This window comes from Sulfurovum indicum, from assembly GCF_014931715.1.
Taxonomy (GTDB): Bacteria; Campylobacterota; Campylobacteria; order Campylobacterales; family Sulfurovaceae; genus Sulfurovum; species Sulfurovum indicum.
Genome location: NZ_CP063164.1, coordinates 285,060 through 515,745 on the forward strand (window position 1 = coordinate 285,060; position 230,686 = coordinate 515,745).

At 41.7% G+C, this 230,686-nt stretch carries 216 protein-coding genes, 1 tRNA gene, 1 other RNA gene and 3 riboswitches (2 of these 221 only partly in view); of the genes, 137 read left to right on the plus strand and 81 right to left on the minus strand.

From position 1 onward, the window contains the following. The 3 genes in view from IMZ28_RS01525 to IMZ28_RS01535 are tightly spaced (at most 14 nt apart) and all read left to right on the plus strand, a layout consistent with a single transcriptional unit that may run on beyond the window. Positions 1-994: the 3' portion of a beta-ketoacyl-ACP synthase II gene (locus IMZ28_RS01525; RefSeq protein ID WP_197548886.1), read on the plus strand. Its footprint begins 224 nt before the window's first position; only the last 994 of its 1,218 coding nucleotides appear in the window; its start codon lies off the left edge, out of view; it ends in the stop codon at positions 992-994. A 14-nt stretch (positions 995-1,008) separates the two neighbouring features. Further along, positions 1,009-1,944, plus strand: a complete 936-nt coding sequence (gene accA / locus IMZ28_RS01530; RefSeq protein ID WP_197548887.1) for an acetyl-CoA carboxylase carboxyl transferase subunit alpha — start codon at positions 1,009-1,011, stop codon at positions 1,942-1,944. A gap of 9 nt (positions 1,945-1,953) precedes the next feature. Beyond that, on the plus strand, positions 1,954-2,568 hold the full coding sequence (locus tag IMZ28_RS01535) for a DedA family protein (RefSeq protein ID WP_197548888.1): 615 nt from the start codon (positions 1,954-1,956) through the stop codon (positions 2,566-2,568). Between the two features lie 61 nt (positions 2,569-2,629). On the opposite strand, the gene dbpA is transcribed toward IMZ28_RS01535, so the two are convergent. From dbpA to rpmB, 5 genes are all read right to left on the minus strand, one after another. Further along, positions 2,630-3,994 carry an ATP-dependent RNA helicase DbpA gene (gene dbpA / locus IMZ28_RS01540; RefSeq protein WP_197548889.1) on the minus strand — a complete coding sequence of 455 codons (1,365 nt, stop codon included), beginning with the start codon at positions 3,992-3,994 and terminating at the stop codon, positions 2,630-2,632. 88 nt (positions 3,995-4,082) lie between these two features. Continuing rightward, positions 4,083-4,307 (minus strand): YdcH family protein, encoded by a 225-nt coding sequence (locus IMZ28_RS01545; RefSeq protein WP_197548890.1) that lies wholly within the window; start codon positions 4,305-4,307, stop codon positions 4,083-4,085. Positions 4,308-4,367: 60 nt separating this feature from the next. Next, entirely contained in the window at positions 4,368-5,564 is a 1,197-nt protein-coding gene (gene argJ / locus IMZ28_RS01550) for a bifunctional glutamate N-acetyltransferase/amino-acid acetyltransferase ArgJ (RefSeq protein WP_197548891.1), read from the minus strand. Between the two features lie 80 nt (positions 5,565-5,644). Next, a complete protein-coding gene (locus tag IMZ28_RS01555; protein WP_197548892.1) occupies positions 5,645-6,775 on the minus strand; it encodes a potassium channel family protein in 1,131 nt (376 codons plus the stop codon). Between the two features lie 33 nt (positions 6,776-6,808). Continuing rightward, positions 6,809-7,018, minus strand: a complete 210-nt coding sequence (gene rpmB / locus IMZ28_RS01560) for a 50S ribosomal protein L28 (protein WP_197548893.1) — start codon at positions 7,016-7,018, stop codon at positions 6,809-6,811. A 171-nt stretch (positions 7,019-7,189) separates the two neighbouring features. On the opposite strand from rpmB, the gene rpe reads away from it, so the two are divergent. The 3 genes from rpe (at position 7,190) to IMZ28_RS01575 (ending at position 9,354) form a co-directional block, all read left to right on the plus strand. Then, positions 7,190-7,831: a ribulose-phosphate 3-epimerase gene (rpe, locus tag IMZ28_RS01565; RefSeq protein WP_197548894.1), complete on the plus strand. Its 642-nt coding sequence runs from the start codon at positions 7,190-7,192 to the stop codon at positions 7,829-7,831. Between the two features lie 151 nt (positions 7,832-7,982). Then, on the plus strand, positions 7,983-8,573 hold the full coding sequence (locus IMZ28_RS01570) for a phosphoribosylanthranilate isomerase (RefSeq protein WP_197548895.1): 591 nt from the start codon (positions 7,983-7,985) through the stop codon (positions 8,571-8,573). After that, positions 8,557-9,354 (plus strand): 3'-5' exonuclease, encoded by a 798-nt coding sequence (locus IMZ28_RS01575; RefSeq protein ID WP_197548896.1) that lies wholly within the window; start codon positions 8,557-8,559, stop codon positions 9,352-9,354. Before IMZ28_RS01570 ends, IMZ28_RS01575 begins: the two co-directional genes overlap by 17 nt. A gap of 92 nt (positions 9,355-9,446) precedes the next feature. Here IMZ28_RS01575 and IMZ28_RS01580 read toward each other — a convergent pair whose 3' ends face one another. The 4 genes from IMZ28_RS01580 to uvrB form a co-directional block, all read right to left on the minus strand. Continuing rightward, positions 9,447-10,097 (minus strand): EI24 domain-containing protein, encoded by a 651-nt coding sequence (locus IMZ28_RS01580; RefSeq protein WP_197548897.1) that lies wholly within the window; start codon positions 10,095-10,097, stop codon positions 9,447-9,449. 56 nt (positions 10,098-10,153) lie between these two features. Further along, the gene (locus IMZ28_RS01585; RefSeq protein ID WP_197548898.1) at positions 10,154-10,678 is read right to left on the minus strand and encodes a gamma carbonic anhydrase family protein; all 525 of its coding nucleotides are present in this window, start codon (positions 10,676-10,678) and stop codon (positions 10,154-10,156) included. Then, the gene (locus tag IMZ28_RS01590) at positions 10,679-12,766 is read right to left on the minus strand and encodes an RNA degradosome polyphosphate kinase (RefSeq protein WP_197548899.1); all 2,088 of its coding nucleotides are present in this window, start codon (positions 12,764-12,766) and stop codon (positions 10,679-10,681) included. It lies immediately after the preceding gene. Between the two features lie 466 nt (positions 12,767-13,232). Continuing rightward, positions 13,233-15,206 carry an excinuclease ABC subunit UvrB gene (uvrB, locus tag IMZ28_RS01595; RefSeq protein WP_269472898.1) on the minus strand — a complete coding sequence of 658 codons (1,974 nt, stop codon included), beginning with the start codon at positions 15,204-15,206 and terminating at the stop codon, positions 13,233-13,235. Positions 15,207-15,292: 86 nt separating this feature from the next. Here uvrB and IMZ28_RS01600 point away from each other — a divergent pair, with 86 nt between their 5' ends. The 3 genes from IMZ28_RS01600 (at position 15,293) to IMZ28_RS11045 (ending at position 16,356) form a co-directional block, all read left to right on the plus strand. Beyond that, positions 15,293-15,562, plus strand: a complete 270-nt coding sequence (locus IMZ28_RS01600; RefSeq protein WP_197548900.1) for a hypothetical protein — start codon at positions 15,293-15,295, stop codon at positions 15,560-15,562. A 98-nt stretch (positions 15,563-15,660) separates the two neighbouring features. Further along, a complete protein-coding gene (locus IMZ28_RS01605) occupies positions 15,661-15,882 on the plus strand; it encodes a hypothetical protein (protein ID WP_197548901.1) in 222 nt (73 codons plus the stop codon). Positions 15,883-16,008: 126 nt separating this feature from the next. Then, on the plus strand, positions 16,009-16,356 hold the full coding sequence (locus tag IMZ28_RS11045) for a type II secretion system protein (protein WP_197549766.1): 348 nt from the start codon (positions 16,009-16,011) through the stop codon (positions 16,354-16,356). A gap of 344 nt (positions 16,357-16,700) precedes the next feature. On the opposite strand, the gene IMZ28_RS01615 is transcribed toward IMZ28_RS11045, so the two are convergent. From IMZ28_RS01615 to IMZ28_RS01650, 8 genes are read right to left on the minus strand one after another with little or no spacing between them, the layout of a single operon-like run. Then, complete coding sequence (locus IMZ28_RS01615; protein ID WP_197548902.1) at positions 16,701-18,635, minus strand: DUF6044 family protein; 1,935 nt, start codon at positions 18,633-18,635, stop codon at positions 16,701-16,703. Then, positions 18,632-20,530, minus strand: coding sequence for a DUF6044 family protein (locus IMZ28_RS10955; RefSeq protein ID WP_332061156.1), 1,899 nt, complete (start codon positions 20,528-20,530; stop codon positions 18,632-18,634). The genes IMZ28_RS01615 and IMZ28_RS10955 overlap by 4 nt, the downstream gene beginning before the upstream one ends. Further along, positions 20,493-21,626, minus strand: a complete 1,134-nt coding sequence (rffA, locus tag IMZ28_RS01625; RefSeq protein ID WP_197548904.1) for a dTDP-4-amino-4,6-dideoxygalactose transaminase — start codon at positions 21,624-21,626, stop codon at positions 20,493-20,495. Before rffA ends, IMZ28_RS10955 begins: the two co-directional genes overlap by 38 nt. Continuing rightward, entirely contained in the window at positions 21,627-22,007 is a 381-nt protein-coding gene (locus IMZ28_RS11120) for an SMR family transporter (RefSeq protein ID WP_197548905.1), read from the minus strand. Continuing rightward, positions 22,004-23,179 carry an ATP-grasp domain-containing protein gene (locus IMZ28_RS01635; protein ID WP_197548906.1) on the minus strand — a complete coding sequence of 392 codons (1,176 nt, stop codon included), beginning with the start codon at positions 23,177-23,179 and terminating at the stop codon, positions 22,004-22,006. The genes IMZ28_RS11120 and IMZ28_RS01635 overlap by 4 nt, the downstream gene beginning before the upstream one ends. Then, complete coding sequence (locus tag IMZ28_RS01640) at positions 23,176-24,258, minus strand: FkbM family methyltransferase (RefSeq protein ID WP_197548907.1); 1,083 nt, start codon at positions 24,256-24,258, stop codon at positions 23,176-23,178. Before IMZ28_RS01640 ends, IMZ28_RS01635 begins: the two co-directional genes overlap by 4 nt. Continuing rightward, complete coding sequence (locus IMZ28_RS01645; protein ID WP_197548908.1) at positions 24,227-25,381, minus strand: Gfo/Idh/MocA family protein; 1,155 nt, start codon at positions 25,379-25,381, stop codon at positions 24,227-24,229. Before IMZ28_RS01645 ends, IMZ28_RS01640 begins: the two co-directional genes overlap by 32 nt. After that, complete coding sequence (locus IMZ28_RS01650; protein WP_197548909.1) at positions 25,371-26,324, minus strand: glycosyltransferase family 2 protein; 954 nt, start codon at positions 26,322-26,324, stop codon at positions 25,371-25,373. The genes IMZ28_RS01645 and IMZ28_RS01650 overlap by 11 nt, the downstream gene beginning before the upstream one ends. 378 nt (positions 26,325-26,702) lie before the next feature. Between IMZ28_RS01650 and IMZ28_RS10960 the strand changes: the two genes are divergently transcribed. From IMZ28_RS10960 to IMZ28_RS01685, 7 genes are all read left to right on the plus strand, one after another. Next, complete coding sequence (locus IMZ28_RS10960) at positions 26,703-27,068, plus strand: type II secretion system protein (protein WP_232087495.1); 366 nt, start codon at positions 26,703-26,705, stop codon at positions 27,066-27,068. A gap of 54 nt (positions 27,069-27,122) precedes the next feature. Next, a complete protein-coding gene (locus tag IMZ28_RS01660) occupies positions 27,123-27,560 on the plus strand; it encodes a type II secretion system protein (protein WP_197548910.1) in 438 nt (145 codons plus the stop codon). 4 nt (positions 27,561-27,564) lie between these two features. Then, positions 27,565-29,430: a primosomal protein N' gene (locus IMZ28_RS01665; protein WP_197548911.1), complete on the plus strand. Its 1,866-nt coding sequence runs from the start codon at positions 27,565-27,567 to the stop codon at positions 29,428-29,430. 174 nt (positions 29,431-29,604) lie between these two features. Beyond that, positions 29,605-29,955: a four helix bundle protein gene (locus tag IMZ28_RS01670; RefSeq protein ID WP_232087496.1), complete on the plus strand. Its 351-nt coding sequence runs from the start codon at positions 29,605-29,607 to the stop codon at positions 29,953-29,955. A gap of 82 nt (positions 29,956-30,037) precedes the next feature. Further along, a complete protein-coding gene (ispG, locus tag IMZ28_RS01675) occupies positions 30,038-31,102 on the plus strand; it encodes a flavodoxin-dependent (E)-4-hydroxy-3-methylbut-2-enyl-diphosphate synthase (RefSeq protein WP_197548913.1) in 1,065 nt (354 codons plus the stop codon). A gap of 163 nt (positions 31,103-31,265) precedes the next feature. Then, on the plus strand, positions 31,266-32,696 hold the full coding sequence (locus IMZ28_RS01680; RefSeq protein WP_197548914.1) for a replicative DNA helicase: 1,431 nt from the start codon (positions 31,266-31,268) through the stop codon (positions 32,694-32,696). A gap of 26 nt (positions 32,697-32,722) precedes the next feature. Then, complete coding sequence (locus IMZ28_RS01685; protein ID WP_197548915.1) at positions 32,723-34,012, plus strand: ComEC/Rec2 family competence protein; 1,290 nt, start codon at positions 32,723-32,725, stop codon at positions 34,010-34,012. Between the two features lie 27 nt (positions 34,013-34,039). Here the strand turns inward: IMZ28_RS01685 and IMZ28_RS01690 are convergent, their stop codons facing one another. The 3 genes from IMZ28_RS01690 to IMZ28_RS01700 all read right to left on the minus strand — a co-directional run bounded on the left by IMZ28_RS01690 (position 34,040) and on the right by IMZ28_RS01700 (position 37,055). After that, positions 34,040-34,858: a YihY/virulence factor BrkB family protein gene (locus IMZ28_RS01690; RefSeq protein WP_197548916.1), complete on the minus strand. Its 819-nt coding sequence runs from the start codon at positions 34,856-34,858 to the stop codon at positions 34,040-34,042. A 131-nt stretch (positions 34,859-34,989) separates the two neighbouring features. After that, the gene (locus IMZ28_RS01695; protein ID WP_197548917.1) at positions 34,990-36,372 is read right to left on the minus strand and encodes an FAD-binding oxidoreductase; all 1,383 of its coding nucleotides are present in this window, start codon (positions 36,370-36,372) and stop codon (positions 34,990-34,992) included. Further along, positions 36,372-37,055, minus strand: coding sequence for a plasminogen-binding N-terminal domain-containing protein (locus IMZ28_RS01700; RefSeq protein ID WP_197548918.1), 684 nt, complete (start codon positions 37,053-37,055; stop codon positions 36,372-36,374). Before IMZ28_RS01700 ends, IMZ28_RS01695 begins: the two co-directional genes overlap by 1 nt. Positions 37,056-37,197: 142 nt before the next feature. Here IMZ28_RS01700 and IMZ28_RS01705 point away from each other — a divergent pair, with 142 nt between their 5' ends. The 7 genes from IMZ28_RS01705 (at position 37,198) to IMZ28_RS01735 (ending at position 43,159) form a co-directional block, all read left to right on the plus strand. Next, the gene (locus tag IMZ28_RS01705; RefSeq protein WP_197548919.1) at positions 37,198-38,478 is read left to right on the plus strand and encodes a peptidoglycan DD-metalloendopeptidase family protein; all 1,281 of its coding nucleotides are present in this window, start codon (positions 37,198-37,200) and stop codon (positions 38,476-38,478) included. Continuing rightward, a complete protein-coding gene (locus IMZ28_RS01710) occupies positions 38,468-39,052 on the plus strand; it encodes an NUDIX domain-containing protein (protein WP_197548920.1) in 585 nt (194 codons plus the stop codon). The genes IMZ28_RS01705 and IMZ28_RS01710 overlap by 11 nt, the downstream gene beginning before the upstream one ends. Next, positions 39,033-39,665: a response regulator transcription factor gene (locus tag IMZ28_RS01715; protein ID WP_197548921.1), complete on the plus strand. Its 633-nt coding sequence runs from the start codon at positions 39,033-39,035 to the stop codon at positions 39,663-39,665. Before IMZ28_RS01710 ends, IMZ28_RS01715 begins: the two co-directional genes overlap by 20 nt. Further along, positions 39,652-40,701 carry a sensor histidine kinase gene (locus tag IMZ28_RS01720; RefSeq protein ID WP_197548922.1) on the plus strand — a complete coding sequence of 350 codons (1,050 nt, stop codon included), beginning with the start codon at positions 39,652-39,654 and terminating at the stop codon, positions 40,699-40,701. Before IMZ28_RS01715 ends, IMZ28_RS01720 begins: the two co-directional genes overlap by 14 nt. 52 nt (positions 40,702-40,753) lie before the next feature. Next, positions 40,754-41,098 carry a hypothetical protein gene (locus tag IMZ28_RS01725; protein ID WP_197548923.1) on the plus strand — a complete coding sequence of 115 codons (345 nt, stop codon included), beginning with the start codon at positions 40,754-40,756 and terminating at the stop codon, positions 41,096-41,098. 5 nt (positions 41,099-41,103) lie between these two features. Continuing rightward, a complete protein-coding gene (locus IMZ28_RS01730; protein WP_197548924.1) occupies positions 41,104-41,868 on the plus strand; it encodes a hypothetical protein in 765 nt (254 codons plus the stop codon). A gap of 142 nt (positions 41,869-42,010) precedes the next feature. Continuing rightward, positions 42,011-43,159, plus strand: a complete 1,149-nt coding sequence (locus IMZ28_RS01735) for a hypothetical protein (protein WP_197548925.1) — start codon at positions 42,011-42,013, stop codon at positions 43,157-43,159. A 58-nt stretch (positions 43,160-43,217) separates the two neighbouring features. On the opposite strand, the gene IMZ28_RS01740 is transcribed toward IMZ28_RS01735, so the two are convergent. The 4 genes from IMZ28_RS01740 to IMZ28_RS01755 all read right to left on the minus strand — a co-directional run bounded on the left by IMZ28_RS01740 (position 43,218) and on the right by IMZ28_RS01755 (position 46,028). After that, on the minus strand, positions 43,218-43,739 hold the full coding sequence (locus IMZ28_RS01740; RefSeq protein ID WP_197548926.1) for a globin domain-containing protein: 522 nt from the start codon (positions 43,737-43,739) through the stop codon (positions 43,218-43,220). Positions 43,740-43,792: 53 nt separating this feature from the next. After that, on the minus strand, positions 43,793-44,686 hold the full coding sequence (locus IMZ28_RS01745; RefSeq protein ID WP_197548927.1) for a carbon-nitrogen hydrolase: 894 nt from the start codon (positions 44,684-44,686) through the stop codon (positions 43,793-43,795). An 8-nt stretch (positions 44,687-44,694) separates the two neighbouring features. Further along, complete coding sequence (locus IMZ28_RS01750) at positions 44,695-45,711, minus strand: agmatine deiminase family protein (protein ID WP_197548928.1); 1,017 nt, start codon at positions 45,709-45,711, stop codon at positions 44,695-44,697. A gap of 179 nt (positions 45,712-45,890) precedes the next feature. Next, on the minus strand, positions 45,891-46,028 hold the full coding sequence (locus tag IMZ28_RS01755) for a hypothetical protein (protein ID WP_197548929.1): 138 nt from the start codon (positions 46,026-46,028) through the stop codon (positions 45,891-45,893). A gap of 28 nt (positions 46,029-46,056) precedes the next feature. On the opposite strand from IMZ28_RS01755, the gene IMZ28_RS01760 reads away from it, so the two are divergent. Continuing rightward, positions 46,057-47,061 carry an alanine racemase gene (locus IMZ28_RS01760; RefSeq protein WP_197548930.1) on the plus strand — a complete coding sequence of 335 codons (1,005 nt, stop codon included), beginning with the start codon at positions 46,057-46,059 and terminating at the stop codon, positions 47,059-47,061. A gap of 10 nt (positions 47,062-47,071) precedes the next feature. Here the strand turns inward: IMZ28_RS01760 and ssrA are convergent. Next, positions 47,072-47,436: a transfer-messenger RNA gene (gene ssrA, locus IMZ28_RS01765) on the minus strand. A gap of 193 nt (positions 47,437-47,629) precedes the next feature. On the opposite strand from ssrA, the gene IMZ28_RS01770 reads away from it, so the two are divergent. The 6 genes from IMZ28_RS01770 to IMZ28_RS01795 are packed head-to-tail and all read left to right on the plus strand — an operon-like array spanning position 47,630 to position 51,885. After that, positions 47,630-48,412 (plus strand): TOBE domain-containing protein, encoded by a 783-nt coding sequence (locus IMZ28_RS01770; protein ID WP_197548931.1) that lies wholly within the window; start codon positions 47,630-47,632, stop codon positions 48,410-48,412. A gap of 6 nt (positions 48,413-48,418) precedes the next feature. Next, complete coding sequence (gene modA / locus IMZ28_RS01775; RefSeq protein WP_408646975.1) at positions 48,419-49,174, plus strand: molybdate ABC transporter substrate-binding protein; 756 nt, start codon at positions 48,419-48,421, stop codon at positions 49,172-49,174. Then, the gene (locus IMZ28_RS01780) at positions 49,167-49,565 is read left to right on the plus strand and encodes a TOBE domain-containing protein (protein WP_197548933.1); all 399 of its coding nucleotides are present in this window, start codon (positions 49,167-49,169) and stop codon (positions 49,563-49,565) included. Before modA ends, IMZ28_RS01780 begins: the two co-directional genes overlap by 8 nt. Beyond that, on the plus strand, positions 49,562-50,233 hold the full coding sequence (modB, locus tag IMZ28_RS01785) for a molybdate ABC transporter permease subunit (protein ID WP_197548934.1): 672 nt from the start codon (positions 49,562-49,564) through the stop codon (positions 50,231-50,233). The genes IMZ28_RS01780 and modB overlap by 4 nt, the downstream gene beginning before the upstream one ends. Next, entirely contained in the window at positions 50,230-51,081 is an 852-nt protein-coding gene (locus IMZ28_RS01790; protein ID WP_197548935.1) for an ABC transporter ATP-binding protein, read from the plus strand. The genes modB and IMZ28_RS01790 overlap by 4 nt, the downstream gene beginning before the upstream one ends. Positions 51,082-51,099: 18 nt before the next feature. Then, the gene (locus IMZ28_RS01795) at positions 51,100-51,885 is read left to right on the plus strand and encodes a methyltransferase domain-containing protein (protein ID WP_197548936.1); all 786 of its coding nucleotides are present in this window, start codon (positions 51,100-51,102) and stop codon (positions 51,883-51,885) included. Between the two features lie 11 nt (positions 51,886-51,896). Here IMZ28_RS01795 and IMZ28_RS01800 read toward each other — a convergent pair whose 3' ends face one another. The 5 genes from IMZ28_RS01800 to trpA form a co-directional block, all read right to left on the minus strand. Further along, positions 51,897-52,787, minus strand: coding sequence for a GGDEF domain-containing protein (locus IMZ28_RS01800; RefSeq protein WP_197548937.1), 891 nt, complete (start codon positions 52,785-52,787; stop codon positions 51,897-51,899). A 124-nt stretch (positions 52,788-52,911) separates the two neighbouring features. After that, positions 52,912-54,432, minus strand: coding sequence for a hypothetical protein (locus tag IMZ28_RS01805; RefSeq protein WP_197548938.1), 1,521 nt, complete (start codon positions 54,430-54,432; stop codon positions 52,912-52,914). 91 nt (positions 54,433-54,523) lie between these two features. After that, on the minus strand, positions 54,524-57,919 hold the full coding sequence (locus IMZ28_RS01810) for a BadF/BadG/BcrA/BcrD ATPase family protein (RefSeq protein ID WP_197548939.1): 3,396 nt from the start codon (positions 57,917-57,919) through the stop codon (positions 54,524-54,526). Between the two features lie 75 nt (positions 57,920-57,994). Continuing rightward, positions 57,995-58,792: a prolipoprotein diacylglyceryl transferase gene (lgt, locus tag IMZ28_RS01815; protein ID WP_197548940.1), complete on the minus strand. Its 798-nt coding sequence runs from the start codon at positions 58,790-58,792 to the stop codon at positions 57,995-57,997. 46 nt (positions 58,793-58,838) lie between these two features. After that, positions 58,839-59,579, minus strand: coding sequence for a tryptophan synthase subunit alpha (gene trpA / locus IMZ28_RS01820; protein ID WP_197548941.1), 741 nt, complete (start codon positions 59,577-59,579; stop codon positions 58,839-58,841). Positions 59,580-59,860: 281 nt separating this feature from the next. Here trpA and panB point away from each other — a divergent pair, with 281 nt between their 5' ends. From panB to IMZ28_RS01845, 5 genes are all read left to right on the plus strand, one after another. Next, positions 59,861-60,673 (plus strand): 3-methyl-2-oxobutanoate hydroxymethyltransferase, encoded by an 813-nt coding sequence (gene panB / locus IMZ28_RS01825; protein WP_197548942.1) that lies wholly within the window; start codon positions 59,861-59,863, stop codon positions 60,671-60,673. A gap of 123 nt (positions 60,674-60,796) precedes the next feature. Then, a complete protein-coding gene (gene ruvB, locus IMZ28_RS01830; protein WP_197548943.1) occupies positions 60,797-61,807 on the plus strand; it encodes a Holliday junction branch migration DNA helicase RuvB in 1,011 nt (336 codons plus the stop codon). Between the two features lie 82 nt (positions 61,808-61,889). Further along, positions 61,890-62,912, plus strand: coding sequence for an AI-2E family transporter (locus tag IMZ28_RS01835; protein ID WP_197548944.1), 1,023 nt, complete (start codon positions 61,890-61,892; stop codon positions 62,910-62,912). Positions 62,913-62,968: 56 nt separating this feature from the next. Beyond that, positions 62,969-63,649: a response regulator transcription factor gene (locus tag IMZ28_RS01840; protein WP_197549767.1), complete on the plus strand. Its 681-nt coding sequence runs from the start codon at positions 62,969-62,971 to the stop codon at positions 63,647-63,649. Continuing rightward, positions 63,646-64,878, plus strand: coding sequence for an ArsS family sensor histidine kinase (locus tag IMZ28_RS01845; RefSeq protein ID WP_197548945.1), 1,233 nt, complete (start codon positions 63,646-63,648; stop codon positions 64,876-64,878). Before IMZ28_RS01840 ends, IMZ28_RS01845 begins: the two co-directional genes overlap by 4 nt. A 62-nt stretch (positions 64,879-64,940) precedes the next feature. Here IMZ28_RS01845 and IMZ28_RS01850 read toward each other — a convergent pair whose 3' ends face one another. The 4 genes from IMZ28_RS01850 to hemB form a co-directional block, all read right to left on the minus strand. Then, a complete protein-coding gene (locus IMZ28_RS01850; RefSeq protein WP_197548946.1) occupies positions 64,941-66,266 on the minus strand; it encodes a (Fe-S)-binding protein in 1,326 nt (441 codons plus the stop codon). 161 nt (positions 66,267-66,427) lie between these two features. Next, positions 66,428-67,795, minus strand: coding sequence for an oxygen-independent coproporphyrinogen III oxidase (gene hemN, locus IMZ28_RS01855; protein WP_197548947.1), 1,368 nt, complete (start codon positions 67,793-67,795; stop codon positions 66,428-66,430). 156 nt (positions 67,796-67,951) lie between these two features. Further along, complete coding sequence (argF, locus tag IMZ28_RS01860) at positions 67,952-68,872, minus strand: ornithine carbamoyltransferase (RefSeq protein WP_197548948.1); 921 nt, start codon at positions 68,870-68,872, stop codon at positions 67,952-67,954. 671 nt (positions 68,873-69,543) lie between these two features. Next, positions 69,544-70,515 carry a porphobilinogen synthase gene (hemB, locus tag IMZ28_RS01865; RefSeq protein ID WP_197548949.1) on the minus strand — a complete coding sequence of 324 codons (972 nt, stop codon included), beginning with the start codon at positions 70,513-70,515 and terminating at the stop codon, positions 69,544-69,546. Positions 70,516-70,603: 88 nt separating this feature from the next. Here hemB and ribA point away from each other — a divergent pair, with 88 nt between their 5' ends. The 16 genes from ribA (at position 70,604) to IMZ28_RS01945 (ending at position 84,458) form a co-directional block, all read left to right on the plus strand. Beyond that, complete coding sequence (ribA, locus tag IMZ28_RS01870) at positions 70,604-71,173, plus strand: GTP cyclohydrolase II (RefSeq protein WP_197548950.1); 570 nt, start codon at positions 70,604-70,606, stop codon at positions 71,171-71,173. A 142-nt stretch (positions 71,174-71,315) separates the two neighbouring features. Beyond that, a riboswitch (cyclic di-GMP riboswitch) is annotated at positions 71,316-71,414 on the plus strand. Between the two features lie 12 nt (positions 71,415-71,426). Continuing rightward, a riboswitch (cyclic di-GMP riboswitch) is annotated at positions 71,427-71,524 on the plus strand. Positions 71,525-71,549: 25 nt separating this feature from the next. After that, complete coding sequence (locus IMZ28_RS01875; RefSeq protein ID WP_197548951.1) at positions 71,550-73,712, plus strand: LamG domain-containing protein; 2,163 nt, start codon at positions 71,550-71,552, stop codon at positions 73,710-73,712. A 3-nt stretch (positions 73,713-73,715) separates the two neighbouring features. Then, the gene (locus IMZ28_RS01880; protein ID WP_197548952.1) at positions 73,716-74,495 is read left to right on the plus strand and encodes a hypothetical protein; all 780 of its coding nucleotides are present in this window, start codon (positions 73,716-73,718) and stop codon (positions 74,493-74,495) included. 2 nt (positions 74,496-74,497) lie between these two features. Continuing rightward, positions 74,498-74,704 carry a twin-arginine translocation signal domain-containing protein gene (locus tag IMZ28_RS01885; protein WP_197548953.1) on the plus strand — a complete coding sequence of 69 codons (207 nt, stop codon included), beginning with the start codon at positions 74,498-74,500 and terminating at the stop codon, positions 74,702-74,704. A gap of 25 nt (positions 74,705-74,729) precedes the next feature. Further along, complete coding sequence (locus IMZ28_RS01890; protein WP_197548954.1) at positions 74,730-75,611, plus strand: hypothetical protein; 882 nt, start codon at positions 74,730-74,732, stop codon at positions 75,609-75,611. A 51-nt stretch (positions 75,612-75,662) separates the two neighbouring features. Continuing rightward, positions 75,663-77,429, plus strand: a complete 1,767-nt coding sequence (locus tag IMZ28_RS01895; RefSeq protein WP_197548955.1) for an ABC transporter ATP-binding protein — start codon at positions 75,663-75,665, stop codon at positions 77,427-77,429. After that, positions 77,419-77,877 carry a lasso peptide biosynthesis B2 protein gene (locus IMZ28_RS01900; protein WP_197548956.1) on the plus strand — a complete coding sequence of 153 codons (459 nt, stop codon included), beginning with the start codon at positions 77,419-77,421 and terminating at the stop codon, positions 77,875-77,877. The genes IMZ28_RS01895 and IMZ28_RS01900 overlap by 11 nt, the downstream gene beginning before the upstream one ends. Next, a complete protein-coding gene (locus tag IMZ28_RS01905; RefSeq protein ID WP_197548957.1) occupies positions 77,864-78,754 on the plus strand; it encodes a phosphoenolpyruvate carboxykinase (ATP) in 891 nt (296 codons plus the stop codon). Before IMZ28_RS01900 ends, IMZ28_RS01905 begins: the two co-directional genes overlap by 14 nt. 8 nt (positions 78,755-78,762) lie before the next feature. Further along, positions 78,763-80,625 carry an asparagine synthase-related protein gene (locus tag IMZ28_RS01910; protein WP_197548958.1) on the plus strand — a complete coding sequence of 621 codons (1,863 nt, stop codon included), beginning with the start codon at positions 78,763-78,765 and terminating at the stop codon, positions 80,623-80,625. 592 nt (positions 80,626-81,217) lie between these two features. Then, complete coding sequence (locus tag IMZ28_RS01915; protein ID WP_197548959.1) at positions 81,218-81,505, plus strand: PqqD family protein; 288 nt, start codon at positions 81,218-81,220, stop codon at positions 81,503-81,505. Between the two features lie 18 nt (positions 81,506-81,523). After that, entirely contained in the window at positions 81,524-82,114 is a 591-nt protein-coding gene (gene rsmG / locus IMZ28_RS01920; protein ID WP_197548960.1) for a 16S rRNA (guanine(527)-N(7))-methyltransferase RsmG, read from the plus strand. Next, the gene (locus tag IMZ28_RS01925) at positions 82,111-82,323 is read left to right on the plus strand and encodes a PP0621 family protein (RefSeq protein ID WP_197548961.1); all 213 of its coding nucleotides are present in this window, start codon (positions 82,111-82,113) and stop codon (positions 82,321-82,323) included. Before rsmG ends, IMZ28_RS01925 begins: the two co-directional genes overlap by 4 nt. 35 nt (positions 82,324-82,358) lie before the next feature. Then, a complete protein-coding gene (locus tag IMZ28_RS01930) occupies positions 82,359-82,739 on the plus strand; it encodes a hypothetical protein (protein ID WP_197548962.1) in 381 nt (126 codons plus the stop codon). 105 nt (positions 82,740-82,844) lie between these two features. Continuing rightward, complete coding sequence (locus tag IMZ28_RS01935; RefSeq protein ID WP_197548963.1) at positions 82,845-83,423, plus strand: rhomboid family intramembrane serine protease; 579 nt, start codon at positions 82,845-82,847, stop codon at positions 83,421-83,423. Further along, entirely contained in the window at positions 83,404-83,928 is a 525-nt protein-coding gene (locus IMZ28_RS01940) for a hypothetical protein (protein ID WP_197548964.1), read from the plus strand. The genes IMZ28_RS01935 and IMZ28_RS01940 overlap by 20 nt, the downstream gene beginning before the upstream one ends. A gap of 74 nt (positions 83,929-84,002) precedes the next feature. Next, on the plus strand, positions 84,003-84,458 hold the full coding sequence (locus IMZ28_RS01945; RefSeq protein WP_197548965.1) for a hypothetical protein: 456 nt from the start codon (positions 84,003-84,005) through the stop codon (positions 84,456-84,458). Here IMZ28_RS01945 and IMZ28_RS01950 read toward each other — a convergent pair. The 3 genes from IMZ28_RS01950 to bioD form a co-directional block, all read right to left on the minus strand. After that, complete coding sequence (locus tag IMZ28_RS01950; protein ID WP_197548966.1) at positions 84,443-85,405, minus strand: aminodeoxychorismate synthase component I; 963 nt, start codon at positions 85,403-85,405, stop codon at positions 84,443-84,445. The two genes, IMZ28_RS01945 and IMZ28_RS01950, sit on opposite strands and share 16 nt — an antisense overlap. A 95-nt stretch (positions 85,406-85,500) precedes the next feature. Beyond that, positions 85,501-86,388, minus strand: a complete 888-nt coding sequence (locus IMZ28_RS01955; RefSeq protein ID WP_197548967.1) for an aspartate carbamoyltransferase catalytic subunit — start codon at positions 86,386-86,388, stop codon at positions 85,501-85,503. A 104-nt stretch (positions 86,389-86,492) separates the two neighbouring features. Then, a complete protein-coding gene (gene bioD / locus IMZ28_RS01960; protein ID WP_232087497.1) occupies positions 86,493-87,146 on the minus strand; it encodes a dethiobiotin synthase in 654 nt (217 codons plus the stop codon). 85 nt (positions 87,147-87,231) lie between these two features. On the opposite strand from bioD, the gene IMZ28_RS01965 reads away from it, so the two are divergent. The 21 genes from IMZ28_RS01965 (at position 87,232) to IMZ28_RS02065 (ending at position 106,454) form a co-directional block, all read left to right on the plus strand. Beyond that, positions 87,232-87,531 (plus strand): ATP-dependent Clp protease adaptor ClpS, encoded by a 300-nt coding sequence (locus IMZ28_RS01965; protein WP_197548968.1) that lies wholly within the window; start codon positions 87,232-87,234, stop codon positions 87,529-87,531. A gap of 19 nt (positions 87,532-87,550) precedes the next feature. Next, a complete protein-coding gene (gene clpA / locus IMZ28_RS01970; RefSeq protein ID WP_197548969.1) occupies positions 87,551-89,740 on the plus strand; it encodes an ATP-dependent Clp protease ATP-binding subunit ClpA in 2,190 nt (729 codons plus the stop codon). A 115-nt stretch (positions 89,741-89,855) separates the two neighbouring features. Then, the gene (gene aat / locus IMZ28_RS01975) at positions 89,856-90,602 is read left to right on the plus strand and encodes a leucyl/phenylalanyl-tRNA--protein transferase (protein ID WP_197548970.1); all 747 of its coding nucleotides are present in this window, start codon (positions 89,856-89,858) and stop codon (positions 90,600-90,602) included. After that, positions 90,592-91,578, plus strand: a complete 987-nt coding sequence (locus IMZ28_RS01980; RefSeq protein ID WP_197548971.1) for a transaldolase — start codon at positions 90,592-90,594, stop codon at positions 91,576-91,578. The genes aat and IMZ28_RS01980 overlap by 11 nt, the downstream gene beginning before the upstream one ends. Positions 91,579-91,590: 12 nt before the next feature. Next, entirely contained in the window at positions 91,591-92,733 is a 1,143-nt protein-coding gene (locus tag IMZ28_RS01985) for a type IV pilus twitching motility protein PilT (protein ID WP_197548972.1), read from the plus strand. A gap of 52 nt (positions 92,734-92,785) precedes the next feature. Next, positions 92,786-93,322, plus strand: coding sequence for a 50S ribosomal protein L25/general stress protein Ctc (locus IMZ28_RS01990; protein WP_197548973.1), 537 nt, complete (start codon positions 92,786-92,788; stop codon positions 93,320-93,322). A 13-nt stretch (positions 93,323-93,335) separates the two neighbouring features. Then, the gene (gene pth, locus IMZ28_RS01995; protein WP_197548974.1) at positions 93,336-93,908 is read left to right on the plus strand and encodes an aminoacyl-tRNA hydrolase; all 573 of its coding nucleotides are present in this window, start codon (positions 93,336-93,338) and stop codon (positions 93,906-93,908) included. Next, entirely contained in the window at positions 93,905-94,987 is a 1,083-nt protein-coding gene (locus IMZ28_RS02000) for an LptF/LptG family permease (protein ID WP_197548975.1), read from the plus strand. The genes pth and IMZ28_RS02000 overlap by 4 nt, the downstream gene beginning before the upstream one ends. An 86-nt stretch (positions 94,988-95,073) precedes the next feature. Continuing rightward, a complete protein-coding gene (gene lysA, locus IMZ28_RS02005) occupies positions 95,074-96,282 on the plus strand; it encodes a diaminopimelate decarboxylase (RefSeq protein WP_197548976.1) in 1,209 nt (402 codons plus the stop codon). Positions 96,283-96,420: 138 nt separating this feature from the next. Next, entirely contained in the window at positions 96,421-97,479 is a 1,059-nt protein-coding gene (pheA, locus tag IMZ28_RS02010) for a prephenate dehydratase (protein WP_197548977.1), read from the plus strand. Positions 97,480-97,598: 119 nt separating this feature from the next. Further along, positions 97,599-98,693, plus strand: coding sequence for a histidinol-phosphate transaminase (hisC, locus tag IMZ28_RS02015; RefSeq protein ID WP_197548978.1), 1,095 nt, complete (start codon positions 97,599-97,601; stop codon positions 98,691-98,693). Beyond that, positions 98,690-98,902, plus strand: coding sequence for a hypothetical protein (locus IMZ28_RS02020; protein WP_197548979.1), 213 nt, complete (start codon positions 98,690-98,692; stop codon positions 98,900-98,902). The genes hisC and IMZ28_RS02020 overlap by 4 nt, the downstream gene beginning before the upstream one ends. A 10-nt stretch (positions 98,903-98,912) precedes the next feature. Then, positions 98,913-100,715, plus strand: coding sequence for a 1-deoxy-D-xylulose-5-phosphate synthase (dxs, locus tag IMZ28_RS02025; protein WP_197548980.1), 1,803 nt, complete (start codon positions 98,913-98,915; stop codon positions 100,713-100,715). A 135-nt stretch (positions 100,716-100,850) separates the two neighbouring features. After that, a complete protein-coding gene (gene metK / locus IMZ28_RS02030) occupies positions 100,851-102,011 on the plus strand; it encodes a methionine adenosyltransferase (protein WP_197548981.1) in 1,161 nt (386 codons plus the stop codon). Between the two features lie 61 nt (positions 102,012-102,072). Further along, on the plus strand, positions 102,073-102,348 hold the full coding sequence (locus tag IMZ28_RS02035; RefSeq protein WP_197548982.1) for a 4Fe-4S dicluster domain-containing protein: 276 nt from the start codon (positions 102,073-102,075) through the stop codon (positions 102,346-102,348). A gap of 148 nt (positions 102,349-102,496) precedes the next feature. Further along, entirely contained in the window at positions 102,497-102,910 is a 414-nt protein-coding gene (ndk, locus tag IMZ28_RS02040) for a nucleoside-diphosphate kinase (RefSeq protein ID WP_197548983.1), read from the plus strand. Positions 102,911-102,922: 12 nt separating this feature from the next. After that, positions 102,923-103,297 carry a YceD family protein gene (locus IMZ28_RS02045; RefSeq protein WP_197548984.1) on the plus strand — a complete coding sequence of 125 codons (375 nt, stop codon included), beginning with the start codon at positions 102,923-102,925 and terminating at the stop codon, positions 103,295-103,297. A 23-nt stretch (positions 103,298-103,320) separates the two neighbouring features. Next, the gene (rpmF, locus tag IMZ28_RS02050) at positions 103,321-103,482 is read left to right on the plus strand and encodes a 50S ribosomal protein L32 (protein ID WP_012083812.1); all 162 of its coding nucleotides are present in this window, start codon (positions 103,321-103,323) and stop codon (positions 103,480-103,482) included. 5 nt (positions 103,483-103,487) lie between these two features. Continuing rightward, the gene (plsX, locus tag IMZ28_RS02055) at positions 103,488-104,477 is read left to right on the plus strand and encodes a phosphate acyltransferase PlsX (protein ID WP_197548985.1); all 990 of its coding nucleotides are present in this window, start codon (positions 103,488-103,490) and stop codon (positions 104,475-104,477) included. A gap of 108 nt (positions 104,478-104,585) precedes the next feature. Beyond that, entirely contained in the window at positions 104,586-105,608 is a 1,023-nt protein-coding gene (locus tag IMZ28_RS02060) for a beta-ketoacyl-ACP synthase III (protein WP_197548986.1), read from the plus strand. A 27-nt stretch (positions 105,609-105,635) separates the two neighbouring features. Next, entirely contained in the window at positions 105,636-106,454 is an 819-nt protein-coding gene (locus tag IMZ28_RS02065; RefSeq protein WP_197548987.1) for a TIGR00282 family metallophosphoesterase, read from the plus strand. 116 nt (positions 106,455-106,570) lie between these two features. On the opposite strand, the gene IMZ28_RS02070 is transcribed toward IMZ28_RS02065, so the two are convergent. After that, entirely contained in the window at positions 106,571-108,619 is a 2,049-nt protein-coding gene (locus IMZ28_RS02070) for a DNA polymerase III subunit gamma/tau (RefSeq protein WP_197548988.1), read from the minus strand. A 189-nt stretch (positions 108,620-108,808) separates the two neighbouring features. On the opposite strand from IMZ28_RS02070, the gene leuS reads away from it, so the two are divergent. The 11 genes from leuS (at position 108,809) to IMZ28_RS02125 (ending at position 123,425) form a co-directional block, all read left to right on the plus strand. Beyond that, positions 108,809-111,250, plus strand: a complete 2,442-nt coding sequence (gene leuS, locus IMZ28_RS02075) for a leucine--tRNA ligase (RefSeq protein ID WP_197548989.1) — start codon at positions 108,809-108,811, stop codon at positions 111,248-111,250. 65 nt (positions 111,251-111,315) lie between these two features. Beyond that, on the plus strand, positions 111,316-111,876 hold the full coding sequence (gene lptE, locus IMZ28_RS02080; RefSeq protein WP_197548990.1) for an LPS assembly lipoprotein LptE: 561 nt from the start codon (positions 111,316-111,318) through the stop codon (positions 111,874-111,876). Further along, the gene (locus tag IMZ28_RS02085; RefSeq protein ID WP_197548991.1) at positions 111,873-113,105 is read left to right on the plus strand and encodes a bifunctional folylpolyglutamate synthase/dihydrofolate synthase; all 1,233 of its coding nucleotides are present in this window, start codon (positions 111,873-111,875) and stop codon (positions 113,103-113,105) included. The genes lptE and IMZ28_RS02085 overlap by 4 nt, the downstream gene beginning before the upstream one ends. Positions 113,106-113,136: 31 nt before the next feature. Beyond that, on the plus strand, positions 113,137-116,124 hold the full coding sequence (gene mfd / locus IMZ28_RS02090; protein WP_197548992.1) for a transcription-repair coupling factor: 2,988 nt from the start codon (positions 113,137-113,139) through the stop codon (positions 116,122-116,124). 326 nt (positions 116,125-116,450) lie between these two features. After that, positions 116,451-117,398 carry an AAA family ATPase gene (locus IMZ28_RS02095; RefSeq protein WP_197548993.1) on the plus strand — a complete coding sequence of 316 codons (948 nt, stop codon included), beginning with the start codon at positions 116,451-116,453 and terminating at the stop codon, positions 117,396-117,398. 165 nt (positions 117,399-117,563) lie between these two features. Beyond that, complete coding sequence (locus IMZ28_RS02100) at positions 117,564-118,394, plus strand: DUF58 domain-containing protein (RefSeq protein WP_197548994.1); 831 nt, start codon at positions 117,564-117,566, stop codon at positions 118,392-118,394. Then, positions 118,391-118,900: a hypothetical protein gene (locus IMZ28_RS02105; RefSeq protein ID WP_232087498.1), complete on the plus strand. Its 510-nt coding sequence runs from the start codon at positions 118,391-118,393 to the stop codon at positions 118,898-118,900. The genes IMZ28_RS02100 and IMZ28_RS02105 overlap by 4 nt, the downstream gene beginning before the upstream one ends. Continuing rightward, positions 118,887-119,804 (plus strand): vWA domain-containing protein, encoded by a 918-nt coding sequence (locus IMZ28_RS02110; protein WP_197548995.1) that lies wholly within the window; start codon positions 118,887-118,889, stop codon positions 119,802-119,804. Before IMZ28_RS02105 ends, IMZ28_RS02110 begins: the two co-directional genes overlap by 14 nt. A gap of 150 nt (positions 119,805-119,954) precedes the next feature. Then, positions 119,955-120,962: a vWA domain-containing protein gene (locus IMZ28_RS02115; protein WP_197548996.1), complete on the plus strand. Its 1,008-nt coding sequence runs from the start codon at positions 119,955-119,957 to the stop codon at positions 120,960-120,962. Between the two features lie 50 nt (positions 120,963-121,012). After that, complete coding sequence (locus tag IMZ28_RS02120) at positions 121,013-121,846, plus strand: tetratricopeptide repeat protein (RefSeq protein ID WP_197548997.1); 834 nt, start codon at positions 121,013-121,015, stop codon at positions 121,844-121,846. Positions 121,847-121,874: 28 nt separating this feature from the next. Further along, the gene (locus tag IMZ28_RS02125; RefSeq protein ID WP_197548998.1) at positions 121,875-123,425 is read left to right on the plus strand and encodes a BatD family protein; all 1,551 of its coding nucleotides are present in this window, start codon (positions 121,875-121,877) and stop codon (positions 123,423-123,425) included. Between the two features lie 58 nt (positions 123,426-123,483). On the opposite strand, the gene IMZ28_RS02130 is transcribed toward IMZ28_RS02125, so the two are convergent. Next, positions 123,484-124,323, minus strand: a complete 840-nt coding sequence (locus tag IMZ28_RS02130) for a prephenate dehydrogenase (RefSeq protein WP_197548999.1) — start codon at positions 124,321-124,323, stop codon at positions 123,484-123,486. A gap of 134 nt (positions 124,324-124,457) precedes the next feature. Between IMZ28_RS02130 and bamA the strand changes: the two genes are divergently transcribed. Then, on the plus strand, positions 124,458-126,731 hold the full coding sequence (bamA, locus tag IMZ28_RS02135) for an outer membrane protein assembly factor BamA (protein WP_197549000.1): 2,274 nt from the start codon (positions 124,458-124,460) through the stop codon (positions 126,729-126,731). Positions 126,732-126,805: 74 nt separating this feature from the next. Here bamA and IMZ28_RS02140 read toward each other — a convergent pair whose 3' ends face one another. The 5 genes from IMZ28_RS02140 to plsY form a co-directional block, all read right to left on the minus strand. Further along, positions 126,806-128,329: a Ppx/GppA phosphatase family protein gene (locus IMZ28_RS02140; protein ID WP_197549001.1), complete on the minus strand. Its 1,524-nt coding sequence runs from the start codon at positions 128,327-128,329 to the stop codon at positions 126,806-126,808. Positions 128,330-128,337: 8 nt separating this feature from the next. Continuing rightward, complete coding sequence (locus IMZ28_RS02145) at positions 128,338-128,589, minus strand: YfhL family 4Fe-4S dicluster ferredoxin (protein ID WP_197549002.1); 252 nt, start codon at positions 128,587-128,589, stop codon at positions 128,338-128,340. Positions 128,590-128,736: 147 nt separating this feature from the next. Beyond that, on the minus strand, positions 128,737-129,414 hold the full coding sequence (gene hsrA / locus IMZ28_RS02150) for a homeostatic response regulator transcription factor HsrA (RefSeq protein ID WP_197549003.1): 678 nt from the start codon (positions 129,412-129,414) through the stop codon (positions 128,737-128,739). Positions 129,415-129,520: 106 nt separating this feature from the next. After that, positions 129,521-129,847 carry a dihydroneopterin aldolase gene (locus IMZ28_RS02155; RefSeq protein ID WP_197549004.1) on the minus strand — a complete coding sequence of 109 codons (327 nt, stop codon included), beginning with the start codon at positions 129,845-129,847 and terminating at the stop codon, positions 129,521-129,523. 1 nt (position 129,848) lies between these two features. Further along, entirely contained in the window at positions 129,849-130,472 is a 624-nt protein-coding gene (gene plsY, locus IMZ28_RS02160) for a glycerol-3-phosphate 1-O-acyltransferase PlsY (RefSeq protein ID WP_197549006.1), read from the minus strand. Between the two features lie 79 nt (positions 130,473-130,551). Here plsY and nadA point away from each other — a divergent pair, with 79 nt between their 5' ends. From nadA to IMZ28_RS02235, 15 genes are all read left to right on the plus strand, one after another. Further along, a complete protein-coding gene (gene nadA, locus IMZ28_RS02165) occupies positions 130,552-131,547 on the plus strand; it encodes a quinolinate synthase NadA (protein ID WP_197549007.1) in 996 nt (331 codons plus the stop codon). 74 nt (positions 131,548-131,621) lie between these two features. Beyond that, on the plus strand, positions 131,622-132,440 hold the full coding sequence (gene nadC, locus IMZ28_RS02170; protein ID WP_197549008.1) for a carboxylating nicotinate-nucleotide diphosphorylase: 819 nt from the start codon (positions 131,622-131,624) through the stop codon (positions 132,438-132,440). 12 nt (positions 132,441-132,452) lie between these two features. Beyond that, positions 132,453-133,439 carry a DHH family phosphoesterase gene (locus IMZ28_RS02175; protein ID WP_232087499.1) on the plus strand — a complete coding sequence of 329 codons (987 nt, stop codon included), beginning with the start codon at positions 132,453-132,455 and terminating at the stop codon, positions 133,437-133,439. Beyond that, a complete protein-coding gene (pgp6, locus tag IMZ28_RS02180) occupies positions 133,423-134,838 on the plus strand; it encodes a peptidoglycan metallopeptidase Pgp6 (protein ID WP_197549009.1) in 1,416 nt (471 codons plus the stop codon). The genes IMZ28_RS02175 and pgp6 overlap by 17 nt, the downstream gene beginning before the upstream one ends. Positions 134,839-134,926: 88 nt before the next feature. Beyond that, positions 134,927-135,811, plus strand: coding sequence for a UDP-3-O-acyl-N-acetylglucosamine deacetylase (gene lpxC, locus IMZ28_RS02185; RefSeq protein WP_197549010.1), 885 nt, complete (start codon positions 134,927-134,929; stop codon positions 135,809-135,811). Continuing rightward, the gene (locus tag IMZ28_RS02190) at positions 135,792-136,259 is read left to right on the plus strand and encodes a hypothetical protein (protein WP_197549011.1); all 468 of its coding nucleotides are present in this window, start codon (positions 135,792-135,794) and stop codon (positions 136,257-136,259) included. Before lpxC ends, IMZ28_RS02190 begins: the two co-directional genes overlap by 20 nt. Before the next feature lie 15 nt (positions 136,260-136,274). Next, entirely contained in the window at positions 136,275-137,156 is an 882-nt protein-coding gene (gene thrB, locus IMZ28_RS02195) for a homoserine kinase (protein WP_197549012.1), read from the plus strand. Positions 137,157-137,191: 35 nt separating this feature from the next. Continuing rightward, the gene (locus tag IMZ28_RS02200) at positions 137,192-137,476 is read left to right on the plus strand and encodes a DUF448 domain-containing protein (protein WP_197549013.1); all 285 of its coding nucleotides are present in this window, start codon (positions 137,192-137,194) and stop codon (positions 137,474-137,476) included. After that, positions 137,476-140,142 carry a translation initiation factor IF-2 gene (gene infB / locus IMZ28_RS02205; protein ID WP_197549015.1) on the plus strand — a complete coding sequence of 889 codons (2,667 nt, stop codon included), beginning with the start codon at positions 137,476-137,478 and terminating at the stop codon, positions 140,140-140,142. The genes IMZ28_RS02200 and infB overlap by 1 nt, the downstream gene beginning before the upstream one ends. Before the next feature lies 1 nt (position 140,143). After that, a complete protein-coding gene (gene rbfA, locus IMZ28_RS02210) occupies positions 140,144-140,518 on the plus strand; it encodes a 30S ribosome-binding factor RbfA (protein WP_197549017.1) in 375 nt (124 codons plus the stop codon). Further along, on the plus strand, positions 140,508-140,936 hold the full coding sequence (gene rimP / locus IMZ28_RS02215) for a ribosome maturation factor RimP (RefSeq protein WP_197549771.1): 429 nt from the start codon (positions 140,508-140,510) through the stop codon (positions 140,934-140,936). The genes rbfA and rimP overlap by 11 nt, the downstream gene beginning before the upstream one ends. Positions 140,937-141,086: 150 nt before the next feature. Continuing rightward, positions 141,087-142,082 carry a bifunctional diaminohydroxyphosphoribosylaminopyrimidine deaminase/5-amino-6-(5-phosphoribosylamino)uracil reductase RibD gene (gene ribD / locus IMZ28_RS02220; RefSeq protein WP_197549019.1) on the plus strand — a complete coding sequence of 332 codons (996 nt, stop codon included), beginning with the start codon at positions 141,087-141,089 and terminating at the stop codon, positions 142,080-142,082. Then, the gene (gene ubiE, locus IMZ28_RS02225; RefSeq protein WP_197549020.1) at positions 142,072-142,809 is read left to right on the plus strand and encodes a bifunctional demethylmenaquinone methyltransferase/2-methoxy-6-polyprenyl-1,4-benzoquinol methylase UbiE; all 738 of its coding nucleotides are present in this window, start codon (positions 142,072-142,074) and stop codon (positions 142,807-142,809) included. Before ribD ends, ubiE begins: the two co-directional genes overlap by 11 nt. A 153-nt stretch (positions 142,810-142,962) precedes the next feature. Next, positions 142,963-144,207, plus strand: coding sequence for an exodeoxyribonuclease VII large subunit (gene xseA / locus IMZ28_RS02230; RefSeq protein ID WP_197549022.1), 1,245 nt, complete (start codon positions 142,963-142,965; stop codon positions 144,205-144,207). Positions 144,208-144,300: 93 nt separating this feature from the next. Beyond that, positions 144,301-146,082, plus strand: a complete 1,782-nt coding sequence (locus IMZ28_RS02235) for a putative bifunctional diguanylate cyclase/phosphodiesterase (RefSeq protein WP_197549024.1) — start codon at positions 144,301-144,303, stop codon at positions 146,080-146,082. A 276-nt stretch (positions 146,083-146,358) separates the two neighbouring features. Here IMZ28_RS02235 and groL read toward each other — a convergent pair whose 3' ends face one another. Then, positions 146,359-147,996, minus strand: a complete 1,638-nt coding sequence (groL, locus tag IMZ28_RS02240) for a chaperonin GroEL (RefSeq protein WP_197549025.1) — start codon at positions 147,994-147,996, stop codon at positions 146,359-146,361. Positions 147,997-148,056: 60 nt separating this feature from the next. Then, positions 148,057-148,317 (minus strand): co-chaperone GroES, encoded by a 261-nt coding sequence (gene groES / locus IMZ28_RS02245; RefSeq protein ID WP_197549027.1) that lies wholly within the window; start codon positions 148,315-148,317, stop codon positions 148,057-148,059. A gap of 181 nt (positions 148,318-148,498) precedes the next feature. Here groES and IMZ28_RS02250 point away from each other — a divergent pair, with 181 nt between their 5' ends. From IMZ28_RS02250 to serS, 5 genes are all read left to right on the plus strand, one after another. Further along, on the plus strand, positions 148,499-148,738 hold the full coding sequence (locus tag IMZ28_RS02250) for a glutaredoxin family protein (protein ID WP_197549029.1): 240 nt from the start codon (positions 148,499-148,501) through the stop codon (positions 148,736-148,738). 57 nt (positions 148,739-148,795) lie between these two features. Beyond that, positions 148,796-148,872: transfer RNA gene (locus IMZ28_RS02255), tRNA-Met, on the plus strand. A gap of 381 nt (positions 148,873-149,253) precedes the next feature. After that, positions 149,254-149,793: an outer membrane beta-barrel protein gene (locus tag IMZ28_RS02260; RefSeq protein ID WP_197549031.1), complete on the plus strand. Its 540-nt coding sequence runs from the start codon at positions 149,254-149,256 to the stop codon at positions 149,791-149,793. 18 nt (positions 149,794-149,811) lie between these two features. Continuing rightward, positions 149,812-153,534, plus strand: a complete 3,723-nt coding sequence (locus IMZ28_RS02265; protein WP_197549033.1) for an alpha-2-macroglobulin family protein — start codon at positions 149,812-149,814, stop codon at positions 153,532-153,534. Positions 153,535-153,636: 102 nt separating this feature from the next. Further along, positions 153,637-154,881, plus strand: coding sequence for a serine--tRNA ligase (gene serS / locus IMZ28_RS02270; RefSeq protein WP_197549035.1), 1,245 nt, complete (start codon positions 153,637-153,639; stop codon positions 154,879-154,881). Between the two features lie 77 nt (positions 154,882-154,958). Here the strand turns inward: serS and IMZ28_RS02275 are convergent, their stop codons facing one another. The 5 genes from IMZ28_RS02275 to hisH all read right to left on the minus strand — a co-directional run bounded on the left by IMZ28_RS02275 (position 154,959) and on the right by hisH (position 161,269). After that, positions 154,959-156,515, minus strand: a complete 1,557-nt coding sequence (locus tag IMZ28_RS02275; protein WP_197549037.1) for a 2-isopropylmalate synthase — start codon at positions 156,513-156,515, stop codon at positions 154,959-154,961. A 434-nt stretch (positions 156,516-156,949) separates the two neighbouring features. Continuing rightward, positions 156,950-158,953: an ATP-dependent zinc metalloprotease FtsH gene (gene ftsH / locus IMZ28_RS02280; protein ID WP_197549039.1), complete on the minus strand. Its 2,004-nt coding sequence runs from the start codon at positions 158,951-158,953 to the stop codon at positions 156,950-156,952. Between the two features lie 61 nt (positions 158,954-159,014). Beyond that, positions 159,015-159,833 (minus strand): 50S ribosomal protein L11 methyltransferase, encoded by an 819-nt coding sequence (locus IMZ28_RS02285; RefSeq protein WP_197549041.1) that lies wholly within the window; start codon positions 159,831-159,833, stop codon positions 159,015-159,017. Then, on the minus strand, positions 159,823-160,536 hold the full coding sequence (gene hisA, locus IMZ28_RS02290; protein ID WP_197549043.1) for a 1-(5-phosphoribosyl)-5-[(5-phosphoribosylamino)methylideneamino]imidazole-4-carboxamide isomerase: 714 nt from the start codon (positions 160,534-160,536) through the stop codon (positions 159,823-159,825). The genes IMZ28_RS02285 and hisA overlap by 11 nt, the downstream gene beginning before the upstream one ends. Before the next feature lie 103 nt (positions 160,537-160,639). Beyond that, entirely contained in the window at positions 160,640-161,269 is a 630-nt protein-coding gene (gene hisH, locus IMZ28_RS02295) for an imidazole glycerol phosphate synthase subunit HisH (RefSeq protein ID WP_197549045.1), read from the minus strand. Positions 161,270-161,442: 173 nt separating this feature from the next. Between hisH and IMZ28_RS02300 the strand changes: the two genes are divergently transcribed. The 10 genes from IMZ28_RS02300 to IMZ28_RS02345 are packed head-to-tail and all read left to right on the plus strand — an operon-like array spanning position 161,443 to position 171,022. Next, positions 161,443-162,321, plus strand: coding sequence for a lysophospholipid acyltransferase family protein (locus IMZ28_RS02300; RefSeq protein ID WP_197549047.1), 879 nt, complete (start codon positions 161,443-161,445; stop codon positions 162,319-162,321). After that, positions 162,318-163,214, plus strand: coding sequence for an ELM1/GtrOC1 family putative glycosyltransferase (locus tag IMZ28_RS02305; RefSeq protein WP_197549049.1), 897 nt, complete (start codon positions 162,318-162,320; stop codon positions 163,212-163,214). Before IMZ28_RS02300 ends, IMZ28_RS02305 begins: the two co-directional genes overlap by 4 nt. Then, positions 163,211-164,299 carry a glycosyltransferase family 4 protein gene (locus tag IMZ28_RS02310; protein ID WP_197549051.1) on the plus strand — a complete coding sequence of 363 codons (1,089 nt, stop codon included), beginning with the start codon at positions 163,211-163,213 and terminating at the stop codon, positions 164,297-164,299. Before IMZ28_RS02305 ends, IMZ28_RS02310 begins: the two co-directional genes overlap by 4 nt. Next, on the plus strand, positions 164,296-165,117 hold the full coding sequence (locus tag IMZ28_RS02315; protein WP_232087500.1) for a polysaccharide deacetylase family protein: 822 nt from the start codon (positions 164,296-164,298) through the stop codon (positions 165,115-165,117). Before IMZ28_RS02310 ends, IMZ28_RS02315 begins: the two co-directional genes overlap by 4 nt. Next, positions 165,114-166,127: a glycosyltransferase gene (locus tag IMZ28_RS02320; RefSeq protein ID WP_197549053.1), complete on the plus strand. Its 1,014-nt coding sequence runs from the start codon at positions 165,114-165,116 to the stop codon at positions 166,125-166,127. Before IMZ28_RS02315 ends, IMZ28_RS02320 begins: the two co-directional genes overlap by 4 nt. 16 nt (positions 166,128-166,143) lie before the next feature. Further along, positions 166,144-166,809, plus strand: a complete 666-nt coding sequence (locus IMZ28_RS02325) for an SGNH/GDSL hydrolase family protein (RefSeq protein ID WP_197549055.1) — start codon at positions 166,144-166,146, stop codon at positions 166,807-166,809. Continuing rightward, positions 166,806-167,828: an ELM1/GtrOC1 family putative glycosyltransferase gene (locus IMZ28_RS02330; RefSeq protein ID WP_197549056.1), complete on the plus strand. Its 1,023-nt coding sequence runs from the start codon at positions 166,806-166,808 to the stop codon at positions 167,826-167,828. The genes IMZ28_RS02325 and IMZ28_RS02330 overlap by 4 nt, the downstream gene beginning before the upstream one ends. A 13-nt stretch (positions 167,829-167,841) precedes the next feature. Next, entirely contained in the window at positions 167,842-168,909 is a 1,068-nt protein-coding gene (locus IMZ28_RS02335) for a glycosyltransferase (RefSeq protein WP_197549058.1), read from the plus strand. Then, complete coding sequence (locus IMZ28_RS02340) at positions 168,897-170,000, plus strand: glycosyltransferase (protein ID WP_197549060.1); 1,104 nt, start codon at positions 168,897-168,899, stop codon at positions 169,998-170,000. The genes IMZ28_RS02335 and IMZ28_RS02340 overlap by 13 nt, the downstream gene beginning before the upstream one ends. Further along, complete coding sequence (locus IMZ28_RS02345; protein ID WP_197549062.1) at positions 169,997-171,022, plus strand: hypothetical protein; 1,026 nt, start codon at positions 169,997-169,999, stop codon at positions 171,020-171,022. Before IMZ28_RS02340 ends, IMZ28_RS02345 begins: the two co-directional genes overlap by 4 nt. A 26-nt stretch (positions 171,023-171,048) precedes the next feature. On the opposite strand, the gene IMZ28_RS02350 is transcribed toward IMZ28_RS02345, so the two are convergent. The 10 genes from IMZ28_RS02350 to IMZ28_RS02395 all read right to left on the minus strand — a co-directional run bounded on the left by IMZ28_RS02350 (position 171,049) and on the right by IMZ28_RS02395 (position 180,391). Continuing rightward, positions 171,049-171,990, minus strand: coding sequence for a sulfotransferase family protein (locus tag IMZ28_RS02350; protein WP_197549773.1), 942 nt, complete (start codon positions 171,988-171,990; stop codon positions 171,049-171,051). 127 nt (positions 171,991-172,117) lie between these two features. After that, complete coding sequence (locus tag IMZ28_RS02355) at positions 172,118-172,987, minus strand: hypothetical protein (RefSeq protein WP_197549064.1); 870 nt, start codon at positions 172,985-172,987, stop codon at positions 172,118-172,120. Positions 172,988-173,064: 77 nt separating this feature from the next. Continuing rightward, positions 173,065-173,865 (minus strand): 3'(2'),5'-bisphosphate nucleotidase CysQ, encoded by an 801-nt coding sequence (gene cysQ, locus IMZ28_RS02360; protein ID WP_197549066.1) that lies wholly within the window; start codon positions 173,863-173,865, stop codon positions 173,065-173,067. Continuing rightward, a complete protein-coding gene (gene cysC, locus IMZ28_RS02365) occupies positions 173,858-174,457 on the minus strand; it encodes an adenylyl-sulfate kinase (protein ID WP_232087530.1) in 600 nt (199 codons plus the stop codon). The genes cysQ and cysC (IMZ28_RS02365) overlap by 8 nt, the downstream gene beginning before the upstream one ends. A gap of 27 nt (positions 174,458-174,484) precedes the next feature. Further along, positions 174,485-175,210 carry an adenylyl-sulfate kinase gene (cysC, locus tag IMZ28_RS02370; protein WP_197549070.1) on the minus strand — a complete coding sequence of 242 codons (726 nt, stop codon included), beginning with the start codon at positions 175,208-175,210 and terminating at the stop codon, positions 174,485-174,487. Positions 175,211-175,328: 118 nt separating this feature from the next. Further along, positions 175,329-176,798 (minus strand): sulfate adenylyltransferase subunit CysN, encoded by a 1,470-nt coding sequence (gene cysN / locus IMZ28_RS02375; RefSeq protein ID WP_197549072.1) that lies wholly within the window; start codon positions 176,796-176,798, stop codon positions 175,329-175,331. Further along, positions 176,795-177,148, minus strand: a complete 354-nt coding sequence (locus tag IMZ28_RS02380) for a four helix bundle protein (protein WP_197549074.1) — start codon at positions 177,146-177,148, stop codon at positions 176,795-176,797. The genes cysN and IMZ28_RS02380 overlap by 4 nt, the downstream gene beginning before the upstream one ends. 45 nt (positions 177,149-177,193) lie before the next feature. Then, a complete protein-coding gene (cysD, locus tag IMZ28_RS02385; RefSeq protein ID WP_197549076.1) occupies positions 177,194-178,108 on the minus strand; it encodes a sulfate adenylyltransferase subunit CysD in 915 nt (304 codons plus the stop codon). 3 nt (positions 178,109-178,111) lie between these two features. Further along, a complete protein-coding gene (locus tag IMZ28_RS02390) occupies positions 178,112-179,164 on the minus strand; it encodes an NAD-dependent epimerase (RefSeq protein WP_197549078.1) in 1,053 nt (350 codons plus the stop codon). 12 nt (positions 179,165-179,176) lie between these two features. Next, the gene (locus IMZ28_RS02395) at positions 179,177-180,391 is read right to left on the minus strand and encodes a nucleotide sugar dehydrogenase (protein ID WP_197549080.1); all 1,215 of its coding nucleotides are present in this window, start codon (positions 180,389-180,391) and stop codon (positions 179,177-179,179) included. Positions 180,392-180,587: 196 nt separating this feature from the next. Here IMZ28_RS02395 and IMZ28_RS02400 point away from each other — a divergent pair, with 196 nt between their 5' ends. Next, positions 180,588-182,261: an ABC transporter ATP-binding protein gene (locus tag IMZ28_RS02400; protein ID WP_232087531.1), complete on the plus strand. Its 1,674-nt coding sequence runs from the start codon at positions 180,588-180,590 to the stop codon at positions 182,259-182,261. 9 nt (positions 182,262-182,270) lie between these two features. Here IMZ28_RS02400 and galU read toward each other — a convergent pair whose 3' ends face one another. Then, a complete protein-coding gene (gene galU / locus IMZ28_RS02405; protein ID WP_197549084.1) occupies positions 182,271-183,101 on the minus strand; it encodes a UTP--glucose-1-phosphate uridylyltransferase GalU in 831 nt (276 codons plus the stop codon). A 210-nt stretch (positions 183,102-183,311) separates the two neighbouring features. Between galU and IMZ28_RS02410 the strand changes: the two genes are divergently transcribed. Next, positions 183,312-183,572: a hypothetical protein gene (locus IMZ28_RS02410; protein WP_197549086.1), complete on the plus strand. Its 261-nt coding sequence runs from the start codon at positions 183,312-183,314 to the stop codon at positions 183,570-183,572. Here the strand turns inward: IMZ28_RS02410 and IMZ28_RS02415 are convergent. Then, on the minus strand, positions 183,553-184,311 hold the full coding sequence (locus IMZ28_RS02415; RefSeq protein ID WP_197549088.1) for a DUF3108 domain-containing protein: 759 nt from the start codon (positions 184,309-184,311) through the stop codon (positions 183,553-183,555). The genes IMZ28_RS02410 and IMZ28_RS02415 overlap by 20 nt on opposite strands. Positions 184,312-184,377: 66 nt before the next feature. Here IMZ28_RS02415 and IMZ28_RS02420 point away from each other — a divergent pair, with 66 nt between their 5' ends. The 3 genes from IMZ28_RS02420 to trpS all read left to right on the plus strand — a co-directional run bounded on the left by IMZ28_RS02420 (position 184,378) and on the right by trpS (position 188,358). Beyond that, the gene (locus tag IMZ28_RS02420) at positions 184,378-185,562 is read left to right on the plus strand and encodes a mechanosensitive ion channel family protein (protein ID WP_197549090.1); all 1,185 of its coding nucleotides are present in this window, start codon (positions 184,378-184,380) and stop codon (positions 185,560-185,562) included. A 146-nt stretch (positions 185,563-185,708) separates the two neighbouring features. Beyond that, positions 185,709-187,112 (plus strand): ribosome biogenesis GTPase Der, encoded by a 1,404-nt coding sequence (gene der / locus IMZ28_RS02425; protein WP_197549092.1) that lies wholly within the window; start codon positions 185,709-185,711, stop codon positions 187,110-187,112. A gap of 283 nt (positions 187,113-187,395) precedes the next feature. Beyond that, complete coding sequence (gene trpS, locus IMZ28_RS02430) at positions 187,396-188,358, plus strand: tryptophan--tRNA ligase (protein WP_197549094.1); 963 nt, start codon at positions 187,396-187,398, stop codon at positions 188,356-188,358. An 8-nt stretch (positions 188,359-188,366) separates the two neighbouring features. On the opposite strand, the gene IMZ28_RS02435 is transcribed toward trpS, so the two are convergent. The 5 genes from IMZ28_RS02435 to rho form a co-directional block, all read right to left on the minus strand. Continuing rightward, entirely contained in the window at positions 188,367-188,819 is a 453-nt protein-coding gene (locus IMZ28_RS02435) for a hypothetical protein (protein ID WP_197549095.1), read from the minus strand. Positions 188,820-188,831: 12 nt separating this feature from the next. Then, complete coding sequence (locus IMZ28_RS02440; protein ID WP_197549096.1) at positions 188,832-189,443, minus strand: rhodanese-like domain-containing protein; 612 nt, start codon at positions 189,441-189,443, stop codon at positions 188,832-188,834. Further along, positions 189,443-190,060: a rhodanese-like domain-containing protein gene (locus tag IMZ28_RS02445; RefSeq protein WP_197549097.1), complete on the minus strand. Its 618-nt coding sequence runs from the start codon at positions 190,058-190,060 to the stop codon at positions 189,443-189,445. Before IMZ28_RS02445 ends, IMZ28_RS02440 begins: the two co-directional genes overlap by 1 nt. A gap of 332 nt (positions 190,061-190,392) precedes the next feature. Further along, positions 190,393-191,175 carry a glutamate racemase gene (gene murI / locus IMZ28_RS02450; RefSeq protein WP_197549098.1) on the minus strand — a complete coding sequence of 261 codons (783 nt, stop codon included), beginning with the start codon at positions 191,173-191,175 and terminating at the stop codon, positions 190,393-190,395. A 170-nt stretch (positions 191,176-191,345) separates the two neighbouring features. Then, positions 191,346-192,668, minus strand: a complete 1,323-nt coding sequence (gene rho, locus IMZ28_RS02455) for a transcription termination factor Rho (protein ID WP_197549099.1) — start codon at positions 192,666-192,668, stop codon at positions 191,346-191,348. Between the two features lie 198 nt (positions 192,669-192,866). On the opposite strand from rho, the gene gdhA reads away from it, so the two are divergent. Beyond that, positions 192,867-194,228, plus strand: coding sequence for an NADP-specific glutamate dehydrogenase (gene gdhA, locus IMZ28_RS02460; protein ID WP_197549100.1), 1,362 nt, complete (start codon positions 192,867-192,869; stop codon positions 194,226-194,228). A 59-nt stretch (positions 194,229-194,287) separates the two neighbouring features. Here the strand turns inward: gdhA and IMZ28_RS02465 are convergent, their stop codons facing one another. Beyond that, positions 194,288-194,677 (minus strand): hypothetical protein, encoded by a 390-nt coding sequence (locus IMZ28_RS02465; RefSeq protein WP_197549102.1) that lies wholly within the window; start codon positions 194,675-194,677, stop codon positions 194,288-194,290. Positions 194,678-194,764: 87 nt separating this feature from the next. On the opposite strand from IMZ28_RS02465, the gene IMZ28_RS02470 reads away from it, so the two are divergent. The 12 genes from IMZ28_RS02470 to recG all read left to right on the plus strand — a co-directional run bounded on the left by IMZ28_RS02470 (position 194,765) and on the right by recG (position 208,368). Then, positions 194,765-197,173, plus strand: coding sequence for a heavy metal translocating P-type ATPase (locus IMZ28_RS02470; RefSeq protein ID WP_197549104.1), 2,409 nt, complete (start codon positions 194,765-194,767; stop codon positions 197,171-197,173). Between the two features lie 76 nt (positions 197,174-197,249). Next, positions 197,250-197,492: a cbb3-type cytochrome oxidase assembly protein CcoS gene (ccoS, locus tag IMZ28_RS02475; protein ID WP_197549106.1), complete on the plus strand. Its 243-nt coding sequence runs from the start codon at positions 197,250-197,252 to the stop codon at positions 197,490-197,492. Positions 197,493-197,630: 138 nt separating this feature from the next. Further along, the gene (locus IMZ28_RS02480) at positions 197,631-198,185 is read left to right on the plus strand and encodes a YfaZ family outer membrane protein (RefSeq protein WP_232087502.1); all 555 of its coding nucleotides are present in this window, start codon (positions 197,631-197,633) and stop codon (positions 198,183-198,185) included. Positions 198,186-198,205: 20 nt separating this feature from the next. After that, complete coding sequence (locus tag IMZ28_RS02485; RefSeq protein ID WP_197549110.1) at positions 198,206-199,639, plus strand: phosphomannomutase/phosphoglucomutase; 1,434 nt, start codon at positions 198,206-198,208, stop codon at positions 199,637-199,639. Positions 199,640-199,652: 13 nt separating this feature from the next. Beyond that, positions 199,653-200,870: a glucose-6-phosphate isomerase gene (locus IMZ28_RS02490; RefSeq protein WP_197549112.1), complete on the plus strand. Its 1,218-nt coding sequence runs from the start codon at positions 199,653-199,655 to the stop codon at positions 200,868-200,870. Positions 200,871-200,958: 88 nt separating this feature from the next. Further along, positions 200,959-201,867 (plus strand): DMT family transporter, encoded by a 909-nt coding sequence (locus IMZ28_RS02495; RefSeq protein WP_197549113.1) that lies wholly within the window; start codon positions 200,959-200,961, stop codon positions 201,865-201,867. A 2-nt stretch (positions 201,868-201,869) separates the two neighbouring features. Beyond that, the gene (gene kdsA, locus IMZ28_RS02500) at positions 201,870-202,670 is read left to right on the plus strand and encodes a 3-deoxy-8-phosphooctulonate synthase (protein WP_197549115.1); all 801 of its coding nucleotides are present in this window, start codon (positions 201,870-201,872) and stop codon (positions 202,668-202,670) included. Positions 202,671-202,712: 42 nt separating this feature from the next. Continuing rightward, the gene (ribH, locus tag IMZ28_RS02505; protein WP_197549117.1) at positions 202,713-203,180 is read left to right on the plus strand and encodes a 6,7-dimethyl-8-ribityllumazine synthase; all 468 of its coding nucleotides are present in this window, start codon (positions 202,713-202,715) and stop codon (positions 203,178-203,180) included. Between the two features lie 56 nt (positions 203,181-203,236). Further along, complete coding sequence (gene nusB / locus IMZ28_RS02510; protein ID WP_197549119.1) at positions 203,237-203,629, plus strand: transcription antitermination factor NusB; 393 nt, start codon at positions 203,237-203,239, stop codon at positions 203,627-203,629. Between the two features lie 189 nt (positions 203,630-203,818). Further along, a complete protein-coding gene (locus IMZ28_RS02515; RefSeq protein ID WP_197549774.1) occupies positions 203,819-204,871 on the plus strand; it encodes a dehypoxanthine futalosine cyclase in 1,053 nt (350 codons plus the stop codon). A 206-nt stretch (positions 204,872-205,077) separates the two neighbouring features. Beyond that, positions 205,078-206,316: a M16 family metallopeptidase gene (locus IMZ28_RS02520; RefSeq protein ID WP_197549121.1), complete on the plus strand. Its 1,239-nt coding sequence runs from the start codon at positions 205,078-205,080 to the stop codon at positions 206,314-206,316. Between the two features lie 240 nt (positions 206,317-206,556). After that, on the plus strand, positions 206,557-208,368 hold the full coding sequence (recG, locus tag IMZ28_RS02525; RefSeq protein ID WP_197549123.1) for an ATP-dependent DNA helicase RecG: 1,812 nt from the start codon (positions 206,557-206,559) through the stop codon (positions 208,366-208,368). Between the two features lie 426 nt (positions 208,369-208,794). On the opposite strand, the gene hpf is transcribed toward recG, so the two are convergent. The 6 genes from hpf to IMZ28_RS02555 all read right to left on the minus strand — a co-directional run bounded on the left by hpf (position 208,795) and on the right by IMZ28_RS02555 (position 215,866). Continuing rightward, positions 208,795-209,328: a ribosome hibernation-promoting factor, HPF/YfiA family gene (gene hpf / locus IMZ28_RS02530; protein WP_197549125.1), complete on the minus strand. Its 534-nt coding sequence runs from the start codon at positions 209,326-209,328 to the stop codon at positions 208,795-208,797. Positions 209,329-209,419: 91 nt separating this feature from the next. After that, complete coding sequence (locus tag IMZ28_RS02535) at positions 209,420-210,100, minus strand: pilus assembly FimT family protein (RefSeq protein ID WP_232087503.1); 681 nt, start codon at positions 210,098-210,100, stop codon at positions 209,420-209,422. Continuing rightward, positions 210,100-210,552 (minus strand): type II secretion system protein, encoded by a 453-nt coding sequence (locus IMZ28_RS02540; RefSeq protein WP_232087504.1) that lies wholly within the window; start codon positions 210,550-210,552, stop codon positions 210,100-210,102. The genes IMZ28_RS02535 and IMZ28_RS02540 overlap by 1 nt, the downstream gene beginning before the upstream one ends. 32 nt (positions 210,553-210,584) lie before the next feature. After that, positions 210,585-211,427 carry a type II secretion system protein gene (locus IMZ28_RS02545; protein ID WP_197549129.1) on the minus strand — a complete coding sequence of 281 codons (843 nt, stop codon included), beginning with the start codon at positions 211,425-211,427 and terminating at the stop codon, positions 210,585-210,587. Further along, positions 211,427-212,158, minus strand: coding sequence for a type II secretion system protein (locus tag IMZ28_RS02550; RefSeq protein ID WP_197549131.1), 732 nt, complete (start codon positions 212,156-212,158; stop codon positions 211,427-211,429). Before IMZ28_RS02550 ends, IMZ28_RS02545 begins: the two co-directional genes overlap by 1 nt. Continuing rightward, complete coding sequence (locus IMZ28_RS02555; protein WP_197549133.1) at positions 212,159-215,866, minus strand: hypothetical protein; 3,708 nt, start codon at positions 215,864-215,866, stop codon at positions 212,159-212,161. It abuts the gene before it with no gap. 89 nt (positions 215,867-215,955) lie between these two features. Continuing rightward, positions 215,956-216,030, minus strand: a riboswitch (cyclic di-GMP riboswitch). A 245-nt stretch (positions 216,031-216,275) separates the two neighbouring features. On the opposite strand from IMZ28_RS02555, the gene IMZ28_RS02560 reads away from it, so the two are divergent. Together IMZ28_RS02560 and lon are read left to right on the plus strand one after the other, a co-directional pair. Beyond that, positions 216,276-216,923: an outer membrane protein assembly factor BamD gene (locus IMZ28_RS02560; protein WP_197549135.1), complete on the plus strand. Its 648-nt coding sequence runs from the start codon at positions 216,276-216,278 to the stop codon at positions 216,921-216,923. A gap of 172 nt (positions 216,924-217,095) precedes the next feature. Then, positions 217,096-219,516 carry an endopeptidase La gene (gene lon, locus IMZ28_RS02565; RefSeq protein ID WP_197549137.1) on the plus strand — a complete coding sequence of 807 codons (2,421 nt, stop codon included), beginning with the start codon at positions 217,096-217,098 and terminating at the stop codon, positions 219,514-219,516. A gap of 138 nt (positions 219,517-219,654) precedes the next feature. On the opposite strand, the gene IMZ28_RS02570 is transcribed toward lon, so the two are convergent. The 6 genes from IMZ28_RS02570 to IMZ28_RS02595 form a co-directional block, all read right to left on the minus strand. After that, positions 219,655-220,023: a response regulator gene (locus IMZ28_RS02570; protein WP_197549138.1), complete on the minus strand. Its 369-nt coding sequence runs from the start codon at positions 220,021-220,023 to the stop codon at positions 219,655-219,657. 5 nt (positions 220,024-220,028) lie between these two features. Beyond that, on the minus strand, positions 220,029-223,196 hold the full coding sequence (locus IMZ28_RS02575; protein ID WP_197549139.1) for an ATP-binding protein: 3,168 nt from the start codon (positions 223,194-223,196) through the stop codon (positions 220,029-220,031). Between the two features lie 14 nt (positions 223,197-223,210). Continuing rightward, complete coding sequence (locus tag IMZ28_RS02580; RefSeq protein ID WP_197549141.1) at positions 223,211-224,566, minus strand: Hpt domain-containing protein; 1,356 nt, start codon at positions 224,564-224,566, stop codon at positions 223,211-223,213. Positions 224,567-224,584: 18 nt separating this feature from the next. Continuing rightward, positions 224,585-225,001, minus strand: coding sequence for a PAS domain-containing protein (locus IMZ28_RS02585; protein WP_197549142.1), 417 nt, complete (start codon positions 224,999-225,001; stop codon positions 224,585-224,587). 126 nt (positions 225,002-225,127) lie between these two features. Continuing rightward, on the minus strand, positions 225,128-226,921 hold the full coding sequence (uvrC, locus tag IMZ28_RS02590) for an excinuclease ABC subunit UvrC (protein WP_197549143.1): 1,794 nt from the start codon (positions 226,919-226,921) through the stop codon (positions 225,128-225,130). Further along, entirely contained in the window at positions 226,909-227,355 is a 447-nt protein-coding gene (locus IMZ28_RS02595) for a DciA family protein (protein WP_197549145.1), read from the minus strand. Before IMZ28_RS02595 ends, uvrC begins: the two co-directional genes overlap by 13 nt. 197 nt (positions 227,356-227,552) lie before the next feature. Here IMZ28_RS02595 and IMZ28_RS02600 point away from each other — a divergent pair, with 197 nt between their 5' ends. From IMZ28_RS02600 to guaA, 3 genes are all read left to right on the plus strand, one after another. Next, on the plus strand, positions 227,553-229,001 hold the full coding sequence (locus tag IMZ28_RS02600; protein WP_197549146.1) for an L-aspartate oxidase: 1,449 nt from the start codon (positions 227,553-227,555) through the stop codon (positions 228,999-229,001). 101 nt (positions 229,002-229,102) lie between these two features. Further along, on the plus strand, positions 229,103-230,446 hold the full coding sequence (gene nhaD / locus IMZ28_RS02605) for a sodium:proton antiporter NhaD (protein WP_197549147.1): 1,344 nt from the start codon (positions 229,103-229,105) through the stop codon (positions 230,444-230,446). A 120-nt stretch (positions 230,447-230,566) separates the two neighbouring features. Next, a protein-coding gene (gene guaA / locus IMZ28_RS02610; RefSeq protein ID WP_197549148.1) for a glutamine-hydrolyzing GMP synthase crosses the window boundary here: on the plus strand, positions 230,567-230,686 show its 5' end (the start). 1,422 nt of this gene lie beyond the right edge of the window; the window shows 120 of its 1,542 coding nt (coding positions 1-120); it begins with the start codon at positions 230,567-230,569; the stop codon falls past the right edge of the window.

The following is a 230,686-nucleotide window of genomic DNA, read 5'->3' on the forward strand; positions in this document are numbered from 1 at the left end:
TGGTCTCAAAGCGGCAGCTGAAGCGATGGAAGATGCAAAACTGCCTGAAAATGTGGACAGAGACCGTTTTGGTGTGGCCTCTGCATCAGGGATCGGTGGTTTGATCAATATTGAAAAGAACTCTATTATTTGTGCAACAAGAGGGCCCAAACGTATCTCTCCGTTCTTTATTCCGTCTTCACTGGTCAATATGCTTGGTGGTTTTGTTTCGATCTATCAGGAGCTTAGAGGTCCAAACCTCTCCTCTGTAACTGCCTGTGCTGCAGGGACGCATGCCATTGGTGAAGCTGCAAAGTCGATTATGGTAGGTACAGCAGACAAAATGCTTGTCATCGGTGCGGAAGCTGCGATCTGTGCTGCAGGTGTAGGTGGATTTGCTGCAATGAAAGCACTCTCTACACGCAATGATGACCCACAGCATGCTTCAAGACCGTTTGACGCAGAGCGTGACGGATTTGTCATGGGTGAGGGTGCTGCAGCATTGGTACTTGAAACCTATGAGGATGCTGTAGCACGTGGTGCAACGATCTATGGAGAGCTTATCGGGTTTGGTGAGAGTGGTGATGCAAACCATATCACAACACCAACTATGGATGGTCCTCTTCGTGCCATGAAAATGGCATACAGTATGGCAGGTGAGCCAAAGGTAGACTATGTCAATGCACATGGTACTTCTACCCCGATCAATGATAAAAATGAGACTGCTGCACTGAAAGAACTTTTTGGCGGTAAAGAGAACTGTCCTCCTGTAAGTTCCATCAAGGGACAGGTAGGACACTGCCTTGGGGCTGCCGGTGCGATCGAAGCAGTCGTTTCATTAATGGCAATGAGAGAGAGTATTCTGCCTCCGACTATCAACTATACAACTCCTGATGAGAACTGTGATCTTGACTATATACCAAATGAAGCAAGAAAAGCAGAGATAAATGTGGTGATGAGCAACTCCTTTGGGTTCGGCGGAACTAACGGTGTTGTTATCTTCAAGAAAGTATAAGCAAGGATCTTTTGATGGCAACCTATTTGGATTTTGAGAGTAAGATTGAAAAGATACAGGAAGAGATCGTATCTGCTCATGCTGTTGCCAATCTTGAAGCAGTAGAGAAGTATCAGAAAGAGTTACAAAAAGAGGTAGAGAAAACATTCAGCTCCTTGAGTGACTATCAGAAACTCCAGCTTGCACGTCATCCGGACAGACCCTATGCGCTTGACTATATCAAACTGATCCTTGAGGATGCCTACGAGATTCATGGTGACAGAGCTTTCCGTGATGATCCGGCTATTCTCTGCTATATCGGATGGATCGATGGACAGAAGACTATGGTGATCGGTGAGCAGAAGGGACGTGGAGTCAAAAACAAGATCAAGCGCAATTTTGGTATGCCCAATCCTGAGGGATATAGAAAAGCACTGCGTGCTGTACGTTTGGCTGAAAAGTTCAATATTCCGGTGTTAATGCTTATAGACACTCCGGGTGCCTATCCCGGTCTCGGTGCAGAAGAACGCGGACAGAGCGAAGCAATCGCAAGAAACCTTTTTGAGTTCGCCTCTATGAAAGTGCCGATGGTCTCTGTGGTCATTGGAGAGGGAGGTTCAGGAGGAGCACTTGCTATCGGTGTTGCCGATAGACTGGCGATGATGCGTTACTCTGTTTTTGCCGTGATCTCTCCGGAAGGATGTTCGGCTATTCTATGGAATGATCCAAGTAAAGTAGAGACAGCAACCAAAGCACTCAAGATAACACCTGGAGACCTGCTTGAACATGGACTGATAGATGATGTACTGGATGAACCGCTGATCGGTGCACACCGTGATAAAGTGACAGCGGCAGAAGTGTTGAAGAACTACTTCCTGGAAACAGTAAAAAACCTTAAAGAACTCTCTGTAGATGAGTTGCTCGACCAGCGCTATAAAAGGCTTACTTCCGTTGGTGCATTCAGCGAATAAGCATACTGTATGATACACGATATAGCAGCATTCCTTGTTGATAAAATAGGAGATATGGGCTATCTCGGTATCTTTATTCTGATGTTCCTTGAGAGTACTTTTTTCCCATTCCCCAGTGAAATTGTCATGATACCGGCAGGCTATCTTGCCTATAAAGGAGAGATGAATCTCTACCTTATTGTCCTGACAGGAATTGCAGGTTCTGTTGCCGGAGCACTCTTTAACTACTATCTGGCACTTCACTTCGGACGTACTTTTTTGCTTAGGTATGGAAAATATTTTTTTATTAAAAAGAAGACACTGGAGAAACTGGAAAGCTTTTTCCAAAAGCATGGAGAACTTTCTACCTTTAACGGAAGACTTATCCCGGGTATACGGCAGCTTATCTCTTTGCCGGCTGGACTGGCGCGAATGAACATTATCCATTTTTCATGCTATTCAGCTTTGGGTGCCGGTATCTGGGTGATCGTACTGGTTGCCTTGGGTTACCTGCTTGGGACAAATGAAACGTTGATATCCGAGTATCTGCATACAGCTACACTGATCGCACTCATCAGTGTCATATTGATCACGCTTTTTTATGTAATACGAAATAAAAGACGCCATAAGATACTGGAAGAGTAAACGTATGTATACTCTTTTATCCCGAAATACAGTGATTTATATTGTATAATTTGGGTTTATATCATGATCTCTCCAGTCGCCAGGCAACATATCTCTTTTTTTTGATCTTCGTATGCTTCAGGGCATTGACGGTTTTTTCGATAAAACTGTAATGTAGTACTATATAGGATCTGTTCTCTGTAATGGTGATCTTTCCTATCATCGTATTGTCAATACCTACCTCTTTACAGAGCGTTCCCAGGATATCACCGGCACGAAGTTTTGTCTTCTTACCACCATTGATACAGAGAGTATCCCAGGGTGATATCATGGTAAAAGATGGGTCATTGTTCAGTGTCTGAAGTGCTCTTTCTTGTGCTCTTTCAAGAATATAGGCAGTTTTTTGGCTTCCGGACATATAGAATGAAACGGCTTTGCCGGTTGCATCTGCACGTCCTGTACGGCCGATACGGTGCGTATATACTTCCTGGTCGAAGGGAAGATCATAATTGATCACAAGATCGATACCTTTAATGTCCAGTCCCCTTGAAGCAACATCGGTAGCAACCATGATACGTTTGGTACCGTTGGAAAAGAGAATGACCGCCTCATTCCGCTCACGCTGATCCAGGTCTCCATGCAGATCTATCACATCATGTCCTTGTGTATGGAGGTACGCTGCAAGTGTGATCACATCGGCTTTGGTATTACAGAATATCAGAAGTGATTCCGGTTTAAAGGAGTGTATGATCTGTATCAGTGCTTTTTGTTTATTGTCTACTGTATAGACAAGCTCTTTGATCTTCTGAGCTTCCTGAACGGTATCTACTTTGATGATGTCAGGATCATGCAAAAGTGTTTTGGCAAGGGTTTCTATTTTTTGAGGGAAAGTAGCGGAAAAGAGCAGTGTCTGCTTTTTCTTGGGCATGGCTGAGGAGATCTTTAGAATATCATTATAAAATCCCATATCAAGCATCCTGTCCGCTTCATCAAGTACCAGTGTCTTTATCCCTTTAAGTGCCAAAGTACCTTTCTCAAGGTGATCCTGAAGTCTTCCGGGTGTACCTATGAGAATATGTGCTCCCTTTGCCAACGAGTCTGCCTGTGTACGAAGCGGTACACCTCCATAGAGTGTAAGTATCTTGAGGTTGGATTTGTAAACAGAAAGCCTGCGAAGTTCCTCTGCAACCTGCTGTGCCAACTCCCGAGTCGGTGTAATGATAAGATGTTGTGGTGTGTGGCAGTTTGTATCTGTATGGATAATAAGAGGTATTCCGAAGGCTACGGTTTTCCCAGATCCAGTCTTTGACTGTGCCAGAACATCTTTTTGTGCCAATATTACAGGGATGGCTTTCTCCTGGATCTGTGTCATGGTTGTGAAATTGAGATGTTTGAGTGTCTCAAGAAGTGCTGAGGGAATGGTAGAGATGGAATCAAAGGTTGCCATAGGGTCTCGCTTTAGAATATGAATAAAAATATGTAAGAGTTGAAATAGGGAAGGGTTTGAAAAAATGCGGGCAAAAGCCCACAGAAAACTATGCTTTGCTTTTTCTGTAATCCAGGATCATTTTATACGCTTCATCTTTAAGAAGAAGCTTCTCTTTTTTAAGTGTTTCAATCTCCATATCTGTCATGGGGATGTCACCGTTCTCAGCTTTTTCGATCTTGTCGTCAAGTTCATTGTGCTTTTCGAAGATCCTTGCGAAATGGGCATTTTCCTGTTTCAGTTGATGGATTTCGTCTCTATATTCGTGTAACATAGGTTACTCCTCTATCTATTTTCAGTATTCTATCTTTTTTGTAGTTAGAACCATGTTAAATCAGGTTCGATATTCGGCATTGATCTTGACATACTCATAGCTCAGATCACAGCCATATGAAGTGTAGGCTCCATCTCCCATACCAAGATCACAGGTAACGGTGAACTGATCTTGTTTCATGATCTTGTAGGCACTCTCTTCTCTCTCTTTGTCCAATTCTCTGAATGTATCGGAATAGATGAGCAGTTCATCATAATGAATGGTCAGTTTCGTCTCATCGCACTCCACCCCGCTGGCACCTATGGTTGAAGCGATACGTCCCCAGTTGGGGTCCTCTCCAAAAAGGGCTGTTTTGACAAGCAGTGAGTTGCTAAGCGCAGTACTTGCTTTTTTTGCCTCCTCATCGCTTTTTGCCCCTTTGACTTCGAACGCAACCACTTTGTTGGCCCCTTCACCGTCTTTGAGGATCATCATCGCCAGTTCAAACATAAGTTTGTTCAGTACTTCGGAAAATACAGCTTTGTCGTACGCAGTGCTTAGTTTATTGGTAAGCAGCATTACTGTATCATTGGTAGAGGTATCACCGTCAACCGAGATACGGTTGAATGAATACTCTGTACTCTTATGAAGAAGATGCTCCATATCGGTTTTAGGGATATCTGCATCGGTAGCAATGAAGCAGAGCATCGTAGCCATAGCAGGGTTGATCATCCCGGCACCTTTACAAATAGCAGCAATATTGAAATGGGAGCCATCCTCAAGTTCGACACGGTAGGCCAGCTCTTTTTTAAAGCTGTCTGTAGTCATGATGGCACGTGCTGCTTTGTCAGAATGCTTTGCGTGGAAGTCCAGTTTGTCAAATGCAGAGATGATCTTGTCAATCGGAAGCCGATAGCCAATGACACCGGTAGAACTCATAACAGGGTTGAGTACCTCGATTTTTTGTGAAAGGGTTGACATAATAGTGTCAATGTCGTCAATTCCTTTCTGACCAGTCATGGCATTGGCATTTTTAGCATTGATCAATACGAAGTTGGTCTGAAAATCTTTTGGATAACGCTGATAGTGCTTGATTGGTGCTGCCTGAAACCTGTTGGAGGTAAAAACAGCAGAAATATCACAGGGAGGTTCCGAGCGGATAAATGCAACATCACCCTGGTCAGCATCGGGACGCATGCCGACATTGACCGCATCGCAAAAAAAACCTTTGACATTTGCAAGACCGCCATTAAGTGAAGTAATTGTATAGTTGGACATAAATAAATCCTTTAGTAAAAGCTTTTCAAAAGAAAAGCATACCAAAACTATCTACTATTCACTATTAATTATTCACGGAACTATATATATTTAAGCTCTTCGGGTTTCTCTTTTTTACGGATGATCTTCTTTGCTTTTCTGATACCATCGCCGGTGCCTATAAGAAGGAGTTTTGATTCAGGCATGATGATAGTATCACCTTTTGGCATGGGAATGAACTTTCCGTCTTTTTGTCGAATACCTATAATAGTGACATTCGCAACATCCCTGAAACGGGCTGTTTTTATTTTTTTCAGGGTCAGCCATGACGTTTTTGAGACTTTTGCCTCCTCCATATCAAGCGGTGTGTCTTTTTTGTAAAGAAACTCCTGAAGCAGATTTTCCATATCAGGCCGTGCTGCCATTGCATTGATACGCTGTGCCATGAGCTTGGTAGCCGTAACCACTTTGTCTGCTCCAAGTTTGAGCAGTTTTGTTTCATCTTCATGGCTCTGTGCATTGGCGATGATGAGGTATTTTCTAGAACGTCCTATTTCACTTTCGTACAGTCGTGCCGATGCGATTGTAGCAATGTTGTCTGCTACATTATCAGCCAGTGTGATTACCCCTTTAGCCGAAGAGAGGTGTGATTTCAGTATCCCCTCTTCGGTGTGTGCTTCTGCTACAACAAAGTAAGGGTATTTGTGTTTTTTGGCGATCTCTTCGAGGTCTTCTCTTGGGTCAACAACTACGAAAGGAATATGGTTTGCACGTAACTGTTTGGTAACCTGAATGGTAAACTCATTGTGATAACAGACTACAAAGTGCTGTTTCAGCCTGGCGATCTCATAAAGCATTTTCCGCTCCTTGGCAGTTTTTTGAAATTCCCCTTTTTTCACCACTTCGGCAATGACCCCCACGGCAATAGAGAAAATAATAAAACCGAAAATGATCAGTGTAATGGTAAAGATACGCCCAAGGTCTGAAATCGGTCGTATCTCACCAAAGCCCACGGTGGTAAAGGTAATACCTGTCTGATAGATGGCATCCATCAGTGGAAAATCATCAATAATCATGTACCCGATGGTACCAAGCAACATGATCAGTACAGTAAGAATAAGAGGAAATCTAAATGGGGATAAATGACTATAATATTCGTCATTTAGGGTAATGTGCGGTTTGGGTGCGCTTCTCCAGCCGAGAAACTTTTTGAACTTGTCCAGATAAGTCATGATAAGAGAGTATACCCTCTCCTATCTGAAAAATCAGTTAGCTGAAGCAGCTTGTGCAGCTTTTTTCTTCATTGTTCTGAGTGTTGATGCGGCTACTTTGATTCTTTTTGTCGTTCCATCTTCAAGAGTGACCTTTACAGATCTCAAGTTTGGAAGTTGTCTTCTTTTTGTCTTGTTGTTCGCGTGAGAAACATTGTTTCCTACAAGTGGACCTTTACCACTTACTTCACATTTTCTTGCCATGATCGTACCTTGTAATGTTAATGTAGACGGCACACGAGGGTAGCCGACCCGAATATTTTGTGGCGAATTATATAAAATAAATCCATAAATTCTGCTTAAGTAATTTACATAGAGAGCCAAAGTATCATTTTGATATAATCTGAAATATTTTTATAGAAGAGTAGGAAAACAATGTTAGTAGCACCAAGTATACTTTCGGCAGACTTTGGTTATTTGGCTGATGATGTGAAGGCCATTTGTGAAGGGGGATGTGACCTTGTACATGTAGATGTGATGGACGGACACTTCGTTCCCAATCTGACGATCGGTCCGGTAGTAGTGGAAGCGATAGCAAAAGCGGCGACCAAACCGCTTGATATTCACCTGATGGTTGAGAATAACAGTTTCTTTGTTGATCTTTTTGCTCCGTTGAAACCGGAGTTTATCTCTTTTCATATTGAAGAGGAGAAGCATCCTCACAGATTGATTCAGAAGATCCGCTCTTTGGATATCAGACCGGCGATCGTGCTGAATCCCCATACGCCGCCTGAAAAGATAGAGTTCCTGCTTGAATATGTTGATATGGTACTGCTCATGTCGGTTAACCCGGGTTTTGGCGGACAGAAGTTCATCCCCTCGGTCATTGAAAAGGCACAGCGACTCAAAGCGCTTATTGAAAAACGCAACCCTGATTGTCTTATCGAAGTGGATGGCGGAGTGAATGATACAAATGTCAAAGTGCTTGCTGATGCCGGTGTGGATGTGGTTGTTGCCGGGTCATTTGTCTATAAACACCCTAAAGGGGTGGGAGAGGCGATCGCCTCTTTGAAGTGAAGAGAGAAGAGTGAATAGTGAATAGTGTCGGTATGCATTGCTGTGCAATGCTTTTATTGAAAGGAGAAGAGAATATGAAATATATCAAAATAGAAGTTTTTCGAAAGAAAAACAAACTAAAACTATTCACTTCTCCCAAAAGGGAGACCTTGTGCGTGTGAAAATCTGTGGTATTACTAATTTACGGGATGCGTTGCATGCCGTAGAGTGTGGTGCGGATGCATTGGGATTTGTCTTTTATAACCAATCTCCACGCTATATTACCCCCAAAGATGCCAAACATATTATTGATCTTCTGCCTCCTTTTGTTGAAAGGGTAGGGCTCTTTGTTGATGAAGGGGTAGAGACGATTGAAACCATTTGTAGATATACCAATATCTCACTCGCACAGATCCATTTTGATGTAGATGAAGAGTCTTTGGATGTAATTGACCTGAAAACACTGCCGGTAGTACGCACCAGATCACCTGAAGATATTCATCGTTTTTCAGACAGGTACCGTCTTGTCGATGCCTATTGTGAGACCTATGGAGGCAGCGGTAAGCGTTTAAATCTTGAGTGGTTTGAAGGAGTGGACTGTTCGAAGATCATTCTTGCAGGCGGGTTGACACCTCAGAATATTGCCGAAGTAAAAAAGTATGGTTTCTATGGTGTGGATGTCAGCTCCGGAGTGGAATCGGTCAAAGGGAAGAAAGACCCCAAGAAAGTGGAGCAGTTTATTACCTATGCGAAAAGTCTTTGATGAACTGACACGTGCATTCCGAAAGCATCAAGGTGTGCTGGCTGAAAAGCAGTATTCAGAGATCACAATGAAACATACGACCCTGCTTGAAGACAGCGATACGATCTTTATCCTGCTTCAGGCATCCGGTTACCCTATTGAAGAGGAAGAGGGGTATTACCGGCTGAAAACCTGTTTTACCCCATACGAGGAACAGCGTTACTGTGTGATCGACATAGAGACCAACGGCAGCAAACCAGGAACCTCACAGGTAATAGAGATTGGTGCGGTCATGATAGAGAATGGTAAGCTTGTTGACAGTTATGAAACATTTGTAGAGTGTGCTTTTCTTCCCGAGTATATTACCAAGATCACCGGTATAGAACCTGAAGATCTCATTGGTGCACCGACACGCAGAGAAGCTCTGACAGGTCTGCGCCACTTTATGGGGGATGCTGTTTTTGTAGCGCACAATGCCAATTTTGACTATACTTTTCTGGATGCCTCCTTTGAACGTTTCGGACTGGGTGGCATCGGCAACCCCAAACTTTGTACTATTGATCTTGCCAAACGTACTTTTGAGAGTGAACGTTATGGGCTTGCTTATCTCATAGAATCTCTTGGTATGGAGGAGACTTCCCATCACCGTGCCTATTCCGATGCACTTTGTGCTTCAACAGTGATGCAGAAGAGTTTTGAAACCCTGCCGGAGTATGTCAAAACTACTGATGATCTGTTACAGTTTGCTGTTTCCAGTAAGAAAACAAGACGTTTGAAGAAAGAAGCGAAGGAGGGGCTGTAGGGAGAGGTCTTATGCCTGACCTTTTGGGTTTGAAATATGACTGGTCTTTAAGAGTCGCCACAAGGGCGACCCCTACAGAGAAGGTCTTCCTTCTACCGTTTATCTAGAACATGATGCAAAAACAAGATCTGTGCAAAGACTGGTGAGAAGATGTTCAGCACAGGAATATAGTTGAGCCCTGAAGCAATCATCGCCAGTACTGTGGTACCTTTTTTCTTCTCTTTGATCTTGGTTTTCTCTTTGATAAAAAGGGATGAGACATCATAGAGAGTGGGCTCTTTGATCAGGATCGACCAGAGCCAGAGCATCCATACAGCACCTATAAGCGGGATGAACATGATGGGGAATGTGAACAGGAAGAGGAGTAAAAAGACCATTCCCGCTTTGAGACTGAGGAGTATAGAGGTAGAGATGTCAGCGGTTCCTGCAACTGGTATATCAGGGTACTCTTTTTTTGCCAGCTTGATCAACAGTGGCTCGATCATCAGTGATGTGACAACAGCATGAATAAGAATGAAGATCGTATAGGCGATCGCAACAGTAGCTACGGCAGCACCACTGGTCTGTAACCACTCCCAGGGTATCCATGAGAGATACCCCTTGATAAACCCTGTCAATATATCATTGACAAGCCATATGGCAATAGTGGTCACAACAAGAGAGATAAGTGTGGTTTTTGCCATAAAGGCAAGTACAGTAGCTGAAAAGAGGTCTTTAAAGCTTTTGGTAATCGTTTGGTTCATGATTATTCTCACTATAACATTTAATATTTTTCAGGGTGTTGTGTCCTTACAGCACCCTACAGGTATTCATTTTTAAATTTCACATACCGCTCAGCAGAAGCATAAAGTTCTGCAACTTCCTCATCTGTCAGCTCTCGGACAACTTTTGCAGGACTGCCCATAATGAGGCTTCTTGGCGGAAACTTCTTGTTCTTGGTAACAAGACTTCCCGCTCCGACGATGGATTCTTTACCGATGACAGCACCATCTAAAATAGTCGCACTCATGCCAATGAGGCAGGCATCTTCAATAGTACAGCCGTGCAGCATAACACGGTGTCCGACAGTTACATCATTTCCAATGATGGTTGGGTTGCCGTCTGTCATATCTTCTCTTTTATGGTGCGTGACATGGATCATACTGAGATCCTGTATGTTTGTTCTCTCTCCGATGGTGATAAAGTGTACATCTCCGCGTACCACACATCCAAACCAAACGGCCGAGTCTTCTCCCATTGTTACACGTCCAATAACAGAAGCGCCTTCTGCCACCCAGGCATTTTTTTTAAGTTGAGGTGTCCACTCTTTGAATTTGATCAGCATCTATGATTCCTTTAATATCTTGCTTGCCAGACGACTGACATAGTCAGGTGTCTCTTTTTTTGTTTTGTCATATATTTTGTTGACATATTGTTCAAGGATAAGGTGGTTGTTGACACTTTTCCCCAACGTAGGGACTTTGACATACTCACCGCTCTCCTGCAACTCCCATCGAAGTTGATTGTCGGCCAGCTGCAGCATAAGGATCTGTTCTATCTTTTTTGAGAGATTCTCTTCCACGATAGGGGTCATCAGTTCGACCCGTCTTACAAGGTTACGCGGCATCAGGTCGGCACTGGAGATATAACATTTTATTTTTTGATTCCTAAAGTAATAGATGCGAGGATGCTCCAGATACTTTCCGATGATGGAGGAGACTGTGATATTTTCACTCACTCCTTTCACCCCCGGTTTGAGACAGCAGATACCACGGATAATGAGGTCGATCCTGCAACCATCCTGTGAGGCTTTATAGAGTGCCTTGATAATGTCGATATCGACCAGAGAGTTTGCTTTGAGAATGATATGCCCGTTCTTTCCGTGTTGACTCTCTTTCTCGATGAGCTTGATCAGTTTTGGTTTGATCTGGACCGGTGACATAAAGAGTGTATCGAGCTTGGTGTAGGTAGAGAAGCCTGTAAGGAAATGAAAAAAGTGTGTTGCATCTTTGGAGAAAGCCTCTTTTGCCGTGAAATAGGAGATATCAGTGTATATTTTGGCGGTTGTCGGATTGTAATTCCCCGTTGCCAAATGGACGTAGCTTTGCAGCTTACGTCCTTTGCGTTTGATTACCTGTGCGATCTTGGCATGAACTTTAAGTCCCGGGATTCCATAAACGACATGTGCACCGGCATCTTCAAGTGCTTTGGCCCAGCGCAGGTTGTTCTCTTCATCAAAACGTGCTTTGAGCTCTACGAGAACAGTAACCTGTTTTCCATCACGTACCGCATCGATCAGAGCTTTGACAATAGGTGATTTCTGCCCGGCACGGTATAGTGTCATGCGGATTGCTATCGTCTCCGGATCGGCGGCTGCCTGCTTGATGAACAGTACAACCGGTTCAAAGCTGTCGTATGGATGGTAAAGTAAAACATCCTGTTTTTCTATAGCTTCAAATATGTTCTCAGTATCCAATGGTGGCAGTGTTTTGGGCGTGAATGTCGGCAAAACAAGATGGGAGAGGCGTTTGTCCCCTACGATTTGCCAGAGAGCACCGAGGTTGAGGGGCAGGCTTTTATAGGGGTAGATATCATTTTCATCAAGGTTAAGGTGTGTCAGAAGGAACTGTAAAAGATCTTTATCGACCTCCTCAAGGAGTTCAAGCCTGATGAGAGAACCTTTATTTCTTGAACGCAGCCCCTCCTGAAGGATTTCCAGAAAATCATCTGCTTCCTCCTCTTCTATTTCAATATCTGCATTGCGGGTAACTCTGAAAGGGGTAGAGGCGAGTGGAGTAAAGCCTGGAAATAATTCGGTAGTGAAGTGCTCAACTACACTTTCGATGGGAATGAATGTCTGATCGATCTGAATAAAACGAGGCAGGATACGCGGAATACGAATAAGACCATGTTTAATGTGGTGTGATTCATCCTGCAGTGTAATAGCAAGTCCAAAACTGAGGTTGTTGAGATGGGGGAATGGGTGTGTGGCATCTACGGCAATAGGAATGATGACCGGGTAGATCTCTTCAAAAAAGATTGTCTTGACCTCTTCCTTCTCTTCTTTGGTTAACAGATCAAAATTTTTGATGTGTACACCATGCGTATGCAGTTCCGAAATAATGGAAGTATAGCAGGATTCCAGTACATGGTGTTCTCTATGCAGGTAGGCACGAATCTGTTTTAACTGCTCGGTAGGGGTAAGTTTGTCCGGCCCTGTCTGCTGGATGCGTGCTTTAAAAAGGCTTTTAAGCCCTGCTACACGGATCATGTAGAACTCATCGAGGTTAGTACCGTAGATGGCGAGGAACTTTAGTCTCTCCAGTGGCGGCAGCTTCTCGTCAAGCGCTTGTGCAAGTACACGTGAGTTGAACTGCAGCCAGCTGAGCTCGCGGTTGAAATAGAGCTGTGATGAATTGAGATCGATCGACATGTTAAGGTTTCCTTCCAAGCAGATAAATGAGAGATATTATAGCAAAAAATTCCAATATTGTGTGTAGGGGCAGGTCTTGTGCCTGTCCTTGGGGATAGAGATATGTTTGTTTTGATAACATATGATCGTTGGTATGTATTACCTACCAATTAAATACCTCAATCTTTGATGCTGCAATTTTGTTCACAGACAAGGCAGATTTTCACAGGACTAGCCGGAGGCTAATTCAAGAAAATCTAACACCGTATGTGGGCGAAAGTGCTGCACCCTTCGGGGAGAACGATACGAGACAACCTGCACGTAAAAAAATCTTTGAATTACCTACGGGTAGTCCTTCAGATTTTTTCACGCACATCTTGCCTCGTCTCGTTCTCTCAAAGTTTGAGGTATTTAGTTGGTGCGGTAATAAGAATATCCTGCACTCAAGGGTCGGTACAAGACCAGACCCCTACAGGGGGAGGTAGTGTTACAATTTTTTAACCTTGGCTATTTCATCCCGCAGTCTCGCTGCTTCTTCAAACTCCAGGTTCTTGGCGGCTGCAAGCATTTTTGCTTTAAGCTCCTTAATGAGCTGCTGACGTTCAGCTTTTGGCATTTTGTCAAGTTTGTCACGTTTGTTGTAAAGTTCTCCCGCATCATCCACTTTGAGATTGGTATCGAGTTCCCTGATAGTCGTTTTTGGTGTAATGCCATGTGCTTTGTTGTAGGCGATCTGTTTTTCTCTTCTCGTCTGAGTGATCTCGATAGTTGCTTTCATTGAGTCGGTTATTTTTTTGGCGTACATCAGTACTTTTCCATTTGCATTTCGGGCAGCACGGCCGGCTGTCTGTATTAGAGCTGTACGTGAACGGAGGAAGCCTTCTTTGTCTGCATCGAGTATGGCAACCAGAGAGACTTCGGGCAGATCAAGTCCTTCTCTAAGAAGATTAATGCCTACCAGGATGTCAAACTCTCCAAGTCGTAATGATCGGATAACCTGGTTACGTTCAATAGCATCAAGGTCGGAGTGCATATATTTGGCTTTGAGTCCAAGGTCATTGTAGTAACTTGTCAACTCCTCTGCCATCTTTTTTGTCAATACAGTGACAAGTACTCGTTCACCTCTTTCAATGACCGGTTTCATGCGATCGTGCAGGTTTTCAACCTGGTAGGTAGAGTCGATGACCTCAATTTCAGGGTCAAGTAGTCCTGTGGGCCTGACAACTTGTTCGGCTACAGTGGAAGAGAGTTCCAGTTCCAGGTCAGCCGGCGTGGCTGAAACAAAGAGATAATGAGGTGCCTTGTTGATATACTCATCAAACATCAGCGGTCTGTTATCCAGAGCGGAAGGGAGCCTGAAACCATGATCGACCAATACTTCTTTACGACTTCTGTCGCCGGCATACATACCACGAAACTGTGGCAGTGAAACATGTGATTCATCGACAATGACAAGGTAGTCGTCATGCATAACTTCAAAGTAGTCCATCATTGAGTAGGGGGTCTCACCGGGTTTTTTGCCTGTAAGGTGTCTGGAGTAGTTTTCTATCCCTTTACATATTCCTGTGGCTTCGAGCATTTCCAGGTCGAACTCGGTTCGCTGTTTAAGACGGTTGTATTCTACCATACGTCCTTCCCGCTGAAAGTATGCCAGCCGTTCATCAAGCTCCTCTTCAATACTTTTAATGGCACGTGCGAGCTTCTCTTTGCCGACGATGAACTGATTGGCAGAGTAGACAGTAACCTCTTTCATGGCTTTGTTTTTCTCTCCGGTCAATGCATTGAATTCGTAAATATCCTCGATCTCGTCGCCGAAGAACTCAATACGTACGGCAAATTCATCGGAGTATGCCGGGTAGATATCTATCACCTCTCCGCTGACACGGAAATTTCCGATATCAAAAAATTCATCGTTGCGTTTGTACCCCATATCGACGAGTCGGAGCAGCAGCTCTTTTTGATTATACTCTTCTCCTACACACAGTTTCTGAACGATGGAACGGTAATCTTCAGGTGAGCCCAAACCGTAGTTGGCCGAGACCGAAGCAATGACTATGACATCATCGTGACTCAGCAGCGAAGCAGTCGTACTCAGGCGCAGACGCTCCAGTTCCTGATTGATGGAGCTGTCCTTTTCAATGAAGAGGTCCTGGCGTGGCAGATAGGCTTCGGGCTGGTAGTAGTCATAGTAGGAGATGAAGTACTCTACATGGTTGTTGGGGAAAAATGCTTTGAATTCTGAGTAGAGTTGTGCAGCCAGTGTTTTGTTATGTGTCATGACGAGGGTTGGCTTTTTGGTCTTCTCAATGATCTTTGCCATGGTGTAGGTCTTCCCTGAACCGGTCACACCAAGCAGTGTCTGATAACGGCTGCCTTTCAGTATGGATTCCGAAAGAGCTTCAATGGCTTCCGGCTGATCGCCGGAAGGGGCATAGGGGCTGTTTACTTTGAAGTTAGGCAAAATATCTCCATCATGCTATTGGTATAGTTTTAATAATTTTTGATATTATAACACAGCAAATTATTTTAAAGAACGATGGAGTTTTTATGAGCGCATTACAGAGATTGCAAGAGAAGATCACACAGCTTAAAACAGACTATGAGGCGATCAAGTCGCAGAATGAAGAGTTAAGAAACCAGCTGACCACTATGAGCAGTTCCCAGTCTGAACAGGAGATGCTCATCAGCAACCTCAGAGCAGAAGCTGAAAAGGTGCAATCGCTGGAGAGTACGGTAGCTTCACTCAAGCGTGAACTGGAGGAGAAAGATGCCGAGATTGAAAAGATCATTGCGCAGGTAGAATCGTTACTGGCATAATGAAATGAAAAATTAGCAATTAAAAATTAAAAAAAGGGGCAGGGGACTTTTGATTTTTCCTTTTTAATTTTTAATTTCAATATCCGAAGGATAAGAAGATGAAAAACGTTGGACTGACCGTATGCGGGAACCGTTATGAGATCAAGCTAGAAGATGATTTTGCGGATTTTGTAAACAACGACTTGCAGGAAGCAGGTGTGAACCTGTACACAGACAATAAACCTGACAAGCTGCTAAAGGCTTATTTACGACTTGCCAAACAGGCAACCTCTTATGAAAAAGAGATAGAGCTTCTTATAGAGACAATAGACGGATTATGACATACCATAACATTTTTTAATTTTATATTGTTTTAAGTTTTAACATACTACTATTTTAAAAGACCAGTTATTGAATTGGTACTATATAAATTAACACAGGAGTTAATCATGACAGAGACATCTAACATGAGACGCGGTTTCACAATGATCGAATTGATCTTTGTAATTGTAATTATCGGTATTTTGGCAGCAGTTGCCATTCCAAAACTAGCAGCAACGAGAGATGATGCAAAACTTTCTACAGCAATTGCAAATGCAGGTACGTGTGTGAATGAAGTAGGGTCGGCATATACAGCGGGTAACCCTATTAAAGCAACATCTGCTACAGTTGCATGTAGTACAGCTGATGCACACAGTGATATTACTGTAAGTATTGACAGTACAAACGGTAGATATATCAAAATCACTGGAACAGGTATTTCTACGCTTGATACTACACATGATTTTGGTGGTACAAGCGTATCTTATAACTAATTTAATAGAGAGGAGAAAAAGAAATTTCTTTTCCCCTCTTTCTTCTTTTCGGCTTTCATCATACTCATTCAAATTCTTCCATTATATTTACGACTTTATCGTTTGTGTTAAGATATATTAAGCCAGTTATACGAGACATTATCGTGACCTCCAGTATTAGAAAATAGGTCAATTTTTAGAACGCATTCGACATTGAAATACCAAACATCTTTAAAAGGGTGTCTGTGAGTAGCATGGGAGGATTACCCATGGATTTGCAGTTGAGGAGGGATTATGACGCACATACTTTAATGGAAAGAGAGTCTTCTTTTGATCAGTTGTTAAACTTTTGGAGGATTACCATATCATTCTTTAATGTCTTGAATAGTCTTGATAATTTTTTTATTTTTTTTAAAAGGAGTTAGCTGCTTACATGTGTCAGAAGTAAATTTATTATCTTTGATTCTATAAAGAGTTATGGTCCAAATACTTTTTGACGTATCTTTAAACGTTTTAAGTTTTTCAAGATCAAGTATTTCTGCATTTTTGATCTCATATGCTGAAAATATATATTTTACACCCATACAGTAAAGCTGCTGGGTATTGATAAAGAGATTTTTGGCATCACGTGTTCTGTTGCTGTCTGGACTTCTGGAAATGCAGCCAGGTTGCAATAGATATACTTTACTGCCCCAGTCATCATATACTTTACGGTCACCTATGTGAGGAGGTAGTTTGTTGAGGTAGTCTGACATAATAGAGCGGAATCTATGTTTGTATTTCAATGGATAGTTTGTAGAATAGCCGTCAATCGTATAAAATCCGTTATAGAGACTAACAGCAGGTTCTAATCCTAATGAAACGATTCGGTATGAGTGTTTATCTTTCCCTATATAGTGAGCAATTTTATCAAATAATGCTGTTGCGTAGTAGGTGTCATATGCTTTTTTTCTATGATCTCCTGTATGACTGAATAGTTTCCATGTAAATGCCAGATGTATTTGGAATAATAAAAGAGCAATAATCCATAGGTAAGAAAATTTTACCTTTTTGATAAATTCATAAATTGAAAGTGCAAACATTAGGTACCAGATAGTTACTGTTACAAAAATAAATCTGGAAAAGTGAAATGTTTTTATCAGTGGAAAATAGTCTAAAAACTGATTCCACCATGGACTTTGCCAAAAATCAGCCCAATAGGCAAGAAGAATTTGTATGATCATTAAAAAAGGCAAAAGCTTTTTTGTGCTTACAAGATATATTACCAGAGAAAAAAGAAGTAGCATTGGAAGTGAATATTTTGATGCCAGAAGCCAATGCCATCCGGAAAACAAGTAGAGCAATACAATTGTGATGTATAAGAAAATACTTTCTCTATTTCCAAGTTTTTTTCTAAATGGAAGTAGTAGCATTGTAGTGAGAATAAATGGTAAAATATAACGATAGTGTAATGGAATATTGTTATCTGTACCGTTTAAGAAGCGGGTATGGGCTGATTTGTAAAAATGATCGAAAGTAAATATCTGTCTTAAATTAAATTCAGTTCTATGAGAAAGAAAACTGTGTTCTATCAAAATGCTATAAACAAGGCGATACTCTACCAGAAGGTATAGGCTTCCCATTACTATAAGAGCACTTAAGAAAAAGTAGTTGATTTTTTTTTCGGTAATAAAATCATAAATCCACAATATTCCCATTGCAAAAAGAAAAAATATGAAACTTAAAATAAGGCTGCTGTAGAAAGGCAGGAGTAGCAGGATAAGCCAGTTTTTAAGTGAAGTATCACCTTTTCTTATATTTAAAAACGCATAAAGTGCTAGAGGCTGTCCGGCTACGCTTAAGCCGCCATGCGGCCAGAAAGGAACCAGTGCAAAAGCTATGGAGGGAATAAAAATATAAAGATATTTCCATTTTGATGTTATTTTTTGAAAAATGTATTTTTCAATAAGAATAAACATACTAAAGAAAGCAACAGTGTGTATCAAGATATCATTGATAATATAAGCGGTTAATGGTTCGAACAGATTATAGAAGAGATATAGAAGACTTAATTCACCAGGGTAGGCGATACGTGGTAAGCCATTCATCATGTTTGGTATAATTGTGTCACTTGCAGTAAATCCCATATGGTTTTCTGCCAGTATCTTATACCATATAATATTTGAGTCAAGGTTATCGTATTGAACCAAGAAGATATGTTTTCCATAAATGAAATAGGGAAGAAAGTAGAAAAATAAAATGAATAAAGCTAACAGGTAAAATGTTTTTTTATTGTTTATAAGATACTCTATCTGTTTCATTTATAATCTTTCTTTTGTTGTTTTGGTTTATCTATACGGTAGAGCCAAACTTTCCAAATTGCATCATCCTTACTAATAAATACTTTTTCAAAATACAAATCATACAGGTTTTCATTTAAAATCTTTCTTGATGAAAGTAAATATCTTCCTCCCATGGCATATATCTGTGATGTATTAAGTTCGAGATTGGTATAGGGTTCAGTATGTATATATATGTCCTGTTCGGTTTTGTATGAATATCCTACATTATTGTCAAAAAGGTAGACTTTGCTGCCCCATCCATCAAATAGCTTGTGATGTGCAGCATTTTTGCCAAGATGGGTTGCAATAATTTTCCTAAATTGGTGTTTGTATGTCAAGGGGTAATTAACTATATATCCATCTAACGTATAAAAGCCGTTAAATAAGCTTACCGACGGGTCTATACCAAGGCTGACTATCCTGTAGGAGTTAAGAGGCTTTTTGATGAAATTTTGTATCTGTTTGAATTGGGAAGAGGCATAATATTTGTTAAAAGGAAGATAATATAGTTTAGGGGAAGTGTTGAAAAAAGCTTCTGTAACGGCAATATAGAACTGTATGAACATAAAAAGTACAGCAAACAGAGATCCGTAATGTATCTTTTGGAGAATGCTTCTTAGTGAATAGACAGCTATAAGGGCCCAGAGAAATGGTGAAAGAAAAAAGAATCTTGAGAAGTTGAACATTTCCATCTTTGGGAAAAACTGAAATATAACTTCCCATCCCTGATAAAATGAAAATCCGAACCAGTAAGCTATGATAATTTGGGATAGCAGAAGAATCGATAATATGTCTTTTTTAATATAAAGTATCACTAAAAGAAAAACCGTGATTACAGGCATTGTGAACTTTTGTGTAAACAGATATGTAAAGACATCTGAGTATAAAAGAGTAAAAAAGAGTATAAGTAAAATTAGAGAAGTTCTTACAGAAAGCTTTTTGGGATAAAGCTGTAACAGTAAAGCAAAAAAAGATGTAGGCAGTAAAATTTTGAAATGTATTCCTTTTGCATGTGGAAGACCATTGATAAATTCGATATGTGCATTTCTGTATGCTTCCCAAAAGGATTTGTTGACAAGCGAAAAGTATTCTGTTCTATTTGAAATAAATCCATGTTCAATAAACATTTGCAGAACAAGCCGGTATTCCCGTAAAAGAAAAAGTGTTACAGAAAGTATAAGTGCAAACAAAAGTCTCCGGTGCAATATGCCTGTTTTGAAGAACAGATAACATATATAAATACCCAACAGAAAAAAGAAAAAGAAATAGACTATGATAAATTCGCTATATAGAGGAAGAAAAATGAGCAGCAGCCAGTCTTTCCATGTATCCTGTTTATTTTGGATATGGATAAGACTCAATACTATCAACGGCATGATCGGTACACTCAGCCCACCAGAAGGCCAAAACGGTAAGGTGGAAAAGTACAATGCCCCTATTGAAATATAGATGTATTTTCCCGGTTGAAGACTATTCTTGAAGATAACTTTATCTAAAAATATATACATAGAGATAAAAGCAATACTGTGGAGTATCACTTCATTGATGATATAAGCTTGAAGAGGTGTGAAAAAATAGTATAGCCACACAATAATATTAAATTCACTACCGTAGCATGAACGAGGTAATCCTCCCATCATGTTTGGTATAACAGTATCGTTAGATGCAAAGATCTTTCCGCTTTCTGCAAGAATTTTGAACCAAATAATATTTGAGTCTAAATTGTCAAATACCAGAACATGTAAATCGCCTTTATAGATGAAGAGTGGCAGCAGATAGAGTAGTAAAAGGAAAGTAGAGATGGATAACCAGGTCTCTTTCGATCTCAATGGAGAGCTATTGATGAAAAAAAGCATAGATGGTTTCAATGACATTATCCTGAGAAGATCTGTTTAAGTTATAAAACATAGGCAGTCTAATGATGCGCTCACTCTCTATGGTTGTGTAGGTATCCTCTCCGTTGAATTTACCAAATTTTAATCCGGCATCGGAGCTGTGAAGGGGAACATAGTGAAAAACAGCACCAACTTGATTTTTTTCCAGGTGAGCAAGCAGTGCTGTACGCTCTTGTAAATTTTTTGTCTTAATGTAAAACATATGGGCATTGTGCTGACACTCTTTGGGAGTATAGGGCAACTCTATGTGTTCCTGTTGTGCTAAGGGGGTTAACTTTTGATAGTAGTAATACCATGAAGCGAGTCTGTTATGATTTATTTTGTCTGCATCTAAGAGTTGTGCATAAAGATAGGCTGCCTGTAATTCACAAGGCAGGTAAGAACTCCCTAGTTCTACCCATGTGTATTTGTCGACCTGGCCCCTAAAAAACTGATTACGGTTGGTTCCTTTTTCTCGTATGATCTCTGCATGGTCAAAATATTTCTCATCGTTGATAAAAATAACACCACCTTCTCCTCCACTGGTATAATTTTTGGTTTCATGGAAAGAGTAGGTACCTATATGTCCAATCGTTCCCAGCGGTTTATCCTTATATGTACTCATCATTCCCTGTGCTGCATCTTCTATAACAATGAGGTTATAACGGTCGGCAATCTCCATGATGGTATCCATCTCACAGGCAACCCCTGCATAATGAACAGGTATAATAGCTTTTGTTTTTGATGTAATGGCTGCTTCAATTTTGGTTTCATCTATATTCATGGTATCTGGGCGAATATCAACAAAAATGATTTTGGCTCCTCTAAGAGCGAATGCATTCGCAGTTGAAACAAATGTATATGAGGGCATGATAACTTCATCGCCCTCTTTGAGATTGATAAGTAAAGCTGACATCTCTAATGCATGGGTGCATGAAGTAGTGAGGAGTGCGATACTTGCACCGGTTTTTTCTTCAAACCATTTTTGGCATTTTTTTGCAAAAAAACCATCTCCGGCTATTTTCGTTTGCTTTAGCGCTGTTAAAACATACTTGTCTTCTGTACCAATATAGGGTGGTTGATTGAATGGGATCATTTATATGCTCTTACTTGTTATTAAAATACCGGAAGTAATCAGAAGAATCCCTATGAATTTATGCCATGTGATAGGTTCGTGGAATAAAAGGGCAGAAAAAATGAGAATAAAAACAAAACCCAAAGCTGTGAATGGATAGGCATAAGAAATATCGAATTTTGTCATGGCGATCATCCAAGATAAACCACTTAAAAGTGTGAGAAATATGGAGAGTATAATATAAGGATTGAACAACATTGAAAAAGCAAAAGAAAATTTTTCTATAATAGAAGGGTATTGCGTAAGATCGTATTCATTCATTTTCCACTTGATGACAAGTTGACTTGTCACTGCGAAGAGAATTGACAAAAAAATATATAAATGGTTGACAATATAAGTCATAAAGCATACCTTATTTTAATTGTATTGGTTAATGTGTTTACTATATTTTGCATTTCATTTCTACTATTATATTTGATAAAGTCTATTTCTGCTTTATATGTCATAGGATTAGCAATGTAATCTCCTCTTTTATAGAAAATAAATTTATCAAAAATCTTAGAAGAGAGGTTTCCGTAGTCTACTTTTTTAATATATCCGGTTTTTTCTCCCATTACACAATGCCTTGTAATGTATGATATCTTTTTATTATGATTGATAGTTACAGGATTTCCGGTTGCAAAGTCCACAATTGCCGTTGCCATGTCGAATTCTGTTGCATACTTTACAAGTTTCACATAAAGATCTCCTGGGGTTCGCCTACAGATTTCTATAATATATGGTATTTGTCCTTTGAGTATAAACTGAACATGGAGTAATCCATCAGTAAGCTGTAGTTCAGATGCAATTATTTTCAAATCATCATTTAATTTTTGGGCTATTTGTTTAGTATAAAAAAGTGATGTAGAAGCACCTGAGACAAGATAGGGGTTTATAAAATAGTGTTCATCATCCATAAAGGCAAATACTACTTTTCCATTTTTGATAAATGTTGAGTAACCATGATTAGAACCGTTGACGAATTCCTCTATCACTATGGTATCATTATAAGAGACAGAAAATGCTTTTTGAATAGCATTTTCTAGATATTTTTTTGATTCAACCTTTGTAACCCCTTTTCCTCCGGAAAGGTCAATAGGTTTGACAATAAGTGGATAGGTAAGTTGTTTAATATCAGTCGTATAGATATTTCGATCTTTATGAATGTGAATAGCTTTAGGTACGGTAAGATCATGTTTTAAAGCAAATGTACGAAATTTATCTTTATGGTGAATAGTTAATGCCGTTTCAAAGGTATCGTGACCAGGTAAATGGAGTTTTTCAGCAGTATAAGCACATGAGAGAGCAGAAAAATCATTAGCGGAGGCACAGATTGCATCGATGTTCAAACTTTTTGCCAAAGCAAGTATTTTTTGTGGATTAGAATAATCCTCTGGACAATATTGATCTGAAAACTGATGTCCAAGATCCTTTGGATTATTGCCACTTGTAATAACGAAATAATCTTTCTTCTGGGCTGCTTGAATAATAGGAATGTCTGCGTGACTTCCTCCCACGACTAATAGTTTTTTCATGTGTCTGTCTTTGTATAAGGAATAAAAAACATAATGGTTTCAGATATACCTTCTGTATAATGCCTTAAGTAGATATTATAATCGTTACGTATATTTAAAATCAGTTTTGGAATTTTCCAGAAGTCATCTTTTTTGTGATAAACACTAATCGCTAGTCTGGGATGGTATTTTTGAATTATTTTTTTTGCTCCCTTAATGGCTCTTTGTTCATACCCTTCAATATCCATTTTAATAAAGGTGACTTCTTCATTGATAAGATCATCAAGTTTGTCAACATGTATAGTAAGTGCCCCATTTTCACTTATTTTTGAACTTGAACCGCTGACATCAAACCTTAAAGTCTCTTTTTTATCGGATAATCCAAGCTTAAAAAACTGAATATTGTAGGCACTCATCAATTCATTTTTAGCAGTTTCCATATTTTTTTCTTCTGGTTCAAAAAGAAAAACTTTCTTATAGTTTGGGCACCTTTTTATAAATTCTTTTGTTGTATACCCGTCAAATGCTCCAATATCAGCAAAACTTTCTCCATTGGGGTTCAACTGAAGAAAATCTTCAAAATACTGCTTATCTTCAATATTTTTAAAGCCTCTCATGTAATCTAGGTCATAAGAGATTCGAAAGTTAATAATATTAAAAAATTGATTTTTGGAAGTCTTGTCTTTTAATAATGTGTATATCCAGTTATATTTTGAAAAGTTTATCTTGATGTCTTCAGTCATACCCTCCCAAAACATAACTTGTTTAATAGGTAGATTAGAGTATTTAAAAAATGCATAATAATCTAGAGAATCGAACTGAAATCTGCGCATACTTTTTTCTGCAACGAATGGTTTTCCTTGTACAATCGAAACAACCATGGCATTGTTGGGTATGTCTTCTATTGGAACAATAGGTTTGTCCAAGTATTCCTTATCATGGGTAAACTCATCAATGAAGCCATCTACATCGATTATATTTGTAACACTTTTTGCCCAGTCATTTCGGCCAAAAATATATTTTGGTCTTTTTGACTCCAAAAATGCTTTACAGAACTCTTTTGCTTTATTATTTTCTGGTGTAGAGTTTATTTTCAACATTAACATATTCCCATTTTTTACTTTGTATAGATGTTTCTATGGTTTGCATTAATGCTAATTCTGTAATAGATGCATTAATGTCAAAAACATATTTATTTAGATAATCACTATTTCCACTTTTGTAAGAGCGGAGTGCTTCATAAATATCAGTATAATGATTAGCAAAAGCTTCTATAAAACCTGCGGGGTGTCCGGATTTGAATCTGTTATATCTTTCTTTGTCGGCTATTTCTATATCTTTAGAAGACCTGTCCAAAATAATGTTTCTTCCTTGATTGTCATTGTACTCTAAGAACTCGGAGTTCATTTGATACCAGCTTGCCGAACCTTCTGTTCCATATATCTCTACTTTCAGACCATTCTTATGCCCAAGTGCAGATTTACTATACCACATTTGGCAGTCTATATTATTTGTATATTTCACCATACATATTAAATTATCTATTACGGGATAGTGTCCAAAATTGTTTTGCATGGCAATGACCTCTTTGGGAGTTTCTTTTGTCAAAAAAGAAATCATATTGGACAGGTGTGTTCCCAGATCTAAAGAGAGTATTGGAATGGATGTGTCTTTTAGTCTCCATGATTGAGGCTTTGGAATATTTCCATTTTTATCCAAACGGATGAAACTTTCCTGGGGCATTTGAATATTAACTTGAATGATCTTCCCCAGTTTTCCAGTTGAGATCATGTTTTCTAACTCTCTAATCATAGGATAGCCAGTATAGTTGTAGGTAGTAACTAAAAAGTTTTTGTTTTTGTCTATGATATTTTTGATTTTCAATGCATCTTCAAGTGATGCGGTCAATGTTTTTTCGCAAATGATGGGTATATTGAACTTTAGTATCTCGATGATGATGTCTGTATGACTGTCTGTCGGGGTTAATATGGCAATCGCATCTAGGTTATTTTTCTCTTTTTCCAGTAATTCCAGATAGTGTGTATAATATTTGGGTATAGACCATTGTGTTGCTGTCTTGGAATTGATATTGGAGTGTCGGCTAAAGCAGCCTGCGACCAATTGAAACTTTCCATCCATTTGTGTAGCTATTTTGTGTGTTGTGCCTATAGCAGAGTTTAGCCCACCACCAACAAATCCTATTTTAAGTGATTCATGTTTCATTTGTACTCTTTGTAAAAGTAGTCTCTTGTATAATATAAAGGGGTCTTTGTTTGACCTCATCAAATATTTTACCTATATACAGTCCTAACATACCGATACTTCCAATAATCAGTCCAGCTAAAAAATAAAGAGAAACGATCAAGCTTGTCCAGCCAATGATTGGAGTAGACCAGAATATATAGCTTATGACAAGCCATATGGAATAAAGGAGTGATAGAAAAGAAAGGATAAAACCAAATTGTACTGAAAGTTTCAGGGGTTTATTTGAATGTGCAACGATGCTATCTATAGCTAAGTTAATTAGTTTAGATAGTGTATATGAGCTTGTACCTTCCTGTCTTGGTGCATGTTTTATTTCAATCTCTATTCTTGTAAAACCTGTCCAAAGTACAAAAAGACCAAAGGAACGGTTTTGTTCACGAAATAGTTTGACATTTTTAATGACTTGTTTTGAATATATACCAAAATTTCCAATACTTTTGTCAATTTGTGCATCTGTTAAATAGTTGTAAAGTTTATAAAAAAAATGAGAGCTGAGTTTCTTAAAAAAGTTATCTTTCCGTTCTATACGTTTACCGACAACAATGTCATACCCTTCCTGAGCCTTACGGTATAGTTTCAAAATCTCTTCAGGTTGATCCTGTAGATCACAGTCCATCACAATGATCCAGTCACCTTGTGCATAATCCAGACCGGCCGTAATAGCCCGATGTTGACCAAAGTTTCTAGAAAAGTTAACTCCCTTGACACGAAGGTCACATTGAGCAAGTTTTTTGATGATCTCCCATGCATTATCGGGGCTGGCATCATTAACCATAATGATTTCAAAGTTTGCATCTATTTGAGTCAATGTGTGTACAAGTCTTTCATAAAGTTGATCAAGTGTAGAAGCACAGCCGTAAATGGGCGTAATGACACTAATAAAGGGTGTTGATCGGTGCATAAGATTTCTCCAACTGTTTTTCTATCATTGTTTAAAGTTATTATTGTTACTTTAGTTGTATTAACTATTATTAATTAACTATCTATCGGTGTTTGTGGTACTTTGGACAATTATTTATAGAAATAATAAATTCTTCATAAGTTTAGTATTTTTTCTTTGTTAGAAACTATTGTATCCAAAGTTTTACAAAAAATCTCTGTTGTGGTGAATACATTATGAAATAAATCAGAAAGAAAACCTGATAATTGAATATATTGTAGTTTAATACATTTAAAGTTTGAAATATGTTATACTTTAAAAGGTAGTGAGGAGATTACGAAACAGAGTGATTTGTTTATAAGCGATACAGAAGGATAGCAGATGCGTAAGGGTTTCACAATGATTGAGTTAATCTTTGTAATTGTGATAGTAGGTATTTTGGCATTAATAGCGATTCCAAGACTTAATGCAAGCAGAGATGATGCAAAAGCAAGTGCAGAGCTTTTGAATTTGGCTATTAAAGTTAAAGATATATCCACCTACTATATGGCTACAGGGGAAGGGGATGTAAATAGAAGCAGTGTAAATGTCAAGTGTTTTGACATTGCTTTAGTTGATATGAATGGAACATTAAGTATTTCGGTTTCTGACGGAGGGGAGGATAATGGTGAAGATTATTGTACTGCGGCACAGGAAGCCGCAAGGAATAAAAATTTGAGTAGAGAGCATCTTGTTACAATTGGTGGTACTTTGGTAAAATATTAAAACCCTGTTTATAATTATGATATAGTAAAAAAATAAGTATTGAAGGAATATACAATGCAGACAGCTTTAAAAAAAGCTTTCACAATGATAGAACTGGTTTTTGTGATCGTAGTGATCGGTATACTCTCGGCTATTGCTATCCCAAAACTTGCTGCAACACGTGATGATGCGGTTATCACCAAAGCCAGGGCAACGGTTGCATCGGTGAGAAGTTCCCTGAGTACAGAGCGGCAAAAGCGCATACTCCGGGGAGATTTTACATCTATAGGTGATCTGGGAGATTCAACCTATGCATTCAGCTATTTTGACGGCAACACATCACACCCTGTGCTTGAGTATCCTGTAAAGAACTGTGCGGGAACAAAACGAGAGTGCTGGAAACGTGACAGTGCTACGCAATATACATTCAGGGAAGGTACAGGTACTGATGTAGTCTTTACTCTTTCGGGCAATAAGCTCAACTGTACCTCAAACTGTAGCAACTTTGAATAATTAAGTGCATTACTACGAAGTTTTTCTGTTACGGTCAAGTGCGCCGTGTCTGACTTATCATGCAGATGGTGTACTCTATGCAGGTTCTGTTGTTTCCGTACCTTTAAAAAACAGTCTAAAAGAGGCTGTTATTGTTGCTGAAGTACAAAAACCGGACTTCAAAACAGCAGAGATAAGTACTGTTACAGACAAAAGATACAGTGCCAAACAGATGGAGATGGCGAAGTTCATCTCAGAATACTATTTCTCTTCTTTTTCTGAGGCGATCTCATTGTTTATCCCGTACCGTAGGGGTGCCCCTTGTGGGTACCCTAAGAGAAGAGGCTGTGCAGATGGAGGGCAACCACAAGGGATTGCCCCTACATTGACTACCATTCAGCAAAACGCTTACACACAACTGTTGCAAAAAGAGAAAGCCCTGCTTTTTGGTGTTACCGGTGCAGGAAAGACCGAAATTTTTATCGCGTTGATGGCTAAGATGCTTGAAGAGGGCAAAACCTCTATTTTTCTGATGCCGGAGATCTCTCTGACCCCCCAAATGGAGAAACGCCTGAAGGTCTATTTTGGGGATGCAGTGGCAATGTGGCACTCCAGGATAACAAGAAAGAAAAAAGAGCAGATCCTGGAAGCTATAGAGGACGGGAGAGTGCGCATAGTGGCAGGAGCGCGTTCTGCACTCTTTACACCACTGCCAGACCTTGGGCTGATCATTGTAGATGAAGAGCATGATGACAGTTACAAAGCACAGACCCGTCCGCGTTACCATGCGCGTGATGTGGCTGTACTGATGGGACAGAAACTTGGTGCCAAAGTAGTGTTGGCATCGGCAACACCCAGTATGACCTCCTATGCCAAATATGATGTTGTGAAATTGGAAAAACCGTTTATAGAGACAAAGAAGCAGTACCGCTTCATTGCCGGTGACAGCATCAGCCAGCCTATTCTGAATGCACTGGAGAGAAACTTCAGCTCAGGGCATCAGTCACTGCTTTTCCTGCCTACACGGGGGAACTTCAAGTATCTGTATTGTGAGCGGTGCGGGAAGACGCATCTGTGTCCTTTCTGTTCGGTAGGAATGGCACTGCACCGGAAATACAGACACCTGAAATGCCACTACTGCAACTATACAGAGCCAATACAGGATACTTGTCAGCATTGCGGGCATACACCGCTAAAGAGCGAGCGTATGGGAACACAGGAAGCTATAGAGGTCATTACTTCAGCCATAGCAGGTATTAAGGTTGAACAATTCGATCGTGACAGTATTACGACATCCAAAAAGCTTAAAGATGCACTGAAGCGTTTTGAAAGTGGTGCAAGTCATCTGATTTTAGGAACACAGATGCTTTCCAAGGGGCATGACTATGCCAATATTACGCTCTCTGTCATTATGGGACTTGATCACATTCTAGGGTTGGCTGATTACCGTGCCAGAGAACGTGCTATGAGTCTTTTGTTGCAGATAGCCGGGCGAAGCGGACGTGCCAAAGAAGCAGAAGTACTGGTACAGACAAATGATCCGGATTTTTTCAGGACCTACCTGCATGACTATGAAGTGTTCATCAAAGATGAATTAGCCTTTCTGGAAATGGCACAATACCCTCCTTTCGTTTCTCTGGCACGCATACTCATTGCCCATAAAGATGAAGCCAAAGCAGGCAAGATCACACTTGATACCGTCACAAAGCTCAAAGTATTTGAAGAGATAGAGATTGTAGGACACGGGAAAGCTCCGGTAGAGCGGATCGCTGACAAGTTCAGATTTCAGATATTGCTCAAAGCCAAAAACAGAGTACCGTTATTAAAAGCATTGCACAGTGTAGACTGCAGAGAGATTGAGATCGATATGGATCCGGTTGAATTTTCATAGAAAATTCAAAGTGAATAGTGAGTAGTTGCTTTTTGAGTGAAGAACTAAGAGTGAAGAGTGAAGAGTTGTGGTATGCCAGTCATGCGTTGCATGAAGTGAAGAATTAATAGTGAATAGTGAATAGTTATGGTATGCTTTTCTTTCAGAAAAGCTTTTTTAATTATGAGGTGTTTTTTGAGTGTTTTGGTAGATAAAAGCTATGGTTTTGCAATCAGAGTGGTTAAATTGTCTATATATCTGAACAATGAGAAAAAAGAATACACTTTGAGCAAACAGCTATTGCGCTCGGGTACAGCTATTGGCGCATTGATTGCAGAAGCGCAATATGCTCAATCAAAAGCGGATTTTATCAATAAGCTTCAAATCGCACTAAAAGAAGCAAACGAAAGCAAGTATTGGATACGTCTGCTTCATGATACAGAATTTCTTACGTTGCAAATGTTTGAAAGTATTTTGCCCGATATAGAAGCACTTATTAAGATGTTGACAAGCAGTATTAATACAACAAAAGAGAGAACAACATGAATTTAAATAGAAAGCACACGAAGTGTGCAATCCGAAACTATTCACTATTCACTATTCACTATTCACTAAATGGGTTATCGCGATGAAAGCGCGTTTCTCCACTAAGAAGATTTACGTCGGCAATGTAGCCGTAGGCGGTGATGCACCTATTTCGGTGCAGTCGATGACCTATAGCGATACACGTGATGTGGCAGCAACAGTAGAGCAGATCAACAGGCTGCATTTTGCCGGGGCGGATATGGTACGTGTAGCCGTACCGGAGATGGAGGATGCATTGGCACTAAAAGCGATCAAAGAGCAGATATCACTGCCGCTCATTGCCGATATCCACTTCAATTACAAGCTGGCACTGGAAGCGGCAAAGTGGGTGGACTGTATCCGTTTCAATCCGGGGAACATCGGAGAGAAAGGGCGGATCAAAGAGATCGTCAAAGCATGCCAGGAACGCAACCTGCCTATACGTGTCGGTGTCAATGCAGGGAGCCTTGAAAAAGAGTTTGATCAGAGATACGGAGCTACAGCTGAAGGGATGGTCGCTTCTGCGGAGTATAATATCAAGTTTCTTGAAGACTTGGGCTTTACAGACATTAAAGTCTCACTTAAAGCCTCTGATGTAGACCGGACGGTAGAAGCCTACCGGATGCTGCGTCCCAAGAATGATTATCCTTTCCATCTGGGGGTTACAGAAGCAGGAACGATCTTCCATGCAACAGTCAAATCAGCGATCGGACTTGGTGCACTGCTGCTTGACGGTATAGGGGATACCCTGCGGGTTTCCATTACTGGTGAACTGGAAGAGGAGATCAAAGTCGGGAAGGCCATTCTAAAAGACTCGGGACGTGTACAGGAGGGGCTTAATATTATCTCCTGTCCTACCTGCGGACGTATTGAAGCAGACCTTGTTTCTGCCGTGGCAGAGGTAGAGAGACGTACGGCACACATTACGACCCCTATGGATGTCAGTGTAATGGGGTGTGTGGTCAATGCTATCGGTGAAGCCAAGCATGCCGATGTGGCGATCGCATACGGTAAAGGTTCCGGGCTTATTATGGTCAAAGGGGAAGTGGTTGCCAAACTGCCCGAAGGTGAGTTGGTGGAGAGGTTTGTGAAGGAAGTAGAGAATTTTGCCAAGCAAAATTCAGAGTGAAGAGTGAAGAGTTGTGGTATGCTTTCCTTTTGAAAAGTTTTTATTTAATGAAGGATAGTAATGATGAATTCTAATAAGATAAAAGCATTGCAAAGCAATGCAAACCAACACTATTTACTATTTACTATTCACTATTCACTTAAAACTCCAAAGGAGTTTTAACATGGAAAACATGTACAATCTCAACATCGAACGTGCAGTCCTCTCTGCGATCATCTTTGACCCTGAGATCTATGAGGAGATCGCTTCAAAACTGACCCCTCAGGATTTTTATCTGCCATTTCATCAGCATGTTTTTCTCGCAATGGAAGAGTTGAGTCGTGAAGAGAAACCCATTGATGAAGAGTTCCTCAAATCCAAACTTCAGGGGATGGGAAAATTTGATGAAGTAGCGATGCTGGACCTGCTCTCTGCCAATCCCATCTCCAATACTGCGGCCTATTTGGCAGAGATTAAAGCCAAATCAAGCAAGCGTGCCCTGGCAACATTGGCTACAGAGATCAAAAAAGTGACCATCGAAGATGATCTTCCTGCCGAAGAGGTAATGAACCTGGTAGAGAAAAAGCTCTATGAGATCACACAGAACAATACCAATGAGGATTTCAGGGAATCTAAAGAGATCACCATGTCGATGATGGATGAGATCAACCGTTTAAAGGCACTTGGGAACTCCAAGCTTATCGGGGTTGATACAGGGTTCAAGAATCTTAATGAAAAAACGTCAGGATTTGGAAAAGGAGACCTGGTCATCATCGCGGCAAGGCCGGCGATGGGTAAAACGGCATTTGTACTCAATATGGCACTTAAAGCGATCGAGCGGAATGAAGGGGTAGCCTTTTTTTCACTGGAGATGCCTGCTGAACAATTGATGCTGCGTCTGCTCTCTGCAAAAACCTCCATACCCCTGCAGCAGCTGAGAGTGGGTGATCTGCGTGATGAGCAGTGGCAGCAGCTCTCTGCTGCAACTGATGAGTTGTCCCGGAAGAAACTTTTTGTAGATGACGGTGGATATGCGACCATTCACCATGTCAGAAGCAAGCTGCGAAAGCTTAAAACACAGCACCCTGAAATCTCTATCGCGATTATTGACTATCTGCAGCTGATGAGCGGTGAGGGGCGTGAAGGGCGTCAGCAGGAGGTTTCGGAGATCTCAAGGGGACTCAAACAGCTGGCCAGGGAGCTTCAGATACCTATTGTAGCACTCTCTCAGCTGAACCGTTCACTTGAAGCACGCGAGAATAAACGTCCGATGCTCTCTGATTTGAGAGAATCCGGAGCTATTGAGCAGGATGCTGATATCATTCTTTTTGTCTACCGTGACGATGTTTACCGTGAAGCCAAAGAGAAAGAGAAGGAGATGAAAGCCAAAGCAGAAGGGAAGCCTTATGAGTCTGACTTTAGAAGAAAGCCTGAAGAGGATGCAGAGATTATTATCGGAAAGCAGCGTAACGGACCGACGGGTACAGTCGATCTGATCTTCCAAAAGAAGTTCACCCGTTTTGTCGATGCGGTACACTCACCGGCATTTGAAGTGGTCTATGAGGAGGGAGATATCCCTGCCAACACCGGGAATATCGAGTTGCCTACGATATAGTCCCATTAAATACAAAGCAGAAGATCATGTCTTTGGAGAGACCGAAACTTTTTGAAACCCGAAAAAGTTTTTTTCTCTTCATAGGTTTCCTCTTTCTGTTGCTTCTATCCCGCCTTTGGTTTGAGTACAGAGTGTACCAGGATTTTGTTTCCAAACCTTTCTACTATCTCCATGCCAATGTTCTTTCTGCCTATACAAAACACAAAGGACGTCACTCTTATCAGGTTCTGAAGCTTCGGGGTGACGGGGGAATGGTTTTTTATACAACCACTCATAAACTGCAGGAGCTCTCCGGACGATATTTGCGACTTCAGTTGTTTCCAAATCAAAGTATCTCTTTTTGGGGTTTTCTGGGTACTTTTTATGTTAAAAGCCGTATCAAGGAGATAGCAGACTCCCCCAATACACTGAAACAAACACTCTATGAAAAAGTGGCTTCTCAGCATGAAGATCCTATGTTGCAGGCTTTTTATAATGCAATCTTCTTTGCCGCTTCTGTACCTAAAGAGCTCAGAGAAAAGATCAGTATACTTGGGGTCAGCCATCTTGTGGCTCTAAGCGGATTTCATCTGGGTATTTTATGGGGACTGGTCTACGGTCTTTTATTGTTTCTGTACAGGCCTTTGCAACAGCGCTATTTTCCCTACCGCTTTTCTTTGATAGATATGGGATTGCTTACAGTTCTGATCCTTGGGTTATATGTCTGGTTTGTGGATGCGCCTCCCTCTTTGGTACGTTCTTATGCGATGCTGCTTACAGGGTGGAGTATGCTGCTGATGGGAATAGAACTACTAAGCTTTACTTTTTTGGCAACTGTTATTGCATTACTTTTGGTATTTTTCCCTTCTTTGCTTGTATCATGGGGCTTTTGGTTCTCTGTTGCAGGTGTTTTCTATATTTTCCTGCTTTTACATTATACAAAGCAGTGGAATAAGTGGGTGCTTACACTGCTGGTGATCCCTGTAGGGATCTTCTTGTTAATGCTGCCGGTTGTACATGCTGTTTTCCCGGTAACCAGTACCTATCAGCTGCTGTCACCTTTGCTGTCACTGCTCTTTGTCCCTTTTTATCCTTTGGTTATGCTGCTGCATCTAGTCGGTATGGGAGATATATTTGACAGAGGATTACAATGGCTTTTTTCTTTGCCGCACAGTTCTGTCGAGCATATACTTTCTGTGTGGATGCTGGGTATTTATATGGTACTCTCCGTTGCCGCTGTATTTTACAAAAAACTCTTTTATATTCTTTTCGGATTATCAGTCGTTTATAGCATATACTTGTTCGCAGAGCCTCTGTACAGACCGATGACAATGTAGGAAAAGCAGATTTCTGAAAACAGCTGATCAAATCTTTTCGATCTTTATACCTTTGTTCAGAAGATAGCAGAAACGCAATCCGTGGAGGAAGATCGCCCAGGAGATATAGATCCATAGAAAGAAGAAGAGAAGCGTACTGATACTTCCGTAAACGGAAGTATAGGTCTTGTTGTGAATGACATAGAAAACAAAAAGACTTTTTGAGATATACCAGACAAGCGAGGCAATAAATGAACTTGTCAGGGCTGCATGCTTTTTGATGTGTGTATTGGCAGAGAGTTGGTAGGCAATGTAAAAAGCGATCCAGATGATAAGATAGGGAAGAAAATAGTAGATATGTATCATGCTGGTAATGCTTGTTCTGTCAAGGTAGCCCTGAATAAGGCTGGTAAGGTAGAAAGATGTTCCTGTCATTATCGGAATAAGAATGATCAGGAGCAGATAGGTTTTGATAGTTTTGAGTATGCCTCGGCTTGGCAGCTCAAAGATATCATTGACAATATAATCATAACTTTTAAAGAACATGACCACAGCGAATGTGATGTAAAAGACCCCGACCATTCCCAGTTTAGCGGAATTGGAGATAAAGGTATTGAGATGTTCCATAATCTCTCTGGATTGTGTCGGCATAAGATTTTCAAAGATGAGTTGTTGGACCTTGTCATAGATCTCATCAAAAAGGGGAAGGGTAGTGAAGATATAAAGTACGATGACCAGTAGAGGAATAATAGAGAATATGGTATTCCAGCTCAGACTGGAAGCATAATATCCCAGTCGGTCATCAAGCAGGTCCCTGAAGAAGTCCCGCAGAAAGATGTAATACTGTTTCAGGAGTGTACGCTTCATAGATAAAAAGCTTCACTGTTTTGAGTGAAGCGTAAAGTATGAAGAGAACTTAGCTTTGGTATGCTTTTTTTACAAAGTTTTTGTTGCATCAATGTTGGCATAATGCAGTTTCCTGTTACCATTCCTGCTTCCTAAAGCCCCATCTTCCCCGGATTGAGGATGCCGTTCGGATCGAAGGCGTTTTTGATGTCTTTAAAGAGCTGCAGTTCGGCATCGTTGAATGCAATGTGCATAAATGGTGCTTTGCTGGTACCGATACCGTGTTCTCCACTGAGTGTACCGCCCATTTCAACCACCAGTTCAAAGATCTCTTCAATGGCCTTATGACCCTCTTCAAGCTGTTTTTCATCTGATCCGTCCACCATGACATTGACATGGATGTTCCCGTCTCCTGCATGACCGAAACAGGGGACTTTGAAACCGTATTTGTTCCCAATTTCATAGATGCGTCCCAGGGCTTCAGGCAGCATACTTCTTGGTACAGAGATATCTTCGTTGAGTTTTTTGCTTCCAAAGATCGTAATGGAGGGAGAAGCGTTCCGTCGGGCATACCAGAGTTTCTCTCTCTCCTCATCTGTATGTGCCACAACAAAGTTCTGTGCACCGTTCTCGTTAAAGGACTTCTCAAGTATGTCAAGCTGAAAATCCACCTCTTCGGAAACATTTCCATCGACATCACCGATAAGCAGTGCTCCGGCATCTTCAGGAAGCTCCACCCCCAGTTTCTCTTTGAGTGCCTGAACGACAAGAGAGTCCATGAATTCCATAGCAACAGGGTTTGCCCCCCCCGCAAGTGATTTGAAGACAGCATTCATGGCATTTTCAACAGAGGGGAAGACACCCATATAGGCTTTTCTGAATTTTGGCTTTGGAAGCAGTTTGACTGTGATTTCGGTAATAACTGCCAACGTACCCTCTGAAGCGATGAGGATACCCGCAATGTTATAGCCTGCAACATCTTTGATAGTACGTTTCCCTGCCCGTATGATATCACCGTTTGCACGGACGGCACGCAGTGCCATAACATAGTCTTTTGTGATACCGTATTTGGCAGCGCGCATCCCTCCGGCATTTTCACTGACATTTCCTCCGATAGTGGAGTACTCTTCACTTGCAGGATCAGGCGGATAGAAAAGGCCTACCTCTTCAACAGCGCGCTGAAGATCCATATTGATGACACCAGGCTGTACAACAGCAACCATGTTTTCCATATCGATCTCAAGGATCTTGTTCATATGTTTTTCCATGGCAAGTGTGATCCCGCCATTGGTAGGGAGTGCTCCGCCGGTAAAACCGCTTCCTGCACCCCTTGGTGTGATAACGATACCATGGTGGTTACAGTAGACAAGTATGCGGCTGACGTCCTCTTCATTGCGAGGGAAAACTACGGCATCAGGTTCAAACCGGGTACGTGTTGCATCGTAGGAGTATGCGATCATATGCGCTTTGTCACTGTAAACATTTTCGTCACCCACAAGGTCTTTCAGTGCTTTAATATGTTTTGGATCTATCATCAGAACTGCTCCATTACTTGATAGTAGTTCCCCTGACCGCTTTTTGAGAACCAGCCGGTTTTAATCTCGTCAAAGCGCATAAAGAACGGAAACTGTGCTTTTTGGGGTGTATTATTGATATTTTTCCGGGAAACAGTTTGTCCGGAGATAGGATCGAACAGGACTGCACTGTCACGTTTGATGATATAGATAAGCCCCGCCTGGTACTCTTTTGCAAATTTTGCAAGGTTTTCCTTTGTCGGGAAAGCATCTCCCTCCTGTGAAAGGAAAAGTGCAAAAAGATCTGGATGGATCCATTTTTTATGTGTCTCTTTTGTGACCCTTGCATAGGTGTCGGCATCGGGTGCCAAAAGCAGCACATTGTCATAAAGATATCCTCCGATCACTTTGTCTCCACTGAAAATCTGCGTTTTGATGGTCGGCAGCTCTTCATGATGGATGATCTCCTTTGCGACGAGTTTGCCGTTCCCGTCGGAAGAGACTTGAACAATATACCCGGTAATGGCTTCCAGGTCGTTACCGTAATTGTGTATGACGACCCCGCTCATCCCGTTGACAGGGAAAGGTTTGCTGAGTTTGATATCCGTACCGTTTGAGGTTGAAACGGAAGTGTGTACTGTAGGAGGAAAAAAACCTGCAAAAAGCGGTAGTGCTGAAAGTACGAAGAGTGCGATTTTACGCATAGCGATCCTTTAATGGTTTAGTAATCACTGATTATACAGCCAAAAGATTAAAAATCCAATGAGAGGCTCTTTTGTCGTAATCGTATTAATCTAATTCGGCTATAATTATGGCTATTTAATCGGGGGAGTTGGTACAATACGTATGAGAATCTTCATTTTAAGTCTGCTGTTTATCACATTGACATTCGGTATGAAAGTGAACTATCATGAATGGGAGAAAGGCAAGACATTTTCAGACTATCTGGATGATCGGAATATCTCCAAAGGACTGCTCCAGTCAATTTCGGAAGAGGATAAGAAATTCCTTCTTGAAATACGTACCGACTATAAATATTATGAACTTATAAATGAGAACGGTGCCCTGGAACAGGCACTTATCCCTATCAGTGAAGAGATGCAGATACATCTTTTCAAAAAGCATGACGAGAGTTATGGTTTTGATATTATCCCTGTTGTTTATCGTAATCAGGAGTATTTTGCCAGGATAGAGATCACTTCAAATCCTTACAGTGATACACTGAAGGCTACCAACTATCCAAAGGTTGCGAAACGTCTTGCCATGGCACTTGACGGTGTGATCGATACCAGAAAACTTCATAAAGGCGATGAAGTAGCTTTTATCTATACACAGAAAACCCGTCTCGGTGAGTTGTATGCCATGCCGAAGATAAAGATGGCCAAAGTAGATATGGGCAGGAAAGAGCAGTTTATCTATGTGGATGAGGAGGGGTACGGTTACAAAGAGGTAGGAGAGAAAGTTGCCTATACGGTAACCGGGAAGAGAAAAGTGGTCTATACCAGACGGGTAAAAGCGGGAAAGGGAAGCCGCTTCGGCATGCCTCTGCGTCACGCAAGGATCACTTCAAGTTTTGCCTATAGAAGGTGGCATCCGATTCTGAAACGGTACAGACCGCATCATGGAACTGACTTTGGTGCAAGGCGAGGTACACCGATATTGGCAGTCAATAAAGGGAAAGTGACTTTTGCCGGATGGATGGGAGGTTACGGGAAAGTAGTCAAGATCAAGCATTCCGGCGGTTATGTCTCACTGTATGCGCATCAAAGCCGCCTCAGGGTTAAACGCGGACAGTATGTTAAAAAAGGACAGATCATCGGTTATGTAGGCAATACAGGAAGAAGTACCGGTCCCCATCTGCATTTTGGCCTTATGAAGAACGGCCGATGGATCAACCCGATGAAAGTATTACGTAAGAAATCAATTGGTGGATCGACCCTGAAAAAAGTAACTAAATATGAAGATGTGAAAACCACCAAGTATAAAAAAGTGGAGATCCCCGGAGCTGAAGAGAACAGGAAAAAGCTTGAGGCTTACCTGTTGAACGAGATACCATCCTATATTTGGGGTGAAGAACGTTTCAAAGGAAAACTGCAGGATGAGGAGATACTTGAAGATGAAGAGTAAGATCACAGACTTTAAACTTGAACCGCTGACTGATCCAAGTTTTGTCCAGACATCATTGGCCAGATACGAACAGGAGGGAACAACCAAAACCTGGGAGATCGTCAAAGCACACGACAGTGTAGCGATCTTACTGTACCATACAGAAAAAAATGTGTTTATTTTGGTAAAACAGTTCCGGCCGGCAGTCTATCTGAACAACCAAAACGGAGAGACGGTCGAGCTTTGTGCCGGTATTGTGGACAAGGATCTCCCTCTGGTTCAAATAGCGGTTGAAGAGATTGAAGAGGAGTGCGGATACAGTGTGCCTCTGGATGCTATTGAGCGTGTGACTCTCTTTTATACTTCTGTAGGATTTGCCGGAAGCAAACAGACACTTTACTATGCGGAAGTAGATGAGAAAATGAAGGTGTCAGAGGGAGGAGGTGTTGAGGGGGAAGAGATTGAAGTGGTAGAACTTCCGGTAGAGCGGATGGATGATTTTATTTTTGATGAAAGTATTGCCAAAACACCGGGTTTGATGTTTGCATTTATGTGGTGGCGTCAAAGGAGAAAAAGTGAAGATTTTACTACTTGAAGATGACCATATTCTCTGTGAAAGTCTTATGGAGTATTTGGAACTTGAGGGGCATAGTGTAGACAGAGCACATCGTGGGGAAGAAGTATTTGATCTTACATTCGAACATAAGTATGACCTTTATATTTTAGATATAAATGTTCCTGACGTCAATGGGTTTGATATTTTGAAAGAATTAAAAGAATCCGGAGATGACACACCGGCTATTTACATCACTGCTCTGACCGATACAAGTTCAATATCCAAAGGTTTCAATTTGGGAGCGGAAGATTATATTAAAAAGCCTTTTGATCCGGAAGAACTTGTAATACGGATCAAAAGATACTATCTCAATAAAGATCAAAAGATTGTTTATGGGAATCTAACCTATGATCCAAACAGCAGACTTGTGCAAAAAGATGGTAAGACAGTTGGGCTTGGAGAAATACAGTTAAAGCTGTTTCATACCCTGATAACACGGCAGAACAAGATTGTGGACAGTAATGAGTTGATGGAGTTTCTTGAGCAGCCTAATACAAATGCACTGAGAGTCAATCTTGCAAAGCTTAAAAATAAACTGGGAATAGAGATAAAAAATATCAGAGGGCAGGGGTATATGATTGAAAAAACATGAACGAGAGTCTCTGCTCAAGAACTTTTTTCCCTTCTTTGTACTTTTGGAGATCTTGATCGCTATTATTTTTCTGCAACAGTTCAATAGTGAAAAAAGAACGCTGGATGAGAAGTTGCTGACCCAGATGAAGCTTTGCAGTTATACGATGAAATGTGATGGTTTTGATTTGGACTTTGTTCCATCTTCAAAAAAAATAGAAACAAATACATTGTATAAAGAGCATGGTATTTACAGTTATTTTTCAGTCCCTACAGCAGATGATTTTTTAATGAAAGTAATTCTCCCCTCGAAAAGCTATGAAGAAAAGATATATCTAGTGAAACGAAGCTTGATTATGGATATGCTCATTTTTTCTATTTTCATTATAGTGATTGCCTTGCTCTTCTCTTTCTATGCACTTAAACCGCTTAGAAAAGCACTAAACCTGAATGAAGAGTTTGTTAAGGATATTCTGCATGATTTTAATACGCCTATCTCATCAATGATAATCAATTTTAAACTTTTAAAAAAAGAGATAGGCGGAAACAAAAAGATCAGTAGGCTTGAAAACAATGTTGAAACCATACTGACACTACAAAAAAACCTACAAACTTTTTTAAAAGGGATAGATACGCAAAAAGAACGGTTTGATTTGGTAGATCTATTGCAAAAGAGGATCCTTTATTTCAATGAACTTTATCCGGATATCGTATATACCATAGAGATGGAGAATGTCTCTTTACATACCAGTAAAGATGCTTTTACGAGGATCATTGACAATATCTTAAGTAATGCAGGAAAATATAATGTTGCAAACGGAACAGTCTGTATTTTTTTGGAGGAAGAGAGACTGGTGATAGAAGATAGCGGAATAGGTATCAAATATCCTTCAAAAATATTTCAAAGATTTTATAAAGAGCAGGATAGAGGTATAGGTATAGGCATGCACATTGTTAAAAAGTTATGTGATGAGCTCTCTATAGGGATCAAAATAGAAAGTAAAGAGAGAAAAGGTACAAAAGTTATACTGGACCTTTCCGAGGTAATAGACAAGTAATAGTGTTTAACTATAATATGATATAATGCAATTTATTAGAGAGAAGGATGAAATGAATATTATTAAAACGATTCTTTTGCTATCATTGTGCGTAAGTATGGCAGCTTCTGTAGATAATATCGATATTGCTGCACAGATCAAGCAACTCAAAAATGCCAATAAGTCTGAAAAATATATTATTATGAATAAAATAAAGATGCAAATTGCCAAACTTAACCGTGCACAAAGAGCCAAAGCGATCTCCCAGCTGAGGGAAGTGATGTCCGGTTCAGAAAATACAATACAGATACCACAAGTGACTCTACCTACAATGACCAGTCCTATACAGAGTCTTCCTCAAACACCTCCCGCAATAATGCCAGTACCCAACCTTCAGGTACCTAAAGGGGGAGAGTAGTCCCCATGAGATTCTTCATTTTATTCTCTTTGCTTATAGTAAATATGTTGGCGGCATCAATAGATAATGATATGGATGGGGTAGATAATGATATGGACCAGTGTCCAAACACACCTTTTTTTGAGCTGGTAGACAAAAGAGGCTGCAGCATACAAAAAATTCCTGTTAAAGAGGAGTACCATTTTGATATCATACTTGGCGGCGGCTATGTAGAGACCGGGAACGGTACAAGTGATACCCTGGTCTCTTTTATGGCCGACTATTATTATAAAAATTTTATAGTTACGCTTTTTACGCAGTCCTATTCACAGAATAATACTTATGCGGGCAATGATCTTTATCTGTATACCAACTACAAGCTAAAGATAGATGACTTTACAGTGAAAGTCGGACCAGGTATGGTATTGCCTATAGCTTCTGACAGTAATAACAAAACAGATTATTTTTTCAATATAAACATGAACTATAAAATAGATAAATATGATATAAACCTCTATTACAAATATACATTCATGCATGATGATCTGACGCAGGATATAGATACAAAAGCAATAAGTATGGGGTACTATCTGCTTGACACTACTTATATTAATCTTGCATATAGTAAAGAAAGATCTATTTATGAGACTATTGAAGATGTTGAAAATGTGACATTAATGCTGAACCAGGCTTTGGATAGAAACTGGTTTGCAAACCTAAGAGTTTCACATGGTCTTAGTGAGAGTGCAAGTGATCTTTCTGCTATTGTCAGTCTCGGCTACTATTTTTAAACGGCATACATCTCCTCTTCCTGTAACAAAGTTTTATTAAAGAGTACAAATATACTATTTATTATAAAAGTAATAACCTGAGGTAATTCTCAGGTAATACTTCTTTGCCATAATTTGAGTATCAAACTCAAAGGATGGAATGATGAAAAAAAGAAGTACTATAGCAGTAGCAGCATTGATAGCAGGTTTTGGTTTAGTCGGATGTGGAGGAGGAGGTTCAGCTTCCGTATCAACAGAGACAACTGTGCAGGGGACTGCTGTAGATCCTGAACTTGTAGGTGCTACAGTATGTCTGGATACCAATAACAATGGTGAGTGTGAAATTAATGAACCCTCGGTAAAAACAGATATAAACGGTACTTACAGTATAGCTGTTTTACAGGATGAGATGACAGCAGGAGCTACTCTGCTTGTAGAGGGTGGATATGACAGAGTAACCAAAATGCCGTTTACCGGTACGATGAGTACCCTGATAGATGAAGCGGATCTGACAGCACAGCAGATGATCACACCGCTTACCACACTGGTGTACGAAACAGCTATGGCAGCAGATATGAATATGACAGCTGCACAAGAAAAAGTTGCATCTACTCTTGGATTGACAGCGGAGGAAGTACAGGCAAATATGCTTGAACTGGCAGATCAAAGAGCACTTCAGGCGGCGATGGCATTACAGCAGGCTGCAGAACTTGCAACAGATGCTAACAATACAAGAGTATTCTACAGAGCAATGGCAGAGGAGATGGCAGTATCATCTTATGGTAATCTTACTGATTTAATGACAGCTGTTGCAGATCAAAATCTCAGCGGAGTAGAGAAGCTGCGGGTTCAATATTTTTCCGAAGCCATGAATGCCATGAGTGCAGTTGCTGATTCTGATCTTTATGCAATGAGTGTGGAAAGAATACAGGAGATGATCGCTGCTATGAATATGAACACTGTAACCGGAGAATTAGAGACAGGCTTTACTTTGGTTTCGGATTTTGTAACCACGGCTATGGTTCTTTCTCCGGCAGATGTAGAAGTTTATGTTGCATCACATTTGCTTAAGGCAGCGGGAGTTGCACAAGAGCTTATTGATCCGGTTGCAGAAGTGATCATCGCAAATGCAGAAGTCACTGTCGAGACAGGTTTTACTTCAATGAAAGAAATCATGGTACAGTATGAAGCGGAAATTAAAGTCAAATTGGTTGATACATTAGGCTATACTGAGGCTGAAGCACAAACAAAATATGATGAAATCGTTGTAAAGCTGGAGGCAATGGAAGCAGCATTTATGCCAGCTTCCTAGGAAAAAACCGGGTAAAGTCACACTTCATAGAATGGAGCAGATATGGGAAGAGAGAAGATTATCTCTCTTCTTTTGCCTGCGTATAGGCAGCATAGTAGGTGCTTCCGTCACTAAATGAGTTGACAGTCAGTTTGGAGAAGTTCTCCAGATAGTCCCAGAACTCTTTGATAAGAGCAATATCGACATGTTGTGCCTTGTCCGCAAGGGCATCACGCATAGTTCCCAGCCACTCAATACGTGATTTTTCGGTAATGGAGAAGTCGTCATGTAGACGAATCATGTATTCATTGAGGTCCATCCCTCCAGATTCTTTTTCATAGATTTTCGGACCGCCACAGATCTGAATGAAGAATTTGCTGTTCTTGAATTTTATTTCGTCAAATTCTTTTTCACATTGAGGAAAAAAGTTGGCTATATCACTTTCATAGATCTTATCGTAAAAATCATACATCAGCTCTTTCATTCCCTCTTCACCGCCAATGGCGCTGAAAAATGCTGCGGGTGGATTTTTAAAATGTACCTCTTTGGCTTTTTCAACCGGTGTCAATTCCAAGGCCATGATCTCTTTTCTGGTTGTCATAGTATCCCCTTATACTGCTTTTTAGACGCGATTATAGTTAAAATCTCTTAAAGTCAGTCACAGTAACGCTTGAGAAGACAGTTGTAGTTTTCTATTCTCCGGTCTCTCAGGAATGGCCATATTTTCCGTATCTCTTTACCGGCATTAAGGTCTATTTTGACTTCTATGAGCTCTTCCTCTTCCCCTCCACGGGCCAGAAATTCACCTTGCGGGCCGAAGACAAAGCTGTTGCCCCAGAACCTGATCCCCTCCAGAATGCCCGAACAGTCTTTTTCCTTGCCCACACGGTTAACGGTTATGACAGGAATACCGTTTGCAACGGCATGGCCCCTTTGTACGCTGATCCATGCATCGAGCATTTTCTGTTTCTCTTCGGGTGTATTCTCCTGTTCACAAAGTTCATCATAACGCTCTTTGGGGCATTCTAGATAACCGATTGCTGTAGGATAGATGAGTACTTCGGCTCCTTTAAGTGCCATGATACGGGCGGCTTCAGGATACCATTGGTCCCAGCAGACCAGTACACCCAGTTTTCCTACACTGGTATCGATAGGCTCAAACCCGAGATCGCCTGGTGTGAAATAGAACTTTTCATAGTAGCCTGGATCATCAGGAATATGCATTTTTCGGTATCTGCCTGCCAGTTTTCCATGGTCAAAGACATAGGCGGTATTGTGGTAAATACCCTCTGCACGCTTTTCAAAGAGAGAGGTAACCAGTACGATCTCTTTTGCTTGACTGATGTTTTGCCAAAAGGCAATATCTTCCTGATAATTTTGGGCATAGTCAAAGAATCTGGTATCTTCACTCTGGCAGAAATACTCATTCTGATGCAGCTCCTGCAGGACAATAAGTTCTGCGTCAGTCTGGTCGATCATCTCAAGAGTACGGGAGATGGTCGCCTCTTTGCTTCCGTGGTATCGTTGTTGTATGAGGGCTGTTTTCATAAATGCTCCTAATAGGCTATATGCATTGTTGAACAGTGCAGGCTTCCGCCTTGTTCGATGAGTTTGAGACAGTTGACAGGAATGATTTCTCTATCTGGGAAAAGCATTTTGAAGATTTTACCGGCTTTTTTGTCATTAACAGTATCGCCATATGTGGGATAGACCAATGCACCGTTAGTAATGAGGAAGTTGGCATAAGTCGCAGGCAGCCTGTTACCCTCACTGTCATATTTTGCTTCACATATTGGCAACGGAACAAGTTGGTAGGGTGCTCCTTCTTCTGTTTTGAAACTTTTCAGCTGCTCCTCCATAGCCTTGAGCGCTTCGTAATGCTCATCACTGCTGTCTTCACATTTGACATAGGCAATAGTGTTTTTGTTGACAAAACGTGCCAGTGTGTCAATATGGCTGTCTGTATCATCTCCGGCCAGATAGCCGTGATCGAGCCATAGTATACGCTTTGCTCCAAGGTACTCTGAGAGTCTTGTCTCAACTTCCGTTTTTGTCAATCCGTTGTTACGGTTTGGGTTACAAAGACACTCTGAAGTTGTCAGTATCGTACCTCTGCCGTCACTCTCTATGGAGCCCCCCTCAAGTACGTAGTCAATGCGTTCAAATGGTGATCTGCCCATCAGACCGGTTTTGTAAAGTGCCTGATTGACCTGATTGTCAAGGTCTGCTTTAAATTTTCCGCCCCATCCGTCAAAGATAAAGTCAAGCAGTTTGAGCTCTTCATTCTCTTTCACGCTGATATAACCATAGTCGCGTATCCAGGTATCATTGGTGGGCAGTTCCCAAAAGATCATGTTGAAAGTGGAGCAGAACATCTCACTGATACGTTTTCTGTCATCGCATATAATATAGACAGGTTCCTTATAGGCGATTGCCTGTGCGATCCGGATAAAGGGAGTAAGGGCTTCATTAAGAGTTTTGGGATTGTCAGGATGATACCAGTCTGTCTTTGCATGGGGAAAGCTCATGAGTACACAGCGCTGCTTTTCCCATTCTGCGGGGACTCTTCTCATAGGGGCTTCCTGTGAAAAGGTAATAGGTGATGAGCAATAAGTGATGAATGTTGATGTGCATTGCTTTGCAATGCCTCTATTTTAGTCAGATAGTTTGGCACGCTTCTCTCCCAAAGAAATAAAAGCTTTTTGTCAGGAAAGGATACCAAAATTATGTACTGTTCATTATTAATGATGTACTAATCCAGGTTGCATTTTCCGCTTACTTTGCCTTTTTTACTCTCTTTTATACTTTTTTTGAACTCTTTTATGAGTAAAAACAGAAGATAAGCCGTAATAAGTATACCGCCGCTCTCCACGATGCTGAGCCAATCCATTTTAATCCCTTTTAAGTATAATCACATTATGGCAAAAATCATTATCAATAAAAACAACTTTTATCATAATCTTAACCAAATTGCCCTAAAAACAGGCTCAATTGACAAGATCGCCATTGTGCTCAAGGATAATGCCTATGGGCATGGAGTAGAGATCATCGGAAGGCTTGCTTCAGAGTTTGGCATCAAACACGCTGTTGTAAGAGATTATAAAGAGGCTGCGATCATCAAACCGTTTTTTCAGACAATACTGGTACTGGGAGATCAAGCTGTTCTAGATGATAGCTGCTCTTTTACATTAAATGATCTGGCAGATATTGAAAATGCACAGTCAGGTGCGAAGGTAGAACTCAAGGTCGATACCGGTATGCATCGAAACGGGGTTGCCATGGATGATCTGCCAATAGCACTTGAGCGCATCAAAGCCAAAGGCTTGAAACTGGTCGGTGTCATGACCCATTTCCGCTCTGCCGATGAGATGGGTTCCGAACTCTTCTGGCAGCAAAAGCAGTTTGAAGCGGTGAAAGCACAGATCAGGGTAACGGGCTATACCAATGTCCGATTCCATTCCCATAATTCCGCCGCCATCCTTCGAACCAAGACTTTCTCAGAAGATCTGGTGAGGGTGGGCATTGCTGCTTACGGTTATAATGAACTGCCCGAAACGTTTGACAAGGTCTTGCTCAAACCAGTCATGAAGCTTGTTGCCGGCAAAGTAGCTACCCGAACCCTCAAAGCAGGAGAACGTATCGGCTATGGAGGAGACTTCACTGCTCCCAAAACCATGACCGTTTCTACCTATGATATCGGCTATGGTGACGGTTGGTGCAGAGGCAATATGTTCTCTCCTTATATGACTGCGGAAGAGCTGCCTATACTTGGACGTGTATCCATGGATTTCATCTCTCTGGAGAGTGTCAAAGAGGAAGTATGTGTGTTCGATGATGCGCAAAAAGCAGCTGAACAGCTTGGTACGATAAGTTATGAGATATTGACGGCAATGTCGAAAGATATTGAGCGGGTTGTGATATGAATTATAGATTTGGTGGAGGTGAGGGGAATTGAACCCCTGTCCTAAAATAGCTAGGACTATGACTCTACATGCTTAGTCGGTGTTGATAGATCTCGTTGTGTTTCGTACAACACCCAAAACTACACACAACCAGCCAAAAGATTCGTCTGCAAGCATGGCTTCTTGCAGATATAGTCATCAGATATGATACCCAAAGATCCGGCTAAGATGACACTCGCCGGCAGGGCAGTCCAAAGTTAGTTAAACTTACGCTACAGCGTAAGCTGGACGATAATCTGTATTGTTTGCGTTTGTTCGCGTTGGGCCGCGTAACGGAATTGCCCAGTCCGACATGCACATAGCCCCGACTATTCCAGTCGAAACCAAGTCACCCCCGTAAAATGCATAGCATTTTGAAGTGAAGAATTAATAGTGAAAAGTGAATAGTGTTTGTTGCAATGCAGGGCATTGCTACCATTAACAATTCTGGCGGATAATAACACGTTTGGGTAAGTTTGTCAAGAGCGTTATGTTTTAAGGTATATAATGATAATATCTTCGTTATATACTTCTATACATAAAGGCAGGCATGGAACTTTCATCGAAACTAACTGTAAATATGCTGGGTGAACCTTTTTTGTTGGAAAAGCGTATCGAGCTCCTGTATGCGATAGAAAAACATGGCTCCATTTCCAAAGCGGCTAAAGCGGTACCAATGAGCTATAAAAGTGCATGGGAAGCAGTAGATGCAATGAACAATCTTTCTGAAGAGCCGATAGTCCAAAGAGAGACTGGTGGGAAAAACGGAGGCGGTACGACCATAACGCCCTATGGGATGAAGCTTTTGGAAACATACAGGGTTTTGAAAGAGGAGCATGACCGTTTTTTGGAGAGACTGTCACAGATGAGAGATATAGAGAGTAGGGCATTTAAGACCATAGGGAGATTAGCCATGCAGATATCGGCAAGAAACCAGATACAGGGCAGAGTAGAATCGTTGGCTCTGGGGGCTGTCAATGCCAATGTATGCCTCAAGCTTAAAAGCGGGAAGAAACTTGTCTCTGTAATCACCAAAGAGGCTGTAGAAAACCTGGGACTTGAAGAAGGAGAGAGTGTAACGGCTATTTTCAAATCGAGTACTGTTATGCTGGCAGTTCCCGGTAAAATGGAGCTTAGTGCAAGAAACAGTCTTAAAGGGAGTATCACCCGTATTACTGTAGATGAGGTGAATGCTGAGGTAATAGTGGACATAGGCTATCACGATGTGCTGGTTGCGGTCATCACGGTTGATGCGCTAAAAGCGTTGGAACTAAAAGAAGGAAGCAGCGTTATTGCCATTATCAAATCAAGTGATGTAATGCTGGGAAGATAGAGGATAATGATGAAAACAAAACTCTTTATGGCAGCGCTGCTGATATCGACCTGCAGTATGGCTGGCACCATCAGTATTGCTGTTGCAGCCAATGTCTCTTACGCTATAGATGATCTCAAAAAAGCGTTCAACAAACAATACCCGGATACGGATGTAAAAGTAACGCTTGGAAGCAGCGGGAAACTGACAGCCCAGATAAAGAACGGTGCTCCTTACGAAATACTGATGTCTGCCAATATGAAATATCCGGAAGCGCTTTACAAAGAGAAGCTTGCAGTAACAGAACCGGTTGTATATGCCCGGGGATCACTGGCGGTTTTAAGCAGCAGAAAAAAAGATTTTAGTCAGGGGATAAATATAGTACTGGACAAACAGATAAGAGCCATCGCCATTGCAAATCCAAAAAGTGCACCCTATGGGAAAGCTGCTGTCGAGGCTTTAAAGAATGCAGGACTTTACGAAAAAGTCAAACATAAATTTGTGAATGCGGAATCGATATCCCAGACAGTAGCCTATACTGTAACGGCAGCCGATATAGGTTTTATAGCCAAATCATCACTCTATTCATCCAGGATGGCAAGGTTTAGAAGAGGCGACTACTTTATAGATGTGGATCCTGAACTGTATACACCGATCAGTCAGGGAATGGTTATTTTAAAAAAGGGAGAAGAGGAGAGAGAGGTTCGTGCTTTCTATAATTTTATTCTTGGCCCCAAAGCAAAAGAGATATTTGAAAAATACGGGTATAGGGTCAATGAGTAAAATTATCGCAAAGGTATCAACCATACAGAGCATAGAGACTTTGAATATTGTCAGTTTTGAATGTAGGGATACTATTCTGACAATGGTGAGTCTGGAGTTGGGTAATGAGATCAGTGTCGGCAGGGAAGTACTCCTTAATGTCAAGCCGACTTCAATGGCTGTCGGCAAAAATATTCAGGGTGAACTGAGCTATTCCAACCAACTCAATGTAAAAATAGCAGCGTTGAGTGTTGGGGAACTTCTCTGTTCGTTAAAACTGCAGTTTCATGACTTTGTTTTGGAGTCCATAATCACAACAGCCGCACAGAAGAGAATGAATTTGCAGGTCAATGATGAAGTGATCGCCCTGATCAAATCAACAGATCTTTCCATAGAGAAGGTGCTGTCATGAATTTCGAACCTTTTGTATTATCGTTTAAACTAGCGGGTATTACGGCTTTAATACTGTTTTTTATTTCTCTCCCTTTGGCCTGGTATCTGTCACAAACAAGATCAAAATCCAAACCGTTTTTAGAGGCATTGACTGCTCTGCCGATCGTTCTTCCCCCATCTGTTCTAGGGTTTTATATACTTTGGGCACTCTCTTACAACTCACCTGTGGGTGCTTTTTTTGAGGAAATATTCGGGGTCAAACTGGTTTTTAGTTTTGAAGGGCTTGTGATCGCAAGTTGTTTTTACTCTCTTCCTTTTATGGTACAGCCTTTGCAAAACGGCTTTGAGTCAATTAACAGAAATATGCTTGAAGCAAGCTATATTGCAGGTAAATCAAAAGTAGAAACCATCTTTAAAGTGGCACTTCCCAATATGAAACCGGCACTCATGACAGCCATCATAGTTACTTTTGCACATACGGTCGGTGAATTCGGTGTGGTACTGATGGTTGGCGGAAGTATTCCGGGTGAGACAAAGGTTGCCTCTGTTGCGATCTATGAGATGGTTGAGATTATGGATTATACCTCAGCACATATTTACAGTGCGATTATGGTGGGTATCAGTTTTGTGGTTTTGCTCAGTGTATATATTTTTAATGCCAGACAAACGAAGAGGTTCGGGTTATGATACATATTGCAATTGACAAGCTTCTCCATGGATCGGACGGAGATCTGACGCTTGATATAGCGCTTGATATAAAAGAGGGTGAGTTTGTGGCACTTAGTGGTAGAAGCGGAAGCGGCAAAACGACACTGCTTCGTATCCTGGCCGGTCTTGAAAGTGCCAATGGAGAGATAAAGGTGGCAGATACTGTCTGGTTGAACGGGCAAAAAGAGTTAGCTGTTCAAAAAAGAGAAATAGGTTTTGTTTTTCAGGACTATGCACTCTTCGAAAATATGACGATAGAAAAGAACCTGCTTTTTGTAGAAGATGACAAAAAACTGGCAAAGCACCTTTTGGAAGTAACAGAACTTTACACACTGAAAGAGAGGTACCCGAATATGTTGAGCGGCGGACAGAAACAGAGAGTCAGTTTATGCCGTGCTTTAATGAAAAGACCGAAAATACTGCTGCTGGATGAGCCGCTTTCGGCATTGGATCCTAAAATGAGAACAAAACTGCAAAGTGAGATACTGTCACTGCATAAAGAGTTCAAAACGACAACAATCATGGTAAGTCATGATCCAAGCGAAATTTTCAGACTGGCATCACGGGTAATTGTTTTAGATAATGGAAAAGTCATTAATGATGGTCTTCCAAAAGAGGTACTGCTTAAAACATCAGGTTCCCAAAAGTTCTCTTTTGAAGGAGAACTCTTGGATATTGTAAAGGTTGATGTGATCTATGTGGCTATTATAGCGATAGGACAGCAACTGGTTGAAGTTGTTGTCAGCAAAGAAGAAGCTGAGCATTTGTCTGTCGGTGCTATGGTCAGTGTAAGTACAAAGGCTTTCAGCCCGGTTATAAAACAGTGACAGAAAGAGAGGGAAAGAGTGGCACCCAAAGAGCGCGGAAAATATGATCAGAACTTCGACTGTATGGTGGAAAAATTTGAGCATCGTATCTATGGTACGGTGAAGGGAGAATGGCGGCTTAGACTTTTGAAAGAAGACCTCCGGGAACTTTATGAAAGAGAGGTGCTGGATATTTGGGATGCAGGATGCGGATTGGGACAGATGGCACTCTGGTTCGCCCAAAAAGGACATAGGCTGACCTGTTGTGATATCTCCTATAAAATGCTTGAAAAGACCAAGGCTTCTTTTGCCGAGGCCAAGTGCAGGGCACTGTTTTACAAGGCACCGGCTCAAGAGATCGCCCAAAGTATAGAACCTCAGGACCTGGTGCTCTTTCATGCCGTCATTGAGTGGCTTGCCAAGCCTTTGGAGACGCTTCAGGTTGTTTCTGAGAGTGTTAAACCTGGCGGTTCTCTCTCTTTACTCTTTTTCAATTATCACAGTTTTATTTACCGTAATGCTCTTAAAGGAGGATGGCATATCCCTTTTCTGCTGGATAAATCACAGTGGTGGGGCAAAGGAAAAAAGCTTACTCCTCCTCATCCTCAAAAACCGGAAGAACTGATCGGTTGGCTTGAGATGAACGGGTATAAAGTTGAGAGAGTAACAGGTATTCGGGTGTTTCATGACTATATGCATGATGATGCAATGAAAGAGAAGAGTATGGATGAACTGCTCTCCCTTGAGTATCAATATTGCAGAGAACCTATCTACAGTCATATGGGAAGATATGTGCATATATTGGCGAAGAAGAAGGATACTTGATATGAAGCTGACTATCTGCTTACACGGTTTCTGCCGCTTTTCTTTGCTCTATAGAGTGCATTGTCTGCCTTTTTTATGATGCTTAGAGAAGTATCCCCGTTTTCATAATGGCTTATACCGAAACTACATGTAAGTGTTTTGATAACTTCAAAAGAAAACGATTCTATGGCTTTCCGTAAGCGGGTTGCCAGAGTATAGGCATCAGCTTCTGTAGTGGATTCGGACAAAATAATAAACTCTTCTCCTCCCCATCTGGCAAATGTGTCCTGGTTTCGTAATAGACTTTTTATAATTGAAGCGACCTGTATCAAGACTTTGTCTCCTGTATCATGTCCGTATGTATCATTGACTTTTTTGAAGTGGTCTATGTCAAGTAGAATGATCGTGAAAGGTGTATTGTATATTTGTGCATTTCGTAAGGTAGATGAGAGTATTTTATTGAATTTTGTACGATTGTAGATTTGAGTCAATGCATCCTTCTCCGCAATCTGGGAAATAGTCTCTTTTTCTGCAACAACCTGTGAGATATTGTGAAAAGTGACCATATATCGATCCGATTTGATTTTGCTCACCTGCATATAAAAAGTCTGTGTCAAGGGGCCTTTGGGTATCTGTACTATAAGCTTCTGCTTTTTTTTGATTTTTGTGACCCAGTTTATCCCTTCGACATACCTGGTATCCTCTACGACAACCTCTGAGAAGAGTTTACCTAGATATTTTGTTTTTTTTCGTAGATCTTTAACCGTTTCAAAGCCAAAGAAACTCAACCCCTCTTTGTTCATTGCGACTATTTCGGTTTCTGTTGTGATCACGGTTATATTGTTGTTAAATTCAATAAAGGATTTTAGATGACTGTCAAAACGGCTTTTATAGTATGTAATGATCAGAATAATCAAGAACACTATTATTAGGGTATAGAGTATATAAGTTATCATTGTTTCATCTTTGCTCTTGTATAGCACATAACTAAGAAAGGCAGTCTCCTTTCTTACTATTATAGAAGAATATACTTAGTTTTATCCGAAGTTAAATAGGGGATTTGATAATGGACTCTACCAGTTTTGCAGAGGTACCGATTTTTTTATTTACAGGCTGACAGAGGTAATTGTGTATCCTCTTGGGGAGATACTCCGGGACTTCCAATGTCTCAAACTCCTCTTTGGCAGCCTGTTTGGCTTTGAAAAGTGCCATCTGTACTCTTGAGTAGAAGTTTGCAGCACCCTCTCCCGAGGTTTCAATGCTTAAGAAGTTAACCTGCGGGTAACGGGCAGTAACCAGAGACTGGATACCGTCAGAAACTGCCGAAGAAGGCATGCATCCAAAAGGCTTGATGGAGATAACAAGGTGTGCAAGATTATGTCTGACAGCTTCGATGAGGTGTGCGACTTCCAGGTGACCTTCTCCGCCGCTGCATTCCAAAGTGTAGTAGTCTTTGGCAAGATGTGCCAGTTTTTCCATATCGGGAATCTCATAATCATGCAGTCCGATAGCTTTGGCATAGAGTGTAAAGTGGGTTTTGACAGCAGCTTTCCCAGCTTTAATGAGTAATCTTGTTTTGAGACTGGAAAAGTCTATTTTTCTCCCGTTTGATACTTGCAGCACCTCTTTTTTGTAAAGTGCCTGTTCTGCTTCCCAGATACTGAGCATCAGGCGGTTGATGATGGGCTGTGGAGTACATTCGGCCCCTTCCGCTTCAAGAAAACGGTAAAGATTGTAGTTCCCGTCCCCTTCGGTCATTGCTGCCCAGAACTCTCCCATGACCATCACTTTGGGCTTGGGATGGAGACGGTTGAGCTTGACTTTACCAAGCTCACTGCGGCATTTCCACAGTGCTTTGATGAGTGAGCTGTGATTCAAAAAGGCTTGTGCTACGATCTCTTTACACTGTGCCAGCGCCGCATCGGTACTGCCCGCTTCCACTTCGTAGGGGCGCATCTTATAGCCGAGCATATTGACGATATCTCCGATGATGACCGCTTTAATGAGCGTGACAAAGAACTTCGGCGTATAGTCAAGCAGCTGCTCTTCGATCTCCTCGCCCTGGAAGATCCCTTTTTCATGGTCGAAGGAGGTGAGTCTAAAACCTTCAAAGCCTGCATCACGAAGGGCTTTTTTGTATTCGGTAATGTACATTCCAAAACGGCATGGTCCGCATCCTCCGGCAGTGATGTAGACATACTTTCTGACGATCTCTTCAGTACTTAATCCCTTGTTATCACGCAGGTCCTGAAGGTATTTGACCAGGTTTCCTACGGTAAAGTAGGTAGGATTGCACTGTCCCCGGTTCCCGAAGGCTTTTCCGGTTTGAAAAGATTTGAAGTCCGGGTTTGGAAGTGCGATGAAGCGAATGCCCAGTGAATTGAGTGCTGCTTCGATGAGCTTGTCTTGAAGCAGCGTCAATCCGCCTGAGAGAAAGATGGTCTCCTCTTTTGGCGCATACTCGATGGGAGTGTCGGGTGCTTCTCTCCATTGGGATGGGGCTTGATGGAGAAAGGAGAGACCACCTGTTTTTTCGTTTATTTTCATGGAGTTGCAAGCTAAACTCATGAGAGACCTCCTTTAAAGGGAAAAGAGTAAACAGGATAAAACAGAGTGTATGTCTGGTTTGCATTATAGTGCAATATCTTTATAAAATATCTCATACCGATACCTTAGTGTTCGTATTGTTGAAGATTTTGCCTGATTCCTCTCTCCGGGTCTTTGTTAACTGCTGTTTATACTGATCCAGTGTATAGGCAAATGTTTTGACCCGTATCTTGATCGACCCGCCCGGTTTGTTGGCATCGATGTCATGTAAAGTCAGGTGCGGGGTGCGTGATGCGCCGAGTATCTTGTCGATGATGGCATAAGTAGGTGCGTCATGTCCGCACTTAAAGGAGCTTAGATCAAGGACTGCCACATTGGGATGGCGTGCAGCGAATTTGGCTGCCCAGACCTTTTGTGCGGAGTTGGTGGAGAAGTTCTCTTTCCATACATCTCGGATATCATAGGGAGACTCTATGATCCCTGCTTTGATGTCGTCTTCAAAGAAACGCATGAGGTATGCTTTGTCTTTGGGTATAGCGCGCATGGAGAGGGTCTTAAAGCCCAGTGACTGGAACTCATCAAGTACTTCATGGTTGAGTCCGGGATCAGAGTGGTAGGGCCGTGCAAGCAGCAAAATAACCATTTCACCCTCTCTCTCGGCATCATCAAGAATGGCACGTCCCTCTGACATGATCTCTTTGTCGTTCTGTTCCAGAGCTTTCCATGCCTGTTCACAAGCCCAGTTGTTTTCATCTTTGGTAATGTGCAGTTTTTCCTTCCATGTGGCAAAGAGCTGTTCAGCCAGTAGAAGCCTGTTGTCAAAATCAAGTGCATCATCAATATAGACAATGTTTTTTTCTTTAAAAAGGTCCCTTTCTTTGGTAAAAGCAGAGTAGACTACTTTGGGTGTACCCGAGACAACGGGGCAGGAGGTCTGTCCCATCGAGTATGTTACAAACCCGGGCAGATGGGTTACGGCAGGGAACCAGAGATAATGGAACACTTTTTTTGAAAACTTCCCGGAATATAGCAGACTGTAGACATGGGACTGTGCTACTTTTGCAGGATAGCAGGAGTCTACAGAGCCGTATTTCGCCCCCTCCAGATACATATCTTCATTACTGAAGCCTGAAAACTGGATATGGAGCGGATCGATATCGAGGGCTTCGAGGTAAGTACGTATAAAAGGGGCAAGTGAGTAGATATTGAGCACTTTTGGAATGGCTATCTTAAGTGTTTTTCTGTAGGCAGCAGCTTCTTGAGTACTTCTTTTGAAGGGGCGGGTGACCTCTTTACGCAGTGTCGGCCCCCAACCGCCAAGGGTAACCTTGACCTCTTGTTCTCTGATTATGGTGTTTTCTGTCGGCTTTGGCTCAAGAGTGTAAAGTGGTGCAAAAAGTTTGGCAGACTCTTTTTTGACAAGGTTGGGTACACTCTCCTGCAGAGATCGGCGATTTGATTTAAGTGCTTTGAGTGCTTCATGAGACTCTACTGTCCCGTCTTCACAGCTAAAGCCTGCAATATAGCGTGCTGTGTTGCCCGATGGTGTCTGTGTATCGATGAAGGTACGCGAACAGTTGATAGTACAGAAGTTGCAGCGGGTACTTTCATCGGTTTTGGAAGTATAGGTCATCTGCATCGCTTCTTCCATGCCTACAAAAGTAGCAAACCCCCGTTTTTGAACAATATCTCTGGCTTCAAGTGCAGCACCGATAGCTCCCGCCTCTCCGGGATGTGGATGGACATCGACCCTGGCATCGGGAACATCTGTTTTAATGTAGTCGATTTGTGCTTTAAGTGCTGCCTGGTTGTACTGTGTGCCACCCTGCAGGACAAAGTGATTTCCAAACATTGAAAGATTGGGAGTCTGAACGACATACTGCCAGACATTTTTAGGAAGTACTTTGGCTATACCGGCAAAAAGTTCCTCTTTGGTATAGCCCTCTTTCTGGAAGTTGACACGGTCTGTATCGAGGAATACAGCACATCCGTAATTGAACTTTGGTGCCTGTTTGGCTGCAAATGCGACATCGGCAAAAGATTCTATCGGTACACCGAACTGTTTGGCCATGCTCTGCAGCAGAGTACCGTTTCCTGCAGAACACTGGTTGGAAAGACGGAAGTTCTTCATCATGCCATTTTCCATGAAAAGCACTTTGATATCCTGTCCGCCGATATCACAGATGACGTTGATACTTTCGCCAAATGCTTTCTGGGCACTTTTCATATGGGCAATAGTTTCGATGATATTTGCATCTGCCCTGAGAGCCCCTTCGAGTACATCTGCCGCATATCCTGTCACGCCCAGTCCTTTGACATCATAAAGATGATCAGGATCCTGTTCTTTGATCTTTCGCAGCAGCTCCAGCGTATCTTCGATGGGGTTTCCTTTGGAGAGCTGATAGACTTTTAGAAGCAGATTTCCTCTTTTATCTACCAGCACAGCTTTGGAAGAGGTGGATCCTCCGTCGATACCCAAAAAACAAGTGGTTTTTTTTGAAAGTATTGGTGGAGTAAAAGGTTTTATAGTGTATTGGGTTCTGAAGGCTTCAAGCTCCTCCAGACTTGTTACCAGCGGTGTGTCAACATTGTCATTGTGATTGACACTTCCACTCTCTACAAGTGTACGAAGCTGGATGAGCCCACTGAATTTTTGCGTATGGTTGGACTCTCCTTCTCCAAAGATCACTGCACCCAGGGCAGCATAGTACTGGGCATTGTCCGGTATGAGGATAAGTTCATCCAACTTTCCTTTCTCATAAGGTATACCCCTCTCATCCCAAAGTTCGGAAATACGCATACGCCAGCACTCCTGCAAAAAAGGCAGGTAAGTATTGGGTCCTCCAAGCAGAAGCACTTTTGGCATGAGGGTGTTCCCTCTGGTCAGAACAGTGAGGTTCTGCATGACAATTGCATCAGCAAGAGAGTTCATGATCTCCACAGGCGGAACGGATGCCTTGACAAGATTGACAATGTCTGTTTCGGCAAAGACCCCGCATTTGGCAGCAACATGATGCAGTTTTTCGGCACTAAAGCGTAGTTTTGCTATATCTTCTTTCTCCATACCTACCTTCATAGTACACTTCTCTATTGTTGCACCCGTACCTGAAGCACACTTGTCATTCATGGAGGTCAGTACGGTTTTTTTGCCATCTTCGCTCTCTTTGAAATGGATGATCTTTGCATCCTGTCCGCCGAGTTCAATGACAGAGCGTACATCCGGATGAAGATGTTCTACCGCCAGTACGACAGCGTTGACCTCCTGTACGAAACGGGCGTTGAGTGTAGGAGCAATGCGGGAAGCTCCCGAACCGGTGATATAGACTTTGTCTATCCGGGCATATGCTTCTTTATGGGTCACAGAAAGTGTTGTCAGAAGCTTTAAAAGGGTATGTGCCTGTCTGGTATCATGGGGAGTATATGCCTTGGCAATGATGTTGAAATGATGGTCACAAAGAACATATTTGACTGTTGTGGAACCGATGTCGATGCCAAGCGAGCAGCTCATGAACTGCTCGCTTGGAGTAAATCGTAAATGGAAAATGGTGAATAGTGTCGGTATGTTTTTTTTTCGAAAAAGCTTTTATTTACCGGGTACATTTTGTTTGATCTTTTGTAATGATATGAGTAGCCATATAACACCGATGATAATAAATGGCAGACTTAAGGCCTGTCCGGTAGTCAGTGGTAGATCCCATGTATAATCTGCCTGCTTTGTTTTGGTGTATTCCAGCAGGAATCGTACAGTAAACATGTAGGTTAGAAAGAGTGGCGGGAGGATCTTGGTTGATGTGCTGAAACTGACCTTTTTGTATACGATGAGCAATATGGCAAACAGCGTGAGGTAGGCGAAGGCTTCATAAAGCTGTACGGGGTGGCGGGGGAGCATATCGACACGTTCGAAGATGATCGCCCATGGTTTGTCTGTGGGAAGTCCGAGGATCTCGGAGTTGAAGAGGTTTCCAAAGCGTACAAAGGCTGCGGTGAGTGCACCGGGGATCGATACACGTGAGAGAAGCCACAGATAATTTTCCTGATACTTTTTGGTAAACAGGTAAAGTGCGATGAGCACTCCGATAAGCCCCCCATGGCTTGCCAGACCCCCTTTCCATATTTTGAGTATCTCAAGCGGGTGGGCAAGGTAGAAGTCTGGTTCATAGGCTAAACAGTGCATGAGCCTGGCACCAACTACTGCGCCGACCATAATATATATAAGCAGATTATCAAGAACAGCAGGATCTCTCTGTTCCTGTTTGTATACTCTTTGGAGGATCATAAGGCCAAGAAAGAAAGATCCGACAAAAAGCAATCCGTACCAACGCAGCTGCAAGGAGCCCAAATGAAGCAGAACAGGATCGACATTCCAGATAAAATATTCCAAGATAACACCTTCCAAAGCTATGTGAAGGAATTATACATAAAAATATTTAACTGTTGATTTTCTCCTTGATCTCTTTGGCAATAGAGGTGATCCTGGTGATCTTTTGGGTACCACTGAGATCTTCGTTCAGCAGTACTTTGACAAAAGCGGAACCGACAATGACCCCGTCAACACCCTGGGCTTTCTCTTTTGCTGTGTTCTGGTCAACTCCAAACCCTACGTAAACAGGTGTCTCTGTAAAGCTTTTGATATTCTCTACGATCTCCTGGAGATCCTCGCTTTTCCCGCTTCCGGTAATACCCGCATAGGCAACAAGATAGATAAATTTTTTGGCTTCTCGAACGATCTCTTCTATTCGCGCTTTCGAATCTGTCGGAGCGATGAAGTCAATAAGGTCGAGTCCTGCTTTCTCAATGAGGGGTTTATACGGCTGTGCCTCTTCAAAAGGAAGGTCCGGAATGATAAAACCGTTCACGCCTGTTTCTTTGGCTTTTTTGATGAAAGTATCGATACCTTTATGGTAAAAAGGGTTGAAGTAACCCATCCAGAGTGTATCGATATGCGGTGCGATCCTGGCAGAAGTTTCAAAGAGATGTTCAAGTCTAAAGCCGTTTTGCAATGCTTTTAGGTTGGCAGCTTCTATGACAGGACCGTCTGCAACAGGGTCGGAGAACGGCATACCCAGTTCTAAGGTATCAACACCCGATTCTGCGAGGGCCAGTGCGGCATCAATGGTAAATTCCGGTGAAGGGAATCCGGTGGTAATATAGGCGACTAATTGTTTCAATTGGGACTCTTTTTATCTGATATAGTATATAGTTTCAATATTATATGATAAAATGAGTAAAAAAATGGGGTATACACCAGAAGGTGTTATCTCAATTTGATGTCTCTTTATTGCTTTTTTAAGAAAAAGGCAGTACAAAAAAACGTCACTTTGCAACTAAAAATGTATGATGTTTTCAGCGTGTGCTTTACAATATGTACACTTTGGCATCTGTACACCCGGTGTTCAGTGACAGAAATTAAGCATAAAAGGCGACGATAAAGCGCCAAAGGGGATCTGTTATGAGTATGCATACTCCAAGAGTAGATAAAAAAGTGACGTTGAATACCATTGCCCGGATGAAAGGTGTTGAACCGATCACAATGGTCACAGCCTATGATGCATTGTTTGCACAGCTTTTTGACGGTGAGGTTGAGATGATTCTTGTGGGAGACAGTCTTAACATGAGCTTCTTTGGAAAAGAAGATACACTTTCAGCTACGATGGATCAGATGATCTATCATACACAGGCAGTCTGTAACGGTGCAAAAAAAGCATGTGTTGTATTTGATATGCCGTTTGGTACTTATATCACACCAAAAGTTGCTCTGGAAAATGCAACACGTGTCTACCGTGAGACCTGTGCGCAGGCGGTCAAGATCGAAGGAGGCAGGGAAAAAGCCGATATCGTACGGACACTGTCCGAAAACGGGATCGCTGTCGTAGCACATATCGGCTTGATGCCTCAGCATGTACGGAGTGAAGGCGGTTACAGGGTACGCGGAAAAGATGAAGAGGATATTAAAAGACTTCTGGAAGATGCGCTGGAGCTTGAAGCGGCCGGTGCGGTGATGATCCTGATAGAAGGTGTCAAGGCCAAAGCAGCAAAAGCAGTTACTGATGCGGTAAAAGTACCCACTGTCGGGATCGGTGCGGGGAATGTTACTGACGGACAAGTTCTGGTCTGGAGTGATATGTTCGGTTTCTTCGAGGCATTTACCCCCAAATTCGTTAAACAGTACTGTAATGGGGCCAAAGAGGTACGAGAGGGATTGGAACAGTATGTCAACGAGGTAAAAAGCCGTGCATTTCCGGATGAAGAACACTCTTATTAATGAGGAATGAGCAATGAGGAATGAGGAACTTAGAGGAGCGCAAAGGGTGGATTTGTCTATTATACTGCCGATACTACCTGCTACTTATTACCGGCTGCCTACACAAGCTCAGGGAGTTTGCTGATGGAGCGTATGGTCGAGATCGAACGGTTTGACGGAGAAGCCTCTTATGAAGCAACCCTGCGTCCGAACTCATGGGATGAGTATATCGGACAGGAGAAGATCAAGAAGAATCTCCAGGTTTTTATTGAAGCAAGCAAACGGAGGGAGGAGGCACTTGACCATATCTTGTTCTTTGGACCTCCCGGACTGGGCAAAACGACGTTGGCAAACATTATTGCTACCCAGATGCATGCCAATATCAAGACAACTGCAGCACCGATGATAGAAAAAGCAGGGGATCTGGCTGCGCTTCTGACCAATATAGAAGAGGGGGATATCCTTTTTATCGATGAGATCCATCGTATGTCTCCAGCGATTGAAGAGATCCTCTACCCGGCGATGGAAGACTTCAGGCTTGATATTATTATCGGTTCCGGACCTGCTGCGCAGACGGTGAAGATAGATCTGCCGCGTTTTACGCTTATAGGGGCGACAACCAGAGCCGGTATGCTCTCAAATCCGCTCAGGGAACGTTTCGGTATGCACTTTAGAATGCAGTTCTATACACCGGAGGAGTTGGCGAAGATCATTGCACAGGCTGCCTGTAAGCTGGAAAAACCTGCCCATGAAGCAGCAGCAGTCGAGATTGCCCGCCGCAGCAGGGGAACACCGCGTATTGCTCTGCGTCTGCTCAAGAGAGTACGTGATTTCTCCGAAGTGGCAAATGAAACAGAAGTGACACTGGAACGGGCCAAGTATGCACTGGATGAGTTGGGGGTGAACAGCCTTGGCTTTGATGAACAGGATATCCAGCTGCTGGAACTTCTGGTCAGTGCCAAAAACAGACCGATGGGGTTGAGTACCATCTCCGCAGCACTGAGTGAGGATGAGGGAACGATTGAGGATGTACTTGAACCCTATCTTATAGCCAATGGCTATATAGAACGTACAGCACGTGGGCGCATTGCAACCAAAAAAAGTTATGAGCACTTCAAACTGGCTGCTTTCAAGGAAGGTTTATTTGATGAGTAGGCATGTTTATGAATTTTTAGGAAAAGTTTATATGAAAGGGGTTCCAAAAGGGTTTTTGCCTTTTGGATGGAGATAGAACAGTATGAATAAGACCTCATTGCTTATTACAGCCCTTTTTGTATTCGGCCTTATAGGGGCCTACAGTGTCTATCAGCCTTTTCTGCTCTCTTTGACGGTTGCCGTTCTTCTCAGTATGGCGACTTTTAACCTTACCAAAAAGCTGTCTGACTTTACCGGTTCGGCCAAGATCTCTGCAGGTATTTCCACCCTCCTGATGACGCTGCTGCTTTTTGTGCCGATCATCTATTTGGCAACGATAGGAGTAGGGTATATCTCAGAAATCGATAAAGAGGGGGTTAAAGATACACTTGCAACACTGCGGGCTATGGTAGAGAATTTTCCTTTTCTGAAAGAGGTAACTGAGCAGTATTTGAGTGATGAACGTATTACAGAATATATCAAGGATTCAACAGCTTATTTGACTGTGGCGGGAAGTACCGGTTTTGGGTTTATGAAAAATATGTTCTTTGTCGTTTTGTTCTATTTCTTTATCAACTATTACGGGAACCGTTTTTTTGATACGATTCTGGATCTTTTGCCTGTGACGCCGAAAAAAGGTGAAAAGATGATGAAAGAGGTTTCTGCAACGATGGAGATCGTCTTCTATTCCATTATCGTTACAGCGATTTTTGAAGGTCTGTTGTTTGGACTGGCGATGAGCTACTTTGGTTTTAATGGTGTCTTTTTTGGTGTGATCTACGGCTTTGCTTCACTTATTCCCATTGTTGGTGGTATCATTGTATGGGTGCCTGTTTCGCTGTATGCCTGGACAAAGATCGATCTGCAGACAGCATTGTTTATTGCTTCTTATTCGGTGATTGTCATTTCTATTATTGCCGATACTTTCGTAAAGCCGATGATCATCGAAGTGATCAAGAAGGATTTTTTAAAGAGTACGCTGCAGATCAATTCAATTTTGATCTTCTTCTCTATTTTGGCGGGAATGAGTACCTATGGATTCTGGGGGATGATACTCGGTCCTGCGATCACCTCGTTCCTGATTGCGATCACCAAAGTATATCTGGATTATTCAGAAGTGAATTAACCCCCAGTTAAACTTGTTAGTTTACAATATCAATACTAGTATGAAAAGGATGAACCATTATTAAGATACTGATTATAGAAGATGATCCGGAACTGGCACTGATCTTAAGCAACTACCTTACCAAATATGATATGGAGGTAATATGTGCAGAGGATCCCTATATTGGACTCTCTCTATTGACTCAGCATAATTTCGATCTGATCATCCTGGATCTTACCCTGCCCGGAATGGATGGGTTGGAAGTGATTCCCAAAATTCGGGACATTACGGATATTCCTATTATTATCTCCTCTGCACGTGATGATATTACTGACAAGGTGATCGGAATGGAAAGAGGTGCGGATGACTATATGCCAAAACCGTACGATCCCCGTGAACTGGTGAGTCGTATCAAGACGATCCTTCGCCGTACGCACAGTGCAGAAGAGAAGAAAGAAAAGAAAGAGGAGACATTTGTTGCAGACCCGGCTGCACGTACTATCATTTTCAAAGGACACTTCCTGGACCTGACTGCAGCCGAGTATGATATTCTCTCTATGCTAATACAGCATAAAAACGGTTCTGTTTCACGAGAACAACTGCTTTATGAAAGTGAGCATATCGATGATGACAGTTCTATTAAGAATATTGATGTGATCATCTCCCGTATCAGACAGAAGATCGCAAAGATCGACCCTGATCATATTTATATCAAACCGATCCGTGGTGTTGGATACCTCTTGACAGACCGCGTATGAGAAACCTTTCCGTTACTACTTTTATCCATATTCTTTTCTCGGTTGCGATTATTATTCTGATTGCGACCTTTACGCTTTTTCATTACTGGGACAAAGACCGTCAGAAGATAGCAGAGTTTAAACGTTATCAACTTATCTCTCTTACTTTTCTTTCCAATTTAAAGCTTTATCCGTCTCAGGAAGAGTTGAATAAACTGTATGAAGAGCTTCATGTTGAACCACTTCCTCCTGTCAAGGCCGAAGAGATCAAGCAAAAGATCATGAAGGAAGGAGAGACTATTTTCAGCGGCGGATCACAGCAGCTTGGACGTGTACGTGTATTTAGTATTGACGGAGAGCGATATATCTATGTACAGCGTATGTCCTATAATCTGCTGCTTAAAGATGCCGTACCGAAGAACTTCTTTTTTGAGATAGCAGTAACATTGGGGATTATTCTGATTGTACTGCTGCTGTTGTTATATTTTGCTGTACTGAAAAAACTTTATCCGCTCAAAAAACTGCATTGGCAGATACAGCGTTTTGCACGGGGCGATATGAATGTCGAGATCACCTATGAACATGATGATGAGATAGGTAAGATCGCTAAAAGTTTTGATGATGCGATCAAACATATTAATCAGTTGAGCAGATCAAAGAATCTGTTTATGCGTAACTTGATGCATGAGCTCAAAACTCCTATTACCAAGGGCCGTATCATTGTTGAAATGATGGATGATGAGAGTACGAAAAAAGTATTGATCCGGGCATTTGAGCGTATGAATGAACTTATCTCCGAGTTGGCAGAGATAGAGCGTGTAACGACACAGAGTTTTGAACCGGATTTTGAATATACCATGCTTAGCGAGATTGTCAAAGAGAGTAGAGAGCTTCTGATGTCAGAGGGAAACTGTATCCATACAGAAGTGGAAGAGATGGCACTTACAACTGACAAGAAACTAATGGTACTGGTGTTAAAGAATCTTATTGATAACGGTATGAAGTACGGTAAAGACAAGTGTGTACTGGTGCGTACCCGGAACGGACTGATTGAGGTGGTCTCCAAAGGTGATCCTCTTGAACATCCGCTCTCCTACTATACAGAACCGTTCTCTCAGGCTGAAAAACGGAGTTCAGGATTTGGGTTGGGGCTTTACATTGTTGACAGTATTTTGGAGAAAATAGGCTATCGTCTGGCATATAAACATGAAGAAGGAATGAATATCTTCATACTGCTACCGGAGAAGTAGTGATAGAGGATTAGTGATAGTCATAGAGTGATAGTGATAGTGATAGAGGGGAGGGTGGTCTATCACTGTCTGCTATTATTATCATCTTTTAATGCTTCTGCGATCAGCTCCAGCGGATTTTTAAAAATTGTTTCAACGTTCGTATTGTTCATCGCTTCACTAAGCTGTACACGACAGGCTGAGCATTCCGCACTTACATAATGTGCTTTGGTCTCTTTTATCATTGCCGCTTTTGGTTTGCCGGCCGCTTCAGCAAAGTGGAATTTCTCTGTCTGCATGGTGACACCGCCAAATCCGCAACAACGGTTGGGATCGCTCATTTCTACCATTGGATAGTTCGGTGAGAGCAAATTTCTTGGTTCTTGGTAGATTCCCTGTACCTTTCTGGCATGGCACGGATCATGGTAGGTGACCAACTGATCAAACTTTTTCCCTTTTGATTCGAGCAGTTCTTTAAGGTTGGTATTGTCATGCAGCCAGGCAGTTGCCATATGGATCTTCTCAGTGACTTTTTGCGCCCTCTTTTCCCATTCCGGCATTTTATGGTTCTTGAAAAAGACCTGCCAGTCGTGTTTGACCATCGCGGAACAGGTTGCTTCCGGGATGAGCATTGCATCATATTCATCCATAAAACTTTCAAAATATTCAATATTTTTTTTTGTCATATATTCAACTGAATCTACATCACCGGTGAAGTATGCCGGAGCACCGCAGCAAAGCTGTTTTTTGGGTATGAAAACTTCAATATTGAGTTTCTCCAGGATATCTACAAGACTGTCTCCGATTCCTTCGTAATTGTAGTTTGCCAGACAACCGATGAAAATTGCGACACGTTGTTTTTTTTCTGCAGGCTTTGAAGCAGGAATATGTTCGGGATATTTGTTGAGGAAACTTGTTTTCATGAGTGATGGGATAAGTCTGCCTTTTTTCATCATCGGCAGGGAAAATCTTGCTCTGAGACCTCTTCCCTTATTATCTTCCGCCAATGCACAGGTTTTGAACATGAAGCCAAGTTTCATAACAAGATCCATGATTTTACGGTGACGAAGCAGGAAGAAGAACCCTCTTTTAAACCAGGCAATCCCGTATTTGTCAGCAATGTCTGCACGTACCTCTTCAATGACCATATCAGTTGCCAGAGAGTTGGGGCAGACATCAACACAGTTTGTACAGAGAAAACAGCTCTCAAAGATATCTTTTGCATTTTTGTCCAGAGGCAGATGCCCTTTTTGGTACGCGCCCAACAGGTCGATAAAGCCGCGAGGAGAGGTTGTTTCGTCAGGATTGACCTGGTGAATGGTACATACCGGGATACACTTTCCGCATTTGATACATGCATCGCTTGTTTCAGCGAAGTTGAAAATCTCTTCAGGTTTTTTCAAACTCATTCCTTAAGTTTTATAGTTCTTTGTTCATTTTTTTTCTTTGTCCAACCACAAAGAAAAAGAAACGAACCAAAAAAAAGAAAAGGTGGGGAACTGACGTGTTTCAGAAAGCACCTTGTTCTTTTAAGCTTTCAGGTAGCAAAAATACTCTCTGCTGCTTAAGATTATACCGTCTTTGAAAAACTTTTTTTGTTTCCGCCATACTGGTGCATATAGGCATCAAACGGCATAGCGATGTTTCTTATCAGCAATGTTCCTGTTGGGCTTACAGATATTTTTTCGTCTGTAAGAGTTACAAGGTCAGCTTTTACGAACTCCTCCAGAGCATCCAGTGCATCTGCAAAATACTCTTTAAATACGATATTATGCTCCTTCTCTACTCTCCTGATGTCTATGGAGAAGTTTGCCATGAGTTCCATGATGACCGCTTTTCTCAGGTAGTCATCCCCACTCAGCTCTACACCCCGTTCAAAAGGAAGTCTTCCGGCATCAATAGCTGCTTCGTACAGCTTCATATCTTTGGTATTTTGTGCATAGTAACGAGTGCCTTCACCGATACTGGTCAGACCGATACCAATGAGATTTGCTCCGCCTTTTGTTGTGTAACCCTGAAAGTTTCTATGCAGTTCACCTTTTGCTATGGCACCGAAGAGTTCATCTTCAGGTTTGGCAAAGTGATCCATACCTACCATTTTATACCCATTGCTTTCAAAAAAGTCAATAGTATACTGGAATATTTGTAACTTTACATCGGGGGCAGGCAGGGTGGTTTCATCGAATTTACGCATGGTTTTTTTCATCCATGGCACATGTGCGTAGTTGAAGACAGCCAGTCTGTCCGGCTCGAGCGAAAAGGCCTGCTGCAGTGTTGCCCTGAAACTCTCAAAGGTCTGATAGGGAAGGCCGTAAATGAGGTCTACATTGATGGAATTGATACCGTACTTCCGTGCCAGGTCAACGGCTGCTTTGGTCAGCTCATAAGGCTGGATACGGTGTATCTCCTGTTGAACTTTTGGGTTGAAGTCCTGCACTCCGAAGCTGATACGGTTAAATCCGTGTTTCTGAAAAACCTTCATCTGCTCTTCATTGAAAAAACGTGGATCGATCTCTACGCTTATCTCGGCATCTTTGCTCCAGTTGGGGAACTTCCCTTTAATATAAGAGATGATCTCATCCAGCTCGAATGCTTTATAGAAGGTCGGTGTCCCCCCGCCAAAATGAAACTGTATGATCTCCCTTGAAGTATCGAGGTGTTGTGCCAATATATCGATCTCTTTTTTGAGGTACTCGATATAGGTACTGAGTTTTTCCTCTTTGGAGGTAAAAACAACATTACAGCCACAGAAATAGCAGGCTGATCGGCAGAAGGGAAGATGTACATAAAGTGAAAGAGCTTCTTTCCCCTCTTCAAGATATTTAAGATAGTCTTCATACCTGAAGTTGTCACTAAACTCCAAAGCAGTCGGGTAGGACGTGTATCTTGGTCCCGGTTTGGAGTATTTGCTGAATTTTTCTAAATCGATGTTGCTCATTGTTTTCCTTCGGAAAAAGCGTTCAGCATTCAGCATTCAGTGTTCAGAGGTTTTCTCTTTTTCACATTGCTTCATGCTTGTGACGCATTAATATTATTTTTATTTGTTAAAATTCTCAAGGTTCCCTTAACGCTTAGCGCTGAACGCTCGGCTATGTCAGCGATGCTGATCCAGCCATACCATAATCCCTTTTTGGGCATGGAGCCTGTTTTCCGCTTCGGTGAAGATCACCTCTGCATGTTTTTCGAAAGTCTCTTCACTCACTTCATAGCCACGGTAGGCAGGCAGACAGTGTAGAAAAATAGCATCTTCTTTTGCCAGGCTCATCATTGTTTCATCTACCATGTAGCCGGCAAAGGCTTTGAGGCGGATCTCCTTTTCAGCTTCCTGCCCCATGGAGACCCAGGTGTCTGTTGTGACAACATCACACCCTCTGACTGCCTCTTTTGGGTCATTTCCGAAAATAAGTTTTGCACCGCTCTCTTTTGCAAATGCTTCCGCCTGGGCTACGATATCCGGGTCACACTCATATCCTTTGGGTGTAGCTACTCTAAGCTCAAAGCCCATCTTCGCTGCCAGCATCAGCCAGGAGTGTGTCATGTTGTTGCCGTCTCCCACATATGCACAGACAGGATCATCTGCTTTGCCGAATTCGATCATGGTAAGGTAGTCCGTCATCAGCTGTACAGGGTGAAAAGAGTCGGTCAGTCCATTTATTACAGGTACTTTGGAGTAGGCAGCGAACTCTTCAATTTTATTTTGTTCAAAAGTGCGGATCATGACCATGTCAACCATACGGCTGATGACACGTGCAGTGTCTTTCATCGGTTCACCGCGCCCAAGCTGAATATCATTGGCAGAAAGAAAAAGTCCTACACCTCCGAGTTGATAAATACCGGTCTCGAAGCTTACACGGGTGCGTGTAGAACTTTTTTCAAAGATCATTCCCAGTGTCTGTCTCTCCAGATAGGGAACAAACTCTTTGCGTTTGGTCTGTACTTTGATCTTAACGGCAAGATCGATCATCTCCAGCAGCTCTTCTTTCGTAAAGTCTGCCAGCGTTAAAAAATGTCTCATAGGACCATCCTTATTTTAACCATAAAATCAGTTAAAAATTTAAAAGAAATTATTCTACCATAAAATTATTGAGGGTTCTATATTTAAGAGGAAAGGCAAGGTTGATATTTTTATCAAAATATAATCGTGCATGTGTCTGTTGATCATCTGTATACAGGGTATACGGTGATATCTGAGGGTAGCAATATAGTAATGAAACTGGAGCATTTGTTTACTGTGTTACTTGTAATAGTATAGATGAAACATTTAGGAAGCAATCATTTTTTTATCTTTGTTACTCATTTCCGGTCCAAAACATGGTGTTAGAGTAGATTTTTTCACCATTTTGTCTTGACTTCCTGATTTTATACTATCGATTCTTGTGCGGAGTAGGTTTGCATATGAGATAAAAAAGACGACCTTGAATTTAAAAAGATGTGAAGGATCAATCATGAAAGGTTTGAAAACATAAAGTGAAGTTATATTGTGCAGTATAGTTATTTCTATCCACATCGCAGTATATGCCATAGAAACTGTACAAAATCTATAGGAAGTAGAGGCTTGGGCCTTAAACCCGAATTATGCAATAGAAATCACTGTATTTCACACAAATCATTGCACCATAGGCATTTGGTGAACTTCGAGTGATTCTAATGCATATTTTGGCTTAAAGACAGCAGTTTTTTACAGTTTCATTTGCCTAGAAGTATCGCTGCTTCTTTTGCATGGTAGGTAATGATGATATCTGCACCGGCACGTTTAAAGCCAAGCAGGGTTTCCATCATGACTCTGTCATAGTCTATAACACCTGCTTTGGCAGCCATTTTGAGCATAGCGTATTCACCGCTGACGTTATAGACTGCCAAAGGCAAAGCAGTATTTTCTCTAACATCGCGAATAATATCCATATAGGCGAGTGCCGGCTTGACCATCAGGATATCTGCTCCCTCCAGCTCATCCTCAACACTTTCTGCAATAGCTTCTCTCCGGTTGGCCGGGTTCATCTGGTAGCTTCTTCGGTCTCCAAAACTTGGACTTGATTCTGCTACATCCCGGAATGGGCCGTAGTAGGCTGAAGCGAACTTGGTTGAGTAGCTCATGACAGGTAGATTCTCGAATCCCGCACTGTCCAGGCCACCTCTGATCGCCTGGATCATTCCGTCCATCATGCCTGAAGGGGCGATCATGTCAGCACCTGCTTTGGCATGAATAACTGCCTGTTTTGCAAGGTTGTCAAGAGTAATGTCATTGTCAACTGTTTCCAGAACCGGGTCGAGTACACCACAGTGTCCGTGATCGGTGTATTCACAGAAACAGAGGTCGGTTACAACGAACATCTCTGGATGTGCTGCTTTGACTTCTCTTACTGTTTGGGCAATGATGCCGTGTTCACACATCGCATCACTCCCTACACTGTCTTTGACATCCGGGATTCCAAAAAGGATAATAGACATAATGCCGAGTCTTTTAAGTACATCACACTCTTTGACGATCTCATCGATACTCATCTGATATACGCCAGGCATGGAAGCTACTTCTTCCCTGATGCCTTCACCGCTTCTTGCAAAGAGAGGATAGATGAAGTCATTGACGCTTAAATGTGTCTCCTGTAGAAGATCTCTCAATACAGGATTAATTCTTTTTCTTCTAAAACGGGCAAACATACACGACCTTTTGTAATTATTTGTGTTATTTTACACTAATTATTAATTGTTAATTATTAATTATTAATTGTTTCTGTATAATCTCTTCATGAAAAACATAGAGATATCACAAATCGCTGCTTTGCCGACCAAATACGGTACCTTCAGGATCCAGGCTTTTAAAGACGGTTTGGGGAAAGAACATCTTGCACTTTTTACCGAAAGCCTCCCGGATACTCCCATAGTCAGGGTCCATTCCGAGTGTCTGACAGGGGATGCGCTCGGGTCTGTCAAGTGTGACTGCGGAGAACAGCTTCATTTTGCTCTCGAGCTTATAGCCAAAGAGGGAGGTATGCTCATCTACCACCGCCAGGAAGGAAGGAATATCGGTCTGCTCAACAAGGTAAATGCCTATGCGCTTCAGGATAAAGGCTATAATACTGTCGAGGCCAATCATCAGCTGGGCTTTTCTGCCGATGAAAGAACCTATGAGATCGTAGAGTTCATTTTAAACCATTTTGATATTAAAAAGCTCAAGTTGCTAACAAATAATCCAAAAAAGATAGAGAGTCTCGGATCTATAGAGATCGTAGAACGACTTCCTATACAGATTATCCCGAATCCGTATAATAAAGAGTACTTGAAAACCAAAAAAGAGCAACTGGGACATTTACTATAGATTAAAAAAAATAATAGTTATAGTTTATATTTTTATATCATTATAGTTTTTATTTTTTTTTATTTATGATATAATAACCCCTTCTGCAATATATAAGATTTTTTTTATAAAACAGCATGTATAATATTCATTTTATTGTAAGCAAAGAAAAAGCCACACCTGCTGTGAAGCAGGGCCGGAAAGCCATGGGTCTCTGATATTTTCGCCCGAAAGTAGATGATGAGATCGCCAGGTTGCCTCATATCAATCAATTTTACACAACTGCCACACCTGTTGCGAAGCAGGGCCGGAAAGCCATGGGTCTCTGATATTTTCCCCGAAAGTAGATGATGAGATCGCCAGGTTGCCTATAGATCAATTTGACAAAGGTATATCTGTGAATGTGCGAATAATCATTTCAATGGTTTTGTTTATAGGCAACTTTCTATATGCTGCACCTGTTGCCGAGTACCGTATGGACGAGTGTTACTGGAATGGCAGCATCGGTGAAGTCAATGATAGCAGCGGCAACGGCTATAACGGAACTGCCATTGATGCAACAACTCTCTCTTCGGATGCTATGATTAACAGCAGCGGCTATCTGCGCGGGGTGACCAATATGGTTAACCTTGATAAAAATGTAATGGATGGTTTGACTGATTTTACGGTCATGGCATGGGTTAAAGCACCAGTGAGCGGATATGAGACGATTTTATCCGCAGCTGATACGGCAGGAGCACTGCCTTATGCCAATGAAGCTCTGCTCTGGTTTCAGGATGCAACGACTGTTGAAGTCTGGATCAAAGGCGAGAGAAGCAGCGGTATGACAATTCCGGATATCAGCAGTGGATGGCACCAGATCGTCTGGACACGTTCGGGTCGGGACAACTGTGTGTATATAGATCCGGACTCAGCTGCCGCGGTACCGGTTTGTACGACACTCCCAGATACGGCAAGCGGAGCATTGACTGTTGCCCAGAATGGTTTGAAACTGGGTGTCGACCAGGACAGTATTAATGGCGGTTTTGGTCAATATCTTGATGGTTTGCTGGATGAGATAAAGATTTTCAATACAGTTCTGAGTGTAGCGGAGATGGCAGATATCTACAACAATGAACTCAGCGGCAAAAACTATGACGGTACGGTACGGGAAGCGGCAATCTGCAAGAAATATCCTGTACTTGATTACCGGATGGACGAATGTTACTGGTTTGACAATGCAGGCGGTATTACCGAAGATGTGAAAGATTCCGGACTCTATAAGTATAACGCAACGTCCTATAGCAATGCCCAAACTGATCAAACGAACAGCAAAGTCGGTTTTTCTGGAAGTTTTGATGGTGCTTCTTCTTATTTGGAAGTAAATAACAGTCCGTTATTGAACTTTCAAGATAAAATGGCTATATCTTTATGGGTGTATCCGAAAAATGATACAGATACGCATCAAATATATATAGAAAAGTATTATAGCAGCAATACACGGTCAGAGGGTTGGATGGTGTGGAATTATGATGATGGAGGTACTGGTGAATATATTGCCTTTTCTCTTAATATAGATGGTGCTTTTTACAATGCATATATTGCGAAGCCTGCATCGTGGGAAAGGAGTTGGCACTATATTGCTGCAACATACAGCAATGGAGTAATGGCACTTTATATTGACAGTGACACTCCTGTGGCTACGAAGAGTATTGCAGGAGAGATAGTGAACTCGACAGAGCCGTTGAGATTAGGTCAGCTATATAATAATTATTGGTTTGACGGGTTATTGGATGAGGTTAAAATATACAGTACAGACTTAAACGATAGTGATATTGCCAATATCAGACTAAACGAAGGTAATGGGAAAAACTATGATAGCAGTTTAAGAGAAGATATCGTTTGTGGTGCTACTATCAGTGCCCATACGTGGGAGCTAGTTGGAATACCTGCAGAGCTTCGGACGAGTACGGAAACTGTAAGCAGTGTGTTTGGGGATGATATGCTCGGAACATACGGGGTTGACTGGATTGTGTATCGCCGGGATTACAGTGAGAGCAACAATAGCAGCTGGGATACACAGTTGAGTGAAACAGATATTGTTGAGTTTGGTAAAGGTTATTGGCTGGGCAGCAGAAACAGTGAAAGCTGGAGTGTAAATGACCTGGTAAGCGTTGATTATAATGCCAGCAATGGCGCTTGTACGGCAAACCGCTGTGTAGAGGTAGATCTTAAAAGTGTTTCACTGGATGTAGAAAGCGGGGATGATCTGCTTGGAACGGGTGCCCACCGTTACAATATGACAGGCTTTGTGGGGAAAACCGCAGTAGATTGGGCAGATTGCCGGTTTGTTATTGACGGAGTTGCATACACACCGTCTGCAGCATATGAAGCAGGGTATGTGGAAAAACAGATATGGCAGTACAATCCTGGAGACGGCAGTGCAGATGCAAACGGACATACAGCATGTGATGACGTTACTCCGGGCGGATGTAAGCTTGAACCATATAAAGGTTTCTGGATCAAACTGCACGCTTCTACCAAAAATAAAACAGTAAAACTGTTGATCCCACAGGAGTAACAGATGAAAAAAAATATATGGATTTCGATCATTCTGGTATTGGGATTGGCAGGGTGTAATACCGATACACAATCTGTAAATGAAGTGAAGAGTATAAGTCTTGATACTGTAGCGGCAGAGACAAAACCGTCAAACTGGTATATTCGGCTGGTGGCAGAAGATCCTGTCAGAAAAATGAGGACAGGCAGTACACAGCTGGGAGAGCTTGATACAGATGACAATATCTCCAAGCATACACTGCAGTCACTCAGCCCGTTTGGCGGTACTTATCTTGATATTGTGTTTGTTGACCCTGCCGGTGTAGCTCCGGGCGAGTATAAAACCAGTTTTCACCATTATCAGGAAAACACGGAAGAGAGTTGGAGATTTACTGTAAAGACTGATGACAGCAATGCCAGGATCACTTTGACATGGTATGGGTTATATATACTGGACCCTTATATAGATAACGAAAAGCGTACACGTTATCATGAACATAGATCTATGAACAATCCTCTGCTTAAGCATATGAAACTGGTAGATACTGTAAGCGGAAAAGAGATGCCTGTTATACTGAACGGCAAAGCACAGGTATATACGTTTACGATGGACGGAATGAATGAAAGAACCTTTCAGTGGATAGTGCAGACAGAAGAGGTTAATGTGACTGATATGGGCGGGAGCTACATATTTCTAGATGGCAAAAATGTACAGAAGGATACTCTTCAAGAGCAAAAGAGTGTGACAGAAAGCAAAAAAGAAAGGTTTGATTTAAGCAGACCTCCGATGAGCAGTGGAGGATAACAGTGCGAGAGAAAAAAAAGCTGCAGAAACCGATAGTATCTGAAAAAGTAAAAAACAAGAGAAGAGACAGTAGACGCTCTTTTTTAAAAAAAGCAGCCTATGCTGCACCTGCTCTAGTCACCTTGGGACAACTGGCCAGGCCGTCCGGTGCATATGCTGATGGTTCTACAGGTCCGTCAGGCCCGCCTACTGACGGTTGGACTGTTTGAAAACAGTAGTATTATACAGTGAACAATGACTGCATTTAACCGACATATTGTTTTCCCGGACCGAAAGAGTTTTCAGAACCATGTCTCCCATAACAGGCTTGAAACAATTCATATTATAGAAAAAAAGATCTACCCCCTTTCACAAAATTTCTTGCTGAAAAGTGACTGGTATTGTATGTCCGGTCGGGAAATAAGATATTATAGCAGCAGACCTTTTGGAGAGGCAGACAGAATGCTTTCATGGGCTTTGGAGATCAAAGATACGATGATACTGGTATGGGATGCAAAGCAGAGAAATATCCTGTATGTCAGAAAACAAGCCTATACTTTTCAAAGATTGCAGTTTTGGGTACTTCATACCTTTATACCTCTTATACTTGAACTTGAACGAAGCTATCATCTTCTTCATGCAGGGGCAGTTGAAATAGCGGGCAAAGCAGTACTGTTTTCAGCTTTTTCCTATGGTGGGAAATCGACACTGACTGACTTTTTCATGCAAAACGGCCATGCTATGCTCACAGATGACTCTATAGCTATAGAGAAACGAAGAGATGGCTATTATGCGACTTCTTCATACCCTTTTCACCGACCTTTCAGAAAAGTAGAGACACTTGGTTATTTTGTTGAAAACTTTGTTACTGATCCCAAACCCGTTGATGCAGTCTATCTTCTTGAAAAAAGTGCACCCGATGCCTCTGTAGGGGTAACAGAGATCAAGGGCATAGAGAAGTTCAAGGCCCTGCATTTCAGCAGCTTTATTGATTTTTCTTTTATGAAACAGGAGCGTTTTTGTTTTTTTACAGAGATGACAAAGCGTGTAGGAGTATATAAAATTACTGTTCCATGGGATACTGCAAGGTTACCGGAAGTGTATGAAACGGTCATGGTGCACAGTAGTCAAATATGAAGTATCAAGGTCTTTTATCTTTATGCAATATAATAAAGAGACCAGACTAATATGACAAGGCACTATACATTTAAAGTACTGTATGAGCAGATTAACTCCCAGAAAAAAGATTTTTGGCGTACCAATATTTTTGGAACATTGGCAACATTGCTGCTGCTGCCCATTCCAATGCTCATTCCTCTGCTTGTTGATGAAGTACTGCTTGAACACTCCGGAAAGATGACAGAGGTGATCTCGAGAGTCTATGGAGAGAGTGAAGTATGGGTTTATGTTCTCATTATTCTAAGTACAGTGCTGACTTTGCGGATCATTGCATTTTTTTTCAATAATAAAAAAATATTTTATGCTACAAAAATTACCCAAAAGATAAGCTATCTGCTCCGTCACCGGATTTTACATCATCTTGAACGTGTTTCGATTTCTGAGTATGAAACACTCAAATCTGGTGGTATTGCTTCCAAAACAGTACAGGATGTTGAGAGTATCAGCCGTTTTGCCGGACAAGTGGTGATGATTGCGTTGAGTGCGCTACTTATGTTGGCAGGTATTGCTGCTGTGATGTTCTGGATGAACTGGGCACTTGCACTGCTGGTATTTATACTCAACCCACTGTTTTTTGGATTTTCAAAGATTCTGGGACGTAAAACCGGAGAGTTGCTGCGTCGTCAACATGAAGCCTATGAACTTTACAATGAACTGCTTAATGAGACACTGGAACTTTTTATTCAGGTACGTGCGAGTAATCAGGAGAGGAGTTTTTTCGGTATACTTCAAAAGCGGGCAAAAGAGATAGAAAAAACTTCGCTTGATTACGGGTATAAAGCGTCTGTGGCACACAGCTCCTCCACTCTGCTGATCAATACGGCGATTGATATTTTCAGAGTACTTGGTGTTACTGCTGTAGCCTATTCGGATCTGACGATCGGGATGATGATAGCTTTTCTTTTTTATCTTTCAACACTGGTGCAGCCGGTTCAGCAGCTGGTGGGTCTGGTCATCGCCTATCAGAGTACAAAGCCGGCATTCGAGCGTATCAATACACTGCTTTCATTTTCTCAGGAGCCACATTATCCACATGAATCTGATCCGTTTGATAACAAAAAAACGACTTCAGTTTCATTAAATAATGTCAGCTTTGCTTATAGAAACGGCAGAAGAGTGCTGCATAATATTACTCTAAAGGCCAATGCGGGAGAAAAGATCGCTCTTATCGGTTCAAGCGGTAGCGGTAAAACAACTGTTGCCCAGCTTTTGGTTGGTTTTTACCCTGTGCATTCTGGAGAAATACTCTATGGCAATACCCCGATAGAGAAGATAGGTCTTCCGGTTGTACGTAAGAATGTGGCTTTAATGCTGCAGTATGCGCTTTTTTTCAATGATACTATTCGAATGAACCTTGCTCTTTCAGAGGTAAAGAGCGATAGAGAAATTTATGAGGCATTGGGAGCAGCACAGCTTGAAGCCTTTGTCAGGGGGTTGGATGAGGGACTCGATACGCTTATCGGCAAAAATGGTATAAAACTTTCGGGAGGACAGCGTCAACGTCTTGCAATTGCACGTCTTATCCTCTCAAATCCAAAGGTTGTTATTTTTGATGAAGCAACATCTGCTCTGGACAATGCAACGGAGTTTCATCTCTACAAGACGCTGGCACCGTTTCTCAAAGGGCGTACGGTCATTATTATTGCACATCGGATCTCAACCATAAAACAGGCTGATCGTATCTACCTGATAGATGAGGGGAGGGTTACAGCTGAGGGGAATTATGACAGTTTGCAAAAACAAGGATTGATAAAAGAGGATTTTGATGTTGCGTAAAATAAAAAAGTTCTTCAAACTCTCAGCACACGAGCGAAATCTTTTTATGGAAGCCTATTATACATTGGGCATAATGCGTGCCGCCATTTTGAGCATATCCTTTAAACGATTGGTCCGACCATTGGAGCATTGGAGTAAAAAAGGTGAGTCGATAGAGCTTAGTGAAGAAGAGAAAAAAATGGCACTTGCCATAGGCAAAGCTATTAAACAGGCAGCAGCTCATACACCATGGGAAAGCGCCTGTCTGGTACAGGCTTTGACAGCACAGAAGATGTTGAAAAAACGTGGAATTTCCGGAGTGTTTTATCTTGGCGTTGCCAGAGATGAAGAGAAGATGAAAGCCCATGCATGGTCACAGTGCGGGGATATACTTATTACTGGTGGCAGCGGACATGGAGTATTTACTGTCGTTTCGGTGTTTGAATGGGGAAAGTATGATCGCATATAATCATTATATTGAATTTATCCCGGCGTTGGAAAGTGGCAAAAAGATTGAGGGAGCTTTTGTTGATGTGGTTAGGGTAAAAGCAAGTCCACTTGACAAACTACCGGAAGTATTTCGTTTTCACATTTCATTTTATAGCAATCAGGGAAGAGAACTGAAGCTACTTTCAGATAGAGAGTTTGCACCTGCAGTACAAAATCAACGTTGGGCTTTTGATGTAAAAGATGTAGTAACTTTTGTGTGGTACAGCGGAACTTTGGAGGTAGAGTATATATCTCATGAAAACTTTACGGAAGAGCTGCTGGAGTACTGGTGCATGCATCTTATGCTTCCTCTATTTTTTACCATTGAAGAGACGTATGATTTTTTACATGCGGGTGCGGTTGAGGTAGAGGAAAAGTCTATTCTATTTATGGCAAATTCATTTGGCGGGAAATCAACATTAACAGATTTTTTTTTAAAAAAAGGGCATACACTTATATCAGATGATAAAGTAGGAATATTTAAAAAGCAAGAAGGTTTTTTGTTAGTACCTTCTCATCCCCATCATCGTCCATATCGTGAACGGGAAACATTAGGTTGTTTTTTTGCTAATACATTAACAGGAGTAAAAACAATAGACATAATATATGACCTTGAACGTACTGCAGCAGATGCTCCTATTGAAATTATTGAACTGAATGGAGTTGACAAATTCCGTTCATTGCGTTTTGGCAGTGAGATTAATCTTTATTTTTTAAAAGAAAAACGGTTTATGTTTTTAGCACATATGGCTCAATATGTATCTGTTTTCAAAATTAAGATCCCCTGGGATATGAATCGATTAAGTGAGGTATATGAGACTATTTGTCTGCATACGAAAAATATTGGTTGCAAATAAGAGGGAGTATGAATTATTTTACAGGAGTCATAGATTTTGGTCATTTAAATGTGCAAGAACAGGACTTGCATACCATGATGGAGGCAGTAACAGTTTACGACTTAAAAGAGTATAAAGTTGTTACTGAAAAAAATACGGGTTTTATTATTTATTCACATGGTCGGGTACAAAACGGCCTGTCCGGATATTATAAATCCCTAAAAGATGAAATTTATATTTTTGCTGATGCAAGAATTTATAATGCAGGTGATGTTGGCAAGAAGCTGGGGCTTGTTAATGAAAATATAAGTGTTGCAGAGTTGATTTATGAGTCATATATGAAATGGGGTGAAGAGTGTCTTGAGTATTTTGCCGGTGATTTTGCCTTCTCTTTATGGGATAAGCGAAATAAAACTCTTTTTTGTGCAAGAGACCATATCGGAATGCGACAGATTTTTTATTTTAGACAGAATAACTATTTTATTGTTTCATCAGACCTGGATGCGATTCTCGCATCCAAGAATGTAGAAGTGAATGTGAATATGTATGCTCTCCAAAATTTTATTGATGGGTATCCTGTATCATACCACGATACTTTTTATGAAAATGTTTTTCGTATTCCTCCAGGATATATGTTAACGATTAAAAATAATACAGTGAGTGTAAAGAGGTACTGGTACCCGCATAAGATAAAACAAGACAGGTCGATATTGTTTGAAGAGGCTGCCAAAAAGTTTAAAAAACTTTTTATACAAGCAGTGCAAAGTAGAGTTCCAACTCATACAAAAATTGGTGCAGAGGTTAGTGGTGGTCTTGATTCTTCATCTGTTTATGCAGTTATAAAAAAGTATAGGAAAGATGTGGATCTGTCATCTTTTTCTCTTAGATTTGGAGATGATGTGTGCGATGAGGGGGAATATATTGAAACTTTAGTAGCCGGCAATGGAGCAAAACATTTTGAGTCCAGAGTGGATGTAAGGGATAGTCAAGAGGGCTATACGCTTTCAAATATTTATCAAGTAAACCCACATTGGCCTATTTTTTCTACTTATACAATGTCAATGCCATTATTGAAACAAATGGCTGATAGTAATATTGCAATTGGTTTGACAGGACAGGGAGGGGATCAAGCTACTGTTGGGAACTGGGGGCATTTGGCAGATATGTTTTTTACATTAAAATGGATTACGCTTTTTCAAACGATACAAATATATAGAGATAAAAAGTCCACACTACGGAAATTATTTCTACCATATATTTTTTCAAATAAACAGAAGGCTTTAATTAAAAAAATATTTCTTCCTTTTAAAAAAGAGTATCATTTAAAAAAAGTTGCACAGTATACAGATGATACATTCAGGTTTTATAGCGTATCTCAAAAAATAAATATAGAACAGTTTACAGGACACGGACATGCGAGATATGTAGATAACAACCCATATTTGATTGCTGAAAAAATCTATGGTATAGAGTTCCGGCATCCGTTTTTTGATGTACGACTTGTAGAGTTTATGTTCAGTCTGCCTTGGGATTACAGTTATAACTATACAAACAATAGAATTAATTTAAGAGTGTTATTTAGGGAGGCTATGGTAGGTATTTTACCGGAGAAGATTAGAAAACGGCGTGATAAAGCAGAGTTTTCACAAGTAATCTATGGAGAGTTGGAAAGTCTGGATCTTGATTCTTTGCTAAATAACGCTTACTTGATACAAAAAAAGATTGTGAAAAGAAGTGACGTTGAGGATCTTGTGTCAGGGTATAAGAATGATAAAAAAAAGCTTTTCAGACTCTGGAGGTTCGTTAATGCTGAATTGTTTTATAAAAATGTTTCCAAAACACAGAAGTATGGTATAATTATAAACACAAGCAGAGAGGGGGAGGATGTATGAAAAAAGAATATGCTCAGCCCAAATTAATAGTGATGGGTTCAATGGTAAAAATCACACAAGGCGGTGTAAGTCCTACAAGCACACTTGATAACAGTAACAGTTCCTTTGATGCATCTAGCACGAAATGATGAAGAGTAGGAAGTTTAAACAGAAGAGGATGTGGTGCTCCGGACAACTCCGGTAATCTTTCTGTTTTCTGATCTCTTCCAAAGGAGAGGTTGAGTTGTAGGAACCGGTTTTAATCAGGAGTCCTCTTTTTGGATGGGTATCAAGTATATGTTAAAAAACCCGAATTTAAAATTAAAGTGCAAATATCTCTAAAAATGCTATTCAGGTCCCCTGCGGGTCTTTGAGTTTTGAGCTCATAGGGGAATCATGCAAAAGTATCTATTCGGTCTTTAAGAACACTTCCCCTGGAGATTGAATGAATGGATGAAGAGATAGGGAAAACTATTTTATGCTACACTCACAATAAACAAGTTTCAAAGGAACTTTCAAGTGAAGCAGCGTAAAATTTAATTTGCGAGCTATATCCGTGATAACGGGTTTCAATCTGTTTTGTAAAATAAGCTGAGAAGGAAGACGGAAAATAATGGACCTTAGTCAAAAAGTAAAATTCCCGGATACTGTTTTTGCTCAGGAAGTAGATGGAGAGATGGTACTGCTTGATATGAATACCGAAAACTATTTCGGACTGGATGAGGTGGGTACATCTATCTGGCAGGCGATAGAAGAGAATGAGGGGGAGTTGCAGAAGGTCTTCAGAGCACTTCTTGATCAGTATGATGTGGAAGAAGATGTATTGAAAAAAGATCTCTCTGTCTTTGTAGATAAGCTGGCGGAGAGCGGACTGGTGACAGTGCTGCGTAATGAATGTTGAATTGTAAATGGTGAATGAATGGATTTACGAACTTGTTTGAGGCAGGAAGGTATTGAGCTTCCTATAGAGATCATTGAAAAACTGGAACATTTTACTCTGTTGTTGCAAGAGTGGAACAGGGTGCACAATCTGACCGGGGCCAAAACAGTGGAAGCGATCTACGGGAACATCATAGATTCACTTTATCCCCTGGTGTTTATTGAAAGACCAAAAAGCCTGCTTGATGTTGGAACAGGAGCAGGCTTCCCCGGTTTTGTACTGGCTGCAGCGCTGCCTGAAACGGAAGTGGTTCTGGCTGAACCGTTGAAGAAACGGGTTGCTTTTTTGAAGTATGCTGCAATAGATATTGGATTGGAGAATGTGAAGGTAGAAGCAAAAAGGGTTGAAGGGGTAGAGCATACACCGTTTGATCTCATCTCTTCACGGGCTGTGACCAATACAAAACTGCTTCTCGAGCTGACAGAGAATATCAGTGATAGTCATACAAATTATCTTTTTTACAAAGGAAGCCGTGTTTTTGAAGAGATTGAAGCGGTACAACATCAGTTAGATTATGATATAGTACAGAAAAATCAGAGAAACTATCTCTATATCAGGGGTCGGGTATGATCTTGAAGCTTATCATCTTTGCGATCGCGGGGCTGCTAATTTATAAATTCTTTGGGGGCAAACTGCCTGCATTGAGAAAGAAAAGTACTTCCAAAGAGAAGAAACCTGATGGAGATACTCTTGTAGAGTGCAGTCAGTGCGGTACATACGTAACGGTCAAAGAGGCTACACTAATCAATGGCAAATACTGCTGTGATGAATGTGTATAAAAAAGTAAACTGAATACTTTTATCAAGGAGCGAAAATGATACTTATCGGACATCCATGGATCAAGAGCCCGGAGTTTTGCAGAGTCTACTCAGAAGAAGATATCAAAACGAGCAAACCTGAACAGGTTGTACTGCTTGAACCGTTGGTCGATTCACATAAACTGGCACAGTATTGTCAGGAGAACCAGATTACGTATGCAGTAGTGGTCAGCTCACTTGATGATGCGATCTATGCCAATGCACTGGGGGCTGCCTATATGATCTGCGATGAAGATATGGGACTGATGGTACAACCGGTGGCACAGGAGTATCTTTTTGATACCAAAGTACTGGTGCTGATCCAAAATGAAAAAGAGATCAGTAAAATTGCCCGTGGAGGCGTTGACGGTGTGATATTTGCAAGAGCGATCTGTTAATACCTGATGCAGGAGTTTCAGCGTTACCCTCTGACCTATTTAGTCATTCTTCTAAACAGCGCTGTCTATCTGTTTTCCTCTATATATAGCGGAAGTATTGTCGAAATGAACTTGAGGGTGCTTGTTGATATGGGCGCACTCTATGGCCCCTTGACAGTATTGCATGGAGAGTGGTGGCGGCTTTTTACGGCCATGTTTCTGCATGGCGGTATGACACATCTTTTGATGAATATGGTCTCAATCTATCTCATAGGACGTGGGATGGAGCTTTATTTCGAGAAAAAAGCCTATATTTCCATTTACCTTTTTGCCGGTCTTGTCGGAGGATTGGTATCACTTCTCGTACATCCTGAAAGTGTTGGTATAGGTGCTTCAGGTGCGATATTTGGTGTTTTTGGGGCCTTGGCCGGCTTTTTCCTGGCACACAGGAAGAGGAGAGCTGTCCGCAGTCAAGCATTCATGAAAGATTTTGCTGTGATTATGGGGATTAACCTTGTATTGGGGTTTTCCATAGAGTCTATTGATGTCACTGCACATATTGCAGGTTTGGTTGCAGGGTTCACAGGTGGCTTTATGCTTTCCAGACAGCCCAGGCTGATCTGGGTTTACGGTCTGGTGATGCTGGGAGTGATTATATCTCTTGTGCGCTATTTGCCATACTATTATGCACAGTACTATACTTAAACTTTTCTTTCTTTTTTTGTTTTTATGGGGATGCAGTACAGTACATGATCCCCATCAGCAAAGCAGCAGGAAAGTACTTGCTATACAACTTATGGAACTTGATGAGAAGATATCTTATCATGAAGCTCAGGACCTCTCTTCTGCTATTTTCCAAAGATCAGCAGTTCTCGATCAGATGTTTGAACGTACGGGGAACCCTTATATGCATAATTTCCTAGTCAATATAGGCTTAAAAAAGAAAGGGTTATGTTACCACTATAGCGATGGGCTCTACAGCTATCTAAAACAGAAAAACTATTCCGGTTTTGAATTTCATCTGGTTGGCGCGAATATTGGAGATTACTGGCGGGAGCATAATGCTCTGGTTGTAGTCGCCAAGGGGCAGAAGGTTATGGATGGTATTGTGGTTGATCCTTGGAGAGACGAACGGGAACTCTATTTTTCAAAGATATCAGAAGACAGAACCTATGAGTGGAAACATAGAATCAGGAGAGGATGCTACTGAGATCTTTATCACTTTCTGTTTGATCAAAAGCAGTGCTACTGTATAATCTGGGAAAAAAGGAAAAGGTTAACAGGATGACTGATGATGAACGTGCTATGATGATGCTGGAAAAGTCTATTTATGAAGCCCAGGCAATGCTTGAGAAGGATCAGATATTCCGGCCTTTTGCTATGCTTCTGGATAAAAACGGAGAGATAGAGAGAATAGACAACAGCATTGCAAATGCACGGGATTCCTACAGGGCACTTTATAAAGAGGTGAAACTCTACATAGAGCAGAAAGAGGTTGATATTATTGTACTGTTAGCGGATACAAAGATGCCTGAAAGTATCTCGGACGGGAGTGTTGACAGTGCAATACGTGTACATCTTGAAGAGCGTTCCCAGCAGTACAGAAAGATAGCAGGGCGCTATATCTATGTGCCTTATCAGCTTCAGCGTTCAGTCGGTAGGGAACAGATACATGCCAAACTGTTTCTTCCCAAAGCAGTGAGTTTCCCATCCGAGTTTTTAAGCTATAGTGGAAGATAGATCTTGTCCTTTAACTCTTTATACTCACTTTGTGCATCGGAGTCTATGGTGATACCGCCGCCGCTTTTATAAAGCATTTGGCTGTTTTGTTCTTCAATGAAGCGTATCATCACGCTTGAGCGTAGGCTCTTTCCGTTGAAGATACCAAATATTCCGGTATAGAATCCTCTATCATAGTTTTCTACACGATCAATAATGGAAACCGTACTTTTTTTTGGAGTACCGGTAATGGAACCTGCCGGTGTGAGTTTATCGAGTATCTTGCCAAGCTGAGCCTGCCACTCTTCAGGAAGTTTGGCTGTGATTCTAGAGCTGACCTGAAGCAGTTCCTTCTTTCCGGCTTTGATACGGTCAATATAGCGAAAATCTTCAACTTTGATATCTGTACCTACAATACCAAGATCGTTACGCATGAGATCAACGATCATAACATGTTCTGCCATCTCTTTCTCATTGGAAAGAATACGCTTTTTGGCATCAGGAATATGTGCATCAATAGTACCCTTCATCGGGTAGGTGGCAATGGTGTCTCCCTCGATCTCTACAAAACATTCCGGAGAGAAGCAGATGAATTCTCCTTTAAAATAGAGTTTATACCTGGCTCTGGCATAGGTAAAGATCTCTTTGAGTGTCAGATCGGTTTTTATGGGAGTGGCAAAGGTAAGGTTAAGCAGGTAGGTATTGCCGGAACGGATCTCTTCGAGTATCTTTTCCATTACATTTTGGTATTGGGTAAAATTAACAGGAGAGAGGGAAAATGTAAATGCTTTTTCTCTCTTTTTCGCAGGATAGTTACGCCACTCTTCCAGTTTGTAGAAGATATCCTTGTCAAGCTTGTCCAGGGGCTGTACAAAGAGTTTGTTTTTGTCATAGGAGATAATGAAAAGAAAAGGTGTCCTGGTTTTGCCAAGCCGGTTTATTTTATCAAAACCCTCTTGTGAAGACAACCAGTGGTTTTCAGTGTCTAACGTATGGTGTGTAACGTGTAGACCGGTAACCCTCTCTCCTTTTTCTCTACACACTATACACTACCTATTATACATTAGTTATTGCTGTCCAGCAGCAGTAATTTCAAGATGGCCATTCTCATAAAGACACCGTTCTTTACCTGGGTCAGTACTTTGCATCTTGGGTCATCGAGTATTTCATCGGAGATGTCTATATTCCGCATGACAGGTCCGGGATGCAGAATAAGGATATCTCTGTTGCCAAGATGTTCTTTGGTAATGCAGTAGTGTCTGGCATATTCATCATAGTCTTCAAAAATTGGTTTGGCATGGCGTTCAAGCTGTGCACGAAGGCTCATGATGACATCGACCTGGTTGATAACATCTTTCAGGTTTTCGTATTGGGGAAGTTTGATGTTTTCAGGCTGGAACGGTTTGGGTGCGACAAGCAGAACTTTCATGCCCATACGTGAAAGCAGACGTATACCGGAGCTGGCCACTCTTGAGTTGACGATATCCCCGACAATAGCGATGGTTTTCCCCTCAATGTTTCCGTCAAAATGTTCCATTAGTGTAAAAAGATCGAGCAGGGCCTGTGTCGGATGGGCATGATTTCCTGCACCGGCATTGATAACAGGGGTCATCTGCATATTTGCCAAGATGCCGGGTGCTTCATTTTCCTCATGGCGGATAATGACACCGTCGGGCTCCATTGCACAGAGGTTTGCAAAAGTATCCTCAAGACTTTCTCCTTTTTTTGTGGAAGAGCGTGAAGGGTCAAGGTGTACGACTGCCGCCCCCAGACGTTTGGCAGCTACTTCAAATGAGCTGCGTGTACGGGTTGAGGGCTCAAAAAATAGTGTGATAAGCAGTTTGTCCTTTAGCAGTTGCGGTGGTCTCTGTGTTTTGAATCGCTTTGCATCTTCAAGCAGGTCGGTTATCTGGCTGTCAGTAAAATTATTTGTATCTATAAGATGTTGCATGGGTGATCATCCTCTGTTGTTCCTGTGCTTTGTACGGGAATCCGTTCTTTGGAAAAGATTATAGCAAAGGTGTGGTAAAAGGGGAGTTTGGTTTCATACCAACTCTAAAGAATCTGATCCTGTAGTGATTCTGCAAACTTTTCCAACCCTTTTTCCGTACTCCACCATCCTGGAAATACTTCATCATAATAGGGCTGTGTAACTTTGGAAAAATCTTTTTTGCCCTCATATAGATTGACACACCATTCAAAGTCGATATCGAAACTTCGCAAAGCCATTATCGAGAGGAGGGTATCGTTGATGCAGCCAAGCCGGCTCGGTGTAACAAGCAGTGCTTTGCTTTCCAACTCTTTGATGAGATTGATTACCAGGTATTCTCTGGTAATGGGAACCATCAACCCGCCTGCACCTTCAACAAGCAGAATATCACATCTTTTTAACAGCATGTCATGCTTCTCAATAAGGTACTGCAGATCTATCTTATGCTCAAGGTCGGCACAGAAAGGGGCTGCAGGCAGTTTAAAGGTATAGGCGGTAATATCCTGTACTGTCAATGATTTAAAGTCAGGATTGACCGATTGACATGCCTGAAGCAAAGCCGTAGCATCGGCCGCTTCATTTGTGACACCTGTCTCAATGGGTTTATAGACACCTGGTTTTACTCCTTTTTCTGCCAATAGCTCTATAAGCCTCAGTGTGGTGTGAGTCTTGCCTACATTTGTACCTGTAGCGGTGATAAAAAGAGTGTTCACTTGCATTTCTCCATTTTTTTTGTATAATATAGAGTCTTACATGAAACATGTGTAAGTATCAATAAATTATTAATCAGGATTTTAACATAAGATGCCAAAGTTTGAAGAAGAATTAGATGTTGCTTTAGAACTGCAGGAACCACAACTTTTTAAAGTGCTGCTGCACAATGATGATTATACAAGTATGGATTTTGTGGTAGAGGTATTGATGGGGATCTTTCATAAGACACACAGCCAGGCAGAGCAGATCATGTTACAGATCCATGAAAAGGGAAAAGCGATCTGTGGGGTATATACCTACGAGATTGCACAGATGAAGGTTGAGCAGGTAAAAGAGCTCGCCAAGCAGAATGAATTCCCTCTTCTTGCAACAATGGAAGAGGATGCATGAAAGAATGAAAGGTATATAAATGATCAGTGTAGCATTGAATGATGTATTTAAAGAGGCGGTAAGCTATGCCAAAGAGAACCGTCATGAGTATTTGACCGTAGAACATGTTTTCCTAGCGATCGTACGGTCGGAAAAAGGAAAAGATATTTTAGAGACACTGGGTGCAGATATAGCTAGGCTTGAAAAAGGAATAGTTGAGCATATACATAAAACGATTCCGACACTCAAAGAGGCTGTAGAGCCTTTTGAGACAGTCGCACTTTCACGTGCCATCAACGATATGATGACTCATATCCATTCGGCAGGACGTACCGAAGCAAAGGTAGGAGATATGCTTGCATCCATTTTTATGCAGGAACACTCCTATGCGGTCTATCTGATGAAAAAAGAGGGGATCGCACGTATAGATATCCTGGAAGTGATCTCACACAACCATACGGAGGAGGGTGCTCCTTCCAAACAGAGTGAGAAAGAGGAGACACTGCTTGAACAGTTTACGATAGAACTTGTTTCCCTGGCAAAGACCGGTAAGATCGATCCGGTGATAGGACGGGTTGATGAGATAAATCGTGTAATGCAGACACTGTGTCGCCGCAAAAAGAACAATCCTTTACTGGTAGGAGAACCGGGGGTCGGTAAAACAGCGATCGCTGAAGGGTTGGCGCTTAAGATCTCTGAGGATGAGGTCCCTGATGTACTAAAAAACTCAAAAGTCTATGCGCTGGACATGGGAGCGCTTGTCGCGGGTACCAAATACAGGGGTGATTTTGAGAAGCGACTCAAGGGGATCATTAAGGAGCTTACGGTACAGAAGGATGCCATTCTCTTCATTGATGAGATCCATACAATGGTTGGTGCGGGTGCGACCAGCGGAGGAAGTATGGATGCCAGCAACCTGCTTAAGCCTGCACTTGCACGAGGAGAACTCAAGTGTATTGGTGCGACAACTTATGGTGAGTTCAGGAATTTTTTTGACAAAGACAAAGCACTCAGCCGCCGTTTTGCGAAGATCGATGTGGAAGAGCCAAGCATTGAGGATACCTTTACGATCCTCAAAGGAGTCCAGCACAAATATGAGAATTTTCATAAGATCAATTTTACCGATGAAGCATTGCAGAGTGCCATTGACCTTTCCGTAAAGTATCTGCATGACCGTTTCCTGCCGGATAAGGCAATGGATATTATTGATGAAGTAGGGGCCCATTTTATGCTTCGTGGAAAAGAGGGGGTTGACGTCACGCCAAAAGATATTGAAGAGAGTGTAGCAAAGATGATGAAGCTGCCTTCAACGGTCATCGGAACGGATGATACGAAGAAGCTCAAGAATCTTGAAAAAGATCTCAGAGCGCATATTATCGGGCAGGATGAAGCGATTTATGTACTGTCAGCAGCGATCAAACGTTCGTATGCCGGACTTACCGGAGAGAACAAGCCTATTGGTTCATTTCTTTTTGTAGGACCAACGGGTGTGGGGAAAACAGCATTGGCTACGCAATTGGCGCAAACCATGCATGTACACTTCGAACGCCTGGATATGAGTGAGTATATGGAAGCGCACACTGTCAGTCGTCTGGTAGGTGCACCTCCGGGGTATGTCGGCTATGAACAGGGTGGACTGCTTACAGAGATGATCAAAAAACATCCTCATACTGTACTGCTGCTTGATGAGATCGAAAAAGCGCATCCTGATATTATGAATATTCTGCTTCAGATCATGGATGGTGCAAAGTTGACAGATAACAACGGTGTTGTAAGTGATTTTAAAAATGTCATACTTATTATGACCTCTAATCTTGGAACCAAGGAACCAAATGTTATGGGCTTTACGAAAGATACATCAGTGAAGACCGACAAAGCGATTAATGCATTCTTTGCACCGGAGTTCCGAAACCGTCTCAGCGCCATTGTCGAATTTAACCCGCTTAAACTTGAGGCACTTATCGAGATAGCTGACAGAGAGGTTGAGAAACTGAATACTCTGCTAAGATCCAAAAAGATCAAAGTCAAACTGACAAAAAAAGCCAAAATCTATCTGGCGCAAGAGGGATATGATGAACGCTACGGTGCAAGACACATTGCCCGTGTGATCGATGAGAAGATCAAAGAGGCACTGACCGATGAGATACTCTTTGGTAAACTGAAAAAGGGCGGAACGGTCAAAGTCGGTTTCAGTGACGGTAAACTGACTTTCAACTATGGAGCAAAATAAATGCACCATCAGTATTTTAATTTAATAAATAAAAGTATTGCTCTGCAAAGTATACTGACATTATTGACTGTTCCTTGTTCCTCAGCCACTAAAAAGCTCCGCAGGAGCTTTTAAAATGGGATCAATGTTTGATGAGGAGGATTATCTGATTCCTCCGCTGAGCAACTATTCGTATGCATTTCCCAGCCCTCGTTTTGCTTCGGATGAAGGACTGCTTGCCTATGGAGGAGATCTTTCATCAACACGATTGTTGACAGCATATCGTAACGGCATTTTCCCGTGGTACCTGGAGGGAGATCCCATTTTATGGTGGTCACCAAATCCAAGACTGCTGCTCTACCCGAAAGATTTTAAAGTAAGAAAGTCTTTCAGAAGAGTATTGCGTAACGGTGGATTCCGTGTAACATTTGATCACTGTTTTGCTGATGTTATCAGGTACTGTGCCACTGTACCCAGAGAAGGGCAGAAGGGCTCATGGATAGTACCTGAGATGCAGGAGGCATATATCCGTTTGCATGAAGAGGGATATGCCCATAGTGTAGAGGTATATAAAGATGAGGAACTGGTCGGTGGACTTTACGGTGTTTCAATGGGAAAAGCTTTTTTTGGAGAGTCGATGTTTTCTCTGATGACCGATGCTTCCAAAGTGGCATTTAAAGCGCTCAGTGATGTTTTAGGAGAGAGAGGTTATGATTTTATCGACTGCCAGATGAAGACCGACCATATGGTTGGACTTGGGGCCCAGACAGTGGACCGTAACCGTTTTTTATATGAGCTTGAACAGACACTGCAAAAACCAAGTGATATCGGCTCATGGCAGAATTTTAGATGGAAATATAAGGAAAAGACAGATGGTAAATAGAGAGATCGGTTTCTCGTTGTGGTTGGATTTTGTAGAGCGGGACTATTTGAAAAATGCATTCGGAGCTTTGATAGAAAAAGGGATTATTAACGGCGCGACAAGCAACCCGGCTATTTTTGCATCTGCGATTACAAGTTCTCCTGCCTATAAAGAACAGTTGGAGAGTCTCTCGGGGAAAAGTCCAAAAGAGAAGTATGAGGCATTGGCGATTGAAGATATCAGAACGGCCGCACAGGCTTTGCGACCGCTTTATGATGAGGGAAATGACGGATATATTTCCATTGAGGTTGACCCTTTTCTCTCCAATGATACGCAAGGTACGATCGAAGAGGGGAGAAGACTTTTTGAAACAATAGGAGAACCCAATGTAATGGTCAAAGTACCAGCGACCAATGCGGGATATGAAGCAATGAGCACACTGCTCTCTGAAGGTATTTCTGTTAATGCGACACTGATTTTTTCACCAACACAGGCCGGGCGCTGTATCAAAGCAATGCAAAAAGGGATGGAACAGACCGACAGAAAAGTGGATGGTGTGATATCTGTCTTTGTCAGCCGGTTTGACAGAATGCTCGACAATGAACTTGCGCAAAACGGTATAGACACTTCACTGACAGGTATTTATAATGCTGCAAAGATATACAACATGATCGAAAAGTGCGGCAGTGAAAATATTCGTACACTTTTTGCAAGTACAGGAGTAAAAGGTAATGATCTGCCTGCCTACTACTATATGCGTGAGCTGCTTGCCTCCCATTCTGTCAACACTGCACCGTTGGCGACCATTGAATCCTATATATCCGTAAAACCGACACCGGCTAAACTTCCTTTGGAAGAGACAGTAATAAACGGGTATTTTACAAAGTTGTCAGATAGCGGTTTTGATATGGAAACGGTTTATGCTACACTGTTAAAAGAGGGGTTGGAAGCGTTTGAACAAGCGTTCCAGGAGATGCTGGATACGTTAAATCGATAAAAGGAAACGCGCATGGAAGAGAGACTCAAACTGTACCTACGTACGATGATAAGCAATAAAGGAAGTGATCTTCATTTGAAATCCGGCTCCCACGTAAGAGTGAGAATAGACGGTGTCTTGAAGCTTCTGGGTAAAGATGAGCTCACTTCACAGCAGATGGATGAGCTCGCCAGAGAGATTACGACAACAGAACAATACGGGAAGCTTAAAACAGAGCGTAATCTGGATTTTTCCTATACACTTGGAAAAGAGTATCGTTTCAGAGTGAATTTCTTTTACCAGATGGACGGACTAAGTGCGGTGTTCCGGATCATTCCTATTGAAATTTTAACTATTGAACAGCTGAAACTCCCCAAGGTAATCAATGATTTTGCCAATATACAGCGCGGACTGGTACTGGTGACGGGAGTGACCGGATCGGGAAAATCTACTACCCTGGCTGCACTTCTGGAAAAGATCAATGCTGAACAGAAAAAGCATATTATCACCATTGAAGACCCTATAGAGTTTGTACACAAAGACAGAGGTTGTCTGATCAACCAGAGAGGTATCGGACAGGATACCTACTCTTTTTCCGATGCATTGAGAGCAGCTTTGAGAGAAGATCCCGATATCATCCTTGTCGGCGAGATGCGGGACCTTGAAACGATCGATATTGCGATGCATGCGGCAAATACAGGCCACCTGGTATTTTCAACACTGCATACGCTGGATGCCAAAGAGACTATTGACAGAATTGTCGGTATGTTTCCCAATGATGAGCAAAACCGTATCAGGATGTCTTTGGCTTCGATACTTGAAGGGGTGATCTCCCAGCGTCTGATCCCAACCAAACGAGGAGGGAGGGTTGCCGCAATAGAGGTGCTGAAAAAGACAGCACGTATTACACAGCTTATTGCAGAAAAACGTGATGCTGAAATTCCTGATGCACTTTTTGAAGGGAAAGATATCTATGGAACACAGACATTTGACCAGGCACTGCTTGATATATACAGAACGGGAGAGATAGATGCCCAAACAGCACTGGACTATGCAACCAATCCGGCTGACATGAAACTTAAAATGCAAGGGGTGGGCAAAGGTGCTATTGTTGATGAGAATGCTGGGAAAGACGGACTGGATGTCCTTGAACTTAAAGATGAGAATGAAGGATAGTTTAAAAAAAATTCGGTATAATCCGTTCCTATTTTAATTTAAGGACATAAAAATGTTAGAAGGTATCGTTAGAGAGAGTATCGGAAAGACTACTGCAAAGAAGCTTAGAAGAGATGGTTATCTAACTGCAAACCTTTACGCGAACGGCGTAGAGAATATTCAAGCCGCTTTTAAACGTGGTGAGTTTGCAAGAGCAGTTAGAAATAAGGATAGCCTTACTTTCCCTGTAAAAGTGGGGGACAAAGAGCTTAACGTTGTAATCCAGGAGTATCAACTGCATCCTATTCACGGAGAAGTAGTACATGTAGACCTTAGAATTGCGGTTCCTGGTCAGGTGACAGACTACCTTGTACCGGTTGTAACACACGGAACACCGGTTGGTCTGAAAAACAAAGGTGTACTTGTTATGTCAAAAAGAAGAGTGAAGGTAAGAGGTGCCATTGAGAATATACCGGCAAAATTTGACCTTAACGTTGAACCGCTACAGAGAGATGACTCTATCCTTATCAGAGATGTTGAAGTACCTGAAGGGTGCAGAATGATGGACAGACCGGATGTTGCTATTTGTGGTGTAATTAAAGCCAAATAATGAAAGTATTGTCGTGACACTCTTCGTAGGTCTGGGAAACCCGGGATCACAATACGAAGATACACGCCACAATATTGGTTTCAAGGTCATCGACGCACTTGTAGATGACACTGGAGCCAGAGATATCTCCAAAACAGCATTTCACGGTATGCTTTACCGTACAACCAATACCCTTTTTCTAAAACCTGTTACCTATATGAACCTTTCAGGCAAGAGTGTACTTCCTGTCAAGCAGTTTTTCAAAGTCGATCTGGAGAATATTATTGTGGTCCATGATGATATTGATCTTCCTTTTGGTGCGGTACGTTTTAAAAGAGGGGGCGGACATGGTGGACATAATGGTTTAAAGTCAATAGATGCTATGGTCGGTAGAGAGTATCTGCGTGTGAGAATAGGTGTAGGAAAACCTGAACGAAAATCACAGGTGGCGGATTATGTACTGCATGATTTCAATGCAGAAGAGATAACATTGCTCAGGTCACTTATTGATCATGTTGTTAGCGCATGTAAAGCACTTTTGAAGCATGAGCTCAATGAAGTCAAGTCACACTACACTCTTAAGTCTATAGAGGCACTGCACGTATGAGTCTGCTGAATCCTCCTCGTTATTTTTTCTATATTGCCAAACACTATATCAAAAACCTTTTGGCCATCCTTTTTGGATTGGCATTTGCCTTTGCTGCGATCGATTATTTCCAGCATATTCAGAAATTGGATGTTGCAGGCAACTACAAGATCCTCTATATCTACTATATGTGGCAGGAGGCATTAGGTCTTCTCTATCCTTTAGCGATCGTTTTTGCTCTCATTATGACCAAGCTGACTTTTGTCAAGCAGAATACCATGGGAGCATTCCATGCTTTCGGGTACAGTAAAAAACGTCTTGTTGTACCGTTGATGTCTGTTGCAGTGCTTATCTATGCTCTCTTTACCTATCTGCATACCACAGAGTTTTCTTATGCAAAGGATAAAGCAGCTGTGCTTTTGGAAAAACAGCTCAATGCCTATGATGTCAATGATCTTTTCTTCAAATACAATGATACATTTGTCTATATGAAAAAGCTTGATCCTGTGCATAAAAAGCTCGAAGATATTACGATCTTCAAAGTATCCGGCTACAGGGTACTCTATACGATTCATGCACCCTATGCGGTTTTTGATGGAGAAGAATGGGATGCGAAAGATGCTACACTCAAGACACATATATATGAAGATGGCAAACTGGTTCGCTACCAAATTGAGCATAAAAAAAATATTAAAACGCTTAAAGGCTACAAACCCAAGATAATAGAGTCACTTTATCAAGGGAAAGCACTCAATATTGTTGATGCCTATACGACCTGGAAACTGCTTGAAGAACAGCATCTTAATTCTGACAAGATACGTGCAGTTCTTTATGAAAAGACAGTGATGCCTCTTTTTGCTTTGGCAATGTTACTTATTCTTTTTTTCAAACTCCCTTTTCATGCAAGGATGATGCATGTTGGACTGGTTATCGCGTCTGCTTTGGGATCGACTTTTGTTGTTTGGGGGATATTGTTCGGTTTGAACCAGATTGGTGCCAATGGTGTATTGCCACCTGAGGTGACAGTGATTTTGCCTATAGGACTGCTTTGGGTCTATGCGATCTATGTCTTTTTTACAAATGAACGAAGTATCGTATAGACTTCTGAATCTACTCACGTCTCTCTGTTAGGGCACCTCTAATCAATTTTTAGATAAAATCACTTCAAATATCAAGAGGATAGTAAATGTCTATAGACTATAAAGGACTGGTGGAGAAATACGGTTCTCCGCTCTACATGTATGATTTTGATTATATTGAAAACCGTTACAGAACACTCAAAGAAGCTTTTGCAGGGAAAAAGTCACTTATTAACTATGCAGTCAAAGCCAACTCCAATCTTTCTGTGATTCAACATTTGGCAAAGCTTGGTGCCGGAGCTGATTGTGTAAGTATCGGTGAAGTCAGACGTGCATTGGATGCGGGTGTAGATAAGTACAAGATCATTTTTTCAGGTGTAGGAAAGCGTGATGATGAGATCGAGGAGGCATTGAAAAGAGATATTTTAATGCTCAACCTTGAGAGCGAAGCAGAGATGAAACGTGTGGAGATGGTGGCAAAAGCTCTGGGTAAAGAAGCACGTATTTCCATCCGGGTTAATCCCAACATCGATCCTCAGACGCATCCCTATATCTCGACAGGCCTGCATGAGAATAAGTTTGGGGTTGAGATCGATATGGCAAAACGTATGTATATTTATGCAAACAAGTCAGAGTATCTTAATCCGGTAGGGATACATTTTCATATCGGTTCACAGTTGACCAACCTTGATCCGATTAAAGAGTCGGCTATGATCGTTGCAGATCTGGTACGTTCACTTAGAGCAATTAAGATCGATATCAAGTTCTTTGATGTGGGTGGCGGAATAGGTGTAGTCTATGATGATGAAACACCTATCCCGGAGAGAGCCTACACAGAAGCGATCTCTGAGGCAACCAAAGGGTTGGATGTGACACTGCTTTGCGAGCCCGGACGCTATATGGTTGCTAATGCCGGTGCTTTCTTTACAAAAGTTCTATACGAGAAGAACAACGACGGTAAGCGTTTCGTGATCGTTGATGGCGGAATGAATGATCTGATCCGACCAAGTCTTTACAATGCATATCATAAGATCGAAGCAGTGGGAGCAGAGGGAGAAAAGACACCTGCTGATGTTGTCGGTCCTGTTTGTGAGAGTGGTGATTTCTTTGGAAAGAATGTACCGCTGCCACCATTGAATCATAACGACATCATTGTGGTACAGTCGGCAGGAGCTTATGGCTTTACAATGGCAAGTAACTACAATACACGTCCAAAACCTGCTGAAATTGCGTTACAAGGTGGAACGGACAGACTGATCCGAAGACGTGAGACCTATGAAGATCAGGTACGTCTGGAGAAAGAGTTCTTGGAATAAAATGATAAATAACGTTGATAAGCGACAGGTCACACAAATACTTTGCCGAAGATATCGTAGTGTATACCTTCAGTTGGAGTCCGGTGTGAACGTACTCAAAAAGACTTCGCTTCTTTGGCGTTATAACAAGGAGTAGGTATGACACTGGATGAGTTACGAGAGAAAATAGACCATATTGACGATACACTGCTTAAACTATATAATGAACGTATGGAACTGGTGCACCAGGTGGGTGAACTGAAAAATACTACCGGTGCACCCATTTATCGTCCTGAACGTGAGCAGGAGATATTGAAGCGTCTTAAAGAACACAATCACGGAAAGCTTACTGATGAAGCGATAGATGCTCTATTCCTGGAAATGTTTGCCGTTGCACGTAATCTTGAACGTCCTGAAGCCATTGCCTATCTTGGACCGGAAGCAAGTTTTACCCATCAGGCAGCAGAGAGCAAGTTTGGTGCAATGAGTGTCTATTTCCCCGTTGCGACTATCAAAGGAGTATTTCGTGAAGTCAGTAATGGTAAGGCTAAATTCGGTGTTGTGCCTATAGAGAACAGTTCCAACGGTATTGTGAGTGATACGATCAACTGCCTGAATGACTATGACTTGAAGATTATTGCCGAGGTGGTTGTGGAAATTCACCATGTGCTTGCAACTGAGGCAGAGAATATAAAGGATATTGAGCGTATCTATTCCAAAGATATCGCTTTTGGGCAGTGTCAGAATTTTTTGAGTGACTTCGGTTTTGACGAGGTTGAACAGATTCCTGTGGAGTCTACAGCAAAAGCGGCTAAACTGGCGGCGGAGGATCCTCAGAGTGCAGCGATCTGTTCTGCCGTTGCAGCCAAGATCTATAACCTCCCGGTCCTTTTTGAGAATATTGAAGATAACCAGAATAATAGAACACGATTTTTTATTGTCAGCGATTTTGAGAATGCACCAAGCGGCAATGACAAGACATCACTTTTGGTAAAATTGCCGAACAAGCCGGGTTCACTGGTTGAATTTCTTAATGATTTTGAAGCGGCGAATATTAATCTGACAAAGATAAAATCACATATTGTCGAAGGCGTATCGGTCTTTTTCATAGAGTTTAACGGGCATAAAGATGACCCAAAGATCAAAGAGATCATCCAAAAGCATAAAGATGTGATCAAGGTACTCGGTTCTTATGTCAAGGAGACGGATGATATCTGATCAATGCTGTTGCATTTGTTCAGTGGGAGAAAGGAATGCAGAAAGTCTCAGTTTGCTTTTCTCTGCAAGGTTTTTATTTAATGTAAGATGGGACTTCTCCCATCATCTGAAGGATAGTAATGAAGTTCAATAAAGTGTTAGAGAGTATTAAAACTTATGAAGCAGGAAAGCCTATCGAACTGGTGGTGCGTGAGTTCGGTATTTCCCCTGAAGAGGTGGTCAAACTGGCGTCCAATGAGAACCCTATAGGTACAAGTCCTGCTGTAGCAGAGGTCATTAGAAAAAATGCAGACAAAGCACACCTCTATCCTGATGACAGTATGTTTGAACTGAAAGAAGTACTTTCCCGAAAGTTTAGTGTAGAAGATGAGAATATTATCATTGGTGCGGGATCAGATCAGGTATTGGAGTTTATTTCCAGGGCGCTGCTGAATGAGAACGAGTCGGTCTTGATGTCGGCAGTAACCTTTGCAATGTATGAGATCTATGCCAGACAAATGGGTGCAAAGATTGTAAGAACACCGAGTTATGAGCACAAAGCTGATGAGTTTCTTGATGCTTATAATGAATATAAACCAAAGATCGTTTATATCTGCACACCCAATAATCCGACCGGAGATGCAACCGGCAAAGAAGAGGTATTGCGAATCATAGAAGCGATCGACAATGATACGCTGGTAGTGGTTGATGGTGCCTATATGGAGTATGCGGCAGCAAAAGATACAAAATATGCTATTACACCAAACGATCTTTTAGGTTATGAAAATGTTATCTATCTTGGTACCTTTTCAAAAGCATACGGGCTTGGAGGTATGCGTGTAGGATACGGGATCGCACAGAGAGACTTGATCAAAGAGCTTTACAAGATGCGTCCGCCGTTTAACATCACGACACTTTCACTGGCTGCAGCGATCGAAGCGGCAAAAGATAATACTTTCGTAAAAGAATCCATTGCGCTGCATCAGGAGCAGATCAAGCGTTATGAAACCTTTGCCCGAGAGAATGGGTTTACATATATAGACAGTTATACCAACTTTATCACCTATCTGTTCCCGGATTCGATGAATTCTACAGATATCTCTGATATGCTGTTAAAGCGGGGGGTGATCATCCGAAACCTGGCCTCTTATGGAATGAATGCTGTACGGATTACTATCGGAACGGAGCGTCAGAACGACATCTTCTTCAAACATTTTGCAGAGGTTATTGCTTGAAACGTGTTGAGGTGGTCAAGGCAGGTGAGGTAAAGACCGAACCATTTGTACTGGAAGATTTCATCGAAGCTAAAGTTAAACCTGTTACTATGGAAAAAATAACAAAAAAGCGATTGAAAGAGACAGCAAAAGAGCTAGGGCTTTCGTATGATGATGAGAAGCTTGTCTTTGCCAAGAAGATATTGATGTATTATATGACTAAGCAATAGAGAGAAAATAATGGATATTAAAGACTATACGGTTGAAGAGCTTGAAGTACTGGCACAGAAGATAAGAGACCGCATACTTGCAACGGTAAGTAAAAATGGCGGACACTTGAGTTCAACAATGGGTGCAACTGATCTGATTGTAGCGATGCACAAGGTCTTTGATGTAAACAAAGACCCGTTTATTTTTGATGTCAGTCATCAGGCTTACGCACATAAACTTCTGACCGATCGATGGGAGACTTTTGATACATTACGTCAGTTTGGAGGGATCAGCGGGTATACCAAACCCAAAGAGTCTTCATATGATTATTATGTAGCAGGGCACAGTTCCACTTCCATTTCATTGGCAGTTGGAGCAGCCAAAGCGATCGCACTCAAAGGAGAGGAGCGCATTCCGGTAGCATTTATCGGTGATGGAAGTATGAGTGCAGGGATGGTCTATGAGGCACTTAATGAATTGGGGGATCGTAAGTATCCTGTGGTGATCATTCTTAATGACAATGAGATGAGTATTGCCAAACCGATCGGTGCAATATCCAAACTGCTGTCACAGACGATGGCTGGTTCTTTCTATCAGAAGTTCAAGGGAAAAGTGGAGAAGGTACTGGACCATTTTCCCGAAGGTGCGACCTATATGGCTAAGCGCTTTGAAGAGTCTTTTAAGCTGATCACTCCAGGTATTCTTTTTGAAGAGATGGGTATAGAATATATTGGTCCGGTGGACGGACATGATATCTCTTCACTGGTTGAAACGATGGAAGTAGCAAAGCAGTTTGGCAAGCCGGTAATCATACATGCCCAGACAACCAAAGGTAAAGGATATGAGATCGCAGAGGGAACCAAAGAGCATTGGCATGGTGTTGGTGCATTTGATCCGGAAACCGGTAAAGCATATAAAAAAAGCAGTGCCAAATCTGCGACACAGATTTTTTCGGAAACACTGGTTTCTATGGCAGATGAAGATGAAAAGATCGTAGGAGTGACTGCTGCAATGCCAAGCGGTACGGGACTTAGTGCCGCCATGGAGAAGTATCCTGAACGCTTTTGGGATGTTGCCATTGCCGAGCAGCATGCAGTAACCTCCATGGGACCATTGGCAAAAGAGGGATTTAAACCTTTCTGTGCCATCTATTCTACTTTTTTGCAAAGAGGGTATGACCAGGTGATCCATGATATTGCTTTGATGGACTTGGGTGTGGCATTTGCTCTGGATCGTGCAGGAATCGTAGGAGAAGACGGAGAGACGCATCAGGGAGTTTTTGATATCTCTTATCTGAGAGCTATCCCCAATATGACGCTTTTAGCACCGTATAATGAAACAACAATGAAACTGGCAATGGCGTTTGCCAAAGAGTATGATCATCCGTGTGCCTTCAGGTACCCAAGAGGATCCTTCCTCGCTGAGGATTGCCAGTGCCCTGCTTTTGAACTTGGTAAGTCTGTACTGCTTCAAGAAGGGGAGGAGATCCTTTTTATCGGGTATGGTAACGGTGTAGGAAGAGCAGAACAGACTGCGGCTTTATTGGAGAAAAAGGTGGCAATACTTGACCTTCGCTTTGTCAAGCCCTTGGATGAAACAATGCTTGAATCGTTGAGTAAACGTTATAAGCAATGGTATGTTTTCTCAGACTCCGCAAAGCGTGGAGGTGTAGGTTCTGCGATTCTGGAATTTCTGAACGGAAAAGGGATCAGTGATATATCGTTAACTTCATTTGAGTATGATGACGCTTTCATTACCCATGGGAATACTAAGCTGGTAGAAGAGAGTCTTGGATTGTTGCCTGAACAACTGGCCGAACGGGTAAAAAATTAACAGTTAAAAACTAAAGAAGATTGTAAGGTGCATTTTTAATGCACCGGTTCAAGTGTTGAACTTAATAAAGTGATAGTTTATCTTTTTATTAAGTTCAGTGACAGTGGACGAACTTAATATTTAAAAGGATTAAAAATGGCTAACGAATACATTTTTACCAGTGAGTCAGTAACCGAAGGGCATCCTGACAAGATGGCAGACCAGATCTCAGATGCGATCCTGGACTACATCATTAAAGAGGACCGCAATGCCAGAGTGGCATGTGAAACGTTACTGAGCAATGGTTTTTGTGTTATTGCAGGAGAATTAAAGACAACAGCATATGCGCCAATGCAGGAAATTGCACGTGAAGTGGTAAGAGATATCGGTTATACCGATGCATCTTACGGGTTTGACTATCGCTCAGCCGGTGTATTGAACGGAATTGGAGAACAGTCGCCGGATATCAATCAGGGAGTTGACCAGGCAGATGGTGAGATTGGTGCAGGTGATCAGGGACTGATGTTCGGATATGCCTGTAAAGAGACACCTGAACTGATGCCTCTTCCTATCTCATTGGCACACAAGATCACAGCCAAGTTGGCTGAAGTAAGAAAAAACGGAACTGTTCCTTTTCTCCGTCCCGACGGAAAAGCACAGGTCTCAGTAAAATATGTTGATGGGAAACCGGTCGGTGTTGATACGGTCGTTGTCTCTACCCAGCATCATGACAATGTCTCGCTGGCACAGGTGCAAAAGGCAGTACGCCAAGAGGTTATTACCCCTGTACTTGAAGCATATGATATGCTTAGTGATGAGATCACCTACCATATTAATCCGACAGGCCGTTTTGTTATCGGTGGTCCTCAGGGTGATGCCGGTTTGACAGGAAGAAAGATTATAGTTGACACCTATGGGGGGTCATGTCCGCATGGTGGAGGTGCTTTCTCAGGAAAGGATCCAACAAAAGTAGACCGCTCTGCAGCCTATGCAGCACGCCACGTGGCTAAAAATCTTGTGGCTGCAGGTGCCTGTGAAAAAGCGACACTGCAGATCGCTTATGCAATCGGTGTAGCTGAGCCGGTCTCTATTTATGTCGATACCCATGGTACTTCCAATATAGAGGAAGAAAAGATTATTGCATGTGTCAAAGAGTTATTCGACCTGACACCAAAAGGGATCATGGATTCTCTCGATCTGTTACGTCCGATCTATCGAAAAACAGCGGCCTATGGACACTTTGGTAGAGAAGAAGAGGATTTCAGCTGGGAAAAATTGGATAGGGTAGATGAGATTAGAACCTATTTAGGGATATAATTAAAGAATAATTTAAATAAGTTTTGCTATAGTTTGAGCATCTTACATAAAGGAGAAACAAATGGCAGTAATTATTACAGATACTTGTATCAACTGTGCCGCTTGTATTGACGAATGTCCAGTAGAAGCGATCGTTGATGAGGATGATAACCCAACAGGTGAGGAGATCTACTACGTATACCCAGACAAATGTGTTGAGTGTGTAGATTACTTTGAAGTTCCGGCATGTGCAGAAGCATGTCCTACTGAAGGATGTATCCAGTGGGATGATCCAGTAGAAGGAATGCCTGCGTCACCAAACAGAGGGGAAAAAGGTACGCCGGTAATCGAGGACTAATTTCCATTTTACGTTACGGTCGGGGCTTCCCGGCCGACCTATCTATATTTCAAGAAAATCACCTTTTAATCAAAAATTAATATCTATTTAGATACAATTCCGCCCGAATACTTCTCTGTGAAGTAAATTATCCCTTAGGAATATATGTATGGAACAAACACTATCAATTATCAAACCAGATGCAGTAGCAAAAAATGTTGTAGGGCAGATTCTTGCACGTTTTGAAGCAGCCGGACTTAGAATTGCAGCAACAAAAAAGACTAGACTCTCAAGAGTAGATGCAGAAGCATTTTATGCGGTTCACAAAGATCGTCCTTTCTTCAATGATCTTGTAGAATTCATGATCTCGGGACCGGTTGTGGTTTCTGTTCTTGAAGGTGAAAATGCAATGGCAAAGAACAGAGAGCTTATGGGAGCAACAAACCCTAAAGAAGCTGAACCGGGAACCATAAGAGCGGATTTTGCAGACAGCATTGATGCAAATGCAGTACACGGAAGTGACTCTTTGGAAAATGCAGCAGTTGAGATCAGTTTCTTTTTTGCCCAAAGAGAAATACATTAATTAAGAACGTTTTTGAAAATTCTTTTTGACAAAGTAGGTTCAACAGCAAAGCCTGTTGAACTGGATGTTCAGGGTGTGAAACTGACCGGAACACTACAAAAGAGCGGTTATCATCGTGTCTTGCTCAATGCCAAAATGGAGGGAAGTCTTCCTCTTATATGTGATCGCTGCGGTCAAGTATTTGACCAGGAGATCACAACACCGCTGAAGCTGACGCTCAGTGATCAGGTATCTGAAGATAAAGATGATTTGGATATAATTGAGTTTTTAGATGGCGTTATCGATGTAACGTACATACTTGAAAGCGAAATTAATGCGATCGAAGGTGCATTCCACTACTGTGACAATTGTGACGGAAGTGAAGAGACACTGGAAATAGAATATTAAAACAACGAAGAAAAGGATGAACTATGGCAGTACCTAAGAGACGTGTGAGCCACACAAGAGCAGCAAAAAGAAGAACACATTACAAATTGACACTTCCAATGCCGGTTAAAGATGCAGATGGAACATGGAGAATGCCTCACCACATGAATATGACTACAGGTGAGTACAAAACAACAAAAGCGTAATCTGAATGATAAAGATTGCGATTGACGCGATGGGTGGGGACTTTGGTCCTGAACCCATTATTGAAGGTGTTGTCCAGGCACTTGAAGAGAAAAGTTTCCTTCCTGTTTTGGTGGGAGACAAAGAAGAAATTCTTTCACTCCTCCCCCAATACTACATTAACAAAGTAGAGATTGTTGAAGCATCTGATGTGATCGATATGGCGGATCAGGCAACGAATGCCTTAAAGCGTAAGGACTCATCGATCTATAAAGCGGTTGAACTGGTACGCAACAAAGAGGCTGATGCAGTTGTATCTGCCGGACACAGCGGTGCGACCATGACTCTGGCAACACTTCGGATAGGGCGCTTGCCGCATATTTCCAAACCGGCATTGGCGACATTGATGCCAAGTCTTGGAAACAACAAAACGCTTGTACTGGATGTTGGTGCAGTCACAGACTGTACACCTCAGAATCTCTATGAGTTCGGTGCTATGGGTGAAGCATATGTAGAGAAGACACTGGATGTAAAAAATCCGCGTGTCGGACTGCTATCGAACGGTTCGGAAGAGACTAAAGGCAATGCACTCACCAAGGAGGCATTCAAGCTTTTGAAAGGTCTTCGAGGTTTTGTCGGAAATGTAGAAGGGAAAGACATTTTTAACGGTAATGTCGATGTGGTGGTATGTGACGGATTTACCGGAAACATTCTCCTCAAGACAAGTGAAGGTGTCGTAACCACAGTTTTTGCCCTGATGAAACAGTATATACGTAAATCCCTTCCTGCAAAGATCGGTGCATTGATGATGCGAAAGAAGGTGTTTGTCAATATGAAAAAAGAGGTTGACAAAGATGAATACGGCGGTGCTCCACTGCTTGGTATTAACGGATGTGCGATCATTTCCCATGGTGCATCAAATGCAAAAGCAATCAAGAACGCGATCTTTCAGGCAATACGCTTTACACAAACGGATGTCAACAAAGAGATCGAGACACTTCTTACGGAAAATGCATAAACAAGGGGCTTTTTGCCCTTTTGCATCATACTTTTATTCTCCGTTTTCTCCTCAAATCTTAGAAACTTATGGTAAAATAGAGTCTGAATTTACGGCTCAAGGATAACGATGTCACCTACTACACCTCCCTATGCTTCATTCCGGTCTATCGGAGCTTATGTCCCTGAAAAGATCCTTTCCAATGAAGACCTTGAAAAGATGGTAGATACGACCGATGAATGGATCACAAAACGTACCGGGATTAAAGAACGTCATATCGCTGCAGAGGATGAGTATACCAGTGATATGGGTGCGAAAGCGGCAAAGACTGCAATAGAACGTGCCGGATTAAGCAGTGATGATATAGATCTTGTTGTATGTGCAACAGTAACACCTGACTATTTCAATATGCCTTCAACAGCATGCATCATATCTGATAAGCTGGGTATCAAAAATGTGCAGGCATTTGATATTTCAGCTGCATGCAGTGGATTTGTCTATGCACTTTCAGTCGCAAAAGCTTTTGTAGAGTCGGGTATGAAAAAAAATGTACTGGTGGTCGGTTCTGAAAAGTTCTCTTCGATTGTGGACTATACAGACAGGGGTACATGCATCCTCTTCGGTGATGGAGCCGGGGCAGCAGTGATCTCCGCCACAGACAATAAAGAGGAAGCATTTATCGATATTCATGCAAGTGCGGACGGTTCTTACGCAGACTTCCTTGTAACACCGGCACCCGGCAGCATTAACCCTGTCAGCCAGAAGGTATTGGATGAGGGGTTGCAGTATGTACAGATGAAAGGAAATGAGACCTTTAAACTGGCCGTAAAGACCTTAACCAAAGATGTCAAAGAGATTTTGGAGAAGAATGGGATCGCGTCAGATGATATTCCCTACTTCATACCACATCAGGCAAATTACCGTATTATCAAAGCGGTAGGTGATGCATTGAAAATGCGTGAAGATCAAGTGGTTTTAACTGTCCATAAGTATGGTAATACTTCGGCAGCATCCATTCCAATGGCGATCAATGACATTTATGAGTCAGGACGTCTCAAAACCGGAGATCTGATGTTGCTTGATACCTTTGGCGGCGGACTCACCTGGGCAAGTGCTTTGCTTCCGTTTGCAGGGGAGAGCGCTCAGCGCTAAGAGCGCAGCGTTCAGAAGAGATTTGTAATGCGGATAGGGTTTATAGGGGATATTGTAGGCAAACCCGGCCGTTTAATGATCAAGCAGCACCTCCGACGCCTCCGTCAGGAACACTTCCTTGATTTTGTCATTGCCAATTATGAGAATGCTTCCCATGGCTTCGGTCTGACAGAGAAGAACTGTGAAGAACTGCTGGGTTATGGTATTGATATGATGACCGGAGGCAATCACAGTTTTGATAAAAAAGAGATCTTCGGCCTTTTTGAAACATATCCGCTCATCCGTCCTATGAACTATCCGGATGCTGCTCCAGGGAAAGGCATATTCCATACCAGGATCAAGGGTAAGGATGTTGCAGTTTTGAATGTTATGGGACACTATACAATGCCTATGGCAGATAATCCTTTTACGATGATCACCTCTGTTGTCGCTTCTTTGAAAGCAGAAGGGATCAAACATATTATTATTGATATACATGCAGAAGCAAGCTCTGAAAAAAATGCGCTGTTACATATGCTTAAAGAGGATACTTCAGCGCTCATGGGCACGCATACCCACGTGGGAAGTGACGATCTTATGATTATAGACGGTTGCTGTTATGTGACCGATGTGGGACTTACCGGATGCAGGGATGGTGTGATTGGTATGGATAAGGAGGTTCCTTTGAAACGTTTTTTAACCGGTCTGGGAGGGCACCATGATATTCCTGATACCTGTAAGGCAATCTTTCAGATGATAGTATTTGAACTTGATGATCAAGGGCGATGTATCAAGGCGGAGAAAGTGAAGGTTTATGATGATAGACCAAAGATAACTACTCCGGCCTGGATTGATAGAGAGGCTTAAATATTAATCCGAAATATGCATTAGAATCACTCAAAGTTCACCTAATGCATATTTCGGGATTAAGAATTAGGATATAAGAAAAGTTTAGAATGCAGTTGTTCTCTCTTCTTGATCATTTATGTATTTCGCTTGATCCGTACTTTTTTGGGGTTAAAGAGTTCCATGGCTGTTTTGATCATAGGCTCATCCAAAAGTGTTGAGGGATCTTTTTCTTTTGCCGCTTCTGTTTCACCTGCTTCAGGAGCGATACAGGAGCTTTTCATTTCAACTTCCTCAATCATGGATGCTGTATCAGTATCATTGTGAACGACCGGAGCCTTTTCAGTGCCCACAGGTGTATTGCCGTGCTCAGCTACTGTAAGTACTTTATTTGAAGTATTGTCTGGCTTTTCGTCACTTTCTGTTAGTTGCCCACTGTTGCCTGTATCAGCTTTTTTTTTAGCGATATTTTTGATCTTTGTTTCAAATCCGAAGAGTTCTTTGACAAACATGTTGACCAGACCCCAGTGGTTGATCAGTATTTTTTTGTCAGCTCCTTCGGCTGTTGACTCCCATGTCAATGTATTATCAGTAAAATCTATAAAAGTGATATTGCGCTCAAAACAGCTTCCAAGATCATAGTTACGGTCGTAAATCTTTTTGACAAGATTGTCAAAAAGATGAGTATTAAGTGTTAAACGCTCAGGATTCTGAGGAGGGTGTACAGGAGCCTGTGGTTCCTCTTTTATCTCCATTTTTTTTTCTGTAACAGGCGGTTGTGCAGAAGTGGGAGGCTCTTCCATTTTTGATAAATCGGCACTATCTGTCTCTTTCTGTTCTTTTACAATGGCTGTCGGAGTGGAGACAACTGACTGAAGTGCCTCTGAAGCACTTTGATCTACTGATACATTGTTTGTTTCCGGTTTTTGCGTAGGTACTGAGATACCCTGCTTTGTAGAAGTTTGCTGCTTTGTCTGGTTTTCCTGAACACTGAACCCTGAATTCTGAAGGCTTTCTCTTTCAACGGGAGCGAGAATCTCCTCCTCTGTGATTGTGATTACCTCTTTGGGAACGGAAAGGTCAGGTGTCGGTGTAGTTACCATGATTTCACTTATCTCAACCCCTTTAAGTTCCCTTTCCAAGCCTTTGATCATAGTATCTATATCTTTGATCTGAAGTGCTTCCATCATTTTGAAAAGAGTCAATGAAAGTACGAATTCACCGTCACTTCCAAGGGAAAGAAGGTTTTTCGACTCGGCAATGGTTCTAAAGAAACGCTCTATGATCATTGGGCTGAGTTTACCGCTTTTTTCAAGCAGCAAACTCTTGAGATAGAGTGTCAGTTCATCAAGAATCATCTCTGCTTCATAGTCAGCAGTATCTCTAATGAAATCTAAAATAGCACTGGTCTTTTTTTGGACGATATCGCCCAGTAGTTTCTCCAAAAGAGTCGGCTCTATGATTCCCAGCATTCCTGTTACCGTAGCAACATCAACAAAGTTCTGTGAGTAGACGATGGCCTGATCCAGAAGGGTAAGAGAGTCTCTGAGGCTTCCCGCCCCCGTTCGTGCGATAATCTCGACGGCTTCTTTTTCAAATCCTATATTTTCAAGGTTAAGTATGTGCTCAAGATGTTTCTCGACCAGCTGCTGAGGGATCTTTTTAAAGCGGAAATGCTGGGTGCGTGACAGAATGGTCGCCGGCAGTTTAAGCGGGTCGGTTGTTGCCAGAATGAATTTGACAAAATCAGGCGGCTCTTCAAGTGTTTTGAGCAGAGCATTGAATGCCTGATTGGTGAGCATATGCACTTCATCAATGATGAATATCTTAAAACGTGCCGAACTTGGTTTGTACTTGGTATGTTCTATGAGGTCTTTAATGTCATCAATTCCACGGTTGCTGGCAGCATCCATCTCAATAATATCCATATGACGACTCTCTGCTGCCATGATACAGTGTGTGCACTCCCCGCATGGTTGTGAACTTGCACCTTTTTCACAGAGCAGGGCTTTGGCAAAAATACGTGCTGTTGAGGTTTTACCGCTTCCCCTCAGCCCGGAGAAAAGGTAGGCATGGGAGAGCCTCTGATTATCCAGCGCAAGTGAGAGTGTCTGTGAAACTGCTTCTTGTCCAATCAGGTCATTAAAGGTCGAGGGACGATATTTTCTTGCTAAAGCCAATGACACATATACTCCTCGTTTTTAATGCTATATTGTATTCTATTTTTACTTTTGATTGGTATAAACAATTTTATGGCTATTCCCATCGCGGTAATGATATGGTCAAATCAGGAATGACGGCTATATATACTCATCTCTAACCCCATCTTCGCTATAATCCTGCTAATTAAATAACTATACGATAAGTGAGAAACTATGAGTTACAATCCAAGTGAGGTTGAAGCCAAATGGCAAAAGAAATGGGATGAAGAACAGGCATTCGAGCCGAGTGATTCGCATGAACAGAAGAAAAAGTATATTTTGAGCATGTTTCCTTTTCCAAGCGGCCGTCTGCATATGGGACATGTACGTAATTATGCGATAGGTGATGCTTTTGCCAGGTACTATAGAAAACAGAACTTTAATGTACTGCACCCCATTGGTTGGGATGCGTTCGGTATGCCTGCTGAGAATGCGGCAATCAAGCATGGAAGACACCCTAAGGAGTGGACTTACAGTAATATCGACTATATGAGGAAAGAGCTGAGTACACTGGGACTCTCTTTTTCCAAAACACGGGAGTTTGCCACCTGTGATGAACTCTATACAAAACATGAGCAGAAATTCATTATCGAGATGTTTGAAAAGGGTCTTCTCTACCGTGAGTCGACCACGGTAAACTGGTGTGAAAGCTGTCATACAGTACTTGCCAATGAACAGGTAGAGGAAGGATGCTGCTGGCGTTGTGACAACCCTGTAGAGCTGAAAGAGATGCCGGGATACTATCTTGATATCATCAAGTATGCCGATGAACTGCTTGAAGATCTGGAGCAGCTTGAAGGGAAGTGGCCTCACCAGGTCATTACAATGCAGCGTAACTGGATCGGGAAATCACAGGGGCTTGAGTTCGTATTTGAACTGACTGAAGAGAGCAAAGCAAAACTTGGTGGTCATTTTGAAGGTTATACTGTCTTTACAACACGTCCCGATACGATCTACGGAGTGACCTACTCTGCACTGGCGGCGGAACATCCAATCACCAAATATCTGATCGAGAATGGACTGTTGGAGGATGAGACTGCAGAAAAGATCAAAGAGATCAGCAACATGACCGAAGTAGAACGTGCACAGCAGGGTAAGGAGGGCTATCCTCTTGGTATCTCTGTGATTCATCCGTTGACAGGGGAAGAGATTCCGGTCTGGACAGCGAACTTTGTATTGGCAAGCTACGGCGGTGGAGCGGTCATGGCGGTTCCTGCACACGATGAGCGTGACTATGAGTTTGCAACCAAATATGACCTGCCGATCAAACGTGTGATTGAAGGGGGAGAGGAACTGCCGTATACCGGGAACGGAGCACTGATCGAGAGTGATCGCTTCTCCTGTCTAGAGAATGAAGAGGCGAAGGTCGCTATCATCAATTACATAGAAGAGGAAGGCAAAGGCAAAGGGACCACCAACTACAAATTGAGAAACTGGGGGGTAAGCCGTCAGCGTTACTGGGGAGCACCTATTCCGTTTATACATTGTGATGCCTGTGGACTTGTACCGGAAAAGATAGAGAATCTTCCTGTGGCTCTGCCTGAAGATATAGAGATTACCGGTGAAGGGAACCCCCTTGATAATCATCCGACTTGGAAACAGTGCAAGTGTCCAAAATGTGGGAAAGAGGCAGAACGAGAAACAGATACGCTTGATACTTTTGTGCAGTCAAGCTGGTACCAGTTCCGTTATGCGACCAATCCGAAAAAATGGGAAGAGACAGGTATAGAGAGAGAGGATGCGAATTACTGGCTGGGAGTTGATCAGTATATCGGCGGGATCGAACATGCGATCCTTCATCTGCTCTATGCACGTTTCTTTACGAAAGTATTGCGTGATCTTGGTTATCATGATATCGATGAACCGTTTACCAGACTACTGACCCAGGGAATGGTGCTGATGGATGGTGCCAAAATGAGCAAGTCAAAAGGAAACACCGTTGATCCGGATGCTCTGGTAGAGAAGTACGGTGCCGATACGGCTCGTCTCTTTATTCTCTTTGCTGCACCGCCGCAAAAAGAGCTGGAGTGGAATGATTCTGCCGTAGACGGAGCGTTCAAATTTATTAAAAAACTCTATGACAGGAAGTCAAGGGTGACAGGCAATACTCTGCCACACATAGATCACGGAGCACTCAGCAAAGCAAGCAAGCTGGCACGTGTCAAAGTGTATGAAGCATTACAGAAATCAACAGATGTCTATGAAAACACGTTTGCTTTCAATACACTGATTGCAGCCTGTATGGAAGCACTTAATGCGCTGGATAAACAGGAGAATGGAGATGTCTGGACAGAGGGAATGTATATTATGCTCAATCTGCTTGAACCGATCATTCCGCATGTGACAACAGAGCTCAGTGAACAGCTTTTTAACCGTGAGAACCTTACTGCCAAACTGGAAGTAAAGGATGAAGTATTCATACAGGAGAGCATTCTCTATGTTGTGATGATCGGAGGAAAGAAGCGAACTGAGATCGAGGTTGATCCAGCTGCTTCGAGTGATGAGATACTGGCTGCTGCCAAAGAGGCGGGAGAGAAGTGGTTGCAGGGAATGCAGATCGTTAAAGAGATCGTAGTGCCGAACAAGCTGGTTAACTTGGCAGTCAAGCCAAGTTAGTGAAGAGTGAGGAGTGAAAGTATGCAAAAGCAGGTTTTGCTTTTATTGAATAGAGGAGTATTAGCATGAATATATCAAATAAAGGTTTTGCGCAGCAAAACAAACCGACACTCTCCACTCTTCACTCTCCACTCTTCACTTTAATGGCAGCACTGCTGCTATTAACCGCTTGCGGTTACAAACCTTCTTCCCATGCGATTCAAAATCTTTTTGCCGACACCGTTTATGTGGAAGTGAATGTGGACAGGGCTGAACCGGAAAATGCTCCTTTTCTCAAGGATGAGATGAACCGTATTGTCTACAACCGTTTCAAAGGGCATGTTGCATCAAAAGAGACAGCTGAGAGCCGAATCTATATTAGCTATGCAGGGAGCAGTTTTACACCACTTACCTATACAGACGGATATGTGACACGATATCGTGCCAATATAGATGTACGCTTTGATATGGTGACGAAAAAAGGAAAGCTGAGCAAAACGATCTCTGCAATCCATGAATCAGATATTCAGGAAAGTTCTCTAAGCTCTTCAACACTAAGGATCGAGGCGATCCGAAAAGGATTGGAAAAAGCGATGGATGAGTTCCTGGCTTATGCAAGTGCCAAGGGAATGCTGGATAGTAAATGAGTAATGAGAAACCGATAGCGTGTTCGGCATCACTAAATGTATTTTTGGATGAAAAACCGCTTTACTACAAAGAGATTGACCATGAGCGGGTGCATCATGCTTATGCCATACTCAAACCCCATATCAGACGACCCAAAACCGTGCATCTTGTCGGTACCAACGGCAAAGGTTCAACCGGCCGTATGATTGCCTACCTCGCCTGGAAGCAAGGGATGGATGATGAAGGGTCGCTGCAGGCTGGCAACAACCACTCCTCATTTTCTGTCGGGCACTACACTTCACCGCATATTCTGAAGTTCAATGAACGAATATGGCTAAATGGCAAAGATGCCTCCGATGAGCTACTGGAAGCAGCACATCAAAAGCTCTATGCAATTCTTGGTAAAGAGATGAGTGAGGCGCTAAGCTACTTTGAATATACTACGCTTTTGTCATTTGTCGTTTTTGAAAAGTGTGATCTAATGGTACTTGAAGCGGGACTTGGCGGAGAGTTTGATGCGACCAATGTCTGTGACAAAGAGTTGAGTGTCATAACGCCTATCGGGATCGATCATCAGGCATTTTTGGGAGATACTATTGAAGAGATCTCAGCTACAAAGATTCGCAGTATTCAAAAAAGTGTGCTGCTTGCACCGCAGCCTTATGATGAGGCAGTGAAAGTTGCGCAACAGATTGCCGGAGAGAAAAAAGCAGAGCTTTTTAGTGTTCAGCGTTCAGCGTTCAGCGTTCAGAAGATGGCACTGTTGCATGAAATTGCTGTGAAAAAGAGATGGGGTGAGTATCTTGTTGATAATGCCATGGTTGCACTGCAAGCATTAGAGATATTGGGTATTCCGTATGATATCAATGATCTTTATGATCTTGAACTCTTTGGAAGATTCTATCCTCTGACAGAGAATATACGTATCGATGTAGGACACAATCCGCTGGCTGCCCAAGCGATTGTCAGGTCGATGCAGTCTGAGACAGTACTTGTTTATAACTCACTGGATGATAAAGACTGTGAAGCAGTATTACGCATTTTAAAACCCAAAGTGAAACGTGTGGAGATCATACTTGTTGATTCGCAACGGGCTGCAACTCTTGAAAAGATCGAGCATGCATTACAGCATGCAGGGGTGCCGTATGGATCTTTTAATTATGAGATAGATCCAAATGAGAACTATCTGGTATTTGGTTCGTTCTATACGGTAGAGGCATTTTTGAAGAGTATTGGTTTTCAAAAGTGATCAGCAATAGATAGATAAAAAAGGTAAAACATTGGTATATCAGAGCAATATTTACGAGTATCTGGAACACTCCGACAGTAAACACCTTCTAATCTGCAAAGATGATAAAGAGGCAAAGCAGATTTCAGATGTAGCAAATCTTCTGGGGTACAATACTTTTGTTCTGCCTGATATCCGTGTGAGTGTGGGAGAGGATCTGCGCGCTTACGCAGAAGAAGTACAGGCACTCTTTATACAGCTGGCAGGATATGCCAAAAGTAAGAGAAAAAAACTTCTTGTCTCTCCGGTAAGAACACTGTTGCTTCCTTTCCCCAAAGCAGAATTTTTTGAGAGTATGATGATTGAATTCGGGGAGAGTCTTGATATTCCCGGCTTGAAGGAGAAACTCTATCAGTGGGGATACCACTTTACAGATATTGCCGCACAAAAGGGTGAAGTCTCTTTCCGTGGGGATATTATTGATATTTATCCTATTACCAGTGAGAAACCATATCGTATTTCACTCTTTGATGAAGAGGTGGAGACGATTCACTATTATGATGAAACCTCCCAAAAACGTCTTGGAGATGAGTTGGAGTCTCTGGAGATCACACCGGCATTTCTGGCATTGGACAAAGAAGAACATGAAGCGCTTAGAAATCGGTGTGAGCACAGTCCTTATGATACTTTTGTGAAAGATATAGATTCGCTTGGACTATGGCATCTTGATGATCTTGCACAAAATGCTTTTGAAATGTTTGACGCAATATTGACAGCTAATCTTGATGAAGAGCTACAGGAGATCTACGAACTTGACAGACCGATGGTAGAGCGTAAACATTTCCTGTTACCAATTATTCCTGAGGCTACAAAGTACCGTGATCTTGAAGTGGTCGATCCAAATAAACTACTGGAATCTCATAAAGGGAAGCAGATCACGATCCTGGCAAAGAATGAAAGTATCGTCCGCGGTTCGCAATTAAGCTTTTTTGAGAATATTGAATTTGTTTATCAGGATGGTATAGTCAATATCCTGGGACAGGAGAGACTTATTCTTTCACTGAATAAACCTTTTAAGCGAAAGAAGGTCAAAAAAGCGACAATTATTCTCGATGAGCTCAAACCGGGTGATTATGTAGTACATGAGAACCATGGTGTAGGGATCTTTCGGGGCATTGAAAAGCGTGAAGTCCTGGGGGCAACTTCGGAGTTTGTAACCATTATGTACCAGAATGAAGATACGCTGCTCATTCCGGTAAGCAATCTTGAGGTCATCGACCGCTATGTAGCAGAAGGCGGGGCACTTCCGGTTCTTGACCGTATGGGCAAGGCAAGCTTCAAAAAGCTTAAAGAGAAGGTCAAGGAGAAACTCTTTGCAATCGCCAGCCAGATCATCAATCTTTCGGCACAGCGTCATCTCAAAAAGGGAATTGTGTTGAAAACCCCTGAAGAGCATGCTCTCTTTATGTCCAAAGCGGGATTTGTACATACCGAAGATCAGGAACGGGCAATCTTTGAAATGCTTGAAGATATGCAGTCGGGTCGTATGATGGACAGACTGCTTTCAGCGGATGTTGGTTTTGGAAAGACGGAAGTTGCGATGAACGGAATATTTGTTGCAGTAAAGAACGGCTATCAGGCGATGATGATCGCACCGACCACGCTGCTGAGTGCACAGCACTACAAAAGTCTCAAGGAGCGTTTTTACGGTGAAGAGATCTCCGTAGCCAAACTCGATCGTTTCTCTACGACCAAAGAGAAAAACAGCGTACTCAAAGGTTTGGCTGAAGGCAGTATCGATGTGGTGGTGGGAACCCATGCGCTGCTTAAGGCAAAGTTTAAGAGTCTTGCCCTGGTGGTGATCGATGAGGAGCATAAGTTCGGGGTCAAGCAGAAAGAGGCACTCAAGGAGATGAGTATTGATGTGCATTTGCTTTCTATGTCAGCGACTCCTATTCCCCGCTCACTCAATATGGCACTCTCACAGGTCAAAAGCTTTTCAGAGATTCTTACACCTCCGACTGAACGTCAGGGGGTACGTACCTTTGTAAAAAGTTATGATGACAAAGTGATTAAAGAGGCGATCTTGCGCGAACTGCGCCGTGGTGGCCAGATCTTCTATGTATTCAACTCTATTGCAGGGATCGAAGAGAAGAAAAAACAGTTGCTTGATATCTTGCCAAAACTTCGTATTGCTGTGCTCCATTCCAAGATTTCAGCAAAAGAGACCGAAGATGAGATGCTGAAATTTGAGGATGGGGAGTATGATGTACTGCTCTCTACTTCCATTGTCGAATCGGGTATTCATATGCCACATGCAAATACGATGATCGTTGACGGGGCGGACAGTTTCGGTATTGCCGACCTGCATCAACTGCGTGGACGTGTCGGACGTGGAGGTAAAGAGGGCTACTGTTATTTCATGGTGACAGACAAAGAGCGTCTTACAGACAATGCCAAACGAAGACTGCTTGCACTCGAGACACACTCCGATCTTGGAAGCGGTGCGGTCCTTGCTTTTCATGACCTTGAGATACGCGGCGGAGGGAATATCATCGGTGAGGCACAAAGCGGCCATATTAAACAGATAGGGTACAGCCTCTACCTGCGTATGCTTGAAGATGCTATTAAAGAATTAAGCGGACAGGATAAGGAGGTAAGCCAGCAGATCGATATGAAGCTTTCGATCCAGGCGTATCTGAATGAAGAGCTTATCGAAGAGGATAGGTTGCGTCTTGAACTTTATCGTCGTCTTTCTCTTTGTGAGAGTGCAGGTGAAGTCTATGAGATCGAAGCAGAGATTGCAGACCGGTTTGGCAAACCGGATACTGTTACACGACAGTTCATTGATGTGATGGTCATGAAAGTACTTGCACGTCAGCAGGGGATTTCCAAGGTTTCATCCTATGGAGAGAATGTCTTTATGGAGTTTGCAGAGGAAGGTAAAGAGCGTGTTGTGCTTAAAGCCCGAAGCAAGGATGACGATGACATTATTGCAACCGCTATGAACTATCTGAAGCAAAACAGTGAAAACATTTAATTTTAGTTAACCTCACTCAAGTATACTCCTGTTAATATTACCGTACCAATTAAATACCTCAAACTTTGAGAGAACGAGACGAGGCAAGATGTGCGTGAAAAAATCTGAAGGACTACCCGTAGGTAATTCAAAGATTTTTTTGCGTGCAGGTTGTCTCGTATCGTTCTCCCCGAAGGGTGCGCACTTTCGCCCACATACGGCGTTAGATTTTCTTGAATTAGCCTCCGGCTAGTCCTGCGAAAATCTGCCTTGTCTGTGAACGAAATTGCAGCATCAAAGATTGAGGTATTTAATTGGTACGGTAATAAACCATTCAGGAGAGAACCTTGAGTCAAACCATTCAAGAGATTAGAAAAGAGATTTCCAAAGTCCTTGTCGGACAGGATAAGATGGTAGAGGGGCTGCTTGCAGGGCTGCTTTGCCGTGGACACATTCTGCTTGAGGGGGTGCCCGGGCTTGCCAAGACCACAGCCGTCAATGCGATGGCAAAGACATTGGGGCTGAACTTCAAACGGGTACAGTTCACTCCCGATCTGCTTCCGTCGGACATTATTGGAACTGAGATATACGACCCTTCCAATAACGCCTTCAAGATCAAGCAGGGACCTGTCTTTACCAATCTTCTGCTTGCGGATGAGATCAACCGTGCACCTGCAAAAGTACAGTCAGCCTTGCTTGAAGTTATGCAGGAGCGTCAGGTAACCATTGGAGATGAGACTTTCAAGATCGATCTTCCCTTCCTTGTTATGGCGACACAAAACCCGGTAGAGCAGGAGGGTGCCTATGAGCTTCCTGAAGCACAGCTTGACCGTTTCATGATGAAAGTGGTTGTGGGTTACAACACCAAAGAGGAGGAGCTTGAGATCGCAAGACGTGTGGCGAACAACTCTTTTGAACAAATAGAGCAGGTAGCGTCCAAAGAGGATCTTGAGCGTATCAGAAAAGAGGCGATGGATATCCACATGGATGAAGAGGTGGAGCGTTACATCATTGAACTGGTTGCAGCAACACGTGATCCCAAGGCATATGGTCTTGAAGAGCTTGAAGCATTTATTGAATTCGGTGCGTCTCCGCGTGCGAGTATCGATATGTATAAAGCCAGCCGAGCCATTGCCTACCTTAAAGGACAGGATTATGTATCACCGCTTGAGATTGCCTATATTGCCAAAGAAGTTCTCAGGCACAGAATTATCCTGAGCTATGAGGCCCAGGCAGAAGATGTAACGCAGGATCAGATCATCGAGAAGATACTGGCAGCGGTGCCGATTCCGTGATCTTCAAGAAAGATCAAATGAAGAATGAGGAATTAGGAATGAGGAATTTTGGTATGCTTTTTTGCAAAAAGCCTATAGTTAATAAAAGCGTTGCCTTGCAACGCAAACCGAAACTATTCACTATTCACTATTCACCATTAACTCACCTCAAACGGAGGTGTCCTGATGAATAAAGTAGCAAAAAAGATAGTACTCAAAACCCGGAAGCAGGTTTACGGAGACATGCTGGGTAACAATGCCTCGTTATTTCAGGGTGAAGGTTTTGAGTTTGCCGAGCTAAGAGAGTATGTTTACGGAGATGATGTCCGTAAAATCGACTGGAAGACAACAGCTAAACTTGGAAAGCCCTTTGTCAAGGTTTATAAAGAGGAGAGGGAGCTTAATGTCGTAGTTGTAACGATGATGAGCGGGTCGATGTATTTTGGAACAGTGAAGCAGAAGTCTGATATTGCGGCAGAAGTAGTGGCAACACTTGGATTCTCTGCTGTCAGGAATGCTGACTTGTTTTCACACATGATTTTTGCAGACAGGCTTTATACACTAAGCAAGCCGAGTAAAAAGCTTTTCTCAGTGCATAAAGCAATCGAAGAGGTGCTTGAGTTCGATCCGCTTGGGAAAGTGGGGGACTATCAGGCTTTGGTAGAGATACTGAACAATCGTCTGAAGAAGAAAGCGCTGCTTTTCATTATTTCCGATTTTGTAGGTGAGATAGACCTGAAGCTGCTCAGTAAGAAGCATGATGTTTTTGCTGTGATGGTACGTGACAGGTTTGAAGAGGATCCGAGTGAACTGGGATATCTGCGTCTGATCGATATGGAAACCAAACAGAGTTTTGAAGGTAACATCGATACTGGTACGCTTAAAAATTACAAAAAAGCACTTTTGAAAAATGATCACAGACTTTATGAACAGTTCAAGAAACAGGGAATACGTTTTACAAAGATATATACTCATGATGATCCAGTGATCAAACTGATGAAGGGAATGAGAAAATGAGAAATGAGAAGTTAGAAATGGGAAATGAGAAACGCTTTGAGAAGCAAAGCATACCAAGACTTTTTACGCTTCACTCTCTGCTCTTCACTACATTGGCTCTTGCAGAGGCCAATATTACTGCACAGCTTCGGGATATCAAGCCGTTACTAAAGATCCCTGACAGCAGTTTTTATATCTATTGGGGGATGATCGGTTTTGGTATCCTGCTGGTACTCGCCATACTCTTTTTTATTTTCAAAAAGCTGTGGGAGAACCGCAGGATTAATCTTGCCAAAGGGTATCTTGCCAGACTCAAAGCAATTGACTGGAGTGAGAGTAAAAAGGCAGCTTATGAGGCGACATACTATGCAAGGCTTCTGGCAACTGATGAGAGAAGGAAAGAGCTTTTTTCCCAGCTTGAGCCAATGCTGGAAAAATACAAATATAAAAAAGAGGTCGATGCAGTCGATCAGGATACGCTGAACCAATTCAATCTTTTTGTGCAGGTGGCAGATGAGTCAATTTAGTTTTGAGTATCCGTTAGCATTTTTAGTGATATTGCTTTTTATGTTGTGTGCCAAGTGGTGCAGGGAGCGCAGCAGGGCAATCTTTTTTCCCCATGTGGCTACACTGATCGGAAGCGATGGTCATAAGAGCAGACTGCTTAACTGGCTGAAATGGATAGGGATCGTTGCAGCAGTAGCTGCACTGGCCTCACCGGTGATTACAAAGAGTTACTCCAACTCTAAAAAAGAGGGACGTGATATCGTACTGGTCATTGACAGTTCCGATTCGATGCGTCAGCAAGGGTTTGATCCCAGTGATATCTTTAAGAACAAGTTCGATGTAGTCAAGGAGGTTGTAGCAGACTTTATCAAAAAAAGAGAGAATGACCGTATCGGAATGGTAACCTTTGCCGATGTGGCATTCATTGCTTCGCCATTGACATTTGAGAAAGAGTTTCTGACCAGTATTACCAAAATGCAAAAGCTTGGTATGGCAGGAAAACGAACGGCAATCAATGATGCATTGGTACAGGCATATAACCTTTTGAGCAAAAGTAAAGCCAAAAGCAAGATCGTCATTTTACTGACAGACGGTATTGACAACATGAGTAAAGTGCCTTTCCCTGATGTTAAAAGTATGATTGAAAAGCGAGATATCAAGCTTTATGCCATTGGAATAGGCGGTCCCAGAGACTATGATGCATCTTATCTTACAGCTTTGGCAAAAGCCGGTAAAGGTGAAGCCTTCGGTGCAAGAGACGCAACGACACTGAGCAGGATCTATGACGAGATCGATAAGCTTGAAGCAACGAAGCTGAACAACAAAAAAGTGGTAGAGCATACCTACCTGTATATCTATCCGCTTTTCCTGGCCATCATGAGCCTGCTGCTGTTCATCTACTTTAGAAACCAAAGAGGGATATAAAATGAGAAATGAGGAATTGGGAATGAGAAATTGTGGTATGCTTTTTTGTAAAAAGCCTTTATTGAATAAAGGCGTTGCGCAGCAACGCATACTGACACTCTTCACTCTTCACTCTTCACTCTTCACTAACCTCCGAAAGGAGGTGTACTGATGGAGTTTGTTTACCCCTATTTGTTTTGGATCATGATCGTACCGTTTGTACTCTTTGCGGTGTTGGTCTCAACCAATAAGGAGCGTCTTTCTCGTATTTTTGATGCCAAGGTACTTGAACGTCTGAGTGCAGGAGACGAAAGTATGCCTCAGCGTCTTCGCAATGTCATTCTGTTTACCGGCATTTTCTTTATGATCGTCGCCATGGCACGTCCTGTGGTAGATGAAGGTGAAAAGACAGTACCGGTGCAGGGGTTGACGGTGTTGAGTGCACTGGACATTTCCGGTTCAATGCGCAGTAAAGATGTATATCCAAACCGTCTGGAATTTGCCAAAAAGAAGATGATGTCATTTTTCGACGCAATGCCGAGTGATGAGGTGGGTGTGGTGGCTTTTGCCTACTCTCCGTTTGTACTGGCACCCTTTTCCAGTGACAAAGAGACACTGAAGATGATGGTTGAAGGGGTCGATGATTCCTATATCAATATGGGCTCGACTGATTTTTCGGCTCTCGGCGATCTGGCAGCAACGCTGCTTGAGAAGAAAAAACCGAAAATACTTGTACTCTTTACCGACGGTGGAGACAAAGAGGCGATCGCAGGATTCTCAGATATTCTCAAGGCGAACGATATAGATCTCTATGTAGTGCTTGTGGGAACCAGGCAGGGAGCACCGGTTATCGGGCCTGATGCGAAACCGATGAAGCTCAAAGATGGCACTATTGCGATTACTCAGCGAAATGATACGCTGGGTATCCTTGCCAAAGAGAACGGCGGTGCCTTTGTTGTTGCGGGGAATGGTAATGATGATATGAAAAAGCTTGCCGATGTGATCCATGCCAAATATAAAATGCAGGAGCAGGGAGAGGTGAAGATCAGACAACGAAGCGAGTATTTCTACTACCCGCTGGCACTTGGACTTCTCTTTTTGCTCATTGGACTGAGTTCACTGCCGCGATTTGGAAGCAGGGATGAGAAAGCAGACAAGAGCAGAGGAGGTGAGGTATGATATTTGACAATAGAAGTTTTTTGAAAAAAAGCATACCGGTATTATGCATTATGTATTATGCATTATTCACTTGTCTGCAGGCAGGCATTACTGATTTCAAGACTATAAAAGAAGCCAGACAGGCATATGAAGCCAAAGAGTATACCAAAAGTGCAGCACTCTATAACCAACTGGAGAAAGAGGTGCCTCAGAAGGAGTATGACCTGGGGAATGCCTACTATAAGTCGAAGAACTATGATGCGGCACTCAAAGCCTATGAGCAAGCCAAAGGTGAAGGGGTGGATGAAGCACAGCGGTTACACAATATGGGGAATGCTCATTTTATGAAAAATGAGCTGGATAAGGCCATAGAAGAGTATGAGAAGGCTCTGAAGATTAAAGAGGACAAAGATACCCGATTTAACCTTGAGCTTGCCAAGAAGAAAAAAAGACAGCAGGAACAGAAGAAGAAACAGCAGCAAAAAAAACAGAACAAAGATCAAAAAAAGAAGAAAGATCAAAAGAATCAAGATCATAAAAAGAACGAACAGCAGAAGAATAAAAATCAAAAGCACAAGCAGAATGAAGACCAAAAGAATAAAAAAGATCAGAACAAGAAGAAGCAGAATGACAAACAGAAGGGTGAGAAGAAAAAAGAAGATGAAAAGAAAAAGGGAGAGAAGAATAAATCAGACTCCCAAAAAGAGAAAAAACCTCAGAACAAAAAAGGGAATGAAGCTTCTTCGCAGCCTAAAGAGCAGAAAAAAATGAGTAAAGAAGAGAAGATTAAACAGGCAGAGCTGAAGCGCCTGCTCAAAAAGATGGGACAGAAGAAAACACCGACAATGATGTACCAGATGGGTACAGGAAAACCAAAAGAGAGAAATGAGATCAGACCATGGTAGTTGAAAAACCAAGAATGAGGAATGGAAAATGAGACAATTATTTAGCAAACTATTTAATAAAAGCTTTTTGAAAAAAGGCATACTCCCTCTATTTATGATTTATTATGCACTATTCACTCTTCTGCAGGCAGCATCCGTAGAAGCAGTACTTTCACAGAATGAAGTGGTAGAGGGCAATACCGTACAACTTCGTATCAGTGCTGAAGGTGACCGTGTAGAGTTCCCTGAGATTAAGACAATAGGAGATGTTCCTGTGCTGGGGAGAAGCCGTACACAACAAACCTCATTACAGATCATTAACGGTAAAAGTACGGTTGCCCATACAACCAACCTTATTTTGACATTTACACCGAATAAAGATATGCAGATCCCCTCCTATACGGTGAAGATAGATGGAAAAACGTATCAAACAGAGCCACTTACACTAAAAGTAGTGAAGTCTACAGCCCCCAGTTCCGTGAGTACAGGAGAGTTCTCATTGACTATGAAGGCGGACAAACACTCTGTAATTGTTGGTGAACCGTTACTTGTTACCGTCTATTTCTCTTTAAGGAGTGATGTCAGGCTCTCTGACAATCCGCAGTACAACAGACCTGCTTTCAAGGGGTTTTTTGTCAAGGAGGTAGAAGAGGAGAAGCGTTATGTCCAAGGAGATCACCGTATTACGGAACTTCGCTATATCCTGACACCGCAGAAAGAGGGCCATTATACCATAGAGCCTGCTGCAGCGAATATAGGTATAGCTGATACAAGCAGACAGGATATCTTTGGACGTTTTTTCGGAACAATCTGGAAGTCGATTGCTTCCAATACTTTGAAGATCGATGTAAAGCCTGCACCGCAGGATACGGATCTGGTAGGAGACTTCCATATTGAAGCACATATTGACAAAAGTACAACAAAGATGAATAAACCTGTCAATTTGACGGTGACTATCGAAGGTGACGGCAGTGTGGAAGACTATGAGATGCCCAATTATGAGATAGATGGGGTAACAGTTTACAGTGATGATGCAGAAGTAACGACCAAAGTGATAGGCAACAAGCTCAAAAGTACTTATGTGAAGAAGTTCGTTTTTATATCAGATCATGATTTTGAGATCCCTGCGCGTCAGTTGACTTCCTATGATCCGAAGAAAAAAGAGGTCAGACAGCTTAAGATACCGGGATACACTATTCATATTGAAACGATGAAAAATAGTGCATCTGCTATGCAGACAGCATCAGGGAAAAAGGATCAAAATGGTGAGATACAGACTAATTTAAATCTCTCTAAAGTGACGAATGAGAGTGCCGGGATAAAAAAAACAGAAGTTGTACAGACTGCCTGGTGGATGGTCATTTTGGCATTTCTGGCAGGGATGGTCACCATGTATCTGTTGCGTTTGGTCCGCTGGAAGCATACTCCAAGTCCTTTTAAAGAATCAGAGGCACTGAAGATACTTTATGGGCATATGAGTGAGGATCCTGAAGCGGAAATGATGGTACGCAGACTCTATGCCAGAAAAAACGGTGATAAAAGTGTTGTTATTGACAAAAAAGAACTCAGAGCATTGGTAGAAAAGTATAGGGGTGTGTAAATGCTGAAGAAATCGGAGAGTTCAGGAAAGTGGGGATCTGTATAAAATCACCTGTTGCTTAGAGGATATCATGCAGCGTATTGGCTTCTTTCATCCAATGGTTCAGTGCTTCCCACTCTTCTTTCTCAACCATTCTTTTGCATTGTGCCAACTCTTTTTGAAAGAACTCAATTGCTTCGATCAGGTTGGTTTTGTTCTGTCTGAAGATATCCTCCCACATATTGGGTGAAGATTTGGCAATACGACTCATGTCTCTGAATCCCCCGCCTGCAAGGGCAACGATGCTTTCAGGGTCCTCCTGTCTCATAACAGCATTGGCAAGGGCATAGCTCAGAGCATGGGGCATATGGGAGATGAATGCTGCATGTCTGTCATGCTCTTTTGCGCCCATAAAGACAAGTTTCATTCCTATTTCGGTAAAGAGCTGTTTTGCTGTCTCCTGCTGATGCTTTCCACTTTTTTCAAGGTCACAGAGCACCACGACCTTGTCTTCATAAAGATCCGGAAGTGCAGCAGTCGGACCGAACTTTTCCGTCCCTGTCATTGGATGTGCTGTTACGAAAAAGTGACGTCTTTCCTGCGGAATGCCTTCAGAGATCTTTGCTTTGGTACTTCCAAGATCGATGACAGTACATTCCGGATTGGTTGGATTGAGCTGTTGTGCAACTGTAATGATACCGTCTACGGGAATGGTTAGAAAGATGATATCACAGTGACTGATTGCATCGAGAGAATCAACGATCTGGTCAACAAGTCCAAGCTCAAGTGCCTGGGTACAGTGTACAGGATTATGGTCAAGTCCGATAAAACAGTAGGGTGTCGGTGTTTTTTTGAGTGCGAGAGAGAGGGAACCTCCCATCAGTCCCAGTCCGATAATCCCGATCTGCTTTACTGCCATTGTTTTCCCTCTTTTTTAGAATGGATATCCGGTAAGTACCGGTCTAGTATCCGTTTTACGGATTATAGCATTTTTTCATATGCCTCTTATTGAAAAAACGATAGAATTTATGCAAATTATTTCAAGGTGACTCTATGATCAAAAAAATTGTACTCTCATGGATGCTGATAGGCTCCCTTCTTCTTGCACAAAAGATCTCACAGATTAAATTTGAAGGACTTCATCACCTCTCTCCTTCAGTAGCACTCGAAGTAGCCGGTCTGCGAGTCGGTGATGAGATGAATATCGAAAAGATCAATCAGTCTATTGTCAACTTTTTCAATCAGGGGTATTTTGAAGATGTATGGGTAGAGAGAGAAGGTCGTACACTAATCTATCACTTCAAAGAGAAACCTGCAATAGCCAATGTGGAGATCAAAGGGTTCGGTTCGGGTGATGAGGGAGAGAAGCTGCTGAAGAGTATCGGCTTGAAGAGAGGTGACCTTTATGATGAGAGGCGTGTAGAAAAAGCCAGGAAACTTTTGATTGAGCGGCTACAGAGCCAGGGGAACTATGATTCTGTGGTCGAGGTGACAAAAACACCTGTTGGAGAGAGTGCTGTTTCCATTGTTTTCGATGTCAACAAGGGAGAAAAAATCAAGATCAAGAAGATCAATTTCAGAGGTGCCAAAGCTTTAAGTGAAAGTGATCTGGAACGTGATCTCGTCAATAAAGAGGAAGACTTTCTGGGATGGATTCCTTTCCTCAACAGTGGTGAGGTGAAGGTCGATCAGCTTGAATACGATGCTTACAGACTGAAAGAGACCTATATGCAATACGGTTACCTTGATGCAGAAGTCAGTAAACCGTTGATGCGTGTGGATTACAGCTCCTATACGGCAGAGATTGACTACCAGATCAAAGAAGGTCCGCAATACCGTGTGGGTGATATCACTATTTCCCAGAATGTCAAGGGTGTGAGTACAGAGGAGCTGCTTTCCGAACTGAAGCTTAAAAAAGGAAGAGTCTTCAACATCAAAAAGATGCGTCAAGATATAGAGATGATCAAAAACAGGGTAAGTGACCTTGGTTATGCCTATACGAAAGTCTCTCCACAGATGCGTAAAGATGAAGCTGCAAAAGTAGTCAACCTCCAGTATGTGGTACATCCGGGTAAAAAAGTACGTATTCATGATGTATTGATTTCGGGAAATGATACAACCAAAGACAGGGTTATCCGCCGTTATATCTATCTTGCACCGGGAGACCTTTACAGTGCGACTGATCTAAAAGACAGTAAAAATGCATTGGGAAGAACAGGGTTCTTTGAAAATATAGATATTCAGACCCAAAGAGTCTCGGAAGATGAGATCGATCTTTTGGTCAAAGTTAAGGAAGCGTCAACAGGAACGATCTCTTTAGGAGGCGGATACGGAAGTTATGAAGGACTTATGCTCAATGCAAGTATTTCGGATAAAAATATTTTTGGATCAGGCATAAATACAAGTTTTGGTTTTGATATCTCAAAGATATCTGTTAATTACAATGTTTCCTTCACCAATCCCAAAATATGGGACAGTATGTACAGTCTGGGCTTCAGTCTTTATAAAAAAGAGTATGAATATATAGATTATACACAGGATCAGTTAGGAGGGTCTTTAAGTTTAGGAAGACAGTTCTTCAGACATCTTTATGCATCGGTAGGAATAGGGTATGTAGATAATAAGTCCACCATCAACCAAGATGAGAATATAACGATCTACGATACCTATCTTTATGCAGATCAATACAAGAAAACCTCTCTTTTGACAAGTATCAAGTTTGATAATACAGATGACTATTATACACCAAGAGAGGGGATGATAGCAGCGGTGAATGTTGAATATGCCAGTTTAAGCGGAGATCTGAATGCCAGTGAATTGGCAGTCTATCCGAATGGTTACGGGACATTTATCAAAACAAATGCAAAACTTGGTTTGTATTACGGGGTAAGTGACTGGATCGATTATGATCTGATATTACGTCTTAAAGCGAGATTGACCACAATAAGTTCCGGTGACGGAGAGAAACTTCCAATTGGTGAAAAACTTTTTATGGGAGGTATAGGAAGCGTAAGAGGCTATGACCCCTATTCACTTTCACCTTTGGACAGTAACGGAGACCGAATGGGAGGAACACAGCGCTTCTCTACAAGTATAGAGGCAAGTATACCTCTTTCCGAAGCAGCAAAGATGAGATTAGCATTTTTCTATGATTATGGGATGATAGGTGAAGATGATTTCAATGAGATACAACGATCATCTGCCGGTGCTGTGATAGAGTGGCAGTCAGGGTTCGGACCTATTAACCTTGTTTTTGCACAGGCGCTGGATCCGGAAGCAGATGACAGAACATCTGTATTTGAATTCTCCATGGGAACGAAATTCTAAGTAGCAAGGAGCAATTAAGAAAGCGTAGCAAATAATTGCTACCTGCTACCTGCTACCTGCTACCTGCTACCTGCTTATATTCCAAGTTCTTTACACTTCGGCAGCCTCTCTTCATCTTCGATGATCACCGCAAGAGGTATGGGTTTTTCCAGCATTTTTATCTTCTCTTTTGCAAGATAGAGCGGTTTGTCAGAAAAGATACGCAGTGTACGGTTAGCGTATTCAAATGTTATTGTTGCACTGTTCGAAGCTTCATGCAGCAGTACGGTAAGTGTATAGATGAAGCTAAGCCAGAGGAGGGTCTGTTTAGGGGGCAGGAAAGACTCGAAACTTTTGAAAAGCGGTTTGTGAAGCAGCTCCTTCCCATGCATTCTAAGCAGCAGTGAGACGAGTAGTATCTCTTGATGTGTAAAGCCGTAATTAAGCTCCTGTAGTGCGATATAAAAGGCATGTTGGTGTGATTTGTAGATTGTGAGGGTTGTTCCGATATTAGAGAGCTTCAAGGCCCATTGCAATTCACGCTGATAGCATTTTTTGTCTTGTATTTCTACCTGTAGAACCGTATAGAGGTTGGTTCCTATCCTGCGTTTGTTCTTTTTTTTTGATTCAATGTTGACATAAGGTTTGAAACGGTCAAGAAGGGAGGTGATACTAGGGTTTATTCCTTTTGGAAAGGTAAGATTATCCTGTTTGAGTGACTGTTCCAAAAATACACCTTCTCTTACTCCTACAGCACTGGTAATAACTTTTTGGGCACCAAGATGTTTAAGTATTGACTTCCAGATCAGAGTCCCTTCTCTAATAGTATCGTAGCGGTTTTTCTTCAGGTTGAATTTTTTTAAACCTTTTGCACTGGAGAAGGTAATGTCATTGAAGTAGGCTTTGAATGCATCAACCTCATAACTGAATGCATGCAGTTTATCAAGAGGGTAATCTGTTTTTTTCATAATTCCTTTGCTTAAAGTCCTGGCAGTACCTCCAATACCAATTACCAGAGGAGTGTGAAAGTGTTCGGGAATATCCTCAAGTGCATTTTCAATATATATTTTTGCTTTTCTGTGTGCCTCTTTACGGGAGTTCTCTTTATCAAAAAAGAGTTCTTTAAGTCTGACCGTACCCAAATTCAGAGAATAGGTATCAATAATCTGTCCGTTCTGTATCAGGGCCATATCTGAGGATCCTCCACCGATATCCAAGGTGACTGCATCCGTGACAGGCAGAAGGTTTTTTGTTGCAATAGCACCGTAGTTTGCTTCTTTCTTTCCGTCAATGATCTTGATGGAAAGTCCAAGCTCTTTTTTGATCCAGTTGACAAAAATATCACCGTTTGGTGCATCACGCAGTGCAGATGTAGCAACACATATTGTTTTGTGTGCTTGATATTTCTCTATGGTATGCATAAAAGATTGAAGTGTAAGAAAAGCTCGTCTGATGCCTGCAGGCTGAAGATAGCCATTCTGTTCGTAGGCACCTTCACCTATACGAACCTTGGATTTTTGTTCACAGATAAGATGAAATCCGTAACGGCTGGTTTTCTCAAAAATGACCAGTCTGGCTGAATTCGAACCGATATCGATGATCGCGGTTCGTTTTGCCATGGAAGAAACTACTCCTCTTCCTGGAGTTTTTCAAATTTGAATTTCAGTTCGTCAATATTCTCTACATTGTCCGGATCGGAAATGATACAGTCTACAGGACAGACAGCGATACACTGTGGTTCATCAAAGTGTCCTACACATTCAGTACATCTGTCCGGATCAATAATATAGACCGGATCATTCTCTTCAATGGCTTCATTCGGACACTCTTCTCTACATGCGTCACAAGCAATACATTCATCAGTTATTAATAGTGCCATAATTTCCTCGGTTAAGTTAATTTATACGTGTTATAACTCAACAAAGCTTATGCTTTATTTAAAATATTACTCCATCTGCCAAATATATGTTTTTTTTGAAAATGCTGGGCAGAAGTGCCCAGTTCTTAGGGGGGGAAAGAGAAAGAATTAACCAATTTTTTTGGGAAAGCAGAAACGATAGCCTCGGCGACGTACAGTTTCAATAGTGGTGATGTCAAGTGGTTTATCCATTTTTTGTCGGATCTGGTTGATCGCAACTTCAATGACATTGGGAGTAACAAGTTCCGGCTCTTCCCAGATGGCATCAAGAAGCTGTTCTTTTGAGACTATCTGGTCTTTATGCATCGCTAAATGTGTAAGTACTTCGAAAGGTTTTCCTTTCAGTTCGATTTCATTCCCCTGATAGATGATCTTCTCCTCTTCAGGATTGATGATCAGCTCTTCGATCTCAATGATATTTGAGGCTCCAAAGCGGAGTTTTGCTTCGATACGGACAAGAAGTATCTCTTCATCGATCGGTTTACGAATAAAGTCATCTGCACCAGAGCGGAGTGCATCGATCTCACTCTCTTTATCCAGACGTTCCGAGATTACGATCACAGAGGTTTTATGTGCATTTTTTTTGATCTCTCCAATGACGTTGAGGCTGCTTGAAGGTGTACCTGCCGGCCATCCCAAGAGCACGAGGTCATAGTTTCGGATATCAAGATAGTATTTAGCATCACCAACACTTTCAGCTACATCACACTGATAGTTGTGTTCACTTAGAAGGTTTGAGAGCGCATCACTCATTTGTACATCATTTTCCATGATCAGTATTCTCATTCGTGTACCCTTTTTTTAAGTTATGTTTAAATTATAACATAAAATGGAGCATTCTGAAAGTTTTTTTAATCCAATTGAAGAGAATGAGCGGTTGAGTGAAACAGGATCAGTAATTCCACTGGTGACTAAGTGCAACAGTTCCGTTGTTCAGGATATCAGGTTTACTGATCTTCAAATATAGAGAGGTGATCTGAGGGTAGGTAGAGAGAATCAGTGTTTCCAGCTCCAAAAGGGCATCCTCAAGCAGTTTATAATGTGCCTGTTTTACTTTTTCCATAATAAGTGTTGCAAGATCGGCATAATCGATGAATTCGCCAGGTATATAGTCATAACCTGCTTTAAGATCTACAACTACTCGTTGCGGACGCTCCTGTTCAAAGTCAAGCAGTCCGATGATAGCATCAAAGGCAAGGGCTTCGATATGGATCGTCATTTTATACTACTTTGCCCTCTTCTTTATTGATCAGACGGATAATATTGGGGATATGTTTATAAAAAATGATCATGGCAATAATCCAGATTGGCGAGTGGGAGCCGATCCCCGGCACTTCAGGATAAATAATATAGGAGGCGACAAGCAGTGCAGCAAGTCCGATGAGAGAGGAGAGAGAAGAGATCTTCAACCCTTTGCTTGCTCCAAGCCAGACACCAATGGCGATGAGGGAAGGGATTGGCATCATCACAAGCAGGACGCCAAATCCAGTGGCAACCCCTTTACCTCCTTCAAATGCAAGAAATGCAGAGAAACAGTGTCCAACAACAGCCAATACGGCAATTGTCCAGAGTGTACTTTCCGGTGCATCGAGCATCATTGCGGCAAAAAGTACGACCATTCCTTTGATGGCATCAAGAAAGAGTGTTGCAGCACCCAGTTTTTTAGCCAGTGCAGGGTCTTTTTCTTTGACTACCCGCAGCACGTTGGTAGCTCCAATATTTCCGCTTCCGGCATGTTTGATGTCAACACCGGCAAACTGCTTAGCCAAAAGATACCCGAAAGGAATACCTGAAAGAAGATAAGCTGAGAGATAAAGTAATATATTCTGATTGAAAATGTCCATGTCATATCCGTGAAAAAAATTTGGTAGTGCAATTTTATCCGAATTTTGCTAAAATAGCCAGATTCTATAAGGATATGGTATGAGTATTGATTATAAAGCAGAAATAGAAAGACTCAAGAGAGAACTCGATGTTACGGTTGTCGCACACTATTATCAGCGCGACGAGGTTTTTGAGATGGCTGATATTATCGGAGACTCCCTGGAGTTGGCACGCCGTTGTAAAGCTGACAATAACCCATGGGTGGTTTTCTGTGGTGTTGGTTTTATGGGGCAGAGTGTCAAAGTGATCGCACCTGAGAAGCGTGTATTGATGCCAAAGATCGCCTGTTGTGCAATGGCGCGGATGATCGATGGAAGTTTTTTTGATGACTCGGTAAACTATATGATCGAGCATGGGATCCCAAAAGAAGATATACTGCCTATCACCTATATTAACTCCGATGCGACGGTCAAAGCGAAAGTAGGTGAAATGGGCGGGCTGGTCTGTACCTCTTCCAATGCGTATAAGATCATAGAAAAAGGGCTTGAAAGCGGTAAAAAAATTCTTTTTGTGCCTGACAGGTGTCTGGGACAGAACTTTGCCAACAGTATGGGGCTGAAATCATGTGTGATTGGTGTGGGGGAGTGTGATCCCAAAGAGGCGGATGTGATCTGTTTCAACGGCTTCTGTTCTGTTCATCAGCTCTTTACGGTGGATGATGTTGCGTTCTACAGAAACAAATACCCGGATATCAAGATAGCTGTGCACCCTGAATGCGATCCAAGTGTAGTACAGGCAGCAGACTTTGTCGGTTCGACGTCTCAACTGATCAAGTATGTCAATGAACTTGATCCGGAGCAGAAAGTGGCCATTGGAACAGAATACAATCTTGTCAACCGCATGAGACAGAAGAATACATATGTACTCTCTTCCACCAAACCTGAGTGCCCTACGATGAACGAGACAACACTGGAAGATCTTTACAATACGCTTAAATCGATCGAAGAGGGCAAGCCGATGAATGAGATTCATATCGATGAGCATACAGTAAAATATGCCAACCTGGCACTGGAAAGAATGCTGGAAATTAAATAGTGTGATATATGCTGCGTGCTGCGAAAACATTGGAGCAATTGGTAAAGCGTAACACGCCATTCAAGGAATTAAGTATGTTAAAAGAAGAATTTGTTAAAGCAGTGGTAGCTGAAGATGTGGGTCGGGGAGATCTTTTTACCCGTATCAGCAAAAGCAGGGAAGTCCGTGCGTATGTTGTTGCCAAAAGTGACGGGGTATTTGCCGGACGTGAGTATGTTGATGTTTTGGCCAAGATGTATGATCTTTCGTTGATCTGGGAAGTAAAAGACGGTGAATCGTTCAAGTCAGGGAAAAAACTGCTATTTATAACAGGCGACTCCAAAATACTTCTCTCTTTGGAGCGTTCCATCCTTGATATTATATTGCATGCAAGCTCTATTGCAACATTGACATTCAGATATGTCGAGGCGATTGAAGGAACAGGGGTAAAACTGCTTGATACGCGTAAAACTCGTCCTTTGCTCCGTGCTTTTGAGAAGTATGCGGTACGCTGTGGTGGCGGGATCAATCACCGTATGGGGCTGGATGACTGTCTAATGCTTAAAGATACACACCTTAAGACCATCGATGACCTGGATACGTTTATGTCAGAAGTACGTCAAAAGATCCCTTTTACTTCCAAAGTAGAGATCGAGTGCGAGACTCTGGAGATGGTCAAGCGTGCCATGAAAGCAGGTGCGGACATTGTGATGTGTGATAATATGTCCATTGAAGAGATTGCAGAGGTGGTTGAATTCAGAAATACAAACTACCCCCATATTTTGTTGGAAGCCAGCGGTAATGTGACACTTGATACGATCAAAGTGATAGCCCAGACCGGTGTAGACGCGATCAGCTCCGGATCGATCATTCACCAGGCGAACTGGCTCGATCTTTCCATGAAGATAGAGTAGAAAGATAGAATAGTGGAAAGCAGTTTTAATATCGACCTTCCCGTTCACCAGGTTGCACAAAAGATACAAGCGGCAGGGGCCATCACCATTTTGACACATCTGAATCCTGATCCGGATACGCTTGGAACGGGACTGGGGATATTTAACCTTTTGAAACAATATACAAACAAACGCATCGAGATTGTCAATGCATCAAAGGAGATTCCTCTTTATCTCGATTTTCTTCCCTCTTTCAATAAAATCAAGCCCAGGATGGATTTTGATGAGAGTCTGGTCATTACGTGTGATGGTGGTACTATCGATCGTTTCGGATTTGAAATCTCAGAACGTGAGATCATAAATATCGATCATCACTTCAGTAATACATACTATGGAACGGTCAATGTAGTGATCCCGGAGTATGCATCTGCCTCCCAGGTGGCTTATCGTCTGTTTGAAAAGATCTATACCCCAACCCCCTCAAGTGTAGTCTGCTTTTATACGGCATTGCTTTCCGATACCCGCTATTTTACTACCTCTTCGGTCAACCATGAAGTTTTCAAGGTAGCCGCAGAAATGGTTGCTCTTGGAGTAGATCCTGCTGAGGTTGCTGCCAACTTCACACAGAGGCGTTCACTGGCTTCTTTACGTATGTTGGAGCGTGCACTGCACTCGTTAACGCTCTATTTTGAGGGGAAGATTGCAGTGCTGACGATCACACCTGAAGATATTGATGCAACGGGAGCGACAATGCCTGATATGGATGGAATTGTCGACTATGCACGCTCTCTTGCAACTGTGGAGGTAGCTGTACTGGTCATCGCTCTGGCAGATGGCAGTGTACGAATATCTTTGCGAAGTAAAGGGGCTGATGTTTCAAAAGTTGCGGCAGCATTTGGAGGCGGAGGACACAAGGTAGCAGCGGGCTTTACTCTGGTGCATATGCAAACACAAGAAATTATTGATACAATTTTAGAGAAAATTTCCATATTAGGGTTGATAGATGGCAAAGAGAAATAGAAGCAGAGGCGGATTGATTTTTCTACTGTTGCTGATAGGAGCAGCAGTAGGTATAGGTTACATCTATACTGCACCGGAGTTTGAGAGAGAAAAACCGATGATAGAGAGTGTTGACCAACTTTTTTGGGACAGAAAATCTCCTATTCGTATTCAGCTCAGTGACAATGTCGGTCTGGGAAGTTACAAACTTATTCTGAGTGATGGTAAAAAAGCTGTTCTTATAGGACAGGGACAAATAGAGGGGAATCCCAAAGAGCAGACTCTTTTGGTAAAGTACCCCAAAAAGAGCAAAGTACTGGATCACAAGTCCAAACATTTCAGTCTGAAGATAGCGGTGACAGACAACAGTATGTGGAATATGTTTGAGGGGAACAGTGCCAGTAAAACTATTGATATTAAAATAGACACCAAACGTCCTAATGTCAATGTGATTGCCAACTCCCGTATGATCAATCAGGGGGGAAGTGCATTGGTTGTCTTTCAGGCAGAAGATGAAAATCTTGATACCTTGTATATTATGGCGAACAGACATAAGTTCAAGGCTCAGCCTTATAAAAAAGAAGGCTACTATGCAGCCTTGATCGCCTGGCCGTTTACGGATGAGGGGTTTGATGCGAAAATTGTTGCAACAGACCTGGCAGGGAACAGGCGTGAAACGCATATCCCTTTCTATCACGGGAATCCAAAATATAAAGTATCCAAAATTCATGCAACTGACAAATTCATAGAGGGGAAGATCACTGATCTGGCATCCAGTGATCCCGAATATGCAAATATTGATAACAAGCTTGAAAAACTCAAAGTAATCAATGAGACAATGCGTCTGAAAAATGAAGCGTTGATCCATAAGCTGAGTGAACATGTTTCTGACGAGTTGATCGACTCCTGGAAAATGAAGAAGTTCTATCCGCTTAAGAATGGTAAGAAAGTGGCAAGCTACGGTGACCATCGTTACTATTATTATAATGATAAGGATCATGTTGTCTCAGAATCCTACCATGTCGGATATGACCTGGCAAGTACCAAGATGGCTGATATAGTCTCTTCCAATCCGGGGAAAGTGGTCTTTGCTGATGAGAACGGGATCTATGGGAATATGCCAATGATTGATCACGGATTGGGGCTTTTCACTCTTTATGGACACTGTTCACAGCTTTTGGTCAAAGAGGGTGACGAGGTGCAGGCGGGACAAGTTATAGCAAAGACCGGTATGACAGGACTTGCATTGGGTGACCATTTACACTTTGGTATTGTGATACAGGGAATTGAGGTACGTCCTGTTGAGTGGTTTGACCAAAAGTGGATCACGAAGTTTATTGACAATGTTTTTAAAGAAGCGGACAATATTATTTCCCCGGCAGTTACAAAGAAAACAGACAAAACCCAAAAAAACAGGTAAGTACTTCACAAACAGTTCACATAAAAAGCGTATGATTGTAATTAGTAATGTTTTATAGTATAATTATGAAATTTTGAAAAGGAGAGTAATGCAGCAACGAACCATCAAAAAACCGGTTGAAGTCATCGGTATCGGTCTGCATAAAGGTGAGCCGATCAAGTTGCGCCTTGAGCCGCTCGATGTAGATGCCGGGATTGTTTTTTATCGTGAAGATCTGGCTTTTTCCATCCCTCTCTCTCCTGCATCGGTTATCGATACCCGTATGGCAACAGTCATTGGAAGTGACAAGGGGTTTATCTCTACGATCGAGCATTTTCTCTCCGCATTATATGCTTACGGTATTGACAATCTGCGTGTTGTTGTCAATGGCAATGAAATGCCGATCATGGATGGTTCTGCCATTTCATTCTGTCTGCTTTTGGATGAAGCAGGTATTGCCCGGCAGGAAGCACCTAAAAAGATAATACGGGTGAAACAGGTAGTTGAGGTAGAGGAGGGGGAAAAGTTTGTCCGTCTCTCACCAAGTCAGAGTGCCGGATTTGATTTTAAGATAAAGTTTGACCACCCTGTTATCGGTGAACAGGACCATACTTTTGGCTTTGGTACGCACAGCTTTATCGATGAAATCGCAAGGGCAAGAACATTTGGTTTTGCCAAAGATATTCAATATTTGCAAAGTCAGAATCTTGCACTCGGTGCCAGTTTGCAAAATGCTATCGGGCTTGATGACCACAAAGTACTTAACCCTGAAGGTCTGCGTTTTGAAAATGAATTTGCCAGACATAAGATTCTTGATGCAATGGGAGACATGATGGTTACAGGACATAATATATTGGCTCAGTATGACTCTTTTGCCGGCAGTCATGACCTGAACTACAAACTCACCTCAAAACTGCTCTCAGACAGCAGGAACTATGAACTTGTGGCTGTGGAAGCCCTACAAAGCAGAGCCTTTGCAAAAAGCTTCGCATGATATCACACTGCTGATCCTTTCCGTAGCTTCACCTCTCCAGATCGGGGTGTATGAAGAGGGGGTTCTAATAGACGAGCGGAAAAGTACGCTGAAAACATCTGAGATTCTTCTCCCTTTGATCACCGAGCTGCTTGAAACATATCATGTGAAACAGATTGTCTATACACGAGGACCGGGATCGTATATGGCAATCAAGCTGACCTACATTATGCTCAAAACAATTGAGATAGTAGAGGGTATACGTTGCCTGGGGTGCAGTGCTTTTGCTTTAAATGGGGGCCAACCTGTCAAAGCGGTCGGAAACCTCTATTTTATCAAGGAAAAAGAGACTATAATTACAAAAAAATTTGAAGAGCCGGTCAGTACCAGTTTTATGCTGCCCCACAGTATTCATGATCTTGAAATAGATGAAGAATCAACCCCTGAGTATATGTTGCCGGCTGTTTAACGGAAGAAGATATTTATGTTTGTAAGCGTACCAGCCACATCGGCGAACCTTGGACCGGGTTTTGATACCCTTGGTCTTGCAGTCGATCTGAGAAACGAGATCATTATCAAACCCTCCAAATTTTTGAGCATCTCTACACATGGAGAGGGTTCAGATAATCCGAAGATCAAAAAGAATACCCTCTTTTTAAGTATTTTTAATGAAAACTATAAGCGTTTGACAGGCCGTACAGACAATTTCAGGTTTGAATTTCATAATCGCATACCGATCTCACGCGGTCTTGGAAGCTCGTCTGCAGTAATTGTCGCAGCACTAAGTGCAGCATATACAACAGCAGGTGTACGCTATAATAAACGTGAAATACTCAACCAGGCTTTGCGTTATGAGCATCATCCGGACAATATTACTCCTGCCGTTATGGGCGGTTTCAATGTCGCATGTGTAGAAGGGGACAGAGTCTACAGTAAAAAGAGACGGCTTCCGGATTACCTCAATGCAGTAGTGGTGGTGCCAAACCGTACTATCTCTACAGCCAAGTCACGTACGGTACTTCCAAAAATGTACCGCAAGGAGGAGACTGTATATTCTCTTTCACGGGCAGCCTATATGACAGCACTTTTTATGAGTGAATCATGGGATCTGCTCCGTATAGCATCAAAGGATAAGTTACATCAGGCGCGTCGTATGAAAATGATGCCGGAGCTTTTTGAAGTACAGAAAACAGCTCTTAAACATGGTGCAGTAATGAGCACACTTTCCGGATCGGGATCGACATTTTTTAATCTTGTGTATGAAAAAGATGCCCAAAAGATCCATAGTGCACTGCAATCCCGTTTTCCTCAGTTCCGGGTCTTTACCCTTGCTTTGGACAACAATGGGGTAATGGTTAAGAGCTAAGCAGAGCTCTTAATCTCTTTTTGGGTATAATACGCATGAAAAAATCACAGCCTATACGAATGTGCATCGCTTGCCGGAGCAGACATCCTCAAAACATTTTGATTAGACTTAAGCAGGAAGGTAATAACATCATAGCCTATAACGGAGTAGGCAGGAGTTTTTATCTCTGTGAGATTTGCAGTCAAAATGAAAAAAAGATCAGAGGCTTGGTGAAACGTTTTAAACAGGATGAAGTACATTTTGTGAAATTGTTGAGAGAGATGACACAAACAGTCAACTCATGCGATACGTCGCATTTAAATGAAGGAGTTAATAAATAATGGATAAAGTAAAAATCCAAGAAGTAGCAGAAGAAGCGGGGTTGTCAAATGGCGAGCTCATTGAAAAAGCAAAAGAGCTCGGCTTTGATGTCAAGGCACCAAACAGTACGATCAGTATGGAGAATGCCGGTATACTCGTAGACTATGCTATCAGCGGCAGCCTGCCAAAAGGGTTCAGGAAATCTGAAGAGAAGAAAAAAATAACTGTTGTAAAGAAAAAAGAGACAGAGAAAACGGAAGAGGAAGTTCCGAAGACAGAGAGTATTGAAACGGTTGCCGAAGAGAGTTCTTTACAAAAAGAAGAAAAAACCGAAAGTCCTGAAGAGAGAGTAGCCGAATCTAAAGAAGAAAAAGAAGTACCTGTAGAGAAAACTGTATTAAAAGAGGTAAAGAAGCGCAAGGGGATCTCTGTGATCAGTAAAAAAACAGAACCTGAAGCAGAAACCTTAAAAGCAGAGCAAAAGGAAAGTGAACGGCCTAAACGCAAAACGCTTTCACGTTCAGGCATTAAGATCGTAAGAAAAGCGAAACCGGCACCGGTACGGGCTGCAACAAAGATATCGATGGGAGAAGCTGCATCTGTACCTTCCAGGAAAAAGGTTAAAAAGGGACCGGCTCAGGCAAAAGAGACTGGAAAAAAGATCGATATTTTCAACCATGACAGTATGAGTGGTGACATTGACAGCGGATTTGGTGAAGAAGAGGTTGTACTGCTTGATTTCTCTGACAAGAATATCTATGAAGAGATGATGCGACAGGAACAGAAGCGTAAAGAAGAGGCTAAAAAAAGAGAGTTGGCAGCAGGTGGTCCTGCAAAAGGCAGACAACCGTTCCGTCCTCAGCAGAAGCGATCGCTCAAACGTGGCGGAAAGCGCAAGAAATACAGTAAAGAGGAAAGTACAGATGTTATTACTTCTGTCGAAATCCCTGAGAATGTGAGGGTCTATGAGTTTGCCGAAAAGATAGGCAAGACAGCAGGTGATGTCATTAAGGTACTTTTTGCATTGGGAATGATGGTAACCAAAAACGATTTCCTCTCAAAAGATGAGATCGAGATCCTTGCTGAAGAGTTTGGGGTGGAAGTGACCACGATGAATCCGCTTGATGAACTTGATTATGTACAGGTGTATGATGCCAAACCAAATGAGAATCTTGAAGAGAGACCGCCGGTTATAACCATTATGGGACACGTTGACCATGGTAAGACTTCATTGCTTGACAGGATACGTTCTGCAAAAGTGGCAGATAAAGAGGCTGGCGGTATTACACAGCATGTAGGAGCCTATCAGATAGAGAAAGAGGGCAAGAAGATAACTTTCGTTGACACTCCGGGGCACGAAGCCTTTACTGAGATGCGTTCGCGCGGAGCACAGGCAACTGATATTGTAATCATTGTGGTTGCAGCAGATGATGGTGTTATGCCGCAGACCAAAGAAGCGATTGCACATACCAAAGCAGCAGGTGTGCCGATGATCGTTGCGATCAACAAGATTGATAAACCAAATGCAAATCCGGACAACGTCAAGGCACAACTTGCTGAGATCGATGTAATGGCAGCAGACTGGGGTGGAGAGTATGAGTTCGTTCCTGTCTCTGCACATAGCGGTGAAGGGATCGATGAACTTCTTGAAACGATCCTTCTTCAGGCAGAAGTGATGGAACTTGAAGCTGATCCGACCAGAGAAGCTAAAGCAGTTGTGGTTGAGAGCTCATTGGAAAAAGGATTTGGCCCGGTTGCCAATGTGATTATCAAGAACGGAACGCTTCATGTAGGGGATAATGTGATTGTTGGTACGACATATGGACGTATCAGAGCAATTAAACTCGATGATGGCAGCAATGTCAAAGAGATCGGTCCAAGTACACCGGCAGCTATTGTGGGATTGAATGAAGTGCCGGGTGCCGGTGAAACACTGGTAGTAATGGAGAATGAAAAAGAAGCACGTGAACTGGCTGAAAAACGTGCAGAGTATGAAAGAGCAAAACAGCTTTCAAAAAGTACGAAAGCATCATTGGAAGATCTGTCAGCACTTATCGCAGAAGGTCAGCTCAAGTCTCTTCCTGTTATCATCAAAGCAGATGTGCAAGGATCGCTTGAAGCGATCAAGGGTAGTTTGGAGAAGCTTAGAAATGAAGAGGTCAAGGTTAATATTATCCATGAAGGTGTAGGTGGGGTTACAGAGAGTGACGTAACGTTGGCAGATGCCAGTGAACATGCAGTCATTCTCGGTTTTAATGTCAGACCTACAGGATCAGTCAAGAAGAAAGCGAAAGAACTGGGCGTGGAGATCCGTACCTACAGTATTATTTATGATCTGCTTGATGATGTGAAGGCATTGCTTGGCGGTCTGATGAGTCCTGTGATCAAAGAAGAGGTGACGGGTCAGGCGGAAGTACGTGAAACCTTTGTTGTGGGTAAAGTAGGAACCATTGCCGGATGTAAGGTGACTGACGGTGTGATCACACGTAACTCCAAAGCAAGACTCATCCGTGACGGTGTTGTGGTATATGAGAGCTCTATTTCTTCCCTTAAACGCTTCAATGAAGATGCGAAAGAGGTGAAGAATGGTTATGAGTGTGGTATTATGCTTGAGAACTTTAATGATATAAAAGAAGGTGATGTAATTGAAACCTTCAAAGATGTTGAGGAACAGGTAAAGCTGTAATATGACACAAGAAGAGATTAAGCGTAAGCGCACGGAATCGGTGCTTAGAGAGATCATTCCTGAAGCATTGGCAACATTGGATGACAGTCGTATCAATTCATTGTTAGTGACCGATGTGGTCTGTTCTAAAGGAAGAAGCGATGCAAAGGTCTATCTGGACAAATCCTTTTTGACAGAGCAGGAACAGCGCGAAGCACTTAAACAGTTGCGTGCAGTAGCAGGCTACATCCAAAATCATTGTAAGCAAAGTGAAGGGTGGTTCAAGGCACCGCGTTTTACCTTTGAATTTGATGAACAGCTTGAAAAACAGAGCCGGATGGAAGAGCTTTTCAAGCAGATCGCACAACGCAAAAAGGATGAGAGTGATGAATCTTGAGGAGCAGATCGCCAAGATCGTTGAGGCAAACGGTGCATCTCTTTATGATATAGAAGTTGTTACAGAGTTTGATGAGGCAATTTATCGTGTTTATATTACTAAGACAGGTGGTGTAGAGCTTGATCTCTGTGCAGAAATATCCAATGAACTCTCTCCATTTCTCGATGTCAATCCTCCTATGCATGGGCATTACCGCTTGGAGGTAAGCTCTCCAGGTATTGAAAGAAAGCTGATTAAACCGGTACATTTCCAAAATGCTATTGGTGAAAAAGTGAAGATCAAAATTCCCGGGAAGGAACGCCTTAAAGGGGTAATGAAGTCGGCTGATGATGAAGGTTTTACGGTTGGGACCAAAGAGGGTGATGTCACTTTAAAGTATGGTGATATAGGTACAGCAAAAACCTATTTTGAGTGGTAATATGCATTAGAAAATATAAAAGGCATCCATAAAGAAGAAGTGCTTTTTATCTGCTGGCTTGAAACTAAAGTGTGCTTTCAAAAGCTTGCTGAAAGTGAGAAGCAGAAGTATGATCTGCGAAGATAAAAACATTGAAGAAGGGAAGATCGTATGAACCTGGATGAAATATTTATGCGGCTTGCCCTGGATGAAGCGTGGAAATATCAGCTTCTCACTTATCCAAATCCTGCTGTAGGTGCAGTTATTGTACAAAATGGCCGTATCCTCGCTGTTCAGGCACATCAGAAAGCCGGCACTTCGCATGCAGAAGTAATTGCCTTGCTCTATGCGTATGAAGTACTCTCTTCAAAGAGGATCGTTTTTGACAGGTTTGATGCGCATAAGGCCCATGATTTTTTGTTATCTCTTCCCAAAAATTTTTTTTCTGAATGTACGATCTATGTGACTTTGGAACCCTGTTCCCATACAGGAAAAACACCCTCCTGTGCCTCTTTGTTACAGAAACTTTCGCCAAAGCGTGTGGTTATAGGATTAAAAGATCCCATTACAGGACACAACAATGGTGCGAAAATGCTCAAAAGCGTCACTTTAGGGGTACTTGAGGATGCGTGCAGGGATTTGCTGGAGCCCTTTTTGATCTGGCAGAAACGTGCATTTGTTCTTTTTAAACTGGCACAAACCACTAATGGACGTATTGGAGGAGGGTACCTAAGCTCACAAGCATCTTTGTACCATGTCCATCAGCTCCGGGAGGTGTGCAGTACTCTTATGATCGGTGGTAATACCGTACGTATTGACAGACCGATACTCGATTGCCGTTTTACCCAAGGCAGAGCACCAAATGTAACAATTTATAGCAAAAAGAAAAAATTTGATGAGACCATACCTCTTTTTGGGGTAAACAGACGCTCTGTAACAGTCACAGAGGAACTTGACTGGTTAACAGAACCCTCTTTTGTACTGGTTGAAGGAGGAGAGAGGATGCTGAAAGCATTGAAAGATCATATCGATTGGATGCTGATATATCAAACACCTAAGCTCTCTACGCATGAATTATCCTATAATATCGACATGAATTTAGCATTTTTGCATCAGGATAAAAAAGATGCAGATATAATGATATGGAGTAGACAAGTTGGGCATTGAAAAACTGACAGATAAACAGCAGAAACAGGAAAAGATCGTAGAGATGTTTGATAACATTGCCGAGACCTATGACCTGGCCAACAGGGTGCTGAGTATGGGTATTGATATCCAATGGCGCAAAAAGGGCTGTGATAAAGCTTTTGAGATACTGAAGAAAAAAGAACTTGAACAGATTACAGATGTTGCAACTGGTACCGGAGACCTGCTGATCTATTGGAAAGAACAGGCACAGAAGAATGGTATTGAGATAGAGAAGTATGTCGGTATCGATCCATCAGTAGGGATGCTTGAAGTGGCAAAGAAGAAAGTCGATTTTGCCAATTTTATTGAAGGAAAGGCGCAGGAACTCCCCATAGGGAACCAAAGTACCAATGTCATCTCGATCTCTTACGGAATTCGCAATGTAGTGGACCGGGTAGAAGCACTGCAAGAGTTCCATAGGGCTTTGAAACCAGGCGGCATAGTGGTAATACTTGAATTTACAAAGCAGGATAGAAGTGGGTTGATAGACAAAGTAGTAGATTTTGGAATGAAAAAAGTACTGCCGCGTATTGGTGGTTTGATCTCAAAGAATTATGAAGCTTACAAATATCTTCCCGACTCTATTGAAGAGTTCCTGACAACTGAAATGCTAAGCCAGGAGCTTGAGGAGGCCGGATTTGAGATGAAATATACCAAATCCTTTTCAATGGGAATCAGTACGCTTTTGGTGGCGCAGAAGATTTAATGAGGAGTGAGCAGTGAACAGTGAAGAGTGTCGGTTTTCTTTGCTTCGCAATTCCTTTATTCATACAGCCGCTTTCCGGAAGGAAAGCATACAACAATTCCTCATTCCTCATTCCTCATTCCTCATTTCATTTTCATGGAAAATACCATGCAAATGATGTCTGTTTCATCGCTTAATACAAAGATTAAATCTCTCCTGGAAGCGACTTTTATGCATATTCTCGTTGAAGGTGAAATCGCTTCTGTTACTTATCATACTTCCGGTCATCTCTATTTTAGTATCAAAGATGACAAGAGTTCCATCAAGTGTGTCATGTGGCGTTCTTCTGTAGTCAAGATGAAGTTTCGTATCGAGAAGGGAATGCATATTGTTGTTGAAGGTTCTGTCAGTGTTTACACACCAAGAGGGGAATACCAGTTCCAAACCGTCAGAATCGAACCATATGGTCAGGGTGCTTTGGCATTGGCCTTTGAACAGCTTAAAGAGAGGTTGAAGGCAAAAGGTTATTTTGATGTACAAAAAAAGAAACCTATTCCCAAACAGATCCTTAAAATAGCTTTGGTAACAGCCAAAGAGAGTGCAGCACTGCATGATATGCTTAAGATCATTGAAAAACGATGGCCCATGGTGGAAGTATACGTAGTCGATACGTTGGTTCAGGGAGAAGCAGCTGCCCCGCAGATTGTCAAAAGTTTGAAATATGCCGATAGACTAGGTGCGGATGTTGTGGTTGTCGGACGAGGGGGAGGATCAGTAGAAGATCTTTGGGCTTTCAATGAAGAGGTGGTAGCAGATATGATCTTTGCTATGAAGACTCCGGTAGTAAGTGCGGTAGGACATGAGGTGGATGTACTGATCTCTGATTATGTGGCAGATCTGAGAGCACCTACTCCCAGTGCAGCTATAGAGATGATACTGCCCGATCGTAATGAGGTTCTTTATATGCTTGATGAATTGGCAGAACGTTTTGGAAGCAGTGTCAGGCACAGGATCGATCAGAAAATGCAGCTTTTAAGACATAGTAAGACATTACTGATACAAAGTTCTCCCTCCCGTAAACTGCAGGAGACACAAAGGGCATTTCTCAGCCTGAAAGAGGAGTTTAATCGAACTGTTCGACATAGACTGGATCTGTATAGTGTACAGGTTCCTCAGCTGCAGGTAGAGTTCCAAAATAGCATGGCACTTGTGCTTCGCTATAAAATGCAGCAGGTAGAGTATTTGTATGAAAAGATAAAGCTGAGTGATCCAAGACAACAGTGTAAAACAGGATGGGCACAAGTATCCAAGGATGGAAAAACAGTAACCCTGGAGATGATCGAAGCAGATGAAAAATTTATAGTGGAAGATATCTCTGCTCGTATTGAAGCAATATGCTTAAGTAAAAAAGAGATATGATATGGAGAAAACTACTTTTGTACATGAATAGTGTTATAAATAAGAGTGAAAAGATACTGATTCTTGATGAGGATTGAAAAAACAAGGTAAAATATGGAATTTTCATTAGAAACAGTGTTATTGTGTGGCGGGCTGATCGGAATGGTCATTATATTGCTGATTATCCAGAAGAGACATAATGACTTGAAAAAGCGTATTGAAGCTGAAGTGCAGATGTTTAAAAAAGCATTTGATATTTCAGAAGTTTCCATTCTTGTTCTTTCAGATAACAATAAAATACATTATGCCAATCAAGCAGCACAAAAGCTTCTCTCCTTACCCAAAGAGTATATAGATAAAGCACTCGATCCAATGCCTAAAATAAAAATTAAAAAAGAGTGGATTCCGTTGGACAGATTTATCCAGGAAGTACGACAGAATGATAATGAAAAGATGCACTCTTTTCCTCAATCAAGTTTGTCTGTCGGATGGAATATACAACAAAGCATACCGGTAAATTTCTATGTAGACCGTTCGTCCATGGGGAAACCTTATATGCAGTGGTGCAATATTATTGCTATTCATGATCTTAGTAAAGAGTATGAACGGGATAAAGTAATATATCGTCATAAACTGACCAAACTTCCTAACCAGCTTCAGGCATTAGAAGATCTTAATAAACTCTTTTCAAAGATACATTTACATAATAAAAAACTGGCCCTGTTATTATTTGAAATAGACAACTTTTCACAAGTCCGTTCTATTATTGGATATGAGCAGTGTGAGAATATTCTAATTCATTTTTCCCAATATTTGGAAAACCTGGCAAAAGAATCCTCATTTTATGTTTATCATACCTATAGTAACAGCTTTTTACTCTGTATCCCTGTGATTGACACAGTTGATGAAGTAGTCCATTTAAGTAAACAGATACAAAGAGAGCTTAGTTCATTCTATAGAATAAATGATGTCAGGCTTCATCTGACAGCCTCTGTTGGTATAAGTATCTATCCCGATAGTGGATCTACATTGAACCTGATGGATCGTGCCTATAAAGCACTTGCACATGCACAAAAAAGCGGATATGGACATATTCATCTTTATAAGAAGAGTGTATTGGAAAAGAAGTATGATGAACTGGAGCTTTTCAATGCTATTCATGAAGCGATTGAAAAATCAGAGTTTGAGATCTACTATCAGCCAATTGTTCGAAGCAAAGACAAAGAGGTTGTTGCTGCAGAAGCATTGATACGCTGGAAGCATGAGAAGTATGGTTATATTCCGCCTGATATCTTTATTCCGATACTTGAAAAATCAGGATTTATTATTGATCTAGGACGCTATGCTCTTTCAGAAGTACTCAAACAACAGAAACGTTGGGAGGTATTCAGGTTTAAATCGATAGAGGTTTCTATTAATATGTCTCTACTTGAACTTGAAACAGAGGGGTTTGTTGAAAATGTTTCTCAGATGCTGGCAGAGCACCAGGTTGCACCTGAACTTATTAAATTTGAGATTACAGAAGGTGCAGCAATGGAAAATGAAATACAGACTGACAGACAGTTGCATGAGCTTAAAAAGCTTGGTGTCTCTATTGCTTTGGATGATTTTGGTACAGGTTATACCTCTTTTTCCTATTTGAAAAAGTTCCCGGCAGATGTCTTGAAGATTGATAAGACCATGACCGATCATATCATGGAGAACAAAGAAGATCAGCGCATTATAAAAGCAATGATTGACCTGGGGCATAGTCTGGGTATGAAAATTGTTGTAGAGGGAGTTGAAAATCAAGAAATGGCTGATCTTATTACCTCATATAAATGTGATTATATGCAGGGGTACTATTTTGGAAAACCTCTTCCGGCGTATGAGTTTCAGGAGCTGATAAGAAGATAGTTTTGTTCTGGCAGTAAAGTAAATGATTGCTAGGCAGGCAGGTGGATAAAGATCCATTTTGAATCTGAAGTAGTTTTTACCTGTTAAAAGAGTTAATGGTTTTTAACCTTATAAACGCATGTCAGTTTGCGTTCGTGTTATGGTTTTCTTAGTCTAGAGGGAGGTTTTTTTAAGATATCACCTCCGGTTTCAAACCTATGAACAAGAACTCTTTCTTGTTCATGTGATGGTTTTGATGCTACAAACGTGAAACAGTTCACGTTTGATGTAGGCATCTTACATCATGCCAGGCATTCCGCCCATTCCGCCCATATCCGGCATTGCAGGTGCCGGTGTCGGGTTCTCTTTGACATCGGAAACTGTTGCTTCTGTTGTTAATAGCAGGCTTGCTACAGATGTTGCATTCTGCAATGCGACTCTTTCTACTTTCAGTGGGTCAATGATACCTGCTTCAAGCATATCAACATACTCACCGCTTGCAGCGTTAAAGCCAAGGTTGGACTCATCAGAGTTGGCGATTTTGTCAGCAACTACACCTGCATCAAATCCTGCATTTTCAGCAATCTGTTTCATTGGTGCATAAACTGCTCTGAGAATGATGTCCGCACCAACAGCCTCATCACCGCAAAGGTCCAGCTTGACTGCTTTGGCTGCTTTAATAAGTGCAGCACCACCACCGATAACAATACCTTCGTCAACAGCCGCTTTGGTTGCAGAGAGAGCATCATCTACTCTGTCTTTTTTCTCTTTCATTTCAGTTTCGGTTGCCGCACCTACTTTGATAACGGCTACACCGCCAGAGAGTTTTGCCAGTCTCTCCTGAAGTTTTTCTTTGTCATATTCACTGCTTGTGTTTTCGATCTGGATTCGGATCTCGTTTACTCTTGCCTCGACGCTGGATGAGTCACCTTTCCCGTCAACGATCACAGTATTGTCTTTGTCAATGACGATACGTGCTGCTTGACCAAGGTCTTGCAGTGTTGCCTTGTCAAGGCTGAGTCCAAGCTCTTCAGTGATGACATTACCACCGGTCAAGATAGCGATATCTTTGAGCATCTCTTTCTTTCTGTCCCCAAATCCTGGTGCTTTCACAGCAGCAATGTTAAGCACACCTTTGAGTCTGTTAAGTACAAGTGTTGCCAATGCTTCACCTTCTACATCATCAGCGATAATGAGCAAAGGTCTTCCGCTTTGCTGAATCTGCTCAAGTACAGGGATCAGATCTTTAAGAGAAGTAATTTTGCTGTCAGTAATGAGAAGGAGCGGATTTTCAAGTTCACATGTCATCTTCTCAGAATTGGTTACGAAATATGGAGAGAGATATCCTCTGTCAAACTGCATACCTTCTACCACTTCAAGGTCGTCATTGATCCCTTTCGCCTCTTCTACTGTGATAACACCGTCTTTACCTACCTTCTCCATTGCTTCAGCAATAAGATTACCGATGGTCTCGTCAGAGTTTGCAGAAATTGTTGCAACCTGAGCGATCTCTTTCTTGTCTTTAACCTCTTTGGAGATATTCTTGAGCTCTTCGATGATCGCAGCACTTGCTTTATCCATACCTCTTTTCACTTCGATTGGATTTGCTCCGGCTGTGATATTTCTAAGCCCTTCTTTGAAGATAGAGTATGCAAGTACTGTCGCTGTGGTTGTACCGTCACCTGCTTCATCGGCAGTGTTGCTTGCAACCTCTTTGACCAGTTGTGCACCCATATTCTCAAGTGTGTCAGTCAGTTCTATCTCTCTGGCTACTGAGACACCGTCTTTGGTAATGTGAGGTGCTCCGAAACTTTTTTGGATAAGTACATTACGACCTCTTGGTCCCATTGTTACTTTTACGGCATCTGCCAACTTTGTTACACCTTCGAACAATCCGTTTCTTGCATGATCTGAAAAATGAATCTCTTTTGCCATTTTTGACTCCTTACTTTTTTGTATTAAATCTTTTGATCGTCTTTATAATAAAATAATGGTTTAGCCTATTACGCCCAATACATCTGAGAGTTCAAGTACCAGATACTCTTTGTCATCAAGTGCTAATTCTGTTCCAGAGTATTTACCAAAAACAACGATATCATCGACGCGAACCTCTTCTACGTCACTTCCGATTGCCAATACTTTACCTTGTGACGGTTTCTCTTTTGCGTTGTCTGGAATGATGATTCCACTAGCTGTAGTGTTCACCTCTTCTACTCTCTCTACAAGAAGTCTGTCACCAAGTGGTTTAAAGTTCATCTTATAATCCTCCGTGTTGTTTAATTTTGTATCGCGATTTTACAACATTTTTTTCTAAATGTCAATAACATTTAGTCAAATACACTAAAACTTTCTACATTTTTTGATACAGCTTTTCTTTTCCTCTTGAATAAATGTGTTATAATATTAATTGAAGTTTAGACAATAAGGAGTTCTATAGATGGAAAAGAAACAAAAGAAGATCGTACTTTTTACTTCTCCTAGCTGTAAATGGTGTACAGTAGCAAAAGAATACTTTAAAAAGAACGGATATAGATTCAAGACTATAGATATTACAAAAGATGCCAAAGCCGCACAGGACTGTGAACGTCATGGATGTCGTGGAGTACCGGTAGTGCTTATAGGAAGTCGTTGGATCTGTGGATTTGACCAAAAAGCAATAGAAAAAGCACTTGGCTAAGCATTTTTAACCAAACTTTAAGAAATAATCGATTAAAATCACGGCCTCCAAAGACTTGTCAAGGTAGCTCAGCTGGTTAGAGCGCTGGTCTCATAAGCCGGAGGTCGAGGGTTCAAGTCCCTCTCTTGACACCATACTAATTCCCCTTCATACAAGAGTTACTTCAGATTAACCTGTTTTTAAAGTTTGTATTTGTGTTTATACTCTTTTTCTGAAAAACCCTGATAGTTTTTGACAAACAAGCCTCTATTTTTCCTATGTAATATTATGCTTCCACTATCGCAGATATTATCCGGTTTGTCTAATATCCAATTATTCTATTATTATGGTTTCCGGGAGTTTTCAGGAGGTATCTGTATGTGAAATGAAAGTCCTCTGATTTATGTGGATTATATGCTATATACACTTTTCAATATTTTTAAATATTTAATCAAAAAAATAAAATTTTTATGGTATTCTATAAGGAGTACATTCGAAAGAAATGTAAAATCTTCGTAATAAACAAGGGAGTTAGAATGTTAAAAAAAGTAATGGTTTCATGTTTTGCAATGGTTTTGGGTACATCTTTGCATGCAAAAGATTTTTCAGTCAGTGAAAAGATCATCGGTATTGAAATAGGTGCAGCAAGTATTCAGGCAGATACTAACGGTTATCTATTTGGTGAGCCGGAGCATGACGGATCTGATGTGGAGTACGGCTTAAGAATAGGTGCACAGATGAATGAATGGCGTACACTATTGGTTTTGGATTATTTTGATAGCAAAGATGATGATCAAAACTATGAAAAATTTATGATCACTGTCGATAACATGTTTAACAATACTGAAAAAGATGTGAAAGGCCTCCAGCCTTATATCGGACTGAATATAGGGTATATGAACTATGAATCAACAAATATTAATGAAAGCGGATTTCTTTATGGAGGTCAGGCAGGACTATTTTATAGAGTAACAGATAACGTTGGCGTTGATGTAAGTTACCGCTATTCTCTAACTGATGCGGACAGAACAGACCATATAGCAAGTTTCGTTATGGGTATTAATTATATTTACTAGAGTTATAAAGGACCTTTAATGAAAAAAAATATAGTAGCGATCCTCACATTTGTATTTGTGTCTGTTCTTGCATTGACTGGATGTGGAAGCACAAGTGGTACAAGTAGTGGAACTGAAACTACGGTTGTGGTGGAGATGCAGGAAAATGAAATAGTTCTTCAGCCAAATGGTACTGACTTTACTTTATCTCTGCCATTTACCAAGAAACTGGATAGTACGTATCATGTAGAGTTGAATAATTTTACATTGGCTGTAAGTGAGTGTTCTGTCAGTGTAGGCAGTGTAAGTTTTGCACCAATACCTTTAGTGTTGGACGGGGCATTAAATACACAGGAAATATTGACGATCAATGGTTCTTTTGACCAAAATTGTACACCGACAGGGTATTCTCTGACCGCAATACAGACTGTGAGTAAAGATAGTCAAACAACAAGTGGAGATATTTCATTCACCTATACATATTCCGGTTCTTCCGGAATTGTAGAAAACGGGTATGCCTTTATTAACGCAACAACACCGTTGAATATCGGAGCGTCAAATACAGACTATACGATCAGTATGCAGCTGATCAAAGATGGTTTTGTAGCATCCGGTGAAACCGTAGAGCTGAAAGCATTCAGTAATGTGTACGGAAGTATCAAAACAACTACAACGTATACTGTTGCAACAGATGCAAACGGTATCGCTGTATTTGATTATGTCTCTCCGGGTACTTTGCCTGCAGACGGTACTACAGCAACTATTACAGCAGTATTAAAAGATGAAAATGGAACTATAGTTCCAGGTATAGAACAAAATATTGAATTAATTTTTGACCAGAACAGCAATAACAGCGGTATTGACTATACTAATTATACGTTTACGGCTATACCATCTGAAATCAATATTACAGAAGGAGGGGCATCAAGGGTTATAGATGTTTATGTCGGGAATAATAATCAGCCGGTTGCCAATGAACTTGTGAAAGTTGATTACACCTTTACTGCTGATGGTAACGGAACAGTAAACAGCTATGAAGGGTTTACAGATGCAAACGGACATGTAGCGTTTAATTATACGGCACCGTCAGACATCACCTCTCTTATAGGAACCAGTACTGCTGTAATATTGAGACTTGACGGTAATAGCAGTATTTACAGTACAACCACAGTCAACTTTAATACTCCGTCAGGAACCAGCACAGACTACAGTAATTATACGTTTACGGTTATACCATCTGAGATTAATATTACTGAAGGTGGAGTATCAAGGGTCATAGATGCTTATGTCGGGAATAATAATCAGCCGGTTGCCAATGAAACAGTCACTGTAGATTATGCATTTACTGCAGACGGAAATGGAACAATGAGCAGCTATACGGCTACCACAGATGCCAACGGACACGTAGCGTTCAACTATACGGCACCGTCAGACATCACCTCTCTTATAGGAACCAGCACAGCAGTGACTCTGAGACTTGATAACAATACAAGCATTAACAGTACCACTACGGTTAACTTCAATACCGTGCCTGGAAGTGTTGTTGATTATTCAGGATATACATTGACAGTACTTTCCAATGAAATGAATATCTCTGAGCCGGGGCAGCAACAAACGATAGACGTATATCTGGAAAATGACAGTAATGGACCGGCAGCAGGTGAGGTTGTTCTTGTAGACTTCTTTGATGGAACAAAAGGTACAATGAACAGCTTCAGCGGTATAGTGGATGATACGGGACATGTTGCATTTACCTATACTGCTCCTCAAGATATCAGTGTACTGGATGGCTTTACGATCAGAGTAAGCATGGAGAACAATAGCAGCAAAGAGCAAAATATTGTTATTAATGTGGATACAGCTGTCTATATGATTTATCCGGATGCAAATATAACCGTCACGGATATTTCACAGGTTCATACAATCAAGGTAGCGCTGACAAAACAGGAGGCGGGTGCTACAAGTACCCTGCCTGCTGTTGGAAAAACGGTGGTAGCCGAATTTATTCAGCCTATATATGGTACTTTGTCTCAATATGAAGCGGTAGTAGGTACTGACGGATATGCAAGATTTACCTATACTTCGCCAGAACGTATTCAGGATGTCAATGATACAAATATAACATTCTACTATAAAGAGAACCAGGCTGTTACAGCAAATACGCTTCTTGTCTATGAAGCACAGAATATAAATATAGTGGAGCAGCTTTTTGTTGTTCCTGATTCGGTGACTATTACAGAAGCGGGAGAGGAGAAAAACATCACCATCATTACTGTCAATGCAGATAATGTTGGTATCAGCAGTACTGTAACTATAGAGCAGCCTTTTTATAATGATACGGATTACGGATACTTTACACCAGCCGGACCGATTACAACAGATGCAAGCGGTAAAGCTGTGATTGTGTATACCGCCCCATCCTCTATAAGCGGATTGAGTGAGAGAAATATTACCATTACAGAGACGAATCAAAGCTTGTCCAAAGAGCTTAATATAAAGTATAATCAGGCGACTGGTCCCGGGATTGATTATGCAATTACAGTCCACATACCGGATTCGCTGAGTGTAGATAATCTGGATCAGATCACAGTAGTGATACATGAACTGGGTGATGAGACAAGAGTGATAGATGATTCAAATGTGCATGAAGTAAACCTGACAAGCATATTTACAAATATGCTAACATTTGGCAGCGGTGCAAGTACTGCTACATATGCCAATGCAGGAACACAACCGATAGCGGTAGAAACAAAAACACTCTCGGGTACCGCAGTCATAGAGGTTAATGCTTCAATCTTTAACGGTGACCAGAATGTCACTATTAATACATTAGTACCGGTCACTATACTTTCCGGACCTGTAAGTGCTATGTCACTTGTCTATGTCGGAACAGATATAGATGGTAACACTGGACTGTATAAAAACTACTATACGATTCATGCCGTAGACAAGTATGACAACCCTGCAAGAGAGGGGATAACGCTGCATCCTTCTATTATTAACGGTACGAAAGTGATAAAATCTGCCGCAACAACAGGTCAGATTACACAAGGAACACCGGATACTTTTGATGATGCCACACCAACTGTTTTCAGTACGGTAGACACAAATGATCTATTGGCTATTGTTCCAAATTCCAGCAGTGTGGATAAGCTTTATCTTGGAAACTGGAGTATTGCAAATGTTATAAGTGACAATCAACTGGAACTGGCAGAAGAGTATACTGGAGCAACTACCAATTCTCTTAGCTATGTTATAGGTAATTCTAACAGATATATAGACGGTTATGGTATCGCAACTGTTGATGTCAGAAGCAGGGATGCAGGGTATGTGACAGATGCTGACGGAAATGTCCGACTGGAAGTTACCTTTGATCCGGTTCTTGCCGGGCATACGGTCACCATTAGTGCAAATGCATATGATGTAAACCGTACAGGTGCAGCAAAAATTGCCGGATTAAGATGGGATGACTTCAGCTCTACAACAGAACTGGTACCTAATGATGGAAATGATCATAATGTAACACTTACATTGGGTATCTCTAATTTTCAAGAACTACTGGTTGGTTTAGATATTGTTCCGTCAAGTATTATAAGCAGTGATGCAGCCTGTGATCTGAATGAGTCTGCTGTAAATGATTTAAGTACTGATGCCAATGGGCAAATAAGAGTACAGATCTCAACAGGCCTAAGTTCAAGCACGGCAACAGAATGTGAAATCAGCTGGAGTAAAAGTATAAGCGGTATTTACCGGGAATACTGATTCTAAAACATTTAAAGGAGTACAAAATTGTACTCCTTTAACCATATCTTCTTAAACTTTCTACTATAATTCCTTAAATATTTTACTTATTAGGTATATCTTATGATCGATCTTAAATATCTGCAAAACAACTTTAATGAAGCAAGTTCCAAACTGAAAAAGAAGGGTGTAGATACAGACACACTTAAAAAACTTCAAATACTTTTTACATCTTTAAAAGATGCAAATGCAGCATTAGAAGCGGCCAAAGCGGAGCAAAACAGCATGTCAAAGCTTTTTGGACAGTACAAGCGTGAGGGAAAAGATATTACAGAACTCAAAGCCAAAGTTGATGCAAATAAAGAGGCGATGGTTCCATTACAAGAGAAGGCAAGAGAGGCTGAAACGGCACTTTATGATGTGGCATTGGCCATACCGAACTTCCCTGATGATTCTGTTCCTGAGGGTATAGATGAAGAGGACAATGTTGAATTGCGCAGAGTACTGGAGCCAAGAGAGTTTGATTTTCAGCCTCTCGAACACTGGGCGTTGGCCGAAAAGAACGGATGGATCGATTTTGAGCGTGGAGTCAAACTGGCAAAAAGCAGATTCTCAGTGTTGCGAGGCGATGCGGCAAGACTTGAAAGAGCACTGATTAACTTCTTTCTTGATACCAATAGAGAAAAAGGCTTTGAAGAGCTTTGTGTGCCGTTTCTGAACAATGCGCAGATGCTTGAAGGTACGGGCCAACTGCCAAAGTTTGAAGATGACCTCTTCAAGATAGAAGATGAAGACCTCTATCTCATCCCTACAGCTGAAGTACCACTGACCAATATGTATAATGATGAAATATTAAAAGAGAGTGAACTGCCTGTGTTGATGACAGGTTATACACCATGTTTTCGAAAAGAGGCGGGTAGTGCGGGGCGTGATACACGTGGGATGATCCGCCAGCATCAGTTCGATAAGGTAGAGATGGTTGCTATTGCTCATCCAGATAAAAGTGATGAGATTTTTGAAATGATGGTAGAGAACGCCTCGGACATTCTGACAGCCCTTGGACTGCCGCACAGAGTTGTTGAACTTTGTGGCGGTGATCTCGGTTTTTCTGCTGCAAAGACGATTGATCTTGAAGTATGGTTGCCAGGGCAAAACAAATACCGTGAAATCTCTTCAATCTCCAACACTAGAGACTTTCAGGCAAGACGTGCAAAAATACGCTTTAAAGAAGGAAAAAAGAACAGACTGGTACATACCCTTAACGGTTCTGCTTTGGCCGTGGGACGTACGTTAATAGCTATTATGGAGAACTATCAGAATGAGGATGGATCGATTACAATTCCAGAGGTTTTGAAAAAGTATATGTAAATATGTAGAGGTACCCTCGAGGGTGCCCAATAAAATATTTTAAATATAAGGGCAGCCACAAGGGATGCCCCTACATATTAAACCGTTATAGAACTATCTGTATATCTGGCTTTCAATTTACCTTCCATGCTCAAATAGCTGTTGAGTGCTCCAATATAGGCTCTGGCACTTGCCAGCATCGTATCAATATGAAGCCCGTGACCGATAACAGCAGGTTCATTATTGAAACTGACTTTGACTGTAACATTGGCAAGGGCATCTTTCCCTTCACTGACAGATTTGACCTTATATTCATCAAGCCTTCCTGTATAGCCGGTGATGCGGTCTATTGCTTTGAATACTGCATCAATCGTACCGCCGCCGATGCTTGCATCCATTGTCTCATCTTCACCTTTTCTGATCTTGACTGCTGCGCTCGGTACCCCTTCACTGCAATCCATTAACTGGAGTGAAACGATTTCGAAGACTTGTGCTGCTTTAGTCATTTCATTTGTGACAAGCGCACGAATATCATCGTCACAGATCTCTTTTTTACGGTCTGCCAGGATCTTGAAACGTTCAAAGGCTCTGTTAAGAGCCTCATCTTCAAGAGTGAATCCAAGTTTGGACAACTTGTCTTTGAATGCAGCACGTCCTGAGTGTTTCCCTAAGACCAAAGTATCGTTCAGGTCAAGTCCGATATCCTTGGGACTGATGATCTCGTAGGTCTCTTTGTGTTTTAAAACACCGTCCTGATGTATCCCACTCTCATGTGCAAAAGCATTTTTCCCCACAATAGCTTTGTTCGGCTGTGGTTCTATTCCGGTGATGTTGGCGATCAAACGGCTGGTAGGATAGATCTCTTTGGTATTGATGTTGGTCACAAAATTACTGAAAACATCGTTTCTTACCTTTAAGGCCATTACAATCTCTTCAAGTGCGGCATTTCCGGCTCTTTCACCCAGACCGTTAATGGTGCACTCTACCTGTCTGGCACCGTTGACTACAGCTTCAAGAGAGTTGGCAACACCCAGGCCCAAATCATTGTGATTGTGTACGGAAATGATTGCCCGTCCTCTGACATATTCACTCATCTCCTTGACCATGGCACCGATCTCAAAAGGGAGTCTGAATCCTACTGTATCTGGTAAATTGATTGTCGTTGCACCTGCTTCAATGACAGCATCACTGATCTCTTTCATGAAAGAGATATCAGAACGTCCTGCATCTTCGCAGCTGAACTCAACATCTTCTACAAAAGTACGAGCATACTCAACTGCACGTACTGCACGTTTGATGACTTCATCCGGTTTCATTTTAAGTTTGTATTCCATATGAATGGGACTGGTGGCGATGAAGGTATGAATACGCTTCATCTTTGCCTTGGCAATGGCTTCTCCGGCTGCTTTGACATCTGCATCCACTGCACGTGCGAGAGAACAGACAGTGGACTTCTCCACACGCTGTGCGATCTTCTCAATAGCATCGAAGTCTCCGGGACTTGCCGCGGCAAATCCCGCCTCAATGATGTCTACCCCCAAACGCTCTAATTGTGCAGCGATCTGTATCTTCTCTTCAGTGTTCATAGAAGCGCCAGGGCTCTGTTCACCATCTCTTAGTGTTGTGTCAAATATTTTAATGGTCTCTTTGCTCATTATGTTTACCTTATAATATATACATACCGGTATATCTTATTTTGGAACTTGACCTGAATAACTGTCAAGAAATGTTTATGGTGCAAGTTCAGGATGACAAACGGTATGAAAATTGTCTAATTTTACCCAAATAGTGGTTAATTTAGAAACGCAAAAGTTATTTGTGGTTTTCAGCTCTAAACGCAATCAGTTGTATGAGTAACTGCTGAAGAAGCAGCTTCCATGACAAGAGCGCTTTTTGAGCTTTGCTTAAGCAGTGTTATATGACAGGCAGCAGCAGGAGAGAATCGTCTTGTGTGAAAATAGTATGCTGTCGAATGATCGTTTTCATGATCTCTCCTTTTATGATTTTTGGGAAGTATACTCTATTTGGATGTTTGTGTCAAGCAGATGTTGCAGGTCAGAGTGTTTTTTATCTTGACCTGCAGGCAGCTCTATGCCTCTTCGTCCCTGTTTTCTTCTTCAGATATCTCTTGTTCTTTCGCTTCTTTTTCTTTCTGTGTTTGGGTTATCTTCTCCTGGTGGGCAAGACGGCTTGGCATACCGTGCTCTTTCTCATAGGTCTCTATGATCTTGCGAACAGTTTTTCCTTCGATCACTTCTGCTTCAAGAAGTTCTTTTGTCATATTCTCTATGGCCCCTCTGTATGTTTCCAGGGTCTCTTTTACATAGGCATAACGTTCATTGAGTGTAGAACGGATATATTCATCCATCTGTTCTGCCATCTTTTCACTGTAGTCGGTACTTACTGCCCCGCCGCCAAGGAAAGAGTTCTGACTTCTTGAGAGAACCATCAGTCCGGCAACATCGGTCATTCCATAGACAGAGATCATATCTTTGAGTATTGCAGTGGCACGGTCAAGATCATTTCCTGCACCGGTAGAGATCTCACCGATGAAGAGCTCTTCTGCAGCTCGTCCGCCAAGCAGTACATCGACTTCAGCCAGGAGTTCATGTTTTTGTTTCAGGAAACGCTCTTCGTCTTCAGGGAGATGCAGAGTGTAGCCCAGAGCACCAAGTCCTCTTGGGATAATGGAAACTTTGGTTACACGTGTAGCACCTTTGCTGAGCTCTGCCATCAGTGCATGTCCGCTCTCATGGTAGGCAACGATCTTCTTCTCTGTCTCATTGATCTTACGGTTCTTCTTTTCCAGTCCGACAAAGGAACGCTCGATCGCTTCAAGCAGGTCTTCCTGGTCGATCTGTTTTTTATTTTGCCGTCCGGCGAGCAGGGCGGCTTCGTTAATAATATTGGCAAGGTCCGCACCGGCCAGTCCTGCAGTCTGTTTAGCCACGATTTCAAGGTCAACGTTCGGTGCAAGTTTGACATCTCTGGAGTGGACCTTAAGGATGGCTAGACGTCCTTCATAGTCAGGTTTGTCTACAAGTACCTGGCGGTCGAAACGGCCGGCACGCAGCAGGGCGGCATCGAGTGTTTCAGGTCGGTTGGTCGCAGCCAGAACGATGACAGGTGTATTGGTACCAAAACCGTCCATTTCGGCAAGGAGCTGGTTGAGGGTCTGTTCTCTTTCATCGTTCCCCCCGATCTGGCCGCCTGAAGCTCTTGACTTACCGATAGCATCGATCTCATCTATAAATATGATGGAGGGTGCTTCTTTCTTTGCCTGGGCAAAAAGATCACGTACACGGCTGGCACCGACTCCGACGAACATTTCAATGAACCCTGAGCCACTTACTGAGAAAAAAGGTACGGAGGCTTCACCTGCAACTGCTTTTGCCAGTAGGGTCTTCCCCGTACCCGGAGGGCCTACAAGCAGTACACCTTTGGGGATCTTTGCTCCAAGTTCAATATAGCGTTCAGGGAATTTAAGGAAATCAACGATCTCTTTGACTTCGTCTTTAGCCTCCTCGACTCCCTGAACATCATCAAATCTGGTGTCCGGTTTTTCGGAGTTGATGAGTTTGTCCGCTTTTCCTGCACCAAGAATGCCTCCACCCATTCCTTTTGACATTTTCTTTGCAAGGAAGATCCAGATAGCAAAGAAGATGAGGATAGGAAGCAGCATACTGAATAGCTCTGACATGAAACCATTTCCTATGACCCCTTCATAAGGGATCTTTTTCTCTTCAAGCAACGGAATGAGTTTCTCATCATAGGTTGGGACATTCTGGGCTACATAACGGATTTTCCGTCCGTTCTCTTCAGCGATCGCCTCGACACTTGCAGGTGTAAGTTTGACACTTTTGACAACACCCTGCTTGATCTTCTCCTTGACCTCCGAGTACTTCACCTGTTTGGTCAGAGAGATATTCTGATTATTCATCATTGTGCTCAGGCTGCCGCCACTGTCTCCTACGAATGATTTGAAGATCAGTATAATGACGATCGAGAATATAGCAAATGCCAAAAGCGGATTGTCATTGAAAAAATTCTTGTTGTTATTGTCTTGATTATTATTGTTCTGGTTGTTAGCCATTGTTTTCCTTCTTTATAGACTAGGGTAATCTACTCTCACCTAATTATAGCGATTAATTGTTTCACTTTTTTCTATAGATGAGTGTAACCCACTCATCCTTAAGTATGCGTTTTTCCAGTACAAGATCCCCAAAAGAGTCTTGTACGAGTTTCTCTTTTTTATCCAAAATACCTGAAAGTATCAAAAATCCGTCTTTTTTGGTGACCTTTTTGAGATCGGTTGCGATAAATCTTAACACATCTGCAATGATATTGGCAATAACGACATCATATTTGCCTTCAGCTTTATCTGCTGATCCTTCCCAGAGTTTATCATAGGATTCTTCATTGAGTCTGAAGTTCTCTTTACAGCTTTGAACAGAGATTGGATCGGTATCACAAAGCTCGACTGTTGCTCCCAGCTTCTTGCAGGCAAGCCCCAGGATACCTGAACCGCATCCCACATCTATGATATGATCAGAGGGCTTGATATAGTCACTGATCGCTTCAAGACAGGAAAAGGTCGTAGCGTGATGTCCTGAACCAAATGCCAGTGCCGGGTCGATTCTGATGTTGATCAGGTTCTCTTTGGGTGCATGCCAGCTTGGAAAAATATAAAATTTTCCTGCTTCAATAGGCTGGATAGACTCCTGATAGGTTTTGATCCAATCGATATTCTCTTTCTCTTTCAATGTAAAATCCATATGGATATCACTCTCAAGATCCTGCTGCAACGATAGCAGTGCATCTTTAACGAAAGTTAAATCAGATTCGCTTCTGATAATAATCCTGTCCGTACCGAACTCTACGCCCTCATCGTAGATATTCATAATAAAGTCGGCAATAAGATCGACATATTGTTCATTGAGAGTAATGGTCAGTTCATAGTATCTATTTTTCATCTACTGCCTTAAATGCCTCTTCAAGATTGAGTGTTCCTTCGTAAAAAGCTTTTCCTACGATTGTTCCGTCGATTCCGGCATCAAGGAGCGCGTTGATATCGTTCATGTCTTTGAGTCCGCCGCTGGCGATCGTCTCAAGTCCTGAGGCCTTTTTGACGGAAAGCGTAAAGTCGATATTTACACCGGTCATCATTCCGTCACGGCCTACATCGGTGCAGATGATCGCTTCTACTCCGGCATCTGCAAATTCTTTGGCAAGATCAGTCGCTTTCATATCGGAAGTTTCTGCCCAACCCTCGACGGCCACCATTCCATCAATGGCATCAATGCCTACAACAATAGGATATTTGGCTGCCATCACTTTGACAAAATCTGGGTCTTTAACGGCGATGGAGCCAAGTATCAGTCTGTCGATTCCAAGATCCAGATACATCTTTATGGTCTCTTCATCACGGATACCACCGCCGAGTTCAAGTTTGAGGTTGCAGTTTTGGCGGATCTTTTTGATCTGTTCAAGGTTTTCCGGTTTTCCGGCAAAGGCACCGTTGAGGTCAACGAGATGGACCCATTCACTTCCAAGTTCTTCAAAACGTTTGGCGACCTGCCAAGGTTCATCAGAATAGATCTTGGCAGAATCCATCAAACCTTTGCTGAGTCGTACGGCTTTGCCGTCTTTAAGGTCTATAGCCGGCAGTATGGTCATGATGCACTCCTTGTGTCATAAAGTGAGGAGTGAAGAGTGAAGAGTGAAGAGGGTTGGTATGTATTGCTCTGCAATACTTTTATTGTTTTTTGCATGGTTTTTCCTATAGTTTTATAAAATTCTCAATGATCCTGAGTCCATTCTCATGGCTCTTTTCCGGGTGTGGTTGGATACCAAAGACGTTCTCATTTTGTACGGCAGAGACGAACTCATAGCCGTAATAGGTTTTTCCGATGGCATAAGCATCGTTGCATACCGCATGGTAACTATGCACAAAATAGAGGTAGAATTCATCGGGCAAGCCTTCAAAAAGTGTTGAACGCTTAGCATCGGGCGTTGAGGTTTGGACGAAAAGTTCGTTCCACCCCATGTGCGGGACTTTTAGCGGATGGTCGAAACTCTTTTCCTCAAAGGCAACTATTTTTCCCGGGATAAGCCCAAGTCCTTGGTGTGTGCCAAACTCTTCGGAGCTTTCAAAAAGCAGTTGCATGCCAAGGCAGATGCCAAGCAGCGGCTTGCCCGATGCGGCAAAGGCTTTAACGGCTTTATCCATGCCGTTGCTCTGTAAATGTGCCATAGCATCACCGAATGCTCCAACGCCGGGAAGGATGAGTTTGTCATACCGGTCCAGTTTTGCAGGGTCGCTTTCCAGTACTGCAGCTGCCCCGACTTTTTTGAAAGCGTTGATAACGGAGGCAAGGTTGCCCATATTGTAGTCGACAATGCCGATCATTTGAAATTCCTTTCAGAAAGCAGGGTGAAATAATACTCTTTTCGGTTGCTCACTATTCATTACTCGTTACTTATTAATTTTCGTGATTATAGCAAATTAAATTGAAAGGGGTTATCCTCCTTTAGGCAATTTGGGTAAAATAAGGGTTCAATATATTTGTCATTAGGATGTTTATGAGAGAGAAGATAGAGTACTGGCTGGTAAAACTGTTTTTGGGCTTGGCCAAAATAGCCCCTGTCTCTTTTGTTTATATATTTTTTAAAATGCTTGCGTGGCTGCTCTATTATCTTGACAGTAAACGAAGAAAACTGACGATTGCCAATCTGAGCTCTGCTTTTCCCCAAATGTCAAAAAAGGAGATTGAACAACTCTCCAAACAGGTCTATGTGGGACTTTCAAAAACGGTGGCCGAGATACTGCTTATGTTCGTAGACAGATTCGATATTGACAATGCCGTTGTCAATAGAGAAGAGACGATTGAAAAACTTGAGAGTCTTGCAAAACACAGTTCCAAAGGCATTATTGCTATGACTGCGCACTTCTCCAACTGGGAGTTGCTGGCACACTTTTTGGCAAAACACGGATTTCCGATGCTGGTTATTGGCAGAGAAGGGAACAATAAGCTGATCGAGGACAATATTACCACTCCCTTCAGGCGTAAATACGGTAACGATTCGGCATTTAAGAGCAAAGCTATGCTCTCAATGGTAAAGCGTTTGAAAAAGGGAGGGAATGTCGGGATCCTGATTGATCAGAAAGTAGGAAAACAGAACAGTGTTATGGTTGATTTTTTTGGTCAAAAAGCGGGAACAACGACTTCCATAGCCTTTTTGAAACAGAAGCTTGATCCTTTGGTTGTACCCTTTTTCATTGCCCGGATAGATGATGGGAAATACCGGATCATTATCGAAGAGCCGATAGAATCAGAAGAAGCACTGACAAGTGAGAGTGTTTTGGAAACAATGACGGAACAATATAACCAGGTTATGGAGTCTGTCATCAGGAAGTATCCGGCACAGTGGTTCTGGATGCATAACAGGTGGCGCAGATGAGCTGTGTGTTGATCCTCAGTGATGGACGGGCAGGTCACTTGAACCAATCGGTTGCATTGGCTGAATATTTGAAGACATCGTATGAGATAGTAGAGGTACTTCCCAAATATCGTTGGAGTAAATGGGCAAGTTATCTTTTGGATAAAGTCGGGGTGTGTACAGACTCTTTGTTTCAAAAACCAAAATTGGAACATGATGACTACGATCTTGTCATAGGAGCAGGGTCAAGAACCTATTATATGCTAAAAGTACTTGCAAAGCAGTTCAGTGCTAAGTCTGTGACCATGATGCTGCCGAGAGGATACCGGTATGATTATGATCTGATCTTCGCACAAAGCCATGACAAACCGCCAAAAGAGAAGAATATCATTGAACTCCCTGCCAATTTTGCCTATGTGGAACCGCGGGGAATCTATCGTGCTTCAAAGAACGCTATCGGGGTTGTAATTGGCGGGGAGAACAAGGTTTTTCGTATGAACCGAAAGAGGTTAAAAGAACAGCTGGATCTGATTGTAGAGGAGTTTAAAGGATATGAGGTTGCCGTAACCACTTCACCAAGAACTCCCAAGGAAATAGAGTCGTTGATCAGGGAATATCAATTTGATTATGAGGTGGTCTACTCTGACAATCCGGTCAATCCTATCCCGGATTTTCTTGATCAGTGTGAAACAGTATTCCTCACAGCTGATAGTACTTCTATGATCTCCGAAGCGATCTCTTACGGGAGTGCCAATGTAGTTGTGCTGCCGCTTGAAGCTCAAAAAGAGAATAAATTTACCCGCTTCATAGATGCTTTGGAACAAGAGGGGTACCTTGCTGTCATTGGGAGCAGCTTCAAGAGAGCCAATAGAAAGATCGATTTCTCAAAATATGCGGCAAAGGCGCTATGGTGAAGATCGTACAGCTTTTACCGGAACTCAATGAGGGTGGTGTAGAACGGGGTGTAGTAGAGCTTAACCGGGAGCTAGTCAAGCTGGGGCATGAAAGTGTTGTGGTTAGTGCCGGAGGAAAGCTGGCGTCACAGATAGACAAAGATGGCGGGAAACATATTGTGTCGGATATCTGTTCCAAAAATCTTTTTACTGCACCTTTGCGTATGATAAACCTACGTAAAATACTGACAGGAGTTCAGCCTGATATCATTCATGCCAGAAGCAGGGTTCCCGCATGGCTGGCATACTGGGCGAACCGTACATTGAAAATACCGTTTGTGACGACAGTGCACGGCTTTAACAGTGTCAGTGCCTACAGTGCTATCATGACTAAAGGTGACAGAGTAATTTGCGTAAGCGGTGCGATCAGGGAGTACATACAGAAGCATTACAATACTCCTGAAGAGAAGATCAGTATTATCCCAAGGGGTATTGACCTGGATAAATTCAACCCTGAGAAGACTGATCATGTTTTTATGGAGAGTTTCAAGCAAAAGTATGGACTGAAAGAGAAGTTCATTGTGACAACAGTAGGACGCATTACACAGCTTAAAGACCTTGAAACATTTATTAGAGCGATCGCTCTTTTAAAAAAAGAGATGCCGCATATTACAGGAGTGATCGTTGGAGGTGTCCGTGAAGATAAAGAGAGCTATTTTGAATCCCTGAAAGATCTGGTAGAAAGGCTTCATTTGGAAGAACACATTGTTTTTACCGGAAGTCAAAGTAACGTGGCAGAGATATATGCCTTGAGTGATGTTGTGGTAAGCAGTTCCAAAAAACCAGAAAGCTTTGGCAGAAGTGTTGCAGAGGCTATTGCGATGAATAGACCGGTGGTCGCTACGGGGCATGGCGGGGTGCTTGATATTGTGAAAGAAGGCGAAAACGGTTTTTTCTATGCTGTGGGAGAGCATAAGGGGCTGGCTGAGAATATTGTTCTGGCAAGCAGGCTTTTTTTTGACGGGTATGGATATATTGCCACACATTTTTCATTGGCACAGATGGTAGATAAGACTCTCAATGTCTATAAGGCAGTACACAAATGATGTGGTCAATTCTAGGTATTGTCATGATTTTGGCAGCATATTTCTCCTACCGCTATGCATGGTGGAAACCGGCAGTAGATTACCGCTATCCGCGTATCTTGATGTATCATATGGTACGAGATCCGATTAAAGGCAAAAAGTTCAATTCTCTGAGGGTTTCACCGGTTGACTTTGATGTACAGGTTCGCTATTTGGCTGAAAACGGATGGCACTCTTTTACTATGGATGAAGCATATGAACAGCGAAGAAGCCTGCCTGAAAAAAGTGTGGTGATCACCTTTGATGACGGATATAGAGACAACCTGACCAATGCTTTGCCGATACTGAAAAAGTATGGTTTCAAAGCAACTATCTACCTGGTCAATGACAGGCATAATCGTGACTGGTCAGGCTACCGTAAAGCAAAGAATGAAGGTGCCGGACTTAAAGATGAGCCAAAACTGAGTGATGATGAGGTCAGGGAGCTGCTGGCAAGCGGTTTGATAGAGATTGGCGCCCATACACAGACCCATGCCAATCTGAACAGCCTGGATGAAAAACAAAGCAAAAAAGAGATCTGTCACTCAAAAGAGCAGATCGAAATGCAATTTCAAACACTCTGCAGGAGTTTTGCATATCCTTTTGGACTTTATGGGGAGAAGGACAAAAAGATCGTTGCTGAATGCGGGTACAGCAATGCTGTAACTACGAAGGCAGGCATTGCAGATCTAAAAAGATGTGACCCGTTTGAGATACCCCGTATAACAGTGAGTGGTAAAGATCATTTTTTTGTTTTTTGGTTGAAGCTGCGTACCGGAAAACGGGGGGTGAAAAAATGAGAGTATGCCAGGTTTTGGCCGGGGATGAAGAGGGTGGTCTGGAAAAACACTTTGAGGAGCTGTGTAACCGATTGGTATCTTATCATGAAGTTCATGTGATCGCCCATGAGAAGTATAGAGAACGTTTTGATGAAAAAATCGTCTTTCATTCGCTTGATCTTAGCAAAGGACGTAAAAATATCTTTATTTTATTCTGTCTATTCCGACTGATCAAGATCATAGAACCACAGATCCTCCACGCCCATGCCAATAAAGCAGTGGACATGATTGCAACCATTAAGCCCTTTTTATCAGGGAAGATCAAACTGGTTGCCTCACTTCACAGCCAAAAGCGCAAACTTTCCTCTTTTGAAAAGTTTGACCATGTGATCGGTGTATCACATACGGTGCTTCAAGGGCTGAAAAACAGACATAAAAGTGTGGTTTATAATGGTGTTGCATTACAGGATATAAAAAAAGACCCTTCATATCTGGATCAGTTTGGTATTTATGATGGGTTTGTGATTTGTGCCGTAGGCAGACTTGAGAGTATTAAAAATTTTTCTTTACTTATAAGAGCAGTCAAAGAGCTGGATGTGAAACTTCTGATTGTTGGAGAAGGAAGTGAAAAGGATAAGCTTCAGAAGCTTGTAAATGAACTTAATATAGAGGAAAAAGTGAGATTCGCAGGTTTCAGAAGGGATGTACCGGAGATTATTATTAACTCGGATATTTGTGTGATCAGTTCTGACCGGGAGGGTTTCTCTTATGTAATGGCTGAAGCTTTACTGCTGGGTGTACCGGTTTTATCCACGGAAGTAGGAGATATGAAGAAGATACTGCCGACTTCTTTTGTTGTTCCCGTTAATGATTTGGAAAGCCTTAGGTCAAAGATATATTTTTTACAGGAACACTATATGGAGGTTTTAGCACAATATGAAAAAAGTTTTCAGTTTGCAAAGAAGCATTTTACTCTGGATGCAATGGTGGAGAGCGTTCTTCACATTTATAGTAAAATAGTGAAAGTATAATGGAAGGGTAAATGAAATGGCACAAGTTTTAGCCTTGGGTGACTGTAATATGTCCGGAGATGTAAAATTCAAAAACAATTCCTATCCGGAACGCTTTTCTGGATGTATCGGAAAAAGTGTTAAGAATGCAGGTTATACTATGTCAACCACAAGAGAAATGCAGTATCTTTTCAAAGATCACTATACAAAAGAGTGTGAAATTGTTCTTATACAGTATGGGCTGGTAGATTCCTGGAAAACCTTTAAGTATGCACCTTACGTTCTCTATTATCCGGATAACCCTTTGCGTAAGATATTTCGTAAAATAGTCAAGAAATATAAAAAAATTGCAAAAGCGCTAAAGTTAAATGACCTTCTTGGTACCCAAAATGTAGTTGGGATAGAGGAGTATAAAAAAAATATTGAACAGATCATATCGACTGTATCAAAAAAAACTGTGATATTAATTGACACAGTACCCAATCATCAATTATTTAGGAATGATGAAATCGTCAAATACAATGATGTGCTTGATAAACTTTCAAAACAATATAATTATTGCTATAAACTTGATATTTATAACGAATTTTTGGAAAATATGGATAAGTACTATCTGGACGAAACCCATATAAATGATGAAGGTTATGAAGTCATTACGCAAAAACTTGTCTCGTTATATCAAAGTATTGAAGAAAGCTCATGACAAAAAATATTCTATTGATAACTGACGGAAAACCGGGACATGAAAATATTTCTAGAGGGATTGTAGAGACTATCAGAAAGCATCAAGATATCAATCTTATCGAAGTGAATGCAACATTAAGAAGTTCCCTGTTTAAGCGTCTGATCAAAAATATTTTAAATCAAAGCAATATTTGGCAGGGAAGAAAGCTCTTTATAGATATTTTTTATAAAGGTCGCGTTATTCCTCAGAAAATAGACTGTGATCTTATTGTTTCAACGGGTGGAGCAACCTCGTTTTTAAATGTTATGCTAAGCAGGTATTTGAAATGTCCAAATATCTACTGTAGTTCTCTAAGAGGTTTGAAACATACACTGTTTACCTACCTTGTTTCCCTGGATGAGAACCATTATGATAATGAGATTATTGTGGATGTCGCACCGCTGGTATTGCCTACTGATGCTCTCAAGCTCGAATTATTCAGACGTGAAAACAGTATTGATGAGAGAGAGCGTATCTGGAGTATTCTGATCGGAGGACCGACAAAAGACTATCCTTTCTCTGCTGATGATATTGAACAAATGATGGCAGGTATGATTGCGTTGGCAAAAAGAGAGAGAGCAAAACTTTGTGTTACTACTTCAAGAAGAACGACCGTCGAGATGGAAAAGAAACTTTATGATATTTTTAAACAGGAAAAAAATACTATAAAAAAATATGTTCTATATAATCAAAAACCAGAAAAGGTCATGGGTATGTTCCTTGCTGCTGCAGAGAGAGTATTTGTGACTGAAGACAGCGGTTCGATGATCACTGAAGCTGTTTTGAGCAAGAAGCCTGTATATACGATTCGAACAGATAATGCCCACCCAAGAGGAATTTATAAGAAGTTTATGGATAAGCTAATTAAAAATAAAATGGTTATTTCCGTTGAAATAGATGGTATTCCGCTGATTAGACCGGATGAAGTAACCGTATGTTTAAAAGAGTCTCCTGCTGAAAAAGTATATGATAAAATAAAACATCTTTTGGAAGATTAAAACAAGGGTTTATATGAAAAGAATAGGGGTAGTAGTTACAAATCTGGCCGGAAGCGGTGCAGAAAAAGTAGCATTGACACAAGCAAAACTGTTCAGAGAAAAAGGTCATGAAGTAGCACTTTTTTTACTTGACAATATACAAAAATATAATACGGATGACTGTGACTTTCCTATAGTACCATTATCAAACGGGAAAGATACCTATAAGTTTTTAGGGAGGTTGGGAGACTTCATATATGCTAAGATTTTAGAGTCAAAAATGAAAAAAATAGGAAAGTTTGATTTGGTGATCTCCAATCTGCCAAGAGCAGACAGAGTCGTTAAACTTTTAGCACACCACAATAAATATTTTGTAATACATATATCCTACAAGGCGGAGTTGGAAAAATTTAGTAAAAAAAGAGCAAGAAAGAAATTAAAACTTTACAAATTTTTATATGAGAATGAAAATATCATTACTGTAGCAAATGATATTATAAAAGATTTTGATGTATTAGATATCAAATATAAAAGTGCAACCACCATTTACAATCCTTTTGATTTTGAAGAGATAAAAAGCAAGGGTAATGAAGCCATAGAGATAGGGTATGAATATATCATCTCACCTTCTGCTTTCAGGGAACAGAAAAGATATGATGTCATGTTGGACGCTTTTAAAATGATAGAACATGATATAAAGCTTGTGATTTTAGCGAACAGTGATGATAAGCTTACTAAAATGATACAAGAACGGGACTTGGAAGATAAGGTGGTTGTTTTAGGTTTTCAGCAGAACCCCTATAAATATATGAAAAATGCCAAATTAATGATTATGGGATCAGATTATGAAGGGTTTGGTATGGTAATAGTTGAGTCTCTTATCTTGAATACTCCTGTTGTCAGTACAGATTGTCCCACAGGTCCAAGGGAAATTCTGACAGGTGATCTGTCCAAATGGCTTGTTCCTGTAAACAATCCTAAAGCTTTGGCTCAGAAGATTGATCATGCATTGGAGAGTAATATTTTGATAGATGAAGAGAGTATTAACAAGTTTAATAAAGAGTATATTTATAAGGAATTTGAAGCATTATGGGAAAAATAAAAGTTGCACATATTATATGTGATCTGCTTCCGGGCGGAGGACAAAAAAGTACCACAGATCTTATTAAGAGTACAGAAGGCAAAGTTGAAAACTATCTTGTTTTATTAGAGAATAAAAGAAGTTATGAGGTAGAAGGTATTAAAACTTTTTTTATCTGCGAAGATAAAAAAATCTATAAAAAGCTGGATATACTCGGAGATTATTTATTATCATTAAAACTGCGAAAATTATTGCAGGAATTAGAAATTGATATTGTGGTATCCCATATGGAAGTAACGGCAAAAGTATTGAGGTTTATAAATATTCCTAAAATTTATTATATGAGAGTTGATATTACCCAGGAGCTAAAAGTACTCGAAAAGAACTCCTTTACAAGGTATAAAAAAAGAGAATACCTGTATAAGAAAATTTTTGATGGTCAAAACCTAATTACTATTTCGCAGGATACTGAAAAAAATCTGTTACATTTTTTATCTCCCAAAAAAATTCAAACTATCTATAACCCTTTTGATCTGGAAAATATTCCTCAATTGGCCAATGAAGCAGCGAATGTACCGGAGGAAGATTACCTCATACAAATAGGAAGCGATATAAAAAGAAAAAGACAGGATATCCTATTGGAAGCTTTTTCCAAAATAAAAGATAGGAATATCAAACTGTTGCTTCTGGGTACAGAGGAAAATGAAGAAATTCTGAATCTGATTGAAAAGTTCAATATTCAACGAAACAGAATTATTTTTCATCCGTTCACTACGAATCCTTATCCTTTTATCAAGAATGCAAAAATACTCATTATGAGTTCACAAAGAGAAGGTCTTCCCCGGGTCATTGTTGAAAGTCTGGCATTGGAAACACCGGTAGTCAGTACAGACTGTGATACGGGACCAAGAGAAATATTGATAGGTGAACTTAAACCGTATCTGGCAAAAGTTAATGACCCGGATGATCTGGCAGAAAAAATAGATCTGGCACTTGAGAGGTACCCGGAAATTACAGACAGATATATTGAAAAGTTTGATAAACGAGAGATATCCGAAAATTTTTTACTATATGTAAAATCAATAATAGCTAACCAACCGGAGCAACAATGAAAAAAATTTATATTCATACAGGCCAACATAAAACCGGGACAACATCATTACAGCAAATGTTATTTGATAATCGTCTAAAACTTAATGAAGAAGAGAATATTTCATTTTTTACAACAGATACCAAGAATAGAGTAATAAAAAACGGCAATACTTGTTGTTGGATAAAAATTAATAAACGTAATGTAGAAAATGATGCAAGTATAGTTTCTCCTGAAGTTTTAGCACAAAATCTTGCTAAACTTCCAAACGATGTTATTATGTCTGCTGAATGTTTTAGCTGGATATTTGATAAACAGGAACTACTTAGATTCAAAGAAGAATTATCAAAGTTTTTCGATGAAATCATTATCATAGTATATATCAGAAGACAAGATAAACAAATTGTATCTCTTTATCAACAACGTTCTAAAAAGCGTCGTCCCCCTTCAAACTTTTTTTATGGCAATGAGCCAACTGCTATACCGATGTATAATAAAAACCTTGATTATTATTTTGATTATAACAAACGTATTTCTAACTGGGGTGATGTTTTTGGAGATGATAATATTATCATTAGGGTTTTTGACAAAAAAACACTTTATAAAGGGGATATAGTTTCAGATTTTTGTAATTTACTTAATATAAAAAATATTACATCATCTATGAAAAAAAATGTTTCAAATGGTTTTGAAAAAACTAAAGTTTCCCACTTGATGTCTTCTTTAGGAATGAGAAATGATTTAAGGAAAATAATTAATCAAAATCTTGACAATAATGGTAAACTTATGCCATCAAAAGAAGAGGCTAAAAATTTTTATTTAAGGTATAAAGAGAGTAATAAAAAATTGAATGAAAGATTTAAGATTAATAAATTGGAATACATATTTGACGAAGATTTTTCAATGTATAGTGATACTTCAATGGATGTATGGACTGAAGAGTCTGCAAATCAGGCCATTATTCATATACTTCAATCAATAAATGACTTACAAGCAATCGACTACTTTAAACTTGGAATAAAATCATTAATGAAAAAAGTATGAACCATTGGATCACCCAAAGTTTAAAATTATAGTTTTAAACGTTTTTTCCATTTATTGAGGAATCTTTTATATTTTTGAGTTAGTACAAAAGTAATGCGCTCATGCCGCTTTTCTCTTCCTGGTTTTGCAAAGAGGGTCTGGTAGCCAAGCAGGTGCAACATATTTCGTGTTTTGTATTCAAACAGTTCGATTTCTCTTTCTGACAATGTTTTTGCCCATGCCTTTATTCTTGATTTGTCCGCTTTTTGACCAACCAGTTCATGTTGATGTTTTGTGTAAGTTGGTACTATTAACCCGTTGGCTTCCAACATATTTGGTTCATAGTCAATACCGATGAAGTCTGTGATCTTTTTTATAGTATTTTCAGTATTTTCCAATATATCTTCATATCGAACAGATAAGATGTCTTGTGGATACTTACGTTCATATGCAAAGCCATAAGCCAGTTTTGTTAGCCAGAAATTGGCAATATCATACATGGATTTAGGTCCCCACGTAACATTTTTAAAAGAAGCAGCAACACCTCTTCCATCTCTAATGATATGTAAAAATTTTGCATTTGGATAAAAACTTTTTAGAAGATCAACATATTCTACATTTATAGGAGTGTGATCGACCCAGAATTTTACTGACTTTTTATGTTGTTTATTTATATTATATTTCTCTACGATCTTTAATATTAGATCAGGGTAGTTTTTGATCTTATCATACTCTGTGTCTGTAAATGAAATATCAGCATCCCATATTTTAAAACGTTTTGTTTCTTTAATCTTTTGAAAAGTTTTTTGGGGATTAAAAAATGATTGCTCTTCTTCGGAATAACAATCTGTCTTAAATTGGCTTTCCGGAGTAACAATACATTGGGAATGGGCACCGATCAAAGAACCGAGAAAAGTTGTTCCACTTCTATCGCATCCTATAATAAAGATAGCATTTTCAATTTTTTGATCTTTGTTTAATGTACTTATTTTTAAATCCTTATAGAGTTTTTATTTTGATATTTATAATAGAAAATTTAGATCGTATCAGTTAAAATTGTATCTATAAATGTATTCAAAAAGACTTATTCTTTAATATAAATAGAAAACGTTAATACTAAGACAAAAGTCTTTTTAGCAACACTTTACTGTGTGTAAAGATATAGTACTTTGTTCGGTGTATATATATAATATATTTTCTTTTTTTAGTTAAGTGTTTATTTTCCTTACTCAACAGCCATTTATAGTAGCGTGGTATTGTTCTGCGTTTTCTGGCATCACTGTGAAAATCAAATGGATCAAGTCTGTTGTGAATAAATGATATTAATGTTTTTTTCAACATATTCATTTCTTGTAAATGCTTTGGCATACTGTGTCCCACACCAGGTACTTTTAAATGTATTAAATTTTGATATCGTTGTGCATGCTTTTTATCCAGGTCAAATAAGGGATCATAGATAATATAGCCTGAAGCAAGAGCCTGTGCCCCGTCAAATACTTCTCCGGACTCCCAGTCCAGATTTTCTCTATCATGTGTAAATCTATATTCCCAAGGAACCAAACTTTTATTCAATGTCGAAATAGGGTTAATAATTAATATTCGATCCAACTTTAAAATATTACAATAAGAAGATACTCCATATCCACCCATACTACCGCCATATCCTAACCGTTCTGGAAATACTTCCAATTCAGAAGACAGTTGCATCATGAAGTGATATAATATGTTGCTTCTATACCATGTATTTTTATTAATGGATGAAAAAGATATTATATTTAATCCCTGTTTTTTAACGAAATCATAACCCCATGGTGAAATACCATTTTCAATTTCGGTTTGATCTAAAAAACTATTTAAACTTGCAAATGTTACCATAATAGGTTTTTTTATATCATGAATATAATATTTACATATAACATCATCAATTACATGCCAAGATTCCGTTTGTCGGGTAAGTATGAACTTTTTATTGGATTCTGTTTGCATATACAATCCTAGTATGGGTAAACTTCTTTATATTCTTTGGAGTAGAAATGGTTTCTTGTAAAGACAAGAGACTCTTTTCATAGATTTCCTACAGTTAACTGATGGCTTTTTACTAAAAACATTGGATTTAAAAGATCCTTTTTATTATATCTAAGGGCCTCACGGTTTTGTGTTTGGAGGCTGGGATAGTATTGGTATGTCATCTTTCCGCTTTCTCTGACGATGGCATCAGCTGCAGCCGTATCCCACTCCATTGTTGGTGCCAATCTGGGGTAAATGTCTGCTACACCTTCAGCCACCATACAAAGTTTGAGCGAACTTCCCTTTGAGACTTGTTCTATGGACTCTGCTTCAAGCGCATCTATAAAAGTCTGCGTTTCTTCAGAAAGGTGGGATTTGGATGCCACCACTCTCAGTGTCTTTTCTGGTGTTTTGTTGACCTTTAGTGGTAATTTCTGTTCATTCTTGAATGCACCGCTGCCTTTTTTGGCTTTGTACATATCACCAAGTGCAGGGGCATAGACCACACCAAGGACAGGAGTGTCTTTATGTATCAGTGCGATGTTGACTGTAAATTCTCCGTTCTTCTTGATGAACTCTTTGGTTCCATCGATGGGATCGATACACCAATAGTACTCCCACGTTTTTCGAACTTTATAGGGGACTTCTTTGTTCTCTTCTGAGAGCAACGGGATATCAGGATAAGCCTCCTGCAGTGCAGTACAGATGATCTCATTGGATTTTATGTCTGCTTCTGTGAGAGGAGATTTGTCATCTTTATACGCAACACGAAAGTCTTTTTCATATATCTGCATGATAGCATCACCTGCCTTTTTGGCAATGACTACGACTTCGTTCAGATCAATCTTATCAAGCATACAGATATCCTTTGGTTTCTAAATGGTCTATGATTTGTCGCACGACCTCTTCTACAGATATTTTATCATTTTTAATAGCTATTTCCGGCTTTAGGGGAGCCTCGTAAGGGGAGTCTATGCCTGTGAAGTTTTGGATCTCTCCTTGACGGGCTTTTTTGTAAAGCCCTTTGGGGTCTCTTTGTTCACATACTTCCAGGGGAGTATCGATAAAAACTTCAATGAACTCTCCTTTCTCTACAAGGCTGCGTACCATATCGCGCTCATTTCGGAACGGGGAGATGAATGCCGTCAGCACAATCATCCCCGCATCTACAAAGAGTTTTGCAACCTCACCGATACGCCGGATATTCTCTATACGGTCCTCATCCGAGAAGCCAAGTCCTTTGTTCAGTCCCATACGGATATTGTCTCCGTCAAGCAGGTAGGTGTGTTTGCCGCGTTTATGCAGCACTGATTCGACAGCATTGGCGATGGTCGACTTCCCTGAACCGCTTAAACCGGTAAACCAGAGGATACAGGGTTTTTGATCCTTGATTGCTGCACGCTCTTCTTTATTGACATGATGCGGGTGGAAGACAATATTTTCATTCAACATTCAGTATCCATCATTTAAAATTCCTTATTTGACATAGTGTTTACGCACGTATTTTACAATCTGGCTGGCCGCCTCATCGGCACTCACGGTGTCCGTATCGATCACGATCTCGGCATGCTGTGGCTCTTCATAGACATCGTTAATGCCTGAGAAGTTCTCAAGTTCACCCCTGAGGGCTTTTTCATAGACACCTTTGTAGTCTCTGCGTTTGCAGGTCTCTATGTCAGCCTTGAGATAGACAACGATATTGTTCTTGACCATCTCTCTGATGGCTTTGCGTGATTCTCTGTAGGGAGAAACGAAAGAGGCAACCGTTGAAATAGAGTTGTTCTGCAGGGTTTTGATCAGATGGGCGATACGCAGCATATGGCGGTTGCGGTCCTCTCTGCTATACCCTATGTTGGGTACCAGTTCTCTGATATCTTTGGAGTCGATACGTTCTATGGGGATATGGAGTTTTTCAAGCTCCTTATAGACTTTGTCAGCAATAGTAGACTTTCCCGAAAGAGGAAGTCCGGTAAACCAGAGATTAAAGGGTTCTATTTTCTTTTTCCCCCAATGGATCTTGTGCCAGATCTTTTCATGCCCCCAGTAGAGGACGACCTTCAGGACAGTCTCAATGAGCCCGGCAGCGATGGCAAGATCGAGTCGTCCGAAGAAGATATAGACAATAATGATGGTAGTCGTCGTCGCTACAACCCTCCAGCTTATGCCTTTGACAATAGAGCGGGTATTTGTTTCTCTGAACACTAGGTGTTCCTTGAAAGAATGTTGAATGTTGAATGTTGCATGTTAAATGACAATATTTTTGTAAAAGCATTGTATGGTTGAGCATCGACCATCGACCATTGGCTATTGACTAAATCTCTCAACACTTCTTGCACTCCCACTCAGGAAAGTTCTCTCTGATATACTGGTTCAGTGCGCGTTCTGCATCGGTGTACTCACGGGCAGAGAGTTTTTTTACATCCTCTTCCCTGCGGCTGACACCGATGATCATACCGGCACCGACAGTGTTGTTGGTGATACGGTCGATGACGATGAAGGAGCCGGTCAGACGGTTCTCTTTGTAGGCATCTGCTGCAATGGGCTGTGTCAGTACCATTTTGCATGAAGCGATATCATTGAGGCCTAGTTTGCCGATCTGTTCCCGTTCATAGGTATTGACATCGACTTTATAGTTGATATGTTCGAAATTCCCAGTTACGACGGAGGTGGCACGTTTGATATCGTAGGTAGTACCTGGCTCCATAGGGGTCTCATCCATCCAAACAAGCATGACCTTGAGGGAGTTGGAGACTCTAGGGAGATTTTTGGTATGGACGATCATATTGCCTCTGGAGATATCCACTTCATCCTCGGTGGTAATGGTAACGGCCATAGGAGCATAAGCTTCCTCTGTGACGACTTCTCTGTTTGCTTCGGTGATATCGCCTGCATTGATGATATTTTTAACTTTGGTAGTTTTTCCCGAAGGCAGTACTGTGATTTCATCGCCTACTTTGACACTGCCTGCAGCAATGGTGCCACAGAAACCTCTGAAATCAAGGTTGGGACGGTTGATATACTGTACAGGAAAACGGAAGTCTTCTGTACGCTGTTTTTGAGAGATATCCATCGTATCGAGCAGTTCAAGTAAAGGTTTTCCTTCATACCATGGTGTTTTTTCACTTTTGTCGACGACATTGTCTCCGTCAAGAGCGCTGAGGGGGAGATAGTAGGTATATTTAATGCCAAGCTCTTCTGCCAGCTCACTATAGGATGCTTTGATCTCATTGAATATCTCTTGACTGAAATCTACAAGGTCCATCTTGTTGATGGCGACGATAACATGTTCGATACCAAGCAGGTTGACGATGTAGCTGTGTCTTCTTGTCTGAGTCAAGATACCTTTTCTTGCATCGATGAGGATAATAGCGACATCAGCGGTGGAGGCACCCGTAACCATATTTCGTGTGTACTGCTCATGACCGGGAGTGTCTGCGATGATGAACTTTCTCCTCTCTGTAGCAAAGAAGCGGTAGGCAACATCAATGGTGATTCCCTGTTCTCGTTCACTTTGAAGACCATCGACAAGCAGAGCCATATCGATCTTCTCGCCTGTCGTACCGTACTTTTTGCTCTCACCTTTTACGGCTGCAAGCTGGTCATCAAAGATCATCTTTGAGTCATACAGCATACGACCGATCAGGGTACTCTTACCATCATCGACCGATCCGCAGGTAAGGAAGCGGAGCATATCCTTGTTCTCGTGCTCTTTGAGATAACCGATGATATCGGAGTCGATGGTTGATAGTCGATGGTCGTTGGTAATATTGGTTTCTTCTTCTGTTCTCATGACTCCATATCCTTTTTAATGGAATTAATCAGTGCACTTAGCATTTTACCGATTATTTCAAGTTCTGTAATCCAAGTTTGACCTTTTTCTTTAGGAATATAATATATTTTGATACCTATATAAATTTGTGTTTTTGCTTCAGCAAGGGAAGCTCTGGCTATATCTAAAAATCTTATCTTTTCTTGATCAGATATACGTTCCAACCCCTCTGCAATATTACTGGGAATAGAAAGTCCTGATCGAGTTAATTGATCCCTAAAGCCATAATCTTTAAGTTCAGATAAATTCAAATAGATATCTGCACTTAATGCAGCTGATTTTTTCCAAACATCTAAACTTTCACACTTCATTTTTTTCCTTTAATATACTAACGACCATTGACTAATGGCTGTCGACTAAAAATAGCCTTCAATTTTTTTCAGTTCCATTGCACCTTCCTGGTCCTTGTCAATAAGACGTCCCTCTCTTTCAGAACTTGTCGAGAGCAGCATCTCACGGATGATCTCAGGCAGCGTGGTGGCTGTGGAGTTGATAGCACCGGTGAGGGGGTAGCATCCGAGGGTTCTGAAGCGTACCATCTCTTTTTTCGCTTTTTTACGAAGTTCCTCAGGCATTCTTTCATCATCTACCATTATTTTGGTACCTTCATACTCTACCACATCACGCTCTTTGGCGAAGTAGAGGGAAGGAATGGGGATGCTTTCCAGGTAAATGTACTGCCATACATCAAGCTCGGTCCAGTTACTGATAGGGAAGACTCGGACACTTTCTCCTTTGTCAATACGGGTGTTATAGATATTCCAGAGTTCTGGACGCTGGTTCTTTGGGTCCCATCGGTGGTGTTTGTCTCTGAAGGAGAAGATCCTCTCTTTGGCACGGCTCTTTTCCTCATCACGTCTTGCTCCTCCTATGACGGCGTCATAGCCGCCTGCATTGAGGGCCTGTTTGAGCCCCTCTGTTTTCATAATGTCGGTGTGGACTTTGGAACCGTGTTCAAAAGGGGAGATATTCATCTCTTTCCCCTTGGGGTTGGAGTGGACTACAAGGTCAAAGCCAAGCTCTTTGGCACGCTGATCTCTGAACTCGATCATCTCACGGAATTTCCAAAGGGTATCTACATGAAGCATAGGAAAGGGTGGTTTGCCCGGAGCAAAGGCTTTCATGGCAAGATGGAGCATAACCGAAGAGTCTTTGCCTACGGAGTACATCATTACAGGATTGGTGAACTCTGCTGCCACCTCACGCAGGATATGGATGGACTCAGCTTCGAGCTGTTTGAGATGGGTCAGGCGTGCTTGATCAATTTTCATATGTTATTCCTCATAAAAAGTTCTATACCATGTCACAAACTTACTGATCCCGTCAGAAAGTTTGGTATCAGGTCTATAGTCAAAGTCTTTCATCAGACCGCTTACATCAGCATAAGTAGAAACCACATCTCCATCCTGCATTGGCAAAAAGTTCTTCTCTGCTTTTTTCCCCAGGGCATTCTCCAGTGTTTCAATGAACTCCATTAAAGCCACAGGAGCATTGTTTCCAATGTTATAGAGGCGATATGGGGCTGATGAACTTTCCGGTGCAGGGTTTTGGGCATTCCAGTCCGGATCGGGAGCGGATGGATGATCTATGACTTGTACAATGCCATTGACAATGTCGTCAATATAGGTAAAGTCACGGCTCATTTTCCCATGGTTGAATACTTTGATAGGTCTGTCATTTAAAATGGCGTCTGTAAAAAGCATAGGTGCCATATCTGGTCTCCCCCATGGTCCATAGACGGTAAAAAAGCGCAGTCCTGTAGTCTGAATACCATAAAGGTGTGCATAGGTGTGTGCCATCATCTCATTTGATTTTTTGGTAGCAGCATAAAGGCTTACAGGATGATCAGTATGGTTAGAGGTCTTAAAGGGCTGTGATCTGTTCAATCCATACACTGATGAGCTTGAAGCGTATGATAAATTCTTAACACCGTTATGGCGACAACCTTCCAGGATATTCATAAAGCCTGCAATGTTACTCTCTATGTAGGCATGGGGTTTTTCCAAAGAGTAGCGGACACCTGCCTGTGCTGCCAGGTGCATCACTGCATCGAACTTTTCTTCTTGAAAAAGTTTTTCCATTCCTTCACGGTCCGAAAGATCAAGTTTAATGAATTTATGCTTTGGGTATTTGGTTGAAACAGTAAAGCTGTTCTCTTCTATATTTTCTCTGGCTATACCAAGTTCATTAAGGCGGCCATATTTTAAATTGACATCATAATAGTCATTGATATTATCAAGCCCTGTCACTTCATCGCCACGTTCCAGCAGCTTTTTGGCTAAATGAAAGCCAATGAAGCCAGCTGTGCCTGTTACTAAGATTTTCACTTTTTTCGTTCCTTAACTGTCACTGTTAAATATATCTCTGGTGTAGACTTTGTTCTCAACGTCTTTTAACTTCCCGGAAAGTCTGTTTGCCACGATGACATCTGATACTTTCTTGAACTCATCCAGGTCTTTGATGACTCTTGAATGGAAGAATTCATCTTCTTCCAATACAGGTTCATATACAACTACCTGTATCCCTTTTGCTTTGATACGTTTCATGATCCCCTGGATAGCAGAAGCTCTGAAGTTGTCTGAACCAGCTTTCATGACAAGACGGTAGATACCGACTGTTCCGCTTGGAGATACTGATTCCTGATCCGTGATTCGTGACTGGAGTTTTTTGATGATCTGGTCTGCTATGAAGTCTTTTCTCGTGCTGTTCGCATCGACAATGGCACGGATGATATTGCTTGGAACATTCTGATAGTTGGCAAGCAGCTGTTTGGTGTCTTTTGGCAGGCAGTAGCCGCCATACCCAAACGAAGGGTTGTTGTAATGTGAACCGATACGCGGGTCCAGTCCAACTCCCTCAATAATCTGGCGGGTATTCAGCCCGTGTGATTCTGCATAGGAGTCAAGCTCATTGAAAAAAGCAACTCTCATGGCAAGATAGGTGTTGGAAAAAAGTTTGATGGCTTCTGCTTCGGTACTGTCGGTAAAGAGCACGGGTATATCTTTCTTAATGGCACCTTCAGCCAATAGCTTTGCAAAAGTCCCGGCACGTTCGGATTTTTCACCTACGATGATTCGTGAGGGATAAAGGTTGTCATGCAGTGCTTTACCCTCTCTGAGGAACTCCGGAGAGAAGATGATGTTCTCTGTGCCAAATTTCTCTTTGATGGATCTTGTATAGCCAACGGGAACGGTTGATTTTATGACTATAACTGCATCAGGGTTGATATTTAGAACATCTTCAATGACGGCTTCAACCGACCGTGTATTGAAATAGTTTGTTTCAGGGTCATAATCCGTTGGGGTGGAGACAATGACAAAATCTGCTGCACAGTAAGCTTCCTCTTTCTCAAGCGTAGCTCTAAAGTTCAACGGCTTTTCACGCAGATATGCCTCAATCTCGGCATCTTCTATGGGAGAGACTTTGTTGTTAAGCATCTCTATCTTTTCAGGGATGATGTCGAGTGCCACTACTTCATTGTGCTGTGCCAGTAAAAGACCATTGGATAGACCAACATAACCGGTTCCTGCTATTGCTATTTTACAGTGTGACATAGATGCCTTTGGGTCTGGAATAGTTTTACATCAATTAAAGAACTTAACTATGCAGATACTATTTTAACATTTATAATATGAAACCTAATTTGTTCTGATGTTTTTTATATTGCATATAGGGTATAATCACAGAATTAATTATAGTTTCAAGGAAAATTTGAACGTGAAACAGCTATTTAAATATTTCTTCCCATATATGAAGGAGTATAAACGAGAATTTATTTTTGCTATATTTGGAATGATAGCAGTGGCAGCCGGTACAACAGGCTCGGCACACTTGCTCAAACCTGTATTGGACGAGGTGTTCATCAACAAAGACAGGGAAATGCTTACCTTGATCCCTTTGGCAATTATCGGGGTATTCCTGCTCAAGTCTGCAGGTAAATATGTGCAAACCTACTATACGATCTATATAGGCAATGATATTATTCGCAAGATACGCAATAAACTTTCGATGCACCTGATGTATCAGGATATGGCTTACCTGAACAAAATGCGCAGCGGAGAGCTTCTAAGCCGTACAACCAATGATATAGCACGTATCCGGAATGTAGTATCCACGCTTATTCCGAGTGTATTGATCAATGCGATGCTGATCGTATCACTGACAGGATATGTGATCTACCAGAATCCAAAATTGGCTTTTTATTTTCTGGTAGTGATGCCATTGGCACTGTTACCATTGCAAATGCTGGCGAAGAAGATGAAAAAGTACTCAAGACGCTCACAGGAGAGTGCGGCAGATCTTACCTCCAGGCTTACAGAGATATTCAACAATATCGAGATCATCAAGTCCAATTCGTCCCAACAATATGAAGCGCGTAAGTTCAGTAATGAGAATATGAATTTCTTCAAGCTTACCATGAAGCAGAGCAAGACCAATGCTCTGGTCAGCCCGGTATTGGAGCTTTTCGGTTCTGTCGCGATCGCAGTTGCGATCTACATCGGGGCAAATGAAGTGATCGATGGAGAGATGACAGTGGGAAGCTTCTTTGCATTTATGACAGCGCTCTTTATGCTCTATGATCCCATAAAAAAGTTCTCAAATATTCATAATAAGATGCAGGATGCCATTGCTGCGACAGAACGGATTGACGAACTTTTCCGGACACAGTCCAAAATTGTTTCTGGCTCTAAAGTATTGGAGCATATAGACTCTATCCGGTTTGAGGATGTTTCGTTGAAATATGATGATAAAACAGCACTTGAACATATCAATATCAATGCAGCCAAAGGGAAAGTGTATGCATTGGTAGGGGACAGCGGGGCAGGCAAGAGCAGTCTGGTAAACCTTCTGGTGCGTTTTTATGATACGACTTCGGGGACGATCTATGTCAACAGTGATGATATCAAAGACTATACCCTGCAATCACTGCATAAAAAGATCGCATTTGTGACCCAGCGTATTTTTATTTTTCAGGATACTATAGCCCAGAATGTTGCCTACGGAGAGGAGATAGTAGAGGAGCGGGTGATAACTGCGCTTAAACGTGCATATGCCTGGGATTTTGTCCAGGCACTGCCCAAGGGTATAGAAACAGTGCTTGATGAGTTTGGGACCAACCTGAGCGGAGGGCAGCGCCAGCGTATTGCTCTGGCACGTGCACTCTATAAAGATCCGGATGTACTTATCCTTGACGAAGCGACCTCGGCACTGGATAATAAAAGTGAACAGGCTATCAAAAAGGCACTTGAAGGACTAAAAAGCGAAATGATCACTTTTATTGTGGCACACCGTCTTACCACTATTGAAGATGCTGATGAAATACTTGTATTCAAAGAGGGGAAAATAGAGAACAGAGGTACCTATGAAAGACTTTTGGAGACCTCTGAGGAGTTTAGAAAATTGGCACAGAAAAACAGTCCCTGATACAGTGTTCTATTGGAATGTTTTTTCATAGAAGTAGTTCGTAGCTTCTACAAACCCTTCTACAGAACCGCAGTCAAAACGTCTTCCTTTAAATTTATAGGCGATCACTTTACCCTGTTTTGCCTGTTCAAGCAGGGCATCGGTGATCTGTATCTCACCGCCTTTCCCCGGCTCGGTATTTCTGAGAATGTCAAAAATATCAGGCGTAAGGATGTACCGTCCGATGATCGCCATATTGGTCGGGGCATCTTTTGGATCGGGTTTTTCTACCATGTTCGTGACCCTGTAGGTATCGTCCGTATTGTCAACCAGTTTGCCTGCAATGACACCGTATTTGTTGGTTTGGTCCATGGGAACCTCTTCAATGGCCACAATGGAGCATTGGTACTTTTCATATACTTCTGTCATTTGCTTCAGTACAGAATCATTTCCGTTATTCTCACAGAGGTCATCTGCCAGGATAACTGCAAAAGGTTCATTGCCGATAAGGGTTTCGCCTGTGAGAATAGCATGGCCGAGACCTTTCATCTGCAGTTGTCTGGTATAGGAGAAAGTACATTGGCTGATCAATGACCTGATCTCATCAAGAAGCGGTTCTTTGGATGTGCCTTTGATCTGGTGTTCCAGCTCATAAGAGATATCAAAATGGTCTTCTATCGCACGTTTTCCCCGTCCGGTAACTACGGCCATAGTATTGATACCCGCCTCTAATGCTTCCTCTACACCGTATTGGATCAATGGTTTGGTAAGAACGGGAAGCATCTCTTTGGGAGTTGCTTTGGTCGCGGGGAGGAAACGTGTACCGTATCCTGCTGCAGGGAAAAGACATTTTGTGATCAAGATAGCTCCTTGGTGGAGCGGTCGTTGTTAACTTGTATATTGCTTATTGTCATACTGTGCTCCGTTGTGATTGGAAGTATTATAACAAAAAAGTAATTAGTGACAGTGATAATAAAAGTAAAAGTTAAGTTTTAAAGAGGGGGTATGGAATATACATTATAGTTTGAAGCAGTTGGCCGGATGTATGTTTTACTTTGCTACAATGCGTTCATGAATGAAACAGTATTTTACAAATATCTATGTCTGCTGCCTAATGGCGCCAATGATGTAACGTACAAAAACAGACGTTATCTGCTTCGTAAAGAGGCGCTGCTTGATGGGAGACTCATCAAGATCTATGCAGAAGAGCTTGGCGGAAACGATATGGTCAGCGGGAACTACTATGTAACAGTTAAAGGGGGTATGCTCAAGCCTTGTGAAATGAGTGATGCAAAAGTGATAGACTTTGTACTTAATGCTGTACCTGTTTAATGCGTTCGGCAACAAGGTCGCCAAACATGATAAGATCTTTCAGTACAGCTTTTTGTGTAATACCATCCTTGTCTACCGCCAGCATCAGCTCTCCTCTGTTGCTGGAAAAGATTTTTTGATGAATGATCGCTGTAAGGTACCAGTACGGTCCTTCTCCTAATGCTTCTTTGTAATATTTTAATGCTTTTTTGTCCGGCAGGACTATTTCAACCAAACCCTTTTGCCGTTCTGCACCGACAGCATGAAAACGGTAATGACCCGGTTTGTTTTTATGGGCGATCAGGCGACCGATGTTGAAATAGAGAGTCAGAAGATCATCAGTAGCAAAAAAATCCAGTACTTCTTCTCCTTTTTTGGTTACTTTTCCCTCCTTCTTGCTGTAAAAGCTCTTATAGACTTTTTTCTTTCTATGGTCGATACGGTAATGTTTATAGTGGTATTTACTCCCGTAACTTTTTATAACTTCATAACTTTCAGCCATGAAACGCCCGTTTCTGATATATCCTGTACTGACATGTTTTTCATGTCTGTTGCGTGAGAGTGTTTTTGCAAATCCCGTTGCATAGGCTTCTATATCTATACGATAGTGTTGTTTTCGGGTAGTGAGTTTGGCATGGGCGATACCGAGTTTTCCCAAAAATCCAAAACGCACTGCATAGGTCACCTCCAGTGTTTTTGCCTCGGCGGTTTGTAGAGAGAGTATCAGCAGAAAGATTATGCATAAAAATAGTTGTTTCATCGTACCAGGTTCCTTATTGGGTTATATTTTACTATAATATCGCAAAGAAAACGTGAAGGAACTTTTATGGATGCCAATACAAGTGTGGAGCAGAATATGACACAGGTACTCAATGTCATTGATGACCTTGATATGGGGTTGGCTCAGGAGATACAGGATTTGCTGACACCTCTGTATATTTCAAAATACGGTCAGTTTTTTCAGCAGACGGTTTTTGGGATTCCCTTTGCCAATTTGGTTTTGGCAGTATTTGTCTTTCTTTTTGTTTTGCTTTTGCGCAAGTTCTTTACGTATATTGTGTTGTCATTTTTACAAAGAGTTGCCAAACGTTCAGATACATTTTATGATGACCGTATTATCTCTGCACTGAAAGATCCTTTGCGCTTTGGCTTTATTGTGATAGGGCTGCATTTTTTCTTCCTTCTTGTTTTTATGGAAACGGACTTTGTAAAGAATGTACTTAATACACTGCTTATCTATACACTGTTTTGGGCAATTCTTTCTGTAACCGAGGCGTTGAGAGAGCTCCTTTATGGCTTAACTTCAAAATTCAACCCTGACCTCTCAAAAGAGATGGGCAACTTTATTCTGACAATTTTGAAGATCTTCATCGGGGGTATAGGGTTGGCGGCCATTCTTCAGGTATGGGGTATTAATGTGACTGCACTTATTGCCTCTTTAGGACTGGGTGGTCTTGCTTTTGCATTGGCAGCCAAAGATACTGCATCCAATCTTTTTGGTTCATTCGCTTTGCTTGCAGACAAGTCTATTCGTATCGGAGAGTGGGTGAAAGTAGGCGGTGTGGAAGGGGTGGTTGAAGATGTCGGGATGCGTACGACCAAGATCCGCTCTTTCCAAAAGACACTTATTACTGTACCCAATCAACTGGTTGCCAATCAACCCATCGAAAATTTTTCGCGCCGCGGCATACGCCGTATCAAAATGCATATTGGACTCACTTACGGCACAAGTTCCGAGCAGATCGTAAACATCAAGAATGATATTGAAACGATGCTGCGTGAACATGAGGGTATCTCACAGAAAGATTCTCTTATGGTCTATTTTGACTCTTTTGGAGACTCCTCACTCAATATTTTCATCTATACTTTTACTGCTACTGCGAACTGGGAAAAATACCTTGAAACCAGAGAGGATATCCATATCAGGATCATGAAGATAGTTGAAAAGAACGGTTCAGGTTTTGCATTCCCTTCCCAAAGTATTTATGTTGAATCACTTCCGAATCCATAGGCTGTTGTGCCTCCTGCCTTTTTTCGGTATACAGTCCGATGAGTCTCTGTGCACCTGCTTAAAATAATATGCTATAATACGCACAATACTATTTACCTTCGTTCCATTTCTCCAGAGATGGAATGCATACAGAAAGATTTTAATCCATGCAAGAACAAAACCTAAAAAAAGTAGCTATTCTGGGACGTCCCAATGTTGGGAAAAGTTCACTTTTCAACAGATTGGCAAGACAAAGAGATGCCATTACTTCCGATGTGTCCGGTACTACCAGAGATATCAAAAAGCGTATTGTGACTATTTCAGGCAATCGTGATTTCGAAGTGATTGATACAGGGGGTATAGACTACTCCTCGGAACTCTTTTCCAAAGTAGCTGAGTTTTCTATGAAAGCGGCTAAAATGGCAGATGTGATCATCTATATGGTAGATGGAAAAAGTATTCCTGATGAAGAGGACAGAGAACTCTTTTATCAGCTTCAACAGTTGAATAAACCTCTGGCACTGGTTGTCAACAAGATTGACAATGACAAAGAAGAAGAACGCTACTGGGAGTTTCTGGAGTTTGGTGCCGATATTACCTTCCCGATGTCTGTCAGCCACAACCGGTACTTCAATGACTTTTACAAGTGGCTGGAAAGCTATATCCCTGAAAGAGAAGAGAAACCGGAGTTGGCACTTGAAGCAGCTGAAGAGGATGATCCGTTCGGTGAGTTTGTTACCGATATTAACAGTACGGTAGAGGAAGATGACAAAGAGATCAGTATTGCCATCATCGGACGGGTAAATACAGGAAAGAGTTCTCTTCTCAATGCACTGCTTGGAGAGGAGCGTTCAGTTGTTTCTGATGTTGCGGGAACCACCATCGACCCTATTGATGAGAGCATTGAATACAACGACTACAAGGTAACATTTGTTGACACTGCCGGTATTCGAAGACGTGGAAAGATCGTAGGGATAGAGAAGTATGCACTGGGACGTACCGAAGCAATGCTTGAAAAAGCTGATATCGCTCTGCTGATGATCGACGCTACTGTCGGTGTGACTGAACTGGATGAGCGTATTGCCGGACTCATCGAGAAATTCAGACTTGGTGCGCTCATTGTCATAAATAAATGGGATATCCGCGGAGAGAAGACATATGAGGAGGCGGTTGATGATATCCGTGACGAGCTTAAGTTCCTGCATTACGCACCGCTGATCACAATCTCCGCAAAAACCGGAATGCGTGTCCATAAAATACTTGACCAGATCGTAGCGATCTATGAGCGTTATAAACAGCGTATTCCGACCTCAAAACTCAATGATATTCTCAGAGAAGCAATGACCCGTCACCATGTCCCGTCACATAACGGTGCGGTGGTCAAGATAAAGTTCGCTACCCAGTATGAGACCAAACCGCCGAAGATAGCCCTCATTACAAACCGTCCGGATGGCTTGCACTTCTCCTACAAACGTTATCTTGCCAATTATATCCGAAGCAAATTTGATTTTGAAGGTGTACCACTGGATATTGTAGCCCGTAAACGCGGAGAACGGTTTGAGGAGGAGTAGAGTGTTGTTTCCTGACACGATACTCTATCTTGACATAGTGCCAGGATTTGGTATGGTGAGGGAGTATTGCACCCTATACCAAAACCCGGTTTTAAAGTTCTTGGAAGAGGAAGCTTCAGTCCCGAATATGTAAAGTCTGTTTCAACTGTATGTTGAGAGTGAAGCCCCCGATTCTATTTAAAAATAGAAGCCTTTCAAAGAAAAGCTTATAAAATTATTCATTATTCATTACTAATTACTAAATCTCTTGCTATAATTTCTCCAAATTACAGCAGGAGAGATTATGCGTGTACTCACAGGAATTCAGGCTTCAGGAAAACTTCATATCGGAAATTACTTTGGTGCCATGAAACCGATGATCGAATTGCAGGAAGAGCATGAACTTTTTACCTTCATTGCCAATTATCATTCATTGACCAGTTCCAAAGATGCTGAAATGCTCAGGCAGTATACACTGGATGCAGCAGTGGACTATCTTGCAATAGGTATTGATCCGAAAAAAACAACATTTTGGGTACAGAGTCAAGTACCACAGGTACTTGAACTCTACTGGATTCTTTCCAAGTTTACACCGATGGGACTGCTTGAACGAGCACACAGTTATAAAGACAAGGTGGCAAAGGGGATCCCTGCGTCACATGCACTCTTCAGTTATCCTGTACTGATGGCAGCGGATATTCTGCTTTTTGATACCCAAAAAGTGCCGGTAGGGAAAGATCAGATCCAGCATGTGGAGATGACTCGTGACATTGCCATCAAGTTCAATAATGAGTATGGAGAGCTTTTTGTGCTTCCTGAACATATGGTACAGGATGAGGTTGCGACCATTCCCGGTATTGATGGTCAAAAGATGAGTAAAAGCTATGGTAATGCCATTGAGATCTTTATGGATGAAAAGCCTCTGCAGAAACGATGCAATAAGATCGTCTCTTCTTCTACACCGTTGGGGGAGCCACTTGAGTGGGAAGGGTGTCACATTTACAATCTTGCAGCACTATTTTTGGATGAAGAAGCAAAAAAAGAACTTCAGGCACGTTACAAAAGTGGTAAAGAGGGATATGGCCACTTTAAAAAATACTTAAAAGAGCTGATCTGGGAAGAGCTGGCAGAAGCCAGAGAGAGACGTGAGTATTATCTAAATCATATGGATGAGGTACACGATATTTTGGCTATGGGGGCAAAGAAGGCCGGTGATATCGCCACAGAAAAAATGGAAAAGGTCAGAGAGGCAATAGGCCTTCTCTGATCTTTCTGTTACTCTCCAAGAATACTATCGAGCTCCGCTCCGATAGCGTCATTATTTTCTGTTTTTTCAGGTTCTACATCTTCAAGTTTTTCAGTTTTGACTCTATTATTTTCATTATCATTGTAACTCTCCAGACTTTCTAGGTAACTCTTTTTTTCATCTGTGTTCAGAGCATTATCCAATTCATCTTCAGCCAGTTCAGAAGTCACTTTTACGGTGTTTTTATGTGTCTCTTTCGTTGGATCGACTTTGACATCTACATCAGTGTAAGATTCAAGACTTTGGAGATAGCTTTTTGTCTGTTCCTCTTTTTTTGCAGTCTGTGCCTCAACAGGTATAGCAAACTCCATATATTTTTCTGCTTTGTCTTCGATCATATTGTATTTAATAACCAGTGCGACTACAAGAAGAAAGAGTACTACCACCATCGTTACAGCCAAATTTTCTATCAGTTTTTTCATTCTTTAATCCTTTTAATTTGATACTGTTGTAAATCCAAGGATCTTCCACATCTGGAAACCTCCTCGGTAATATAGGATTTTCTCTGCAGGATACCCAAGTTTGAGAAACTCCTTAATGAACTTTGAAGATTTGGCGCACCAAAGACCATGACAGTAAAATGCAACCGTTCTTGCATTGGTTGTGTCAAGTGTGCCGTCTGCCAAACGCTTTGCTCCCAATACTTTTAGTATCTTTTCCATTTTTTCATGGTTGTTTTTTGTAGCAAACGGAATATTGACAGCTCCGGGGATAGATTCTTTTTGATAGTACTTTTTTGTGCGAAGGTCAACTAGAAGTCCCTTTTTTCTATTGACCTTCTCTTTGAGAAAATGCAACAGTTCCACTTCACCAATGGTTTGGATATCCTTCTGCATTTTGATCGGCTGGATATCCTGTCCGGGACGATAGGTTTTGGCATATTCTCCTGTCAGTTTGTTCTTTGTATCCTGAATACGATGGATTTTTACTGCTTTCCCTTTGTGGTAGACATAGATATATGCGATTTCAGGTGTGATCTTTACTTTGTCATATTTTCCTGCACAGAGTACTATAGCCCCTGCCGTTAACATTAGTAAAAGTTTCATTATTTATCCTCCTCAGGTACGATCGTCGTTAATCCGAGGAGTTGCCATGCCTGCATTCCGCCTCTGTAGTATTTCATCTTTTCCTGCGGGTATCCTATCTCCATCAAGGCATGGATCGCTGTTGGAGACTGCCCGCACCAGGCACCGTTACAGTAAAAAAGTAGTGTTTTTGCATGGCTGAAATCAAGATTGCCGTTTTTGTCATATGCAACACCCAAAGATTTTAAAATACTTTCACGTTCGGGGGTATCACTTAAAAAGATTTTGAAGGGAATATTCTGTGCTGTAGGGATCGCTGATTTTTTATACCAGTTTGGCAGCCGTGCATCAATGAAGAGCCCTTTTTTATGTTTGATAAAGTCGAGCAGCTCAAGCTCTCCGTAAGTCTCTACTTCAGGTGCAGCCTGGAACGGTTCGATGAAAAACGGAGGTGAAGGACGTGACGTAAGTGCAAAGGTATTGGTAAGATAACTATCAGGTTTTTGTTCGCGTTCTATTCTGTAGGTTTTCCCGTTGGACTCTACCTCGATGTAGGGTACTCCTTTGACTATTTCAACACTGTTCGCATAAAGTAAACAGCTTGCAGCAGCCAGGGTACTGAATATTTTAAAGTTCATTTATTTATCTCCTTTGTTGATATTGAAATAAAAAGCCCAAGATAAACGTTAGGATATGTCCGGTTCATTACATACATAGCCTTTATGTCTAACCTGTAAATCTGTGATCTATGCAGACCAGGGAAAGATGTTGATATTCTCTCTATTCCATTCATTTAAAGTAAGGCTTTTTTATAATACAGTATAACTGTATAGGACAATTCTAGTCCGATTTTCCTTAGGTCGATATTAGTTTTAGTGTTTTTAAATAATAAAAAATTTTTACGTTTATTTAAAAATATAATTAATATTATTTCTTCTTAAAGAGAAGGTAAAAACGTTAAATATAAGAGTTAAAGTGTAATATTTTCAATAGGAAAGGTATATCCAAGAAGATATTGAACAGACTTCATGTCAATATCTCCTGTGGTATAAAGCTTGAGGATAAGATGTCCATTATTGCTATAACCGTTTTGCAGTCCAAGGGAGAGAAGACGTTTTGCAATGGCATCTCCAGTATGGATAAGTGTCAGTCTGCGCTCCATGATCTTCTCTATGAGATTACTGACAAGCGGATAGTGCGTACAGCCAAGTACAATTGTATCGACATCTGTATCACGCATAGGGTGAAGCCAGTTTTCCAACATCTTCTCGGTCTCATGATGATCGCTCTTTCCTTTTTCGATCTGCTCTACCAAGCCGGGACATGCCTGTTCAAAGAGTGTGACATCCTTCTTTTTGGCATGTCTGTTGACAAGCTGCTGGTACTTTTCACTTTTAAGTGTAGCAGGTGTTGCCAAAACTCCAACATTTCCCGTTCGTGTCTGTTTGATTGCCGGTTTGATCCCCGGCTCTGTTCCTACGATGATCAGACTAGGATAAGTCTCTCTAAGGACAGTTATTGCGGCGGATGTTGCAGTATTACAGGCAATCACCAGTGCATCGATCTGATGGTTTTCAATAAAGTAGTCTGTAATGTCAAGAGAGTATTGAAGGATCTCTTCTGTAGTTTTCTCTCCGTAAGGTGCGTGTTTGGTATCAGCAATGTAGAAAAGTTCGGTACCTTTGAGAAGATTGAGAATAGACTTGACAACTGTAAGCCCGCCAAGACCGGAGTCGAAAACGCCGACTCTCATGGGGTAGCCCCATGTGCGAAAGAGAAATGAAGAATGAAGAAGGAACTATTCTGGTATGCATTGTGGTGCAATGCTTCTTTTTTTAAAAAAAAGCTTTTCGTATGAAAAGCATAGTTATGTGCCTCATTCCTCATACCTCATTCCTCATTTGATCAAAGCTTTTGCTTTGATCAGGCACCTTCATTCATCATTGACAAGAATTCCGTATTACTTTTGGTCTTCATCATTTTGGAGTAGAGGAATTTCAGACCCTCTACCTCTTCCATGTTCTGCATGGCATTTCTGAGTGCCCAGACTTTTTGAAGTGTTTCCGGATCGACCATGAGCTCTTCTTTACGCGTACCGGATTTCGTCACATCTATGGCCGGGTATATACGGCGTTCAGCTACATGACGGCTGAGTACCACTTCGGAGTTACCGGTACCCTTGAACTCTTCAAAGATCACCTCGTCCATACGGCTTCCCGTCTCTATGAGTGCTGTTGCAATGATGGTAAGGGAACCTCCCTCTTCAATATTTCTGGCTGCACCAAAGAAGCGTTTTGGTTTATGCAATGCATTGGCATCGACCCCACCGGAAAGTACTTTACCTGAACTTGGTGTTACTGTGTTGTATGCACGTGCAAGTCTGGTAATGGAATCAAGTAAAATAATAACATCTTTGCCCATCTCCACACGCCTTTTTGCCTTTTCAATAACCATTTCCGCTGTACGCACATGGTTTTGTGCGGGAAGGTCGAATGTCGAAGCGTAAACCTCACCTTTGACCGAACGCTGCATATCGGTGACCTCTTCCGGTCTTTCATCGACAAGCAGTACCATCAAAGAAGCATCAGGGTTGTTGTGGGTTACTCCGTGTGCAAGTTCTTTGAGAAGCTCTGTCTTACCCGTTCTTGGCGGCGCAACGATAAGTGCACGTTGTCCTTTTCCAATAGGAGTGAAAAGGTCGAGTACACGTCCGGTCATTTTCATCGGATGGTACTCCATTCTAAGCTGTTCGGAAGCATACAGCGGTGTAAGGTTGTCAAAGAGCGGACGCTGCTTGGATTTTTCAGGAGGAAGATAGTTGATCGCTTCGATCTTTAAAAGAGCATAATATTTTTCCTGATCTTTTGGAGGACGTACCTGTCCGGTAACGATATCTCCGTTTCTCAAGGCAAAACGTTTTACCTGCGTTCCGCTGACGTAGGTATCATTGCTGGAGTTGGCAAAATTCCCGTCGATAGAACGAAGAAATCCGTAACCGTCATTCATGATTTCCAGAATACCTGTATAGAGGATGAACCCGCCTTGGCTGACTTGAGACTTCAGAATTTCAAAAATGAGGTCTTTTCGCTGGAATTCGTTAGGGTTCTCTACACCGACATCTTTAGCGATAGTAACAAGTTCATCAAGGGGTTTTTGTTGGAGATCTTCTATTTTGTACCCTTGGACCGGTACATGTGTTCTGTTTTTTTTACTGGCATGGCCATTGGATTTTTTGCTGTCGCTCATAATTCCTCTTGCTTTACTGTGATTATTAATAATGGAGATATAGTAGTATTTTAACTGCTATGTAGTGGCACTATTATATTCATTTTTTGCTGAAATGTCAAACCTGGAGAAGAGCCTTTCATTGGGATATTGCCTATTGTTAGAGCTTTTAATGCAATTGGGACTATAATTGACAAAACCTTTTGAAGGAAAGATCTTATGTCTGTTGAAGCCCACATTAAAAAAGTCCTCCATACTATAGAGAGTCAAAGTCCAGGTCAGAAAGAGTTCTACCAGGCAGCTCATGAAGTCCTTTACTCTCTGATGCCACTGCTGAAAGAAGATGAACGTTATGACTATTTCAATATTCTTGAGCGTATCACGGTACCTGAACGGACAATTATTTTCAAGGTAAACTGGGTAGACGATCATGGACGTATCAAGACCAACTTCGGCTACAGAGTACAGTTTAATTCGGCTATAGGCCCCTATAAGGGGGGATTGCGGTTTCACCCTACCGTCAACCTGGGGATCGTTAAATTTCTTGGTTTTGAGCAGGTCTTTAAAAATGCACTGACCGGCCTGCAGATAGGGGGTGCCAAAGGAGGAAGCAACTTTGACCCCAAAGGTAAAAGCGACAATGAGATTATGCGTTTCTGTCAGGCTTTTATGACAGAGCTCTATCCGTATATCGGTGAAACACAAGATATTCCCGCAGGAGATATCGGTGTAGGTCCACGAGAGATCGGTTATCTCTTTGGTCAATACAAAAAGATCACCCGGCAGTTTGAAGGTGTTCTGACCGGAAAGGATATTAAGTGGGGTGGTTCCAATGCAAGGAAAGAAGCGACAGGTTACGGTTCGGTCTATTTTGCAGAAAACATACTTAATAAATATGGCGAATCCCTTGAGGGTAAGCGTTGTTGTGTGTCGGGTTCAGGAAATGTGGCTATTTATACTATAGAGAAACTGTATGAAATGGGAGCGACTCCGGTATCATGCAGTGACAGTAAAGGAACGATCTACCATGAGAACGGAATTGATCTTAATTCACTCAAAGCGATCAAAGAGATCAATTATCAGTCACTTGAAGTTTATGCACAAGTACATCCAGATGCTGTCTATACCCCTGTAAGTCACTATCCTGACGGAAGGCACATGGTCTGGGACATACCATGCGATATCGCCTTTCCAAGTGCTACACAAAACGAACTTAATCTTGAAGATGCCAAAAAACTGGTAGATCACGGCTGTATGCTTGTCAATGAGGGTGCCAATATGCCAACCACTCCCAAAGCAATGGAATACCTGAAGGAGAAAGGCGTATGGTTCGGACCAGGTAAAGCTGCCAATGCCGGGGGTGTTACCACGAGCCAACTTGAAATGAGTCAGAATGCCAGTATGGCTAAATGGTCTTTTGAGGAAGTTGACATCAAGTTACGTCAGATTATGCGTAACATCTTTGATACTGCCTATGAAACTTCTGTAGAGTTTGACTGTGAAGGAGATCTGGTTTCAGGTGCAAATATCTCTGGTTTTAGAAAAGTGGCAGATTCAATGATCGACCAGGGGTCGGTATAAATAAAATATTGAATGTCAGGTGAAAGGTACGGCAGGTTTGACCGTATCGGATACAAATCCTACAATAGTGCATAATAGAGTAAAGGCGGATAGAGTACTACTCCCGTTAAAAAGAACCATGAGGGAACCTTCCATTTCAACATGGCAGCAAGATCGGAAGGAATATTCTGTTTGATGAAGAGTGTTTTGATCAGTTCTATTTTATAGAAAAGGTCGAATACTTTCATGGCAATGATGATGATCATATAGGCATTGAGTATATCGGTAGCAATGACGACAAAAAGTACGAAGTAGAACCCCGGATGTACCAGGAAGAAGAGAAAAATACTTTTTCGGTACCATACGTAAAGACGTTCTATGACTCCATACAGCGTATCGGCACGCTGTATCATCACTTCAAAAAGCTCCAAAAATACAAGTATTAAAGTAAGAGAGAGTGCATTTTCCATGCAGGATTTTACCCATATTTAGATAAAATCCAATGTCTGTTATCGAATAGAATAGAAAATACTATACCAAATAACCAAGGAAAAATTTTGCCACAGGTCCCCTGTACCCATTGCCATCTTGAGTTTGACGAATCAGTAATGATTACTGAAGAGCAAGGGGGACAACCTCTTTACTTCTGCTGTAAAGGGTGTCAGGGAGTTTATCATTTACTTGAGAGTGAGGGGCTGGATACCTTCTATGAAAAACTGGGCGATACCAAACTTCAACCGGCAGTACAAAAAAGTGATGATCTTGAAAAGTTCGATCTCGAAGGATTTAAGAACAAATATATTAAAGAGCATGAAGATGGGCTTTACGAGATCAATCTTATTATCGAGGGCATTCACTGTGCTGCCTGTGTCTGGCTCAATGAAAAGGTACTGCACAAAACTGACGGAATTATTGAAGCAACGATCAACTACAGTACGAACAAAGCTAAAGTGGTGTGGGATCCAGAGGAGATCAGGCTTTCCAAAATTATTGAAACCATCCGGTCGATCGGTTACAATGCCTATCCCTACGATCCGAAACTTCAGGAAGAACGGGCTGTCAGGGTCAGAAAAGAGTACTATTCACGTATTTTGGTAGCTGTTTTCGGTTCGATGAATATCATGTGGATAGCAATTGCCCATTATGCCGGATACTTCAGCGGCATAGAGCAGCGTTTTAAAGATATTCTCAATGTGGCAGAGTTTATTTTGGCAACCCCTGTACTTTTTTACAGCGGCTGGGTCTTTTTCAGGGGCGCCTACTATGGTTACAGGAACAAGATTGTCAATATGGATACGCTGGTTGCTTCCGGTGCACTCTCTGCTTATATCTACTCTATTTATGCCATGGTAGCACAGCGTGGAGAAGTCTACTTTGATTCGGTAGCGATGATCATAACCTTTGTACTGGTAGGGAAATATCTTGAGGTGCTAAGCAAAAAACATGCAGTCGATACGCTTGACTCCATTATGGGAAGTACTCCTACCGAAGTGACTGTTATACAAAACAGTGAAAAAGCACTGATCAGTGTTGAAAATATCTCTTTGGGTGATATCATTGAGCTTAAACCTGGTGAAAAGGTGGTGATAGACGGTATGGTCACTTATGGAGAAGGATCTTTTGATGAAAGTTCGCTGACAGGAGAGAGCGAACCGCTTTTTAAACAAAAAGGTGACACTATTTTAAGCGGATCGGTCTGTCTGGATTCTGTTGTGCGTTACAAAGCAACAAAAGATGCATCTTCATCACTGTTGCACTCCATTGTATCACTTTTGGAGGAGTCCATTACCAAAAAACCGCATATTGAGCAGCTTGCCGATCTGGTATCAGGATATTTTTCTGCTGTTATCCTCGCTGTTGCACTCTTTACATTTGCCGGATGGTGGTACTTCACAGGAGCATTTGAACAGGCACTTATTATCGCTATTTCGGTTATTGTCATTGCCTGCCCGTGTGCTTTGGGCCTGGCTACGCCTATGGCGACACTGGTAGGTATCAGTATAGCAGCCAAACGCAATATTCTTTTCAAAGAGGCAGGCTTTCTTGAAACTATGGCCAAAAGTGATCTGCTCGCGCTGGATAAAACAGGAACGATCACCGAGGGTAAACCTTCAGTTATCCATGCAGAAGCTTATCTGGAGTATGATGCAAGTCTGCTTTATGCGCTTGTCTCCACCTCCAACCACCCTGTCTCCAACGGGATCAGAAACTATCTGGAAAAAGAGGATGTAACATTGACTCCGCTTCAACTTGAAAGTATAAAAACGATCCAGGCAAAAGGGGTTGAAGCCAGCTATAAAGGAGAGAAACTTATAGGTGGAAATGCCTCTTTTATGAAGGATTTTGGTATAGCATGTAATGAGAAAGCGGAGCATACACTCTTTTACTTTGCGGTTGATGGCAAACTTGTTGCAAAATTTGAATTGAATGATGCTGTCAGAGACGGTGCAAAAGAGGCGGTCGCAAATATCAAAGCACTTGGTATCAGGGTGATCATGCTTACCGGTGATCATGAAGAGAGTGCCAAAAAAGTGGCAAGTGCAGTAGGAATAGATGAAGTGTATGCGAAGTTACTGCCTCAGGAGAAAGCCGAAAAGATAGATGAATTCCGAAAAGAGGGACATGTTATTGTCATGGCAGGAGACGGTATCAATGACACGATCGCCCTTGCCAGATCAGATATTGCCATCGCCATGGGAAACGGTGCTGATATCGCTATTTCTGTCAGTGATGTCGTATTAATGGATGAGAAACCGCAAAGTATCTATGAAGCCTACAGGCTCTCCAAACGTACGTATCGTGCAGTCAAGGAGAACCTTGGTTTTTCACTGCTCTACAATATGGTTGCCGTACCGCTTGCCATGGCGGGGTTTGTCAACCCGTTAATTGCAGCACTCTCTATGAGCCTCAGCTCACTGGTGGTTGTAGGTAATTCGATGCGAATAAAGTTTTTGAAGTTTAAATAGCATAGTATATTAGTTTTAATGTGTTAAGATTAAGAGAGTTAAAAGTACTGACTTGTAAAAATGCCAAAGGAAATGAATGAGCGAAAACGTCATTATTGTAATGATCGGTATCTCTACACTGCTTGGAGCAACTGGTCTGGTTGCGTTGCTTTGGGGAGTAAGAACAGGACAGTTTGATGATCAGTCAAAATTTATTGATGCTGCACGCTTTGACAATGAAGAGGAGTTGCGTGATGCTGTGATGATGGAAGAGAAAAAGAAAGCACGTCAAAAGAAAAAAGAGGATGAGAAGAAAAAAAAGTATATGCCTGTAGATTAGTCTCTTTCTGCCATGGATCAAAACTATTTCCCGGTACTTCCAAAAAACTTTCTGCAAATTTTCAATTTTTAATTTTTAATTATTCATTTACATGTTACTATATGAATAAATATTAAAAACAGGCAGAAAGGAATGAAAATGAAAAAGATTATTATTGGTACACTTTTAATGGCTGGACTGCTTCAGGCAGACGGTATTGGACTCAATATCAACAGTGAAGATGTTGAAGTTGAAGGAACAATAAATCTTAACTCCATTGTCGGGTATAGCAGCGGTACCAACTATTTTTTGGGACTTGACTACTTGCATACAAATGATGACAATCTGTTCAAGGTCGGATTTGGTGCCTCCAATACGCTTAAAAGTGCAGGGGGGGTGACCTTTTCTTTTGGTCTGGAATCTGTTATTGCAGACAGTTACTTTACCCTTCCGCTCTTTGGACAGGCGGCACTTAGACTTCCGTTTGATGAAGAGATCCCCGCAACTTCTTTAAAGGCTAAAGTTGCCTACGCACCCTCGGTACTCTCTTTCTCTGATGCAGACAACTACCTTGAGTACCGTCTTGAAGCTGATATGGAGGTGATTTCAAACATCCATATCTATGGTGGATATCGTAATATTGATACTGACTATGAAACATATAATTATAATTTCAATGACAGTTGGTATGGCGGATTGAAGGTAAGTTTTTAATAAAGAATAAAGGGTTTTTTATGTCTATCAGTAAATCTATCTTCAGGGAATACGACATCCGTGGCATTTTTGAAAAAGAGCTCAATGAAGAATCAGTTAAACTTATCGGTTACTATTTAGGAGAAAAGATCGGTGGGAACAAGGTCGTATCTATCGGTTATGATGCACGCTCGCATTCCCCAATCCTGAGAGATTATCTTACATCCGGGCTGAATGCTGCAGGGTGTATTGTGCTTGATATGGGTATGGTTGCTACTCCGGTCAACTATTTTTCCAACTATCAAAAGATCAAGGGCCTTTATCCTGACAACGTCGCACTCCTCTCTTCCCACTTCTCATTGGAAGTATCCCCTGATGCTTCTATTATGATTACAGGCTCCCATAATCCTTCCGAATATAATGGATTCAAGATCACTATTGACAGAGCACCGTTTTTTGGAGAACAGATATATCGTCTCGGTGATGAGATCGCAGCTGATCAGAAAAGAGTCATTCCCGATAATACTGTGAAGATCAATATCGATGTAAAGTCGCCTTATATTAACTTTATGGTCAAAGAGTTTGCACACCTGAAAGGTTTGAAAACGAAGATCGTCATTGACTGCGGTAATGGTGTGGCCGATACGGTGATCACCAGAATATTTGATGCGCTTGAACTGGATTATAGGGGTCTTTACTGTGAACCGGACGGTACCTTCCCCAACCATCATCCTGATCCCTCTGTGGAGAAAAATCTTGTTGATGTCAAAACAGCTTTGGAAAAAGAGGGAGATATTGCCTTTGCATATGACGGAGATGCCGACCGTATTGCTGTGCTGACACATAAGCACAATATTAAAGGTGACCAGATGGCTCTGCTGTTTGCTCTCGGTATGGAAAAACCTACTGTTATCGGCGAAGTAAAGTGTTCCCAGGTCATGTATGATGAACTTGAACGTCGTGGAGCAACAGCTATCATGTACAAGACCGGTCATTCAAATCTTAAGGTCAAGATGAAAGAGACCAATGCTGATCTTGCCTGTGAAGTAAGTGGGCATATCTTCTTTAAACATCGTTATTTTGGTTATGATGATGCCATTTATGCAACGCTGCGTATGCTTGAACTCATTGCAGAAGGGATTGATCCGGATAAAGAGATCGAAGCGCTGCCGCAGGTTTTTTCCACTGAGGAGATTAAGATAGAAACTACGGAAGAGGAAAAGTTTGCAATCATTGATCAGGTGAAAATGCTGCTTCGAAACCCTCCATCTGATTTTCCGGCTATAAAAAATATTATCGATGTTGATGGTGTACGCATTAACTTTGAAAACGGATGGGGACTTGTACGTGCTTCCAATACGACACCGGTACTGGTGACCCGTTTTGAGTCAACCGATGCGTCATTGGCTAAAGAGTATGAAGAGAAGGTCAACGATCTTATAGAGAGTGCCAAGAAATATCTGGCACATGCATAATTCAAGGATAACCATGAAGAACCGCATCTTTTTCACTACTGACTCCGAAAAAACAAAAAGAGCTGCATTTGAAGCAATTAAAGCAGAACAAGAGACAATTGGTTACTATGCCCTGCCTGACCAGAATATAGAACCGATCATTTCCTATACAGAAACAATTCCCAAAACAGTAGAAACGATCGCAGTGATCGGCATTGGAGGGAGTTCTCTTGGTGCAAAAGCCGTCTATGAATTTATAAAGCCGGTAAAAAAGCTTCAAAGAAAACTCTACTTTTTTGAGAGTACCGATCCGATCAATATTACTACATTGCTTTCAGAAATCGACCTTGAAAATACTCACTTTCTGGTTATTTCGAAGTCTGGGACAACGATTGAAACGTTTTCCATTTATAAATATATCTATTCACTTCACAGTGATCCGAATGCCTATACGTTCATCACAGATCCAGGTTCTCCGTTAGAGCAGTATGCCCGGAGCATCGATGCGTCTGTTCTGCATCTACCGGAAAATGTCGGTGGACGCTTTTCGGTTCTTTCTACAGTAGGACTTATTCCGCTTGCTCTCTGTGGTATAGATATAAAGGCTCTTCTTGAAGGGGCAAAAATGATCAAAGAGAGCTTTTTTAATGCAGGTTACATGCAGAATACCCTTCTGAATAAAGCTGCATACTATGCCAAATACCATACACAATATCATATCAACTGTCTTTTTGCCTATTCGGAATCCCTCAAGTATTTCTGCGAATGGTATGTGCAGCTGTGGGGAGAGAGTCTGGGAAAACATCAGCGCCACTCCGCCTTTCACGTCGGATTGACACCTATCGGACTTATAGGGCCAAAAGACCAACACTCCTTTTTACAGCTTATTATGGAAGGGACAAGAGATAAATCAGTGACATTCATTAAGATAGAGGATTTCAATGATACCATTACGATCCCGGATGTCACACTCCTGCATCTTGAGTCCCTTGATACGCTCAATGGTCTTCCGTTCGAAAAGTTGATCAATATGCAGTGTGACTCTGTTATGGAGGCACTGCTTAATGAAAAAGATATTCCCATAGATGCTATTATTATTCCAAAAACAGATGAAGCAAATATGGGGTCTCTCATATTTTATTATGAACTTCTCACTTCACTGGTCGGAGAACTTATCGATGTCAATACCTATGATCAGCCTGGCGTTGAAGCGGGAAAAATTATTTTGAAACAAAAACTGAAAGGAAAGTAAGACAAAAAAGATCTTTCATTAATGGATATCTCTTGAATTTATGCTACACTTCCGCTCTTAAAATTAAAAACTAAAAGTTAAAGGTCCAATGAAAGAAAAGATCAAAAATCTTGACCGGGGTATCCTTTTTATGCTGCTTGCTTCGCTCTCTTTTGCTGCGATGGGCGGATTTGCCAAAGTGGTTTCCCAGACGCTTCCTCCGGTAGAGGTTACTTTTTTCAGAAACATTTTCGGTGTTGTACTGGTAGGCTATTCTATCTACCATATTCCTCTCAAACAAAAAGGTGGGAGGCCGCTGTTACTGCTTTTCAGAGGTTCCATGGGATTTGCTGCACTTTTGGCGTATTTTTACATCATGGCTTATATCCCTTTGGGTGAGGCAGTGACGTATAACAAGACCTCACCTATTTTTGTAGCGATCTTTGCGTATCTTTTTTTGGGTGAAAAGTTGCATAAAAGTGCGCTGCTGGCCATTGCTATAGGATTTGCGGGAATCGTGCTTATTGCTCAGCCTGAAGGCGGCAGTTTTGACAAATATGATATGCTGGGAATATTCTCAGGTATCGGTGCAGCATTGGCCTATACCTCCATCCGTGAACTTAGAGAATACTATGATACCCGTACCATTGTTCTCAGTTTTATGGGGGTGGGAAGTATTGCACCGCTTATTTTGATGCTGGTAACTCCCTATGTAACAGTACCGGAAGGTTTAGACTGGATGTTTGCTCCGTTTGTTTGGCCTGTTGGCATAGAATGGGTCTATGTGAGTGCTGTAGGAGTATTCGCAACAGCTTCTCAACTGCTGATGACCAAAGCATATGAGCTGACCAAAGCGGGGATCGTGGGAACGATCAGTTATACCAATATCGTTTTTGCCCTTATCATTGGGATACTGCTTGGAGACCCTATACCCGATTTTTGGACATTTTTGGGTATAATCTTTGTTATTGTATCGGGGCTTATTGTAGCTTTGGTAAAAGAGAAAAAAGAAGGATAACCATGATACTGATCGCTGGACCATGTGTACTGGAAAGTCGTGACAATGTGATGCGTATTGCCGAAGAGTTGGGCAAATACCATGATGACTGTACAAAAGAGTTTTATTTCAAAGCAAGTTTTGACAAAGCCAATCGTACTTCACTGGAGAGTTTTAGAGGTCCGGGTCTGGATGAGGGCCTGAAGATGCTTCAGGAGGTCAAGGATCAGTTTGGGTACCGAATATTGACCGATATACATGATCATACCCAGCCGGCAGCCGCAGCTGAAGTAGCAGATGTGCTGCAGATCCCTGCATTTTTATGTCGTCAGACAGATCTGTTGGTGGCAGCGGCGAACACTTCGGCTGTAGTAAACATCAAAAAGGGACAGTTTCTGGCACCTGCAGCGATGGAACACTCTGTAGCCAAAGTGCTCAGAACAAGAGGTTTTGACGGAGAAGTAAGCTATGAAAATGCAAAAAAGTACAATGTTTGGCTGACTGAAAGAGGAACAACATTCGGGTATGGTAACCTTGTGGTCGATATGCGTGGACTTGTAACGATGAGAGAGTTTGCACCGGTCATATTTGATGCAACACACTCTGTACAAATGCCTGCAAGTGGGGGAGCAAGCAGCGGAGGAGACAGCTCGTTCGTACCGTATCTTTCACGTGCAGCAGCGGCGGTCGGAGTGGATGGTTTCTTCTTTGAAACCCACTTTGATCCAGGTATTGCTTTGAGTGATGGCCCAAATATGATAGAATTACAAAAACTGGACAGCCTTATCGAACAGATCGATGCGATCAGGGGTATTGTCGAGTAATGTTTTTGTGATAGTGATAGAAAACAAACAAGAAGGACACAAATGAAAATTGTAGAAGGAAATCTCTCCGTAGACAAGAGTAAAAAGGTAGCGATCATCAATTCGCGTTTTAACCACTTTATTACAGACAGGCTGGTAGAAGGTGCAAAAGATGCCTATGCAAGACATGGCGGCAATCCGGAAGATCTTGACCTTATTTTGGTACCGGGTGCTTTTGAGATCCCGTTTGCACTTGACAAAGCATTGGCTTCGGACAAGTATGATGCCGTATGCTGTTTGGGTGCAGTTATACGGGGTGCGACACCACACTTTGACTATGTTTCTGCAGAAGCGACCAAGGGAGTAGCGAATGTCACACTTAAACACGGCAAACCTGCAACATTCGGTGTATTGACTGTTGACAGTATAGAACAGGCGATCGAGAGAGCGGGAACTAAAGCTGGGAACAAGGGTGCAGAAGCAATGATCGGACTCATTGAACTGATTAACCTTTATGGGGAACTGGATTAAAATTAGAAATTAGAAATTAGAAATTAGCCGGCTTACAGCTGGCGTAAAGGAAAAAGATGGCGACACGACATCAGGCACGAACAGCGGTAGTAGGGCTGCTTTATGCATATGATCTAGGTAATGAGAATATTGCCAAATTCTCCGATGAGATCCTCGAAGAGGATAAAATACGTAACAAGCAAAGGGAATTTTCCCATCAGCTTTTTAACGGAACGATCGAAAATCTTGAAATAATTGACGAAGAGATCAAAAAGCATCTCAAAGAGTGGGACTATGATGCCGTTGGAAAAGTAGAAAAAGCTATTTTGCGCCTGGGAGCTTATGAGATCCTTGTCGCAAAAACGGATAGGGCGATCATTATTAATGAAGCTGTTGAACTTGCCAAGGCTTTGGCGGATGACAAGTCTCCAAGATTTATTAACGGTGTACTGGATGCTATTGGAAAATAAGTTTTCCAATAGCAGGTGAATAATGAATAATTGAGGTATGCGTTTTCCAGAACGCTTTGATTTTATAAAGGATATATAAATGACAACAGATAAAAACACTTTGCCAAAATGCAAAGCAATATCATTCAGCATTCAGCATTCACTATTCATCATTAAAAACTCCAAAGGAGTTTTCCTGTGACAATAAATATGACAAAACGCATGTCAATAGACGAAGCAGTAGAGCTTATAGAAAATGCAGACTTGAAAACTCTGGGCAGGATGGCACTGGAGAAGAAGCGTGAACTGCATCCCAAAAAAGTAACCACATTTGTGGTAGACCGAAATATCAACTATACCAATATCTGCTGGGTGGACTGCAAGTTCTGTGCTTTCTATACACATGAGAAAAAAGAGGATGCCTATATTCTCTCTTTTGATGAGATCGATCAGAAGATCGAAGAGCTGCTTGCCATCGGCGGAACACAGATACTTTTTCAGGGAGGAGTACACCCCAAGCTTGAAATAGAGTGGTATGAAGAGCTGGTGGAGCATATCCATAACAAATATCCGCAGGTAACTATCCACGGTTTCTCGGCGATAGAGATAGACTATATTGCCCGTCGTTCCAGCCTGGGCATTTCAGAAGTACTTGCCCGTCTCAAAGCAAAAGGGCTCAGTTCAATTCCCGGGGCTGGTGCTGAGATACTCTCAGACAGGGTACGTGATATTATTGCCCCCAAGAAACTTGATAAAGATACATGGCTTGAAGTACATAGAGAGGCACATAAACTGGGCATAAAGTCGACGGCAACGATGATGTATGGAACAGTAGAGACCACACGGGAGATCGTTGAGCACTGGGATTATATACGTCAGCTTCAGGATGAGACAGGCGGATTCAGAGCATTCATTATGTGGTCATACCAGAGTGATAACACACAGCTTAAGCGTGAACTGCCGACCATTACCAAAACAACTTCCAATCAATATCTACGCTATCTGGCAGTAGCAAGACTCTTTTTGGATAATGTTCCCAATATTCAGAGTTCATGGGTGACACAGGGAAGTTATATCGGGCAGATGGCGCTGCTTTTTGGTGCGAATGATCTTGGTTCTACAATGATGGAAGAGAATGTAGTCTCAGCTGCAGGAGCAAAGAACCAAATGAACCAGGAAGAGATGATACGCCTTATTAAAGATATTGGTGAGAATCCGGCAAAGAGGAATACGGCGTATGAGATACTTGAGCGTTACTATTAACGCTCAAAATGAATCATTAATAGTGAATAATGAATAGCTGATGTATGCGGTGCAGTGGTTCCGTTTTTTATCATATGGAGGTAAATATGAATGTAATTTTAATGAAAGCATTTCAACGAAATGCAAACCGATACTATTCACTATTCACTATTCACTATTCACTAAAAAATATCATCGCAATGATATTTTTACTACAAGGATTATTAATGGCAGAGACCGTTACAAAAATAGATTATAAAGATGCACATATACCGGTTATTTTTGAAACTGGGAACTTTGTACCTATCGTCTCCATGCAGCTGGTCTTTACCAATGCAGGACATTTAAGCAACATCAAGGATGGACAGGCGGACCTGGCTGCAAAACTTCTTAATGAGGGAACGAAAAAGGATGGGGCAGTCGGTTTTGCTGAAAAGCTCGATGCACATGCCATCGAGCTCGGCTCCCATGTAGGACGTGAGAGTTTTGTCATTGAACTCTCTGCACTCAAGAGTGAATTTGCTTATGGTGTAGAAAGACTCAAAGAGCTTTTGAAGGATCCAAATTTTACACAGGAAGCGCTTGAACAAGTCAAACGCCAGAAACTTGGATGGCTTAAGCAAAAGGAGAGTGATTTTGACTATATAGCCGGTACGACCCTTCGCCAGATTCTTTTTAAGGATACACCGCTGGCACGTCCGTATAACGGGACCTTGAAGAGTGTACAGGGAATGACACTGGAAGAGATTGAATATTTTGTCAAGACTCGTTTGGGGTATAACAATATGATCGCTGTAGTGGGGGGCGATATTACGTTTGAGGAGGCACAAAAATACCTTGATGAGATCCTCCCTCTGTTACCCAAAGTACAGACCGAACCCATAGAATCGCTTAGAGCATCAGACAAAAATGAGACAAAACTGGTCGAGAAAGAGACACAGCAGGCCTATATCTATTTCGGAGCACCGTTTGACTACTCCTACAAGGAGAAGGAGCAGTACAAAGCGAAGATCGCTGAGTATCTGCTTGGCGGGGCAGGATTTGGAAGCCGTCTTATGGAAGAACTGCGTGTGAAGCGTGGATTGACATATGGGGCATACGCAGCACTGAGACGTGCGAAATACGCATCTTATCTGAGTGGTTATCTGCAAACCAAGCTCTCTACCCAGGATGAAGCGGTGGAACTGGTCAGGAAGGTTGTCAGTGACTTTGTTGATAAAGGGATCACACAGGAAGAGCTGACTGCGGCGAAAAAGTTTTTGGTAGGAAGTGAACCTCTGCGCACAGAAACACTTTCCCAAAGACTCAGTCGGGCATATAATGAATATTACTATGAGAGACCACTTGGTTTCAGTAAAGAGCAGTTGCAAAAGATAGAGTCCGTAACATTAGAGGAGATAAATACCTTTATTCGATCTCATCCGGAACTAAAAGATCTTTCGTTTGCGATTGTGACGAAAAAATAATATACCTATCTGTAGGGGCAACCCTTGTGGTTGCCCTTTTAAGCAGAAGCTTCAAATATTTTCATAGGTTAAAGATCGATCACAAGAGCTGCCCCTACAGATAAAATATGACAATATGACATTTTTTCTTTTGTTTCTCTCCCACCTTCGTTATAATCATTGCATAGAAGAAAGCATTTTAATACAATATATACTGGAATTACTAATTTCCCGAGTTATGCATTTCGAACGGAGTGAGACATGGAAGAGGCGAAACAGCTGTTCAAAAAACTAAAGATATACTCTTTGCTTGATCTGGCACTTATTGTTCCCTCTTCCTATAGGGACACTTCACTCTCTGAAGTACTGGAGATTGGCAAGTCCGCCACTCTGGAAGCAAAGGTCATTGAGAGCAGTGTCAATAACGGTAAACTGCGTGTCAATTTTATACTGCCGCGTTTCAACAACCGCCGTCTCTCTTCCATTTTTTTTCGTACAACACCCTACCACTATAAGCTCTTTGAGGCCGGGACCTCTCATGTCATACAGGGAAGGCTGGAAGAGTACAGGGGATATCTGCAGATCTCTCAGCCCCGTTCCATCAAGAAGGTGGGAATGGTAACTCCCAAATACAAAACTGTACTTAAAGAGAGTGAGATACGCTCACTGATCGAACGCTATATCAGCGAGAAAAATCTCTTTTCCGAAGGGCTGGACTCGAAAGAGGTGGCAGCCCTGATGCAGATCCATTTTCCCAATAAGATGGAGGATGTCTATGAGAACGGTAGTCTGAAACCGGAGTTCATCAGCATACTGAAATTTGTCGAGGCCTATAATCATCTGAAAAAGCTTAGAGGGAAAAGGGTTGACTTTCCTGCCCTGTATGCATTGAAAGGTGACACTGCTCCCTTTGTTGAAAGTTTGCCGTTTATGCTTACATCTCAACAGCAGCAGGTTATAGCTGATATAAGGGAAGATCTGGCACGTACTGACAAGGCTGCCAAACGAATGGTCGTAGGGGATGTAGGATCTGGAAAAACGATGGTTATTTTAGCTTCAGTGATGATGGCACTTCCATACAAGAGTATTTTAATGGCGCCAACCTCTTTGTTGGCACTGCAGCTTTATGAAGAAGCAGGTAAATACCTGCCGGCAAGTGTCAGGGTATCTCTGGTAATACAGGGGTATGATGACGGAAGTTATCGGGAAGCAGATTTTATTATTGGTACACATGCACTGCTTTACAAAGAGGATCTGCCTGAGGCAGCACTTGTAATGGTGGATGAACAGCACCGTTTCGGTACCAGGCAGAGGCAGATGCTTGAAACTCTGGTGAGTAAAGAAGAGAGAAAACCGCACTATATTCAGTTTTCTGCCACACCGATACCAAGAACACAGGCCATGATGGAGTCTGAGCTTCTTGATGTCTCCCTTATTACAACGACTCCTTTTGAGAGAGAAGTACTGACTCAAACGATAGGCAGAGAGGACTTCCCTGAGCTTATGAGACATATTAAAGATGAGGTTTCCAAAAATCACCAGGTGCTCATTATCTATCCACTTGTGGAAGAGAGTACAGAGGTACCCTATCAGTCACTTGATGAGAGCAGGGGATTTTGGGAGGAGCGTTTTGAGAACGTTTATGTTACACACGGTAAAGACAAGTTAAAAGAGGATGTATTGCTTGAGTTTAGAGAAAAAGGAGATATACTGCTTGCTACAACTGTAGTAGAAGTAGGTATCTCTTTACCAAGACTTACCCTTATTGTGATTGTAGGCGCAGAAAGGCTTGGTTTGGCAACACTGCATCAATTGAGAGGGAGGGTAGGGCGTAATGGATTGAAAAGCTGGTGCTATCTCTTTTCTAATACACCACAAAGTGATCGACTCTATAAGTTCTGTGAAACGACCAATGGTTTTGATATTGCCAAACTTGATTTGAAGTTCAGAGACAGCGGTGATATTATAGATGGCACTATTCAGAGTGGACAGCGCTTCAAGTGGCTGGATATGGCCGAAGATGAGCATGTCATTGAACAAGCAAAGATCAGATTGGAGTGTATTGTCTCATGATCTGGAAAGATTTTCATTTTATTACCGCACCAACTAAATACCCCAAACTTTGAGAGAGCGAGACGAGGCAAGATGTGCGTGAAAAAATCTGAAGGACTACCCGTAGGTAATTCAAAGATTTTTTTGCGTGCAGGTTGTCTCGTATCGTTCTCCCCGAAGGGTGCAGCACTTTCGCCCACATACGGCGTTAGATTTTCTTGAATTAGCCTCCGGCTAGTCCTGCGAAAATCTGCCTTGTCTGTGAACGAAATTGCAGCATCAAAGATTGAGGTATTTAGTTGGTGCGGTAATATCGGTTGGCAGTTATAGAACATGATACAGTATCAGATGATAAATTGATTGTTTATATGGTGGAAATTTAAGATTTGGAAGAAGTATGTAAAAAGTAAGTTCAAAACGCTCAGCGCTAAACGCTGAACGCTCTGATTAATAGAGTCCGAATTTACCATCGGCTCTTTTGTACATGACACGCATATTGCCGTCATAGTCATTAAAAACGATGAACTGGCGTTTTTTCTCTGCTTTGAGTGCTTCGATCGCTTCGTCAAAGTCAAGCGGCTTGTGAAGCTCCAGGTCCATTGGTACGATCTCTATATCCTCTGTTTCGATCTCGGTAACAGCTTCTGCTTCAACTCCAAGATCGGCAAAACTCATGATCCTATGATTTTTGATCTTGTCAGCATGACGTCTAAGTGCTTTCTTGACACGTTCTGCTCCAAGATCGAGTGCTGCATAGACATCTTTGTTGTGTTCAGTGATCACAATGGTGTTTTTGTCTTTGAGATTCACCAAAAATTCTACACTAAAGCCTTTTTTCCCATTCTTTTCATCGGCTGAAATGACTACATTCCCGGATATGATATCAAGATTATATTTGTTAAATCCATCCAATAGTGCCTCTGCATACGCTTTGATGGCATCAGTCAGCTCGAAATGTCGTCCTGTTATACTTTTATTCATGATTGATCCTTAGTGTTGGAGTATAAAGAAAGCTTTGCCTTTCTTTATACTTAATTGTAACTTAAGAAGCTTAATAAAGGGCAATAACCTGTTATGAGTTTGGTTGTCCGTCAATGTAGGCAAAGCCTGTCTCCTCAAGAATGATAATTTTAATGTCGGAGAACGAGGAAGAGGTGAACGTAATTTCGCACTGACCGTTTTTAATATATGTTTTATAGTCATCTGTTGCACCGCTGCTTCCTCCGGCAGAACTACTGGTATCCAGTATACCTCTATGCGGTCTGCCTTTGTTGTCAAAAGCAATATGCTTTGCACTGGTATTCAGCGTTCCCTTGCAGTTATTGAAACTAACATCAGTAATACCGTATTTTTTTGTCAGAAATATTTTAGGTGACTCATCATCATCCTCTACAGCGTCACTTGTATGAAGGTATTTGCCTGTCAGCGGATCGATTGCTGATTCAATTTGGTCTATATTTCCGCCGTTATCCATATCGGAACCGATTTTATAAATAATATTGTTCCCATACTTCTCAAAACGTATAAGCCACAATCTCTGCTGCCAGTTATTTATATCAAATCTCTGTTTGTTGTCTATCAGTGCCAGGTGTTGGGTATATCGAATAGCAGACAATATATTGTCTGCTGCTTCCTGACGAAGATCTCTTTCCATTCTTGGAATGGCAAGTGCAGCAAGTATACCAAGAATAACAATAACAAAAACCAGTTCCAGCATTGTAAATCCGGAGTGTGATCTATAGTGTTTCATCATTAAATCTTTTGTAATGTACGTTTGTGGTACGTAATATATTTTGCATTGTCCGGATCTGGATGATCGGGCTCTTTGTACTTCACATAGGTATCAACCACGATATTCAAAGGTGATCCCGGAGTGACCACGGTAGTGTCCAGTTGACGTATAGCAGCACAGTTTGATATTTCTGCGGTATTTCCAATGTAGGCAATACGTACATTGATTTTATATCCGGCACCATTATCCGGATCTCCTATTGTACCGTCAATATCGCTTAGACACTGCCCTGCAACACTTCTGTCATTAGTCATGACAGCCATAATAGCATATTCTGTATAGCTTTTGGCATAAAGCATTGCCTGTTCCCTTTGAAACTGTGCAGTGGTTTCGCGTGTCATTGTTGCAGAGAGATTCAAGACAAATACACTTACTGTTGACATAAGAACAATCACAACAATAGCTGTTATCATTGAAAATGCCTTTTTGTTTCGTATAGAGTTCATTAGAAGACAGCCTTTTCTTTGCAGGAGGTGATATTGTAGTCCCCGCCGATCTCTTCATCGATACACAGTTTGAAACGTATGGTCCTGCCACTTACCTTGAACTTGAATGTAGAAACATTTTTTAAAAGCAGCTGTTTGGTGTTGCCTTTGTTTGCAGCAGGTGTTGCCGGAAAATCATAATAGAGATAGAGATCCCTATTTTCTACAGACAATGCATAAGAGCTCCATGCCAGCTTGTAATGCTCTTTGACGGTTTTACTGGCAGAGGATGCCAGGTGAATAATATCACCGGTTGTATCTGATGCTACTCGGTAAGCGGTTGTATCTAAAGGAAAATAGATATAGGCATCTCCGATAGATTTTCCGTTTGGAGAAAGGTTGCTTATAATAGTATCTGTCAAGTCCAGGCTTGACCCCTGTGTTTTAATGTGGCTGATATCAGTACTGGGATGTTCTACATCGGCAAAGCCGCTCCATCCGGATTTTCTGTTTGTACTACTGACTATAGACTCAAAACTGTCTCCGTCATAACCGACCCATTGAATACCCTTATAGCTGTCTCCTGTACCGGAAAGAGGCAGGTTGGTACTTTCGAGTGTATCATCGCTTTTGATACGGTAAATAGTATCGGGAATGGCGTATCGCAGCCGGTTTGCTATCTGGAGGGATGCAAGCTCTGTTTTAAGTGATGCCCTGTGTTGTGCGCGCTGTATGATATAGCTTTCATATACATTTGCAATGATTTCCGCACCAATTCCGGAGACAATCCCAAGTACAACTATGGCAAAAACAAGTTCGAGTAATGTATAGGCCGGTCTGTGTACAGATGGTTTTAAATACATTAAAATGCCTTTTTCTCAAGTTCGTATGCACCAATATTGCATACAAAAGCATGAAGAACAATGGACTTCTCAAATTCGCTTACATTGCTTGTACTTGTAAGTGTGACACTGATATGTTTTATATTAGTACTCCCGGCATTCGTATCTGTCAGATCATTGAACGAAATTCGTCTGTCTCCGCCTGTTGTATCGTATGGTCCTGTAGTACCGGAAGGGGAATCAAGCGCATAACTGACAGAGGTGGCAACATTGATATTTTTATCAGCAACATCTGATGTGGTTACTCCTTCGTTTATCAGAGTATAGTCCCCTATAAAATCATCTACATCATCTTCAGGAGGCTCTCCTGCTTCCATTCCCAGTTTTGAAGGTGCAGTTGCAGCTATATTGCCTGTTCCGTCTTGACGTATGAAAGATCTGGAACTCTCCTTTGGCGTACCTATGCGCCAACTGTTTTGTACTTTGTAGGAAAGATTTGTATCTCCAGTAGCAGAAACAGTAAGTATGGGGTCCAGATAACGCTCATCTGTTGTGTTTTCATCCCAGTGGTATCCCATGATCATATTGATGTGGGAGGCAGCTTCATTAATGGACTCCTGCTGCAATGCAACAAAGGAGCTCTTTGTAGCAGTGCTGATAAGCCTTGGTGCCGACATAAGCACAATCGCCATAATAAGCAGTGCAAAAATAAGCTCTATCATGGCAACAGCATCTCGTAACCTATAGCCCATTTACCATCCCAGTCTTCTGTTTACAGTGGAGCTGGCGTTTGTTTCCATGACGTTTCCGGTTTTGCCATAGCCTGCCCATTCTCCTGTTCCGATAAAGTGAACACGGTAGAACGGCGATGGAATGCTGTCGTCATTTTTATTATAGATAAGCCAGCTGCTTGTACTTGTATCAAAGTCAATATCTACGATATTGGGAGCTGTACCTGAAACAAAAATGCTGTTGTCTATACCGTTGTCGCCACTGTTGATAGAAACAGAAGCAGGGGCAATACTGCCGGTTGCACTGCTGACTGTCAAAGTAATATTGCCGTCTCCGTTTGACATGTCGTGGGAAGTGGCAATCCACCATTCATACTCATTGGTCTGTCCATTCTCTGTATCCACATCAGGACAGTTCGCAGCAGTACAATAGACCTGCACCATGATCGGTGTGTTGAAACTGGCAGTTGTGACATTGTCATAAAAATCTTTGGACGATTTGGCTCTTGCATACAGATAGCTGATATTATGATCGACTGTGTTGCCTGTGTCTCCGTTGAAAATATTGGTTGCACCGGCATTGTTCATCCACGATGTTGAAGTGTTGGCATCTGCTACACGCATAACAAGAGGGTTGATCGGAGTATTCATACTTCTGTCAATATTGAAATATACGGTTGCCTCACCTATTCCATTCCCAAAGAATAAAGGACCTATCCACTCTTGTACATGGTTGTTGCCGGAAGTTAGATTTTGGGATTTGTTAGGTGTCCATATAGCACCTGATGCATTATCTTCGGTATATAAAGAAATAGCTGTATCTCTTTGGCTGTCAAGTGTAAAGTCCAAAAAGAGGTCAAAAGTACTGTTGAGCTTCAGGTCGTTTACTCTCGGTGCATTGGCTTCATCTGTATCCGGGAAGCAGGTTTTTGTATAATTGCTAACGGTTTGTCCATTTTTATTTTTAGCAGTTATTTTAAATTTAAGATAGGCAGCCATTTGAGGGGTAGTAAACGTATTATTGGCATTTTTTACTTCATTGGAAATATAGAGCCAGTTTTGGCCGGTGGTAGTGCCGTATACCGCTTCGGTATCAAACTGGTAGGGAATGAAGAGTAAAATATTTGTTTTATCTACATGGCTTTCATCGTAGATCTCGCTTCCAGGTCTGATAAATCTTTGGGAATCATTGGTATCGTCAAGATCAATACGGGCAAATTCGCTTCCGTTGATTTCCGAGACGGTGACAGTCAGGATACCCGTTTCCGAGAATTGGAGTGTGGCATTGACCTCGCCATCTGCAAAGTTTTCTCCACTCATACTGAAGGAACCGGCACTTGGGCAATAGGCAACCTTGCTGCGGTCTATATTGCTCGTACCATAGACATCAAAGTTCATCTGTTGGGTTTCCGCATCGGTAGGGACATAAAAAGATGAGCTTACCTGCAGGCTGCTGAGACTCTCATTGTAATCTGCAACTCCCTGTACATCATTGACAGTCCCGCTTGTTACGTTGAAGTTGTTCTCATCCACTGCTTTGATCGTAAGGTTGAACTCTTCACCTGCTCTTTTGTATTCATTTTTTCCAAAGACTCTGAAGGCATAGGGTCTTATGGCAAACGCATCACTGCTGAAAAACTCTCTTAGACATGGGTCGTTGGAAGTGTTTTTGTCATTTGGTATACATGCAGTATTGTCACACTCGTCATATGGGTAGAGTGTATAGTCAGTACCGCTGTAGTCTGCACATACTTTAAAAACGACTTTAACATTTTTATGCGCATTGGATATATTGAAGCTCTGTTCTGTTGTTACAGATGATGAGGCATTGAAGTCGTACAAAGAAGAGATGTAGCGATTTGTATTGATGTCATAAAGAGCAAACTTGATATCTATATTGTTTTTTGTTTCTGTCGCGTTGTTGCTTTCATTGATACTGGCTATGGTAAGATTGAAAGCCTGTGCAGCAATTTTGGTTGAAATATTTCTGTCGTTTATGTCTCTAAACGTATCCCAGGCATCAAAAGGGCCTGTGGTATAGGTAGGCTCACTTGTTTCCAATGTAACGGTACATGGATCAAGCTGTACGTTGTAGTATCGTCCGGCATCGTCAACATACTGTCCGAAATAGATTAGTTGGCTGAAATCTCCAATACTCATTCCGAAGTTAATCTTTTTATGCATTTGATAATACTGCTCATCCGGTTCATAGGTAGGGTAGTCGTCTCCTGCATTATAGGTGATATAGCCATTTTGCAACCCTATACTGAAGTCCATAGGCAAGTCAAGATAGAGTTCACTGTTATAGCCTGCACTGGTATCGGGGACTACATTGCCATCCTGATCAAGAACTTCGTAATTACTTCCCCAGCTAAATGAGGCAAGAGAACTTTGTGTTTCTATGATTTTAACATCATCGAGTTCTGTTGATGAAGTATTACGCACAGGTACATACATATCGCATGGAGTAAAGGGAGTACAGAAGTTTAAGGCAAAGAAGTCTATCCCGTTTGATCCGCGAGGCGGATCGTAACAGAGTTTACACTCGCCAAATCCGATGCTGTCTGCGGCATCATTATAGATGAAGTTAATATTCTCACCCTGAATATCAATAGCTCCTTCAACAACCAAACTGCCAAAGAAGTCAGCGGCATTTGCACTGTTTTGTATTACAGCATCTCCCTCTACATAAAGAAAAGTTCCGATCCAGCTGTTCCCGCCGCCGTTACTTCCAAAGGTAGCATCTCCTCCTACATAAATAAAGAGTGAATCTTCAGGGTTTTCTGCATTGGCATGGTTGCCGTCATAAATAAGGTCACCTTCTATGAAGATACGTACGTCTCCTTCCACTTCAATGTCAATCTGGTTTCCCTGCATATCCCATGATTTGAAATAGTAGTCCCCTTCGCTAAATACCATTTTCTGATTGTTTCCGTCATTGACAATATCACCCAAAAGCATCACTTTTCTGTCGTTGTCTTTATATGTAGATTGAGGATCAAAAGTAATCGTCTGCCCATCACCAGCGTTACTGTTGTTTGTAAATGTATAACTGCCGTATTCCAGTTCGGTAAATGTAATGTCATCATCAGTTTCAGTAGTTGTATCTACTGTAGTAGAGATAAAGTCGTGCTCATAACGGTTTGTGGGTTCTGGAACAATGGTACAGGTATTGTCGTTACTGCAGTGTTCACCTGTACATTCACAAAGAGTATTTCCCATATCTTCATAGCAGGTAACAGATGGAGCAGTTGCGCTCCCGACCACTTTTTCTTCAAAATTGTAGTCTTTAACTGAAACCTCACAGGCATTGTAGACATCATTTTGAACCATATCTATACCTGTATAGGAGACCAGTACACTTCCAAAAACACCACAGGTATATTCGTTTTGGTACTCAGGAGCATCAGAATCATCATCATGCTCATCATCATGCTCGTCATCATCATGCTCGTCATCGTCATGCTCGTCATCATCATGCTCGTCATCGTCATGCTCTTCATCGTCATGCTCTTCATCGTCATGCTCATCATCGTCATGCTCATCTTGAGAGGTGACGGTTGCCGTTGGCTCTTCTCCTGTTACAGAAGTTTGACCCACAGGCGATCCCCAGCTGTTGTTTGAAATGATGAACAACCCTGCCAAGAGAAAAAGAAGGTCTTTTCTGTTTTTAAGAAATGACAATGGAAAGAGCAGCAGGTTGAAAAATTGTTTTATTAGATCTCCCATGATAACACCTTTATTAACCCAATCTATTATTTGGGTAAGACTTTATCAGTACATACAATGATGAGCCAAACATTAGCTATATGTCTATGGTTGGTAACCCGGCTGTCTGTGTCAGATCCGTGGCTTTCCGTCCCCGCTTCACAACGGGTTTGGCTTTCCATCATAGGAGTACTTCATACTCATAGGATAGCACAGGTTTTATAAAATGAATATAAAATAACTATTATTAATAGTTCAGGTTTTCAAAAATGTAAGAAGTAAGAAATGGGATCTTTTGCTGATATTGGAAACAATTTGTCAAACAAATGACAAATTTTGTTATGTTGGCATCTCTGAAGGTATTACTAATACACTTTTTACATAGTTTGGGATATGATATAATCAATTATTACAAAAAATGAGGTAAGGTATGCAGTTAAAAAAGAGTCTTTTGTTAGGACTGGCGATGGTCTTTGTATTGATGGGGTGCGGGAGTGATGAAGAGGTAACCGAGTTCAATAAGCCGGCACTCTACTGGTATAAGCGTATTGCAGACAGTATCAGCAGTCAGAATATGGACAAAGCTGACGAATACTATATCTCGCTTAAGAGTGAGCATATGCGTTCACCGCTGATGCCGACAGCCATCATGATGCTTGCGCATGCACATATGCAGAATGAAGAGTATCTGTTGGCTAACTACTATTTTGATGAGTATAACAAGCGGTATGCCGATGAGGAGAGACGTGAATATATGGAATTTATGAAACTCAAGGCTTCATTTCTCGGTGTGAAAGATGTTTATAAAGACCAAAAACTGATCATGGATAGTATCAATACTGCAAAAAGATATCTGCTGCGATATCCGGGATCGGAATACAGACCGCTTGTTAACTCTCTGTTGGTAAGATTGCATATGGCACAGTATCTGCTGAATGAGAACATTGCAGCACTTTATGATCGTACAGACAAGCCTAAGGCTGCGAAAATCTACCGTGACAAGAATAAGAATTCCGTGGTCGAGATGGCCGACATCACCCCGCCTGAAAAAGGGATCATCGGGAAAATTTTCGATTAAAAGCGGAGATGCTTTTAACCAAAATGAATAAGTAACAATGTTGGAATACGGTACAGTGGCCTTGCTTTTATTTAATTTTTCTTAACCTATCTCTGCTATACTCTCTTCAGAATTAATAAAAGCACTTCGCAGAAGTGCAAACCGTTATTATTAACAGTCCAAAGGATTTACCATGCAACTCAGTGATTATGACGCATTTCCAAGCCAACTGCCTATTGTTGTAGAGGATGAACTTTTCCTCTATCCGTTTATGATCAGTCCGATCTTTCTGACCAATCAGAAAGATATCGATGCAGCTACCGATGCGATGGAGAACAACTCTTTGCTTTTTGTAACCTCTTCTGTAGCCGGGAAAGAGGGAAGCCGTGATTTCGATGCGATGTACAAGGTTGGAGTGATCGGTTCTATTATGCGAAAAGTACATATTCCTGACGGAAGAGTAAAAATACTCTTCCAGGGATTGGCACGCGGTGAGATTATCGAACCGTTACCGGGGGAGATCAATAAAGCAGTTATTGATGTAGTGAAACTGGAACCATATGATCAGCTCAGGACGGATGCTTTGATGGATGTACTGCGAGACAAGATCAAAAAGCTTTCAACGTTAAGTTCCCATGTCCCTGCCGATCTTGTTCGTACGATTGAAGAGAATGATGAGCCGCAGCGTATTGCCGATCTTGTCTCTTCGATGTTGAAACTTGATAAAGAAGTTGCTTATGCACTCTATATCGAGCCAAATATCGAGAAGCGTCTTTTGGGGCTTATAGATGTGATCACTTCTGAGATTGAATCTGCTAAAGTACAGCGGGAGATACGAAGTAAGGTACACAGCAAGATTGAGCAGACCAACAAAGAGTATTTTCTAAAAGAACAGCTCAAAGAGATACAGCATGAACTGGGCATGGATACGCAGCGTGAAGAAGAGATCGCCAACTTTAGGGAGAAGATAGAGCAGCTTAAACCGGAAATGAGCGAGGATGCCTATAAAGAGATCAGTAAACAGCTTGACCGCTTTGCCCGTATGCACCCTGATTCTGCCGATGCGAATCTGCTTCAGAGTTATCTGGAGTGGGTATTGGAGCTGCCGTTTGGACAATTGAGTAAAAAGAACCTCTCTGTAGAAGATGTTTCCAGAGAACTGGACAAAGATCACTACTCTTTGGAGAAACCCAAAGAGCGTATAGTGGAATTCTTTTCGGTACGTGAATTGGCAATGTTGCGTGGTATCAAGCCCAAAGAGACCGGTGGAGCGATCTTATGTTTTGCAGGACCTCCCGGTGTGGGAAAAACTTCTTTGGCAAACTCTATTGCACATGCTCTTGCCAGACCCTTGGTGCGTATTGCACTGGGTGGACTGGAAGATGTGAATGAACTACGCGGACACAGACGTACCTATGTGGGTGCAATGCCGGGCCGTTTGGTACAGGGGCTTATAGAGGCCAAGAGTATGGATCCGGTCATTGTACTTGATGAGATCGATAAAGTAGGACGCAGCATGAGAGGGGATCCGACAGCGGCACTGCTTGAGATACTTGATCCTGAACAGAACAGCAAATACAGAGACTACTATCTGAACTTCAACATAGATCTCAGTAAAGCGATCTTCATTGCAACGGCCAATGATGTCGGACGTATTCCTGCACCGTTGCGTGACCGTATGGAGTTCATCGGATTGAACTCCTATACACCAAAAGAGAAGTTTGAAATTGCCAAACGTTATCTGATCCCGCAGGAGTTGAAAAAACATGCCCTCAAAGCCAGAGAGTTCCATATCTCCGATAAAGCACTGCGTATACTTATCGATGAGTATACCAGAGAGGCTGGAGTCCGTAATCTCAGACGTCGTATTGCAGGTTTGATGCGGAAAGCTGCACGTATGCTGTTGGAAGACAAAACAAGAGAACTGGTACAGGTCACAAGAAAGAATTTGGATAAATTTGTTGATAAAAAAGTCTTTGAGATCTCGCTCATCGATAAAAAACCGCAGATTGGTGTGGTTTCAGGACTTGCATGGACAGCAGTAGGCGGTGATGTTCTTACCATAGAAGCGATCAAGATCAAAGGAAAAGGCGGACTGCAGCTGACCGGCAGTCTGGGAGATGTTATGAAGGAATCTGTACGTATTGCACATTCTGTTGTAAAAATACTTATTGATGAGAGAAAACTTAAGATCCCCTCTTCTGCTATCCCCCATACACTCAAAGAGCATGAAGAAAATATTCAGGTAGATGCGAGCGAGGTCTATAAGCGGTATGACCTGCATATTCATGTTCCTGAAGGTGCAACGCCAAAAGACGGCCCGAGTGCCGGTATTACCATGGTAACAGCGATTGCTTCTATTTTGAGTAACCAGAAAGTAGACAATCGTGTGGCGATGACAGGAGAGGTTACACTGACAGGGAAAGTCTTACCGATCGGAGGCTTGAAAGAAAAGCTTATTGCTGCGTACAAGGCCGGGGTAAAAAAAGCATTGATCCCTGTGAAGAATTATGAGAGAGATCTCGATGATATTCCAGAAGAGGTAAAAGAGAACATCAAGATCATTGGGGTGTCGAATGTACAGGAAGTGCTTCGTGAAGCTTTGATTAAATAAAGGTCAAGCAGAAAGGGTTAAGGTTCAAGGAAGATTAAATATGAGATCTTTCTTAACTCTTAACTCTTAACTCTTAACTCTTAACTCTTAACTCTTAACTCTTAACTCTTAACTCTTAACTCTTAACTCTTAACTCTCTTAGTCTGACCACTGGTCTATTTTGACAAAGAGAGCCTCCTCCTTGACAGGCTTTCTAATAAAGTCATTTGCCCCATTGTCGAAGACCTCTGTTTTGCGAGTATCATCTGTCGAGAGAACTATGACAGGAATATGAGCGTTAGCCATATCTGCTCTGAATATCTTTAAGAACTCTATACCGTCAACGATAGGCATCATGATGTCCAATAGTATAATATCGATACCCTGTTCCTGTTTCATCTTGTTCAAAGCATCCGAGCCGTTTTCTGCTTCAATGATCTCAGTGACTTTTGTATTCTTTTTAAGCAGTGTCTTTAATAACATTCTGTTGATCATATCATCATCAACAACTAATACTTTTAGTCCCATATTTATTATCCTCTATGTGATTTTATAATAGTTTCAATTTCATTTTTTTCGTTACTCTCTGTAACGATAGTTATATCTTTATTATGAGCTTTTAGATTCTCTGTAATAAGCTCTGCATCGCTAAAGAGTATGTCGTAGTCGCCGGTTGCCAGCTTGGCCTCCAGCTCATCCATATCTTCAACAATTTCGTAATCATACCCTAAGTTTTCAATAACTTTGGTAAGAATTCTTCTTTCCAGAAGGAATTTTTTGGCAATAAGTATCTTTTTGTTTTTGTTTGAATCATTGAGTATAAGTTCATCCAGAGAAACCTCTTCTACACTGATCGGCTCATCTTCAGTTATTATCGGAATCTCTTCAATTTCAGGTTCAGGAGTAGAGATGCTTTCATCGGCTGATCTGTCCGCTGCCTCAGTGCTGTTTTTTGCTTTGTCTGAAAGAAATTTGTTTAATACATAAAGCAGTTCAGTGGTTTCGATCGGTTTGGTGATATACTCGTCCATTCCTTCAGCAAGGAAACGTTCTCTGTCACCTTTAAGGGCATTGGCGGTCAGGGCAACAATAGGTATGTGTGGAACTTCTTCATCTTCTTCATAGTCAAGTATCTCATGGGTTGCTTCTATACCGTCCATTACCGGCATCTGTATATCCATAAAGAGCAGGTCATAGTTGTTGTTTCTTCGTTTTTCAAATGCTTCAAGTCCATTATTTGCAATATCAACGGTAATACCATGATCTTCAAGGACACGCTTGATCAGCTTCTGGTTAATGATGTTGTCTTCGGTCACCAGGACTTTTGCATCAAACTGTGTTGCCTGTGATTGAAGCGCTTTTTCTACCAGCTCAGGTGTGGTCGCAGCTGTTCTGGTAAGAACTGCTTTAAGCTTTGTTAATGTAACCGGTTTAAAGATAACATTATCCTGGCTTACACCCATCTCCTCAATTTTATTTCGGCTGGTGACATTGGCAATGATGATCAGTTTCGACTTGTCGACGTTGGCTACAGCATCAATGATATTCTGTTTTGTCTTGTCGATATCGAGCCAGAATGTTTTACAGATACCCAGATCACTCAGTTCTTTGAGTTCACCTACTGACTCAAAGTGTTTGACTTCCGGACCGAAATATTCGAAGTAGGAGGCAAGGTAGTTGTCAAGTACGGTCGGAATATCTTCCTGATATTTACAGATGGTCATGTCCGTAAAGGCCTGATTGTAGTTGGTACCTGTTGATGAAACTTCTTCAAGCGGGATAGAGAAGTAGAATGTTGTACCGTGGTCTTTTGCACTTTCAAGCTCAAGTTTTCCACCCATCAGTTCAACAAATTGGCTTGATATGGTAAGACCCAGGCCGGTACCGCCGTACTTTCTGGTAACTGAAACATCTGCCTGGGAGAAGGCATCAAAGATACGCTCCTGCTGATCTTTGGTCATACCGATACCATTGTCCTGAATTGAAAACTTGATCCTTGGATTTGTTGTTCCCTCATCCTCTTTTACTTTTTCTATTTTAAGATTAATCGTTCCACCGTAACTGGTGAACTTGATCGCATTGCTCAGAAGGTTAATAATGATCTCTTTGATCTTGGTTGGGTCCCCTTTTAGTTTGGGGCTGATAGTAGGATCCATATAGAAATTGAGATCAATATTCTTTTCTGCAGCACCTACTGCATAGGTCTCAACGGCACTTTCAAACTCTTCAGCAGCGTCAAATACAATGTTCTCTATTTCGATTTTGTTGCTTTCGATCTTGGAGAGGTCCAGAATATTGTTGATAATACTCAGCAGGTTTTCGGAACTTTTATCAATAATATTAAGGAATTCTCTCTGTTCCGCATCCAGGTCTGTACTTCGAAGGATTTCAGTAAATCCGACGATACCGTTAAGTGGAGTACGGATCTCATGGGACATGTTTGCAAGGAAAAGAGATTTGGCTTCATTCGCCTGAAGTGCAATCTGTTTGTCCTCCTTAGCTGTCTCCACCAGTGTTTCAAGGAACTTGTAGGCCTCTTTTGTCCCTTCATGGGTATCGAGTTCGATATTTTCAATATGCGCAGTATCTGCGGAGAGGTACTGGTCACTCTCTTTCATGTCCGCAACAGCTTTATTCAGTACATCTTCAAGTTCCTGAATGTTTCTTGTGATGTCGCGTGCTGTAGAGTATCCGAGATAAGCAAGGATTAAACTCAGAAGAAGGATCGCTGAGGCAATTGCAAGCAGGGAAAGCTGTTTCTGGAGGTACGTGTCAGCTTTATGCCATAGCGCATTTGAGACAATGAGCTCTGCTTTGCTGAAAAGAGATATTTTTTGTGTCTGGAGTGCAAACCAGTCAATAGCTTCTTCTGCATAGTCACCGTTGTCAACGTCTGTTTGGATCGCAGAAGAAGTTTCTGCCAGCTCTTGAAGAAGTTCTCTGGATTTTTTGTTGTTTAGTACTTTTTCCAGTTCGGCGCGCAGTTGAGGATTTGTTACCTGCTTAATATCAAAGATGTTCGCCTTGGTTTTGAACTCATCCCAAAGTGCGATCTCATCAAATGCCATAGAGGCTTTTTTTGTCATATAGTAGGAAACAAAGCCTCTTTCAAGACCGGCATTCTCTTTGACAGTATAGAGCTGTGAGAGTGTTGAGACAAGAGAGGCAATCTCTGTGTCGAGTGCAAAATTGTTGAGCTGAAGGAGGTTTTGCATGATAGGTGTTGAGAGGGTTTTTGTATAGCCGTCAAAGAAAACCTTTTTAAAGTCGCTGTTTGGAGTATCGGCGATTTTTCTAATTTTGGAAAGCTTGCTGATATTATTTAACAGAAGTTGGTACTGTTGTTTGTTCAGATCGGTATTTTCCCCAAGCAGGTTGGGTAAAAAAGGAATAAGATTGCCTTTATCTGTTACGATCTTTGCACGCAGCTGTCTCATTGCATTGTCAGTAGATATACGCTGTTTTTCAACAAGGTCCTTGTATGTTATGCGGTCGCTGCCCATATATAGTGCAGTCAGTCCACGCTCTTTCCCTACCTCTGCAAGTGACTTGCTCAAATAGGCATTGTTGCTCAGTGCTGTCTTAAGCGCCTGGGCTTTCTCATAATTTATATATGAAGTTACGAAGAAGTAACTTGCCAGCAAGAGAAGAAGCAGAATTGGTACAAGTGCAATCAGTTTCAGTCTGTTACGTATGGTCATTGTCTATTTCCTTTTTATTTGTTTGAGATAATTTTGATCTGGTTTTCCAAAGAGAGAAAATGTGCCCAGTAGTTTTTAATTAACTCCGGAACTCTTTCGATGTCCTCATTGAATTGGATCTCATAGAGTGTTTCCGAAAGCGGATTGATGCGAAGGTTGCTGGAGGTTCCTTTAAGCAAGTGTCCGATCTTCTGAATTGTTTCCAAGTCCCCTTTTTCATAGGCTGCAAGCATTTTTTTTGTCTCTTCACGTGCCTGTACAATGAAATCGTTTACGAATTCTTCAATTAATTCAACAGGAAGACTCAGGTCTTTTGCTGCTTCTTCCAGCTGGAAGTCAAAGTAGATAGGCTTGACATCACTAAGGTCAATAGGTTCTCTTTCCCCCTCTGCTGCCCGTTCTTCTGTATCGTCTGAAGAAGCTTTTTCTTCTTTGAAATGGGAAGTGGTCAACCTCCCCAAGGTTGCAAAGAAGGATTCGATTTTAGTGTTCACCTCCGTGAGTGATGCCTGTTTGATCTGCTCAATGATATCACCCACAAACGGTAGATGAAGGACATTTGAGAGATGCGAAAGTGTATTGAGCGCCTCCTCTTTCTCCTTTTCATTCTGGCTTTGAAGTGCTTTTTCCAGGGTTAGAGCAGTATCGATGTACTCATTGAGAAAGAGGTTGTAGTCATCCGGTGAGATACCGATCTTCTCGCTAATACGTTCGATATCAATATAGATAGGCGCATTCTGGTCTGCAGGTATTTCCGCTGCGGTATTCTCTTTTTCAGTCGACTCTTCGACTGTACTGTCTATTTGTGCTATAGCATTCTCGGCATCTGAAGGAAGGAGAAGTTCGAAGAGTTCATTTTCCTCTTTTTCTTCTGTGAACACTTCAGCTTCCGGCTTTTCTTCTTCTGGTTCTTCTTTGAGTTCAAAAAGTGTTGTGTCATCAAGGGAGAAGGTCTCTTCTTCTGTTGATATATCAGCCTCTTCTTTCTCTGTTCCCTCCTTTGTGACCTCAAGCAGAGTTGTGTCATCAAAAGATATCTCTTCTTCTTTCTCTTCTTTGACCGGCGATTCATCCGGCACAGCAAAGTTTGAGAAAGTGTCATTGTTCGTAGATATTTTCTGTTCTCTACCTGCTTTGAGATAGACCAGCTTTATATCTCCGAGTATACTGGCAAGCGGAGAGATTTTAGCTGTAAAGCTCTTCTTGTCTCCATCGACTGTGATACTTACTTCGTTTTCCTCTGTGTCGAATATGACTTCCCCAAGAGCTACTTTTTTGTAGAATTCATCAGCACTCTCTATCTTGATTTGAGATAGAAGCTGAGGATCGATCGCGAGGATCTGATTGGCCTGGTTTATAATGTAGTACATGTTCTAAGTAACTCCTTTTTACTGGTTTTCTTGTTCAAGCATCTCTCTGTAAAGGGGAGTGCACTCACGGATCTCATTTTCAGAGGCGGGTCTTCTGGCAGCCGTATAGCCTGTGACCTCTCCGGCATTGTTAAAGATCGGGCTGATATGGGAAAAAACCCAGTAGTACTTACCGTCTTTACGAAGGTTTTTTACAACTCCGGTCCACTCTTTTCCTGCCTGGATCGTGTCCCACAGCTCTTTGAAGGCTGCTTTTGGCATATCCGGATGTCGTACAATATTATGGTTTTTCCCTGTAAGTTCAGACTTTGTATAGCCTGCTATTTCGCAGAATTTTCTGTTGGCATAAGTAATAATACCTTTCAGATCGGTTGAGCTGACGATCAAACCTTCCGAGAACTTAAACTCTTCATCTAAAGGATCAGGTCTTTTCATGGTCTTCCTCCCTTTTAAGAATCTCCGGTACCCTCTATCCGGAAATTATTTATATAAACTTTATAATAAGTTAACTAAAAAGAGAATGAATTGGGAGGGATATGCAGCAAAAATGAGAGGAATGTATCAACCTTGATTATGATTTTCCATAATATTTGCAATTTTTTTATTTGTCACTTTAGCTATTTCATCAAAAGAAGCGGCATATATGGCTTCAAATGTACCAAAATAGTTCAAGAGTTTCTGTACAGTAGCTTTACCGATCCCTTTTTGATCAAGCAGAGAGATTTGAGTATCTTCTTTTCGCTTGCGTTGTTGATGATAGGTGACAGCATACCGGTGCGCTTCATCTCTTTGCCGCTGTATCCAGTGCAGTCTGGTATCGTTTGGTTTTAGCTCTATAAGACCATGACTGGTGTAAAGAAGGTCTTTTGCAGCACCTTTCGCACGATGTGCTTTTGCATCGAGTTTTTCTTTTGCGATTGCGATGACATCCAGGTTGACCTGTGCTTCATCAAGCAGTTTGTTGGCAAGGTTCAAATTCGCCTTTCCTCCATCCAGGATCCAGAGGTCCGGAGGCGGGTTTTGTGAAAAGTCAGCGATACGCCGGCTGAGCATCTCCCGCATCTGTCCTGTCTCATCATGTGCATGAAGCATGTAGCGTCTGTAGCTGTGTTTATCCCATTTACCTTCATCCCAGACGACCATGCCTCCTACAGTAGCAGCGCCCATCATGTGTGAATTGTCAAATGTTTCTATACGGTATGGGATACTTCCCAGGTCCAGCAGATCAGCAATTTTCTGTTCTATGAGTGAAACAGGCTTATGGCTGCGAAGAAGCTCTTGACAGTTTTGCAGTGCAAGTGATGTCAGTTTGGCTTTTGTACCGCGTTTGGGATGGATGATTTTTACCGTTTTTTCAAAACGGCTGGAGAGTGTCTGTGCGACTTGTTTGGCATCTTCAAAAGGGTGGGCTATGAGGATCTCTTTAGAGATTTGCGGTGTATCGATGGTATAGAATTCCAACAGAGCCTGTTTATATGCTTCATTTTCATCAAAAATATGTGTCTGCCTGAAGTAGCTGTGTGAAGAAGAGATGATTTTCCCGTTACGCATAAAGAGCTTGATGATGACACCTCGTTCATCTCCATTCAGAATGGCAAAGATATCGACATCGATACTGTTAGCGATATCTATTGTGGAAGAGATGCTCAATGCTTTGATCGCTTCAATATTGTCACGCATGGCAGCTGCTTCTTCGAAACGTTCCTGTATGGCAAGTTGTTCCATACGTTTCTGCAGTTTTTCTGTAAGTGGTTTACGCTTAACCAGAGCCTCTTTGGCTTCATAAACAATCTTCCCGTAAGCTTCCGGTGTTACCTTCGACTCACAGGGAGCCAGACATTTGTTTATCTGATAGAAAAGGCAGGCTTTCCCCTCACGAAGACACGATTTTTTCTGTACCAGAGGGTAGACTTCATAAAGAGCGTCCAGTAGTGCCCGACCTCCGGCAGGGAACGGACCGTAATAGGTGATCTGCCTGCCGCTGACTACTTTCCGTGTGATCTCAAAACGAGGATAAGGGACCGATTCATCAATATAGATATAGGGGTAGGTTTTGTCATCGCGAAGTAGAATATTGTATTTTGGTTTGAGTTGTTTAATGAGCGAGTTCTCTAAAATAAGGGCATCTTCTTCATTCTCTACTATAATATAGTCAAGATGATCTGCTTCGGAAAGCATTTTTAGAATACGTGAACTTTGTGCCGGATTTGGATGAAGCGAGGGCGTAAAACGCCAATAGTTTTTGACACGCTTCTTCAGGTTTTTTGCTTTTCCTACATAGAGTAGTTTTCTCTTTTTGTCAAAGTACTGATAGACTCCTGGAGTATCAGGAAGATTCTGGATTACTGATTGCATTTGATTGTCGTTTTGATCTTTTCAAATTGTGCTTTGATATCGGGATCTTTACTCTCTATGGTGAAATCACTGCTTGCAAGTTCACTATAGTAGGGAACACTCTTTTCCGCAGTACCTTCCTGAATGATGGAACGGTATTTGCTATGGAAGACCACTACCTTTTTTGCCTGTAACATTGTACAGTCAGTGTCCAGGGATGCAAGCTGTGTTAATACGCTTTTTAATAAATCTCTATTATAATTGAGTTCCATTTTAAAACCGGGATGCGTGACCGCAACAAAAAGGGTTTCGTTTTTGATGTAGACAAATGCGATCGCTTTTTTCCATTTGCTGCCAAGAAGTGAGATATATTTTTGGTAGCATGCCTGTTGTTTTAAATATTTGAATTGAGGCTGGTTGGTAAGATGAGACAAGATCATAGACACATTTTTCATAGGGTAATTATAGCATCTCTTTGCTGTATCGTATTTGCAGGATGCGGCCATAAGACAGATCCGGTCTATGTTCCTGATTCAGATATTCCGAATCAGAAATTAAAAATTAAAAACTAAAATGAAAAATGTTTGGTTTTGAGTAGTAATGTATATCAATTGCTCATTGCTCATTGCTCATTTTAAAAAAAGGAACTTTTTTGAGTAAGTATGATGTACTGATCATAGGGGCCGGGATTGCAGGGCTGTATGCTGCAATGAAACTGCCTGCAAGCAAAAAAGTATTGGTAGTATGTAAAGATATTCCATGGGAGTGTAATACTTTTTATGCCCAGGGGGGGATGGCAACGGCGTTAAATGAAGCGGATGTTCCGGTACACATTGAAGATACTATGGCAGCCGGTGCCTACCATAACGATCGTGAGGCTGTTGAAATACTCTCCACTACTTCTTTGAAAACTACTGCAGAGATGATCAAAGCAGGGATGGAATTCGATAAAGATGGTGAGGGCAATATTCTCTATACAAAAGAGGCAGCACATTCAGTAGAGCGTATTGTTCATGCAGGAGGAGATGCAACAGGACGCTATATGCACTATTTTGCAATGGTACAGAACAAGCACCAGCTGCAGCGTAATACTTTGGTCTACGACCTTTTGATCCGCAATGGCCGTTGTTATGGTGTTAAGGCAACAGTCAATTATGAACCGACCACTATCTATGCGGATGATGTCATCATTGCGTCAGGAGGTATAGGCTCACTGTATGCCTACAATACAAATTCCAGGACTGTATCTGCTGATATTCACGGGATCTGCGTAGAAAAAGGTATTGAGCTTGCTGATATGGAGTTTATGCAGTTCCACCCGACAGTCTTTGTTGATACTCCTTATGCAAGAAAGTTGCTTTTGACAGAAGCACTGCGCGGTGAGGGTGCACATGTGGTGGGAGAGAAGGGAAACCGTTTCCTTTTTGAGTATGATGAACGCGGAGAGCTTGCAAGTCGTGACATTGTGGCACGGGGTATCTTTGACTATAAACGTAGAACCGGTGAGAATGTCTATCTTGACTTCTCGATGTTTGAAGAGAAGTGGTTTCATGAACGTTTCCCGAATATCACGCATACATTTGAGGCGATAGGCTATCACTTCCCACAGGACCGTATTTCGGTCTCTCCGGCATTTCACTATGCCAATGGGGGGATTAAATGTGATACCAACGGATGCATTCCAGGTATGGAAGGGCTCTATGTGATCGGAGAGGCAGCACGTACCGGAGTACATGGTGCCAACAGGCTTGCGTCGAACTCACTGCTTGAAGGAGTGGTCTTTGCACAGCGTGCAGTGGAACACCTTCTGGGGAAAGGACATCAGGCAGTGCAGACACCTACTTTTGAGAAGGATTATGGTAATATTCTGCACAAAGAAAACGATAAGACCTATAAACAGAAACTACGTCAGGTGATGTGGGAGGATATAGGGATTATCAGGAGCACCAAAGGCCTGCATGAGGCAAAGAACCTGATCTATGATATGAAAAATCAGGAGATCGGACGACTGCTTCAGTTGCGTCTTAATACTGCTTCAGCTATTGTTGAGGCAGCATTGGCACGTACAGAGTCTTTGGGCTCACACTACATAGAAAACTAAGGTAAGGAAAGAAGGGCTTCACTTCTCTCTTGCACGCTGCTGGTTTGTAGCTGGAGAGGATTTAAGTTTTACTTTCCGGAACGTAAACAGTAAGGAATAAAATGCACGACCAACTACACTTGACCACTACCTGGGTAGGAATACTCTCTCTTATTATATTTATTGTAGGATATTACTTTATTGCAACAGAAGATAAATACCATATCAATAAAGCAAAACCGGCACTGATAACAGGTACCGGTATATTTATGCTTATAGGGCTCTATTTTTCTCTTAACGGAATGGACGGACATCATCTTGAAAAAGAGGTTGAGCATCTTATTGTAGAGATCGCGGGTATCTTCTTCTTTCTCTATGTTGCTATGACCTACATTGAAGCGATGATCGATCGGGGGGTCTTTTCCGCACTTCGGTACAATCTCGTTTCAAAAGGCTACAGTTATAAAAAACTTTTTTGGATCACAGGTCTTTTGGCTTTCTTCATCTCTCCGGTAGCCGATAACCTGACGACGGCGCTGATCCTTTCTACGGTTCTGATAACGATCGATAAAGAGAACAAGGAGTTCCTTGTACCTGGAGCCATCAATATTGTTGTAGCAGCAAATGCAGGTGGTGCATGGAGTCCATTTGGGGATATTACGACACTTATGGTGTGGGTAGCAGGTAAAGGAGAGTTTGTTGACTTCCTCTATCTGTTTCCGGCATCTATTCTTGGATGGTATGTGACAGCATTTTTACTTTCCCGTTTTATTCCGGATGGTGAACCACCGTTTAATGCGGAAGAGAAAAGAGCAGAGATTCTTCCTGGCGGTAAACAGATCATGGGACTTTTTGCATTGACCATCAGTATGGCGGTCATTTCCCACCAGGTATTGCACCTGCCTGCAATGTGGGGAATGATGTTCGGTCTGGCAATCCTGAAACTTTATACCTATTATCTTAATACAAAACTGAGTGTGGAAGTTGATACGGACGGTTTGGTTTGTCAGAAGCTGAACCCTTTTTCCTGGATTGCAAAGATCGAGAATGACACACTGCTTTTCTTCTTTGGTATTCTGGCAGCCGTAGGCGGGCTTCACTTTCTTGGATTCTTGGAGTATTTTACAGCATTGTATACCCAGTTCGGTGCAACAACGGTGAATATCGGTGTAGGGTTTCTTTCCGCGATCGTAGATAATGTTCCGGTCATGTCTGCAGTACTTAAATCAAATCCTGATATGGGAGTAAGTACACATGCACAGTGGATGCTGGTCACGCTTACCGCCGGAGTAGGGGGAAGCCTTATATCCTTTGGTTCGGCTGCAGGTGTAGGGGTAATGGGTAAACTTCACGGTATCTATACCTTTGCTTCGCACATGAAGTATGCATGGACAGTTTTAGTCGGGTATCTTTTATCGGTAAGCATTTGGTATGTTCAGTTTATTATACTTGGTATCGGAGCTTAGCCAGGCTGTTTCGGCAGCCCTTTGATCACTCCTGCGTGTACGCAGAAATGAGTGTAGGAAAATTTGTATCAATCAGTTTTTTTCGTAAGATTGATTTATACAAATAGAAGGAATATATTGATGAAAAACGTACCTATTGTAGTCTTGGACTTCGGATCTCAGTATACGCAGCTTATTGCCAGAAAACTCAGAGAGTCCGGTGTCTACACAGAAGTCGTACCCTATCGTGAAAGTATTGAA

Coding starts and splice junctions, on each gene's coding strand:
- accA (WP_197548887.1), top strand. CDS start 1,009: ATGGCAACCTATTTGGATTTTGAGAGTAAGATTGAAAAGATACAGGAA.
- IMZ28_RS01535 (WP_197548888.1), top strand. CDS start 1,954: ATGATACACGATATAGCAGCATTCCTTGTTGATAAAATAGGAGATATG.
- dbpA (WP_197548889.1), bottom strand. CDS start 3,994: ATGGCAACCTTTGATTCCATCTCTACCATTCCCTCAGCACTTCTTGAG.
- IMZ28_RS01545 (WP_197548890.1), bottom strand. CDS start 4,307: ATGTTACACGAATATAGAGACGAAATCCATCAACTGAAACAGGAAAAT.
- argJ (WP_197548891.1), bottom strand. CDS start 5,564: ATGTCCAACTATACAATTACTTCACTTAATGGCGGTCTTGCAAATGTC.
- IMZ28_RS01555 (WP_197548892.1), bottom strand. CDS start 6,775: ATGACTTATCTGGACAAGTTCAAAAAGTTTCTCGGCTGGAGAAGCGCA.
- rpmB (WP_197548893.1), bottom strand. CDS start 7,018: ATGGCAAGAAAATGTGAAGTAAGTGGTAAAGGTCCACTTGTAGGAAAC.
- rpe (WP_197548894.1), top strand. CDS start 7,190: ATGTTAGTAGCACCAAGTATACTTTCGGCAGACTTTGGTTATTTGGCT.
- IMZ28_RS01575 (WP_197548896.1), top strand. CDS start 8,557: ATGCGAAAAGTCTTTGATGAACTGACACGTGCATTCCGAAAGCATCAA.
- IMZ28_RS01580 (WP_197548897.1), bottom strand. CDS start 10,097: ATGAACCAAACGATTACCAAAAGCTTTAAAGACCTCTTTTCAGCTACT.
- IMZ28_RS01585 (WP_197548898.1), bottom strand. CDS start 10,678: ATGCTGATCAAATTCAAAGAGTGGACACCTCAACTTAAAAAAAATGCC.
- IMZ28_RS01590 (WP_197548899.1), bottom strand. CDS start 12,766: ATGTCGATCGATCTCAATTCATCACAGCTCTATTTCAACCGCGAGCTC.
- IMZ28_RS01600 (WP_197548900.1), top strand. CDS start 15,293: ATGAGCGCATTACAGAGATTGCAAGAGAAGATCACACAGCTTAAAACA.
- IMZ28_RS01605 (WP_197548901.1), top strand. CDS start 15,661: ATGAAAAACGTTGGACTGACCGTATGCGGGAACCGTTATGAGATCAAG.
- IMZ28_RS11045 (WP_197549766.1), top strand. CDS start 16,009: ATGAGACGCGGTTTCACAATGATCGAATTGATCTTTGTAATTGTAATT.
- IMZ28_RS01615 (WP_197548902.1), bottom strand. CDS start 18,635: ATGAAACAGATAGAGTATCTTATAAACAATAAAAAAACATTTTACCTG.
- IMZ28_RS10955 (WP_332061156.1), bottom strand. CDS start 20,530: ATGTCATTGAAACCATCTATGCTTTTTTTCATCAATAGCTCTCCATTG.
- rffA (WP_197548904.1), bottom strand. CDS start 21,626: ATGATCCCATTCAATCAACCACCCTATATTGGTACAGAAGACAAGTAT.
- IMZ28_RS11120 (WP_197548905.1), bottom strand. CDS start 22,007: ATGACTTATATTGTCAACCATTTATATATTTTTTTGTCAATTCTCTTC.
- IMZ28_RS01635 (WP_197548906.1), bottom strand. CDS start 23,179: ATGAAAAAACTATTAGTCGTGGGAGGAAGTCACGCAGACATTCCTATT.
- IMZ28_RS01640 (WP_197548907.1), bottom strand. CDS start 24,258: ATGTTGAAAATAAACTCTACACCAGAAAATAATAAAGCAAAAGAGTTC.
- IMZ28_RS01645 (WP_197548908.1), bottom strand. CDS start 25,381: ATGAAACATGAATCACTTAAAATAGGATTTGTTGGTGGTGGGCTAAAC.
- IMZ28_RS01650 (WP_197548909.1), bottom strand. CDS start 26,324: ATGCACCGATCAACACCCTTTATTAGTGTCATTACGCCCATTTACGGC.
- IMZ28_RS10960 (WP_232087495.1), top strand. CDS start 26,703: ATGATTGAGTTAATCTTTGTAATTGTGATAGTAGGTATTTTGGCATTA.
- IMZ28_RS01660 (WP_197548910.1), top strand. CDS start 27,123: ATGCAGACAGCTTTAAAAAAAGCTTTCACAATGATAGAACTGGTTTTT.
- ispG (WP_197548913.1), top strand. CDS start 30,038: ATGAAAGCGCGTTTCTCCACTAAGAAGATTTACGTCGGCAATGTAGCC.
- IMZ28_RS01680 (WP_197548914.1), top strand. CDS start 31,266: ATGGAAAACATGTACAATCTCAACATCGAACGTGCAGTCCTCTCTGCG.
- IMZ28_RS01685 (WP_197548915.1), top strand. CDS start 32,723: ATGTCTTTGGAGAGACCGAAACTTTTTGAAACCCGAAAAAGTTTTTTT.
- IMZ28_RS01690 (WP_197548916.1), bottom strand. CDS start 34,858: ATGAAGCGTACACTCCTGAAACAGTATTACATCTTTCTGCGGGACTTC.
- IMZ28_RS01695 (WP_197548917.1), bottom strand. CDS start 36,372: ATGATAGATCCAAAACATATTAAAGCACTGAAAGACCTTGTGGGTGAC.
- IMZ28_RS01700 (WP_197548918.1), bottom strand. CDS start 37,055: ATGCGTAAAATCGCACTCTTCGTACTTTCAGCACTACCGCTTTTTGCA.
- IMZ28_RS01705 (WP_197548919.1), top strand. CDS start 37,198: ATGAGAATCTTCATTTTAAGTCTGCTGTTTATCACATTGACATTCGGT.
- IMZ28_RS01710 (WP_197548920.1), top strand. CDS start 38,468: ATGAAGAGTAAGATCACAGACTTTAAACTTGAACCGCTGACTGATCCA.
- IMZ28_RS01725 (WP_197548923.1), top strand. CDS start 40,754: ATGAATATTATTAAAACGATTCTTTTGCTATCATTGTGCGTAAGTATG.
- IMZ28_RS01730 (WP_197548924.1), top strand. CDS start 41,104: ATGAGATTCTTCATTTTATTCTCTTTGCTTATAGTAAATATGTTGGCG.
- IMZ28_RS01735 (WP_197548925.1), top strand. CDS start 42,011: ATGAAAAAAAGAAGTACTATAGCAGTAGCAGCATTGATAGCAGGTTTT.
- IMZ28_RS01740 (WP_197548926.1), bottom strand. CDS start 43,739: ATGACAACCAGAAAAGAGATCATGGCCTTGGAATTGACACCGGTTGAA.
- IMZ28_RS01745 (WP_197548927.1), bottom strand. CDS start 44,686: ATGAAAACAGCCCTCATACAACAACGATACCACGGAAGCAAAGAGGCG.
- IMZ28_RS01750 (WP_197548928.1), bottom strand. CDS start 45,711: ATGAGAAGAGTCCCCGCAGAATGGGAAAAGCAGCGCTGTGTACTCATG.
- IMZ28_RS01755 (WP_197548929.1), bottom strand. CDS start 46,028: ATGGATTGGCTCAGCATCGTGGAGAGCGGCGGTATACTTATTACGGCT.
- IMZ28_RS01760 (WP_197548930.1), top strand. CDS start 46,057: ATGGCAAAAATCATTATCAATAAAAACAACTTTTATCATAATCTTAAC.
- IMZ28_RS01770 (WP_197548931.1), top strand. CDS start 47,630: ATGGAACTTTCATCGAAACTAACTGTAAATATGCTGGGTGAACCTTTT.
- modA (WP_408646975.1), top strand. CDS start 48,419: ATGATGAAAACAAAACTCTTTATGGCAGCGCTGCTGATATCGACCTGC.
- IMZ28_RS01780 (WP_197548933.1), top strand. CDS start 49,167: ATGAGTAAAATTATCGCAAAGGTATCAACCATACAGAGCATAGAGACT.
- modB (WP_197548934.1), top strand. CDS start 49,562: ATGAATTTCGAACCTTTTGTATTATCGTTTAAACTAGCGGGTATTACG.
- IMZ28_RS01790 (WP_197548935.1), top strand. CDS start 50,230: ATGATACATATTGCAATTGACAAGCTTCTCCATGGATCGGACGGAGAT.
- IMZ28_RS01805 (WP_197548938.1), bottom strand. CDS start 54,432: ATGAGTTTAGCTTGCAACTCCATGAAAATAAACGAAAAAACAGGTGGT.
- IMZ28_RS01810 (WP_197548939.1), bottom strand. CDS start 57,919: ATGAGCTGCTCGCTTGGCATCGACATCGGTTCCACAACAGTCAAATAT.
- panB (WP_197548942.1), top strand. CDS start 59,861: ATGAGTATGCATACTCCAAGAGTAGATAAAAAAGTGACGTTGAATACC.
- ruvB (WP_197548943.1), top strand. CDS start 60,797: ATGGAGCGTATGGTCGAGATCGAACGGTTTGACGGAGAAGCCTCTTAT.
- IMZ28_RS01835 (WP_197548944.1), top strand. CDS start 61,890: ATGAATAAGACCTCATTGCTTATTACAGCCCTTTTTGTATTCGGCCTT.
- IMZ28_RS01845 (WP_197548945.1), top strand. CDS start 63,646: ATGAGAAACCTTTCCGTTACTACTTTTATCCATATTCTTTTCTCGGTT.
- IMZ28_RS01850 (WP_197548946.1), bottom strand. CDS start 66,266: ATGAGTTTGAAAAAACCTGAAGAGATTTTCAACTTCGCTGAAACAAGC.
- hemN (WP_197548947.1), bottom strand. CDS start 67,795: ATGAGCAACATCGATTTAGAAAAATTCAGCAAATACTCCAAACCGGGA.
- argF (WP_197548948.1), bottom strand. CDS start 68,872: ATGAGACATTTTTTAACGCTGGCAGACTTTACGAAAGAAGAGCTGCTG.
- hemB (WP_197548949.1), bottom strand. CDS start 70,515: ATGTTTGCCCGTTTTAGAAGAAAAAGAATTAATCCTGTATTGAGAGAT.
- ribA (WP_197548950.1), top strand. CDS start 70,604: ATGAAAAACATAGAGATATCACAAATCGCTGCTTTGCCGACCAAATAC.
- IMZ28_RS01880 (WP_197548952.1), top strand. CDS start 73,716: ATGAAAAAAAATATATGGATTTCGATCATTCTGGTATTGGGATTGGCA.
- IMZ28_RS01890 (WP_197548954.1), top strand. CDS start 74,730: ATGACTGCATTTAACCGACATATTGTTTTCCCGGACCGAAAGAGTTTT.
- IMZ28_RS01895 (WP_197548955.1), top strand. CDS start 75,663: ATGACAAGGCACTATACATTTAAAGTACTGTATGAGCAGATTAACTCC.
- IMZ28_RS01900 (WP_197548956.1), top strand. CDS start 77,419: ATGTTGCGTAAAATAAAAAAGTTCTTCAAACTCTCAGCACACGAGCGA.
- IMZ28_RS01905 (WP_197548957.1), top strand. CDS start 77,864: ATGATCGCATATAATCATTATATTGAATTTATCCCGGCGTTGGAAAGT.
- IMZ28_RS01910 (WP_197548958.1), top strand. CDS start 78,763: ATGAATTATTTTACAGGAGTCATAGATTTTGGTCATTTAAATGTGCAA.
- IMZ28_RS01915 (WP_197548959.1), top strand. CDS start 81,218: ATGGACCTTAGTCAAAAAGTAAAATTCCCGGATACTGTTTTTGCTCAG.
- rsmG (WP_197548960.1), top strand. CDS start 81,524: ATGGATTTACGAACTTGTTTGAGGCAGGAAGGTATTGAGCTTCCTATA.
- IMZ28_RS01925 (WP_197548961.1), top strand. CDS start 82,111: ATGATCTTGAAGCTTATCATCTTTGCGATCGCGGGGCTGCTAATTTAT.
- IMZ28_RS01930 (WP_197548962.1), top strand. CDS start 82,359: ATGATACTTATCGGACATCCATGGATCAAGAGCCCGGAGTTTTGCAGA.
- IMZ28_RS01935 (WP_197548963.1), top strand. CDS start 82,845: ATGAACTTGAGGGTGCTTGTTGATATGGGCGCACTCTATGGCCCCTTG.
- IMZ28_RS01940 (WP_197548964.1), top strand. CDS start 83,404: ATGCACAGTACTATACTTAAACTTTTCTTTCTTTTTTTGTTTTTATGG.
- IMZ28_RS01945 (WP_197548965.1), top strand. CDS start 84,003: ATGACTGATGATGAACGTGCTATGATGATGCTGGAAAAGTCTATTTAT.
- IMZ28_RS01955 (WP_197548967.1), bottom strand. CDS start 86,388: ATGCAACATCTTATAGATACAAATAATTTTACTGACAGCCAGATAACC.
- bioD (WP_232087497.1), bottom strand. CDS start 87,146: ATGCAAGTGAACACTCTTTTTATCACCGCTACAGGTACAAATGTAGGC.
- IMZ28_RS01965 (WP_197548968.1), top strand. CDS start 87,232: ATGCCAAAGTTTGAAGAAGAATTAGATGTTGCTTTAGAACTGCAGGAA.
- clpA (WP_197548969.1), top strand. CDS start 87,551: ATGATCAGTGTAGCATTGAATGATGTATTTAAAGAGGCGGTAAGCTAT.
- aat (WP_197548970.1), top strand. CDS start 89,856: ATGGGATCAATGTTTGATGAGGAGGATTATCTGATTCCTCCGCTGAGC.
- IMZ28_RS01980 (WP_197548971.1), top strand. CDS start 90,592: ATGGTAAATAGAGAGATCGGTTTCTCGTTGTGGTTGGATTTTGTAGAG.
- IMZ28_RS01985 (WP_197548972.1), top strand. CDS start 91,591: ATGGAAGAGAGACTCAAACTGTACCTACGTACGATGATAAGCAATAAA.
- IMZ28_RS01990 (WP_197548973.1), top strand. CDS start 92,786: ATGTTAGAAGGTATCGTTAGAGAGAGTATCGGAAAGACTACTGCAAAG.
- IMZ28_RS02000 (WP_197548975.1), top strand. CDS start 93,905: ATGAGTCTGCTGAATCCTCCTCGTTATTTTTTCTATATTGCCAAACAC.
- lysA (WP_197548976.1), top strand. CDS start 95,074: ATGTCTATAGACTATAAAGGACTGGTGGAGAAATACGGTTCTCCGCTC.
- pheA (WP_197548977.1), top strand. CDS start 96,421: ATGACACTGGATGAGTTACGAGAGAAAATAGACCATATTGACGATACA.
- hisC (WP_197548978.1), top strand. CDS start 97,599: ATGAAGTTCAATAAAGTGTTAGAGAGTATTAAAACTTATGAAGCAGGA.
- dxs (WP_197548980.1), top strand. CDS start 98,913: ATGGATATTAAAGACTATACGGTTGAAGAGCTTGAAGTACTGGCACAG.
- metK (WP_197548981.1), top strand. CDS start 100,851: ATGGCTAACGAATACATTTTTACCAGTGAGTCAGTAACCGAAGGGCAT.
- IMZ28_RS02035 (WP_197548982.1), top strand. CDS start 102,073: ATGGCAGTAATTATTACAGATACTTGTATCAACTGTGCCGCTTGTATT.
- ndk (WP_197548983.1), top strand. CDS start 102,497: ATGGAACAAACACTATCAATTATCAAACCAGATGCAGTAGCAAAAAAT.
- rpmF (WP_012083812.1), top strand. CDS start 103,321: ATGGCAGTACCTAAGAGACGTGTGAGCCACACAAGAGCAGCAAAAAGA.
- plsX (WP_197548985.1), top strand. CDS start 103,488: ATGATAAAGATTGCGATTGACGCGATGGGTGGGGACTTTGGTCCTGAA.
- IMZ28_RS02060 (WP_197548986.1), top strand. CDS start 104,586: ATGTCACCTACTACACCTCCCTATGCTTCATTCCGGTCTATCGGAGCT.
- IMZ28_RS02065 (WP_197548987.1), top strand. CDS start 105,636: ATGCGGATAGGGTTTATAGGGGATATTGTAGGCAAACCCGGCCGTTTA.
- leuS (WP_197548989.1), top strand. CDS start 108,809: ATGAGTTACAATCCAAGTGAGGTTGAAGCCAAATGGCAAAAGAAATGG.
- lptE (WP_197548990.1), top strand. CDS start 111,316: ATGAATATATCAAATAAAGGTTTTGCGCAGCAAAACAAACCGACACTC.
- IMZ28_RS02085 (WP_197548991.1), top strand. CDS start 111,873: ATGAGTAATGAGAAACCGATAGCGTGTTCGGCATCACTAAATGTATTT.
- IMZ28_RS02100 (WP_197548994.1), top strand. CDS start 117,564: ATGAATAAAGTAGCAAAAAAGATAGTACTCAAAACCCGGAAGCAGGTT.
- IMZ28_RS02105 (WP_232087498.1), top strand. CDS start 118,391: ATGAGAAATGAGAAGTTAGAAATGGGAAATGAGAAACGCTTTGAGAAG.
- IMZ28_RS02110 (WP_197548995.1), top strand. CDS start 118,887: ATGAGTCAATTTAGTTTTGAGTATCCGTTAGCATTTTTAGTGATATTG.
- IMZ28_RS02115 (WP_197548996.1), top strand. CDS start 119,955: ATGGAGTTTGTTTACCCCTATTTGTTTTGGATCATGATCGTACCGTTT.
- IMZ28_RS02120 (WP_197548997.1), top strand. CDS start 121,013: ATGTATTATGCATTATTCACTTGTCTGCAGGCAGGCATTACTGATTTC.
- IMZ28_RS02125 (WP_197548998.1), top strand. CDS start 121,875: ATGAGACAATTATTTAGCAAACTATTTAATAAAAGCTTTTTGAAAAAA.
- IMZ28_RS02130 (WP_197548999.1), bottom strand. CDS start 124,323: ATGGCAGTAAAGCAGATCGGGATTATCGGACTGGGACTGATGGGAGGT.
- bamA (WP_197549000.1), top strand. CDS start 124,458: ATGATCAAAAAAATTGTACTCTCATGGATGCTGATAGGCTCCCTTCTT.
- IMZ28_RS02140 (WP_197549001.1), bottom strand. CDS start 128,329: ATGGCAAAACGAACCGCGATCATCGATATCGGTTCGAATTCAGCCAGA.
- IMZ28_RS02145 (WP_197549002.1), bottom strand. CDS start 128,589: ATGGCACTATTAATAACTGATGAATGTATTGCTTGTGACGCATGTAGA.
- hsrA (WP_197549003.1), bottom strand. CDS start 129,414: ATGAGAATACTGATCATGGAAAATGATGTACAAATGAGTGATGCGCTC.
- IMZ28_RS02155 (WP_197549004.1), bottom strand. CDS start 129,847: ATGACGATCCATATCGAAGCCCTTGCCTTTGATGCTATCATCGGACTG.
- plsY (WP_197549006.1), bottom strand. CDS start 130,472: ATGGACATTTTCAATCAGAATATATTACTTTATCTCTCAGCTTATCTT.
- nadA (WP_197549007.1), top strand. CDS start 130,552: ATGAGTATTGATTATAAAGCAGAAATAGAAAGACTCAAGAGAGAACTC.
- nadC (WP_197549008.1), top strand. CDS start 131,622: ATGTTAAAAGAAGAATTTGTTAAAGCAGTGGTAGCTGAAGATGTGGGT.
- pgp6 (WP_197549009.1), top strand. CDS start 133,423: ATGGCAAAGAGAAATAGAAGCAGAGGCGGATTGATTTTTCTACTGTTG.
- lpxC (WP_197549010.1), top strand. CDS start 134,927: ATGCAGCAACGAACCATCAAAAAACCGGTTGAAGTCATCGGTATCGGT.
- thrB (WP_197549012.1), top strand. CDS start 136,275: ATGTTTGTAAGCGTACCAGCCACATCGGCGAACCTTGGACCGGGTTTT.
- IMZ28_RS02200 (WP_197549013.1), top strand. CDS start 137,192: ATGAAAAAATCACAGCCTATACGAATGTGCATCGCTTGCCGGAGCAGA.
- infB (WP_197549015.1), top strand. CDS start 137,476: ATGGATAAAGTAAAAATCCAAGAAGTAGCAGAAGAAGCGGGGTTGTCA.
- rbfA (WP_197549017.1), top strand. CDS start 140,144: ATGACACAAGAAGAGATTAAGCGTAAGCGCACGGAATCGGTGCTTAGA.
- rimP (WP_197549771.1), top strand. CDS start 140,508: ATGAATCTTGAGGAGCAGATCGCCAAGATCGTTGAGGCAAACGGTGCA.
- ribD (WP_197549019.1), top strand. CDS start 141,087: ATGAACCTGGATGAAATATTTATGCGGCTTGCCCTGGATGAAGCGTGG.
- xseA (WP_197549022.1), top strand. CDS start 142,963: ATGATGTCTGTTTCATCGCTTAATACAAAGATTAAATCTCTCCTGGAA.
- IMZ28_RS02235 (WP_197549024.1), top strand. CDS start 144,301: ATGGAATTTTCATTAGAAACAGTGTTATTGTGTGGCGGGCTGATCGGA.
- groL (WP_197549025.1), bottom strand. CDS start 147,996: ATGGCAAAAGAGATTCATTTTTCAGATCATGCAAGAAACGGATTGTTC.
- groES (WP_197549027.1), bottom strand. CDS start 148,317: ATGAACTTTAAACCACTTGGTGACAGACTTCTTGTAGAGAGAGTAGAA.
- IMZ28_RS02250 (WP_197549029.1), top strand. CDS start 148,499: ATGGAAAAGAAACAAAAGAAGATCGTACTTTTTACTTCTCCTAGCTGT.
- IMZ28_RS02260 (WP_197549031.1), top strand. CDS start 149,254: ATGTTAAAAAAAGTAATGGTTTCATGTTTTGCAATGGTTTTGGGTACA.
- IMZ28_RS02265 (WP_197549033.1), top strand. CDS start 149,812: ATGAAAAAAAATATAGTAGCGATCCTCACATTTGTATTTGTGTCTGTT.
- serS (WP_197549035.1), top strand. CDS start 153,637: ATGATCGATCTTAAATATCTGCAAAACAACTTTAATGAAGCAAGTTCC.
- IMZ28_RS02275 (WP_197549037.1), bottom strand. CDS start 156,515: ATGAGCAAAGAGACCATTAAAATATTTGACACAACACTAAGAGATGGT.
- ftsH (WP_197549039.1), bottom strand. CDS start 158,953: ATGGCTAACAACCAGAACAATAATAATCAAGACAATAACAACAAGAAT.
- IMZ28_RS02285 (WP_197549041.1), bottom strand. CDS start 159,833: ATGAAAAATAGATACTATGAACTGACCATTACTCTCAATGAACAATAT.
- hisA (WP_197549043.1), bottom strand. CDS start 160,536: ATGACCATACTGCCGGCTATAGACCTTAAAGACGGCAAAGCCGTACGA.
- hisH (WP_197549045.1), bottom strand. CDS start 161,269: ATGATCGGCATTGTCGACTACAATATGGGCAACCTTGCCTCCGTTATC.
- IMZ28_RS02300 (WP_197549047.1), top strand. CDS start 161,443: ATGAGAGAGAAGATAGAGTACTGGCTGGTAAAACTGTTTTTGGGCTTG.
- IMZ28_RS02305 (WP_197549049.1), top strand. CDS start 162,318: ATGAGCTGTGTGTTGATCCTCAGTGATGGACGGGCAGGTCACTTGAAC.
- IMZ28_RS02315 (WP_232087500.1), top strand. CDS start 164,296: ATGATGTGGTCAATTCTAGGTATTGTCATGATTTTGGCAGCATATTTC.
- IMZ28_RS02320 (WP_197549053.1), top strand. CDS start 165,114: ATGAGAGTATGCCAGGTTTTGGCCGGGGATGAAGAGGGTGGTCTGGAA.
- IMZ28_RS02325 (WP_197549055.1), top strand. CDS start 166,144: ATGGCACAAGTTTTAGCCTTGGGTGACTGTAATATGTCCGGAGATGTA.
- IMZ28_RS02330 (WP_197549056.1), top strand. CDS start 166,806: ATGACAAAAAATATTCTATTGATAACTGACGGAAAACCGGGACATGAA.
- IMZ28_RS02335 (WP_197549058.1), top strand. CDS start 167,842: ATGAAAAGAATAGGGGTAGTAGTTACAAATCTGGCCGGAAGCGGTGCA.
- IMZ28_RS02340 (WP_197549060.1), top strand. CDS start 168,897: ATGGGAAAAATAAAAGTTGCACATATTATATGTGATCTGCTTCCGGGC.
- IMZ28_RS02345 (WP_197549062.1), top strand. CDS start 169,997: ATGAAAAAAATTTATATTCATACAGGCCAACATAAAACCGGGACAACA.
- IMZ28_RS02355 (WP_197549064.1), bottom strand. CDS start 172,987: ATGCAAACAGAATCCAATAAAAAGTTCATACTTACCCGACAAACGGAA.
- cysQ (WP_197549066.1), bottom strand. CDS start 173,865: ATGCTTGATAAGATTGATCTGAACGAAGTCGTAGTCATTGCCAAAAAG.
- cysN (WP_197549072.1), bottom strand. CDS start 176,798: ATGAGAACAGAAGAAGAAACCAATATTACCAACGACCATCGACTATCA.
- IMZ28_RS02380 (WP_197549074.1), bottom strand. CDS start 177,148: ATGAAGTGTGAAAGTTTAGATGTTTGGAAAAAATCAGCTGCATTAAGT.
- cysD (WP_197549076.1), bottom strand. CDS start 178,108: ATGAAAATTGATCAAGCACGCCTGACCCATCTCAAACAGCTCGAAGCT.
- IMZ28_RS02395 (WP_197549080.1), bottom strand. CDS start 180,391: ATGTCACACTGTAAAATAGCAATAGCAGGAACCGGTTATGTTGGTCTA.
- IMZ28_RS02400 (WP_232087531.1), top strand. CDS start 180,588: ATGAAGGAGTATAAACGAGAATTTATTTTTGCTATATTTGGAATGATA.
- IMZ28_RS02410 (WP_197549086.1), top strand. CDS start 183,312: ATGAATGAAACAGTATTTTACAAATATCTATGTCTGCTGCCTAATGGC.
- IMZ28_RS02415 (WP_197549088.1), bottom strand. CDS start 184,311: ATGAAACAACTATTTTTATGCATAATCTTTCTGCTGATACTCTCTCTA.
- IMZ28_RS02420 (WP_197549090.1), top strand. CDS start 184,378: ATGGATGCCAATACAAGTGTGGAGCAGAATATGACACAGGTACTCAAT.
- der (WP_197549092.1), top strand. CDS start 185,709: ATGCAAGAACAAAACCTAAAAAAAGTAGCTATTCTGGGACGTCCCAAT.
- trpS (WP_197549094.1), top strand. CDS start 187,396: ATGCGTGTACTCACAGGAATTCAGGCTTCAGGAAAACTTCATATCGGA.
- IMZ28_RS02435 (WP_197549095.1), bottom strand. CDS start 188,819: ATGAAAAAACTGATAGAAAATTTGGCTGTAACGATGGTGGTAGTACTC.
- IMZ28_RS02440 (WP_197549096.1), bottom strand. CDS start 189,443: ATGAAACTTTTACTAATGTTAACGGCAGGGGCTATAGTACTCTGTGCA.
- IMZ28_RS02445 (WP_197549097.1), bottom strand. CDS start 190,060: ATGAACTTTAAAATATTCAGTACCCTGGCTGCTGCAAGCTGTTTACTT.
- murI (WP_197549098.1), bottom strand. CDS start 191,175: ATGAGAGTCGGCGTTTTCGACTCCGGTCTTGGCGGGCTTACAGTTGTC.
- rho (WP_197549099.1), bottom strand. CDS start 192,668: ATGAGCGACAGCAAAAAATCCAATGGCCATGCCAGTAAAAAAAACAGA.
- gdhA (WP_197549100.1), top strand. CDS start 192,867: ATGTCTGTTGAAGCCCACATTAAAAAAGTCCTCCATACTATAGAGAGT.
- IMZ28_RS02465 (WP_197549102.1), bottom strand. CDS start 194,677: ATGGAAAATGCACTCTCTCTTACTTTAATACTTGTATTTTTGGAGCTT.
- ccoS (WP_197549106.1), top strand. CDS start 197,250: ATGAGCGAAAACGTCATTATTGTAATGATCGGTATCTCTACACTGCTT.
- IMZ28_RS02480 (WP_232087502.1), top strand. CDS start 197,631: ATGAAAAAGATTATTATTGGTACACTTTTAATGGCTGGACTGCTTCAG.
- IMZ28_RS02485 (WP_197549110.1), top strand. CDS start 198,206: ATGTCTATCAGTAAATCTATCTTCAGGGAATACGACATCCGTGGCATT.
- IMZ28_RS02490 (WP_197549112.1), top strand. CDS start 199,653: ATGAAGAACCGCATCTTTTTCACTACTGACTCCGAAAAAACAAAAAGA.
- IMZ28_RS02495 (WP_197549113.1), top strand. CDS start 200,959: ATGAAAGAAAAGATCAAAAATCTTGACCGGGGTATCCTTTTTATGCTG.
- kdsA (WP_197549115.1), top strand. CDS start 201,870: ATGATACTGATCGCTGGACCATGTGTACTGGAAAGTCGTGACAATGTG.
- ribH (WP_197549117.1), top strand. CDS start 202,713: ATGAAAATTGTAGAAGGAAATCTCTCCGTAGACAAGAGTAAAAAGGTA.
- nusB (WP_197549119.1), top strand. CDS start 203,237: ATGGCGACACGACATCAGGCACGAACAGCGGTAGTAGGGCTGCTTTAT.
- IMZ28_RS02515 (WP_197549774.1), top strand. CDS start 203,819: ATGACAAAACGCATGTCAATAGACGAAGCAGTAGAGCTTATAGAAAAT.
- IMZ28_RS02520 (WP_197549121.1), top strand. CDS start 205,078: ATGGCAGAGACCGTTACAAAAATAGATTATAAAGATGCACATATACCG.
- recG (WP_197549123.1), top strand. CDS start 206,557: ATGGAAGAGGCGAAACAGCTGTTCAAAAAACTAAAGATATACTCTTTG.
- hpf (WP_197549125.1), bottom strand. CDS start 209,328: ATGAATAAAAGTATAACAGGACGACATTTCGAGCTGACTGATGCCATC.
- IMZ28_RS02535 (WP_232087503.1), bottom strand. CDS start 210,100: ATGATGAAACACTATAGATCACACTCCGGATTTACAATGCTGGAACTG.
- IMZ28_RS02540 (WP_232087504.1), bottom strand. CDS start 210,552: ATGATAACAGCTATTGTTGTGATTGTTCTTATGTCAACAGTAAGTGTA.
- IMZ28_RS02545 (WP_197549129.1), bottom strand. CDS start 211,427: ATGTATTTAAAACCATCTGTACACAGACCGGCCTATACATTACTCGAA.
- IMZ28_RS02550 (WP_197549131.1), bottom strand. CDS start 212,158: ATGGGCTATAGGTTACGAGATGCTGTTGCCATGATAGAGCTTATTTTT.
- IMZ28_RS02555 (WP_197549133.1), bottom strand. CDS start 215,866: ATGGGAGATCTAATAAAACAATTTTTCAACCTGCTGCTCTTTCCATTG.
- IMZ28_RS02560 (WP_197549135.1), top strand. CDS start 216,276: ATGCAGTTAAAAAAGAGTCTTTTGTTAGGACTGGCGATGGTCTTTGTA.
- lon (WP_197549137.1), top strand. CDS start 217,096: ATGCAACTCAGTGATTATGACGCATTTCCAAGCCAACTGCCTATTGTT.
- IMZ28_RS02570 (WP_197549138.1), bottom strand. CDS start 220,023: ATGGGACTAAAAGTATTAGTTGTTGATGATGATATGATCAACAGAATG.
- IMZ28_RS02575 (WP_197549139.1), bottom strand. CDS start 223,196: ATGACCATACGTAACAGACTGAAACTGATTGCACTTGTACCAATTCTG.
- IMZ28_RS02580 (WP_197549141.1), bottom strand. CDS start 224,566: ATGTACTACATTATAAACCAGGCCAATCAGATCCTCGCGATCGATCCT.
- IMZ28_RS02585 (WP_197549142.1), bottom strand. CDS start 225,001: ATGAAAAGACCTGATCCTTTAGATGAAGAGTTTAAGTTCTCGGAAGGT.
- uvrC (WP_197549143.1), bottom strand. CDS start 226,921: ATGCAATCAGTAATCCAGAATCTTCCTGATACTCCAGGAGTCTATCAG.
- IMZ28_RS02595 (WP_197549145.1), bottom strand. CDS start 227,355: ATGAAAAATGTGTCTATGATCTTGTCTCATCTTACCAACCAGCCTCAA.
- nhaD (WP_197549147.1), top strand. CDS start 229,103: ATGCACGACCAACTACACTTGACCACTACCTGGGTAGGAATACTCTCT.